Source organism: Nonomuraea sp. NPDC049486 (assembly GCF_040676925.1).
Classification (GTDB): Bacteria; Actinomycetota; Actinomycetes; order Streptosporangiales; family Streptosporangiaceae; genus Nonomuraea; species Nonomuraea ferruginea.
The window spans coordinates 166,118-393,720 of sequence record NZ_JBFAPV010000003.1; the positions used below are offsets into that span (position 1 = coordinate 166,118).

Genomic DNA, 227,603 nt, shown 5'->3' on the forward strand with positions numbered 1-227,603 from the left:
CACCATCTACGTGGTCGTGTCGGTGCCCATGCAGCTCGCCTTCGCGCTGGCGCTGGCGCTCGCGCTCGACCGGGGGCTGCGCGGGCTGTCGTTCTACCGCTCCATCTACTACCTGCCCTCGCTGCTGGGCGGGAGCGTGGCCATCGCCATCCTGTGGCGGAAGATCTTCGGCACCGACGGCCTGGTCAACGCCGTCCTCGCGATCTTCGACATCAAGGGGCCCGGCTGGGTGTCCGACCCGGACACCGCCCTCGGCACGCTGATCCTCCTGCACGTGTGGACGTTCGGCGCGCCCATGGTGATCTTCCTCGCCGGACTCCGGCAGATCCCGCAGAGCTACTACGAGGCGGCCGCGGTCGACGGGGCCACCAAGCTCCGCCAGTTCCGCTCGATCACGCTGCCGCTGCTCACGCCGATCATCTTCTTCAACCTCGTACTCGAAGTGATCAAGTCCTTCCAGTCGTTCACGCAGTCGTTCATCGTCAGCGGCGGCAGCGGAGGACCGGTCGACTCCACGCTCTTCTACACGCTCTACCTCTACCTGAAGGGCTTCAAGAGCTACGAGATGGGCTACGCGGCCGCCATGGCGTGGGTCCTCCTGCTCCTCATCGCCGGACTGACCGGCGTGAACTTCCTCGCGTCGAAGTATTGGGTCTTCTATGGCGACACGAAGTAACCGGGTGCCGTTCCTGTTCCGCCCGCTCCCGCGGGGCAGCCGGCTGCTCAAGCACGCGTTGCTGATCGGCTTCGGCCTGATCATGCTCTATCCGCTGCTGTGGATGATCTCCAGCTCGCTGAAGCCGGAGGACCTCATCTTCCGCGAGCCCGGCCTGTGGCCGAGCGCGGTCACGATGGACAACTACATCGAGGGCTGGTCGGCGCTCAAGCACAGCTTCGGCTACTACCTGTGGAACTCGGCCGTCATCACGGGACTGTCCGTGGCGGCCAACCTGGTCGCCTGCTCGCTGGCCGCCTACGCCTTCGCCCGGCTGAACTTCCCCCTGAAGAAGGTGTGGTTCGCGATCATGCTGGGCTCGATCATGCTGCCGTACCACGTGACCGTCGTGCCGCAGTACATCGTGTTCGCCAACATGGACTGGATCAACACGATCTGGCCGCTGGTGGTGCCCAAGTTCCTGGCCACGGACGCGTTCTTCATCTTCCTGATGGTGCAGTTCATCCGGACGCTGCCACGGGAGCTGGACGAGGCCGCGGCCATCGACGGGGCGGGCTACTGGCGGATCTTCCTGCAGGTCATCCTGCCGCTGTGCATGCCGGCGCTGGCGACGACCGGCATCTTCACCTTCATCTGGACGTGGAACGACTTCTTCAGCCAGAACCTGTACCTCACCAACTCCGACAACCTCACGGTGGCCGTGGCGCTGCGGCAGTTCCTGGACTCCAGCGGCGAGTCGTCCTGGGGTCCGATGTTCGCGATGTCCATCGTGTCGCTCGGGCCGATCTTCGGGTTCTTCCTGGCGGGACAGAAGTACCTGATCCGCGGGATGGCGACCACTGGCCTGAAGTAGTTCCTCTTCACCCCCTGTAACCCCCAAGAGGAGGTAGAGCTGTGAAACTCGGCTCTCGTAAGACGATGTGGGTCGCCGCGCTGTCGGCGGCCATGCTGACCGCGGCCGCCTGCGGCAGCGGCGACGGCGGCGAAGGAGGAGGCGGCGGTGGCGACGGCGGCAAGGTGACGATCACCTTCAGCTACTGGGGCAGCGACGCCCGGCAGAAGCTGACCGACCAGGCCATCCAGAAGTTCGAGGAGAAGAACCCGACGATCGACGTCGAGGGCGACTTCTCCAACTGGGACAGCTACTACGAGAAGCTCGCCACCAAGGTCGCCGCCAACGACGCGCCTGACGTGCTGAGCATCGAGATCCGCGGCCTCAGCGAGTACGCCGGCCGCGGCGCGCTGATGGACCTGGCCGGCAAGCTGCCCACCGCCGACCTCGACCAGCAGGTCCTGTCGAGCGGCCAGATCGACGGCAAGCAGTACGCCATCCCGACCGGCGTCAACGCCTTCTCCATGCTGGCCAACCCGGCCGCGCTGGAGAAGGCCAAGAAGGAGCTGCCGGACGACAGCACGTGGACCTGGGACCAGTGGGCCGCGCTGGCCCAGGAGATCTCGGCCACGGGCGCCGCCACCGGCGCCGAGTACAACTTCAACCCCGCCTGGCTGCAGATCTACGCGGCCCAGCGCGGCGAGAAGTTCTACGACGGCACCAAGATCGGCATGTCCGTCGACACGCTGAAGTCCTGGTGGGCCATCCACCAGAAGCTCATCGAGACCAAGGGCTCGCCCGACGCCGCCAAGAGCGAGGAGATCGGCGACACCGGTCCCGAGCAGTCGCTGCTCGGCACCAACGAGGGCGCCATGGGCATGTGGTGGAGCAACCAGCTCAACGCCCTGACGAAGTCGTCCGGCCAGGACATGACGCTGCTGCGGATGCCGAAGCTGGAGGGCGCCACGACCAGCGGCATGTTCCTGCAGCCCGCCATGTTCTACGCCGCCTCGGCCAAGACGGAGAAGGCGGACGCCGCGGGCAAGTTCATCGACTTCCTGGTCAACGACCCCGACGCGGCCGGCATCCTGCTGAGCGACCGCGGCCTGCCCACCAACTCCAAGGTGCTCGCCGCCGTCAAGGACAAGCTGCCGCCCGCCGACCAGAAGACCCTGGCCTTCATCGACGAGGTCAAGAGCGAGCTGAGCCCGATCGAGGCGCCGCCGAAGGGCGCGCTGGAGATGGAGGACATCCTGGAGCGCGCCAGCGAGGAGGTCGTGTTCGGCAGGGCCACTCCGGACGCCGCCGCGGCGAAGTTCCTGGAGGAGGCGAACGCCGCCATCGCCGGCTGACCAGCCGGCGACCGGCCGGGGGCGCACCGCCCCCGGCCGCCCACCGCGACTCGGGGAGAGAGCACTTGAGCACCAGGTACGCCTTCGTCGGCCTCGGGCACCGCGCGCAGATGTACGTCGACGCGCTGCTGGGCGACTGGCAGGACACCGGGACCATCGTCGGCCTGTGCGACGTCAACACCACGCGCATGGCCTACTACGCCGAACGGATCGGCCGGCCGGTGCCGTGCTTCGTGCCGCGGGAGTACGGCAAGATGCTGGAGCTGGCCGACGCCGTCGTGGTGTGCACGGTCGACGCCACCCACGCCGAGTACGTCGTCGCCGCGCTCGACGCCGGCCTCGACGTCATCGTGGAGAAGCCGCTCACGGTCGACGCCGAGAGCTGCGCGGCCATCGCCGAGGCGGCCGAGCGCAACCCGGGCCGGCTGGTCGTCACCTTCAACTACCGCTACTCGCCGCGCAACTCGGCGGTGCGGAAGCTGATCGGCGAGGGCGCCATCGGCGACGTCACCTCGGTGCACTTCGAGTGGGCGCTCGACACCATCCACGGCGCCGACTACTTCCGCCGCTGGCACCGCGAGCGCGCCCACTCCGGCGGGCTGCTCGTGCACAAGTCCACCCACCACTTCGACCTGGTCAACTGGTGGCTCGGCTCGGCGGCCGAGCTGGTCTTCGCGCAGACCGACCTGCGCTTCTACGGCCAGGCCCGGCCGCGCGGGCCGCGCCCGGCACGCGGGCAGGGCGCCCCGGGTCTGGGCAGCGACCCGTACATCCTGGACATCTCCCAGGACGAGCGCCTCAAGCGGCTCTACCTGGACGCCGAGCACGAGGACGGCTACATCCGCGACCAGGACGTGTTCGCGCCCGGCGTGACGATCGACGACACCATGTCGGTGCTCGTCCGCTACGCCAACCGGGCGATCCTCACCTACTCGCTGACCGCGCACGCGCCGTTCGAGGGGTACCGGGTGGCGTTCAACGGCACCGAAGGGCGGATCGAGCTGGAGGTGTGCGAACGGTCCTGGACCCCGCCGCACGCCGCCGTCGACCCGAGCGCGGCGAGCAAGGAGCACGCGGCCGGCTCCTGGGAACGGCTCATCCTGCACCGGCACTGGCAGGAGCCCGAGGAGGTGCCGATCGAGCGGGGCGCCGGCGGCCACGGCGGCGGTGACCGGCTGCTGCTCGACGACGTCTTCCGCGGCCCCGGCGACGACCCGCTCGCCCGTCCCGCGGGCTACCGGGACGGCATCCGCAGCGTCCTGGTGGGCGTCGCGGCCAACCGTTCAGCCGCCACCGGCCGCCCCGTCCACCTCACCGCCGACGGCACCCGCCTCGCCGGCGCCTGATCCGTACGAGATGCGGCATCTAGGGGAGTTCTCGGGGCTCGCCGACGTGGCCGGGAGGCAGCGAGGGCTGTTCCCGGACGCGCCCGCCGGGCCGGAGCTGCGCGCCGCCGCGCGCGAAGCCATCGGCACGCTCGACCTCACGGCGGGAGACGTACGGGTGGAGCGCGCCTGGACGGCGGACGGGCTGGACGGCGAGGAGCTGTCCTGGGACGTCGGCTACGGCCCGCGCACCCGGGCCTACCTGCTCAGGCCGCACGGCCACCGGGGCGCGCTGCCCGGCGTGGTGGCCCTGCACTGCCACGCGGGCATGAAGTGGGCGGGCAAGGAGAAGATCGCCGACGGCCCCGAGCCGCCCACCCCCGAGGTGCGGCGGCTGCGCGGCGAGCTGTACGGCGGCCGGGCGTTCGCCTCCGAGCTGGCCAGACGCGGCTTCGCGGTGCTGGCGCACGACGTGACCGGGTGGGGGAGCCGCCGGTTCCCGCTCACGGACATGCCTGACCGGGTGACGGCCCTGGCCCCGGACGCCGGGCTGTCGGAGGCCGACCGCTACGACGTGGCGGCGGGCCACCACGAGCACGTGCTGGAGAAGTACTGCAGGCTGCTGGGCACCTCGTTCGCGGGCGTGGTGGCGGGCGAGGACCTGGCCGCCGCGGCGTACCTGCGCAGCAGGCCGGACATCGGGCCGGTCGGCTGCGCCGGCCTGTCGGGCGGCGGCCTGCGGGCCGCCCTGCTGGGCGCCTTCGACCCGGGCGTGCGCGCGGTCGTGGTCGCCGCGATGACCTCGTCCTACGCCGACCTGCTCGACGGGTACGTGGCCTCGCACACCTGGCTGCTCTTCCCGCCCGGCCTGTCGCGGGTCTGCGACTGGCCCGCGCTGGTCGCGTCCGGAGCGCCCCGACCGCTGCTGGCGCTGTACGCGCGCGACGACCAGCTGTTCCCCGGCCGGGGGATGCGCCGCGCCCACGAGGCCATCGCCCGCCGCTACCCCGGCGGCGGCTACGAGGGCAGGTTCTTCGACGCCCCGCACGCCTTCGACGTCCCGATGCAGGAGCATGCCTTCACCTGGCTGGCCGCCGGACTGCGCTCCGGGTCCCGCTGAAGGCACGACACGGCACGGCGGCGCGGGCCCGGCGTGGCACCGCGCCGGGCCCGCGGGTCAGCGGCCCGTGGCCAGCTCGGCCGCCTCCTCGCGCGACAGGCGCCCGTCGACGACCACGACCGACACCTTCCTGTCGAGCCGGGCGTCGAAGGACAGCGGGGTGTCCCAGGCCAGCGCGGTGCCGACGCCCGGATACTCGGCCACCCGCACGAACCACGGGTCGGCGTCCTGCGCGAACAGCAGCGTCCACGCCTCCGACGACAGCGCCAGCCACGGCGCCCGCGAGCCGTGCACCCGCTCCTCGCCCTCGGCCGCCGCCGTGAACACGCGCAACCCGGGCGAGCCCGCCGGCGCGCGCCAGAAGAACCCGCCGTAGCCGGCGCCCGCCCGCCCCTTCGTGGCCGAGCTGCGCACCGTCAGCGGCGCCCCGGTCAGGTTGTGCAGGGTGAAGCCGAACTCCAGGACCCACCCACGCGCCGCTGGACGGGCCCGTACGGTGCGTTCCTCGCGAACCAGGGCGTCTTCCCCCGGCCGCAGCCACGAGAGCGTCTCGGTGAAACCGGCGGCGTCGCGCTCGGTGAAGGCCAGGTGCCGCTGGACGCCGTGGTCGTCGAGCCAGGTCGGCCCCTGGTCGCGGACGTAGGTGCGCCCGCCCCAGAAGTTGCGCCCGCCCAGGTCCGTCACCGCGAGCCCGGCCCCGAGGTGGTGCGGGTGGTCGGCCGGACGGATCTCGGTCACCACGGTGCCGCCGAGCGTGCGCACCGGGTGCAGGTAAGGGCGGGGCGCCGCGGTCAGCGGCAGGTCGGGGCTGGTCACGTACTCGGCGACGGGGGAACCGCCCACCACGAGCGGCGTCGCCCAGCTCAGGCCCAGCTCGGAGAAGAGCGCCAGCTCCGAGGCGCACCTGTCGACGACGGACGCGATGCCCGGCAGCACCCGGCCCTCGCCGGACAGGTCCTGGTGGTCGTCGGCGATCGGCAGCGGGTCGGGCGCGACCCTGATCGCCTCCATCACCTCCATGAACCCGCCCGTGCGCTGGATCGGCACCAGCAGCGGGACGCCGGACCGCACGTGCTCGACGAGGTTGACCAGCAGGTCGGTGCGGTCGAAGCGCTGGACGGGCCCGTCGTCCACCTGGACCTCGTCCATCGTGTAGACGAACCGGATCCGCCCCTTCTCGCCGTGGACGAGCACGTACGGCTCGTCCCGCTCGGCCGCGCAGAGCGTGACCGCGGCCACCAGCGGGGTGCCGCCGGCGAGCGTGACCCGGACGGCGGAGGTGTCGTCGGACTCGATCCCGTTGGCGTGGAAGAGCTCGGTCTCCACCGAGGCCACCGCGCCGCGCTCGTCGGCCCCGGCCACCGCCAGCGCGGTGGCCAGCGCGTGCGCGAACGGGTTCGTCAGCGCGCCGTCGACCACGTCCACGCCGTCGAGCACCCGCCTGCCCGCCCACGGGCTGCGGGTGAAGTACGCGGCGGGGCGCGGCCACGAGCCGCCCACGCCGATGCCGGTGACGCGGCCGATCGCGCCGCCTGCGATCAGCTCGCGCACCGCGGGCACCGCCGCGGAACCGAGGCTCTGGAACCCGACCTGGCAGGCCAGCCCCGCCTTGGCGGCGGCCCGCTCCATCCGGTCGAAGTCCGCCAGCGTGGCCGCCGTCGGCTTCTCCACCAGGACGTGCGCGCCCGCCTCCAGCGCGGCCAGCGCCAGCTCGGCGTGCGTCGGGATGGGCGTGGCCAGGATCGCGATCCGGGCGCCGGTCCGCTCGATCAGGCCGGGCAGGTCGGCGGAGATCTCGGGGGAGCCGAGACCCGCCAGGCTCTCCGGCGGGACCGGCCGCACGTCGCAGACCCCGGCCAGCTCGACCAGCCCGGTCAGCCGGCGCAGCCGGTCGAGATAGTTGGAGCCGAAGCCCTGGGCTCCGGCGAGCACGACACGCATGTCACCTCCAGCGGAGGCCGAGGCCCCGGTGCTCGCCGGCGCGCAGCTCCGCGCCGTCCACGCGGACAGGGTACGGCTCGGCGAGCAGCCCCAGCGCGGCGAACGAGGCGTCCTCGACGTCCTCGGCCATGGACGGCAGCGGCAGCGAGAGCGCCAGCTGCCCCGACAGGTCCGGCAGCAGGTGCGGGTAGACCGGCACGTCGAAGGCGCGGGCCAGCTCGGCGATGCGCAGGAACGGGGTGATGCCGCCGACCCTGACCACGTTCGGCTGCACGACGTCGCAGGCCCCGGCGGCCAGCAGGTCGCGGAAGCCGTAGACCGTGTAGACGTTCTCGCCGACCGCGATCGGCACGTGCGCCGACCGGCGCAGCTCCACGTGCGCCGCCACGTCGTCGGCCGGCAGCGGCTCCTCCAGCCAGTGCAGGCCGTACGGGGCGAGCGCGTCGGCGGCGCGCCGGGCGGTGTGCAGGTCCCAGCGCTGGTTGGCGTCCACCATCAGCAGCGTGTCCGGGCCGATCACCTCGCGGACGGCGGCCACCCGCGCCACGTCCTCGCGCACGTCCGGCCGGCCGACCTTGATCTTGACGGCGGGGTAGCCGGCGGCCTTCCACCGGCCCGCCTGCGCCACCAGTTCGTCCAGCGGGTAGTGCAGGTTCACCCCGCTCCCGTACACCGGGACGGACTCCCTGCGCCGGCCCAGCACGTCCACCAGGCCGCGCTCGCCGCAGCGCAGGTCCCACAGCGCCAGGTCGACCCCGGCCAGCGCGATCGTGGTGATCCCGCCGGGCCCGGCCTCGCGCAGGTGCCGCCAGAGCCGGTCCCACACCACCTCCGGGTGCGGGTCCAGGCCGATCAGCGCGTCGCGGATGTCGTGTTCCAGCAGCGCGCGCACCGCGTGCGCGCCGATCTGCGGCGTCCAGGAGAACCCGGTGCCCACCCGCCCGTCGGCGAGCGTCACCTCGACGACCAGGACGTGGTTGGCGGGCACGTCGGGCCCCCACGGACGGCGCAGCGCGACCGTGCGCGGGGTGACCGTGAGGTCGCGGATCACGGCGTGCCGATCAGCGAGCGTCCGTGCTTGATCAGCGACTCCAGCTCCGCCACGTCCTCGGGCGCGGCGTCGACCAGCGGCGGCCGGACCGGCCCCACGTCCAGGCCGCCCAGCCGCACCCCGGCCTTGACCAGCGCGACCGCGTACCCGGGCACCTTCGAGCGCAGCCGGACGAGCGGCTCGTAGAACTCGGTCAGCAGCCGGTGCTCGCCATTCAGGTACGCGGTCGCGATGTCGGGCGCGAAGGCGAAGACCGCCGAGGAGTACAGCTCGACGCCGAGGCCCCGGTAGGCGCCCATGGTCAGCTCGGCCGTCGGCAGGCCGTTGAAGAACGTGAAGCCGTCGCCCACCTCCTTGCGCACGGCCAGCATCGAGCGCTGGATGAGGTCGATGTCGCCCAGGCCGTCCTTCAGCCCGACCACGCCGGGCACCCGGGCCAGCTCGACCACCTGCTCGGGGGTGAGCACCACCGAGCCGCGCTGGTAGATGATCACCGGCAGGATCGCCGCGATCTCCCGCACGTACGCGACGAACCCGTCCGAGGTGCCCTTGGCCAGGTAGGGCGGCATCAGCAGCAGGCCGTCCGCGCCCGCCTCGCGCGCCGCTCCGGCCTGCGCGAGCGCGGCGCCGAGCGGCCCGCCCGCGCCGGCGAACACCGGCGCCCGGCCGGCCGCCGTCTCGACGGCGACCCGGACGACGGCGGCGTGCTCGGCCTCCGACAGGGAGGAGAACTCGCCGGTGCCGCACGCCGCGAACACTCCGCCGGGCCCGTGGTCGAGCCCCCGTCCGATGTGCTCGGCCAGCACCTCCTCGGCGAGCTTGCCTGACAGGGTGAAGGGGGTGATGGGGAAGAAGAGGACTCCGCTGAGGTTCATCAGATCTCCAGTTCGGTGCGCCAGCTGCGCTTGGCGGTCCAGCCGAGCATGCGCTCGGCCTTGGCCGAGGTGAACGCGGGAAGGGTGTCGGTGAGCGCGGGCGCGTGCTCGCTCGTGCCGGGCATCACGGCGGGGAGCAGCTCCGCGAGGGGGCGGCGGGCCAGCGCGTCGGCCGCGCCGGCGAAGAACACCTCGCCGCTGGGCAGGCCGGGCAGCCGCTCGATGAGGGTGGCGATCATGTCGGAGGCGTCCCTGGCGTCGATGTAGTTGAACAGCGAGACACCGGCGATCTCCGGCAGGTCCAGGCGTTCCAGGATCGTGTGGCCCGACTGGGTGGGCGCGCCCGCCCACTCCTCGGGCGCCACCACGAAGCACGGCCGCACCGCCGCGAACCGCGTCCGCGAGCTGCGCGCGAACGACGCCATCGTCTGCTCGGCGACCACTTTGGACAGGTTGTAGGCGTTCCACGGCGACGTCGGGTGGTCCTCGTCGATCGGCAGATAGCTCGGCGCCCAGCCGGAAGGCGACCCGTAACCGATCACCGTGGGACTGCTGGCCACCACCACCCGGCCCACGCCCGCGTTGCTCGCCGCCTCGCACACGTTGAACGCCAGCTGCGTGTTGGTGCGGAAGATCACGCCCTCGGTCCGGCTGAACGGGGTCGCGATGGCCGCCAGGTGGACCACGACGTCGGGCCGGAACCGCGCCATCACGTCGTACGCCTCGCCCAGGTCGGTGAGGTCGGCCGGGAGGGTGGCCGCCGCGTCGTCCGGGGTGCCGGCGGTGACGTCGACGCCGATCACTTCGTGACCCGCCTGCGCCAGCGAGGTGACCAGGCTTCGCCCCAGCCTTCCGGCGCTGCCCGTCACCAGTGTTCGTGTCATCGCTCGTTCACCCTTCCGCAGGGGTCATTACCGCAACCGGTTGCAAAAAGTATTGAGGTGCCGTCGGCAGAACGTCAAGCCGACTCGTCTCAGCCTGCGGTGTCGCCGCTGGCCTCATGCGCGGTAGCATGAGTTTTCGGCGCTCGGCCCTCGCGAAAGAGGCCCGTTGACAGCGATACAAGCGCTTGCATTAATGTACTTGGCATGCTCGGAGGCCCAGCGTGGCGGTGACCATTCGTGACGTGGCGGAGGCATCAGGCGTACACGTCTCCACGGTGTCGCGCGCCTTCTCCGCCCCCCATCTGGTCAACCCGGTCACACGCACCCGCGTGCTCGCCGTCGCCGAGGATCTCGGCTACCGGCCCAACCGGGCCGCCCGCGCGCTGACCACGGGGCGCACCCACAACATCGGCCTGATCGTGGCCGACATCGCCAACCCGTTCTTCCCGCCGCTCATCAAGGCGGCCCAGGCGCAGGCCAGGCTCCGCGACTACCACGTGTTCGTGGCCGACACCGACGAGGACCCGCAGGTCGAGGAGGAGCTGATCCAGACCCTCACCAAGCAGGTCGACGGCGTGCTGCTGTGCAGCCCCCGGCTGACCAACAAGACGATCGAGCGGCTGCGCGAAGAGGTGCCGTTCGTCGTGGTGAACCGCAGGGTCAAAGGCATGCCGACGGTGCTCATGGACGTCGGCCGCGGGGTCAGGCTCGCCGTCGAGCACCTCACCGGCCTCGGCCACCGCAGGCTCGCCCTGGTGACCGGGCCCAGCGGGTCGTGGACCAGCAAGGAGATGCAGGCGGCCGCCGCCGCCATGAGCGAGGCCGACGTCACCTTCCTCGGCCCCAACCCGCCCACCGAGCTCGGCGGCCTGGCCGCCGTCACCGATGTGATCGCCTCCGGCGCCACCGGGGTGCTCGCCTACAACGACCTGGTCGCCATAGGCTTGATCGAAGGGCTGGCCGAGCGGGGGGTCGACGTGCCCGGGGAGATCAGCGTGATCGGCGTCGACGACATCGTGCCCGGCCGTCTGAGCCGCCCCAAGCTGACCACCATCGCGATGCCCACCGCCGCCGCCGGCCGCATCGCCGTCGACCTGCTGCTCGGCTCGGTCGACTCCGAGGCCACCAGCGGCGTCACCGTGCTGGAGACGAGCCTGATCGTCCGCGAATCTACGGGAGAGGCCCACACATGAACTTCGGAACGCTGCCCTCGGGGGAGCGCGTCGAGCGCCACGAACTGACCTCGGGGCGCCTGCGCGCGGCGGTGCTCTCGTACGGGGCCATCCTGCAAACGCTTGAGGTCGACGGCGTCAACGTGGTGCTCGGCCTGCCGACCCTGGACGACTACCTGACCCGCAGCCGCTACTTCGGCGCCGTGGTCGGCCGCTACGGCAACCGCATCGCGGGCGGCCGCTTCACGCTCGACGGCGTCGAGTACCACCTGCCCGTCAACAACGGGCCCAACAGCCTCCACGGCGGCACCGAGGGCTTCGACAGCAAGGTCTGGACGATCCGCGACGTCACCGGCTCGGCCATCACGCTCGCGCTCGTCAGCCCCGACGGCGACCAGGGCTACCCTGGCACGCTCGCCGCCTCCGTCACCTACACGCTCGACGGCGACGCGCTGCGCATCGACTACACCACCGAGACCGACGCGCCCACCGTGGTCAACCTGACCAACCACTCCTACTTCAACCTGGCCGGCGGCGGCGACGTGCTCGGCCACCTGGTCCGCATGGCGGCCGACCACTACCTGCCCGTCGACGGCGACAAGATCCCCACCGGCGAGGCGGCCCCGGTCAAGGGCACCGTGTTCGACTTCACCACCCCCCACGCGATCGGCGAGCGCTTCGACGGCGCCTACGACCACTGCTTCGTCCTGAACGGCGACATCACCGTGACCGAGCCGGGCAGCGGCCGCACCATGGAGGTCACCACCACCGAGCCCGGCGTCCAGTTCTACGCGGGCGGCATGCTCGACGGCGACGCCACTCCGTACGGCCCGCACGCCGGGTTCTGCCTGGAGACGCAGCACTTCCCCGACTCGCCCAACCAGCCGGCGTTCCCCTCGACCGTGCTGCGCCCCGGCGAGGTCCGCGCCTCCACCACCACCTACCGCTTCCCGGGTTGATCAGGGGAGAGCCGGCGTAGCCCGCAGCACCAGCAGCGCCACGTCGTCCCTCGACGGGGAGCCGGCGAAGGAGTGGACCGCCTGCCGCACCCGCTCGGCGACGGCGTGGGCGCTCAGCCCGGTGCAGCCCGACAGCAGCCTGGACAGCCCGTCGTCGTCGTCGAGCAGCCGCTTGCCGTCGCGCCGCTCGGTCACCCCGTCGGTGACGCACAGCAGCACCTCCTCGGGCGCGAGCTCGAACGACTCCACGAAGAACCGCACGCCGTGCTCGACGCCGAGCAGCAGCTGCGGCGAGGCGACCTGCTCCACCTCGCCGTCGGTGTGCAGCAGCAGCGGCGGCACGTGCCCGGCCGAGGCGATCGTGCACCGCGCCCCGCCCTGCGGCAGCGGCGTCAGCTCCCCGCACAGCAGGCTGAGAAACCGGCCCTCCTCGTCCTCCTCCAGCAGCGTCCGGTTGAGCCGGTCCAGGATGTCGGCCACGGTGTAGTTCTCCTTCGCGAGCAGCCGCACGGCGTGCCTGGCGAGCCCGGTGACGGCGGCCGCCTCCGGCCCGCTGCCGCAGACGTCGCCGAGGGCGAAGCACCAGTGGTCGGCCACGGTGAACAGGTCGTAGAAGTCGCCGCCGACGTGCGCGCCCTCCTCGGCCGGCTCGTACACGACCGCGGACTCCAGGCCGGGCATCGGCGCCATCCGCACCGGCAGCAGGTTGCGCTGCAGCGCCTTGGAGGTGGTGGCCTGGCGGGTGTAGAGCATCGCGGTGTGCAGGTTGAGCGCGATCAGGCGGCACAGGTCGGCCAGCAGCTCGGCCAGCTCCAGCGGCAGCGTCGGCTCGCTCCGGCCGATCACCAGCGCGCCGTGGGCCCTGCCCTGGGTCAGCAGCGGGAACGACAGCACGTTCCCGCGGCCGACGGGCCAGGTGACCTCGCTCAGCGGCGTGCGCGGGAGGGCGGGCAGCGACGTGCGCAGCTCGGCGTTGTGCCGTTCCTCCCGGTGCCACACGTGCGCCAGCCGCGTCATGCCCGCCAGGTCGGTCAGGTAGACCGCCGCCCAGGTGGCGATCTTGGGCACCACGAGCTGCGCGGCCAGCGCCGCGAGCAGCTCCTCGTCGTGCACGCCCGCGAGCAGCTCGCCCGCCTCGGCGAGGAACGACAGCCGCCCCCGGTGCGCCCGGTCCTGCTCGGCCAGCCGTTCCCGCTGCACGGTGCCGGCCACCTGGTCGGCGATGTGCCGCAGGCTCGAGGCCAGGTCCTGGTCGAACCGCCCCGGCTCGGCGGCGGTCACCGCCAGGTGGCCGATCACCTCGCCGGCCACCACCAGCGGCGCGCACGCCAGCGACCTGGCCCGCAGCCGCTGGGCCAGCTCGACGTCGGCGGCGAGCAGGTCGTCCACGACCGCCGGCGCGCGCCGGTCGGGGGCGAACACGCCCGCCGCGACCACGCCCACCAGCCCCGCCGCCTCACCCGCCCCCGCCGCCACCCCGAACCTGTTGCCGGAGTCGGCGCGCAGCAGCACGTACGCGGCGTCGCCGGCGCTGGAAAGCTGGACGATCCGCGCGATCGTGTCGAGCAGCTCGGCGAACGGGCGGTCGCGGTCGAGCAGGTCCTTGATGCGCCGGCCGGCCTCCCGCCTGGCGGGTGAGGGCGGCGAGGCCAGCACGAACCCGTGGTCGCCGCCCACCACCATCCAGATCGCCCTCCGGTGCTCCGGCCTGCCCCCGGTGCGCAGGTGGGAGACGTAGACGGGGACCAGCCGCCCGTCGCGGTGGCGCATCCGCGACTCCCCGCGCCAGCGGCCCAGCGCGAGCGCGTCGGACAGGGCCGGCGCGTCGGGGCCGTGACCGTCCCAGTCGACCAGGTCCTCCAGCGGCCGGCCCGCCGCCTGCCGCGCCGTCCAGCCGAGCAGGGCCTCGGCGTCGGCGTTCCACGAGATCACCCGCCCACCCGCGTCGGCGACCAGCACCGCCACCCGCAGCGCGTCCACGGGCTCGCGCGGCGCCGGGATCGAGGGCGGGCACGGCTCCTGGGCGTCGGCGAGCTCCATCCGCACCCAGACCCGCTTCGCGCTCCTGGTGTACGTGACGCCCCAGGCGTCGGCGAGCATGCCCGCCAGCGCCAGGCCACGCCCGGAGGTGGCCATCTCCTCGGCGGGAGGCGGCACGTCCAGGACGGTCCGGCCGGGCTGCTGGTCGTCGACCTCGATCTCGAGTTTGGGCGGCACCGCCTCGGCGTCCAACCGGCAGGTCAGCTCGACGCCGGTGCCGGCGTGCACCACCGCGTTGGTGACGAGTTCGCTGGTCAGCAGCACGGCGTCCTCCGCCAGATGGCTCAGGCTCCACTCGCCGAGCACCTGGCGGACGAACCGTCGCGCCGCCGCCGGGGCATGGGGAGTGCCGTCGAAGGAGGTGCTCGACACCCGGGTCGTCTCCACTGTGCGTCCTAGAACATCACTCGATGTGGCAGTTCGGTCACTCTCAGGGTGGCAGACCGGGAGCCCACGCTCCCTGCACTTGGGAAGAAGGCCGAGGTTGGTCACCAGCCGGCTGGTGCCGGGGAAGTCTTTCGACACGATCCGGCGGTGGCCCGGCGCGTCCCGGTGCTTTCTCGGGGGTATCCGACGTACCTTTGGCAACATGGCCACCCGTACGCCGAAAAGCGCATCGAAGGGTCCGGCGAAGCGGTCGCCCTCGTCTCGCTCGACCCCCGCGAAACGGGGCGCCGCGTCCACGGGGCGGCCCAGGGCGAAGGGGGCGGGGCCGGCCCGTAAACCCCCGATGACCCATCAGGACCCGATCAGCTGGGTCTTCACCATGATCGGCAAGCTGGTCGTCGGCCTGTGGATGCTGCTCGCCAACGGCATCGGCAGCACCGCCCGCGCCCTGGGCAAGAACGCCAGAGAGCTCGACCCGGTCCACCGCCGCGACGGCGTGGGGCTGGCGGTCCTCGCCGGCGCCATCGTGCTGGCGGCGATGACCTGGCGCGACACCAGGAGCGGCGTCTCCGAGGTCGTCCACACCGTCGTGCACGCCGTGTTCGGCTCGCTGGCGTGGGCGCTGCCGCTGCTGTTCGGCCTGCTGGCCTGGCGTTACCTGCGCCACCCCGACCAGAACGCCGACACCGGCCGGATGGTGATCGGGTGGAGCGCGCTGCTCGTCGGCGTCCTCGGGGTGATCCACGTCGCCAACGGCACCCCTTATCCCGCGGGCGACGCGAACAACACGATGGAGAAGGTGTCGCAGGCGGGCGGCATGATCGGGTTCATCGTGTCGGCGCCGCCGATGAGCATCCTGCCGCCGTGGATCACGATCCCGCTGCTGCTGATCCTGTCGGGGTTCGGCGTGCTGGTGATCACGGCCACGCCCGTCCACCGCATCCCGGAGCGGCTGGCCGAGCTGCGCCACATGCTCTTCGAGCGCCAGACGCCGGAGGGCAGGCCCGCGCCGCAGCCGAAGAAGCGCGGGCGGCCGAAGAAGCCCGCCGCCGAGGGCGAGGAGTCGGTCAAACCGTACGACACGCCCGTCCTGTCGGAGAAGGAGAAGCGCGAGGACCACTCGCCGGAGATCGTCCCGGGGCTCATGGACGAGGAGGAGCCGCCGCCGGCGCCGGTCAAGCAGCCGGAGCCGCCGCAGCCCACCCCGGCGCCGCGCAAGGTCGAGCAGCTCGTGCTCTCCCCGCAGGCGGGCCCGTACCAACTGCCTGACCTGCAGCATCTCAAGCAGGGCACCGCGCCCAAGCCGCAGACCAAGGCCAACACGGTCGTGGTGAACGCGCTGACCAGCGTGCTGGAGCAGTTCACCATCGACGCCCAGGTGATCGGGTTCACCCGAGGGCCGACCGTGACCCGCTACGAGATCGAGCTGGGGCCCGCGGTGAAGGTGGAGAAGGTCACCGCGCTGACCAAGAACATCGCCTATGCCGTTAAATCGGCCGATGTTCGGATCCTGTCCCCGATCCCCGGCAAGTCGGCGATCGGGGTGGAGATCCCGAACGCCGACAAGGACCTGGTGGCGCTCGGCGACGTGCTCCGCGCCCAGGTGGCGCAGGCCGACCACCACCCGATGATCGTCGGACTGGGCAAGGACGTCGAGGGCCGCACGATCGTGGCCAACCTGGCCAAGATGCCGCACCTGCTCATCGCCGGCGCCACCGGCGCGGGCAAGTCCGTCTGCGTCAACGGGCTGATCACCTCGATCCTCATGCGCGCCACTCCCGACGAGGTGCGCATGGTGCTCGTCGACCCCAAGCGGGTCGAGCTGAGCGTGTACGAGGGCATCCCCCACCTGATCACCCCGATCATCACCAACCCGAAGAAGGCCGCCGAGGCCCTCGAATGGGTGGTGGGCGAGATGGACCGCCGCTACGACGACCTGGCGGCCAGCGGGTTCCGCCACATCGACGAGTTCAACAAGGCGGTACGGGCCGGCAAGCTCGTCCCGCAGCCCGGCAGCGAGCGCGTCTACCAGCCCTATCCGTACCTGCTGGTGATCGTGGACGAGCTGGCCGACCTGATGATGGTGGCGCCGCGCGACGTGGAGGACTCCATCGTCCGCATCACCCAGCTCGCCCGCGCGGCGGGCATCCACCTGGTCATCGCCACCCAGCGGCCGAGCGTGGACGTCGTCACCGGCCTGATCAAGGCCAACGTGCCGTCCCGGCTGGCGTTCGCGGTGTCCTCGCTGACCGACTCGCGGGTCATCCTCGACCAGCCGGGCGCCGACAAGCTGGTCGGCCAGGGTGACGCGCTGTTCCTGCCGATGGGGGCCAGCAAGCCGATCCGGATCCAGAACGCGTTCGTCTCCGAGAAGGAGATCGCCGAGATCGTCAACCACTGCAAGCAGCAGATGCAGGTGGAGTACCGCAATGACGTGACCGTCGCGGCCGGCGCCAAGAAGGAGATCGACGAGGACATCGGCGACGACCTCGACCTGCTCATCCAGGCCGCCGAGCTGATCGTCACCACCCAGTTCGGCTCGACCTCGATGCTGCAGCGCAAGCTGCGCGTCGGCTTCGCGAAGGCCGGGCGGCTGATGGACCTGCTGGAGAGCCGCGAAGTGGTCGGTCCCAGCGAGGGTTCCAAGGCTCGCGAGGTGCTGGTGAAACCAGATGATCTGCCCGGATTGCTAGCCGACCTGCGTGGCGAATGACCCCAATGGCCACTTCCCTGCCACTTACTGCTTGAATAGGAGCAACTACGCTCCGTCGTGGGGAGGCGGTTGTCGTGCAGGAGCAGAGCATCGGAGCCATATTGGCGGCGGCTCGGCAGTCTTCGGGGTTGACTGTCGAGCAGCTGAGCAAGATCACGCGTATCCGAGAGGCGATCATCAACGCGCTCGAGCGTGACGAGTTCGCCGAGTCCGGAAGCGATTTCTACATCAGGGGGCACGTCAAGACCATCGCGGCGGCCGTGGGGCTCGATCCCGAGGCCGTGGTGCACCATTACGACCAGCTGCACGGCGGTGCGCCGCAGCCGGTGCGGGCGGCGGCGGTGTTCCAGGCCGACCGCATCATCAAGATGTCCGAGCGGCGGGGGCCCGGTTGGGCCCCGGCGCTGGCGGTCGCGCTGTCCGTGGTGGTCGTGTTCGGCGTGGTCAAGGTCCTGGGCGGCGCGTCCGACCAGGTCCGCACCGCCCGCGGGGAGCGGCCGGCGGCCACCGTGCCGCCGAACTCGCCGTTCACCGAGGGGCCGTCCGCCGTGGCCATGGCGGGCAAGAACACGGTCGAGGTCACGGTCGAGGCGAAGCGGCGGGCCCGCATGACGGTGCGCGACGCCAAGGGGCGCCGGCTGTTCGACGGCAGCCTCAAGGCGGGCAGCAGCGCCACCTGGCGGGCGCAGAGCCGGATCGACTTCGAGGTGGGTGACGCCGGAGCCGTGTCGGTGCAGGTCAACGGCAAGAACCTGGGCGCTGTGGGGGAGCGGGGGGAGAAGGTGCGCCGGTCGTTCGGCCCGGGGAAACCACCAGCTCGGTAACCCCTGCATCGTGTGGTGGCCAACTGCCGATACCGTAGTGTCACCATGTCATCCCGCCGAACCGCATCGCTGATCACGCTGGGCTGCGCCCGCAACGAGGTCGACTCCGAGGAGCTGGCCGCGCGACTCGAGGCTGCCGGTTGGCAGCTCGACGACGACGACCCGGATGTCGTCGTGGTCAACACGTGCGGCTTCATCGAGTCGGCGAAGAAGGACTCGATCGACACCCTGCTGGCCGCCGCCGACTCGGGGGCCAAGGTGGTCGCCGCGGGCTGCATGGCCGAGCGCTACGGCAACGAGCTCGCCGACGCGCTGCCCGAGGCCAGCGCGGTCATCTCCTTCGACGACTACACCGACATCGGCGGGCGTCTCGACGACGTGCTCGCCGGGCGCGCGCTCACGCCGCACACGCCGCGTGACCGCCGCCTCCTGCTGCCCATCACGCCGGTCGACCGGGCCGCCGCCCCCCGCGGCGCCATCCCCGGCCACGGCGACCTGCCCGACGGGCTGGCGCCCGCGAGCGGCCCGCGGGTGCTGCGCAAGCGGCTCGACGAGAGCCCGGTGGCCTCGCTCAAGCTCGCCTCGGGCTGCGACCGGCGCTGCACGTTCTGCGCCATCCCCGCCTTCCGCGGCGCCTATGTGTCCCGCCACCCCGACGAGCTGGTGGCCGAGGCCGACTGGCTGTCCCACCGCGGCGTGCGCGAGCTCGTGCTGGTGAGCGAGAACTCCACGTCCTACGGCAAGGATCTGGGCGACCTGCGGGCGCTGGAGAAGCTGCTGCCGAGGCTGGCGGCCGTCGAGGGCGTCTCCCGGGTGCGGGCGAGCTACCTCCAGCCGGCCGAGCTGCGGCCGGGGCTGATCGACGTGATCGCCGGCACCGACGGCGTCGCCGCCTACTTCGACCTGTCCTTCCAGCACGCCAGCGGCGGGGTGCTGCGGCGGATGCGCCGCTTCGGCGATCCCGAGCGCTTCCTCGGCCTGCTGGAGAGCATCCGCGAGCGGGCGCCGGAGGCGGGGGTGCGCTCCAACTTCATCGTCGGCTTCCCCGGCGAGACCGAGGAGGAGTTCGGCGAGCTCGTCTCCTTCCTGGAGGCGGCCAGGCTCGACGTCATCGGCGTGTTCGGCTATTCCGACGAAGACGGCACCGAAGCCGCGGGCTTCGACGGCAAGCTGGCCCAGGAGGTCGTCGACGAGCGCGTGCGGGTGCTCACCGAGCTGGCCGAGGAGCTGACGGCGCAGCGCGCCGAGGACCGGATCGGCACCGAGGTCGACGTGCTCATCGACGAGGACCTCGGCGACGGCGGCTACGAGGGCAGGGCCGCCCACCAGGGTCCCGAGGTCGACGGATCGGTCACCGTCCAGGGCATCGGCCTGGTGCCGGGCGAGCTCGTCCGCGCCATGGTCGTCGACGCCGAGGGCGTCGACCTCATCGCTCGGATCAAGGCCGCCGGTCCATGACCAGAGACGAGCGCCGCGCGGTGAGTCCGTGGAACATCGCCAACGTCCTCACGGTCCTGCGGCTGGCGCTCGTCCCGTTCTTCGTCGTCTGCCTGTTCCTGCCGGGCATGGGCTGGCGGCTGGCCGCGCTGGCGGTCTTCGCGGTGGCGTCGTTCACCGATCATCTCGACGGTGAGCTGGCCAGGCGCTACGGCCTCATCACCGACTTCGGCAAGATCGCCGACCCGATCGCCGACAAGGCGCTGACCGGGGCCGCGCTGGTGTGCCTGTCGCTGCTGGGCGAGCTGCCGTGGTGGGTCACGATCGTGATCCTCGGCCGTGAGCTGGGCATCACGCTGCTCCGGCTGGTGCTGATCAGGCTGGCGGTCATCCCGGCGAGCTACGGCGGGAAGGTCAAGACCGTCCTGCAGATCGCCGCCATCGCGCTCTACCTGGTGCCGTGGGTGCCGGAGGCGCTGCGGGAGACGGTGATGGGGGCGGCGCTCGTGGTCACGGTGGCGACGGGGGTCGATTACGTCATCCGCGCGATCAGGCTGCGCGGGATGGCGAGGCGTGCGCGCGGGGAGTGAGGATCATGGCCGAGGTCACGCAGGTGCTGGAGTCGCTGGCGAGCCAGGAGGCCACTGTCGCCGTGGCCGAGTCGCTCACCGGCGGGCTCATCGGGGCGACGTTCACGCTGGTGCCGGGGTCGTCCCGGGTCTTCAAGGGCGGGGTGATCTCCTATGCCACCGACCTGAAGCAACGGCTGCTGGGCGTGCCGGGGGATCTGCTGCGCCGCGAGGGGGCGGTGCATCCGGAGGTCGCCGCGGCGATGGCGGCCGGGGTGGCGCGCTTGTGCGAGGCCACGTACGGGGTGGCGGTCACGGGAGTGGCCGGGCCGGAGCCGCAGGACGGCCAGCCGGTCGGCACGGTCTTCGCGGCGGTGAGCGGACCGGGCGGACAGGTGTGGGGCCGACGGTTGAGCCTTAAGGGGTCGCGTGAACGTATCAGGGTAGAGACGATGGACGAGGCTATTGATCTACTAGCAAGTGTGCTTAAGGACAACAAAGGGGAACATTCCGGATGATTACCGTGTTACGTCCCCAGCGAACATGCGAAGCACGGTCTGACGCGGTGTCGGTCGATGCGGGTACGGTGGAGCTGTGAGTGAGGTCCGTGAGCCAACTGCAAGCAGCGAGCGCCCGGCAGGCGGGCCTGATGAGTCACGAGCGGCGGGCCAGGGGCGGAGACGCCCGGCAATGACGGCGAGGAGTATGTACGAAGCGAAGAAGAAAGACGGGCGGCACGACTCGATCGCGCGGAGCGTGGTGAAGCCATCCACTCCGGGGAGGGAGCGACAGATGATTTTGCTGCGTCAGCTGCTCGGAGACGTGCTGAGGCGGTTGCGCGTGCGGCAGGGACGCACACTCCGAGAGGTGTCCACGCTGGCGCGCGTCTCACTCGGCTACCTGTCCGAGGTGGAGCGGGGCCAGAAAGAGGCGTCCTCCGAGCTGCTCGCGTCGATCTGCGGCGCGCTCGGGGTTCCGCTCTCGCAGGTCCTGCGTGAGGTCTCCGATCAGTTCGCGCTGGCGGAGCTTCAGGCCGCTCCCGTGCTGGCCGACGCGCCCGAGCACGAGCGCATCGCGGTTCCCGACTCGGTCCCAGGATCGATTTCCGACACCGTCTTCCCCGAAGTCAAGGACATGGTGGCTGCCTAGCCCGGCTGACAGCCGCCGCACCACATGATGAGCCGCTCCTGCGGTCCTGTCCCCATCTCGCCACGGCTGATGCGGGTCCCGCAGCGGCGACAGGGTCTTCCCGCCCTGCCGTAGACCCAGGTCTGATGCGCCGGGCGGCGGTCTCCCGTGGTCACCGTGCCCGCGTGATGCCTGTTGGCCGCCAGCAGCCTCTGAGCCAGTGTGACGAGCCCTTCCAGGTCCCCGACGTCCCCGACCCTCCGCCACGGCCATACGCCGCGCAGGAAAAGCGTCTCCGCGCGGTAGATCGTGCCGATCCCGGCCAGGTTGCGCTGGTCGAGCAGCGCCTCGCCGATGGTCGTGTCCGGGTCCCGGCTCAGCCGCCGCACGGCCTCGGCCGGATCCCAGTCGTCGCCCAGCAGGTCGGGGCCCAGATGCCCGACGACCTTGCCCTCGTCGGCCGTCCTCAGCAGGTCCACCATCCCCAGCCGTATGCCGACCGCCTGCCACCGCCGGTTGGCCAGGATCAGCCGCACCCGGTCGCCCCCGGGGACGCTCCGGCCGGCCGGGGCGACCTGCCAGCTGCCGTCCATCCGCAGGTGGGTGTGCACGGTGAGCCCGCCCTCGACCCGGGTGAGCAGGTGCTTGCCCCGTGACACGGTCTCCAGCACGGTCCGGCCGGTGAGGTCGGCGGTGGCGTGGCGCGGCACCCGGAACTCCGACCGGGTCAGCACCTGACCGTCGAGCGCCCCCCGCAGCCGCGCGGCGGTGCGGTAGACGGCATCACCTTCGGGCATGCGTCCAGTCTAGGAAGCCTGGACGGCCCGGCGGTCGACTTCCTCGCCGAGCTGGCCGGACCGGGTGCGGCCGTATCGCGCTGCCGCTCAGCAGGCGGGGCGTCCGCGTCCACGGCATCGAGCTTCGTCGTCGAGGTCTACGTTCCCGAGCTGCGACGGCTCCCGCCCGGCCAGACCGTGCACCCGTTCACCGTGACCCCGGAGCACCTGGGTTTCGAGGAGTACGACCTCGCGTCCCGGATCGCGGTCTCCCACCACTACTGGGTGGTGGACGGGCGGCTCGAGACCTACTCCTCGCGCCATCGCCACGTCTGGCCGGGCGCGGCGTGACGGCCGCTCAGCGGGCGGCGGCCTCGACCCACTCGTCGACCAGGTCGGCGAGCTGGTGCAGGGCTTCGTCGACGCGCTCTCGTTCGCCGGTGGTGAGGACGTCGAGCTGCAGGCCCGTGTAGGCGGAGTTGACCAGGGTCGAGATGCGCAGCGCGTCGCGTTCGGGGACGCCGCGATCGCGGAGCAGCGACGCCACGAACGCCGACCGGTCCGCCAGCAGTTCCGGCACCAGACCCGTGAGCCGGCCGCCCGCCGCCAGCCCTTCGATCTCGTGGATCAGCCGGGCGATCGGCAGGTTGTCCTCCCTCAGCTGGAACTCCCAGGTGCGGCGGACGATCGTGCCGACGCTGTCGGAGCCGTCCCAGCCGGGCAGCGAGCGCAGCCAGGCCCGGTGGCGCTCGTCCAGACGTCGCATGGTGGCCGACAGCAGCTCTTCCTTGTCCTCGAAGTGGTGGGTCAGCACGCGGGTGGACTTGCCCAGGTGCTCGGCCAGCGGCCGCATGGACAGCGTCGAGAGGCCGCGCTCCGCCAGGTAGTCGACGATGCGGTCGAGGAGTTCATCCCGGCGGGCGGGATCGGCGGTCCTGGCCATCGGATAATCCCTTTGACGTCATTGAGGTGACGACTGTTACCTTACCTCGGTAACAACTGTTGCCTTAATTTTGGGGTTCCCATGTCCAAACGAGTGCCCGCCTGGCTGGCGGCACTGACGTTCACCATGTTCACCTTCGCCACCGACGACTACGTGATCGCCGGGGTGCTGCCCGCGCTCTCCCGCGACCTCGGGGTCAGCGAGGCGGTGGGCGGGCAACTGGTGACCGGCTTCTCGCTGGCGTTCGCGCTGACCGCGCCGGCGGCGTCCGTGGGGACCGCCTCATGGCCGCGGCGCGGGCTGATGACCGGGGCGCTGCTGCTGTTCGTCGCCGCCAACGGGGCGGCGGCGCTGGTCACGTCCTACCCCGTGCTGATGGGGCTGCGGGTGCTGGCGGCGGTGGCCGCGGCGGCCGTCGTGCCCGCCGCGTACGCCATCACCGCCTCCCAGGCCCCGGCCGGGAGGCAGGGGCGCTACCTGGCGCTGGTCATGGGCGGGCTGACCGGGTCGCTGATGCTGGGCGTGCCCATCGGCACCTGGGTGGGCGGCGCGTTCGGCTGGCGGGCCACGTTCGTGCTCGCCGCGCTGCTCGGCCTGGTGTCGCTCGTGGCCGTGCGCCGGACGCTGCCGCACGTGGCGCCGGAACCGGCCGAGGGCTCGCTGCGGGATCGGCTGGCGCCGCTGGCCCGGCCCCAGGTGGTCGCCGGACTGCTGGGGATCGTGGCGATCGTGCTCGGCAGCATGATGGTGATGACGTACCTGGCCCCGTTCCTGCGGGAGCTGGCGGGGGCCGGGCCCGTCGAGGTCGGCTGGGTGTTCGTGCTGGCGGGGGCGGCCGGGTTCGCCGGCGGGCAGCTCGGCGGGCGCGCCGGCGACCGGTGGGGGGCCGACCGGGCGCTCATCGCGGGGATCTGCGGGTTCGGCGCCGTCATGGCCGCGTTCACGGTCGCGTGGGGGCTGCGGCCGCTCGCCCTGCTCGCGCTCCTGCCGCTGCTCGCACTCTGGGCGGGGGTGTCGTGGTGGATCCCGCCGCCCGCCCAGGTCCGCCTGCTGGCCCTGGCCGGTCCCGCCGGGCCGCAGGCGCTGGCGCTCAACAGCAGCGCGGTGTACGTGGGCGTGTCCGGCGGGGGCGCGCTGGGCGGTGTCGTGCTGGAGTGGCACGGGCCGGGCCTGCTCCCGGCGGCCGCGGCCGTGGTGGAGGTCGTCGCCCTGGTGCTCTTCTGGCAGGCGGCCCGGCTGGGCCGACCGGCGGTCACCAGCACGGTCAGCCGTACGGGGACCTGAGCGGGGTTTCCGTACGGGGGCCTCCGACGGCGGCGCCGCGGGCCGGTCAGTCCCAGGCGGCGGGGTCGGCGGCGAGCTGGCTGACGCGGTCGGGCAGGCGGCCGGAGGCGACGTGCTCCAGCGTGACCTCTTCGAGGATGCCGCGCTCGGTCGCCCGCAGCGCGATCCACACCTGCTGCAGCGACTCGGCCGGGCCCCGGTAGCCGACGTGCTCGGGCCGCTCGCCCCGCACGTTGGCCAGCGGGCCGTCGACGGCCCTGATGACGTCGGCGAGCGAGATGTCGGCCGGCGGGCGGGCCAGCACATAGCCGCCCTCGGGACCGCGCTGGCCGCGGACCAGGCCGGCGCGGCGCATCTGCAGGAGGATGTTCTCCAAGTACTTGGGCGGCATGTCCTGCTCCTTGGCGAGCTCGCCCACGGTGGTGGGGCCGGCACCGGCCGCGGCGAGTTCGGCGGCGGCGCGGAGGGCGTAGTCGACGCGAGCAGAAAGGCGCATGTTATCGATTATCCCTGTTGGTCAACACTGGTTAGACGCAAGGTGGCCACCACGGGCAGATGATCAGAGAACGGCACCCGCGGCGCCTCGGCGGATACGGCGGTCAGCCCGTCGCTGATCAGCACGTGGTCGATCCGCTCCGTGGGGGCGTCGGCGGGCGAGGTGGGCGGGTCGCCGAGCGCGAGCAGCGGGTCCGACAGCCCGGCCCCCTCCAGCACCCGCATCTCCGGGTCACCGGGCCGGATGTTCAGGTCCCCGGCCAGGATCACCGGCCTCATCGGGCTGTTGCCCACCCGCGAGCGCGGGCCCGCCTCGGCGGCGTCCCTCCCGGCGGCCAGGGCCCTGACCATGGCGGCGACCTCGGGCGCCTGCCCGGCCGGGGCCTGCAGGTGGGTGTTCACGATGCCGAGCTCGTCGGGCCCGACGCCCAGCACGATGGCCTGGGCCTGGGCGCCGGTCGGGTAGTCGTGCCCGCCCAGCCGATGGGAGTGGATGCCGCGTACGACCAGGTTGGTGAGCAGGGCGTCGCCCCACACGTTGTCGGCGGCCGGGGCGAAGTAGTAGCGCATGCCCAGGCCGCGGGCGATCCTCGCCAGGTCGTCGTGGCCGCCGTTGAGCAGCCAGCCCCGGTCCACCTCGCTGAGCAGCACCACGTCCGGCTTCTGGGCGGCGGTCCAGGCGGCGATGTCGTCCAGAGACAGCCGTCCGTCCAGGCCGAACCCCATCCGGATGTTGTAGGCGACCAGCTTGATCGTGTCTCCGCCCAGGGGACGGTTCGCGGGCGGCGGCCGCCAGCTGGTGGCCGCCACGAGCACCATGAGCGCCGCCGCCACCGCCACGGCCGGCCACACCCGCCGCCGCACCCGCGGACCCAGCGGCCGGGGCCGCCCCGGCCGCACGGCCACGACCGCCGCCACCACCGCGACCGTGACCGGCCAGACCTGGTTGGGTATGCCCAGGTCCAGGTCGTACGAGGCGTAGTAGCCGAAGGTCGCCACCAGGAACACCAGCCCGCCGCCGAGCACCGCGACCCCCTGCCGCCCGCCCGCCGGCCGTTGCGCCGAGGCGGCGAGCACCGGGCCCGTCCACAGCAGCACCATGGCGCCGCTCAGCCCCAGCCCCGTGGACCCGGACGACGGGAGCAGCAGCAACACCGTGAAGCACACCAGCAGCACGGCCGCGGCGGCGTCGAAGGCGGGGGAGTGCGACACCCGCGACGCCAGCACCGTCGCCGCCACCAGCGCCGCCACCTGAAGGAGCGCGTCCCAGCCGATCACGCTCGGCCCGACGGCCGCCTTCGCGTAGCCGGTGGCCGCCATCCCGGCGAGCAGCAGCACCGGCCCGACCAGGAACCAGGTCCCGGCAGGCGCGAGCCCGCCGTCGCCACCCGCCCGGGCTGAGGCGTCACCAGCCGGGTCGGCGCCTCCCGCGCGGGCTGGGGTGTCAGCATCCGTGCGGGCCGGGTCGGCGCCCGCTGTACGGGTCAGCACCAGGAACGCGGCGCACAGCCCCAGCACCGCCGCCCACGCCAGGAGCCCGGGTCGCCACACCAGGTCCACCCCGTCGAGCAGCAGGTGGCCGAGCACCGAGCAGGCCACTCCGCCGATGATCCCCACGGGCGCCGCCGCCCGGGTCGTCGTCCGCGCGCATCCGTACAGGAAGACCAGGCCGGCGCTCACCCCGGCCGAGGCCACGTACAGCTGCGAGGCGCCGGCCTGCAGGAGCACGCGGGCCAGCACCAGCGCGACCGCTCCGCCCAGCACGGCCCAGCGCGGCTTCAGCCGCAGCGCCAGGAACGGGAGCACGAACCAGGCGGCCGCGTAGAGGCCCATCAGCTCCGGAGCCGTCGACCCGGCCCGCCCGAACAGCGTGATCAACGACGGGAGGAACACCCGCAGCACGTCGAGGAAGAGGACGACGCCGATCGCCAGGAGAGCGACCTGGTGGCGGAGGGAGAGCATGAGCAATCCTCGCGTTCACCTGCATCGATAAGCAAGGGTGGGAGCGCTAAACTTGCAACAACCTTTTCGATTGTGACGGTGGGATTCAGCGTGGAGCGACGGCCTGGTGTGCCCAGACTGCTCAGGGAGATCAACGACCGGGCCGCTCTGGAGCTGCTGCTGGCCTCCGGGCCGATGACCCGCGGCCAGATCGGCGAGCTGACCGGCCTGTCCAAGGTGACCGCCTCCCAGACGCTGGCCCGGCTGGAGGAGCGCGGGCTGGTCGAGGTGGTCGGCGCGCAGGCCGGGGGGCGCGGCCCCAACGCGGCGCTCTACTCCGTCATCCCCTCCAGCGCCTACGTGGCCGGGCTGGAGGTCGGTCCCGGGCTGATCTCCACGGCGGTCGCCGACATCCACGGCCGCACGATCTCCCAGGTCACCGTCGACCCCGACAGTCACCCCGACCCGGTCGCCGCCGTGCACGACGCGATCACCAAGGCCTGCCGGAGCGCCAAGGTCGGCCTGGGCAGGCTGCGCGGCGTCGTCATCGGCACTCCCGGCGTGGTCGACCCGCGCAGCGGCGACGTGCGCTTCTCCTTCGACCTGCCGGGCTGGCACGAAGGCATCCACGAGGCCCTGGCGGGCGACCTCAAGCGCGAGGTGACGATCGAGAACGACGTCAACCTCGCCGCCATCGCCGAGCGGGCCGACGGCGCCGCGCGGGGCATCGACGACTTCGTGCTGCTGTGGTCCAGCCGCGGCCTGGGCATGGCGGTGATGCTCGGCGGCCGGCTCCACCGCGGCCGCTCGGGCAGCGCGGGCGAGATCGGCTACCTGCCCGTGCCGGGCGTGCCACTGCCGGAGGACATCCGCACCGCGCCGGGACGGCTGCCGTCGCTGGCGGGCGGCCTGCAGTCGCTGGTCAGCGCGGAGGCGGTGGCGGAGCTGGCGCAGGGGTACGGGTTCGCGGCCGACAGCGCCGGCCAGTGCGTCCAGGTGGCGGTGGCGGCCGGGGCCGAGGGCGAGCCGCTGCTCGACGAGATAGCCCGCAGGCTCGCCCTGGGCGTGGCGGCCGTCTGCGTGATCCTCGATCCCGGCCTGGTGGTGCTGGCGGGGGAGGTCGGTCACGCCGGGGGAGAGGCGCTCACCTCGCGGGTGGAGGAGGCGGTGGCCCGCGTCTGCCCGGTCCGCCCGCAGGTGGTCACCACCGCCGTCACCGACCCGAACCCGGTGCTGCGCGGCGCCGTGCTCGCCGCGCTCGACCAGGCCCGCCAGGAGCTCCTCACGTCCTGACCGGCGGCCGGTGGCTCAGGTCCCGGCGAGCAGTTCCGCCGCGGCCTGCGCGTTCGCCCTGGCCGCACCGTACGTGGCGAGGTAGGCGGCCGTGTCCGGGCGCCAGACCGGCAGCCCCATCTCGACCACCGTCGCGTCCGGCCGGGCGGCCACCAGCGCGGAGACCAGCGCACGGCTGTCCGGGTGGCGGTGCGCGTCCCTGACCACCACGACCAGCGACCGGTCCGCGGCCTTGGCCAGCAGCGCAGTCACGTCGGCCGAGCCGGGGGCGAGCCGCAGGACCTCCGCCTCCGGCAGCCAGCGCCCGAGCCCCCACGGCACGTCGCCCACGGCGATGGTCGGCGGCGTGTCCACCTCCACCACCAGCGGCTGCGACAGCGGCGCCGGCTCGCCGGCCAGCCGCACGGCGCGGCGGGCGGCGCGCAGCCCGACCCCGTTCCGCTCGGGCAGGGTGCGCCCCGGCGCGCCGAACCAGGCACGCAGCGCCTCCACCCGGGCCGCCGCCTCCTCCAGCCTGGCCGGCGGCAGCGTTCCCTCGTCCACGGCGGCCACGATCGCGTCGATCACCTCGCGCACCTCGTCGTGGCCGGGTATCGGCCCGAGGCAGAGCAGGTCGGCGCCGGCGGCCAGCGAACGCACCGCGCCGCCTGCCAGTCCGACGCTCTTGGTGATCGCGTGCATGTCGAGCGCGTCGGAGATCACCACGCCGTCGTAGCCGAGCTCGCCCCGCAGCAGGCCGGTGAGCGCGGCGGGTGACAGCGTCGCGGGCGTGCCGCCGGTCAGCGCGGGCACGGCCACGTGCGCCGTCATGATCGACTTGGTGCCCGCTTCGATGGCCGCGCGGAACGGCGCCAGCTCCCGCTCGCGCAGCACCTCCGGGGTGACGTCCACGACCGGGATGGCCAGGTGCGAGTCGACGCGGGTGGCGCCGTGGCCGGGGAAGTGCTTGACGCAGGCCGCGACCCCCGCCTCCTGCAGGCCCTCGACGGCGGCCACCGTGTGCCGGGCGACCAGTCCGGGCTCGTCGCCGAACGCCCGGGTGCCGATGACCGGGTTGTCCGCCTCGGAGTTCACGTCGGCGTCCGGCGCCATGTCCAGGTTGATCCCGCAGGCGGCCAGTTCCGCGCCGATCGCCCGGTAGACCTGCCGGGTCAGCTCGGCGTCGTCCACCGCGCCGAGCGCCGCGTTCCCCGGGTACGGGCTGCCCTCGTGGTAGGCCAGCCGGGTGACGTCGCCGCCCTCCTCGTCCAGCGAGACGACCGGCTCGCCGCCCGCTTCCCGCAGCGCCGCGGTGAGCGCGGCGGGCGGCTCGTGGCCGTCGACGTTGAAGCCGAAGAGCGTGACGCCGCCCAGCCCTCGCTCCAGCTCGCGCAGCACCCAGCCCGGCGGCGTGGTGCCCTGGAAGGCGACGAGCAACGTACCGGCCGCGAGGCGGCGCAGCCCCCGATCACTACGACTCATGGCTCCTCATCAGATGGAAAACGGGCAGCCTCGGATACGGGGAGGCGCCCGTGGTGTCGATCAGCCCTTGACGGCGCCGGCCATGAGGCCGGTCACCATGCGGCGCTGCACGATCATGAAGAAGATGACGACCGGGATGGTCATCATCGTGGAGCTGGCCATGATGGCGCCCCAGTCCGTGCCCTTGTGGCCGAAGAAGTACTGCAGGGCCACGGGCATGGTGTAGCCGGTGGACTCGCTCATCAGCACCAGCGCGAAGATGAGCTCGTTCCACGCGGTGATGAAGGAGAAGATGCTGGTCGCCACCAGGCCCGGCGCGACCAGCGGGAAGAGCACCCGCCAGAACGTCACGAACCTGGACGCCCCGTCGATCCAGGCCGCCTCCTCCAGCGACTTCGGCACCGCGGCCACGAACGTGCGCAGCATCCAGATGCCGAAGGGCAGGGTCAGCCCCACGTTGACCAGGATCAGACCGGCGAGGTGGTCGTACAGGCCGAGGGTCTTGACCTGCAGGAACAGCGGGATGAGCAGCGCCTCGGCCGGGATCATCTGCGCGATCAGCAGCAGGAACAGGAAGCCGGTGCGGCCCTTGAACCGGAACCGGGCCACCGCCGTCGCCGCCAGCAGCGAGAAGACCGCCCCGATGAGCACGGTGCCGAGCGCCACGACCGCGCTGTTGCCCATGTAGACCCAGATCGAGTTGCCCGCCACGCCCTCGGTCAGCACCCGGTGCAGGTGTTCGAAGGTGAAATGGGTGGGGAACGGGATGAACTCGGTGGTGAAGATCTGGTCGTTGGCCTTGAAGGCGGTCGACACCATCCAATAGACGGGGAAGACCGCGAACAGGAACACCAGGAGGGCCGTGGCGTTCAGGGCCACCTTGCCCAGGCGCTTCCTGGCCAGCGGGCTCATCACAACTCCTCCTGCTTGACCAGTTGCCGGATGTACACGGCGGTGACGACCAGCAGGAGGACCGTCAGCACCAGCGCGATCGCCGAGCCCGTGCCCATCTTCTGCGGCGCCTTGAACGCCTCGGTGTAGGAGTACATGGACAGGTTGAACGCCTCACGGTTCGTCGGCCCGCTCATGAGCACGTACAACTGGCTGAAGACCTTGAAGTCCCAGATGATCGACAGTACGGTCAGCACCGCGAACACCGGCTTGAGCAGCGGGAACGTGATCTGCCAGAACGTGCGCCAGCCGGTCGCCCCGTCCACCCGCGCGGCCTCGTACAGGTCGGAGGGGATGCCCTTGAGCCCGGCCAGCACCGACACCGCGATGAACGGGAAGGACGCCCACACCACCGTGATGATCAGCACCATGTAGACGGACCAGGCGTCGTTGAGCCACGGCTCGCCCGTCCAGTCGGCGCGGCCGAAGACCAGCGTGGACAGCCAGTCGGGCAGCAGGTTCAGCGCCCAGTTGATCATTCCGGCCTCGGCGTCGAACAGCCACCGCCAGATGATGCCCTGCGCCACCGGCGGCACGGCCCACGCGCACATGATGCCGATCACCAGGAACGTGGACATCTTCTTGCCGAGCTTGCTGAGCAGCACCCCCACGGCGGTGCCCAGCACCAGCGTCATGGTGACCGCGATGACCGCGAACACGACCGTGTTGCGCAGCGAGTCCCAGAAGATCTGGCTCTCGAAGATGCGGGTGAAGTTGTCGGTGCCGACCCACTCGGCCGGCCGCCGCCCGCTGATCTGCGGCAGGCCCACCTTCTGGAAGGCGATGATCGCCACCTGGACCATCGGGTAGAGCAGCAGCGCCGCGATGACCAGCAGGCCGGGGATCAGCAGGACGTACGGGATGGACCAGACGGGCAGGCCCTTGCCCCTGCCCCGGCGGGACGGGCCCCGGCCCGAGGCGGAGGCGTGCCTGCCGCCCCGGGCGAGTGTCGGCGTGTTCGTCATGGCCTGTCAGGACTGGTTGAGGATGTCTTCGAGCTCGGTGTTGGCCGCCGCCAGCGCCTCGTCGGCGGTGGCCTTGCCCTCGATCACCTGGCGCGCGGCGTTCTGCAGCACGGCCTTGGTCTCGTTGGCCTCGGTCCAGTTCGGGTCCGCGGGGAAGGCCTTGGCCTTGGCGAACGCGGCCGCGAACGGCGCCTGCGCCGGGTCCTCGGCCAGCTTGGCGAGCGCCTCCGGGTAGACCGGCAGCAGGCCGCCCTCGGTGGCGTACCGGACGCCCCAGTCCTTGTTGGTCGCCATCTTCACGAACTCCTTGGCCGCCTCGGGCTCCTTGGCGGTGCCCCACACGGCGATGTCGTTGCCGCCCAGGAAGGCCTGGGCCTCACCGCCGTCCTTGCTCGGCAGGGGGAAGAACGCGAGCTTGTCGCCCTTGAGCTTGCCCTTGCTCTCCTCCTCGATCGTGGCGAGGTCCCACGACGCGGTCAGGTACATGCCGACCTTGCCGTTGGAGAAGCGGGTGCGGATGTCCGAGCTGTTCTGGGTGAGCCGCGACTTGCTGGACAGGCCGTCCGTCACCAGGGACGTGTACTGCTCGAAACCGGCCTTGAAGGCGGGGTCGGTCAGCTTGCCGACCCACTTGTCGCCCTCCTTGACCGCGTACTCGCCGCCCGAGGTCCAGGCCAGCGAGCCCAGCAGGTGGTTGGCGTCGGAGCCGCCGTTGAAGGCGAAGCCGTCGACGTCCGAGCCCTTCTCCGCCTGGACCTTCTTGGCCGCGGCCACGAGCTCGTCCCAGGACTTCGGGACCTCGATCTTGAGCTCCTCGAACCAGTCCTTGCGGTAGAGCACCGCGCGGGTGCCGCCGCCCCACGGCACGGCGTACGTCTCGCCGTCGATGGTCTCCATGCCCATCAGGTTCTTCGGGATCCCGGCCTGGTCGCCGGAGCCGACGATGTCGGTGACCGGGGCGAGCGCCTCCTGGCTCACCCAGAGCGGGACCTGGTCGTTGCCGATCTCGGTGACGTCGGGGCCGGCGCCTCCGGCCGCGGCGGCGGTGAACTTGTCGTTCACCTGGGGCCACGGGATCCACTCGACCTTCACGCTGGCGCCGGTCTCCTGCTGGAAGGCGGCCACCAGCTCATCGGTGTACTTCTGCGCGTCGGGGTTGCTGTCACCGAGGCGCCAGAGCGTGAGCTCCTTGCCCGCGAACGCGGGGCCGCTAGCTTCGGCGGTGCTCGCCGCGCTGGGCTCCGCGGGCGCCTCACCGCCGCCACAGGCGGCCACGCCCAGGGCCAGGGCGGCCGTGGTGACCGTAGTGGCTGTGATCTTCGCGATCCTCACAGGGTTCTCCCTTCCCGGGTGCTGGCCTACGGTCCGCACCAGGCTGATCGTCAATGCCGAACGACAGGTGTTAAACTAACAAGAAACTTTCTTAAAAAAAACCGTCTGTTAGCCGATCGTGACGAGAGGGGCATGAAGATGAGCCGGAACCCCGGGACGCCTCGGCTGCTGCGCAGGCTGAACGACCGCTCCGCGCTCGAACTCCTCCTCGCCGAGGGCCCCCTCACCAGGGCCGAACTCGGAGAACGTACCGGATTGTCCAAGGTCACCGCAGGTCAGCTGCTCGCCAGGCTGGAGGACAGGGGCCTGGTGGAGGTGGCAGGGGAGCGCGCCGGCGGCAGGGGACCCAACGCCGCACTTTACGGCGTACGACCCTCCAGCGCCTACGTCGCCGGGCTGGAGGTGCTGCCCGAGAGCGTCACCGTCGGCGTGGCCGACATCACAGGCCGGACCGTGGTCGAGGTCACGGTCAACCCCTTCGACGGCGACCCGGTCCGTACGGTCCAGGCCGCGGTCGAGCGGGCCTGCGCCGTCGCCGACGTCAGCCTGTCGCGGCTGCGTGCCTTCGTCATCGGCACCAGGGGCATGGTCGACCCGCGCACCGGCGACGTCCGCTTCTCACTCGACCTGCCCACCTGGCACGTCGGCGTGCTGGCAGGGCTGCGCCGCAGCCTCGGGGCCTCCGTCACCATCGAGAACGACGTCAACCTGGTCGCCCTCGCCGAGCACCGCTACGGGGCCGCCGCCGGCGTCGACGACTTCGTGGTCATGTGGGCCGGCGTCGGCCAGGGCCTCGGCGTCATGCTCGGCGGCCGGCTGCACCGCGGCATCACCGGCGGCGCGGGCGAGATCGGCTGGCTGCCCGTGCCCGGCGAACCGCTGCCCTCCGACGTCAAGCACCCCAACTCCGGGTCCTTCCAGCGTCTCGTCGGCACCGCCGCACTCCAGAACCTGGCCGGCACGTACCAGGTGCCCGGCGCGGGCGTCCCCGACCAGGTGCGCAACGGCGGCGACGACTACCTCGACGAGCTCGCCGACCGGCTCGCCGTCGGCGCGGCCGCCGTCTCCGTCGTCCTCGATCCCGGCCTGATCGTGCTCAGCGGCGACATCGGCCGCGCGGGCGGCGCCCGGCTGGCCGCCAAGGTCCAGGACGCCGTCGCCCGCATCTGCCCCGCGCCGCCCCGCGTCGCCGCCGGCGGGGTCCCCGGTAACCCGGTGCTCCGCGGCGCCCTGGTGGCCGCTCTCGAACAGGCCCGCGAACAGGTGTTCTCCGACACCGTCTGACACGTGTGTGAGAATCACTGCACATGTGGCAGCCACCGAGTGACATCGTGCTCATCTCCGATCCCCGCGTGGCGGCGATCCCGGTGCAGGACAACGGCGAGCCCCTGGCCGACGCGCGCGGCCGGCTCCGGGTCGACACCCGGCTCGCCGACGACGCCGGCGCCTACGCCCACCTGCGGGCGGGGCTGCTGGCCAGGCTCGAACGGGCCGAGCGGCTCCTGCCCGGCGGATACCACCTGATGATCGTCGAGGGCTACCGGCCCGTCGCCACCCAGCGCCGCTACTTCGAGGAATACCGCGACGAGCTGCGCGCCGCCTTCCCCGCCATGTCCGAGCAGGAGGCGCACGTCGCCGCCAGCCGCTACGTCTCCCCGGTCGAGGTCGCCCCGCACACCGCCGGCGCCGCCGTCGACCTCACCCTCTGCGACCCCGACGGCGCCGAGTACGACATGGGCACCCAGGTCAACGACAACCCCGAGGAGAGCGACGGCGCCTGCTACACCGCCGCCCCGCACATCTCCGCCGACGCCCGCGCCCACCGCAAGCTCCTGGCCGCGGCCCTGGAGCCCGCCGGGCTGGTCAACTACCCCACCGAGTGGTGGCACTGGTCCCACGGCGACCGCTACTGGGCCCTGACCACCGGCGCCCCCGCCGCTTGCTACGGGCCAGTAAGCATGTAGCGATTCCGGAAGGCGGCAGGCGGGCACAAATCGTGCGGAGGCTCCCCCGACTTCCTGCGAGGTGTGGGCATGGTTCCGCTGATCGGGATCGAAGAGGAGTACCTCGTCGTCGATCCGTACACCCGCCACGTCACCCCACGTGCGGCCGACGTCCTCGCCGCCGCCACGGACGTGCTCGACGTGGCCCACGAGATCACCAGGTTCCAGGTGGAGGCCCGCAGCGCGCCCTCCGCCGACCTGGCCGAGCTCGGCGCCCAGTTGCGGGCCGCGCGCAAGGAGGTCGCCGGGGCCGCCCGCTCGTGCGGGCTCGCCGTCGTCGCCAGCGGCATCCCGGTGCTCGGCAACGTCATGACGCCGCCGCTCAGCGACGACGCCCGCTACGAGCAGGGCCGCAGCCTCTACAGGGCGCTGCAGGACGAGATCAGCATCTGCGCCCTGCACGTGCACGTCGACGTGCCGGACGAGGAGCACGCCGTCTACGTCGGCAACCACCTGCGGCCCTGGCTGCCCACGCTGATCGCGCTGGCCGCCAACTCGCCGTTCTTCGTCGGCCGCGACACCGGCTACGCCTCCTGGCGGGTGATCAGCTGGGGCCGGTGGCCCGTCTCCGGCGCGCCCCCGTACTTCCCCACCTTCGGCGACTACGAGCTGGCCGTGCGCGCGCTCGCCGAGTCGGGCGCCCTCATGGACCCGAAGACCGTCTTCTGGGACGCCCGGCCCTCACCCCGGCTGCCCACGGTCGAGGTGCGGGTGGCTGACGTGCCGCTCGACGTGAACGACAGCCTCACCATCATCGGGCTGGTGCGCGGCCTGGTCGTCAGGGCACTGGCCGACGTGGCCCGCGGCGACCGCGGCCTGCCGATCCCGTCGGAGGTGGTGCGCGCCGCCTACTGGCGTGCCGCCCGCGACGGGCTCACCGGCGACAGCCTCGACGTCCGCCACGGCACGCTCGTGCCCGCCCCGCTGATGGCCCGCCGCCTCCTGGCCCACGTGAGCGACGCCCTGTCGGAGGCCGGCGACCTGCCCTACGTCGAGGACGGGCTGGAACGCCTGCTCGACAAGGGCTCCGGCGCCGAACGGCAGCGCCGCGTGCACGCCCGCGAGCAGGACCTCACCGAGGTGGTCGACGACCTCATCGAGGCCACCGTCGCCTGACGCCCTACGCACGCAGCCGGAGACCGCGCGGGGTGGGGTGGAACCCGGCTTCTTCCAGGGCGGCCCCCAGCGGCGAGTCGACGATCGGCTCGCCGTCGGCCCGCTCCACCGTCAGCTTGCCCAGCACGCCGTCGCGTACGGCCAGCGCCAGCGCGTCGACGGCGGGCCGCAGCCGGTCGTCGTCGGCGAACGACAGCAGCGTCTTGCCGCCCCGCTCGACGTAGAGCACCAGCCGCCCGTCGACCAGCACCACCAGCGCCCCCGCCTTCCTGCCCGGCTTGTGGGCCACCTCGCCGGGATGCGCCGGCCACGGCAGCGCCGCCCCGTAGGGGTTGGCCGGATCGGCCGCGGCCAGCACCACGGCCCGGCGCTCCTCCCCGGGCGGGCCGTCGGGGGAGGAGGGCGCCATCGCGCGCATCCGGTCGACCGCCCCCGGCAGCGCGAACTGGGCCCCGCCGAGCCCTTCGACGAAGTAGCCGCGCCGGCACCGCCCGCTCTCCTCGTAGGCGCGCAGCACCTGGTAGACCGGCGAGAACCCGCCCGGCAGCCGCTCGGCGGTGACCGCCCCGCGCGTCACCACGCCGTGCCGTTCCAGCAGCACCTCCGCCTGCGCCTGCGCCCGCAGGGTCGCTTCGGCGGCCGGCTCCGGCAGCAGCCACCAGCGCCCCGCCACCGTGGGCGGCCCGCTGCGGCTCGGCAGCACCGCCCGCCGCCTGCGGGTCGCCGGCCGGTGGGCGGGCCGCCCCGAGCCGAGCGCGGCCCGCATCGGCGCCAGCGTGTCGCCCGACACCCGCCCCGCCCACACCAGGTCCCACAGCGCCGTCGCCACCGCCTGGTCGTCGAGCAGCCCCAGCCGGTCGGCGAGCTGACGGAAGAACAGCGCGCCGCCTCCGCTCAGCTCCTCGAGGATGCGCTCGTGCACCGGCGTCACCGTGATCTCGCCCGCCTCCGGAAGCAGCAGCGGCGCGGTATCGGCGAAGTAGAGGGCCACCCAGCCGTCGCCGCCCGGCAGCGACCCCTGCCCGGCCCACACCACCTCGCCGGCCGCGGTCAGCTCGTCGAGCAGCCCCGGGTGGTAGCCCGGCACCCGCGACGGCAGCACCAGGGTCTCGAGCGCCGAGGCCGGGACCGCCGCGCCCTGCAGCAGCTCGATGGCGCGGACGAGGGAGTCCATGGCCCGCGCGCCGCCTTCCCGCCCGCCGCGCGGGCCGCCGGTGATGCCGTGCCAGGCCGGGGTGAACACCGCGAGCGTCTCCGGCGGGACAGGCTCCACCTCTTTGCGCAGCCGGGCCAGCGACCTGCGGCGCAGCATCCGCAGCACGCCCGCGTCGCACCACTCCTCGCCCCGCCCGCCCGGCCGGAACTCGCCGTTGACCACCCGCCCGGACACGGCCAGCCTGCGCAGCGCGTCGGCCACCACGGCCACGCCGAGCCCGAACCGGCCGGCCGCGGTCGAGGCGTGGAACGGGCCCCGGGTGCGGGCGTGGCGGGCCAGCAGGTCGGCCAAGGGGTCGGCCACCGGCTCCAGGAACGCGTGCGGCACCCCCACCGGCAGCGGCGTCCCCAGCGCGTCGCGCATCCTGGCGGCGTCCTCGACCGCCGCCCACTGCTCCTCGCCCGCGACGCGCACCCTGATCGCCCGCCGCGCCCGCTCCAGCTCCTCCAGCCAGGCCGGGTCGCCGCCGCGCACGCTCACGTCGGGCGCCAGCAGCGGCCCGTGCGAGCGCAGCAGGTCGGCCAGGGACTCCACGTCACGCAGCGGCCGATCGAGCCTGGCGAGCTCGCGCTCGGTGTCGGAGATCACGTCAGGGTCGAGCAGCTCGCGCAGATCGGCCTGGCCCAGCAACTCGGCCAGCAGCGACGTGTCCAGCGCCAGCGCCTGCGCGCGCCGCTCGGCCAGCGGCGCGTCTCCCTCGTACATGAACGCGCCCACGTAGTGGAACAGCAGCGAGGCCGCGAACGGCGACGCCTGCCCCGTCTCCACCTCGACCACCCGCACCCGCCGGGCCGCGATGTCGCGCATCAGCTCGACCAGCCCCGGCACGTCGAAGACGTCCTGCAGGCACTCGCGCATCGTCTCCAGCACGATCGGGAACGACGCGTATCGTGAGGCGACCCCGAGCAGGTGGGCGGCCCGCTGGCGCTGCTGCCACAGCGGGCTGCGCCTTCCCGGCACGCGGCGCGGCAGCAGCAGCGCGCGCCCCGCGCACTCGCGGAACCGGGACGCGAACAGCGCCGACCCGCCCAGCTCCTCCGTCACGATCTGCTCGATCTCCTCGGCGTCGAACGCCGCCACGTCGGACGGCGGCTCGGCCAGGGTGTCGGGGATGCGCAGCACCACGCCGTCGTCGGAGTGGACCGCCTGCACGTCGACGCCGTAGCGCTCGCGCAGCCGCCGGTTGATGGCCAGCGCCCACGGGGCGTGCACCCGCGCGCCGTAAGGAGAGTGGATCACCACCCGCCAGTCGCCCAGCTCGTCGTGGAACCGCTCCACCACCAGCGTCTTGTCGTCGGGCACGTAACCCGTGGCCGCGCGCTGCTCGCGCAGGTAGGACAGCAGGTTTCCGGCGGCGTAGGAGTCGAGCCCGGCCTCGCGCAGCCGCTCCGGCGAGTCGTCCTTGGCCTGCTCGCGCAGGAACGCGCCGATGGCCCGGCCCAGCTCGGCCGGGCGGCCGGGAGTGTCGCCGTGCCAGAACGGCAGCTTGCCCGGCTGGCCGGGAGCGGGCGAGACCAGCACCCGGTCGGCGGTGATGTCCTCGATCCGCCACGACGACGCGCCCAGCACGAACACGTCGCCCACCCGCGACTCGTAGACCATCTCCTCGTCGAGCTCGCCCACCCGCGAGGCCCGCTCGCCGACCAGGAACACGCCGAACAGGCCCCGGTCGGGGATCGTGCCGCCGTTGGTGACGGCCAGCCGCTGCGCGCCGGGCCGGCCCCGCAGCGTGCCCGTCACCCGGTCCCACACGACGCGCGGGCGCAGCTCGGCGAACTCCTCGCTCGGGTAGCGGCCCGCGAGCATGTCGAGCGTCGCCTCCAGCGCGCTCCTGGGCAGGGTCGCGTACGGGGCCGCGCGCCTGACCACGGTCTCCAGCTCCTCGACGGTCCACTCGTCGAGCGCCGTCATCGCCACGATCTGCTGGGCCAGCACGTCGAGCGGGTTGCGCGGATAGCGGAGCTCCTCGATCAGGCCGCTCTTCATGCGCTCGGCCACCACGGCCGTCTGCACCAGGTCGCCGCGGTACTTGGGGAAGATCACGCCCTTGGACACCGCGCCCACCTGGTGACCGGCCCGGCCGATGCGCTGCAGCCCGCTCGCCACGCTCGGCGGCGCCTCCACGCACGCCACCAGGTCGACCGCGCCCATGTCGATGCCCAGCTCCAGGCTGGAGGTGGCGACCACGGCGGGCAGCCGCCCCGACTTGAGCGCCTCCTCGATCTGCGCCCGCTCCTGCTTGGACACCGAGCCGTGATGGGCGCGCACGACCTCAGGCCCGACGCCCTTGCTCGCCCCGGCCTGCGCCATCACCTCGGCCGGCGGACGGTCCCACACCGACAGGTCGGCCACGCCCCCGCGGCGGGCGAGCGCCAGTTCGTTGAGACGGGTGCAGAGCCGCTCGGCCAGCCGCCGCGAGTTGGCGAACACGATCGTCGAGTCATGGGCCGCGATCAGGTCGAACAGCCGGTCCTCGACATGCGGCCAGATCGACCGGGTGGCCGGGTCGGGCGCGAACTCCTCCGCCTCGGCGGGGGACGGGCCCGCCTCCACCTCGGTCATGTCCTCGACCGGGACGACCACCTGGACCTCGATGCGCTTGTCGGCCGGCGGCTGCACCACCGTCGCCGCGCGCGGCCCGCCGAGGAACGCCGCGACCTCGCTCACCGGCCGCACCGTCGCCGACAGGCCGATCCGCTGGGCGGGCCGCTCCAGCAGCGCGTCGAGCCGCTCCAGTGTCAGCGCCAGGTGGGCGCCCCGCTTGGTCGCGGCCACCGCGTGCACCTCGTCGACGATCACCGTCTCCACGCCGCGCAGCGCCTCCCGCGCCTGGCTGGTCAGCAGCAGGAACAGCGACTCGGGCGTGGTGATGAGGATGTCGGACGGCTTGGCGGCGAACCTCCTGCGGTCCTCGGCGGGGGTGTCGCCGGAACGGATCGCCACCGAGATCTCCGGCACGGGCAGCCCCAGCCGCCGCGCCGTCTGCTTCAGCCCCGCCAGCGGAGCGCGCAGGTTTCGCTCGACGTCGACGGCCAGCGCCTTCAGCGGCGACACGTACACCACCCGCGTGCCCTTCGCGGGCGGCTCGGCCGCCAGCCGGTCGAGCGACCACAGGAAGGCCGCCAGCGTCTTGCCGGACCCGGTCGGCGCCACGACCAGCGTGTTGTCACCGCGGGCGATCGACTCCCACGCGCCATCCTGGGCGGCGGTGGGCGCGGCGAAGGCCCCGGAGAACCAGCTGCTGGTCACCTTGCTGAAGCGGTCGAGCGAGCTCACCAGCACATACTGCCTCGCGCCACCGACAGAAAACGCATTGCGGCCGCGCCGCGTGATTGAGCGGGCGCGCGGGCGGACATACACCGACCGTGACCATCGACCACGCGGCCGTCGAGGCCCGCCGCGAGGAGATCAGGCGGCGCTACCTCTTAGCGCGCCGGCCCTCGTCCAGCGCGCGCGGCCTGCACCACATCGCCCTGTTGTCGTCGGACGTGGAACGCACCGTCAAGTTCTACCAGGAGCTGCTGGAGTTCCCGCTGACGGAGATCTTCGAGAACCGCGACTACAAGGGTTCGAGCCACTTCTTCTTCGACCTCGGCAACGGCAACCTGCTGGCCTTCTTCGACCTCCCCGGCCTCGACCTCGGCCCTTACCAGGAGGTGCTCGGCGGCCTCCACCACATCGCGATCTCCGTCGACCCCGCCACCTGGGAGCGGCTGCGCGGGAAGCTGGAGATGGCCGGCGTGCCGCACCAGATCGAGAGCGGCGCCTCCATCTACTTCAAGGACCCCGACGGCGCCCGGCTGGAGCTGCTCGCCGACCATCTCGGTGAGATGTACGGCGCGCGCGTGCTGTGACGCCGTGACCTAACGCCGCGACGCGCGTCGCGTGCGCGGACGGCCCGCCCGCGGCTCCTGCCGGATCCCGGCATGCCGCTCGGACCTCTCCGCCTTCTCCTTCCGTACGGCCTCGCGCCGCAATGACAGTAAGTGGCGGCGCTTCGCCCTGTTGGTCTTGGCCTTGGCTGACTTGGGGGGTGAGGGTTTCGCGGTCTTCGCCATCAGAGTCGCGCGGAGGGGGACCGCCTGCCTCAGCCGGCGGGGGGATCCGCGCTTCCTCCCTTCCGGGTCTCCGGCACATGCCGATGCCGTGGTTCGAAGGCGGGTGATACGCAGGTCGTTCACGTTCCCGTTGCGTCCTACCCACTCCCGGGGCCGATCCATACTTGAGTGATGCGCCTGACTGAGTTCTGGAGAAGGATGCGCCTGCACTTCGGCGACACCTACGCCGAGTCGTGGGCGCGTGACTACGTGATCGCGCCGCTCGGCGGGCGCACCGTGGTGCAGGCGCTGGCCGACGGCGAGAGCGCCAAGACCGTCTGGCGGGCCGTCTGCCAGGTCGAGGACGTCTCCCCCCGGCTACGCTGAGCCCAGCGTCTCCCTCAGAGCGCGCGCCGTGCGATCGAGGTCGTCGGCGCCGCCCGTGCCGCCGGGCGCCCACAGAAACAGCCAGCCCCGCTCCGACGGCGTGGCGAAGACCAGGGTCTGCCTGCTCGTGTGCGGATGCCACACCCACAACAGCGGCTCCTCCTCGCCCACCATCCGGCTCACCAGCCCGTGGCGGGGGAGCACCTCGGCGAGGCCCTGCAGATGAGCGCGCCGTTCGCTCGTGTACGAGCTCGCCACGTGGTCACCTCCTGCCCTCTTCCCAGGAGTCTCCCCAGGCTGCGGGAACGCATCCGGGCGCGGGCGGACTTCCTCGCAGACGTGCGTGTGATCGAACAGCCGTTCGGCTACGATGGGCTCGCCGGGCCACGTCTTCCACGACCGCTTCCGGGAAAATGTCGGTGGCAGACCGTAGCTTTCACTCGACTGATTCCGACCACGACCCTCAAGAGGGAGCTCCCATGGCTATCAACGACCGCGAGAAGGCCCTCGAGACCGCCCTCGCCCAGATCGAGCGGCAGTTCGGCAAGGGTTCCGTCATGCGCCTCGGCGATGACGCCCGAGCCCCCATCGAGGTGATCCCGACCGGGTCGATCTCCCTCGACGTCGCGCTCGGCATCGGCGGCCTGCCGCGCGGCAGGATCGTCGAGATCTACGGTCCGGAGTCCTCCGGCAAGACCACCATCGCGCTGCACGCGGTGGCCAACGCGCAGCGGGCCGGCGGCATCGCGGCGTTCATCGACGCCGAGCACGCCCTCGACCCCGAATACGCCAAGAAGCTCGGCGTCGACACCGACGCCCTGCTGGTCTCCCAGCCCGACACCGGCGAGCAGGCGCTGGAGATCGCCGACATGCTGATCAGGTCCGGCGCCGTCGACATCATCGTCATCGACTCGGTGGCCGCCCTGGTGCCCAAGGCCGAGATCGAGGGCGAGATGGGCGACAGCCACGTCGGCCTCCAGGCCCGCCTGATGTCCCAGGCCCTGCGCAAGGTCGCGGGCGCGCTCAGCAGCACCGGCACCACCGCCATCTTCATCAACCAGCTCCGCGAGAAGATCGGCGTGATGTTCGGCAGCCCCGAGACCACGACCGGTGGCAAGGCGCTCAAGTTCTACGCCTCGGTCCGCCTCGACATCCGCCGCATCGAGACCCTCAAGGACGGCACCGAAGCGGTCGGCAACCGGACCCGCGTCAAGGTGGTCAAGAACAAGATGGCCCCGCCCTTCCGGGTGGCCGACTTCGACATCCTCTACGGGGTGGGCGTCTCCCGCGAGGGCGGCCTCATCGACATGGGCGTCGAGCACGGCTTCGTCCGCAAGTCCGGCGCCTGGTACACCTACGAGGGCGACCAGCTCGGCCAGGGCAAGGAGAACGCGCGCAACTTCCTGCGCAACCACCCCGACATGGCCAACGAGATCGAGAAGAAGATCAAGGACAAGCTGGGTGTGGGCCCGCGCCTCGACGAGCCCGCCGAGGCCCCCGCGCCTCCCGCGCCCGCCAAGGCGCCCGCCGCGTCCGGCCGCGGCTCCAAGTCCACGCCGAAGCCTGGTGACGTCTGATCGGTCGGCGCATGAGTGACACGGATCCGGCGCCCCGCGACCGGGGCGCCCCGGCCTCATCCCGCCGCAAACCCCGGCGCTCCTCATCCGAGGGCGCCCCACCCGGCGGGCGCCACCCTTTCTTCGGCGGCCGCGCCCCGGGGGAGCAGCCGCCGCCTGAAGACACCTGGTGGACACGGCCCGCGGGCGAATCCCAGCAAAGCCACCCCTTCTGGGGCGATCCGGCTCCTGCTGAGGGTGAATCCGGGAAGCGGGCCGGTGAAGAGCTGTCCCTGGAGGGGCGGGCGGCTGGTGGTTTCTCCGTGCGGGAGCGGGCCGCTGAGGAGGTGTCCCAGGAGGGGCGACAGGCCGCGGTGGGGTGGTCTGCGGGCAACTCCTCCGTGCGGGGGCAGGTTGGTGAAGAGCTGTCCCTGGAGGGGCGGGCAGGTCGAGCGGCGGGTGGCTTCTCCGTACGGGAGCGGGCCGCCGAGGAGGCTTCCCCGGAGGCGCCACGGGACGATCCGGCCGCTGCGGGGCAGTCTGAGGGCAACTCCTCCGTACGGGGACGGGTTGGTGAAGAGCTGTCCCTGGAGGGGCGGGCGGATCGAGCGGCGGGTGGCTTCTCCGTACGGGAGCGGGAGGCGTCCCTGGAAGGGCGACGGGACGATCGGGACGCTTCGCGGCAGCCTGGGGGAAACTTCTTCGTACGGGGGCAGGTTGGTGAAGAGCTGTCCGTGGAGAGGCGCGGAGTGGGGCGGTCTGAAGCTGTCCGCGGGCAGGCGCCCATGGGGTTGTCCCCGGAGGAGTTCCGGCGGGATCCATATACGGCGGGGCGACCTGTGGATGGATCCTTCACGTCGGAGGGGGTTGACGAGGGACCGTCCTCGGAGGCGCGGCGTGAGTCTCTAGTGTCCGAAGGGGGCTCTCTGGAGGCTCAGCCGATAGAGGGGCGGGTGGTCTCCCGGAAGGCTCTTTCCGTGCCTGGCTTCACATCGGGAGCCGTCAGCGGATCCTCCGCAGCGGAGCCGGGTGACGGACTTACTAGTGGGGCTCGGGCCGATGGTGATTCGGGCGCGGAGTCTGACGGTCCTTCCAGTGAGGCTCGGGACGATGGTGTTGCCCGCGGGGAGTCTGACGGTCCTTTCAGCGAGGCTCGGGGCGATGGTGCTTCCCGTGATGAACGGTCCGACGGCTCTTCCGATGTGGTGCGGGTCGATGGTGCTTTCAGCGGGGTGCGGGCCGATGGTGGTTCAGGTGAGGAACGGTCTGACGGTCCTTTAAGCGAGGCTTGGGGTGATGATGCCTCCGGTGAGGAACCGTCTGACGGCTCTTCCGATGTGGTGCGGGTCGATGGTCCTTACAACCCGGTAAGGGCCGATGATGCTTTCGATCGGGTGCGGGCTGATGGTGCTTCGTCTGGGGAACGGGCCGGTGGCGGTGCTGCTGCTGAAAGACGGGTCGGCGGTGGGCGCTCGGGCGGGGAGCGGGCCGGTTCGGTTTTCCGGCGAGGCGATGGGTTGACTGATCAGGGGGTTTCGAGGAAGCGGTCTTCTCCGGCGACGAGTGGTGGGAGCGGTGGTTGGCCTTCGCCTGAAGAGTGGCGCGAGCAGCGCCGTCGTCAGCGGGAATCCGTTGTGAACTCCGATGACATGCTTCCTCCCTCCGCAGGCTCCGACGCTGAAGCCGCAGACCCTCGGCCTGCGTTCCACGGTGAGGAGGGCGGCCCGGACGACGCGGATTCGCGTGGAACGCCGCAGGTCATGTCCGGGAGGAGCGTCGCGTCCGTCGTGAGTGCCTGGCGGCCTGGGCAGACCGCAGAGGAGGGGAGGCCTGACGGAGGTGGGGAGTCCTCTCTTACTCCCGACGCTGCCCTCGATGAGCAGGACGGTGGCGCGGCGGCTTCCCACTCCGCGTCCGATGGGATGCCAGGCCGTGGCACGGCGTCAGCTGAGCCGCTGGGCAGTGGTGCGATTCCGTCGGGGGATGCATCTGGTGAGGCGTTGAGCGGTGGTGCGGGCCCGCTGGAGGATGCCTCCGGTGAGGCGACGGGCGGCGGTGCAGTTGTGTCGGGGGATGCATCTGGTGAGGCGTTGAGCGGTGGTGCGGGCCCGCTGGAGGATGCCTCCGGTGAGGTGCCGGATGGTGGTGCGGCGTCGGTAGGGGATGGTGAGGTGCCGGGCGGCGCGGTGCCGGCGGATGGGGGAACCAGGGCTCCGGGCGGGGCATCGGACGGAGGGACCTGGGCTTCTGCGGGGGTGTCGGACGCAGGGACCGGGACTTCTGCCGGGGTGTCGGACGCAGGGACCGGAACTCGTGTGGGGGAGTCGGCTGCGGGCACGGAGTTCTGGGCGACGCCGGGGGTGGAGCCGGGTTCCGGGGAGAAGGCGAAGAAGGGGCGTAAGGGGAGGCGGTCCGGACGGAAGGCCGGGCGGGGATGGCCGGCTGATGGGCCGGATGCCGGTTCGGGAGCGGCAGCGGCGCCGCCGGCCGATCCTGAGGCGGTGGCGCGGGCGATCTGCCTGCGGCTGCTCACCATGGCGCCCAAGACGCGGGCGCAACTGGCCGAGGCGATGCGGAAGCGGGAGGTGCCCGACGAGGTGGCGGAGTCGGTGCTCGACCGGTTCACCGAGCTGGGGCTCATCAACGACGAGGCGTTCGCCGAGGCCTGGGTCGACTCCCGGCACCATGGCCGGGGCCTGGCCAAGCGGGCTCTGGCCAACGAGTTGCGGCATCGCGGGGTCGACCAGGAGACGGTGAAGGACGCCGTCGAGCGGCTCGATCCGGATCAGGAGGAGGAGACCGCCCGCCGCCTCGTGGAGCGGAAGCTGCCCTCCACTCGCTCCCTGGACTCCAAGGTCCGCACTCGCCGCCTGGCCGGCATGCTCGCGAGAAAGGGCTACCCGCCAGGGCTGTCGTTCCGGGTGATCCGGGAGGCTCTGGAGCAGGAGGGCGTCGAGGTCGAGGACGAGTACCCGTAGTTCTGCCGATGGTGTGTCGAGGTCGCGTACTCGCGGTCATCGCGGCAGGCGACCTCGGCGAGGGCGGTCTCCGGCGCTGGTACAGGTCCTGGGGCGGGTTCTTGCGCGGGCCCGAGCGTCCGACGTAGCGGTTCAACGAGTTCACCGGTACCGAGCGTCCGACGTCGCGGTTCAACGAATTCACCTGTGTGGCCGTCTGGAGAGGGAGGCTACGAAGAAGGTGAAGATCATTTGGACGACGAGTCGTGGTTCGCGGAGTTCGTCGCCGAGCGGGCCGACGCGTTGCTGCGTTACGGGTACGTGCTCAGCGGCAACCCGCACGATGCGGCCGACCTGACGCAGGAGGCCCTCATCAGGCTGCACCGGGCCTGGCCGAGGGTGCGGCGGAAGCAGGACCCGGAGAGCTACACGCGGGTGATCATGGCCAGGCTGCACATCAGCGTCTGGCGGTTACGCCGCAGGGAGCGGCTGGCGTGGGATCCGCCGGAGGAGTCGTACGTGGACGCGCCACCGTCCGATGGCGAGTACGGGCTGTGGCGGGCGCTGGAAGGGCTGCCGCGTAAGCAGCGGGTGGTGCTGGTGCTGCGTTACTACGAGCAGCTGACCGACGCGGAGATCGCCCGGGTGCTGGGGATCTCGCAGGGGACGGTGCGTAGTCACGCCTCGCTCGGCTTGGGCAAGTTGCGGGCCGTCGTGGCCCGATCCGCATCGGCGAACGGGAGGTCGTCATGAGCACGGAGCTGGAGGACGGCCTCCGCCGGGCGCTGGGGAAGGCCGCGGAGCGCGCGCCGCGGGCGCCGTCCGATCTGTCGGGGCGGATGGTGACGCGGTCGCGGAAGCGGCGGGCGCGCGGGCAGGCGCTGATCGCGGCCGTGGCGGTGGTGGTGATCGCTGGCGGTGTCGGGGCGGTGGTTCGGGGCGCCGGGAACGACTCCGGCCCGGCATCGGGGCGGTCCGAGATCGAGATCCCGAGGGATGCGAGGGAGCCCGAGACGACGCCGGGCGGGCCGTTCCAGACGGACCAGCCAGGGGAGCCCGAGGCGACGTCCGGCGGGCCGCCGCAGGGAGATCGGCAGCCGCCGGCGAAGATCCCGCCCGCCCTGGAGAAGGTCTGGCCGGAGGCGGTGTGGCGGATCCCGGACAAGCTTCCGAACGGCCGCGAGTTCCACCCGCAGGCGTTCATCGACGACCGCACCCTCCTGGTGGAGACCTGGGCCGGTCACGAGCAGGCCAACGCGATCTACGCCTACGACGTCGAGACCCGGAAGACCCGCAAGATCACTACCATCCGCACCTCCATGGGCAAGTACGCCGACGGCTTCCAGGTGGTCGGCGACCGCGTCTACTTCGAGGCGTTCGGCGACAACGGCGCCTCCCGGTTCTGGTGGGTGCCCCTCCGAGGCGGCGAGCCGCGGGAGATCCGCATGACGGAGACGATCCGCGGCCGGTCCGACGTCTTCGCCGTGGACGGTGACCGACTGGCCTTCTCACTGGTAGAGGACGGCGGCGTCTACACCGTCCCCGTCAAGGGCGGCGCCCCCACGCCGGTGCCGGGAGCGGAGCGGCACCACATCCTGCGCTGGCCGTGGGTGGGTACGCCGGGCGAGTACACGCCGGACAACGAGCCCAGCTTCCAGCGGCTGCTCAACGCCGAGACAGGCGAGGCGAGCACGGCCGTCGTCCATCCGGGCGAGCAGTATGTCCGTTGCGGGCTGACCCATTGCGCGGGCATCCGACAGGACCGCAGCGGCTTCCACCGGATGCGCGACGGCTCGGAAGAACTCGACCTGCCACCGGGGGCCCACGCGGAGCTGGCCGCCGACCGGTTCACGACCGGACGCCTGGACCGGTTCACGGACGGGCAGGTCATGTACGACGTGCGGACGGGCAGGTCGGCGCACCTGGAGCACTCGCCCGGCAAGGAGGGCGGCGCCGCCGTCGTCCGGCTCAGGTCCGCCCAGGGCCCGCTCGTCGTTCACCGGTTGCCCGGCGAATATCAGATCATCAACCTGGACAGGATCGGCTGACGAGGGAAGACGGAGGTGGCAGGTAAGACACGCTTGGTGAGTCGTTTGCTTGCTCGTGACCTGTTCGACGCATAACCTCGACGGCAGTGAGGAGTTACTCCGCGCAGTGCGGATTGCCATACCGGTGAACGACATACGAGCGAGTTTGGTTGATCGAGGCGGACGAGGTGCCGGCTGTTGCGGTCGGCACGAGGTCGGCCTGTGCTTGATAGCTGTCCCGGGGCTTTCCGTGCCGCGCCCGTGACCCTCCCGTGCGAGGGCCGCGTTTGTGGGTGTTGACGACGCGAGGAGGGCGGGGCGTACATGGGGCCGCTTGTCGTAGTGCTGTCGGTGGCGGTGCTCGTACTGACCTGCGGGATGATGGCAGCCCTCTTCATCGTCGTCAGGCGCACCTCGGGCGGTGTCCCGAGAGGCGCCAAGCCCTCTCCGGAGCAGTTGGAGGCCGTTCACGACGAGCTGGAGCAGGCTCGTACGGAGGCGGGCCAGATCCGCGACAGGGCCGAGTCCGACGCCGAGGAGATCCTGCGCAGGTCCGAGGCGGCGGCGGAGAGCGCGGCGCAGATGCGGCGGGAGGTCGAGGAGGAGAGCCGGATCCTGAAGTCGGAGCTCAAGGAGCTCCGCACCGACCTGGAGCGCAGGGAGCAGCGGCTGGCCGAGCGGGAGCAGCGGCTCGACGAGGAGGCCAGGCGGCAGGCCGAGCGCGACCGCAAGCTCGCCGAGACGGAGATCGAGCTGGCCGACCGGCGGGCCGAGCTGCTGAAGGTGGAGGAGGAACGGCGGGTCATCCTGGAACGGGTGGCCGGGCTGACCGGCGAGCAGGCCAGGGCCGAGCTGGTGCGCGACATCGAACACCAGGCCAAGCGCGAGGCGGCGCTGATCGTACGGGAGATCGAGGGCGAGGCGCGCCGCGAGGGCGAGAAGCGCGCCACCAAGATCGTGACGCTGGCGGTGCAGCGGATGGCGACCGAGCAGACCGCGGAGTCGGTCGTCAGCGTGCTGCACCTGCCGGGCGACGAGATGAAGGGCCGCATCATCGGCCGTGAGGGCCGCAACATCCGGGCGTTCGAGTCGACCACCGGCGTCAACCTGATCATCGACGACACTCCTGAAGCGGTGCTTCTGTCGTGTTTCGATCCGGTTCGCAGGGAGACGGCGCGGCTCACGCTGGAGAAGCTGGTGCTCGACGGGCGCATCCACCCGCAGCGCATCGAGGAGGCGCACGACCGCAGCCGCGCCGAGGTGCAGGAGCTGTGCGCCCGCGCCGGCGAGGACGCGCTGGTCGAGCTGGGCCTCACCGACATGCACCCGGAGCTGGTGCTGCTGCTCGGCCAGCTCCGCTACCGCACCTCCTACGGACAGAACGTGCTCAAGCACCTCATCGAGTCCGCCCACATCGCCGGCATCATGGCCGCCGAGCTCAAGCTCGACCAGACGCTGATGAAGCGCTGCGCGCTGCTGCACGACATCGGCAAGGCGCTCACCCACGAGGTGGAGGGCAGCCACGCGCTGATCGGCGCGGAGATCGCGCGCCGCTACGGCGAGCAGGAGGACGTGGTGCACGCCATCGAGGCGCACCACAACGAGGTGGAGGTGCGCACCGTCGAGGCGGTGCTCACCCAGGCGGCCGACGCCATCAGCGGCAGCCGTCCCGGCGCCCGCCGCGAGTCGCTGGAGGCGTACGTGAAGCGGCTGGAGCGGCTGGAGGAGATCGCGCAGTCCTACGACGGCGTGGAGAAGGTCTTCGCCATGCAGGCCGGGCGGGAGATCCGGGTGATGGTCAAGCCGGACGCGATCGACGACATCCAGGCGCAGGTGATCGCCCGCGACGTGGCCAAGCAGGTGGAGGAGGAGCTCACCTATCCGGGGCAGATCCGGATCACGGTGGTGCGGGAGTCGCGGGCGACCGAGTTCGCGCGCTGACCTCTCACCGGAAGATCTGCTGGTAGAAGGCGAGCTCGGCGGCGAGCGCGGTGGAGCGGGTCTCGGTGCGGCGGAAGCCGTGCGCCTCGCCGTCGAAGGCCAGGTAGGTGCAGGGGATGCCGCGTTCCGACAGCGTCTCCGCGAAGGCGGCCGACTGCTCCGGCGGCACCACCGGGTCGTCGAGCCCCTGGAGCAGCAGCATCGGGCAGGAGACGCCGCCGGCCAGGGCGAGCGGTTCGCGTTCGGCGTACAGCTGGGGGTCCTCGGGGCCGACGAGCCACTCCACATAGCGGGATTCGAAGTCGTGGGTGTGCGCGTTGAGCGGGCCCAGGGCGCTCACCCCGTAGTACGAGACGCCGCCGGCGAACGCGCCGGACCGGCAGCAGGCCGCCATCACGGTCCAGCCGCCCGCGCTGCCGCCCCTGACGGCGATCCGGCCGGGGTCGGCGTGCCCTTCGGCGGCCAGCCAGCGGGCGGCGGCGACGGTGTCGGCGACGTCCGCCAGCCCCCACTGCCCCTTCAGCGACTCGCGGTAGGCGCGGCCGTAGCCGGTGGAGCCGCCGTAGTTGACGTCGAGCACGCCGATGCCGCGCGAGGTCAGGAACGCCTTGCCGAGGTCGAGCGCGGTGGTGGCGTGCGCGGTCGGCCCGCCGTGCACGAAGATCACGTACGGGTGAGGTCCGTCGGCGGCGTGGTCCGGATGCGCGGGCGGATACAGGAACGCGTGCACCTCCCGGCCGTCCTCGCCCGGCAGCGTCACCGCCCGAGGCTCCGGCAGGTAGGCCGGGTCGGGCAGCCCGCCGGGGTCAGCCGCCAGCACCTCGATCCCGCCGGGGGTTCCGATGGCCGTGGTCACCCGGGTCACGGACATCGGGGTCGCCGGGCCGTACCCGATGCCGAGGACGGAGGCGCCGTCGGCGGCCAGCGTCGGCGCCCACCCCGGGAACGGGGTGTCCAGGTCGGTGAGGACGCCCGTGAGCGGGTCGAGCACGCCGAGCCGCAGGTCGCCGCGCCCGTGCAGGACGGTGAGCCGGCCGTCGGCGAGGACCGCGTACGGGAGGCCGCCCAGATACCACAGCGGCCAGGCGAACTCCTCCTCGCGCGGGCAGAGCGGCTCCGGCTCGCCGCCGCCGATGTCGGCCGCGTACAGGTTCCACCAGCCGGAGCGGTCGGAGATCAGGTAGAGACGGCCGTCGTCGCGCCACTGGGGCGCCAGGACGGACTCGGAGGGGCCACCGGCCACGGTCCACGTCTCGCCGTCGGACAGGCGGGTGACGCGCAGCTCGGTGCCGTGCCACGGCATCCGGGGATGGTTCCAGCACACGTACGCGAGCAGCCGGCCGTCGGGGGAGAGCGTGGGGAAGGCGTAGAAGTCGTGGCCCGTGACCTGCTCGGCGGCCTCGCCCCCGGCCACCGGGACGGACACGATCGACCGTGAGACCTTGCCGCCGTCGAGGTGGCGTTCGCGGACGCACCACACCTGGTCGTCGCGGACCATCAGGTCGGCGTAGCGGTCGCCCTCGGCAGTGAGCGGCCTGATCTCGCCCGACCGGTCGAGGGTGTGGAGCCGCTGGTCGGTCAGCTCGGTGAAGACGACGTCGCCGCCGGGCGTGACGGCGTAGGGGCGGCCGCCGTACTCGTGCACGCGGGTGCGGGCGTTCCACGGCGGCGGCAGCAGCTCGGTCCGGGCGCCGTCGGCGGTGAGGCGCACGATCGTGGTGCGCCCGCCCTCGCCGGGGCGGTCCTCCGTCCACCAGGCGGCGCCGCCGGACACGACGGGCCAGGCCGGACGAACCGCCGCCCGGGCGACGTCGGAGGTGGAGATGGGTGAGGGCCACAGAGCGGCGGGCATACCCGCATCCTGCCGGAAATCCCCGCCGCTCGTGAGTCAGTCGGTGCTGTCGAGCCCGCCGCCGGAGCGCAGGCCGATCGCCTCCGCGCCGGGGGGCGCCACCGGGGGCGCCGCCGTCTTGCGGCTGCGCCTGCTGCGGCGTTCCAGCCAGTGGGCCAGGTAGCTGAGCGCCATGTTGAGCCCGACGTAGATGATGCCGATGACGATGGCCGCCGGGATCAGCGAGCCGAAGAACACCGCCGGCAGGATCTTGAAGCCGGTGTTGAGCAGGTCGACGTAGGCGATGATGTAGCCGAGCGCGGTGTCCTTGAGCAGCACCACGAGCTGGCTGACGATCGCCGGCATCATGGCCGTGACCGCCTGCGGCAGCAGCACCAGCCGCATCACCTGGTTCTTGCGCATGCCGACCGCGTACGCGGCCTCCGCCTGGCCCTTCGGCACCGAGAGCACGCCGGCCCGGACGACCTCGGCCAGCACCGACCCGTTGTAGAGGGTCAGGCCGAGCACCACGGCCATGAACGCGTAGTCGCCGCCGCCCATCACGGTCGGCGCCAGGTAGAAGATGAAGAAGATCAGCAGCAGCAGCGGGATGGCCCGGAAGACCTCGACCACCAGCCCGGCCGGGATCCGGATCCAGGCGTGGTCGGACAACCGCGCCAGACCGAAGATCGCGCCGAACGCGAGCGCGAGCACCGCGGCCAGCGCGGCGGCCCGCAGCGTGCCGGCCAGGCCGGGCAGGATCCACGTCTGCCAGGTGTAGGGGTCGAGGAACGGCTCCCAGATCTTCCCCTCGAACTGGCCCTTGGCGTCGAAGCCCAGATAGACCCAGTAGGCGATGCCGCCCACGACCAGCACGCTGACCGCGGTGAGCAGGTGGTTGCGCACCCGCCCGCGCGGGCCCGGGGTGTCGAACAGGACGGAAAGGTTCATCGGGCCACCGCCAGACGTCGGGACAACCAACCGGTGAAGTAGCCGATGGGCATGGTCAGGGCCATGAACGCGATGACGATCCCGATGAAGATGGGGATCGACGCGCCGGTGGTGTCGAAGACCTCCTTCATGGTGGCGGCCGCGTCGGCGAGGTAGCCGCCGGCCGTCGCGACCGTGGTGTTCTTGATCATGGCGATCATCACGCTGCCCAGCGGGGCGATGACGGCCCGGAACGCCTGCGGCAGGATGATCAGCCGCAGGGACTGGAAGAACGACAACCCGATCGACCGCGCCGCCTCGGCCTGGCCCAGGGGCACCGTGTTGATGCCGGCCCGCAGCGCCTCGCACACGAACGACGCGGTGTAGAACGACAGGCCCATCGCGACGATCCAGAACGAGTTGACGCTCGGCTCCTGGGAGAACACCAGGCCGAGCTGGTCGCTCAGGCCCAGCGCGGAGAACGCCAGCACCAGCGTCAGCGGCGTGTTGCGCACCACGTTGACGTAGACGGTGGCGGCCGCACGCAGCACCGGCGTCGGCGAGACCCGCATCCCCACGAGGATCGTGCCCAGGATGAGGGAGGCGACCGCGGCCACGAGGGAGAGCTTGACGTTCTCCAGGAAGCCTTCCGCGAGGACGGGCGCGTACTTGATTAGTTCGTCCATCGTGCTCCACCGCATAGGAGGGCGGCGGCCGGGATCCCGGCCGCCGCCTACGACATGATCAGGCGCAACCCTCGGCCGGCGGTGCCTCGGTCGAGAGCGGCAGGCCCTCGATGCCGCCGAACCACTTGTCCAGCATGGTCTTCATCTGGCCGTTGTCCCACAGCGTCTTGATCGCGGTGTTGACGGCCTCGCAGGTCGCGGTGTCGCCCTTCTTCAGGCCGACGCCGTACTTCTCGTCGGTGAAGCCCTGGCCCAGCACCTTGAAGTTGCCGCCCGCCTGCTTGGCGAAGCCCGCCAGGATCAGGTCGTCGGTGGTGACGGCGTCGAGGTTGCTGCCGTTGAGCTTCTGCACGCACTCCGAGTAGTTCGCCGCGTCGACGGTGGTGGCGTCGATGTCGAGCTCGCCGTCCGGCGGCGGGTCGGTGATGCGCTTGTAGGAGTTGGAGCCCGCGGCCTTGCAGATGCGCTTGCCCTTGAGGTCCTGCGGGGTGTTGATCGACGTGTCGTCCTTGCGCACCATGATGTCCTGGTGCGAGATCACGTACGGGCCGCCGAAGGTGACCTTGCCCTTGCGCTCCTCGGTGATCGAGTAGGTGGCGAAGATGATGTCGACGGTGCCGTTCTGCAGGAACGGCTCGCGGTTGGACGAGGCCGACTCCTTCCACTCGACCTTGACGTCGGTGCCGCCGTTGAGCTCCTTGAGCACGGCCTTGGCAACGTCGACGTCAAAGCCCTCCGGCTCGGGCCCGGTCTTCAGACCCAGGCTCGGCTGGTCCCACTTGGTGCCGACGACCACGGTGCCGCCACCCTTGATCTTGTCGATCACGGTGGCGTAGGAGCCGCCGCCGTCGCCGCCGCCTCCAGCGTCATCGCCGCCGCAAGCGGTCAGCGCGCCCGCCATGGCGAACGCGGCGAGCACCGCTCCCATTCGACGCATGTGCATGTGTACCTGCCTCGTTAGTCAGTGCGTGAGGATCTTCGAAAGGAAGTCACGCGCCCGGTCGGTCTGCGCGTTGGTGAAGAACTCGTCAGGGGTGTTCTCCTCGACGACCTGCCCGTCGGCCATGAACACGACCCGGTTGGCGGCCCTGCGGGCGAAGCCCATCTCGTGGGTGACGACCATCATCGTCATCCCGTCACGCGCCAGCCCGATCATGACGTCGAGCACCTCCTGCACCATCTCGGGGTCCAGCGCGGAGGTCGGCTCGTCGAACAGGATCATCTTCGGGTCCATGGCCAGCGCCCTGGCGATGGCGACGCGCTGCTGCTGGCCGCCGGAGAGCTGGGCGGGATACTTGTCCGCCTGGGCCGCGATGCCGACCCGCTCCAGCAGCTCCATGGCGCGCTTGTCGGCGGCGTCCTTGGCCTGGCGGCGGACCTTGACCGGGCCCAGCGTCACGTTCTCCCGGATGGTCTTGTGGGCGAACAGGTTGAACGACTGGAACACCATCCCGACGTCGGAGCGCAACCTGGCCAGCGCCTTGCCCTCCGCCGGCAGCACCTGGCCGTCGAAGACGATCCTGCCGTCGTCGATCGTCTCCAGCCGGTTGATCGTCCGGCAGAGCGTCGACTTGCCGCCGCCGGACGGGCCGATGACGACCAGGACCTCGCCACGTGAGACGGTCAAGTTGATGTCCTTCAGGACGTGCAGCGCCCCGAAGTGCTTGTTGACGTGCTCCATCTGCACGAGTGGAGTGGCGTCCCCGTTCTCCGTCATGGACCCAAACGGTAGAGGCACGAAGGACGCTGGTCACTAACCAGGCGGTACCGATCCGATCACATCAGGCAGTCAAGCTGGTCTTTTGAAAGCGTACGGCTGGCGCAGGGCTCATAACGACTACCCTTGTTCATGCCATGACTGTGACCCAGGAGAGCCCCCGCACGTACGAGGTCCGCACGTACGGGTGCCAGATGAACGTGCACGACTCCGAGCGGCTGTCCGGCCTGCTGGAAGGCGCCGGCTACATCGCCGTGACCGAAGGCGAGACCGCCGACGTCGTCGTCTTCAACACCTGTGCCGTCCGCGAGAACGCCGACAACCGCCTCTACGGCAACCTCGGCCATCTGCGGCCCGCCAAGGTCCGCAACCCGCGCATGCAGATCGCCGTCGGCGGCTGCCTCGCGCAGAAGGACCAGGGCGAGATCGTCCGCAAGGCGCCCTGGGTCGACGTGGTGTTCGGCACCCACAACATCGGCTCCCTGCCCGTGCTGCTGGAGCGCGCCCGCATCGAGGGCGAGGCGCAGGTCGAGCTGAAGGAGTCGCTGGAGGTCTTCCCCTCCACGCTCCCCACCAGGCGCGAGTCCGCCTACGCCGCCTGGGTGGCCATCTCGGTCGGCTGCAACAACACCTGCACCTTCTGCATCGTGCCGTCGCTGCGCGGCAAGGAGAAGGACCGCCGGCCCGGCGACGTCCTCGCCGAGGTGCGCACCCTCGTCGACCAGGGCGTCCTCGAAGTCACCCTGCTCGGCCAGAACGTCAACACCTACGGGGTCGAGTTCGGCGACCGGCTCGCCTTCGGCAAGCTGCTGCGCGCCTGCGGCGACGTCGAGGGCCTTGAGCGGGTCCGGTTCACCTCGCCGCATCCGGCCGCGTTCACCGACGACGTCATCGCCGCCATGGCCGAGACGCCCAACGTCATGCACCAGCTCCACATGCCGCTCCAGTCGGGCTCCGACCGGGTGCTCAAGGCCATGCGCCGCTCCTACCGCGCCGAGCGCTACCTCGGCATCATCGAGCGGGTCCGCGCCGCCATGCCCGACGCGGCCATCTCCACCGACATCATCGTCGGCTTCCCCGGCGAGACCGAGGACGACTTCCAGGCGACCCTCGACGTCGTACGGGAGAGCCGCTTCGCCAACGCCTTCACCTTCCAGTACTCGATCAGGCCGGGCACCCCCGCCGCCACCATGGACGACCAGATCCCCAAGGAGGTCGTCCAGGAGCGCTATGAGCGGCTGGTCGCCCTCCAGGAGGAGATCTCCTGGGCGGAGAACAAGAAGCAGGTCGGCCGCACGCTGGAGATCCTGGTCGCCGAGGGCGAAGGCCGCAAGGACGAGGCCACCCGCCGCCTTTCCGGCCGCGCGGCCGACAACCGCCTGGTCCACTTCGCCGTGGGCGAGGAGACGCCGCGTCCGGGTGACATGGTCACGGTCGAGGTCACGTACGCGGCCCCGCACCACCTGGTCGCCGACGGGGCGGTCCGCGAACTGCGCCGCACGCGTGCGGGTGACGCCTGGCAGGCGCGTGTGTCTCCCCAGCCGTCCGGAGTGCTCCTCGGTATGCCTACCATCGGCCGGCCGGCGACTTCTCCTTCTTCTTCGGGCTGTTCCGCTCGCTGATCGTCGGGTGGGCTTGGCTCGGGTGGGTCGCGCCGTAAAAGATCAAGATCTTAAGGGCTTTTTGGGGAAACCCCTCGGGCTGGGCGCCGATAGCAAGCCTTCGGCCTGCTCTGCCCGCCGTAGTCCTGAGTTGTGGGTCCCGCCGTGGTGATCAATTTCCTAGGCTCTTGAGGGCCTCGTAGCAGGCTGCGCGGCGGAAGTCGTGGAAGGTTGCGCAGGGGTCGGGGGCGGGGAGTCCTGGTGGGGTCTGGGCCTTGGGCTGGGGCTCGGGGGTGGGTGAGGGGGCGGTGGTGAGTGTGACCGCCTCGCCGGTGCTGGTGTTGTCGTTCGGTGTGTGGGTGCTGGAACGTTCCCGGGGTTCGGGGCGGTGGGTGCGGGGTTGGGCACGGGGGCCTTGGTGATCTCGGGTGGGGGGCTGGCGTTCTGGGACGTCTGCCGGACGCCTGGTGGCGTCTCCTGGGCGGGACGAGGGTGTTGCCCTTGGTGGGGGGATCGGGTGGAGCCAGGGGGTTTCGGTGGTGATGCTCGTCGCCGGTGCGGGGGGTTCCGGGCTGGCTGAATGGGGCGGTGGAATGGACGTCCACGTGGGTGGGGGCGTGCGGCGGGATTGATCGAAAAGCGGGCTTTCCTGATCGATTTCGGGGGCCGATTTGCGAGGGTGCATTCGCGGGCCGGTGAACGCGAGGAGAATTCCCGCCGTGGCGATGGCCAGGACGGCGGTGACCGCGGCGACGGGGGCGAGGCGGTGGCGTCGACCTGGGCGAATAGGACCTTGGGGGGACAAGTCGTGATTCCTTTGTGATTGTTGCGCGAGCATTCGGCTGTTGCGGCTAGTGTGGTCCATCGCCCGCGGAAGCCGGAGAGCTTTCCCGATACGACCGCAGGGAGCTGTAACACCATGCAAGATCCGACCGAGCCGGATCGTCTTGAGATCCTCAACGGGCCAGGCGAGGGCCGCCGGGCCGCCAGGAACAGGCCGAGCAAGAAGAAAAAGATCACCGTCATCGCCGCGTCCGTACTCGTGGCGGCGATGGCCGTGGGCGGCGTCGGCTACGCGCTGACCGCCGGGTCCGGAGAGACGGGCACGCCCACCCAGCAGAGCCGGCAGGCGGGGCCCGAGCAGGGCGCCGGCGAGACCGGCAGCGAGGGCGAGCCGCTGCAGGACGAGGCGGCCGCCGACGAGGCCACCATGGGCGACGCCGACACCGGCCTGCCCGAGGAGGAGGCCGCCGAGATGGGCGACGCCTCCGTTGGCGACACATCGGGCGACACGTCGGGCGACACCCGCGACACCCGCGCCGGCTCGTCGGACAAGAGCACCGCGAGCAAGGGCGACGGCGCCAAGCAGGAAACCGCCGCGAAGCAGGGCGACAGCGGCAAGAAGCCCACGACCGCGGCCAAGCCGCCGCCCTCCGACGAGGGCGACAACCCGGCGGACGGCCCAGCCGGCACCGTCGGCGGCCAGTGCGCCAAGAGCGGCTGCTGACACCACGAGCACGGTGGCGCGGGACGCGGCCGTTCACCCTCCGGACGCACCCCGCACCTTCTGAGAAACATGAAGTGGCTCGCCGGTTCTCGCGGGCATTGGACCTACAGCCACCGGCCCCGCCTTCCTATGGTTCCGGCCATGACCATTGAGAAGGCGGCGGCACTTCGTGCCCTGCACGTGCCGGGAAAGCCGTTGATCCTGCCGAACGCCTGGGACGCCGCGTCCGCGACGGCCGTCCGGAAGGCCGGCTTCCCGGCGGTGGCGACCGGGAGCGCCGCGGTGGCGCGCGTGCTGGGGTACGAGGACGGCGAGGCGACGCCGGTGGCCGAGATGCTGGCCGCCGTGTCCCGCATCGTCCGGGTGGTGGACGTGCCGGTGACGGCCGACATGGAGCGCGGATACGGGCTGGACCCGGCCGAGCTGGCCGGGCGGCTGCTGGAGACCGGCGCCGCGGGCTGCAACCTGGAGGATTCCGACCCCCGTACCGGAGAACTGGTCGATCCGGACGAGCAGGCCGCCTTCCTGGCGGCGGTGCGCGCCGCGGCGGGACCGGCGCTCGTCGTCAACGCCAGGATCGACACCTACCTCGTCCGCGACGGCGGCGGGCGCGCCGACGCGGTCGCGCGGGCCCGGCGCTATTTGGAGGCGGGGGCCGACTGCGTCTACCCGATCGGGCTGTCGGCCGAGGACGAGATCGGGGCGCTGGTGGACGAGGTGGGCGGCCCGGTCAACATCCTGTTCAAGCCGGGCGCGCCGAGCCTGGCCAGGCTGGCGGAGCTGGGCGTGGCCCGGGTCAGCTACGGCCACGGCCTGCACCGGGCGGCCCACGCGTACGCCGTCGGCATGATCGGCGCCGTGAGCGAGGGCCGCAGCCCCTACGAGTGACCACAGGACGAGAGCGTGTCAGCGGCGGCGGCGCGGCACCGGGACCCGCATCAGGTCGCGCGCCAGGAAGACCTCCCCGTCGAAGGAGCGCCGCACCTCTTCCAGGAACACGGGCTCGTCCGCGAACGTGTAGCGCTCGGAGAAGTGCGTGAGCACCAGCCGCCGCACCCCCGCTTGGGCGGCCACCAGCCCCGCCTCGAACGCGGTCAGGTGCCCGTACTCCTTGGCCAGCGCCTGCTCGCCCGACAGGAACGTGGCCTCGATGACGAGCAGGTCGACCCCGTCGGCCAGCTCGAACACCGCGTCGCACAGCCGGGTGTCCATGACGAACGCCGCGGCCTGGCCCGGCTTCGGCACGCTGCACCGGGCCAGCGTCACGCCGCGCACCGAGCCGGTGCGCTGCAGCTCGCCCACCTCGGGCCCGCGGATGCCGTGGGCGGCCAGCCGCTCGGGCAGCATGCGCACGCCGGGCGGCTCCTGGACGCGGTATCCGTACGACTCGACCGGGTGGGACAGGCGGCGGGCGGTCAGCGGGCCGGCGGAGGCCAGCTCGCCGGAGACCGGGTGCTCCTCGATGACGGCGGTGTCGGCGAACACGGCGGCGTGCCGCAGCCTGCGCCAGTAGTCCGCGCCGGAGGCGGGGAAGACGGCCCGCACCGGGTGGCGCACCCTGTCGCGCGCGATGCGCTGGATCACGCCCGGCACGCCCAGGCAGTGGTCGCCGTGGAAGTGCGTCAGGCAGATCCAGTGGACGTCACTGGCGCTCACCCCGGCGTGCAGCATCTGCCGCTGGGTCCCCTCGCCGGGATCGAACAGATAACCCTGTCCGTCCCAGCGCAACAGGTAGCCGTTGTGGTTACGGTGTCGGGTGGGGACCGCGCTGGAGGTGCCGAGGATGACGAGTTCACGAGACGACATGACGACCACCGTCGCGTTCGCGGAGGTGCCGACGCCGGTCGGGCCCTTCGTGCTGGCCGTCACCGAGGACGGGCTGGTGGCGTCGGGGTGGGGCGTCCGTGACCGGATGCGCGACCGCCTCGGCCTGCCTGAGGTCCATGACCCGGATCGTACGGGTTCCGTGGTCGAGGAGCTGAGTGGTTATTTCACCGGTGCTTCGCGGCGGTTCGAGACGCCGATCGACTGGCGGCTGACGTCGGGCGTGCGGCGCGAGGTGCTGCAGGCCCTGTACGAGGTCCCGTACGGCACCGCGGTGACCTACGGCGAGCTGGCGGCGCGCAGCGGCACCGGCGTGCCCGCGCGCGGGATCGGCTCGATCATGGGGTCCAACCCGCTGCCGATCGTGGTGCCGTGCCACCGGGTGGTCGCGGGCAACGGGCTGGGCGGGTTCAGCGGCGGGGTCGGCGTCGAGACCAAGCGCTGGCTGCTCACCCACGAGGGCTACCTGCAGCCCACGCTGCTCGACCTGTGACGTGGTGCCGGGCGCGACCGCTGACCTGGGCAGGCCACACTGGTAGGCGTGCGTCACCCAGTCATCGCCGTCGTGGGGCCCACCGCGGCCGGTAAGTCAGATCTCGCCGTCGATCTCGCGCTGCGGCTGGGCGGGGAGTGCGTCAACGCCGACTCCATGCAGCTCTACCGCGGCATGGACATCGGCACCGCCAAGCTCACCGAGGCCGAGCGGCGCGGCGTGCCCCACCACCTGCTCGACGTCTGGGACGTGACGGTCACGGCCAGCGTGGCCGAGTACCAGAAGCTGGTCAGGCCGCTGATCGAGGCCATCGCCGTGCCGGTGCTGGTGGGCGGCAGCGGGCTCTACGTGCGCGCGGCCATCGACGACCTGGAGTTCCCCGGCACCGACCCGGAGATCAGGGTCCGCCTGGAGGCCGAGCTGGCCGAGCGCGGCGCCGGGCCGCTGTACGCGCGGCTGTGCGAGCTCGACCCGGCCGCCGCCGCCGCGATCCTGCCGAGCAACGGCCGGCGCATCGTGCGGGCGCTGGAGGTGATCGAGCACTCCGGCCGGCCGTTCTCCGCCACCATGCCGTCCTACGAGGCCATCTACCCCAGCGTGCAGATCGGGCTGGAGGTGCCCAGGCCGGTGCTCGACGAGCGGATCGAGACCAGGGTCGGGCGGATGTGGGCGGCGGGGCTGGTCGGCGAGGTGCGCGAGCTGCTCGGGCGGGGCCTGGCGGAGGGCCGCACGGCCGGCCGGGCGCTCGGCTACGCCCAGGTGATCCGCCACCTGGAAGGGGAATGGAGCGAGGAGGAGGCGTTCGCCGAGACGGTGCGGGCGACGCGGCGGTTCGCCAGGCGGCAGGAGTCGTGGTTCCGGCGCGATCCGCGGGTGCGCTGGCTCCCGTACGACGATCCCGGCCTGCTCGACCGGTCCCTGGCGCTGATAGCCGGACAGTAGTCCGGATAAAATCGGGTAATGCGCTTTCTCAAGGGGCACGGCACCGAGAACGACTTCGTCATCCTTCCCGATCCCGATGGGGAGCTCGACCTGCCCGCCACACTCGTGGCCCGCATCTGCGACAGGCGGGCCGGCGTCGGGGCCGACGGCGTGCTCCGCGTGGTGCGCACCAAGCAGGTTCCCGAGGTGGCGGGGCAGCAGGCCGAGTGGTTCATGGACTATCGCAACGCCGACGGCGGCATGGCCGAGATGTGCGGCAACGGCAGCCGGGTCTTCGCCCGCTACCTGGTCGACGCGGGGCTGGAGGGTCCGGGCGAGTTCGCCATCGCGACCCGGGGCGGCACCCGCCTGGTCCGGGTGGAGCCCGACGGTGAGATCACCGTCGAGATGGGCAAGCCCGCCGTGCTGGGCTCCAGCGTCACCACGGTGGGCGGCCACGAGTACGAGGGCGTCCACGTCGACGTGGGCAACCCGCACCTCGCCTGCTCGATCGGCGACCCGGTCGTCCAGCTCGACCTCACCCACCAGCCCACCTTCGACCCCGCGGTGTTCCCGGCCGGCGTCAACATCGAGTTGTTCAACGCGGTCGGCCCCAGCCGCGCGGTGATGCGGGTCTTCGAGCGGGGCTCCGGCGAGACCCGTTCCTGCGGCACCGGCGCGGTCGCCACCGCGGTCGCGGCCGCCGCGCTGTCCGGCGAGACCACCGGCACGTGGACGATCGAGGTGACGGGCGGCACGCTCACCGTGGTGCTCGACGAGGAGACCAGCTATCTGCGGGGCCCGGCGGTCATCGTGGCCTCCGGCGAGCTGATGCTTGCAGAATGATGTTCTCCTAGGGGATGCTGGGTCTGTTTCCCGAACCGAGAGGGGTGGAGATGGCAGACCCGCGCACCACAGCCGTCCAGGTCAAGGCGCCCATCGGGCAGTACGGCGGTGGCTTCATGATCTCCCGCGAGGCCAAGGCCGTCTGCGACGAGCACGGCCTGGGGCCTCGCGAGTTCTACTTCCGCGGCCGCTGCGGGGTGCTGGGCGAGTGCGAGGCCGACGTGGTCACCTCGGTGGCCGTCTTCTTCCCGCCCGAGCACGTCAGGCAGAGCTGGGAGGGCGGTCGCAAGATGCCCGTAGACCAGGCCGTCGAGCTGGCCGTCGGGGCCTGCCAGGACTGGGGGCGGCGCAAGCTCGGCGGCTACGACGGCTGCGCCAGGATCGCCGAGCTGCTGGAGAAGGTCGTCGAGGCGGCCTCACCGGTCGGGGCGCCGCTGTTCGCCGGGTGGCGGGCCGTGCCGCTCGCCGGCGATCCGCCCGCACGGGCCGTCCAGCTCATGCACGTGGTCCGCGAGCTGCGGGGCGGGCTGCACGCCAACGCGGTGCTCGCGGCCGGGCTGAGCCCTCTGGAGGCCACGCTGGCCGCCGACCACGACGCGACGCCGTTCGGCCACCGGAGCGGCGAGATGATCGCCCAGTTCTTCCAGTGGCCGGAGCCCTATCCGACCCCCGGACCTGACGTCGTCGCACGCCGGGCCGCCGCCGAGGACGCCACCGACGACCTGATGGCACCGGTATTTTCCGTGCTAAACGACGACGAATCGGACGAGCTCATCGCGCTTCTGCGTTTGGGGGACGCTCGTTGACCTGGCAGACTGACTGCCCATGGACGTGGACATCTGGGCGTGGGTCGGCGAAACCCAGCAGCAGCTTTCCGAGGCGGGCAACGTGGGCCTCGCCATGGCTCTGGGAGACCTGCCCGCGCAGGCCTACGAAGGGCGATATCCGCAGCTCGACGTGATGGCCCCGGCCATCGCTCAGCAGGCGGAGGCCCTGGGGCAGCCCTGGCTGGAGTTCTACTCCCGCTACTGGCACCTCGTCGGCCGCATCGGCGACCGCGTCCAGGGCGCGGTCGCGATCGAGGACGCCGAGCAGCTGCTCGCGTTCGCCCAGCGCGAAGACGTCCGCGACTGCCCGGCCACCCCGGCGGCCGTCGAGGCGCTCGCCGTGGCGTGGGCCAACACCGACGGCCCCGGCTACGCCGACCGGCGGCTGGAGCTGCTGGCCCCGGCCATCGAGAGCGCCGACCCCGCCGGGCCCGCCTTCTCCGGACTGGTGACCCAGTACGCCGCCGCGCTCGTCGACGCCGGCCGCGCCGGGGAGGCCGTCACCTACATCGAGTCCGCCGTCGAGCGGCTGCGTGCCGCCGGCCGCGAGGCGAGCTGGGAGCTCGGCGCCGAGAGCGCCCGCGCGCTCCTCGCCGCGGGCCGCGCCGAGGACGCGCTCACCGCGCTGCAGGCCGCCGCCGGCTTCCAGGCCGACGACCCGGTCGCCAAGGACCACCGCGACGGCGTGCGCCGCGCGCTCGTCCTGGCGCAGCTCGACCGCCTCGCCGAGGCCGTCGACGCGCTGCCCGACCTCGACGTGGTGGGCGAGCACCCGCGGGTGTTCGTCGAGTGGGCCCAGGCGGTCTACAAGCTCTCCGGCTCCGCCCAGATCACCAACACCTGGCAGCTCGGCCGCGTGCTGCGCCAGTGGATCGACTACTTCGGCATGATGGGCGGCTACCGCTCCCGCGTCGAGCTCGCCCTCGTGGCGGGCGACCTGGCCGTCGCCCGGCAGGGCGTCTGGCAGGCCAGGGCGCTGGCCGACCTGGCCGAGTCCGCCGCCGCCGAGCTGCGCGCCGACGCCGGCGTGGCCGAGCGCGTCGCCGCGCTGCGCGCCGCCGCCGACGCCACCGCCGAGCCCGAGGCGCCCGGCCCGCTGGAGGAGCGCGTCGCCTACTTCGACGCCGCCGACGGTTACAACGCCGACCCCGAGCGCTGGATCGGCTGGCTCGCCCCGCTGTCCGGCGAGGACCTCGAGGCCACCCGCCGCCACACCACCACCCTCGGCTTCCTCGGCTACCCCGCGTCCGGCGCCGACATCTACTGGAAGATGCTCGTCGACTCCGGCGACATCGCCACCGCCGAGCCCGACGACATCGGCTACCTCACCACGCTCCTCATCGAGGCCCGCCAGGACGAGCGCCTTGAGCAGCTGGCCGGCATGCTGCCGCACGCCGCCAAGCACCTCGCGCTGGCCCGCCTCCACACCGCCCGCGAGCGCTGGCCCGAGGCCCTCGACAACGCCGAGCACGCCGTCGCCGCAGGCGTCGGGGTCGACGCCCGCCGCATCGTCGCCACCGCCGCCCAGCAGCTCGACGACAACGTCAAGGGCGCCAAGGCGCTGCTGGAGGTGCTCGACGAGCTCGCCGACGAGGACGTCTGGCGCATGATCGTCATGGCCACGGCCGCCGAGGACTGGGCGGCCGTCCGCAAGGGCGCCGCGAGGATCGGCATGCCGATCAAGTCCACCGAAGGGCCGATCGAGGAGGAGATGGGCCTGATCCGGGTCATCCTCCCCGCGCCCGACGGCGGCCGCCGCCAGGTGCTGTCCATCCGCACCGGCCCCGCCACCGCCCGGCTGGCGCTGCCGCAGCCGCGCGGCATGGACTACAACGCCGGCGACCTCGTGGTGTTCGACCCGCAGCTGCTGGAGCCGCTCCCGGAAGACCCCGAGGAGCAGCAGAACTTCGTGCCGCCGTTCGCGGCGGTGAGCATCCTGCGGCCGGGCGGCTACACGAGCTACTTCTTCGACGGCGCCGCGCCGAGCGAGAGCGACTGGGCCGAGTTCACCGAGGTCATGGCCGAGCGCGGCTGGCCCATGTGGGTCTACAGCGACGAGAACTACCAGGTCAACCACCCGACGAGCGGCGAGCAGCTCCCCGGCGTGTTCGGCTGGGTGGCGGTGCCGCCCGGCGTCTCGCCGGTCGAGGTCGACGCCCTGCTCGACGACGCCACGGAGCGCTGGTCCCACCCGCTGGCCTGGCTCGACCTGGCCCGCGAGGTCGACGTCGAGGTCGAGCGGCACGAGCGCATCGTCAAGGAGTACGGACTCTAGTCATGCTGCGGCGTTTCGCGCTCGACGGCAAGGTCGCCATCGTCACCGGCGCGTCCTCGGGGCTCGGCGTGGCCTTCGCCAGAGGGCTCGCCGAGGCCGGGGCCGACGTCGTGATCGGCGCGCGCCGCGCCGACCGGCTGGGCGAGACGCGGCGGCTGGTCGAGGAGACCGGCCGCCGGTGCCTGGCCGTGGCCACCGACGTGGCCAGGGCCGAGGACTGCGGCGCGCTGGCCGAGGCCGCGATGGCCGAGTTCGGCGCGGTCGACGTGCTGATCAACAACGCCGGGGTCGGCACCGCCGTGCCCGCGCTGCGCGAGACGCCGGAGGAGTTCCGGCAGGTGATCGACGTCAACCTGCTCGGCACCTACTGGATGGCGCAGGCGTGCGCGCGGGTGATGCGGCCCGGCTCGTCGGTGGTCAACATCGGCAGCGTGCTCGGCGGCACCACCGCCGGGCTCCCGCAGGCCGCCTACAGCGCGTCCAAGGCGGGCGTGGAGGGCCTCACCAGAGACCTCGCGCAGCAGTGGACCGGGCGGCGCGGCATCCGGGTCAACTGCCTGGTGCCGGGGTTCTTCGCCTCCGAGATGACCGATCAGTATCCGCCCGGCTATCTGGAGCGGGTCCTGGAGCAACGGGTGCCGATGGGCCGGGCGGGCGACCCGGCCGAGCTCGTGGCGGCGGCGGTGTTCCTGGCGAGCGACGCGGCCTCCTACATCACCGGCGTCGCGCTGCCGGTCGACGGCGGCGTGCTCATCACCTGACCGCCGGTCAGCGCGCGTAGAGGCCGCGCAGCGCCGTCTCGACCACGGCGTCGGCGTAGGCGTGGGTGAGCGGGCCGGAGCGGTGCAGCCAGCGGCTCAGCAGCGGGCTCCAGATCAGGTCGACCGCCACGTCCAGGTCGAGATCCGCGGGCAGCTGCCCGGCCTCCTGGGCGGCGCGCAGGCGGGCCTTCTTCAGCTCGTTCATCGGCCTCTCCAGGCGCTCGGCGTAGAGGGCGGCCAGCGCGGGGTCGTTCGTGATCTCGATGGAGAGCGCGCGCAGCGGCCGGTCGTAGGCCGGGTCGGCGAACTCGTCGACGGTGGCGCGCAGCACCAGCTTGAGGTCGGCCTCCAGGTCGCCGGTGTCGGGCAGCGCCATGCCCTCAGCGCCCTCCCGCCCCTCGGTCAGGCTCAGCACGGCGTCGAAGAGCACCGCGCCCTTGGACGGCCACCAGCGGTAGATCGTCTGCTTGCCGACGCCCGCGCGGGCGGCGATGCCCTCGATGCTGAGCTTGGCGTAGCCGACCTCGCCGGCCAGCGCGAAGGCGGCGTCGAGGATGGCGCGGCGGGAGGCCTCGCTGCGGCGGCCCGTGTCAGGTGTGGTTCTGCGCTGCACGGGCCGATCCTAGCAGGAGACGAGACGGTCCGTCTCTGCTGAGAGACGCTCTTGTCCTGCCGATCGCTGGGCTTTATGTTCGTTGCGTAGTCCGGTACGTGTTGCGTATTAAGGAACAACCGGAGGGTGCATGACGAGCCGGCCTCGATTGGTGATCATAGGAGCCGGCATCGTGGGCTGTGCCCTGGCCGACGAGCTGACCGCACGCGGATGGACCGACGTCACGGTCGTCGACCGGGGGCCGCTCCCCGCCACCGGCGGCTCCAGCTCCCACGCGCCGGGCCTGGTCTTCCAGACGAACCCGTCCAAGACCATGACCGAGTTCGCCTCGTACACCGTGCGCAAGTACACCGAGCTGGGCTGTTTCGAGCAGGTCGGCGGCCTGGAGGTGGCGACCACCGAGGAACGCTGGCAGGACCTGCACCGCAAGCACGGCTGGGCCGAGTCCTGGGGCGTGGAGAGCCGCCTGGTCGACCCCGCCGCCTGCGCCGAGCTGTGGCCGCTGCTCGACCCGGGCAAGGTGCTCGGCGGCTTCCACGTGCCGTCCGACGGGCTGGCCGTCGCCGTCCGCTGCTGCGAGACGCAGGCGCGGCGGGCGTCGGAGCGCGGCGCGCGGTTCCTGGGCGGGCACACGGTGGTGGGCGTCGAGCAGCACGGCGGCCGGGTCACCGGTGTGGCGGTCGAGTCCGACGACGAGCACGGGGTCGTCGAGCACCGGGTCATCGAGGCGGACGTGGTGGTGTGCGCGGCCGGGTTCTGGGGGCCGTCGATCGGCGAGCTGGCCGGGCTGACCGTGCCGCTCCAGCCGCTGGCCCACCAGTACGCCAGATCGGGCCCGCTGGCCGGCAGCCCGGGCATCGGGCCCATCCTCCGCCACCAGGACCGCGACCTCTACTTCCGGCACCACGGCGACCGCGTCGGCGTCGGCTCGTACGCCCACCGCCCGATGCCCGTCGCCCAGCACGAGATCGGCCCCAAGGGCACCACGATGCCGTCGGTGCAGGCGTTCACCGAAGAGGACTTCGACCCCGCCTGGCGGGACGCGTGCGAGCTGCTGCCGACGCTGGCCGGGACCACGTACGAGGACGGCATCAACGGCGTCTTCTCCTTCACCCCCGACGGCTTCCCGCTGATCGGCGAGGCGCCGCACCTGGAGGGGTTCTGGCTGGCCGAGGCCGTCTGGGTGACGCACTCGGCCGGGGTCGCCAGAGCGGTGGCCGAGCTGCTGGTGGACGGCGTGTCCGCGACCGACCTGCACGAGTGCGAGCTGAGCCGGTTCGAGCCGGTCCAGCTCTCCCCGGCCTTCGTCGCCGAGCGCGGCGCGCGGAACTTCGTCGAGGTGTACGACGTCATCCACCCGCTGCAGCCGATGGAGTCGCCGCGGCCGATGCGCACGAGCCCGTTCCACATCCGGCAGCGCGAGCTGGGCGGCTTCTTCCTGGAGGGCGCGGGCTGGGAGCGGCCGCACTGGTTCGAGGCCAACCGGCCGCTGCTGGACGACCTCCCCGGCGACGAGGCGTTCCTCGGCCGCCGGGACGCGTGGGCGGGCCGCTACTGGTCGCCGATCGCCGCGGCCGAGTCGCACGCCACCCGCGAGAGCGTCGCGCTCTACGACATGACCCCGCTCAAGCGGATCGAGGTCGGCGGCCCGAAGGCGGCGGCGTTCCTGCAGCGGCTGACCACCAACGACGTGGACAAGAAGCCCGGCTCGGTCACGTACACGCTCCTGCTGGACACCGGCGGCGGCATCCGCTCCGACCTCACCGTGGCCAGGATCGAGGAGGACCGGTTCCAGATCGGCGCCAACGGCAACCTGGACCTCGACTGGATCACCCGACACGCGCCCGGCGGCGTGTACGTGCGCGACATCACGCCCGGCACCTGCTGCGTCGGCGTGTGGGGGCCGCGCGCCAGGGAGCTGGTGCAGCCGCTCACCGACCTGGACATGTCCCACGAGGGCTTCCGCTACTTCACCTGCAAGACCGGTTACGTCGGCCACGTGCCGGTGACCGCGATGCGCGTCTCGTACGTGGGCGAGCTGGGCTGGGAGCTCTACACCACCGCCGACCTCGGGCTCAAGCTGTGGGACACGCTGTGGGCGACCGGCCTGCCGGTCGCCGGCGGCCGGGCCGCGTTCAACAGCCTCCGCCTGGAGAAGGGCTACCGGCTGTGGGGGGTCGACATGACACCCGAGCACGACCCGTACGAGGCGGGGCTGGGGTTCGCGGTCAAGACCGGCAAGGACTTCGTCGGCCGCGACGCGCTGTCCACGGACGTCACCCGCAAGCTGGTGCCGCTGCTGACCGCCGAGGTCGTCATGGGCAAGGAGCCGGTCAGGCACCAGGGCCGCACCGTCGGGTACGTCACGAGCGCCGCGCACGGCCACACGATACGGGCGCCGATCGCCTACGCCTGGCTGTCCGCCGAGCTGGCCGAGCCCGGCACCCGGGTGGACGTCACGTACTTCGGCCGGCGCGTGCCCGCCGAGGTCGCCGCCGAGCCGTTGTTCGACCCGAAGATGGAGAAGATCCGACGGTGACCCATCCCGACTTCCTCTGGCGCGACCCCGATCCGAAACCCGCCTACGACGTCGTCATCGTCGGCGGCGGCGGCCACGGCCTGGCCACCGCCTACTACCTGGCGCGCAACCACGGCATCACGAACGTGGCCGTCCTGGAGAAGGGCTGGCTCGCGGGCGGCAACATGGCGCGCAACACCACGATCATCCGCTCCAATTACCTGTGGGACGAGAGCGCCGCCATCTACGAGCACTCGCTGAAGCTGTGGGAGGGGCTGAGCGACGAGCTCGACTACGACCTGCAGTTCAGCCAGCGCGGCGTGCTCAACCTCGCGCACAACCTCGGCGACGTGCGCGAGGCCAGGCGGCGGGTGAACGCCAACCGGCTCAACGGCGTGGACGCCGAATGGCTCGACGCCGACGAGGTCGGGAAGTTCTGCCCGATCGTCAACGTGTCGAGCCGGGCCCGCTACCCCGTCCTGGGCGGCACGCTCCAGCGGCGCGGCGGCATCGCCAAGCACGACCACGTGGCCTGGGCGCTGGCTCGCCGGGCCGACGCGTACGGCATCGACCTCATCCAGGGCTGCGAGGTGACCGGCTTCGCGATCGAGCGCGGCAGAGTGCTGGCCGTCGAGACCACGCGCGGCCGGATCGCCGCCGGGAAGGTCGCGCTCGCCGCCGCCGGGCACACCTCCGTGCTCGCGGCCAGGGCCGGGATCCGGCTGCCGCTGCAGTCGCACCCGCTGCAGGCGCTGGTGTCGGAGCTGCTGGAGCCGGTGCTCGACTGCGTGGTCATGTCGAACGCCGTGCACGTGTACGTCAGCCAGGCGCACAAGGGGGAGCTGGTGATGGGCGCGGGCATCGACGCGTACAACTCCTACGGCCAGCGCGGCGCCTTCCACGTCGTCGAGGCGCAGATGGCGGCGGCGCTGGAGCTGTTCCCGATCTTCGCCAGGGCCCGGGTGCTGCGCACCTGGGCGGGCATCGTGGACGTGTCGCCGGACGCCTCCCCGATCATCGGCCGCACCCCGGTCGACGGCCTGTACGTCAACGCGGGCTGGGGGACCGGCGGCTTCAAGGCCACGCCGGGCTCCGGCTGGGTCTACGCGCACACGATCGCCGAGGGCGAACCCCATCCGCTGGCCGCGCCGTTCGCGCTCGACCGGTTCACCAGCGGGGCGCTCATCGACGAGCACGGCGCGGCGGCGGTGGCGCACTGATGATGCTCATCGACTGCCCGTTCTGCGGGCCCCGCGACGAGAACGAGTTCCACTACGGCGGTCAGGCCGGGATCGCCTACCCGGAGGCGCCCGGCGAGCTGTCCGACGCCGAGTGGGCCGAGTACGTGTTCATGCGCGACAACCCCAGGGGCTGGTTCCGCGAGCGCTGGTTCCACGGGCTCGGCTGCCGCACCTGGTTCACCGTCGAACGGCACACCGTCACCCACGAGATCCGGAAGGCGCCATGAGCCGTCTGCCGTCCGGCGGTCTGATCGACCGCTCCGTCACGCTGCCCTTCCGCTTCGACGGACGGCAGCTGCACGGCCACCCCGGCGACACGCTCGCCTCCGCGCTGCTGGCCTCGGGCGTGCGCGTGGCCGGGCACAGCGTGAACCTGGGCCGGCCGCGCGGGATCTTCACCGCCGGGCCGGAGGAGCCGAACGCGCTGGTACGGGTCGGCGCCGACCCGATGCTGGCCGCCACCACGGTCGAGCTGCACGCGGGCCTGGAGGCGTGGAGCCTGCGCGGCAAGGGCCGGCTCGACCCCGGCGCTGTGGACGATCGCCGCCACGACAAGGGCTACCTGCACTGCGAGGTGCTCGTCGTGGGCGGCGGCCCCGCCGGGCTGGCCGCCGCGCTCGCCGCCGGGGAGTCCGGCCTGCGGGTCATCCTGGTCGACGACCAGCCGAGGCTCGGCGGCGACCTGCTGGGCAGCCGCGTCCTGCTCGACGGCGCGCCCGCGCTCGGCTGGGTGGCCGCCGCCGAGTCGCGCCTGGCCGCGCTGCCCGAGGTGCGGGTCCTCACCAGGACCACCGCGACCGGCTTCTACGACCACGGCTACGTGGTCGCCGTCGAGCGCCGCCCGCGCGGCGAGCGGCTGTGGCACTTCCGCGCGGGCCGCGTCGTTCTGGCCACCGGCGCGCACGAGCGGTCCCTGCCGTTTCCCGGCAACGACCTGCCCGGCGTCATGCTCGCCGCCGCCGCGCGCACGTACGCCAACCGGTACGGGGTACGTCCCGGCGCCCGCGCGGTCGTGTACGCGTGCGCGGACTCCGGGTACGAGGCCGCCCGCGACCTGGCGGCGGCCGGGGTGGAGATCGCCGCCGTCGTGGACCCCCGCCCGGAGGGTCTCTCCGGCGCTCTGGCAGGGCGCGTCACCGGCACCGTGGCCGGGGACGACGGGACGCTCGCGGCCGTCCTGTTCGGCGACCGGTGCGTGGAGGCCGACCTGCTGGCCGTGGCGGGCGGCTGGAACCCGGCCGTGCACCTGTTCAGCCAGTCGCAGGGCAGGCTGCGGTTCGACGAGACCCTGCGCGCGTTCGTGCCCGGCGAGCCCGCGCAGGCCGTGAGCCCCGCGGGGGCCTGCCGCGGGCTGTACGGCACAGCGCAGGCCATCGAGGACGGCTACCGGGCGGGCGCCGAGGCTCACGGTCGTGTCGCCGGGTTACGGGTCCCGGTTTCGGATGAGCCGGCGCTCCGGCCGCCCGCCGCGTACTGGGGTGAGCTGGACCCGGATCCCACGGCGTTCGTGGACCTCCAGCGGGATGTCACCGTCGCCGACGTGGCCAGGGCCACCGGGGCCGGGATGCGCTCGGTCGAGCACGTCAAACGGTTCACCACCGCGAGCACCGGCGCGGACCAGGGCAAGACCTCCGGCGCCCTGGTCGTCGGCGTGCTGTCCGAGCTGCTCGGCGCCGCCCCCGGCCAGGTCGGCGTCACCACGTTCCGTCCCCCGTACACGCCCGTGTCGTTCGCCACCCTGGCCGGCCGCGACCGGGGACCGCTGTCCGACCCCGCCAGGACCACCGCCATGCACCGCGCGCACGTCGCCAGGGGCGCGGTGTTCGAGGACGTCGGCCAGTGGAAGCGGCCCTGGTACTTCCCGCTCGGCGGCGAGACCATGCGCGAGGCCGTGCGGCGCGAGTGCGAGGCCGCCCGCACCGCCGTGGCCGCGATGGACGCCTCCACCCTGGGCAAGATCGACATCCGGGGCGCGGACGCGGGCGCGTTCCTGGACCGGATCTACACCAACATGTACTCCACGCTCGCCGTCGGCGCCTGCCGCTACGGGCTGATGTGCACCGCCGACGGCATGGTGTTCGACGACGGCACCACCACCCGGCTGGGCGAGCACCACTACCTGATGACCACCACCACCGGCAACGCCGCCGCCGTGCTCGACTGGCTGGAGGAGTGGCACCAGACCGAGTGGCCGTCCCTGGACGTGCGGTTCACCTCGGTGACGGACCACTGGGCCACCGTAGCCGTGGCCGGCCCTCTGGCCGGGAGGGTCATCGCCGCCGTCGCCCCTGAGGCGGTCGGCCTGGCGTTCATGCGCTACACCGACGCCGCCGTGCTCGGCGTGCCCGGCCGGGTCTTCAGGATCAGCTTCTCGGGTGAGCTCGCGTACGAGGTGAACGTGCCCTGGCACCACGGGCGGGCGCTCTGGGAGGCGGTGCTGGACCTCGGCGCCGTTCCGTACGGGACCGAGACCATGCACGTGCTGCGGGCCGAGAAGGGGTTCGCGATCGTCGGCCAGGACACCGACGGCACCGTCACCCCGCAGGACCTCGGCATGTCGTGGATCGTGTCCGGGCGCAAGCCGGACTTCGTCGGCAAGCGCTCCCACGCGCGGCCGGACACCTCCCGGACGGACCGCAAGCGCCTGGTGGGCCTGCTGACCGAGGATCCGTCGGCGTTCGTGGAGGAGGGTGCCCAGCTCGTCGCCGACGGGGTCATGCTCGGACACGTCACCTCCAGCTACCCGAGCGTCCCGCTCGGCCGCGCCATCAGCCTCGCGCTCGCCAGGAACGTCTCGCCCGGCGACCGGCTGACGGCCATCTCGGACGACACGACGACCCCCGTGCGAGTGGTCTCCCCGATCTTCTACGACCCCGACAACCTCCGCCGCGACGGCAACCCCACTCCCCAGAACCCCCCGCCCCAAGCAATGCCCCCGTCCGAGATCACCCCCGCCTCACCTCAGGGGGTGGTGTCGTGCGAGGTCACTCCCGGCTCGTCTGGAGGGGTGGCGTCGTCCGAGGTCACCCCCACCAGACCTGAAGGGACGGTGTCGTCCGGGGGCGGGGGTTTTCCGGTCCTGCGGATGTGGGCGGAGAGTCCGGCTGCGGGGTTCGGGGAGCGGTTCGCGGGGGTGGGTGGTGGGCGGGTGCGCGTGCGGGAGGTGCCGTTCGTGCCGATGTGGGAGGTGCGGGGGGAGGATCCGGGGACGGGCATGCGTTTGGGGCCGGAGTGGTGGTTGGTGGCCGGGGAGGGTGAGCCGGGGGCGGGGTGGGTGGACGTCTCGGGTCAGCGGACCGTCATCGAGCTCAGCGGCCCGGGGGCGCTGGACGTCCTGATCACCGGTTGCCCGATCGACCTGCACCCGGGGGTGTTCACCGGCCACGCGCAGACGGTCCTCGGCAAGGCGCCGGTGATCCTCCAGAGGTACGGCGACTCGTACCGGATTTTCGTTCGCTCCTCGTACGCGAACTATCTCGGAGAGTGGCTGATTGATGCCTTGGAGGGGTAAAGCGCGGGCAAAGAGGAAATTGATATACCTAGACGATCGGTAGCCGAGTCTGGGAGTCGCAGTGCGTGTTCGGGCGGTCTTGGCGGGTTTGGCCGCCGTAGTGATGCTCACCGGGTGCGGGGAGCTGGAAGCACAACTGGGACAGCAGGCGGAGGACGGCGGCACATCCTCGTCCGACGTAGACGTCAAGGACGCGCGCGGCAAGCTGGAGAAGCTGGCCGTCAAGGGGCGGGCGCCGAAGACCGGGTTCGACCGCGACAAGTTCGGCCCCGCCTGGGCGGACGTCGACCGCAACGGCTGCGACACCCGCAACGACATTCTCAAGCGCGACCTGACCGACGAGACCTTCAAGGAGGGCACCCACGACTGCATCGTCCTCACCGGCGTCCTGAAGGACCCGTACGGCGGCGAGACGATCAGCTTCGAGCGCGGCCAGGACACCAGCAGCAAGGTCCAGATCGACCACCTGATCCCGCTCTCCGACGCCTGGCAGAAGGGCGCCCAGCAGTGGTCGGACACCAAGCGCAAGGAGTTCGCCAACGACCCGCTCAACCTGCTCGCCGTCGACGGCCCGCTCAACAGCCAGAAGAGCGACTCCGACGCGGCGACATGGCTGCCGCCGCGCCGGTCCTACCGCTGCGCGTACATCGCCCGTCAGATCGACGTCAAGGCCAAGTACGAGCTCTGGGTGACGAAGGCCGAGAAGGACGCCATGGACGGCATCCTCGACTCGTGCTGAGCGTCAGTCGTCGTCGCTGTCGTCATCGTCGTCGGCCCGCTCGGTCTCCTGCTTGAGCAGCTTGCCCGACGCGGCGTCGATGTCGAGCTCGTGCTCGACGTCACCCTTGATCGTCTTGACCTCCCAGACGTCCGTCTTCTTGCCGCGGCCGTCGAAGTCGACCTCCGACACCCACGAGCCCGGCACCTCCTTCAGGGCGAGCTCGATGGCCTGCTGGGCGGTCACCTGAGGGGCGGTCTGGGCGACGCTCTGGGAGGCGGGGCCTTCGAGGGAGTCCTGGGAGGCGGCGAAGGCGGCGGAGCCGCCGGCCACGAGGGCCATGGCGGCGGCGCTGGCGACGATGATTTTCGTAGTGGTCTGCATGCCTTCAAGAAAACCCCGGTCGCCGGTAATGCCGCGCTAAGGCCGCCCTAACGTCACTTCAACCCGCGCGCCGCCGGACGGCACGGGCGACACGGCCAGGCCGCCGCCGCTGGACTCGGCGGTGCGGCGGGCGATGTCCAGGCCGAGACCGGTCGAGCCGCCGCCGCTGTTGCCCCGGGCGAGCAGGGCGGGGTCGAATCCGGGGCCCGTGTCGCTGACCACGAGCTCGGCTCCCTTCGGATGCGGCGCGAGCCGTACCGAGAAGGACGCCCCTTCGGGGGTGTGCGCGAAAACGTTGCCCAGCAGCGCGTCCACGCACGCCGCCAGCGACTCGGCGCCGGCCGCGACGGGCAGCTCGCCGCCGGGCAGGGCGACGTCCACCTCGCGCCCCTGGTCCTCGGCGAGCACCGACCAGAAGCGCACCCGCTCCCGCACCACGGCGGTGGCGTCGCAGGACTCGCGCCCGGCCGAGCGGCGGCGGGCGTCGGTGATGACCGCGCTGACGGCGCGCTCCAGCGCGTCCACGCGGGCGCCCACGCGCGCCGCCTCCTCGGGGTCGCGCAGCGACTCCACGTCCAGCCTGAGGCCCGTCAGAGGCGTACGCAGGCGGTGCGACAGGTCGGCCACCGACTCGCGCTCGGCCGCCAGCAGGTCGCCGATGCGGCCGGCCAAGTGGTTCAGCGCCAGCGCGACCGCCCGCACCTCCGTCGGCCCTCCCGGCTCCGCCCGCGCGTCCAGGTCGCCGCCGGCCAGCCGGTGCGACACCCGGGCCAGCCCGTCGATCGGCCCGGTCATGGCCCTGGCCAGCCGGTCGGCCAGCGCGATGCCCAGCACGACCAGCGCCAGCCCCAGCACGAGCAGGGCCGTCCACGCCTCGCGGACGCCGCGCATCAGCTCGGCGTCGCTCACGAACGACCTGATGACCACGGTGCCCTCCGGCGACTGCACCGCGACGAGCACCTCCCTGCCGTCGTCGCACTCGGCGGTGACGCTGCGGCCGGTCGCCGCCAGCTCCACCGCGTCGGTGCGCCGGGCCTCCTCGCCGATCACGCGCCCGCCGGGCAGGAACACGGTCACGGGCCACTCCACGCGCTCGACCGCCAGCGGCAGGTCCGCCGTGCCGACCGAGACGGCCACCGACTCGGCGGCGGCGGTGGCGCGGCTCATCGCGCCGTTCTCCGCCACCGAACGGATCAGCAGCGCCATCGGCACCAGCAGCGCGATCAGCACCAGCGACGTGGTGGCCGCCACCAGCAGCGCCAGCCAGCGCCTCACGACGGCTCGACCAGCTTCACCCCGACGCCGCGCACCGTGTGCAGGTAACGGGGTTCGGAGGCGGTCTCGCCGAGTTTCCTGCGCAGCCACGACAGGTGCACGTCCACGGTCTTGTCGGCGCCGCCGTACGGGAGCTGCCACACCTCGGTCAGCAGCTCCCGCTTGGTGACGACCTCGCCCGCGCGCGCCGCCAGGTAGTGCAGCACGTCGAACTCGCGCGGCGTCAGGTCCAGCGCCGCACCGTCCAGCTCGGCCAGCCGGGCGCGCGGGTCCACGCGCAGCGCGCCGACCTGGAGCGGCGTCGGCGCCGGGTCGCCGGCCCGCCGCAGCACCGCCCTGATCCGGGCGTCGAGCTGCGTCGCGCTGTACGGCTTGACCACGTAGTCGTCCGCGCCCGCGTCCAGCACAGGCACCATCTCGGCGTCGCCGTCGCGGGCGGTCGCCACGATGACCGGCACCTTGCTCACCGCCCGCAGCATCCGCAACAGCTCGGCGCCGTCGAGGTCGGGCAGCCCCAGGTCGAGCACGATCAGGTCGGGCCGGTCCTGCACGGCCAGCCGCAGGCCGTCGAGCGCGGTGGGGGAGGAGGCGACGGCGTGGCCGAGATCCCGCAGCCCGCGGCTCAGCGCCGTGCGGATCGTCACGTCGTCCTCAATCAGCAGGATGTCAGCCATATGGTGAAACGGTAGACGGTAAACAGAGGTACGAGCCGCCGTCTTAGGGCTGTCTTAACCCGCGCTTAGCCGTACGAGGGGAAAGGTGACGAGGGTGAAGCGACTCGTCCTGGCCTGGGCCGCCGCCGCGGTCGCCGCGACCGGCGCGGCCGTGGCGGTGCTCGGCCTGCTCGGCGGCGCGCTGACCGGCACGTCCGGCCAGGTGATGACGCAGGAGGAGGCCCGTGCCGCCCTGACCAGGGTGACCGCCACCATCCAGCGCCCGTCCCAGAGCCCCGCGCGGACCCCCACCCAGGCGCCCCTGGAGAACGAGGTGATCCGCACCGCGGGCGGCACCGTCATCGCCTCCTGCGCGGGCGGCAAGGTGACGCTGCGCTCGTGGAGCCCCGCCCAGGGCTACTCGGTCGACGGCGTCGAGCCCGGCCCCGACACCGAGGCCAAGGTGGAGTTCGAGCCGGACGACGACGCCGAGGAGGTCGAGGTCAAGGTGGGCTGCGCGGGCGGCCGACCGGTCAAGCTTCCAGACTGAGCGCCTGCGAGGTCAGCTCGGCCTGCTTCCTGATCTGGCCCATGATGATGGGGTTGACCCCCTTGGCCTGGAAGGTCGCGACCATCTTGTCGAGCACCGCCCTGGCCTTGGGCAGGTCGCCCTGCCGCGCCTCCGCCCTGGCCCAGCGGCGCATCACCATGTTGAGCGTGATGTTGTCGATCGTGCCCGCCCCGGCGACCCTGGCGAGCTGCTCGATGCCCTGCTTCGGGTCGGGCGGCCGGATCCGCAGCCGCTTGCCGGCGGTGATGGTCTTGAACTCCCGCTCGGCGTTGAGCCCCTTCACCATCCGGGCGTAGACGGACAGCGGGTGCTGGGCGAACCGGTCGATCATCTCGTCCAGCGCCTCGTTGCCCGGGCGCAGCGCCGGCGAGTCGGAGCCGAGCAGGGAGAACAGCTTGCCCTGGTCCTCGCCCAGCATCAGCTCGGCCACCCGGTGGTCGTCGTCGGTGGCCGGGTAGCGCACCCGTACCAGGCAGGGCGGGGAGACCACGTGCGAGCCGTCGGCGGCGATGTACTGGGCGCGCACCCGGTACTCGCCGGGCTGCTGGAAGTAGTGGCCGTCGCGGCCGTGGCCGATGTAGGCGCTGCGGTACATGGCCGGGTTGCCGGCGTCGAGCCTGATCTCGGGCGAGCGGTCGACGCAGTGGCGCATCATCGGCCGGTAGAGCACGGTCCTGCCGCTCGGCTGGGTGATCGTGACCTGGGTGAACTCAGTGTCGGGGTGGAGGTGGCCGTGGGTGACGCGCGGCTCGCCCGTACAGGAGAGCTTGAGCTCGACCACCACCGGCTCGCCGAACCCGAACGGGTCCTTGGCCCGCAGCTCCAGCGCCAGCCCCGAGTGGTCCTCGATCGGCTGCTCGAACGGGGCCACCTCGGCGGCGCCCGCGCCGAACGCGTTGGCGCCCATGGCGACGTCGCGGAAGAAGCCGTGGCGCACGTGCACCAGCTCCGCGTCGGTGAACTGGAACGGGAACGCCGCCCAGTAGCCCTCCTCGCCGCCCGGCCGGTAGTTCTGCACGTAGTTCATCCAGGAAAGGTCGCCGAAGCCGCCGTGCGGGCCGAGCGGCTGGGGCGGCGTGGCGAGGTTCTTCTGCCAGGAGTGCAGCAGGTTGAAGGCGTGCCCGAGCTCGTGCACGTACGTCCGTAACTGGGCCCGCTGCGCCTCCGGCGAGTCGCCCTTGATCGCGTCGTGGAACACGGCGGCGCCCTGCCGCTGGTGGGCGTCGTCGTAGTCGAACATGATGCCCCGGTAGCCGCCCACGTGCCGGCTGGCCACCAGCAGCCACACCCGCCAGGCCGGAGCGTCGCCGAACTGACTGAACTGCTGGGTCATCGCGTGGTGCAGCTCGGCGTCGTCCCACGCCAGGTCGGCGCCGGAGCCGTCGACCGGGATCACGCCCGGCTCGGTCACGGTCATCCCGACGCCCGCCTCCGCCCAGGCCTCCACCACGTTCAGCTCCCGCGCCGGCGACCCGTCGGGCCCCCGCAGCCTGCCGGTGTGGTACGAGACGAACGGCACGGCTCCGGCCACCGAATCCTGCTCCAGCACGACCTCACGGAAGTGGCGCGAGGTGAACCGGACGGGGTAGTCGCGCCCGGCGACGCGCGCGGTGCCGCCGTCGCCGGTGATCGTGACGCGCACGTCACGGTCCGGCGTGGCGAAGGTGAACTCCCCCCGCCCCTCGGCCCGCGTCTCGTCACCCTCCGCCGTGACGACGGGGGCGTGCAGCACGAAGGACCCGTCGTAGGTGACGGTCGCGCCCGAGGCGGCGAACAGGTCGCCGCTCACCCGGCCCGTCGGCCGGGGCCCGTCGACGTCGACGCGGAGCACCAGCGTCGAGTCACCGTCCTGCCCCTGGTAAAGCCCGCTGATCATGATCGCCCCCTGGAGTCGGTGGGGTTACAACGCGGACACTTCTCCCGACGGGCGGGCGTGTCAACGGGATCCGCGAACTCGCAGCGAGCTCAGCAGCTCCTCGGAGGCCCGGGTGATCGTCTCGACCGCGCGGTCGAACGCCTCGGCGTTGTGCGGGGCCGGGGCGCGGAAGCCGGAGATCTTCCTGACGTACTGCAGCGCCGCCGCCCGCACGTCGTTCTCGGTGACGTCCTCGGTGTACGGGGGGCGCAGGGTCTTGATGCTTCGGCACATGCTTCAACCGTAATAGCCGAGCCGCCGGCTTATCTCCCGCGCGCCCTCGGCCACGGACTCGCCCACCTCAGGCAGCCGCTGCGGAGTCAGCCGGAAGGACGGGCCGGACGCGCTCACGGCGGCCACGACCGCGCCGTCGATGTTCCTGACCGGCGCCGCGACCGCGTTGAGCCCCGGCTCCAGCTCCTCCACCGCGGCCGCCCAGCCGCGCCGGACGATCTCCTCCAGCCCGAGCTGCCGCCGGTCGGTGATGGTCAGCGGGGTGAACCGGCGCAGCTCGTCCGGCACGGCCAGCGCGCCGAACGCCAGCAGCACCTTGCCGCTGGAGGTGGCGTGCGGGGGAGTACGGGCGCCGGCCCAGCTCTGCCCGCTGATCGCGGACGGGCCGCGCACCTGGCTGATGTTGACCACGTCGCCGTCGCGGGCCACCGCGATGTTGACGGTCTCGCCGACCTCCTCGGCCAGCCGCATGCAGACCGGCCTGCTCTCCCTGGCCAGGTCGAGCTGGGCGGTGGCGGCCCCGGCGAGCCGGACCACGCCGACGCCGAGCCGGTAGCGGCCCCGGTCGCCGGTCTGCTCCACCAGCCCGCCCTGCTCCAGGGCGCCGAGCAGCCGGGACGCGGTGGATTTGTGCACCTCCAGCTCCGAGGCGAGGTCCGTCACGCGGGTGGCGCCCTCGCGGGCCAGGATCTCCAGGATGGCGATGGCGCGGTCGACGGACTGCACGGAGCTGTTGCTCATAGCGCAACAGCTTAGTCCGTCCGAGCGCCGAGAGTCGTCGTCACCCTGACGAAAACAGGGCTTCCATGGCGCTATCCGGCGGCCGGGCTCAGCTCCGCGCCGAACGCCTCGGCGATCTTCAGCATGCCGCGGGCCAGCTCGTCGCGGTCCAGGGCGTCGATCCGCTCGGCCGGGCCCGACACCGACATGGCCGCCACCACCCGGTCGCCGTCGCGCACCGGCACGGCAAGGCAGTGCACGCCCAGCTCCTCCTCGCCCAGGTCGAGCGCGTAGCCGCGGTCGCGCACCACGTCGAACTCGGCCAGCATGGGGCCGGTGGCGGTGATCGTGTTGGGCGTCCGCCGCGGCATGCCGGTGCGCTCCAGCAGCGTGACCGCGTCGTGGGCGGCCCGCCACGCCAGCAGCACCTTGCCCACCGCCGTGCTGTGCGGCAGCACCCTCCTGCCGACCTCGGCGAACATCCGCAGCCTGCGCGGCGACGGCACCTGCGCCACGTAGACGATGAAGTCGCCTTCGAGCACCGCCAGGTTGGCCGTCTCGCCCGACAGCTCCACCATCCGCGTCAGGTGCGGCTGCGCCCACACGCCGACCATGCCCTCGGCCACGCCGCCGAGCCGCACCAGCCCGCCGCCCAGCGCGTAGCGGCGATCGGACTCCTGGCGCACGTAGCCGCGCGACAGCAGGGTCTGCAGCAGCCGGTGGATGGTCCCGTACGGCAGCCCGGTGCGGGCGGCGATCTCCGACAGGCTCGCCTCGCCACCCTGCTCGGCCAGCGCCTCCAGCACGTCGAGCGCACGCTCGACCGACTGCACGCTCACAGGGAGACCCCGCGCAGCGACGCGTCCAGCACCTCGGCGGTGTGCGCCACCTTGATCTCCGCTCCCTGGCGGCGCATCGCGGCGGCGATCTGCATGGTGCAGCCGGGGTTGGCCGACACCAGCAGCCCGGCCCCGGTGGAGCCGACGGCCTTGGCCTTGAGGTCGCCGAGGTCGCGGGCCGCCTCGGGCTGGAAGATGTTGTAGGTGCCGGCCGAGCCGCAGCAGATGGCCGAGTCGGGCACCTCGCGCAGCTCCAGCCCGGGGATGCCGCGCAGCAGCTCGCGCGGCTGCGACCGGACGCCCTGGGCGTGCGCCAGGTGGCACGCGTCGTGGTAGGCCACGGTCAGCGGCAGCGGGCGCCGCTCGGCCACCGGGCCCAGCTCGACCAGGTACTCCGACAGGTCCATCACCCGGAAGCCCGGCTCCTCGCCGAGCAGCTCCCCGTACTCCTTCATGGACGAGCCGCACCCGGCGGCGTTGACCACCACGACCTCGACGCCCGCCCTGCGGAAGGCGCGGACCGTGCGGCGGGCCAGCCGCCTGGCCTGGTCCTCGCGCCCGGCGTGCACGCTCAGCGCGCCGCAGCAGCCCTGCCCCGCGGGGATCAGCACGTCGCAGCCCTCCAGCGCGAGCACCCGCGCGGTGGCCGCGTTGACCTGCGGGAAGAACTCGCCCTGCACGCACCCGGTCAGCATGCCGACCACGGCCCGCCGCGGACCTCTGGCCCGCACCAGCCGGGGCAGCCGCTGCCGCCGCCGCACCTCGGGCACCAGCGCCGCCATCGCGCCCAGGCTCGGATGCGCCCGTTCGAGGAACGGCGCCAGCCGCCGGACCAGCCCCGTGCCGGGCCGCGTCAGCCGCAGCCTGCGCGGGTACGGGAACAGCCCGAACACCAGGCCGCGCACCGCCCGCTCCTGGGGGTCGCGCTCGTGCGCCCGCTCGACCTCGGCCCTGGTCTGCTCGATCAGCCGGTCGTAGCGGACCCCGGAAGGGCAGGCGGTCACGCACGCCATGCAGCCCAGGCAGGCGTCGAAGTGGCCGGCCATCTCCGGCGTCACCGGAGTGCCCTCCACGTGCTGCTTCATCAGGTGGATGCGGCCGCGCGGGGAGTCCATCTCCTCGCCCCACAGCACGTACGTGGGGCACGTCGGCAGGCAGAACCCGCAGTGCACGCAGTCGCCGATCAGGTCGGGGTCCATCAGATGCCTCCCACGAACCGGCCGGGAGACATCCTTCGCCCCGGGTCGAACCGTTCCTTCACCCGCCGCATCAGCGGCAGCGCGCCGACGCGCCCCCACCGCTGGACGCTCTCGTACGGGGTCGCGTGCACGACGAGCCGGGCCCCGCAGGGCTCCAGCCGGTCGCGCAGCGCGTCCACCGCGCCGGAGACCTTCTCCTCGTCCTCCTCGCCCCACAGCTCCAGCCAGATCCGGCCGGTCACCGCGGACCCGCGCAGCGAGAAGCCGCTGTAGTGCACCGCGTCGAGCACCTCGGTCAGCGCGGCCGGCGGGAAGCGCACCTCGGCCAGCAGGTCGTCGTCGGCGACCAGCCCCCACTGCGGCGGCGGCTCGTCGCGCACCCCGGTCACCGGCTCGCCCATCCGCTCAGCCAGCGCCCGGGCCCGCTCCTCCGCCGCCGCGCCCTCGACGAGCACGGTCATCCAGATCGGCCCCTGCCCGTGCGGCCAGTCGAGCTCGACGGCGCTCGGCTCCTCCTGGGCGGCGGCCAGCATCGCGGCCAGCTCGCTCACCTGGCACGGCCCGCGCTCCGACACCTGGGGAGGTTCGATCACCGCCACGATCCAGCGCCGGTCGGCGGGCAGCGGGTGGAGCCGGAAGGTGGCCTCGGCGATCACACCTAGCGTGCCGAACGAGCCGGTGAACAGTTTGCCCAGGTCATAACCGGCGACGTTCTTGACGACCTTGCCGCCCGAGCGCGCGACGGTGCCGTCGGGCAGCACGACGGTGATGCCGATAAGCAGGTCGCGGGCCGTGCCATAGCGGAAGGCGCGCGGCCCCGCGACCGCGGCGGCGAGCGTACCACCGATCGTGGTGCCTTCGGTGAACGGAACGTCGAGAGCGAGCTCCTGGCCGCTGCCGGCGAGCGCCGCCGCGAGCGCGTCCATGGTCACTCCGGCCTGGGCGCGCACCACCAGATCGCCGGCCGCGTGCTCGACGATCTCGTTCATGCAGCACAGGTCGAGCAGCACGTCCAGCCGCTCCGGCGGCGGGCCCCAGTGCAGCTTGGTGCCGCCGCCGACGGGCACGACCGCGAGGTCGCGGTCCGCGCAGGCGCGCATCAGGGCCGACACCTCCTCGACCGTCTCGGGCAGCGCCACCCAGCGCGGCGTCACCCCGCACACGGCGTCTTCCGGCCCGGCCTCCCTGACCGTCACCCCGGTCAGATCCTCTGAGAGCATCAGAACTGCTCCGCCTTCCCGGACTCCACCAGCGGGTGCACGCCCTTGCGCACCCCGGGCACCTCGCCGCACAGCCGCGGCGTGGGGAACACCTTGCCGGGGTTCGACAGGCCCCGGGGGTCGAACGCGCACCGTACGAGCTGCATGGTGTCGAGGTCGTCGTCGGTGAACATGCGCGGCATGTATCTCGCCTTGTCGACGCCCACCCCGTGCTCGCCGGTGATGGAGCCGCCGTGTTCGATGCACAGGTCCAGGATCGCGCCCGACACCGTCTCCGCGCGCTCGCCGGCGCCCGGCTCAGTGTCGTCGAACAGCACCAGCGGGTGCAGGTTGCCGTCGCCGGCGTGGAACACGTTCGCCACCCTGATGCGGTGCTCGGCCGACAGCCGGTCGATCTCGGCCAGCACGCGCGGCAGCGCGGTGCGCGGCACCACGCCGTCCTGCACGATGTAGGCCGGGCTGATCCGGCCGACGGCGGCGAACGCCGACTTGCGGCCCTTCCAGATCGCCGCCCGCTCCTCCTGGCCCGCCGCCACCCGCAGCTCGAACGCGCCCGCGCAGATCTCCTTGAGCCGCGCGAACTGGAGCTCGACCTCGGCCGACGGGCCGTCCAGCTCGACGATCAGCACGGCGCCCGCGCCACGCGGGTAGTCGCAGGCCACCGCCGCCTCGGCGGCCTCGATGGCCAGCGCGTCCATCATCTCGATCGCCGCGGGCACGATGCCGGCCCCGATGATGGCCGACACCGCCCTGCCGCCCTGCTCGATGTTCTCGAAGGCGGCCAGCACGGTGGTGACCGACTCGGGCGCGCGGCTCAGCCGTACCGTGATCTTCGTGGCGATGCCGAGGGTGCCCTCCGAGCCGATGAACGCGCCCAGCAGGTCGTAGCCGGGGTCCATCCGGTCCAGCGTCACCAGGTCACCGTCGGGGGTGACGATCTCGCAGGCCTCGACGTGGTTGACGGTGAAGCCGTACTTGAGGCAGTGGGCGCCGCCGGAGTTCTCCGCCACGTTGCCGCCGATCGAGCAGATCTGCTGGCTGGACGGGTCGGGCGCGTAGTAGTAGCCCTGGTCGCGCACCGCCTCGGTGATCGCCAGGTTGGTGACCCCCGGCTCGACGACCGCCCGGCGGTTCGGCAGGTCGACCTCCAGGATGCGGCGCATCCTGGAGGTGACGACGAGCACCCCGTCCTCGCGGGGCAGCGCGCCGCCCGACAGGCCCGTGCCCGAGCCGCGGGCCACGAAGGGCACCGCGAACTCGTTGCACAGCCTGACCACGGACGCCACCTGCTCGGCGGTGTCGGGGAGCACGACCACGCCCGGCGTGGCCCGGTGATAGGTGAGACCGTCACACTCGTAGGTACGCAGCCGGACGGGGTCTGTTATCACCGCGTCGGCGGGCAGCACCTCGCGCAGCGCCGCCGTCAGCGTGTCCAGCATGGCGCCTCCAGCGAACTCGGCCTCCCTATAGTGCAAATATATGGCGGCATCTACGGCATTCGGGCGTATGCCGGAAGCGTCAGGAAATCGGCGAAGTCGTCGTCCAGGGCGACCTCCTTGAACAGCTCCGTCGCCTGCCCGAACAGCTTCTCGTCGTAGCCCGGCTCGGCCGCGATCTTCTCCAGCTCCTCGCCGATGATCCGCTCGACCAGCTCCTTGGTGACCTGGGCCCCGGTGTCGGCGAGGGTGATGTCGTTGTGGATCCACTGCCAGATCTGGGAGCGGGAGATCTCGGCCGTGGCCGCGTCCTCCATCAGGTTGTGGATCGCCACCGCGCCCAGCCCGCCCATCCACGCGGCCAGGTAGCGCAGCGCCACGTCCACGTTGTTGCGCAGCCCCGCCTCGGTGATGTCGCCCGGCGTCTCGGAGACGGCCAGCAGGTCGGCGGCCGTGACGGTGACGTCCTCACGCAGCCGGTCGAGCTGGTTGGGGCGGTCGCCGAGCACGCCGTCGAAGACCTCGCGGCAGATCGGCACCAGGTCGGGGTGCGCCACCCAGGAGCCGTCGAAGCCGTCGCCCGACTCGCGCGTCTTGTCGGCGCGGACCTTCTCCAGCGCGACCGCGTTGACCTCCGGGTCACGCCGCGACGGGATGAACGCCGCCATGCCGCCGATCGCGTGCGCGCCCCGCTTGTGGCAGGTGCGCACCAGCAGCTCGGTGTACGCGCGCATGAACGGGGCGGTCATCGTCACCGCGTTGCGCTCGGGCAGCAGGAACTCGCGGCCCCGGGTGCGGAAGCTCTTGATCACGCTGAACAGGTAGTCCCAGCGGCCCGCGTTGAGCCCCGCCGAGTGGTCGCGCAGCTCGTAGAGGATCTCCTCCATCTCGAACGCGGCCGGGTAGGTCTCGATGAGCACGGTCGCCCTGATCGTGCCGTGCGGGACGCCCAGCAGCTCCTGGGCGCGGGTGAACACGTCGTTCCACAGCCGCGCCTCCAGGTGGGACTCCATCTTCGGCAGGTAGAAGTAAGGGCCGCTGCCCTTGTCGAGCTGCCGCTTCGCGCAGTGGAAGAAGTAGAGGCCGAAGTCGAACAGCGACGCCGACACCGGGTCGCCGTCGACCAGCGCGTGCTTCTCGTCCAGGTGCCAGCCGCGCGGCCGCACCACGATCGTGGCCAGCTCCTCGTCGGGACGGAGCGCGTAGGCCTTGCCGCCGGACTCGAAGTCGATCGTACGGTCGAGCGCCTCGCGCAGGTTGAGCTGGCCGAGCACGCAGTTCTCCCAGAGCGGGGAGTTGGCGTCCTCGAAGTCGGCCAGCCACACCTTGGCGCCCGAGTTGAGGGCGTTGATGGTCATCTTGCGGTCGACCGGCCCGGTGATCTCGACCCGCCGGTCCTCCAGGCCGGGCGCGGGCGGCGCGACCCGCCAGTCGCCCTCCCTGATCTCCTTGGTCTCCGGCAGGAAGTCGAGCGTGCCGCCCGCCGCCAGCTCGCGCTGCCTGGCCTGGCGGGCCTCCAGCAGCTCCAGCCGCCTGCCGCCGAACTCCCGCTGCAGTGTCGTCAGGAACGAGAGCGCCTCGGGCGTGAGGACCTCGTCGAACCGGTCGAGCATCGGGCCGGTGATCTCCATGGTGCGATCTCTTTCCGCTTCGTGGAAAACTGCTTCTGGATTATGGAAGGGAAGCTACGCCATCCGGGTTCCGAGGGTCAAAGCCGGGGGTGCCTTCGGGGGCATCCCCGATGCGTGGGGGTGCCACGCGCGGAAGGATCGTGGGCATGAAGAGACTTGTGATCGCGGGTGGCCTCCTGGCCTCGGCCGCGTTGCTGACCGGCGGTCTGACGGGATGCGGCCTGACGGGCATCGCCGGGCCCACCGAGCAGGACTCCGTGTCGTACGAGGTCGCGGAGAAGGTCACGAAGCTGGAGGTGCACAACGGCTCCGGCGACACCGAGATCACCGAGACCGACCGCCGCACGGTGAAGGTCGACGAGACCATCCAGTGGCGCGGCGAGAAGCCGACGACCGAGCACACGGTCAACGGCGACACGCTTGTGATCAAGTACGACTGCCCGAGGCTGGTCGCCGGCAACTGCGGCGTCAACTACAAGATCGAGGTGCCGAAGGGCCTCCAGGTCACCACCGAGGCCGGCTCCGGCGACATCACGCTCAGGGCGCTGTCGGGGCCGCTCACCGTGAGCTCCGGCTCCGGCACGGTCGACGCCTCCGGCCTGACGGGCAAGACGGTCGTCGCCGAGCTGGGCTCGGGCGACATCGAGCTCGAGTACGCGGCCGCGCCGGACAGCGCCGAGGTGGAGACGGGCTCGGGGAGCGTCATCCTGCGCGTCCCCGACGAGGGTTACGACGTGAGCACCGACGTCGGCAGCGGCGACGCCACGGTCTCGGTCCGCGACGAGCAGAACGCGCCTCGCAAGATCAAGGTCAGCGCCGGATCGGGCGACGTCAGCGTGTTGCCGCAATAATCAGGTGTTGGCGGTGAGGATGTCGTGCCACGATCGGGGAAGACACCGAGGTGTCCAGACGTTTCCTATTAGAGATGACACGAATGCACGAAAACCCCGCGATCGAAGAGTACGAGACCGGCGAGATGGACCTCGAGGAGCGCCAGGCGCTACGGCGCGTCGCAGGCCTCTCCACTGAACTTCAAGACATTTCCGAGGTCGAGTACCGGCAGCTGCGACTCGAGCGGGTCGTCCTGGTCGGGGTCTGGACCTCGGGCACGGTCGAGGACGCGGAGAACTCGCTCCAGGAGCTGAAGCTCCTGGCCGAGACCGCGGGTTCCCAGGTCCTCGAAGGCCTGATCCAGCGCCGCAAGTTCGCCGACCCCTCCACCTACATCGGCTCCGGCAAGGCGCTGGAGCTGCGTGACGTGGTCGAGTCGACCGGCGCCGACACGGTGATCTGCGACGGCGAGCTGAGCCCTGGCCAGCTCCGCCAGCTCGAAGACATCGTCAAGGTGAAGGTCATCGACCGTACGGCGCTGATCCTCGACATCTTCGCCCAGCACGCGAAGAGCCGGGAGGGCAAGGCCCAGGTCGAGCTCGCCCAGCTCCAGTACCTCCTGCCGCGCCTGCGCGGCTGGGGCGGCAACCTGTCCCGCCAGGTCGGCGGCCGGGCGGCCGGCGGCATCGGCATCGGCGGCCGCGGCCCCGGTGAGACCAAGATCGAGCTGGACCGCCGCCGCATCCGCGAGCGGATGTCCAAGCTGCGCCGCCAGATCAAGGGCATGTCCACCTCCCGCGACACCATGCGCCAGCGCCGCCAGCAGCGCGAGGTGCCCGCGGTCGCCATCGCCGGCTACACCAACGCGGGCAAGTCCTCGCTGCTCAACCGGATCACCGGAGCGGGCGTGCTGGTGGAGGACGCGCTGTTCGCCACCCTCGACCCGACCGTGCGCCGCTCGCGCACGCCCGAGGGCAGGCTGTTCACGATCGCCGACACCGTCGGGTTCGTCCGCCACCTGCCGACCCAGCTCGTCGAGGCGTTCCGGTCGACGCTGGAGGAGGTCGGCGACGCCGACCTGATCCTCCACGTGGTCGACGGCTCGCACCCCGACCCCGAGGGCCAGCTCGCCGCCGTGCGCGAGGTCTTCGGGACCATCGAGGGCGCGTCCGACCTGCCGGAGATCGTGGTGATCAACAAGGCCGACGCGGCCGACCAGGAGGTGCTCGACCGCCTGACGCGACGCGAGCGCGACAGCGTCGTGGTGTCCGCCCGCACCGGCGCCGGCATCCCCGAGCTGCTGGCCCTCATCGAGCGCAGCCTGCCGCGGCTCGACCACGAGGTCGCGCTGCTCGTCCCGTACGACCGGGGCGACCTGATCTCGCGGGCCCACAAGGAGGGCGAGGTGCTCTCGGTGGACCACGTCGAGGAGGGCACCATCCTGCACGCCCGCGTGCTGCCGAGCCTCTACCAGGAGCTGATGCGCGTAGGCAAGCCGGTCGAACGAGTCTCTTAACGGCACGCGAGGGCAGCTCTGGTCACAAAGTGGCCAGGGCTGCCCAAACGCGGCAGTGGTCCCGCAACGCTGGGATTGCTAGGATTAGCCGAGCCTTTCGGCTTAATGACACGGGTTAAGGGATGACGGCTGCTGCGCACGATGGAGCACGCGGGGGCCTGTGGTTGAGGGTGTGGCGTCTGGGATGAGTGGGCTTTCTTCCGGATAACCCTGTACAGCAAGCCCGCTTGTGAAATAACGTAACTGAACTGAAATCGCCGGATCATGAGTCCGGCGATACGGTCACCGCTACAGCATTGCGGATGAGAGCAGGAGACCCCCATGTCGTCCGGACCCGGAGCGGACTCAGTGGGCGCGGCGGAGGCCGTGCGCTGCGTGCTGCTCCCGCGTGGGGCGGTGATGCGGTGACCGTTCGGTTGCTGACCAACATCGGCCGCCTGTGGACCGGCAACGAGGTCCTCAGCAACGCCGCCATCCTCGTGCACAACGACCGCATCGCGTGGGTCGGCCGGGCGCCTGACCTGCCGCAGAGCGTCCCCGGCGTCGTCGACGACATCGTCGACGTCGACCACGTCGAAAACCTGAGCGGCGCGCTCGTCACCCCAGGCCTCATCGACGCCCACACCCACCCCGTCTACGCCGGCAACCGCTACGCCGAGCTGGCCATCCGCACCGGCGGCTCGACCTCCGCGTCGATCACCGCCGCGGGCGGCGGCGTGGGCTCGACCGTCACCGTGACGCGCGGCACCGACCCGTGGACGCTCTGCAACGGCGTGCGCGAGCGGCTGCGCGGCTGGCTGCTCAACGGCACCACCACCGTCGAGGCCAAGACCGGCTACCACCTCACCCGCGACGGCGAGCTGGCCGACGTACGGCTCCTGCGCGAGCTGGAGAAGGAGCCGATGATGCCGCGGGTGCACGTCACCTTCCTCGCGGCGCACGTCGTGCCTCCCGAATACTTCGGCCGCCAGCGTGAATACGTCGAGGCCGTGGGCGCCTGGTGCGCCGACGCGGCCGCGGCCGGCGCCGACAGCGTCGACGTCTACTGCGACGAGGGCCACTTCACCACCGAGGAGTCCCGCTGGGTGCTCGCCTCGGGCCGCAACGTCGGCCTGCTGCCGCGCATCCACGCCGGCCTCTTCAGCCGCCGCGGCGCCGTGCAGCTCGCCGCCGAGCTCGGCTGCGCCTCCGCCGACGGCCTGCACCACATGTCCGAAGAGGACATCGCGATCATGTCCCGCTACGGGGTGCCCGCCGTCGTCTGCCCCGCCACCGCCCTCCAGCGCGGCCACCTGCCGCCGGTCCGCCAGATGATCAAGCACGGCGTGCAGATCGCGCTCGGCAGCGACCACAACCCCGGCTACTGCGGCATCACCTCGATGTCGCTGGTCATCGCGATGGCGGTGTCGGCGTTCGGGATGAGCGTCAACGACGCGCTGCGCGCGGCGACGCTGGGCGGCGCGACCGTCCTCGGCGCTCCCGACCGAGGGGTGCTGCAGCCGGGACGCCTCGCCGACATCGTCCAGTGGGACGCCGACCACGAGGGCGCCTTCGCCTGGTCCTTCGGCCTCAAGCCGCGCCGCGTCTGGCGGGGTGGGACGCCGGTTCAGTAGTTAAAGTCGGGGTATGCCGCCCGCTGTCGCCGTAGTCACGGATTCCACCGCTTACTTGCCTGAGGTGCCGGGCGTCGCTGTTGTCCCCGTACAGGTGATTTCCGGTGATCAGTCCTGGGATGAGCCCGAGTTCGCCGGAAATTTCGCCACAGCAACCACTTCGCGGCCCGCGCCGGAGCGCTTCGCGTCCTGCTACGCCGCGCTCGCCGCGCGAGGCGCGGCGAGCGCCGTGTCCATCCACCTGTCGGGAGACCTGTCCGGCACGGTGGAGGCGGCCAGGACGGCGGCACGCGAGGCGCCGCTGCCGGTTACGGTCGTGGACAGCCGCTCGATCGGGATGGGTGTCGGCTTCCCCGTCCTGGCGGCGGCCCGCGCCGCCGAGGCGGGGGAGTCCCTGGACTCGGTGGCGGCTGCGGCCACCCGGTGCGCCGCCCGCACGCGGACCTTCTTCTACGTCGACACGCTGGACCACATGCGCCGTGGCGGCCGGATCGGCGCGGCGGCCTCGCTGCTGGGCTCGGCCCTCATGATCAAGCCTCTGCTGCACCTGACGGACGGGCGCATCGCCCTGCTGGAGAAGGTCCGCACCTCGGCCCGCGCCCTCACGCGCCTGGAGGACCTGGCGGTGGAGGAGGCGGGCGACGAGCCGGTCGAGATCGCCGTCCAGCACCTGGCCGCCCCTGACCGCGCCGAGTCCCTCGCCGCCAACCTGGCCAAGCGGGTGCGCGGGCCGGTGGGGATCCGGGTGGTGGAGGTGGGCGCGGTGATCGGGGTCCACGTGGGGCCGGGCATGCTGGGCATCACGATCTCTCCGACGTCGTAGCCGGGGGTGGTCGTGTCGAGGGCTTGGGAGGGTTTGTCGCGACGGGGAGGTTCGCGCGGGACCGGGGGGTCCAAGACTTTTCGGGAACCCGGGGGTTGGCTCTGTGCCTAGCTTGATTTCTCGAGTGCGGCTTTTGGGAACCTGAGGCGCTGGTACCGCTCCCAGCCTGTCGTCTTGGGTGCGGCTTTTCGTGACCCCGGGGCGCCGACGCCATGCCCACTTGACGTCACGGGTGTGGCGGTCGAGGGCTTTTCCGGAACCCTGGGGCGCCAGCGCCGCGCCCTGCTTGATGTCCAGGGTGCGGCTTTTCGGAACCCCTCGGGTCGGCCGCCGTACCGGGTGTCTTCCTTCCGCTGGGCTCGCCGTAGGGCCTGTGAACAAGGCGTCGTTGTCCACAGAACCTCGCTCGGGACGTGTCGGGCACCGGGCTGCCCCGTACCTTTCCGGCCGTGCGCGCCCAAGATTCGACGTCCGAGCGGACCATCGCCGAGTCCCGGCTCCGTTCTCTCACCGGTTCCGAGCGTGCCCCGTTCTCCGCCGGGGTGCCCGAGTCCTTCGAGGCCTTCCGGGCCGCCGCTCCCGCCCTGGACCCCGGGCGGCCCGGCCTGCGTGTCCTGCTGGCCCTCGGCGCCGCGGCGGTCCTGGTGGCGGGCTTCCTCCTCTGGCGCGCCCAGCCGGTCCCCGAGCCCCTGCCCGACCCGGCTCCACTTTCCAGCGCGGCGCCCGCCACCACCCCGACGACCAAGGTGACCGTCCACGTCGCCGGCAAGGTCCGTGAGCCGGGCGTCTACCCCCTGCCTACCGGCTCCCGCGTGCAGGACGCGATCACCGCCGCCGGAGGCATCCGCCGGGGCGCCCCTCTGGGCACTCTCAACCTGGCCAGACGCCTCGTTGACGGTGAGCAGATCATGGTCGGCGCCCCCGCGGCTGAGCCGGGCTCCGCCGCCGCACCCGAAGCCGCCGTCATCGACCTCAACGCCGCCACCCTGGACCAGCTCGAACAACTCCCCGGCGTGGGCGAGGTCCTGGCCTCCCGCATCGTCGACTTCCGCACCAGCCACGGTGGCTTCACCAGCGTCGACCAACTCCGCGAGGTCAGCGGCATCGGTACCCGGCGGTTCGAGGAGATCAAGCCGAAGGTCCGCATCTGATGCCGATCCCGATCCGTCCCTCAGCCACCACCACCCAGACCCCCAACGATCGTGTCGACGCCGCACCCGGCAGCGGCAGAGCGGAGGGCGGCGAAAGCAGCAGGCCCGCATTCAGCGGCGGGAAGTCCAGCGTCGGGACGTTCGACGGCGGGAAGTCCAGCACTCCGACTCCCAACGAGAACGATCGTGTTGACGCCCCGCCTGGCAGCGGCAGGGCGGAAGGTGGCGAAGGCAGCAGGCCCGGATCCGGCGGCGGGAAGTCCACCGTCGGGAGCTTCGGCGGCGGAAGGTTCGGCGGCGCAAAGTCCAGCGTCGGGGGGTTCGACGGCGGAAGGTTCGGTGGCGCGAGGGGCGGCGGCGAGAAGTCCAGCGTCGGGAGGTTCAGTGGCGGGGCATTCGGTGGCGCGAAGTTCGACCGCAGGAAGCCCGCCGTCGGAAAGTTCGGTGGCCGGACGTTCGGCCGCAGGAAGTCCACTCTGGGGGAGTTCGGTGGTGGAAGATCCGGCGTCAGAAGGATCGGTGCTGGGGGGCTCGGCGTCGGGAGGTCCGGTGGCGGAAGAACCGGCCTCGGGAAGCCTGGTGCGGCGAGGTTCGGGGTCAGGAAGTTTGGTGGGGCGAGGTTCAGGGTCGGGAAGATCGGTGGGGCGAGGTTCGGCGGCAGCGAAGGTGGCGGGGCGGCGGGTCACGAGCGGGCGTCGAGCCGTGGTGAGGGTGGCGGGGGCCACTTCTGGCCGCTCGTGATCCCGGCGGCCGCCGCGTGGGCCACCGCTCTCGTTCTCCTCGGCTGCCCCGTCCAGGTCGCCGTCCTCACGTGCCTTCTCGCGGCGGCCGGCTCGCCGGTGGCCTGGCGGTTCGCGCGGAGCACGGCCCGCCGCAACACCATGGTCGCGGTGCTGATCAGCGTCGCAGCCACCAGCGGTTCGATCGCGCTCCGCCTGCACGCCATCACCACCGGCCCCGTCGCCGAGCTGGCCGCCGAGGGCGCGTCCATCACCGCCGAGATCACCCTCACCGACGATCCCAAGGTCAGGCGCCCCAAGCCTGGCCTGTTCCAGCGGGACAGCATCGTCGTCGAGGCCAACCTGGAGATCCTCCGCACCGGCACCCGCCGCATCTCCGTCCACACCCCGATCGTGGTCTTCGCCAACGGCGCGGAATGGCGACCGCTCCTCCCGAGCCAGCGTCTCCACGTCAGGGGCCGCCTCGCCGAGCCCACCTCGCCCGGCCTCGTCGCCGCCATCCTCCTGGTACGAGACCCGCCCGAGATCCTCACGCCCCCTTCGCCCGTCCACACGGTGGCAGGCGAGTTCCGCAGCGGCCTGCGTGAGGCGGCCGGCGTCCTCCCGCCTGACCAGCGTGGCCTCCTCCCGGCCCTGGTGGTCGGCGACGTCTCGCGGCTGGACCCCCAGGTCGACGAGGATCTCAGGGAAGCGGGCCTGAGCCACCTCAACGCCGTGAGCGGCGCCAACCTGGCGATCGTCGCGAGTGCCGCCCTCGGCCTCTGCCGGCTGGCCGGGCTACCCCTCGCCCCCAGAGCCGCCTTCGCCGCCCTTGCCATGATCGCCTTCGCCATCGTGGCCCGGCCGTCCCCCAGCGTCCTGCGCGCCCTCCTGATGGGTCTGGTGGCCGCTTTGGCCCTGGGCACCGGCCGGGCCAAGGACGGCGTCGCCGCACTGTCCGCCGCCGTCCTGCTGCTCATCCTGTTCGTCCCCGACCTGGCCCGCTCCTACGGCTTCGCCCTCTCGGTGACGGCCACAGCCGGCATCCTCCTCCTGGCCCCTCGCTGGCGCACCCGCCTCACCGGCGACCCCACCGCACATCCCCCTCCCACCGCCCCAGGCCCAGCAACCCACGCGCCTGCGGCCCGTCCCGTCTCCGGGTCGGGCAGGAAAGCGTGCCCAGCCCCGGAGCCGGAAGACTCCATGCGTCTGGCGCATCCCGGTTCAGGGCTGGGCCGGGACGCGAGGTCGTGGGACTTCCTGGCTGCGGCGAGTTCGGGTTCTGGGGTGGGCGGGGGTGGAAGTGCCCGCGTGAGACCGGAGGGCTTCGCGTCTGGGGCGCGTCCCGGTTGTGGGGTGGGTCGGGAGGCGGAGTCGAAGGGCTTCACGTCTGCGGCGCGTTCCGGTTCTGGGGCGGGTCGGGAGGCGGCGTTGGGGGACTTCTCGGCTGCGGCTAGCCCTGGTTCTGGGGTGAGTGGGGGTGGAAGTCCGCCGACGAGGCTGGAGGGCTTCGCGTCTGGGGCGCGTCCCGGTTGTGGGGTGGGTCGGGAAGCGGAGGCGAAGGGCTTCGCGCCTGGGGCGCGTCCCGGTTCTGGAGTGGGCGGAGAGGCGGGGGCGGGGGAGTTCTCTGCTGCGGTGAGTCGGGGTCCTGGGTTGAGGGGGTTCGAGCCTGGGGTGGGTTCTGGTTTTGGGGTGGGTGGGGGAGAGAAGGCGGTGGGGTTGGCGCGTCCCGGTGACTCCTGTCCGCGGTCTGTGGTGGAACGACGGGCGGTGGGGCGGCGCCGGGTGCGGTGGCCTCGGTGGGCGGCGGAGGCGGTGGTGGTGACCGCTGCGGCGCAGGCTGCCGTCACCCCCGTGCTGGTGCTCATGTCGGGTCAGATCAGCCTGGTGGCGGTGCCGGCCAACCTGCTGGCGGGGCCGGCTGTGGCGCCCGCGACCCTGCTGGGGTTCGTGGCGGCGCTGATCGCGCCGTTCTGGCCGGAGGCGGCGCAGGCGCTGGTGGTTCCGGCAGGGTACGCGGTCGGCTGGATCATCGTGGTCTCCCGGTGGGCGGTCGGCATCCCGCTGGCCAGCGTGCCCTGGCCGCAGGGGATCGCGGGGCTCGGGTTGCTGGCGGCCGCCGCCGCCGTGGCGGTGGTGCTGCTGAGGCGGCGGGCGGGGCGGGCCGTCTTGCTGGCCGTCGCGGCCGGGGTTCTGATCGCGGTGCTCGTGATCAGGCCCATCGCCACGCCCTGGCCGCCCAGAGGATGGCTAATGGTGATGTGCGACGTCGGCCAGGGCGACGGGCTGGTCATCGCGGCCGGTCCCGGCCAAGGTGTGGTCGTCGACGCCGGCCCCGACCCGGCCGTCATGGACCGGTGCCTGCGGCGGCTCGGCGTTCGGGACGTGCCCCTGGTGATCCTCACGCACCCGCACGGCGACCACGTCAACGGCCTGGCAGGCGTGCAGCGTGATCGGCGGGTGGGAGCGGTCATCACCAGCCCGCACCGCGCGTCCGCGCCGCAGAGCGCCCGTCTCAGCGCCGGCCTGGCGCGCCGCCGTATCCCCGAGCACACCGCGCAGCCGGGCACCCGGTGGCGGCTCGGCCCGTCCGAGTTGACCGTGCTCGCGCCCGAGTCAGCGGCGGCGGACGGGCCGGGGGAGGGCAGTGCCGCCAACAACGCGAGCATCGTCCTGCACGTCCGCTGGCGCGCGGGGTCGGCGTTGCTGAGCGGCGACATCGAGTCGGAGGCCCAGCACCGGCTCCTGCGTGACTCCCTGCCGAGGGCCGACATCTTCAAGGTCCCGCATCACGGATCGCCTCGGCAGGTCCCGGCCTTCTTCGCGGCGGTTCAGGCCCGTGCGGCACTGGTCAGCGTGGGAGCCGGCAACGGCTACGGCCACCCCGCCCCGTCCACCCTCAGCCTGCTGAACCGTATGGGCGCCCGCGTCTACCGTACGGACAAGTCGGGCGATGTCGCGATCGTCGACCAGGAAGGAGCCCTCGCGGTGGTATCGCGCGGACGCTGACCGCCCCAGAGCGGAACCGACCACCGGTCGCTCCCACGGGTATGGCCGGACTGAACCGACCACCGACCGCTCCCACGGGTGTGGCCGGGGTGGGTTGGTGTCTCTGCGTTTTGGGATGGGGGGAGGGCGTGGGATGCTGCTCGACATGGCGGGAAGCGATCCGGCACCTGTGACCTTGGTCGTCGGGGATGAGGAGTTGCTGGCGGAGCGGGCCGTAAGCCAGGTGGTCGCTGCGGCGCGGGCCATGGATGCCGGGGCCGAGGTGCACGATCTCGTCGGGTCGAAGGTGACGGCGGGGGAGCTGACGCAGTTGACGTCGCCTTCGCTGTTCGGAGACCGGACCGTCGTGGTCATCAGGTCCGCGCACGACCTGGGCAAGGACGTGATCGCGGAGGTCGTCGCCTACGCCAAGCGGCCGTCCGACGACGTGGTGCTCGTGCTGGCGCATCCCGGCGGGGTCAAGGGCAAGGCGCTGGTCGACGGGGTGAAGAAGGCCGGGGCCGAGGTGGTCACCGTCACCAAGGTGACCAAGGCGGGGGAGCGGCTGGAGTTCGTCAAGGGCGAGTTCAGACGGGCCGGGCGGGGCATCTCGGGGGAGGCCGCCCAGGCGCTGCTGGAGGCGGTGGGCAACGACCTGCGGGAGCTGGCCGCCGCGTGCAACCAGCTGATGTTCGACACGGAAGACAAGACGATCACTCCGGCGGCGGTGGCGCGCTACCACAGGGGGCGCGCCGAGGTGACCGGGTTCAACGTCGCGGACTCGGCCGTCGAGGGGCGGCTCGGCGAGGCCCTGGAGCAGTTGCGGTGGGCTTTGAGCACGGGGGTCGCGCCCGTGCTGCTGGTGAGCGCGCTGGCGGGCGGGCTGCGGTCCATCGCCAAGGTCGCCGGGGCGCCGCGCAACCTGCGGGGCGGGCAGCTGGCGAGCCACCTGGGCATGCCGCCGTGGAAGATCGAACGGGTCAGGAAACAGGTCAAGGGGTGGGGGCCGGAAGGGCTCTCGCGCGCCATGCAGGCCGTGGCCGACGCCGACGAGCAGGTCAAGGGTGCAGGCGCCGACCCCGCCTACGCCTTGGAGCACACCGTCCAGGTCATCGTGGCCAGCCGCACCGGCCGTTAGGGAACCTCCGGGCGGTCCTCGGCCTGGTCACGTCCGGTCGCGCGGCGTTCCCGCAGGTTCTCGGCCTGGTCACATCCGGCCGGGCGATGTTCCCGCAGGTCCTCCGCCTGGTCACGTCCCGCCGTGCTACGTTCCCGCAGGTCCGCCGCGAGCCCTTCCTTGCGTACCCGTACGTCGACGTAGAGCAGGACGAGGACGGCCACCAGCCAGGCGTAGTAGGCGGCGGTGGCCACAGTCGTCGGCACGTACGTCACCACGTCCACCCACTCGGGTGTCGCCGGGACCTGGCCGAGAAGCAGCGCCAGTGCGAGCACGGCGGTGAGCCAGATCGGCAGGAGGAAGGTCACCACGATCGCCACCGTGGCGAGGAGTTCGAGCAGGAGCATCCCCAGGACCCGCGGCAGGTTGTTGCCCACCAGGAGGGCGGAGCGACGCAGCGCGCCACCGAGGCGGAGCGGCTCCAGCGCGGCCGTGACCGGCGCGAACAGCAGAGCCAGCGCCATCATCAGCCAGACCAGCAGCGGCAGCGTGGTGATCTGCCAGGTGTACGGCAGCAAGGACAGGACCTCGGAAACCACCGCCGGGTCCGCAGGGGCGTCCCCGTCGGCCAGAGGGCGAAGCCCGTACCAGAAAAAGGCTCCGAGCGCCGCGATCAGCCCGAGGACCACCAGCTGCGGCACCACGGTCAGCAGCGCGGTCACCCCGAGCACCGGCCGTATCCTGCGGGCCAGCAGGCGGAGCGCCGTGCGGATGGTCACCGGTTCCCCGGTGAGCGCCTGCACCACGAGGACCGCCTGCAGAGCCCCGGTCAGTGCGAAGACCGCCAGGACGACGGCCTGGCCGAGCAGGAGCGACAGCACCGACAACTGGACGAGTTGTTCCCGCGTGGCGCCGGAGGTCGTCAGCGGGGTGACCAGCGCGCTCCACGCCCACAGGACCAGGTCGCCCGCGAGGGTGAGGACGAGCGCGGACCCGACGAACGGGAGCGGATGGCGGCGCAGCAGCAGGACGGCGGTCGCCCAGATCTCCAGGATGTTCCGGGGCGCGAGCGGCGGTGGCGGGTGGGCGGCGGCCGTCACGACGGCTCCCCGGTGGCGTCCTCGCGGCTCAGCCGCTTGTCCTGGTCGGCGAACTGCACCACGGCGAGCATCGACGCGGTCGCGAGGACGCAGGTGAGCATGGCCCACTTGACGGCGACGAGCACGGTCCACCCGGCCGGCCCGAGACCGCCGGCCGGGTCGTCGCCCGTGGCGCGTAACAGCACGGCCGCGCCGAGGATCCCGCCGAAGCCTTCGAGAAGCGCCCGCAGCACGCAGCGGGCGGAGAGAATCTTGAGGAACTGGCCGCGGGTCAGCCGCCGGGACAGTTTGACGGCCTGCCGGCCGCCCAGCCCTTTCACCGTGACGCCGGGCGCGGCGAAGGCGAACCGGATCTCCACGGCGGCGACCACGAAGAGGGCGGCCAGGAAGAACAGCGGCCCGGCTCCCGGGAAGCCGGACACCGGTATGTCCCGCTCGGCGGCGACCGGGAAGAGCGCGTACATCGCCAGTCCCAGGGAAGTCAGCAGGAAGGTCAGCCCGCACAGCCGGGCCAGGCCGCGCCACGTGCCCGGCGGGGAGTTCGCGCCGATGACCGTGGGCGCCAGCAGACCGCTGAGCACGACGATCGCGGCGCTGTTCACCGCGAGGATCGCGATCGCGCTCAACGCGTCGGCGAACCGTGTCCACAGGAACGTGTACTCGTGCCAGATCGCCGGCCGCTCGATGACGCGCGCCAGCAGCGACTGTGCGAGGAGAGCCGGGACGGCCACCACCGCGGCGCGCCACAGAACGGCACGCGGATGGCGGCGCACCTCTGAGAACGCCTCGACGACCTGTTCCTCGGCGGGCTTCCACGGGGGCGGCGGGGGCGGCTCCTCATGTGGGGGGACGGGCAGGGCCGCCAGCGGTCGTCCGGTGGGATCGCGGTCGTCAACCACGCTCCCATTGAACTCCGCACACGGCGACCCGGCCAGGGTCCCACCGGCGGATTACGCGGGCCCGCCGCCGGGTCAGGATTCCTGGAGCGCGGCCTCCCGCAGCGTGCCGTCGCTGATCTCCAGCACCCGGTCGGCCAGCGTGATCAGGTTCGGGTCGTGGGTGGCGACCAGGGCGGTGACGCCCTCGCTGCGGACCAGGGCGCGCAGCAGTTCCATGATCTGCCGTCCCGTCTGCGAGTCGAGCTGTCCGGTCGGCTCGTCGGCCACCAGCAGGCGCGGCCGGTTGGCCAGCGACCGGGCGATGGCCACCCGCTGCCGCTGACCGCCCGACAGCTCGTACGGGCGCTGGTTGGCGTGCTTGTCCAGCCCGACGAGGGCGAGGAGGGTGCGGACCCGCTTCTCCCGCTCCTCGACCGGGATGCGGGCCAGCCGCATCGGCACGCCCACGTTCTCGGCCGCCGACAGCACGGGGATCAGCCCGAACGACTGGAACACGAACCCGATCACGTCCCGGCGCAGCGCCAGCAGCGCGTCCTCGGGCAGCGCCGTGACCTCCTGCCCGGCCACCACCACCCGCCCGGCGTCGGGCCGGTCCAGCCCGCCCACCTGGTTGAGCAGCGTCGTCTTGCCGGACCCCGACCGCCCCCGGACGGCGATCAGCTCGCCCGGGTAGGCCTCGAACGACACCTCCCGCAGCGCCACGACCTCCTCCGGCCCCGTCCGGTAGACCTTGCGCAGCCCTTCGACCACGACCAACGGCTCACCGCTCATCGGCGGGCTCCTCCCGTACCGGCCACACCCCGATGTGGTCGCTCTCCAGTTCCAGCCGGACACGGCGTTCCATGTCGAGCGCGTTCGTGAAGTCGCGGGGCAGCTGGAGCCGTCCCACCCGGTCGAGCACCGCGTACTCCTCGGCGACGATCTGCCCCTCGGCGCCCTCGCGGCGCAGCGTCTCGCTGCTGGTGCGCCCGTCGCGGATGCCGATCGTGCGGTCGACCTGCTCGGACACGAGCGGGTCGTGGGTGACGACGACCACGGTGACGCCCAGTTCGCGGTTGGCCCTGCGCAGCGCGCCGAACACCTCCTCGGACGTCTCGCTGTCGAGCTCGCCGGTCGGCTCGTCGGCGAGGATGAGCTGCGGCGCGTTGGCGAGCGCGACGGCGATGGCGACCCGCTGCTGCTCGCCGCCGGACATCTCCGGCGGCTTGCGGCCGGCGCAGTGGCTCACGCCCATCAGGTCGAGCAGCTCGGCCGCCCGTTCGCCGCGCCGCCGGCCCGCGAGCACCATGGGCAGCTCGACGTTCTCCCGCCCCGTCAGGTAGGGCAGCAGGTTGCGCGCGGTCTGCTGCCAGATGAACCCGACGACCTCGCGCCGGTAGCGCAGCCGGTCCTTGGCGGTCATCGCCAGCAGGTCCATCCCGGCGACCCGCGCCACCCCGGCGGTCGGCACGTCCAGCCCGGACAGCACGTTGAGCAGCGTCGACTTGCCGGACCCGGACGCGCCCACGATGGCGAGCAGTTCGCCCTTCTCCACGACCAGGTCGAGGCCCTGGAGCGCGACCACCTCGACGCCCTCGGTCTTGTAGATGCGTACGAGGTTGTCGCAGACGATGTGCGCGTCACCTCCGAAAGCGGCCTTCTCCCGGCCGGCCTCCGCCTCCAGCTCGGACAATGTCGGGTTCAAGACAGGTCTCCCACTCTCAGGACGGCGCTCACGTCGCGGCGTCGGCTGATGGCGGCGTGCGCGTACGCGCCGAGCACGGCGACGACGGCGAGCCCGGCGGCCAGCGCGGCCGGGGTGGTCAGGTCGAGATCGTAGCCGCCGACGGCCAGCCCGCCGGCGTAGGCGGACAGGTCGATGCCGGGGCCGAGCGCGGCCGGCAGGCCGAGCCCGAGGCCGAGCCCGACCAGCGCGGTGATCAGGACCATCGGCAGGATCTCCAGCACGGTGAGCCGCCGCGCCTGGCGGTCGGACAGGCCCAGGGTGCGCAGCAGCGACAGCGCCCTGGCCCGGTCGGCGGCGCCGATCACCAGCGTGATGAGGACCGCGACCAGCGCGTACCCGGCGAGCGCCACCGTCACCACGAGCAGCGTGGCGCTGACGGTGCCGGTCATCGGGTCGGCCTGGATGGCGGCCAGCGTCGCCGCCTGCGTCTCCACCCGGGCGTCCGGCACGGCCCGCGCCAGCGCGGCCCGGTCGGCGGCGCCGGAGACGAGCAGCGCGTTGACCACCGGCCGCGGGTTCACGTCGAACGGCAGCACGATGAACTTGCCCTCGGTGAAGAAGCCCGGCACCGCGGTGACCACGTCCCTGGTGGTGATCGTCAGCCGCGACTGCCAGCCGATCTCGAACGTGCCGCGCCCGCGCAGCTCGTGCGACACCAGCGCGGGGATGCCGGAACCGGCCGCGGGCGGCGCGGGCAGGCTGACCGGAGCGCCCGCCACCAGCTCCCGCCACCCGGCCAGGTCGACGGCGATCACCTCGGCCCGCTCCGCCGTGTGGCCGACCTGCACGTCGGCGAGCTGTACCGGCACGACCCGGGCCACGCCGGGCACCTGACGCACCCGCTCGACCTCCCCGGCGGTGAGCTCCCGATCGGAGGTGATCTTGACCGGCGCCCCGACGGCCTGCCACGAGGCCAGCCGCTGCGTGCTCGCCACGCTGCCGGAGATCACCGAGGCGAACACCGACACGCCCAGCGCGGGCAGCAGGATCAGCACCGGCAGCACACCGGACGAGCCCGTCCTGGCCGCCCGCGTCAGCCCCAGGAAGGCCACCGCGGTCCGGCCCCCGGCGGCGGCCCGGACCAGCAGGCGCAGCGGGTACGGGTAGCAGCGCATGGTGATCAGCGCGGCGGCCAGCGTGAGCGCGAGCGGCACCACCAGCAGGAACGGGTCCAGCCCTCCGGCGGCCGTGCCCCGGGTGCGCAGCAGGTAGGCGCCCGCCAGGGCGAGCCCGACGACCAGCAGTTCCAGCGTGATCCGCCGGGTGGACGGCTGGGCCGCCACCACGTCCTCACGCCGCTCGTGCAGCGGCGCCCGGTGGGCGACGGCGATCCGCGCGGCGGCGAACGCCACCGCCGCCACCGCCACCGCGACAGGCCCGGCGTGCACGACCGGCGGCACCGGCCCGGGGAAGAGGTACGAGAGCGCGTACCCGGCGGCGGCGGCCGGCCCGATCACCACGGCGACCAGCCCGGCGCCGGTCCCCGCCACCTGCCGCAGCGACCCGCCGCGCGCCCGCGTCAGCGACAGCGCCCGGTCCATCCGGTCGACGAGGAGCCGCACGGCCAGCAGGATCACGCCGACCGCCACCACGAGCAACCCGCCGAGCACCAGGAACATCACGGTCTGCGCGGTCGCCAGCGCGGCGCGGAACCCGTCCAGCAGCCCGGGCAGCCCGGTGGAGACGACGGTGCCGGACACCAGGCCGGGCTGCACCTTCAGCACCCGCTCGAACTCCGTGACGGCCGCGTCCAGCTCGTCCACCTGACGCGCTCCGGTCCGGGCGGCGTCCACCGGCAGGACCCAGCGGTAGGACAGATTCCGGTCCGCGCCGCTCAGCCGGGCCAGCCCGGCGTCGGCGATCAGCGCGGTGGTGTAGTGCTCGTAGTCGAGCGAGCCCGGCGGTTGCAGCCGCGTGACGTGCAGGATCTCACCGTTGTGCGACCAGTAGTCGTCACCCGCGTCACGGGCGCGGAAGACGCCGACGACCTTCACGGCCGCGAAGTCGCTCTCGCCGAGGATCTTCAGGTCGCCGACCTTCAGCCCCATCATGTCGCGGGCCTCCGCCGACACCCCCACCTCGTACAGCGGCACCGTCTGCCCCTGCCACCGCGTCGTGCCGACGCTCCCGGGAGCCCGGCCCTCGGCCCACTCCACCCGCCGCTCCCCGTCGGACAGCCAGCCGAGATTGAGGTACGTGCGACCGCCGGAACCGTTCACCGGCGTGTCGTACGTCTTGGCGCTGGCGTGCCCGGCGCCGCCGAGCAGGCCGCTCAGCGGCTCCGGCACCAGATCCCGGTACTGCTCCCCGTACGAGGCAAACTGCGACGGCTCGCGCAGGTCGCTCTCCGGACCTGACGAGCGCAGCTCCACGGCCACGTCCCGCTGGTAGGCGGGCGCGGCGGCCAGCGACTGGCGCAGCGCGCCGTCGAAGGCGGCCTGCATGGTACGCGGCAGCCCCGCCACGAGCACGCACGCGCTCAGCACGAGCAGCGCGAGCACGGCCACCGCGCCCCGGTGCGCCCGGGCGAGCCGCAGCACCCTCACTGGTCCTCCCCGATGCGCAGCACCCGGCCGAGGCCCTGGCGGCGCAGGTTGCGCGCCAGGACGGCCACGATCGCGAACAGCACGGCCGCCACCCCGGCCAGCAGGGCCGCGGTCGCTCCCCATGGGATGTCGAGCAGCACCTCGGGCGTGACCGCCGACGCCTGCCCGGTCAGCACGATGTGCGGCACCACCAGGCCGCCCACCACGACGGCCAGCGCCGTACCGGCCACCAGCGAGAGCACGATGACGAACGCCTGCTCGACCGCCAGCAGCCCGAACACCTGCCGGGAGCTGACGCCGAGCGCGCGCAGGATCGTGAACTCGGCCATCCGCTCGCGGGCGGCCACGGCCGCGTTCACCAGGAAGCCGAGCGCGGCGAACACCAGCGCGGACAGGAAGCCGAGGATGAGCGCCCCCTGCAGCCCGCTGGCCAGCGGGTCGTCGCGCAGCCCGGCGGCCAGCTCGCGCTGGTCGGTCACGGTGACGTCCCACTCGGGATGGCCGCGCAGCTCCCGCGCGGCCGGCGCGGTGTCGCCGCCCTCGACGGCCAGCCACCACTCGGTGGCGGGCCTGGGCTGCTGCCCGGTGGCCAGGCCGTGCGCCTGCAGGGTCCCCCAGTCGGCGAGCAGGGCCGGCTGGTCGGGCTCCGTGGTGGGCATCCGTTCGACGACCCCGGCCACGGTGACGTCGACGACCTCGCGGTCCAGGTTGATCCGGCCGGTCTGTCCCGCCGCCAGCTTGTTCGCGGCGGCGAGGTCGGCGGTGAGCACGACCGGCAGCGGGAGCCGCTCCCGTACCGGGGCGAACCCGGCCGCGACCGGCCGCTCGCCCGTCACCTCCAGCCGCACCTCGGGCGCGCCGACCGGCCGCCCGTCGGCGCTCAGGCCGGACAGCGTGACGACCGTCGTGCCCTCCGCCGGGGCGCCGGCGGTGAAACCGCGCACCGCCAGTGGGTAGGCGATCTCACCACTACGCCCGGCCAGCCCTTTGAGATCAGCGCTCAGCCGGCCGTTCCCGGCGGCGGTCAGCGGCAGGTCGCGCCACACGCCGAGAGAGTCGGAGACGCGGACACGCAGTGGCAGGATGCGGTCCATCCGCGCCTCGACGGCGAGTGCAGAGGGCCGGCCGGGCAGTTCGAGTCCCCCGTCCGCGGGCCGGTTCGCGGCCAGCGCGCGGCTCATGCCGGCGACGGGCCGCGCCGACAGGTCGGGGCGGAGCCGGAAGAGCGCCTCCAGCTCGGCGGCGTCCAGGGCGAGCAGGACGGCCCCTTCGCCGCCCACCTCCACCTGGCCGCGGAAGGCGGGCGAGGCGGTGGTCACGCCAGGCAGCGCCGCGAACGCGCTGCCCCGCCCGGACGACCCCAGCTCGGGCGAGTCCGGCGGGCCGGACAGCCGCAGGTCCGCGCCGGCCTGGTGGCGCGCCTGGTCGAGCTGGGAGCCCCGCCAGGTGGCGGCGGTGGCCATGGACACGATGCCGATCGCGATCGCCATCGTGAGCAGCAGCGCGGGACCCGCGTAGCGGAGCGGACGCCGGCTCACCTGCCAGGCGCCGAGTGCGGGCGCCAGCCCCGGCCGCCGGGCGGTGATCCGCTCTGCCAGCCGGGACACGCGCGGCACCAGCCGCAGGCCGAGCATGCCGCCGGTGAGCAGCGCCAGCGCGGGCCCGGAGACGATGAGCGGATCGATGCCCAGCCCTCCGCCGGAGGTGCCGGTGACGGGCGAGCCGTAGTGCCGGAGCTGCCAGATCGCCAGCGCCGCCACCGCGAGCAGCGCCAGGTCCGCGCCCGCCCGCTCGATCAGGCCGCGTCCCGCGCCGCGCCCGCGCGCGGTCTGCTCCTCGACGTAGGTGCGGCGCGCGCCCGCCAGGGCGGGCAGCGTGAGCAGCACGGCGGCGGCCAGGGCCACGCCGGACGAGACCAGGAACGTGCCCGCGTCCGCCGCCGGCGCCAGGCGCACCCCGCTGGCCGCGATCCACGGCAGCGCGTTGACCGCGGCCAGCAGCGGCGGCCCGAGCAGCGGCGCCGCCACCGCGCACGGCACCGCCACCAGCAGCGCCTCGCCGCCCGCCAGCGCCGCCAGTCGCAGCGTGCCGGCGCCTCGCGAGCGCAGCAGCGCCACCTCCATCCGCCGGTGGTCGGCCAGCAGCCGGGCGGTCAGCATCAGCGCGTACGCGGCGAGCAGCAGCAACTGCAGCACCGGGATCAGCATCGTGGAGCGGGCCACCAGCGAGGCGGTGTCGAGCTGGGTCAGCATGCCGGGAAGGCGGGTGACGGCCGTGCAACTCGGGCAGCCGTCCGCCTTGAGCGACTCGGCCAGGCCGCTCACGCCCGCGGCCAGCGGACGCAGGCGTTCCGGGGTGATCGCGCTCAGGTCGGGGACGGCGGTCCAGGTCGTGCCGACGTTGGTGGCGAAGCGGGCCAGGAACGTCTCGCGCGGCACCATCAACGGCCCGTACGTGGTGAACTCGCCGTGCTCGACCCCGCGGCTGAGCAGCTGCTCGCCGGCCCAGCGGTCGCCGTACGGGTCGGCGAGCTGGAAGACGCCGGTGACCCGGACCGTCACCGGCCTGCCGTCGAGCCGGCCGCGCACGGTGATCTCCTGCCCGCTCTCCAGCCCGGAGGCCGACGCCGCGGACAGCGGGATCGCCGCCTCGACGACGCCGTCCTCCGCGGGCTCCGGCCACGTGCCGGACACCAGCCGGGCATGCCCGTCGAGACCGTCGTAGCTGCCGAACCGCAGCAGCTCCGGCACCTCTCGGCCCTCCTGGCCCGGCATCGTGTACGAGTCGGAGTGGAAGCTCGTCGAGAACGCGGCGGGCGTGCCGCCGAGCGACTCGGTCACCCGGCCGCGCACCGCCGCGTCGAGCCGCGGGAACGTCTCGCCCGTCACCGGGGCGCTCACCGCCACCGCCACCTGGCGCAGCGGCGCGGTCTCCATCGTCCGGCGCACGCCTGCCTCGGCGATGGAGGAGGCGTACATGGTCAGCGCGACGAGCGTGGTGGTGGCCAGCAGGATGGACCCGAAGGCGGCCAACAGCAGGAGCGGCTCGCTGAACGCGCGCTTGACGACCAACGGCCCCCGCATCCGACCCCCCAACATCCGCTCCTCAGGAGGATTGGGGAGGGCGTCACCGAGGGCAAGAGCGCGATGTCAACGGTGACGGAGAAGATACGGCCCGGCGACGCGTATGTGATATTGAAACTGTGACATTGCTCTTGGGACTGTGCCCGAGCAGCAGAAAACGCCGCACCCCGTGAGGGAGTGCGGCGCTCCTATGGCCGGACCGGCGCCTACTTGGCCGCGGCGAGCGCGGCGGCCTGCTTGGCGATCGCCGACTTGCGGTTGGCGGCCTGGTTCTTGTGGATGACGCCCTTGCTGGCGGCCTTGTCGAGCTGACGGGCGGCCACCTGCTGCAGCGCCGCGGCCTGCTCGACGTCGCCCTGCTCGGCGGCCTCGCGGAACTTGCGGACCGCGGTCTTGAGAGAGGACTTGACAGCCTTGTTGCGCAGGCGAGCCTTCTCGTTCTGCTTGTTGCGCTTGATCTGGGACTTGATGTTCGCCACGAAGAAGCCTCGGTGAAGTCTAAAGGTGGTGGATGAAGCGCGCGGGCTCGAGAGAGGGCGCGCCACACGCAGTTGCTCAGGCTACCAATAACTCAGGTGGCCGCTCAAATCAACGCCCGGTTTCAGGATAACCAGTTTTCCTCGTACTCCCGCCAGTCCTCCTCGGTCGCCGCGAAGTCCACGTACAGCGCCAGCCCGAACCGCTCGCGCGGGCCGTGCTCCGACAGCGCCAGCTTGGCGCCCTGGCCGGCCACGGCGACGCTCTCCGCCGCGTCGCTCCACGGGACGCCGTGGTCGTGGTAGGCGGGGGCGCCGACGAACAGGGACTTCGACTCGGGCACCAGGTCCAGGGCCAGCTCCGCCTGCCGTACCACGTGTCCGCCGTACAGCGACTCCAGCGGCAGGCCGGAGTCGTACGTCATGACCGCGACCTGGTCGACCCGGGACATGACCTCCTGGAAGTATCCGGGCGACCAGTACTTGTCGTGGCCCATGACGGCCCTCGTGCCGATCCGCATGAGCGGGTACGGCTCGATCTGCGGGGTCGAGGTGGACACCAGGGAGGCGTGCCGCCTGGTCTCGTCCAGCAGGACGAGGAAGTCGGTGTCGCCGTCGCCGAGCGGCTCGAAGTTGTAGTGGACGCCGTCGTACCCGGCCTTCATGACGGCCGCGACGCCGTCGAGCACGTTCCGGCGGGCGGCGGGATCGTCCAGGTCCAGGCCGTTCTTGACCTTCTGTCCGAGCCACGCGGAGATGCGCACGCCCGGCATATGCCGTTTCGCCCACTGGACGAACTGTGAGGCGTTCGGATACTTGGCCGGATCGAGCCTCCCGTCCAGCTCGAAGGGACCGGAGTGCACGTACAGGTCCTTGACGCCGGTGGTGCGCAGGCGCTCGGCGAGGACGCGCACGTCCTGCTCGTCGCGGCGGCCGTCGACCCACATGTGGCCCAGCCAGAGGGCGTCGTTGCCGGTGCTCATCGCCCACCCGGCCGGAGCCCCGGTAAACTGGAGCCGGAACGCGGCGGCTAAGACGCCGATCAGCGCGACCATGACGACCGAGGCGAGCGCGATCAGGCGCAGGCCGCGGCGGATGACGGTTCGGGACATCACCCGGGCATGTCACCATGAAAGACGCTTGACCTCAAACCTGTCGGAACGGACTTCGGTGCGCACTCAGCCTGGCCAGACAGACCCCGCGTTGATCCGCAACTTCTGCATCATCGCGCATATCGACCATGGCAAGTCCACGCTTGCCGACCGGATGCTGCAGATCACGGGGGTGGTCGACGACCGCTCCATGCGCGCTCAATACCTCGACAGGATGGACATCGAGCGAGAGCGCGGCATCACGATCAAGTCCCAGGCCGTCCGGCTGCCGTATGACGGCCACGTCCTCAACATGATCGACACACCGGGTCACGTCGACTTCACCTACGAGGTGTCCCGGTCGCTGCAGGCGTGCGAGGGCGCGATCCTGCTGGTCGACGCTGCCCAGGGCATCGAGGCGCAGACCCTGGCCAACCTCTACCTGGCCATGAACGCCGACCTGCACATCATCCCGGTGCTCAACAAGATCGACCTGCCGGCGGCGCAGCCGGAGAAGTTCGCCGAGGAGCTGGCGGGCCTGATCGGCTGCGACCCGTCCGACGTGCTGCGCGTGTCGGGCAAGACCGGCGAGGGCGTGCGCGAACTGCTCGACCACGTGGTGCGGGAGGTGCCGGCCCCGGTCGGCCGGGCCGACGCGGCCGCGCGGGCGCTCATCTTCGACTCGGTCTACGACACCTACCGCGGCGTCGTCACGTACGTGCGGGTGGTCGACGGCCACCTGGGCAAGCGCGAGCGCATCCTCATGATGTCGACCGCCGCCACCCACGAGACGCTGGAGATCGGCGTCATCTCGCCCGAGCCGCGCCCGGCCGAGCTGGGGCTGGGCGTCGGCGAGGTGGGCTACCTGATCACCGGGGTCAAGGACGTGCGGCAGTCGCGCGTCGGCGACACCGTCACCTCCGCCGTCAAGTCCGCCGGCGAGATGCTGGCCGGTTACGAGCACCCCAAGCCCATGGTGTTCTCCGGCCTCTACCCGATCGACGGCGACGAGTACCCAGAGCTGCGCGAGGCGCTCGACAAGCTGCAGCTCAACGACGCGGCGCTGGTCTACGAGCCGGAGACGTCGGCGGCGCTCGGGTTCGGCTTCCGCGTCGGGTTCCTCGGGCTGCTCCACATGGAGATCGTGCGCGAGCGGCTGGAGCGCGAGTTCGGGCTGTCGCTGATCTCGACCGCGCCCAACGTCATCTACCGCGTGATCATGGAAGACGGCAGCGAGCTGACCGTCACCAACCCGTCGGAGTTCCCCACCGGCGGCAAGATCGCGCAGGTCTTCGAGCCGGTGACCAAGTCGACGATCCTGGCCCCGTCCGAGTTCATCGGCGCGATCATGGAGATCTGCCAGGGGCGGCGCGGCAACCTCCTCGGCATGGACTACCTCTCGGAAGACCGCGTCGAGATCCGCTACACACTGCCGCTCGGCGAGATCATCTTCGACTTCTTCGACCAGCTCAAGTCGCGCACCCGCGGCTACGCCTCGCTCGACTACGAGCCGGCCGGGGAGCAGGAGGCCGACCTGGTCAAGGTCGACATCCTGCTGCAGGGGGAGCCGGTCGACGCCTTCAGCGCCATCGTGCACCGCGAGAAGGCCTACACGTACGGCACCGAGATGGCCAAGAAGCTGCGCGAGCTGATCCCCAGGCAGCAGTTCGAGGTGCCGATCCAGGCCGCGATCGGGGCCCGGGTCATCGCCCGCGAGAACATCCGCGCCATCCGCAAGGACGTCCTGGCCAAGTGCTACGGCGGCGACATCTCCCGTAAGCGCAAGCTGCTGGAGAAGCAGAAGGAAGGCAAGAAGCGGATGAAGATGGTCGGCCGGGTCGAGGTGCCGCAGGAGGCGTTCGTGGCCGCGCTGTCGACCGACTCCGGCTCCGACAAGCCCAAGAAGTAAGGGCTCTACCGCTTCTGTCGGTACGCGTACGCGCGGCAGACAGCGGGTCGGCGCTTATCGAGCCTTCTGTCGGTACGCGTACGCGGCGAGCGCGCCTAGGCCGGTGACGGCTTGGGCGGCCAGGTGGCCAGACGGGTCCGCGGGCTGTGTGACCAGTGCGGCGAGCGTCGGGAGGCTGCCCAGCAGGGCCAGGTCCGGGCCGGTGGCCGCCCAGAACACCGGGCCCGTCGGGATGGCGCCCGCCGGGGTGTCGATCAGCGGCAGCGAGTGGTCCACGGGCGGCCTGCGGGCCATCCGGAGCGCGCCCGCCGCCAGGGCGGGCGCGGCCAGTGGTCCGAACGCCCACCAGGGGCCCGCGACGGCCCCGGCCGCCGCCAGCCAGCCGAGCGCGGCGGCCATCCAGGCGGCGGCGAGCAGCGCCGGCAGCAGCGCGCGGGCCAGCAGGGCCGCGCGCGTGCCGACGGCGGCCAGCCGGGCGAGCGCCGGATTGTCGGCGTCCCGCCGCGCCCCGGCCACCGCGCTCGCCGCCACGGCCAGCGCCCCGCCGATGAGCAACGCGGCTGGCGCCAGCCCGCCCACCAGCGCACCGACTCCCTCCATTGGCACGCCACCACCGGCGGTTGGCCCGCTTGCGATGCCCGTGAGGTTTTCCGCGGTTGGCCCGCCTCCGATCCCCGTGAGGTTTTCCGCGGTTGGCCCGCCTGCGATCCCCGCAAGGGTTTCTGCGCTCTGCCCGCCTCCGGCGCTTGCGGGACTTCCTGCGTCCGGCATCCCCGTGAGGCTTTCTGTGGCTGATCCGCGGCCAAGGTTGGTGGGGGCGGCGCCGGTGGCTTGGGTGAGGAGGGCAGGGAGGGTGGTGGTGGCCGCCATCAGGGCCAGGCGGCCGGGGCGGCGCGCCACCCGGCGCCAGTCCTGCCAGGCCAGCGCGAGCGGGGCCGGCAGCGACGGCCAGCGCCGGGAACGCAGCCGCCTGCCCCGCCAGTGGTCGTCCTCGGCCGCCCAGGTGAGCGCGCCGGGATCCAGCTGCGTCGCCGCCGTGGTCAGGTGGCGTGCCCTCGTCGCCGCGCCCATCAACGTGCCCGCCGGTATCCGGTCGAGCGCCGTCCACGCATGACGTACCAGAAGGGCCGCCGCCGCCAGCGCGCCCGCCGCGGCGGCTCCGAGGGCCTGCACCGGCGCGGCGGCGACGGCGGCGAGCGGTTCGCGCGCCGGTCCGATGGCCGCGGCCACCGCCACCGCCAGCACCGCCACCAGCGCGACCGTCGACCAGGTCTGCCACGCCTGCGATCCCTGGCCGAGTACGGCCAGGGCCATCCCGCCGGCGCTCGCCGACATCCCCAGCACCACCGCCGCGAGCAGCCGCCAGACGAGCTGGTCGGGAGCTCCCAGCGCGGTGAGCAACGCCAGCCCGAGCAGCGCCCCGGCCGCGAGCGTGATCACCGCGAGGATCCGGACGGGCCGCCCTAGCAGCCCTCGGCGGCCGACGCCCGACAGCAGCAGCCACGAGGCGTCGGCGGCCGGCAGCACCACCGGGCCCGCCGCCCGTCCCAGGGCCAGGAATCCGGTCAGCGCCAGCATCACCAGCGCCACCCCCGGCCCCATCCGGCCCGCGTCCACCTGCCCGGCGAGACCCGTCACGGCCGTGGTCACCGGGTTGCCGAAGACGGCCACGGCGATGGCCAGCATGAAGACGGAGACGTACCGGTCGAGCAGGCTGACCGGCCGGCGCTGCCGTGACCGGACGAACGCGCGTGCGAGGCGGGCGTCGGTGGCGTCGTTCATGGTTCCTTCTCGGTGATCGGACGGCGGTCAGGACGTGAGCTGGTTGCCCGGGAAGACCTGGCGGGCGCCGGTGGCGAGGGCGGCGTCGTGGGTGGCCGCCACGACGGTGCCGCCGGCGGCGGCGTAGTCGGCGAGAAGGGCGCCGAGCCGCTCGCGGAAGGCGGCGTCGAGGCCGCGCTCGGGCTCGTCGAGCAGGAGGAGCTCGCTGGGCCTGATCAGGGCGGCGGCCAGGGCGAGGCGCTGGCGCTGGCCGGTGGACAGGTTGAGCGGAGGCGCGTCGGCCCGCGCGGACAGCCCGAACAGCTCCAGCGCCGCCTCGACCTCCAGCCGGGGTTCGCCGTGGACGGCCCGCATCAGCTCCAGGTGCTCGCGCGTGGTCAACCCCGGGTACCACGCCGGTTCGTCGGCCGCCCACGCCACCCGGCGCCAGAAGGCGGGCCCGTCGACCGGGGGCGCGCCGAACACCTCGACCGATCCGGCGGACACCGGCACCAGCCCGGCCAGGCAGCGCAGCAGGGTCGACTTCCCCGACCCGTTGGGGCCGACGACGGCCACCACCTCGCCGCGCGCGACCGCCAGGCTCAGGTCTCGCAGCACGGGAACGCCTTCGAGCTCGACCGTGACGCCGCGAACCTTGATGATCTTGTCGTCCACATCCCGAGCCTAGCCATCGTCGCGCGGATCCGGGGCCTCCGGTCAGAGACCCAGCAGCTCGGGTGAGGCCGCCGGCGGGCCTTCGGATCGTCGACCAGCCGTCGCGCGCGCAGGTCGAGCAGCCGCCGGGCGCGCAGGTCGAGCAGCCCGCCGACGCCCGTCAGCTCGGCGGCCAGCTCTCCGGCGGGGCGCGGGAACTCCTGCCGCACCCGGAAGGTCCTGCCCTCACTCCACTCGAACGCGCACGTCACGTCCACTTCGTCGCCCGCGCGGAGGTAGCGGATGGTGTTCTCCAGCGTGACGGGGCCGACGCCGCTCCGCAGGTCGTCCGCCCCGATCCCGGCCGCGCGCAGCAGCTCCCAGCGGGCATGGTCGCCGTACTGCGTTGTCGAGGTGGCCCTGCGCGTCGATCTCGTAGCCGCGTACGGAGAAGCTCGTCGCCGTTCCTCCAGCCAGCGGTGCGACTTGCCGGTGAGGTAGCGCAGGCCGTCGTCGCCGATCTCGACCCAGTCGCCGCGTGTCCAGCCCTCGGTGATCTGGAGGGCGAACCCGTGGCGCTGGGAAGCTCCGAGGACTCCTTCTGGGTGAGCCCGCGGCAACCCCCACTCCTGGATCACCTGGGCCGTCCGCTCGTCCTCGCTCGCCGGTTCGTGCTCGCCGAGCGCCGCCCCGACCTCTTCCAGGCCGCGTGCGACCAGGCGCAGCCCGGACTGCAGCCGCTGTGTGTCCATGCTCTCCATCGATTGGTAGCGATTGCCTGGCGAATCGGGCGACGCTTTCGAAGTCGACGGGTTCTCTCACTCGTGGGGGAGCAGGTAGCGCCACGAGAGCGCGAGATGCCCGCCGGTCGGCAGGCGGTAGATGTGCCATGATCCGTCGCCCGGTATCAGCCGGGTGATGGCGGTCGCCTTGTGGCCCTTGTAGTCCTTCCGGGCCGAGGTCGTATCGGGTGGCAGGGGTACACCCTGCGGCAGGGGTTCCGCGGTCGTCCCGGGGGAGGCGAGCCGCTCGGCGGACAGGCGTACGCGATCGGTGGAGTAGGTCCGGCCCCGCGCGGTGACGCGGCCCGCGAGATGGGAGAGACGGTCGCGGGCGGTGACGAGCGCGGCGTCGTAGCGGGTCGCGGCGTGCTCCAGGTACGGCACGTGCACCTCCCGCATCCCGCCGCCGCCGTCCACGCCGAGGATCGTCGTGGGCGCGTCATGGAACGCCGGCGAGCCGGGCCGGGGCGAGGCGGTGGCGGGTTGCCCGGCCAGATCCTGATCCAGGGCCTTGACCAGGGCTTCCACCTCGGCGGGCGGCAGGTGGAGCTCGTGGGCCGCGCCGGCGATGGCCCGGCCGTCGGCGTAGACCACCAGCGTCGGAGGGCGGACGGCGCCGAGGCCGGGTGCGGCCAGCCCGCCCACCCGCAGCCACTGGGCGACAGGACGGCCGGGAGCGGCCGGTTCAGCGGCGGGTCGGTCGGCCGAGGCCGTGGCCGTGGCCGTGGTGGCCTGGCTGGTCACAGTGGCCAGGCTGGTCGCGGTGGTCGGTGTGGCCGGGTTGGTCGAGGTGGCGTCGCTGGTCGAGGTGGTCGGTGTGGCCGGGCTGGTCGAGGTGGTCGGTGTGGCCGGGCTGGTTGAGGTGGTCGGTGTGGCCGGGCTGGTTGAGGTGGTCGGTGTGGCTGGGCTGGTGGCGGTCGTCCGTGTGGCCGCTGGAGGCGCGGTCGTCGGCGTGCTCTCGCCCGCTTGGTCAACCCCCGTGCCGCCGCACGCGGCGAGCACCAGTGCCGAGGCCGCGGCCCAGCTTCTTCTCATGCCCCTGAGACGATCACCTTCGGCGCGCGGTTCAGAAGTGACCCGCTTCTCGGGCATCCGCCGGGAGGCCGGAGTTTTGTCGGTGGGCCCCGTTAGCTTGGGCATCCGAACACCTGTGCGACTGGAGGGTGAGATGATGGCTGCTGAGCGCATGGAGCGTGCCGCTGTGCTGGGGGTCGCCGTGGCTGAGGAGACGCGGCGGTTGCTGCGGGCCCACATGAGGCCGGCGGTGCTGGGCGACGACGGCAAGGTCGTGGTCGACGTGCCCTATCCCGACGCCGCCGTGGTGACGGCGCTGCTCGACGTGGCGGCCGAGTGCTTCGGGGAGCGGGGCGCGTCCGTGGAGGAGGCGCGCCAGGCCGCCCTGGAGACCTTGTTAGACCTCGCCGACGACCGGGCCTGACGTGGCGGAGATGGTCACCTGTCTGGCCTGGTACTTCATCGCTCAAGGCAAGGAGGCTCCGATACCGTCCCCCGTATGCGTGTTATATCGGTAAATATCGGGCAAGCTGTCGACGCTGACTGGGCCGGGAAGCTGAAGCGCACGGCCATCGACAAGCGGCCGGTGACCCACCGCGTGGCGGTCCTGGCCAACGGCCTGGCCGGTGACGAGCGTGCCGACAAACCCAGCCACGGATCCCCCGGCCAGGCCGTCTACGCCTACGCCAGGGAAGACTACGACTGGTGGGAGCGGGAGCTGGGCCGCGAGCTGCGTGACGGCAGGTTCGGCGAGAACCTCACGACCTCGGGGCTGGACGTCAACGGCGCGCTGATCGGGGAGCGCTGGCGGATCGGCAGCACGCTCCTGGAGGTGGCCGCCCCCCGCGTGCCGTGCGTGGTCTTCCGCAACTGGCTGGACGAGCCCCGCTGGGTCAAGCGCTTCACCGAGGCCGCCCGGCCCGGCGCGTACCTCAGGGTGCTGGAGCTGGGCGAGCTGGGCGTGGGCGACGAGGTGGAGGTGGTCCACCGGCCGGCGGCGAGCGTGACCGTGGCCGAGTCCTTCCTGGCCTACCACGGCGACGAGGAGCTCCTGCGCCGCATCCTGGAGGTCCCCGGATACGACGAGCGATGGGACCGGGTGGCCGAGCGCGTCCTGGGCGTGCCCTCGTAGCTTCGGGGGACTCCCCGCGTGGGCGCGAGCGCGCCCACGCGAGGGATCAACGCGGGGAGGTCACCTCAGGACCTTGTGCAGCGCCGTGGTGAGCGAGGCGCGGGAGTCGTCCTGGTCGATGGACCACAGCATGGCGCCGCCCAGCCCCTTGAGCCGGATGTACGCGGCCTTCTGCAGCATCACCGCCGGGTCGTCGTACGACCAGAACTCGTTGCCGTCGTACATCCAGAGCGTGCCCGTGAGCAGGTCGCGGTGGCGCTTGCCCGGCTTGGTCACGAGGTCCTTGTAGTCCTCGACGCCGGCGGCCCACTTGCCGGGGGCGGGGCCGGTGGCCGCCTTGTAGAGGCCCTTCCCGCCGCCGGTGACGCCGGTCCAGCCCTGCCCGTACGCGGGGACGCCGATCACGAGCTTGCGGGCCGGGGCGCCGCGCCGCAGGTAGTCGCGGACGGTCTGGTCGACGCTGTAGCGGACCTCGTTCGGGTCGCGCCCGTCGGTGAACAGGTTGCCCTGGTGGCCCGTCCGGAGCTCCCAGTTGCCGCGCAGGTCGTAGCCCTGGACGGTGGCGAAGTCGAGCAGGTCGAACACCCGCCGCACCTCGAAGCCGGCGTCGATCTTCGCGGCGGCGGCGGGGAGGAAGGCGCTCAGCTCGGCGTCCCGGGAGTACGCGTCGAGCTGGGCGCGCAGTTCCTCCAGGAACAGGGTGAAGTTCCGCCTGTCCTCCGGCCTGATCACGTTGCCCTCGGCGCCGGACGAGCCCGGCCACTCCCAGTCGAGGTCGATGCCGTCGAACACGCCCGCGCCCGCGCCGGGCTCCAGACCGGGCAGGTTGCCGCGCAGCCACAGGTCGATGCAGGAGGCGGCCAGCCTGGCGCGCGACTCAGGAGTGAGCACGGCGTCGGAGAAGTGCTTCGAGCCGGTCCAGCCGCCCAGCGAGATGAGCGCCTTCAGCCGGGGGTGCTTGGCCTTGAGCTTGCGGAGCTGGTTGAGGTTGCCGTTCAGGGCCTGGCCGGGCGCGTCGGCGACGCCGTCCACGCTCTGCTCGGCCGGCACCGGCCGCTGCCAGTCGGCCCACGGGTCGGGGGAGTAGCAGTCACCGGCGGCGTCGACGAAGCCGAAGGCGTAGTTGACGTGGGTGAGCTTGGCTGCGGCGCCGCTGGTGTCGACGTCCTTGACGTGGTAGTCGCGCCCGTAGACGCCCCACTGGACGAAGTACGCGACCCGCTTGAAACGGTCGCCCCCGGCCTCGGCGGGCAGCGCGGTCACGGTCAGGGACAGTAAGACGGAGAGGGCGATGAGGATGCTCTTCTTCACGGGGTGCGCCTCCTGACTTATAGGAAACTTTCCTATAAGTTGTCCCGGATCGTAGATCTCCTGGATCGGGCAGTCAATGGGACCGGGCAGACTGGAGACGTGCCTTCCACGCTGCCTGACGGAGATCCCGCGCCCGCCTCCGGCGAGCTGCCCGAGAGCGCGCTGCGCGGCCTCGGCGAGCGGCCGTTCGGCTTCTACGTGCACGTCCCGTTCTGCGTGACGCGCTGCGGCTACTGCGACTTCAACACCTACACCGCCGCCGAGCTAGGCCCCGGCGCCTCACACGGCGACTACGCCGACACCGCGATAGCGGAGGTACGGCTCGCGCGGCGGGTGCTCGGCGAGGCCCGGCTGCCGGTCGAGACGGTGTTCTTCGGCGGCGGCACCCCGACCCTGCTACCCGCCCGCGACCTGGGCAGGATCCTCGCGGCCATCGACGCCGAGTTCGGCCTGGCGCCCGGCGCCGAGGTGACGACCGAGGCCAACCCCGAGTCCGTCGACCCGCGCTACCTCGAAGAGCTGCGCGAGCGCGGCTTCACCCGGGTCAGCTTCGGCATGCAGAGCGCCCGCGAGCACGTCCTGCGGGTGCTCGACCGGCAACACACCCCAGGCAGGGCCGGCCAGGCCGTGCTGGAGGCCAGGAAGGCCGGGTTCGAGCACGTCAACCTCGACCTGATCTACAGCACTCCCGGCGAGACCGACGACGACTGGCGCGCCTCCCTGGCCGCCGCCGTCGAGGCCGGGCCCGACCACGTCTCGGCCTACTCGCTCATCGTCGAGGACGGCACCCGTCTCGCCGCCCGGATCCGGCGCGGCGAGCTGCCGATGCCCGACGACGACGTGGCCGCCGACCGCTACCTCATCGCCGACCAGATGTTGGCCGAGGCAGGGCTCCGCTGGTACGAGGTGTCCAACTGGGCCACCGGCGACGCCGCCCGCTGCCGCCACAACCTGCTCTACTGGACCGGCGGCGACTGGTGGGCCGTCGGCCCCGGCGCCCACAGCCACGTCGGCGGCACCCGGTGGTGGAACGTCAAGCATCCGGCCCCGTACGCCCAGCGCCTGGCCGCCGGCCACTCGCCCGCGCACGCCCGCGAGGAACTGACCGCCGAGGATCGCGAGACCGAGCGGCTCATGCTGGAGCTGCGGCTCGACTCCGGCTACCCGCTGGCCGACGTGGCGCCCGGCGCGCGCCCGAAGGTCGCCGCGGCGCTGGCCGGCGGGCTGCTGGAGCCGGAGGCGTTCAAGGCCGGGTGCATGGTGCTCACCCTGCGCGGCCGGCTGCTGGCGGACGCGCTGGTCCGCGACCTGCTCACGTGATGAGGCGGATGTTGATCGGGTAGCGGTAGTTCTGGCCCCGCTGCGCCGCGATGGCGGCCTGGATCTGGAAGATCAGCGCGATGATCCAGACGATCGGCAGCAGCAGGAGGCCGATCAGGATGATCGAGAAGAGGGCGGCGACGATGAAGCCGATGAACATGGTGATCTGGAAGTTCAGCGCCTCCGCCGACTGGTCCCTGACGTACGGGGACTCGTCCTTCTTCATCAGGTAGACGATCAGCGGGCCGACCCAGGAGACCAGCAGGCCCAGCAGGTGGGAGACCATGGCCATGGTGGTGTCGTCGGTGCCCGGGCGCGGGCCGTACCTGCCGGGGACGTGCGGTGGCTGCCGGTGGGGGGCGGCGTAACCGTACGGAGGCTGTTGGTGACCGTACGGCGGCTGTGGCTGCTGCCCGTAGCCGTAACCAGGTTGCTGCCCGTACCCGGGCTGCTGTCCGTAGCCGTGGCCGGGCTGCTGGCCGTACCCGTAGCCGGGCTCGGAACCGGGCTGCTGGCCGTACCTGTACCCGGGCTCGGAGCCGGGTTGCGGGCCGTAGCCCTGCGGGGGGTTGTCGGTGGGGATGCGGCGGGTCGCGTCCTCGTCGGACGGCGGTGGGTGCGGATCCTGGCTCACGATGCCTCCGTAACGAAGTCGATCAGTTCCTCGACCCGGCCGAGCAGTTCCGGCTCCAGGTCGGCGTAGGTCGAGACGGCGCCCAGAATGCGCCGCCACGCGTCGGCCGGCTCCATCCGCCAGCCCAGGGCGGCGATCACGCCCTCCTTCCACGGAACCCCGCGCGGCACCTCGGGCCAGGCCCGGATGCCCAGCGCGGACGGCTTGACCGCCTGCCAGATGTCGACGTACGGGTGGCCCACCACGAGGACGTGCGGCGAGGTCACCTGGGCCGCGATGCGGCTCTCCTTGGAACCCGGCACCAGGTGGTCGACCAGCACTCCCAGCCTGCGCCCCGGCTCGGGGCCGAACTCGCCGACGATCGCGGGCAGGTCGTCGACGCCTTCCAGGTACTCCACGACCACGCCCTCGACCCGCAGGTCGTGACCCCAGATCTTCTCCACCAGCGCCGCGTCGTGCACGCCTTCGACGTAGATGCGGCTCTTCCTTGCGACCCTGGCCCGCAGCCCTTCGACCGCGATCGACCCCGAGGCGCTGCGCCTGTGACCCCGCGGCGCGGCGGCCTGCGGCCGCACCAACGTCACGACCCGCCCTTCCAGCAGGAAAGCGGCGGGCGCCAGCGGGAACAGCCGCCGCTTGCCGAAGCGGTCCTCCAGCGTCACCGCCTCCTTGTCGCAGGCCACCACCGCGCCGCAGAAGCCGCTGTCGGCGTCCTCCACGACCAGGTCCGGTTCGGCGGCCACTTGGGGGATCTTCCCTTTGCCGGGACGCCGCCAGTTTCCCGCTAGAACATCGCCGTCGTACACACGGGGACCGTAGCAAATCACCCGGCCGTCGCGAGGCGCTTGCGATGGCCGCTCCGCCGCATCAGGACGACCACCGTCACGATGATCGCGCCGAGCACGCCCACGCCGGGGATGAGCAGCAGCGCCGCCAGTCCTCCCACGATGCCGCCGGCCGCCGAGAGCGCGTCCCTGCCCACGCCGAACAGCACGTCACCCTGTTCCTGGATGACGCAGGTGAGCTGGTACTCGCCCGCGGCGGGCGCGTTGACCAGCAGGATCTGCTCCCACGTCCGGCTGCCGGCCGTGACCGTCTGCGAGCCCGGCGCGTTGACGAGCCGCGCCTGGCCGGGCCCGCCGGAGATCTCGCAGCGGTAGTTCACCCGGGCGTCGGTGGAGACGTAGACGGACGGTCGGTCGTCGGGGTCGAGCGAGACCGTGACCGTCTCGCCGGCGGCGAACGTCGTGGACGGGGCGATGTCCTCGACGGTGTTCACGATGCCGGTGACGAACAGGACCACGCCCGCCACGACGCACGCGACGGCCACGCCCCACGCGACCGCGATCCACCGCAGCCGCGGGCGGAGCTCCTTCGGGTCCACCTGGCGTCCGTAGGGTGCTCCCGGCGGCCCGTACTGCGGCCCGCCGAACTGCGGCTGCTGCCCGTACCCGTAGCCGGGCTGCTGCTGACCGTACGGACTCCCGCCGTACGGCCCGGGACCCGCTTGGGGCGGGGGCCCGTAGGGGCCGGGGGGTTGAGATCCGTACGGGTTCGGGCCGGAATGTGGGGGTGGCGGCGCGTACGGGGAAGGTTCACCCTGGGGATAAGGCTGACCAAAAGGAGGATCCTGCCCTGAAGGCGGATCAACAGGCCGCTGGGGTGGATTGTCGTTCATGTCGGCAATTGTGATGCTTGTCGTTCACGCGTGCCAGCAGCGGGGACAACGGTGTTATCGCACCCTGTGAGCGAGACCCGTACACTTGGCACTCGGGAACACAGAGTGCTAGGTCTGGCGTTTCCCTGAAAGCGGCGGTAGGAGGTGCGCACGTGCTCGACGATCGGAAGCTCGCGGTGCTACGCGCCATTGTCGAAGACTACGTTTCGACCAACGAACCGGTGGGCTCCAAGGCGCTCGCCGAGCGTCACAATCTGAAGGTGTCGCCGGCGACCGTGAGAAACGACATGGCGGCGCTGGAGGAGCAGGGTTACATCGCCCAGCCCCACACCAGCGCCGGGCGCGTGCCGACGGACAAGGGCTATCGCCTGTTCGTCGACAGGCTCTCCCAGGTCAAGCCCCTGTCGGGGGCCGAGCGCCGGGCCATCGAGACGTTCCTGGCGGGAGCGGTCGACCTCGACGACGTGGTGATGCGCACGGTGCGGCTGCTCGCGCAGCTCACCCGTCAGGTCGCCGTCGTGCAGTACCCGACGCTCAACCGCTCGACCGTGCGCCACGTCGAGCTGGTGCCGCTCCACGACCGCCGCGTCATGCTGGTGCTGATCACCAACATGGGCCGCGTCGAGCAGCGCATGGTCGAGCTGCCCGAGGTGGTGGAGGAGCACCGCATCGCCCACATGCGCGGGGTGCTCAACGACTGCCTCGACGGCTGCGGCCTGAGCAGCGTGCCCGAGCTGGTCTCGGACCTGCCCGAGCGGCTGCCGGTCGACGAGCGGCCGGCGATGGCCACGATCCTGTCCGTCCTGCTGGAGACGCTCGTCGAACGGCACGACGAGAAGATCGTGTTCGCCGGGGCGGCCAACCTCGCCGGCGCCGACCTCAGCGTCGGCCTGCGCGAGGTGCTCGAAGCGCTGGAAGAGCAGGTGGTGCTCATGCGCCTGCTCGGCGAGACTTCCTCAGACACACCTTCCGCCCTCACCGTGCGCATCGGATCGGAGAACGCCTACACCGGACTGCGGGGCACGTCCATCGTCGCGACGGGATACGGTCAAGGCGACAACCAACTGGCCCGGCTCGGCGTTCTGGGCCCCACCAGGATGGACTACCCCGTGACGATGGGCGCCGTGCGCGCGGTGGCACGCTACGTCAGCCAGATTCTGGCTGCATCTTAAGAGGTCGATAAGTGGCAAACAGCGACTATTACGCCGCCCTCGGGGTGCGCCGTGACGCCAGTCAGGACGAGATCAAGAAGGCCTACCGCCGGCTGGCCCGCGAGCTGCACCCCGACGTGAACCCTGACCCCGCCACGCAGGAGCGGTTCAAGGAGATCACGCAGGCCTACGAGGTGCTCTCCGATCCGAACAAGCGCCAGATGTACGACCTTGGCGGCGACCCGTTCGGCGGCGCCGGGGCGGGTGCGCCGGGCGGCGGCTTCGGCGCCGGCTTCCCGTTCAGCGACATCATGGACGCGTTCTTCGGCACCGCCACGGGCGGCGCCCGCGGCCCGCGCTCGCGCGCCCGCCGCGGCCGCAACGCGACGATCCGGGTCGAGCTCGACCTGCGCGAGACCGCGTTCGGCACCACCCGGGAGCTCCAGGTCGACACGGCCGTGCTGTGCGAGGTGTGCCAGGGCGTCGGCGCGGCGCCCGGCACCCACCCCGACACCTGCGACATGTGCAACGGCCGCGGCGAGATCTCCCAGGTCACCCGGTCCTTCCTCGGGCAGGTCATGACCACGCGGCCGTGCCCGCAGTGCGGCGGCTTCGGCAGCATCATCCGCCACCCGTGCCAGGAGTGCTCGGGCGACGGCCGGGTCCGCACCCGCCGCACGATCAAGGTCCGCATCCCCGCGGGCGTCGAGGACGGCACCCACATCCAGCTCGCCGGCGAGGGCGAGATCGGCCCCGGCGGCGGCCCGCCCGGCGACCTCTTCCTGGAGATCGTCGAGCGCTCCCACGAGATCTTCGAGCGGCGCGGCGACGACCTCCACTGCACCGTCCAGATCCCGATGACGGCCGCCGCGCTCGGCACCGTGCTCACCGTCGAGACCCTCGACGGCGCCGAGGAGATCGACGTCCGCCCTGGCACGCAGTCGGGTCAGGTCATCACCATGTACGGCCGCGGCGTGCAGCGCCTCAACGAGACCGGCCGCGGCGACCTGCTCATCCACGTGAACGTGGAGACCCCGTCCCGCCTCGACCCCCCGCAGGAGGAGCTGCTGCGCGAGCTGGCCAAGCTGCGCGGCGAGGAGCGGCCGCCGGGCAAGTTCGCGCCCGGCCAGCAGGGTTTCTTCTCCCGTCTCCGCGACGCCTTCAACGGCCGCTGACGACGGGACGCGGCGGGCGGCCGGTCACCGGGACCCGTTGACCGCCTCCGCGGGCTGCACGGCCAGGAGTTCCTCCGGGAGGGTCACCTGTGCCGTGACGCCGCGGCCGGGCGACGGGTGCAGCGACACCCGCACGCCCAGCCGCTCGGCCAGCCTGCCCACCACGTGGTGGCCCAGACAGCGGGTCGGCGCCACCAGGAAGCTCTGCTCGCCCCGCAGCCGGGCGTTGGCCGCGGCCAGCTCCCCGGCCGTCATGCCCATGCCGTAGTCGGAGATCGTGACGCGGCACTCACCCTCGGCGGCCCGTGACACCACGTCCACCTCCGACTCGGGTGGCGAATAGCCCAGCGCGTTCTCCATCAGCTCGGCCAGCATGTGCGCCACCTCCGCCACCACCGGCCCCCGCACGTGCGCCCGGCCCACCACCCGCAGCGCCACCCGGTGGTGCTCCTCGACCTCGGCCAGCACCGACCGGAGCACCTCGTCCACCGGCACCGGTTCCGACGAGCGCCGCTGCCCCCGCGTGCCGGTCAGGACCAGCAGGCTCTCGGCGTTCCTGCGCAGACGGCTGGTCACGCGGTCCAGCTCGCACAGCCTGGCCAGCACGGCGGGGTCCGACTCGTCGCGCTGCAGCACGCTGATGAACGTCAGCTGCCGGTGCACCAGATCCCGGTGCCGCGTCCCCAGCTCGCCCAGCGACGCCGCCGCGTCCCGCCGGATCGCCGCCCGCCCGGCCGCGATCCGCACCGCCGCCTCATGCATGTCACCCAGCGCCCCTGCCAGCCGCGCGAACTCCCCAGCGGTTTCCCCGCTCCGGATCGCCCCGCCGACCTTGTCCGAGACCTCCCCGCCTGAGGAGGCGCCCTCGAAGCCCGAAGCGGTCCCCTGCGCGGGATCCTCACCGAGGCGGAACGTGCTCTCGTACGGAGGCTCGCCTCCCTGGAGGTGCTTGTCGCGGGATGTGCTTTCGTACGGTGGCGCGACCTCCAGAGGGTGCTTGTCCCGGGTTGTGTTCTCGTGTGTGGGCTCGACCCTGAGGGGGTGCTTGCTGGGAAGCGAGTGGGTTCTGTCGCTGAGTGGGTGTTTGACGCGGAATGAGAGGCCTGGGACTTCGCGCGAGTGGTCCTGGCGCGCGTCCGAGGTCGGGCGGCTCGCCGGCTGGCCTGGAGTCCCGGCTCTGCGGGTTTCTCTCCCGTACGAGGCATTTCCGAGGCTTGGAAGGCGTGCGGACGGCAGAGGGAAAGAGGCGTCGTAGGCGCGCCACAGGTGGGCGGGGCGAGTCCCTGGGGCGTGGAGGTCGGACGGGGGCGTGCCGGGGACGGCGAGGCGGGGCGTCTCCGCTGCCTCCAGGGTGGCGATGTGGCGCGCCAGGGCGGTGGCCTCGCCGGTGAGCCTGCGGAGGGGACGCGTGATCGAACGTGCCATGAGCGCCCCCAGTGCCCCCATGACCAGCAGGAACGCGGCACCCAGACCGGCCAGCCAGGTCAGGTGCCGGGTGTGGCGTTCGCGGGCCGCCGTCGCCAGGACATGTGCTTCGCGTCCGGTCGCGTGCTGCACGGCGCGCAGGGCGTCGGCGTAGGCGCCGCTGGCCGCGAGCCAGGTACGCGTGCGGACGGTCAGAGGCGTGCCGGGGGAGGCGGCGAGGGCCCGGCGTTCCAGCCGTGCCGTCCTGGCCGACGGAGCGCCCCGCTGCGCCCGCTCCAGCGCGGCCACGCCTTGAGGACCGGCGGTTCGGCGGTACCGGTCCAGGGCGTCCGTCATGGAGGCACGGGCCTCCAGGAAGGTGATGTACTCGACCTGGGTGAACGCGCCCGTCGCGAAGGCCGCCGCGGCCACCGCCCGCTGCCGTGCGGCCGCCTCCTTGGCCCGGCTCATGGCCTCCAGCGCCTGCAACGGTCTTAGCAGCGACGGGTCTGTCCGGCCGACCTCCGTGCCGAACGACCCGTCTGCCAACTCCGTGATCACATCGGTGAACGCCTCGAAGACGTCCTGCCGCACCCTCGGCCCCCTGTCGACCGGCACCCTCCGACCAGCGGACGCACCGATCTCGGTACCGACGCCTTCGGTCTCGCCGGTCAAACCCTGGGTGGAAGTCACGCCGGCGACCCCCGCCCCTTCGGTACCGGCCACGGCGTCCTGAGTAGGGGTCACGGCGGGGTCTGAGGCACCTTCGGCGGTCCTGTCGAGGGTGGGGTTCGCGGCGCCATCAGCGGTCATGTTCCAGGTGGGGGGTGCGGCGCCATCGGTGGTTGTGGTCAGGGTGGCGGCTCCTGGGCTCACGAGCGCGCCGTAAGGGCCCACCAGTGGTGCGGTCGGTGTGGGAGTCGCCTGCCGGATGCGGGAAAGGGGGCCGCCGGGGGTGGCGGGGGCGTCGGGGGACAGGGCGAGGGTCGGGGTGCCGGTGCGGGGGCGGTCGAGGGTGGGGAGGCGGGCGAGCGCGTCGCGTACTGGTCCGTACGCGGTGGGAGGGGCGGTGGCGAGCAGGTGGGAGAGGGCCGAACGGGCGTGGTCGGTGGCGTGGCGGGCGGGGGCGAGATCGGGCCTGACGCGCTGTTCGCCGGCGAGCAGCGCCGCGAGGAGGGCACGTTCGCGCTGGAGCGCGTGGACGAGATCCTGGACGGCGAGCACCAGTGTCGCGTGCCGGGCCGTGGCGTCGGCGTCGGCGCGGGCGTGCAGGCGGGCCGCCGCCTCCGCGGCCATCCCGGTGATCAGCAGGAGTGTGGGCACGGCCAGCACGAGCACGAGACGCGTCCTGACACGCATCGGCCGCGACACGTGCTCTCGGACACCGCCCGGTTCTGGCGCGCGTCGGCGAGCGGGAGAGACGGCCATCGACCCCCTCGTAGAGTGATCTCAGGAAGGCTGCACGGGACACGATATTGCGCAGGGTGTTCGTGTGGTTGCGTAACGTGGAGAATCCGAGGTGGCTGGTGACGGTTCCGGTGTTCCTGACGGGCGAGCTCGACGGCCCCGAGCTGGTGCTCGGCGGCCCCGAAGGGCGTCACGCGGCCACCGTCAGGCGGTTGCGCCCCGGGGAGCGGGTGGATCTCACCGACGGGGCGGGGTCGGTGGCCGAGTGCGTGGTGCGCGAGGTGTTCAAGGACTCGCTGCGGGTGGAGGTCCAGGGCAGGTACGAGGTCGCGCCGCCCAGGCCGAGACTGGTCGTCGTGCAGGGGCTGCCGAAGGGTGACAGGGGCGAGCTGGCGGTCGAGATGATGACCGAGGCCGGTGTTGACGTGATCGTTCCCTGGCAGGCCTCGCGGAGCGTCACCCAGTGGAAGGGCGACAAGGTGGCCAAGGCGCTGCAGCGCTGGCGGTCGACGGCCCGTGAGGCGGGCAAGCAGGCCCGGCGCTTCCACCTGCCCGAGGTGACCGAGCCGGTCTCGACGGCCGGGGCGGTGAAGCTGCTGGCCGGGGCGGCGCTGGGGCTGGTGCTGCACGAGGAGGCCGCGGCGCCGCTGTCGCGGGTGGCGCTCCCGGACGACGGTGACATCGTCGTCGTGGTCGGGCCCGAGGGCGGGGTGTCGGAGCCTGAACTGGCGGAGTTCCTGGCGGCGGGGGCCACGCCGGTGCTGCTGGGGCCGACGGTGCTGCGCACCTCGACCGCGGGGGTGGCCGCCGCGGCGGTCCTGCTCACCCGTACGGGACGCTGGTGACACCCGGGAGGGCCGGTGACGCGGGTGGGCGGGGGAGTGCGCGGCGGTCAGGGAAGGGGAGTCACGACGTGTTCGCGCTGATCAGAGGGCTGGGCATGTCCGAGATGGTCGGCACCGGGTCCAGCGTCGAGCACTCCTCGTCCGGGCACGGCGTCGGCGTGGGCGACGCTTCCGGCTCGGACGGCGAAGGCGTCGGCGGATCGTCGGCCTCAGGGCAGTCGGCCGGCTGCTCCGCCTGGTCGGCCGTCGACGGGCAGGGGGTCGGCGTGGGGGTGGGCGTCGGCTTGGCGGTCGAGCGGGCCGTCTCCGACGGGCGGGGCTCCTGCTTCTGCGGCGGCTCGGACGACGTCGGCGGCGGCACGACCAGAGGCTCGCTCTCCCGTACGGTCGACTTGGGCGAGGCGGGCCGGCTGGTCGAGGACTTCGCCGGCGGGGTGGCGCTGGAGGTGGTGCGCACCTCGAGATAGGGCGCCTCGACAACACGCTGGCGCAGGTCGGGCACCACCATCACGATCGTGCCCGCCACCAGCACCGCGCTCGCTGCCGCCGCCCCGGCCCGCCACCAGAAGAGGTTGCGCGCGCCGCGCCGCTCGATCTTCGTACGGATGACGTCGAGCCCGTCCGGCGAGGGCACGACCGCGTCCGCCTCCGCACGGAGGGCACGGCGCAGGACCTCGCCGTACTCGTCGGGGGGCTGGGTCATGACATCTTCTCCAGGACGGAACGCAGGGCGGCCATGCCACGTGCCGTGTGGCTCTTCACCGCCCCCTTGCTGATGCCCATGGCGTGGGCGATCTCGGCTTCGGACAGATCACCGTAGTAACGAAGGACCAGTGCCTCCCTCTGGCGAGACGGTAGCGCCCGCAACGCCTCGATGACCGCGGACCGTTCGAACTCGCCGATGGCGCCGTGCTCCGCGCTCGGCGCGTCGGGCAGGCCCTTGGGGGCGTACTTCTCCACGACCGCCCGATGGCGCAGCACGGACCGGGACCTGTTGACGACGGACTGCCGTAGGTAGGCGAGCGCCTTGTCGGGGTCACGCAACCTGCGCCAGGCGCCGTGGATGGCGACGAACGCATCCTGCACGACTTCCTCCGCGGTTGCCATGTCGCGCACCAGCAACACGGCGAGACGAACTAATGACCGAAAATGCGCACTGTAAAGCGCGGTCACGGCCATGTCGGCGTCCCACCCGACCGGCACCGCCCCCATGGATCTGTCGACCAGGAGGGTTTCGGTGGTCACATCAGTGGGACGCGCGGCCTTCCCTGACGGTTTACGTTCTTCCGGTTCCTTTGGGGGCATGACCCAGTTGTGTCCTCGCCAGGTGGTCTCGCCCGAGGCTGAATCGTTCGCTGCGATGGTGCACTGACACCCTAACCGCGGGGATCTTCGGGTGCCACGACGGATCCGGTCACCGATTCGCAACGCTGATCAGCGTACATGCCGAGCAGCAGGTCAGGGTCGTCGAGGCTTACGGACAGGAGAGCCACCCCTATCGGTAAGGTGATCGGATGACAGACTGCCTGTTCTGCAAGATCGTGGCCAAGGAGATCCCGGCCGAGATCGTCTACGAGAACGACGGGGCGCTCGCGTTCCGCGACATCAACCCGCAGGCCCCCACCCACGTTCTCGTCATCCCCAAGGAGCACCACGCAGACGCCGCCGCGCTGGCCCGCGCCGACCAGGGGCTGGCCGACGAGGTGCTCAAGGCCGCGCACGCGGTCGCCGTCCAGGAAGGCGTGGCCGACGAGGGCTACCGGGTCGTGTTCAACACCGGACCCGGCGCCGGGCAGACCGTCTTCCACGTGCACGCGCACGTTCTGGGCGGCCGCAACCTGACATGGCCGCCCGGCTGATATTGCCGCGAGGAAACGTTCCGCCCCCGGATACGATGGGTGAAGAAGATAAGCCCTCGAGACCGGGAGGCATCAGGCCACGCTGGCCTGCCCATGTCCGAACTACACGAATCCCGACGCACGGCACCTCCAACGCGCACACAAGCCAAGGTGCTGATTCCGGACGAGTACCCCATGGTCAGCCTCCTGGGCTCCCGCGACGAGCTGCTACGCGTCATCGAGGGCGCCTTCAAGGCCGACATCCACGTCCGCGGCAATGAGATCACCGTCACCGGCAGCCCCGACGAGAGCGGCACTGTCGTCCGGCTCTTCGAGGAGCTGGTCGAAGTGCTGCGCAGCGGCGGCGACCTCACACCCGACGCCGTCGAGCGGAGCATCGCCATGCTCCGGATGACCTCCGAGCGCCCGGCCGAAGTGCTGTCGCTCGACATCCTGTCCTCGCGCGGGCGCACCATTCGCCCCAAGACGGCCAACCAGAAGCGCTACGTCGACGCCATCGACAAGCACACGGTCGTGTTCGGCATCGGCCCCGCCGGCACCGGCAAGACCTACCTGGCGATGGCCAAGGCGGTCCGGGCGCTCCAGGAGAAGCGGGTCAACCGCATCATCCTCACCCGCCCGGCGGTCGAGGCCGGCGAACGGCTCGGCTTCCTGCCCGGCACGCTGTACGAGAAGATCGACCCCTACCTCCGGCCGCTGTACGACGCGCTGCACGACATGGTCGACCCCGACTCGATCCCCAAGCTGATGGCGGCGGGCACGATCGAGGTGGCGCCCCTCGCGTATATGCGCGGTAGGACCCTTAACGACGCATTCATCATCCTTGATGAGGCGCAGAACTCGTCGGCCGAGCAGATGAAGATGTTCCTGACGAGGCTCGGGTTCAACAGCAAGATCGTGGTGACCGGTGACGTGACGCAGGTCGACCTGCCGGCGGGCACGGTGAGCGGTCTGCGGGTGGTGCAGGAGATCCTCGACGGCATCGACGACATCCACTTCTCGCAGCTGACGAGCGCCGACGTGGTGCGTCACAAGCTGGTGAGCGAGATCGTCGACGCCTACGGCCGCTATGACGCCCTGCGCACTCCCGAACCGATTCAGCAGCGGGGTAAGCGACGATGAGCATCGAGATCAACAACGAGTCCGGGGTGGGCGTCGACGAGGAGTCGCTCGTCGCGCTGTCCACCCACGTGCTGTCCGAGATGGGCATCAACCCGCTGGCCGAGCTGTCGCTCGTGGTCGTCGACGAGAACGTGATGGCCGAGCTGCACGAGAAGTGGATGGGCGAGCCCGGCCCGACGGACGTGCTCGCCTTCCCGATGGACGAGCTGCGGCCCGGCGGCGGCGCCAGGGGCGAGTCCGAGGGGCCGGCCGATCCGGCGCTGCTGGGTGACGTGGTGCTGTGCCCCCAGGTGGCGGCGCGGCAGGCGGAGGAGGCCGGGCACAGCGCTCAGGACGAGATCGAGTTGCTCTGCACCCATGGCATCCTGCATCTGCTCGGCTACGATCATGCGGAGCCTGAGGAGCACAAGGAGATGTTCGGTCTTCAGGCGCGGTTGCTCGAAGGGTGGCGGGAGGTGCGCAGCTCGCGGTGAACGCCTGGTTGCCGTTGGCCATCGTCCTCGTTGTGGTCGGTGGCCTGATCGCCAGCACGGAGACGGCGCTGACGCGGATCTCGCGGGTCCGCGCCGAGGAGGCCGTGCGCGACGGCAGGCGTGGCGCTCAGCGGCTGCACGCGATCGTCACGGACGCGCCGCGCTATCTGAACCTGCTGCTCCTGCTGCGGCTGAGCTGTGAGCTGGTCGCGACGGTGATCGCGACGTTGCTGTTCATCGATCTGATGGACGATCAGGGCTGGGCCTACTTCTCCGCGGCCGCGGTGATGATCCTGGTGAGTTACGTGATCGTGGGCGTGATGCCGCGCACGCTGGGCCGTCAGCACGCCGAGCCCATCGCGCTCGCGGGGGCGCCGATCGTGTACGGGCTGACGAAGATCTTCGGGCCGTTGCCGAAGCTGCTCATCCTGCTGGGCAACGCGCTGACCCCGGGCAAGGGGTTCCGCGACGGTCCGTTCACCTCCGAGGCCGAGCTGCGTGATCTGGTCGACCTGGCCGAGGAGCGCCGGGTGATCGAGCCCGACGAGCGGGAGATGATCCACTCGGTCTTCGAGCTGGGCGACACGCTGGTGCGCGAGGTGATGGTGCCGCGCACCGACATGGTCTACATCGAGCGGGGCAAGACGCTCAGGCAGGCGCTGTCGCTGGCGTTGCGGAGCGGTTTCTCGCGGGTCCCGGTGGTGGGCGAGAACGAGGACGACGTGATCGGCATCGCCTATCTCAAGGACATCACCCGCCGGGTGCACGAGTCGGGCGGCGACGGCGAGAAGGAGACGGTCGAGTCGATCATGCGGCCGGCGACGTACGTGCCGGAGAGCAAGCCGATCGACCAGTTGCTGCGTGAGATGCAGGCGAGGCAGACGCATCTGGCCATCGTGATCGACGAGTACGGCGGCACCGCGGGTCTGGTCACGATCGAGGACGTGCTGGAGGAGATCGTCGGTGAGATCACCGACGAGTACGACCAGGAGGCGCCGCGGGTGGAGCCGATGCCCGACGGCGGGGTGCGGGTGACGGCGCGGATGCCGGTCGACGAACTGGGTGAGCTGTTCGACGCCGAGATCGAGGTCGACGACGTGGAGACGGTCGGCGGCCTGCTCGCGCACGCGCTGGGGCGGGTGCCGATCGCGGGGTCGAGGGCTGAGGTGGCGGGGCTTGAGCTGACCGCGGAGAGCCTGGCTGGCCGGCGCAACCGGATCAGCACGGTGGTGGTGCGGCGGGTCCGGGCCGATCAGGACGACGCGGTGCCGGCCGCGGCCGAGCAGGAGTGACCTCTGCCCGGTTCGCGGCAAGCGGTCGTCAAGCGAGTTGCAAGCGGGGTCCGCGAGTCTGTTTCCCGGCACCCTGTGCGGTGGGTGCCGGAGGGGGAAGCGCCCGGCCGCAGGGGGGTTCATGCGGCAGGGCGCTCCTGGGGGGACGACAACGTTCTGGCCAGCTAGCCGGTCGGACGTTGTTCGGCGTAAAGGGTGCTCTCGTCCGGATAACCGGGCGAGGGCACCCTTTTAGCGTTTGATCGTTTATTGGTAACTCCGGTGGATTGCCGTTTTCGCTGCTCGGGGAGGCTGGGCACCGGGGGGAATCATGAAACGCGGAACCCGGATCATCGTCTGTGGGCTCCTGGCCGGCGCTCTTGCGGCCTGCGGAGGCACAGAGGGGCTCGACGTGCGCGCGCTTGCCCACATGAAGGAGATCCTCAGCAAGGAGCCACGGCTGCCCGACGGTTTCTCACCGCGCTCGGAGCAGGCGTGGCGGGCGCCGTTCACGCCGGCCGACCGCAACTGCCGGGCCGTGCTCGACGCGGCCGGTGGCCGGGCGCCGGAGCGGGGGCTGACCGCGCAGGCCGCGGCCAGCTACCAGGGCGACGAGCTGGGCGAGCAGGTCGGGGTGGGGCTGGCCAGGTACGCCGGTGCGGCCGACGAGCACATGGCCGCGCTGGCGGGGTCGCTGAGGGCGTGCCGGGAGGTGCGTGCCAAAGGCGGCACCCACCTGACTGCCACGCTGGTGCCGGTGGCGGACGTGGGGGACGAGGCGGTGTCGGGCGAGCTGCGCGGCCGGCTGAACGGCTACCCGTACGCGCTGGACGTGGTGCTGGCCCGTTCGGGGGACATGCTGGTCTCGCTGGTGCACACGAGCATGGCCGAGGTGGAGCCGCAGCGCACCCGTCAGCTCCTCGACGCCGTGATGCGGATGGCCAGCCCCTAACCTTGTCCTCGTGACACTCGATCCTGAAGACAGCAAGATCATTACTTTGGCGCGGGCGTCGCGGGCCCGCAACGGCTCCGCCGAGGGCGCGGCCGTGCGCGACGAGACCGGCCGCACGTACGCGGCCACCGACGTGACGCTGGCGGCGCTGCGGCTGTCCGCCGTGCAGGTGGCGGTGGCGACGGCGGTCTCGAGCGGCGCCCGCTCGCTGGAGGCGGTGGCGCTGGTCACCGGCGGCGACGGGCCGTCCGACGACGACCGGGCCGTGGCGGCGGAGCTGGGCGTGACGGCCATCCTGGTGGCCGGCCCCGACGGCGCGCTGCGGGGCTGAGCATGCCGATGTCGCCCTACCTCGCGGAGGTGCGCGCCAAGCTGGGGCCCGACCTGCTGATGATGCCGTCGGTCTGCGGCTGCGTGTTCGACGACGAGGGCCGGCTGCTGCTGGCCCGCCACGGCGACGTGGACCTGTGGGCGGCGCCGGGCGGCGCCGTGGACCCCGACGAACGCCCGGAGGCGGCCGTGCGCCGCGAGCTGCGCGAGGAGCTCGGGATCCACGTGCGGGTGCGCGGCCTGATCGGCGTCTACGGCGGGCCGGAGTTCCGGGTGCGCTATCCGAACGGCCACGAGTGCGCTTACATGATCGCGGTGTACGGGTGCGCGCTCGTGTCGGGCACGCCCACCCCCGACGACGACGAGATCAGCGAAGCCAGGTGGGTCCGGGAGGACGAGCTGGGCGGGCTGCCGACGACGTCGTGGACACCGCTGGTGATGCCCGAGGTGTTCGCCTGGTGGCGCGCGCAGGCCTCCTGATGGGCGAGAATCACTATGTGACCTCGCCAGACAGCCATCGCGCCGGATTCGCCTGCTTCGTGGGGAGGCCGAACGTCGGCAAGTCCACGCTCATGAACGCCCTGGTCGGCACGAAGGTGGCGATCACCTCGTCGAAGCCGCAGACGACCAGGCGGGTGATCAGGGGCATCGTACACCGCCCCGACGCGCAGCTCGTCATCGTCGACACGCCGGGGCTCCACCGCCCGCGCACCCTCCTCGGCGAGCGGCTCGACAGCCTGGTCCTGTCGACGCTGACCGAGGTCGACGTGATCGGGTTCTGCGTGCCGGCCAACGAGCCGATCGGCAAGGGCGACCGGTTCATCGCGGGCAAGCTCGCGGCGGTCAAGAAGACGCCGGTGATCGCCGTGGTCACCAAGTGCGACCTGGCGAGCAAGGAGCAGATCGCCAAGCAGTTGCTCGCGGTGTCGGAGATCGAGGAGTTCGCCGACGTGGTGCCGGTGTCGGCGCAGTCGGGCGAGCAGCTCGACGTGCTGGCCGACGTGCTGGTGCGCCACCTGCCCGAGTCGCCGCCGCTGTACGAGGACGGCCGGTTGACCGACGAGCCGGAGCAGGTGCTGGTCGGCGAGCTGATCCGGGAGGCGGCGCTGGAGGGCGTGCGCGACGAGCTGCCCCACTCGATCGCGGTCGTGGTCGACGAGATGCTGCCCAGGGCCGACCGCGACGACCTGCTCGACATCTACGCCCACATGTTCGTCGAGCGGCCGTCGCAGAAGGCCATCGTCATCGGCCGCAAGGGCGAGCGGCTGCGCGAGGTCGGCACCAACGCCCGCAAGCAGATCGAGGCGCTGCTCGGCACCCGCGTCTACCTCGATCTGCGCATCAGCGTGGCCAAGGACTGGCAGCGCGACCCCAAGCAGCTGCGCAGGCTCGGCTTCTACGACTGAGCCAGGCGGCGGCCGAGCAGCCGGCCGAAGGTGATCGCTGGGGTGACGAGCATGCCGGAGCAGAAGCTCTGCCCGCAGGTGGCGGCGGCGCCGATGACCTCGCCGATGGCGTAGAGGCCGGTGATGGGCTCGCCGTCGGCCCGGCGCACTCTGAAGCCGTCGTCGATGTCCAGCCCGGCGAACGTCACCAGCGAGATGGCGTGGTTGCGGATCGCGTAGAAGGGCGCCTCGGCCAGCGGCAGCGGCAGGTGGAGGCGGCCGAAGTCGGGGTCGGACCCGGCGGCCACCGCCTCGTTGTAGCGGGCCGCGGTGGCGACCAGCCCTTCGGCGTCGATGCCGGTCTGTGCGGCCAGCTCCTCCAGCGTGGCGGCGCGGTGCACGCCCTCGCGCACCCCGGCCTGGGCGCGCAGCTCCTCGGGCGTCCAGCCGACCACGAGCGGGCGGCCCGACCGGGTCGACTCCAGCATCGCGTCGTCGAACACGGTCCAGAACGTCATGTCCGGGATGCGGGTGAGCGCGCGCTCCTTGGTGTCGATGGACGGCTCGTCCTCGGCCACCCAGCGGCGCCCGGTCCTGTCCACGTAGATCTCGACGGGCGGGCGCTCGGCGGCGACGAGCAGCTGCCGGTCGGACCAGTTGGCCTTGCCTGGGGTGGTGGGGTGGGGCAGGCCGCCGAAGCTCGGCAGGAACGAGCCGGTGCCCTGGATGCCCGCGTCGAGCTCCCTGGCCAGCAGGATGCCGTCGCCGGTGGAGGTCGGGTGGGCGGCCGACACCAGCGGCGCGCCCTCCAGCTCCAGGAACAGCTCCGGCTCCGCGGCGAACCCGCCGGTGGCCAGCACCACGTGGCGGGCGCTCACCCGTACGTCCTGGCCGTCGCGCAGGACGGTGACGCCGGTGACGCGGCCGTCGCCGCCCGTCAGCAGCTCGATCACGGGGGCGTTCTTCCACAGCTCCAGGCGGCCGGTGGCGGTGGCGTCGGCGAGCACCCGCTCGTACACCTCCAGGATCGACACCGCCTCGTCCACGCCGTAGTAGGTGCGCGCGGTCGTGTACGGCTCGTGCCCGTAGATGACGCGCGGCGTCTCCGGCGCGAAGCGGAAGCCGAGACCGTCGAGCCAGTCGACGGTCTCGGCGGCGTTCTCCACCACGGTGCGGACGAGGTCCTCGCGGACGGTGCCGCCGCTGATGCGGCGGATGTCGGCCAGGTGCGCCTCGACGGAGTCGGCGATGCCGCGCTCGGCCTGCCGCCGCGTCCCCGCGGCCGCCATGTGGCCGCCGGAGATGTGCAGCGTGCCGCCGACGCGGTGGTCCTTCTCCACCAGGAGCACCCGGGCGCCGCCGTGCGCGGCCTCCGCCGCGCACGGGATGCCCGCGGTGCCCGCGCCCACCACCACGAGGTCGTAGTCCAGTTCCACCAGTGATTCTCCTGAGATTCGGGTACGGTCAGGCGCCGGCCGGCACGTACCAGCGTTCGGGCTCGGCGCCGGGGACGCGGCGCTCCTCGATGACGGTGAGGCGGCTCAGCGCGCCGTCCTCGAAGTGCTGCCACAGGCGGGTGCGATAGTCGCCGGTGGGCATCGACATCTCGACGATGCGCTCCTGCGGGCGGTCGTTCCAGCCGAAGGTGAACACGATGGCCTGGTCGCCGGCGCGGGCGGTGGTGCCCCACATCTCGGTGTCGACGAACTGGACCGAGTCGCCGTCGACGATCGCGCGGTAGTGCCGCACCGCCGGTTCGGCGCCCTCGCGCAGGTAGACGACCTTCTCGGTCCAGTCGGTGCCTTCCATCCGGCCTTCCTGACGGCTGGGGTAGCGCTCCAGCACGGTGCCGTCGGGGGCGAGCACGGTGTAGGTGCCCTCCCACACTCCGGACATGTCGCGCAGGATGTCGGCGATGGTCATCGTTCCTCCGTCTGGGTGGGGGTGCCGTCGTAGTACCAGGGGCGGATGCCGGCGCTGCCCCGCATGAGCAGGGCGCGGCGGCGGAGGAAGCGCCGCACGGACGGCGGCCCCATGCGGGACGCGCCGAGCCCGGACGACTTGAAGGAGTTCTTCTCCGCCTCGGGGAACATGCCGGTCAGGCAGACGTCGTTGACGCTGACCGCGCCGGCCTCCAGCCGGTGCGCGACCGGGGCGGCCTGCTCGGCGGTGGCGGCGAAGACGGCCGCGCTCAGCCCGAACTCGGTGTCGTTGGCGAGCGTGACGGCCTCGTCCTCGCCGTCGAAGGGCATGATCGGGATGATCGGGCCGAACGTCTCCTCGCGCATCACCCGCATGGAGTGGTCGACGCCGGTCAGCACGGTGGGCCGCAGGTAGGCGCCGCCGCCGAGATACTGGATCGTGCCGCCGGTCCGGATCACGGCGCCCTTGGCGACGGCCTCCTCCAGCTGCTCGCGGATGACGTCCACCTGGGCGTCGCTGATGATCGGCCCGATCTGGCCGTCGCCGATGTCCGGGTACGCGAGCTCGACCTGTTCGGCCTTGGCCACCAGCGCCTCGGTGAACTCCTCGACCACCGCGTGGTCCACGTACACCCGCTCGATGGACATGCAGGAGTGGCCGGAGTTGATCGTCGAGCCCCACAGGATGGCGGAGGAGGCGGCGTCCAGGTCGGCCGAGGCGGTGACGATCGCCGGGTCCTTGCCGCCCAGCTCAAGGAAGGCGGGGATGAAGTGCTCGGCGGCCGCACGGCCCACCGCTCGGCCGGTGCGCACGCTGCCGGTGAAGCACACCGCGTCGGCCACCGCGACCATGGTGGCGCCGGTGGCGCCGTCGCCCTCCACCACGGTGAGGACGCCCGCCAGCTCCTCGACCTCGGCCACGCACGCGCGCAGCACGGGGATGAAGCGCGGCGTCACCTCGCTCGGCTTCAGCAGCACCGCCGACCCGGCCAGCAGGGCGGGCACCGCGTCGATGAGAGCGAGCTGGAACGGGAAGTTCCACGGCGAGATCACCGCGACGACCGGGTACGGCACCAGGTCGCCGGTGACGTGCACGTCGGGGTCGGCGGTGGGGGCCGGATCCTCCGGGGCGAAGGCGGCTTCGGCGTACCGGCAGGTGCGCTCGATGCTGGTCAGCACCGAGTCGACCTCCAGCTGCGAGACCCAGCGGCGTCCCGTGTCGGTCTCCAGCCGGGCGACCAGCTCGTCGCGGTGCCGGGCGACCGCGTCGCCGAACGCGCGCAGCGCCTCGGCGCGCCGCTCGACCGGCTGGGCGGCCCACGCGCTCTGGCGGGCGCGCAGCGCGCCCGCGGCGGCGATGATCTCGTCGTCGCCCGCGGCGACGATGGTGTGGTCCGGGGTGCCGGTGCGGGGGTTCCGGACGTGGATCTCCCTGGGCATGTCGCCTCCTCAGATGAGGCCGTCGCCGGCCAGCCGTTCGATGACGGCACGCTGGGTGGTCACGAAGTGCTCTCGCCCGGTCTCGCCGGGCCGCACCGTGTCGGGCGGGTAGAAGGAGGTGCGGGCGTAGCTGGCCGCGTAGAGCTCGAACCGCTGGCGGGGGAGCAGGTTCATCATCTCCGGGGTCCTGCGGGCCCGGCGCAGCGCGGCCAGGTCGATCTCCGCGTTGGCGGCCATCGTCTCGCCCTGACCGGCCTTGGCCAGCACGAGGCCGCGGTGGTCGACGATCTGGCTGCCGCCGTCGCCGGAGGCCGCGGGCATGCCGGTGCCGTACAGGCCGCCGGTGTTGGCGGAGACCACGTACGCGCCGTTCTCCACGGCGCGGGCCAGCTTGGCCACGTTCTTCGGCGAGAGCAGCGCGCTGCACACCTCCGACGAGCTGTGCAGGAACACCTCGGCGCCGCGCATGGCCAGGCAGCGGGCCACCTCGGGGAAGAGGATCTCCTCTGAGGCGATCGCGGCGAGCGTGCCGATCTCGGTCCTGGCGACGGGGAAGAGCGCGTCCTCGCCGTAGACGGCCAGGTAGCGGTCCAGGATGTCGTGCGGGGTCACGGCGTACATCGAGTTGAGCCGCCGGTAGCGGAGCACGGTATCGCCCGCCGGGTCGAAGACGACCGACGCCTGGAAGTAGACGCCCGGGAAGTGCTCGTCCGTCTCGTAGCCGTTGACGCACAGGAAGACGCCCGCGTCCCTGGCGACGTCCGCGAGCCGGGCGTACTCGGGGCCACCGGGCGCCAGGGCGGCGCGGTCGCACCACTCCTGGAACGGCTCCCCGATGGGGTGGCCGGTCAGCAGGTACTCCGGCAGGACGACCAGCCGCACGCCGGGGCCGACGAACCGCTTGGTCGCGGTGACCTGCTCGTGCACGCGGTCGACGGCGGCCCGTATCTGGTCGCGGGCGGCGGCCGCGCTCTCGGCGCGGTTGACGGCATGACAGGCGGTCTGCAGGGCGACAGCACGGTACGCGGTCGCGGGCGGATCCTGGGACACCCGATGCTCCTGTTCCACTCCATGAAACGGCGTTTCTGGTTTCTACAGGTTGGACTATAGGAAGCGCGCCGCGCAAGAGGAGGGAACCGTCCAACCTGCGACATCATTGACAGTCAGCGACATCCCGCCTTAGTTTGAAACACCGTTTCGAGGGACGGAACAGTCTGGATCTGCGGAGGTGCGGCTTGTCGCTGGGAGCGATCGTCGAGGCGGTCATCGCCTGCAGGGATGTCGGAGCGTCGGCCGCCTTCCATGCCAGAGCCTTCGGGCTCGACGTGCTGGCGGACGACGGGAAGGAGGCGCTGCTCGGCGTCGAGGGCGTGGACACCGGCCGGATCCGCCTCGTGCCCGGCGCGGACGCGCCCGACCCCCAGCTCTGGGACGTCGGCCCCCGCCTGCTCGGCATGTACTCGCGTGACCTGGCGCGCACCACCCGGCTGATCGACGAGGCGGGCGGCAGGTCCAGGGAGATCGTGACCTACCCGTACGGAGCCGCGTCCCTGACCGAGGCCGTGGCCCTGGGCGCGGACGGCGTGTGGTGGACGCTGCCGCAGGCGGGCGCCGGTCACCGGCCCAGCCCCGCGCTGGAGCGCGACCCCGGCCGTCTGCACGGCGAGCTGCACACCGCCGTCATCGTGCCGCGGGACCACGACGCCGCGCTGGCCTTCTTCACCGCGGGCGGCGGGCTCAAGGTGCTGTTCGACGGGGAGATGAGCGGCCCGCCGTTCGACCGGATGACCGGCATGCCGGCGGACGCGAGCCTGCGGCTGTCGTTCCTGGTCTCCGCCGACCAGGCTCCGGCCCGACTGGAGGTCATGTCCTTCACCGGCGTCGACGCGGCCGACCTGTCGGACCGGCCGCTCGGCCTGCGGCGGGTGGTGTTCGCCGCGGACGACCCGGCGGCAATGGCCGGGGAGCTGGAGCGTCACGGCGGCGAGCGGCTGGGCGAGCTGCTCCTGCGCGGTCCCGCTGGGCTGGAGATCCAGCTGACCGGAGGCGCGTGATGAGCGCGGGGAACGGTGGCGCGAACGGCGCGGGGAACGCGGAGGATCTGGGGCGTTACGACGTCATCGTGATCGGCGCGGGCGGGGCCGGGATGTGCACGGCGATCGAGGCCGCCGCCGCGGGTGCGAGCGTGCTGGTGCTGGAGAAGCAGAACCGGATCGGCGGGATGCTGCACATCGCCAACGGCGAGTTCAGCGGGGCCGGGACCCGCCGCCAGCGCGAGCGCGGCATCGACGACAGCCCCGAGCGCCACTTCGAGGACGTACTGCGCCTCTCCCACGGCAAGGTGGACGAGAAGCTGGCCTGGAAGTCGGTCAAGGCGCAGGGCGAGACCGTCGACTGGCTCGACGGCCAGGGCTTCGACTTCCATCCCGACACCCCTGGCCTGGTGCACGGGCACGAGGTGTACTCGGTGCCGCGCACGTACTGGGGCGTCAAGAGCGGCCTGTCGGTGGTGAAGCCGCTGAAGCGGCGGCTGGAAGAACAGATCGAGGCCGGCCGCGTACGGCTGCTGCTGAACACCCGCCTCACCGGCGCGATCGTCGACGCCGCCGGCCACGTCACCGGCATCACCGCGACCACCGCAGGCGGCGCGACCACCGCGACCACCGCGCCCGGCGCGCCCGGCGCGCCTGCCGCGACCGCTGTAGGCGGTGCCGGCGGTGAGCTCGTCGCGCACGGGGGCGCGGTCGTGCTGGCCACCGGCGGCTATGACGCCAACCCCGGCCTGCGTAATCGCTTTCTGCCGGACGGCTGCGAGAGTGCGCTGATCGGCTGTCTGCCGCATGCCACCGGTGACGGCCTGGAGCTGGCGATGGGGCTCGGCGCGCAGGTGAGCCGCGACGGTTACTTCATCCCCGTGATGGGGCTGATCCCGGACCCGGGTCAGGAGGGTTTCGCGGTCGACTACCGTGAGGCGTTCATCGAGGTCGCGCCCGCGTACCGGACCCCGTACGAGATATGGGTGAACGACCGCGGCGAGCGGTTCGTCGCGGAGGACGGCACCAGCCCGGAGCACCGCGAGCGGGCGCTGCTGGAACAGCCGCGGATCGCCATGCACGTCGTCTGGGACCGGGCGATCGCCGAGACGGCCGAGCCGCTGATCCGCAACGGCGCCGGCGACTGGACCCGCGAGCGGATGCTGGCCGAGCTGGAGCGCGGCCGGTGGATCGCCGTCGCCGACACCCTGGAGGAGCTGGCCGCGAAGCTCGGCGTCGCGCCCGGGGGCCTGGCGGCCACCGTGGAGAGGTACAACGCCGCGGTGCGGGCCGGCCGCGACGACGACTTCGGCCGCACCACGCTGCCGGCGCCGATCGAGCGGGCGCCGTTCTACGGGATCACCACGGTCGGGGCCTCCATCCTCAGCCGCGACGGGCTGCGCGTGAACGAGGACCTGGAGGTGCTGACCGAATCCGGCGCACCCCTCCCCGGGCTCTACGCGGTCGGGGAGATCCTCGGCAACAACGTGTTCGCCGGGGACAACTACGTCGGCGGCATGAGCGTGACACCGGCGATGACGCTCGGCCGCGAGCTGGGCGCCAGGCTGGGGGCGGGCCGATGAGCGAGCCGATCGGGAGCATCACGGCGGCGGTGCTCGGCGTCGCCGACTTCGGGCCGCACCTGGACTTCTACTGCGGCGAGCTGGGGTACGCGGTGGCGGCCGAGGGCGTGGTCGCGGCCGCCGACGCGAACCGGCTGTGGGGAGAGGGCGCCGGCGACGTGGAGGTGCGCTCGCTGGCCGCGGCGGGCGCCGCCACCGGCCGCATCCACCTGCTCAAGGTGAACGACCCGGCGGCGCCCGCCGTCCACCCGCACACGCTGGACCTGGGCGTGGCCGGCATCAACCTCTACACCCGTGACATCGCGGCCTCGTACGAGCGGCTGCGGGCGGCGGGCCATCCGTGGATCAGCCCACCGCAGGCGTACGACGTGCCCGTGGGGGAGCGGACCGTCCAGGTCGTGGAGGGTTACTGCCTCGGGCCCGGCGGAGTCCCCGTGGTGTTCGTCGAGCCGGCCGGCCCGCGTCCCACGGCCGCGTGGCTGGCGGACCCGGAACGGCGGCACACGGAGCTGACCTCCGTGGTCTGCCACGTGCCCGACTTCGAGGCGGAGCTGCGTTTCTGGGCCGCGCTCGGCATGTCCGCCGGGTACGACGTGACGTTCGCCGCGCCGGGCCTGGACACGATGGCCGACCTGCCGCCGGGCACCCGGCTCAGGCTGGCTTTCCTGGCGGGCCCGGACGGCGGCACGACCCGTATCGAGATGATCCGGGCCGACCGGCCCGGAGTGGATCGGCGTTCCGCTCAGCGGCCCGCTCGCGGGCTCGGGCACACCGCCTGGTCCGCGCGTACGGACGATCTGGATGAGGCCGTGGCCCGCGCCGCCGGCGCCGGAGGGCGGGTCCGATGCCGGCCGTTCGCCGCGACCACACCGCTGCACGGCACATCGCGGCTGGCCATGGTGGAGACGCCCAACGGCGTCCACGTGGAGCTGTGGCAGCCGCGACATGTTTCGGATCGTTAAACATCAGACGTATCCGTTGACATCGGGACAGCCGCATTTCTAGGCTCCGTGTAACGCTGTTCCGCACATTGGAATTACTGGCTCGGGGGCATGAGAACAAGGAGGTGGCACATGCGTGGGACCGGACTTCGCTGGATCTCTGCGGCTGCCGTCAGCGCGCTGGTGCTCACCGGCTGTGCGAGCAAGGAAGAGCGCGCCCAGTCCGCCGGCGAAACGGGAAACGCCGGCTGGAGCGCGGGCGCCGACACCATAAAGATCGGGCTCATCGCCCCGATGACCGGCGCGTACGCGATCCTGGGCATCCTCCAGGAGAACTCCATCAGGGTGGAGATGGACCGCGTCAACGAGGCCGGCGGCGTCGGGGGAGCCAAGCTGGAGCTCGTCGTCCGCGACACCGCGCTCGACCCGGCCAAGGCGGTGCAGGCCAGCAACGAGCTGGTCGGCGACAGCCAGGTGCACTTCGTGGTCGGGCCCTCGCTGTCGGCCTTCTACAACGCGTCCAAGAACATCTTCGAGACCAACAGCAAGCTCAACTGCCAGCCGGGCGTCGGCACCGGCGACTTCGGCTCGCTGAAGTACGGCTTCCGCTCGCAGGACCCCAACAACCTGAGCGTCGAGAAGCTGGTGGAGTACCTCAAGGCCAAGGGCGTCAGCTCGGTCGGGCTGGTCTACGAGGCCGACGACACCGGCAAGGCCATGGACGGTTACCTCAAGGAGTACGGCCCCAAGTACGGCGTCGAGTACAAGGGCTACCAGGAGACCCGTAACGACGACCAGTCCCATCGGCCCTACGTCGACGCGCTCAAGGACGCCGGCGCGATCATCGTCTCCAGCAACGCCAGCGGCGCCAAGACGATGGCCGCCGCTGCCGAGTCGGGCTACAAGGGCGTGATGGCCGGCACCTCAGGGCTGCAGAACGTCTCCTTCCTCGACGCCGCCCAGGACATGGCCGTCGGCTCGGTCTTCGCCGCGGGCAACGTAGAGTTCAACATCCGCGACCGCGCCACCTGGAAGCCCGGCTACCGCGCCCACGTGGAAGCCGTCGAGAAGAAGTACGGAGTGGTCGAGGGGCCGAAGTCGGGGGCCAAGATGCCCAAGGGCACGGCCATCGCCGGAGACTGCATCGTCGCCTTCGCCGCGGCGGCCGAGAGCGCCAAGTCGCTCGACGCGGACAAGCTCGCCACCGCCATGGAGCAGCTGAACATCCCCGACACCGAGACCGCCTCCGGCAACACGATCAAGCCGGCGGACCACGAGTTCTACCACATGGAAGACATTCACGTTTACCAGTGGGACAAGGACGCCGACGGCTGGTTCGTCACCGACGTCACACCTCAGTCCTGAGTCACCTGAAAGCCCCTGAGAGGAAGACCCCCGTGATGACGGTCACCACTGGTCGCAAGCTGCTGGCGCTGGCGAGCGCCACCCTGCTGCTCACCGCCTGCGCGAGCAAGGAAGAACGAGCCGGAGTCGAGCAGGCGGCCTCCGGCAGCGGCTGGAGCGCCGGCATGCCGGTCGTGAAGGTCGGGCTCATCGGCCCGGTGACGGGCGCGTTCGCCGTCGCGGGCATCTCCATGGAGAACTCGGTCAGGGTCGAGATCGACCGGCTCAACGCCGAGGGTGGCGTCGGCGGCGCCAAGCTCGAACTGGTCGTCCGCGACACCGCGCTCGACCCGGCCAAGGGTGTGCAGGCGGCCAACGAGTTCGCCGGTGACGACAGCGTGGGGCTGGTGATCGGCCCGGCGCTGTCGGCGTTCTACAACGCCGCCAAGCCCGTCCTGGAGAACGCCAAGAAGATCAACTGCCAGCCGATGGTCGCCACCGGCGACTTCACCTCGGTCAAGTACGGCTACCGGGCCCAGGACCCCGTCTCCCTGGACGTACAGAAGATCGTCGAGCACCTGAAGGCCGAGGGCATCACGTCCGTCGGCATCGTGTACGAGGGGGACGACGCGGGCAAGGGCACCGCGGCCGAGATCCAGAAGCAGGCCGAGGCCGCCGGGCTCACCTTCGCGGGCTTCCAGGAGACCCGCAACGACGACCAGTCGCACCGCGCGTACGTCGAGAACCTCAAGGACGCCGGCGCGATCTGGATCTCCAACTCGGCCGGCGGCGCCAAGACCATGGCCGCCGCCGGCGAGACCGGCTACAAGGGGCTCATCGTCGGCGGCTCCGGCGCCCGCAACATCTCCTTCGTCGAGGCGGCCGGCGACGCCGCGGACGGCGCGATCTTCAGCGCCACCTACTACCCGTACCCGGGCAAGGAAGGCCGCGACACCTGGAAGCCCGGTTACCGCACGCACATCGAGGAGATCGAGAAGCGGTTCGGCAAGAACACCGGCCCGAAGACCGGCGCCGAGTCGCCCAAGGCGGCCGAGATCGCCGCGGACTGCGTGCTCGCCTACGCCAAGGCCGCCGAGCAGGCCCAGTCGATCGACCCGGACAAGGTCGCGGCCACGCTCGACTCGATCGAGATCTCCGACCAGGAGACGCCTTCCGGCAACTCCATCAGCCCGGACAAGCACGAGTTCTTTGGCATCGACGACATCCACGTCTACCAGTGGAAGAAGGACGCCGACGGCTGGCACACGGTCGAAATCGGCAAGTGACCGGATGGAGCGCCGTTTCGTCACGGTGAACGGCCGGCAGGTCCACTACGCCCGCGCCGGGCGCGGCCTGCCGGTCGTCCTTCTCCACGCCTCTCCCGGCGACTGGCGGCCGCTGCGCGAGCTGGCCGCCGAGCTGGCCCGCTCGTTCACGGTGTACGCGCTCGACACGCCGGGGCACGGCGGCTCCGACCCGCTCCCGGCGCCGGACCCGGACATGGCCGGCTACGGCGCGGCCCTCGGCGAGACGCTGACCGCGCTCGGGCTGGAACGGGTCCATCTGTACGGGACGCACACGGGGGCCAAGATCGCCCTGTCACTCGCGGCCGCGCGGCCGGAGCTGGTGGTCTCGCTCGTCCTCGACGGGGTCGGGGTGTCCACTCCCGAGGAGCGGGCCGACCAGCTCGCCCATTACCTGCCGCCGGTGGAGCCGCGGAGCGACGGCGGCCATCTGGTGGCGGCGTGGCACCAGGTGCGGAACATGTTCCTGTACTGGCCCTGGTACGACGAGCGCGCCGCCTCCCGGCTGACCGCCGTCCCGCCGCCGGCCTCGTACCTGCACGAGGTGACCACGGGGCTGCTGGAGGCGGGGGCGAACTACCCGCTGGCCTACCGCGCGGCCTTCACCTGCGACCCGGTCCCGCTGCTCGCCCGCCTGACCGTCCCCACCCTCGTCCTGGCATCCCCCGCCGACCCCCTCCACGCCCACCTGGCACGCCTTCCCGCACACCGGCTGCAGCTGGAAACTTCCGCCTCCGGCACCCCGGCACTGGCGTCCCGCATCCACACCCACGCGACATCCCACGCACCAACCGGCGCTGCGTCGTCGTCCTGTGCGGCCCCATCCGGCGCGGGATCATCACGCGCAGCCTCGTCTGGTGCGGTCCCGCCCAGTACGGTCGGGCGCGTAGAAGGCGTGAGCCGTCGGTACGTGCCGACCCGGCTTGGGCAGTTGCTCGTAAGGGCGGTCGGACCGGCCGACGGGTCAGGGCGGCCGTTGGTGATCCTGCCCCCGGCCCCCGCCTCCGGTCGAGCCGTCACGGACCTGCTCGCCGAGGTAGGCCGCCACCGCCCGGCCTTCGCCCTCGACCTCCCGGGAACCGGCGACTCGGACCTGGCCGCCTGGCCCGGATCAGGCCCGCGCGACGGCCTGCCGGGGACCGGCGGGTCAGGCCCGGCGGCCAGGCTTGGATCCGGCCCGCGCGATGATCTGCCGGGAACTGGTGGCTCGGATCTGGCGGCTGGGCCTGGATCAGGCCCGCGCGGCGGCCGGGCGGGGACCGGCGGATCCTACCTGGCCGCTGAAGCCGGATCCGGGCTGCGTGACGAGATCGTTCTGGCTGTCGGGGACGCTCTCGACGCGCTCGGGGTCGACGGCGTTGATATCTATGGGATCGGAGCTGGTGCGGTGGTGGCCGTCGCTGTCGCTCGGCTGGGCAACGGGCGGGTGCGGGCGCTGGCGCTGGGCGGACTGCCTGACCCGGCCGTGCTGACCGAGAGCGAAGCACGCGCGCGCACCCCTGACCTGGTGCCCGACGAGCACGGCACGCACCTGCTGCGGGCCTGGCACCTGGTGCGGGACGGCGGGCTGGGGACGGGCCTGCCCGAACTGCCCGGCGGCCGGCCGGACCTGGCCGAGCTGCACGGCAGGACGCTCGACCTCGCAAGGTCCTGGCGGACCTACGCCGCCGCCTTCAGGGCCGCCGCCGCGTGGCCCGGCGAGCCGCCGGTGCCGGTGGTCGCCGCCGACCCGGTCTGGGATCCGTTCACGGCCGGGGCCGTGCGCGCGGTGCCCGGCCACGACGGGACGGGCGGCGTCGCCTCCCTGCTGAAAGCCCTGGACGACGTGACCGGGTGAGCCGGCGCGTCCGCGAGAAGGAGAGTGCACCGTTGAGCAGCCGCTACCGGCACGGAGTGATCCATTACATGGGTGACGGGGTGGGGGTGCGCGGCCGCGAGGAGTGGACGCTCACCGCCGCCGAGGACGGCACCCGCACGCTGCGCGCCCACTGCCGCATGTTCGACACCGACATCGAGCGGGACGTCGTGCACACCGCGTCCGCCGGGTTCCGTCCGCTGCGGTCCTTCGTCAGCCACCGGGTGGGCGGCGCGTTCCTGGGCGAGGGATGGTTCGTCTTCGGCGAGGACACCCTGGAGTCGGAGCTGCTGCTCAGGGACGAGGGCAGGGTGTCGCAGCGGGTCCCGCTGGCCGGGCCGCCGCCGTTCTTCGTGCCGCACGCGGTGTGCTGCGACGCCTGGATCGTCCCTGCGTACGACCTCGCCGCCGGCGGCCCGCAGCCGCTGACGGGCGGGTTCCGCTCCTCGCCCCGCCCCAACGGGGCGACCGGGCCGTACGCGGACGAACTGGGCGACCTCACCGCCACCCTGGTCGGCGAGGAGACGATCACCGTGCCCGCCGGCACCTTCCCCACCCGGCACTTCCTGCTGACCAGCGACGGCGGGGCCGAGGAACACCTGTGGACGAGCACGGACGGGGACTGGCTGCTGATCCGCCTCCGCTCCGACCGCCTGTCCTCCTCCTACGAGCTGGTGGAGCTGCGCGACGGCGGGACACCGCGCATCGGATGATCAGGAGGCCGGGAGCTGTCCCAGGTCGAGCCGGGTGACCACGGCCGCGCCGCGCAGACGGAGCAGGTCGCGCACCAGGTCGCCCACCACGGACGCCTCCAGCCGGTCAGGATCGGCCCGGTTCGACAGCTCGCTCTTCACCATGGCCGCCACCACCAGGTCGGTCACCTTCACGTGGCGGCCCGCCAGCTCCTGCCGGAGGGTGTCGGACAGGCCGAGCAGACCGAACTTGGAGGCCGAGTACGCCGCCCCCGTCGGGTAGCCGCGCAGGCCCGCGCCGGAGTTGACGTTGACGATGTGGCCGCGCTCGCCCGCCACCGGCTCCTGGCCGGTCATCTGCCGGGCGGCGGCGCGGGCGCACAGGAAGGCACCGGTCAGGTTCGCGTCGACGGTCTCCCGCCACGCCTCGTCGTCCAGGTCCACGATCTCGGCCTTGCGGAAGACGCCCGCGTTGTTGACCAGCACGTCGAGCCGCCCGTACGAGGCGACCACCCCGGCGACCGCGGCGTCCACCCGCTCGGTCACGGTCACGTCGAGCGGCACGCCGACGGCCTCGCCGCCCGCGGACCGGATCTCCCCGGCCGTCTCGGCCACCCGACCGGCCCGCCGCCCGGCGCAGACCACGGCGTAGCCGTCGGCGCCCAGGGCCAGGGCCACGGCCCGGCCGAGCCCGCTTCCCGCGCCGGTGACCAGCGCGACCCGTCTCACCCGCACTGGTAGAACTCCAGGACCTCGCCGTCCGGCCCGAAGAAGGACTGGACGAGCGCGGGACCGTACGGCGGCAGGTCCACCTCGACGGGCGGGCAGACGGGCTCCGCGCCGAGGCCCGTGACCAGCGCGGACGTGGCCGCCAGATCGTCCGTCTCCAGGGAGGCCGACAGGATGCCCAGGTTGGGCGGCACGGCCGCGTCGCGCTGCTGCCTGCCGGGGAACCCGACGTACTGGGCGATCTCCACCCGGCCGTTGACCGTGCCGCCCGGCATGAACAGGTTGATGTTGTGCAGCCCGGTGCCCGGCGGCAGGCGGAAGAACGACTCCATGTTCTCGATCAGCTTGTCGTACAGCACCTCGTAGCCGAGCGCGGTGTAGAACGCGGCGGCGCGGCGGGCGTCGCTCACGTGGATCGCGACGGTCTGCAGCTCGCTCGGCCGGCCGTCGTACCCGGCGAGCGGGCTGGTCGGCCCAGGCTCCAGCTGGAACACGTCGAGCACGACGCCGTCCGGGTCGTAGGAGAGCGAGTCCCAGGCGGACAGGTCCTCCATCACGGTCCAGCGGGTCGGCTGCGACTTCTGCCGGCCGCCCGCCGTCACCAGCCGTGCCACGGCGGCGTGGAGGTCGTCGACCCTGATGTTGAGCGCGTAGTGGCCGTAGTCCTGCGGGCGGGCGTACTCCCCCCAGTACGGGCGGCCGGGGGCGGCGAACTGGACCAGGCGCAGCAGCCCGGTCGTCGCCCCCTCCGGCCCCATGACCACGGCCCTGCCGGTGAGCCCGGCCGGCATCTGCCAGGCGGCCTCGGCGGCGGGGCCGCGCACCTCCGCCTCGGTGTGCGGGACGTACCCGAAGGTGTCCGCGTAGAAGGCGCGGGAGCGATCGAGGTCGGACACGGCGACGGTCGTCACCCGCAGTTCGCTGATCATGGGGTGTTCCCTTCCTCCCGGTGCGCCACGAGGTGCACCCGCTCTCCTTCGGACCCGTACGCCACGAACGACCGGCGTCCGGCCAGCGGCCCGGTCCCCGGCACGGCCGGGTCGGTGGCGCGGTGCCCGCCCGCCAGCACGGCGGCGTGCGCCGCGTCCAGGTCGGCGCAGGCGTAGCTGACCAGGCCGGTGCCGCCCGGGAGCCCTGCCGGGTCGAGGTTCGCCGCCGGGTGGCCCTGCAGCTCGATCGCGCCCCGGCCGGTGCCCTCGCGGCCGCTCTTGAGCAGGCTCATGCTGACCGGGGTGCCGCCGGGGATGCCCCAGGCGCGGTGCAGCGGGCCTTCGGTGAAGTCGGCGGCCATCAGCGCCGGCATGCCGAGGCTCCCGCCGTACAGCCGCCGCGCCGTGTCGTGGTCGTCGGTGCGCAGGTGCACCTCGAAGACCGGGCCGGTGCCCCGGCGGGCGCTGGGGAAGCTGCGGCCCTGCGGCTCGGTGAGGCCGGTGGTCAGGATCAGGTGGGTGCCCCAGGGCATCCGCCACACGCCGGAGCGGTGCACGTTGCTGCCCAGCTCCGACAGGTCGGTGGTGAACGGCTCGGCCACGGGCCGGACGCCGGGCCAGCCGGCCAGCCGCCCGGCGGCCGCGTCGACGTCCTCGACGACCAGCTCCACCGAGTCCCAGCCGCGCGGCAGCGCCCGCGTGACCGGCCGCGCCTCGCCCTCGACCAGGCAGACCATCCCGTACGGGAAGCCGGGCGGTCCCAGCAGCGCCCACGGCCGCCCGGCCCATCCGCCGAGCCCGGCTTCCGGGGCGAGTGTGCCGCTCGCGCGGGATTCGAGGCCGAGGACGCTCCGCAGGCGCTCCGCGGTGGCGTCGAGGCCGGGAACCTCGATCCAGACGCAGGCCAGCTCCTCCACCAGCGGGACGTCGCTCATCGCAGCGGGTTCTCGCCCTCCGGCCACCAGTCGCCGGCGCCGTAGGGGTCGGCCAGCGGCTGCGAGCCGTGCTCGTGCACGATGCGCCAGGTGTCGTCCTCGCGGCGCACCAGCCAGGTCATCCGCATCCGGAGCCTGCCCTTCTTGCCGTCGCCCTCGATGTCGTAGTCGATGACGCCCGCGACCTGGGCCAGCGTGTCGGCCTCCCAGCAGAACGGGCCCTCCACCCAGCGGAAGCCGTGGATCCGGATGGGGGCCTTGAAGTAGGCCTCCCAGCCGGCCTTGATCCGGTCGCCGCCGTGCGTGGTCCAGCGGGGACCCTCGACGAAGACGTACGCGTCGTCGGCGGGGGAGAAGGTGTCGAGGACGCCCTCCAGCCGCCGCTCGATGACGGAGGTGAGCATGGCCTCCGCCGTGCCGACCGGTGTTCTCATGGATCCGCCTCCCCGATCATTCCGCTACTCGGAACGCTGTTTCGAAGACCCTAATTGTCTGATGTATCCCGGTCAAGGTGCACCACGGCCTTGCCGGTGTTCAGGCCCGACATGAGCCGGGCGAAGGCGGCGGGCGTCGACTCCAGGCCGTGGTGCTCGTCCTCCAGGAAGCGGAGCCGCCCCTCGGTGAGCAGCTTGCCCACCCGGTCGGCGAACCGCGGGCGCAGGTCGAAGTGGTCGTACACGACCAGCCCGTGCACGGACGCCCGCGCCCGCATGACCGCCCCGGCGGGCAGGACCGTCTCGCCCACCTCGTTCGCGTGGTCGGGCAGGCCGGCGAGCGCCACCCGGGCGTGCGGGGCGAGCCGGTCCGCCACCCCGCGCAGCACCTCGCCGCCCGCCATGTGCAGGTAGCCGTCGACGCCGTCGGGGCAGGCCTCCGCGAGCGCGTCGGCCCAGCCGGGGTCGTGCCGGTCGACGGCCGCCGCGTAGCCGAAGAAGTCCGTGGCCCGCTCGCACTTGGCCGGCCCGCCGACGATCGCCACCGTGCGCGCGCCCGCGAGGCGGGCGAGCTGCCCGGCCACGCCGCCGACGGCTCCGGTGGCCGAGGAGACCACGACGGTGTCGCCGACCGCCGGCCGGATCAGCCGGGTGATCGCGGCGTACGCGGTCAGGCCGGGCGTGCCGAGCACCCCGAGCACGGCCGTACGGGGGACGCCGGGCGGCACGGCGACCGGGCGGAGCGACTCCGCGGGCACGGTGGCGTACTCCTGCCAGCCGGTCTCGGCCACCACCCACTCGCCGGTGCCCACCACCCGGGCGACGGCCCTGCCGGGCACCAGGTCACCCGGGTGGATCGGCGGGTGGCCCAGGTTGCGGCCGGTCATGGCGCCGCGGACCCACGGGTCGAGCGACAGGTGGACGGCCCGGACCAGCACCTCGCCGGGGCCGGGCGAGGTCACCGGCACGGTCTCCAGCCGGAAGTCCTCCTCGGCGGGCACTCCTTCCGGCCGGCGGGCCAGGATGATCCTGCGCACGCTCTCCGGGGACGGGCTGGTGCTGGTCATGGGGGCTCCCTTCACGTGGAGCATCAGGGTTTCATGTTGAAACACCGTTTCGCTAGAGGGAATCCGGAGTCGTGGTGATCCCGCATGGCGGGTTACGCTGTGGCCGTGCCGACCGACCGCGCCGCTGCTCCGGCGTACCAGGACCTGGCGAGCCGGCTGAGGGAGCAGATTCTCGCCGGCCAGTTGAAGCCCGGCGACCGGCTCCCGGTGGAGCCGGAGCTGTGCGCCATGTACGGCGTGAGCCGCAGCACGGTGCGCGAGGCGCTGCGCGTCCTCTCCAGCGAGGGCCTGCTGGTCACCCGCAGGGGAGTGGCCGGGGGCAGTTTCGTGGTCCACCCCGACCCCGAGCACATCAAGCACTACCTGCGCTCCAGCTTCGCGCTGTTCACCGACGCCGGCTCGGTGGCCAACCTGCTGGAGGTCCGGTGCCTGCTGGAGGTGCCCGCCGCCGGGCTGGCCGCCGAGCGCAGGTCCCCCGAGCAGCTGGAGGCCCTGCGGCGGTCCCTGGTCAAGCCGCGCCGCGACCGGGGGCGCGGGTTCGCCGCCAACAGGGGCTTCCACGAGGTGCTGCTCGCCGCGGCGGGCAACCCGCTGCTGACCGCCGTGACCGCGCCCGTGTTCGGCGTGCTGGAGAGCAGGTTCGCCCGCGACGAGGCGGCGTCCGACTTCTTCGAGCGGGTCGACCGCGACCACAGGGAGATCTTCGGGGCCGTCGAGTCCGGCGACCGCGAGGCCGCCGAGCGGGCCCAGCGCGAGCATCTGGAGCATCTGCGCGAGACCTACACGCGCATCGACAGGGAGCGCCGCCAGAACGGCGACTAGACGAAACGTCGTTGCGTAGAGCGGAACACCGCCTTGACCCTTGAATGGTCTGACGTTTAGGCTCTGGCTGTCAGCGTGAGGCCAGAGCGAGGAAACGTCATGAGTGTCAAACCGGGCTGGCAGGGCCGGTACTTCGAGGACTTCGAAGTCGGGGACGTGTATCAGCATCCACTCGGCAGGACCGTCTCCGAGGCGGACAACACCTGGTTCACGCTCCTCACGATGAACACCAACCAGATGCACTTCAACGCGGAGTACGCGGCGAAGTCGGAGTTCGGCAAGCCCCTCGTGGTCTCCACCTTCACGGTGGCCATCGCCGTCGGGCAGAGCGTCACCGACCTGACCCAGAACGCCTTCGCCAACCTGGGCTGGACCGACATCCGGATGACCCACCCGGTGTTCGCGGGCGACACGCTGTGGAGCGAGTCGATCGTGCTGGAGAAGCGCGAGTCCGGCAGCCGCCCGCACGCCGGCATCGTCACCGTGAAGACCAGGACGCTCAACCAGGACGGCAAGGAGGTCTGCTCGTTCAAGCGGACCTTCTACGTCTACCGGCGCGGCGCCGAGCAGATCGAGGGCCTGTTCCCGACAGCGGAACAGCCGCTCGCCCTGGAGGACTGAGTGCGCATCACCTACGGCCCGTGGGGCGAGACCCTGGAGGAGCAGGCCGCCGCCGCCCGCGCCGCCGAGGAGGCGGGCGCGGAGGTCGTGTGGGTGCCCGAGCTGCACCGCAGCGCGACCGTGTCGGCCGCGGCGCTCGCCCAGGCCACCGGCACCGCCCGGGTCGGCACCGCGATCGCGCTGGCGTTCACCCGCAGCCCGATGGTGACCGCGCTGGAGGCGCTCGACCTGGACGAGCTGTCCGGCGGCCGGTTCGTGCTCGGGCTCGGCTCCGGGGTCAAGCGGCTCAACGAGGACTGGCACAACGCCCGCTGGGGCAAGCCGGTCGGCCACCTGCGCGAGACCGTCCGCTACCTGCGCCACTTCTGGGAGCACTGCGGCACCGGCGAGCCGATGGTGCTCGACGGCGAGCACGAGCCGATGCGGATCGTCGGCTACCAGCGCCCCTTCCCGGTCGTCCGCACCCGGATCCCGATCTACCTGGCGGCCGTCGGCCCGGCGATGACCAGGCTCGCCGCCGAGATCGGCGACGGCTGGATCTCCCACGAGCTGTGCTCGCCCTCCTACCTGGCCGAGCGCATCCTGCCGGAGATCGAGGCCGGGCTCGCCAAGGCCCACGTCGATGAGCGCGGCAAGGGGCGCGGCGACCTCGACCTCGTCGTCTCCGCCGCCTGCTCGGTCGACGACGATCCGAAGCTGGCCCGCCGCCGCGCCGCCGGCCTGGTCGGCTTCTACGCGAGCGTGCGCAGCTACGCGGACTTCTTCGCCTTCCACGACCTGGCCGCCGAGCAGGAGACCGTGATCGAGGCCTTCCGCGGCGGGCGCGGCGCCGACCACCTCGGGGACGTGGTGACCGACCGCATGGTGGACGCACTCACCCTCGCCGGCACCCGCGACGAGGTACGGGAGCGGATCGCCGCCTACGAGGGCCTCGCCGGCTCCGTCAAGCTGACCCCGCCCACGCACGGCCTGCCGGCCGCCGAGACCAGGGCGGCGCAGCGATCCATCATCCGCCTCATCGCCGACATCACGGGAGGACGAGCGTGAGACCGCTGGAAGACGTCCGGATCATCGCCGTCGAGCAGTACGGCGCGGGCCCGTTCGGCAGCGTGCACCTGGCCGACCTGGGCGCCGAGGTGATCAAGATCGAGGACCCGAGGGCCGGCGGCGACGTCGGCCGCTACGTGCCCCCGTACGCCGAGGGCGAGGACTCGCTGTTCTTCGAGACCTTCAACCGCAACAAGCGCAGCCTCTCCCTGGACCTGTCCAGCCCGGAGGGCCGCGCGGTCTTCGAGGACCTCGTCAAGGTCAGCGACGCCGTCTACAGCAACCTGCGTGGCGACGTGCCGGCCAAGATCGGCATCACCTACGACGACCTCAAGCACCTCAACCCGGCCATCGTGTGCTGCTCGCTGACCGGCTTCGGCATGACCGGGCCGCGCAGCAAGGAGCCCGGCTACGACTACGTGCTCCAGGGCCTGGCCGGGTGGATGGACCTCACCGGCGACCCGGAGGGGCCGCCGACCAAGTCGGGCCTGTCGATGGTCGACTACTCCGGCGGGTTCGTGGCGGCCATCTCGCTGCTGGCAGGCCTGCACGCGGCCCGCAGGGACGGGGTCGGCATGGACTGCGACGTCAGCCTGTACGACACCGCCATAGGGCTGCTGACCTACCCGGCGGTCTGGCACCTCAACGCCGGGTTCGTCCCCGAGCGCACCCGTCACTCGGCGCACCCGTCGCTGGTGCCGTTCCAGGCGTTCGAGGCGGCCGACGGGTGGCTGGTGGTCGGCTGCGCCAAGGAGAAGTTCTGGCAGCGGCTCGCCGTGGTGATCGGTCACCCCGAGTGGGCCGGCGACCCGCGCTTCGCCACCTTCGCCGACCGGCGGCGCAACAAGGACGTGCTGCTGCCCCTGCTGGAGGAGATCTTCCGGCGGCGCACGGTCGACGAGTGGCTGAAGCCGCTCTACGCCGCCTCCATCCCGTGCGGCCCGATCAACGACGTGCCCGCCGCCATGAAGGAGGAGCACACCCTCGCCCGCGACCTCCTGGTGGAGACCGAGCACCCGCACTGGGGCACCGTCCGCCAGGTCGCCTCCCCGGTCCGGGTCGGCGCCGACCGTCCCGCCTACCGCCGCGCGCCCCGCCGCAACGAGGACTTCGGCCACGTCGTCCGCGACCTCCTCGGCTACGACGACACCCGGATCAGCACCCTCACCGACGCCGGCGCCTTCGGCCCGCTTCCCGACGGCGACACCACGCCGTCTTCTGGCGGCGCTGTCCCGGCTTCCGGTGGGAACGCCACATCGGCTTCCGGCGGCGAGGCCCCGGCTTCCGGTGGGAACGCCACGTCGGCTTCCGGCGGCGAGGCCCCGGCTTCCGGTGGGAACGCCACGTCGGCTTCCGGCGGCGAGGCCCCGGCCTCCGGCGGGAACACCGTGCCGGCTTCCGGCGGTGCTGTCTCGGCTTCCGGTGGGGACGCCGCGGCTGCCTCCGGTGGTGGGGCTTCGGAGGGTGTGGGGGCGGTGGGGTCGTGACCGTCGCGCGTACTCTCGTGGCCTGGGCGCTCGGGCCCGGGCCGGCGGGCGCGCCCGAGGAGGTGCGGGAGGCCGCGTGCAGGCATCTGCTCGACGGGTTCGGCACCGCCGTCGCGGGCGGCCGGGCCGGGGCGGCGGCGCCCGCGATCGCCGTCGCCCGCGGGCTCGGGGGGCCGCCCGAGTCGGGGATTCCCGGGACCGGGGGGCGCGGTTCGGCGGTGGCGGCGGCGCTGGCCACCGGGACGCTCGTGCACGCGCTCGACTTCGACGACACGCACGCGGGCGGGCTGGTGCACGCGACCGCCGCGGTGCTGCCCGCCGCGCTCGCCGTCGGTGAGCAGACCGGCGCGAGCGGCGCCGAGACGCTCGCCGCCGCCATCGCCGGGTACGAGACCGTGTGCCGGCTCGGCGCCGCCGCGCCGCACGCCTTCCACGCCCGCGGCCTGCACGCCACCATGGCGTGCGGCGTGCTGGCCGCCGCCGTCGTGGCGGCCCGGCTGATGCGCCTCGACCCCGCCACCGCCGTGGACGCGCTGGGCATCGCCGGCAGTCAGGCGGGGGGCCTGCTGGAGTTCCTGTCGACCGGCGCGTCCACCAAGCAGCTGCACCCCGGCCTGGCCTCGGCGTCCGGCATCCTGGCCGCCCGGCTCGCGGCGGCCGGCGCCAGCGGTCCCGACACCGTGATCGAGGGCCCGCACGGCCTCTACGCGGCCCTGGCCGCCCGCCCCGCGGACATCGCCCGCATCACCGACGGCCTGGGCGAGACGTGGGAGACCACCCGCATCACCGTCAAGCCGTACCCGGCCTGCCAGCTCATGCACGCCACCCTGGACGCCGCCGCCGACGCCCTCCGCGAAGCAACTCTGGGCGACAAGACCGCCCAGCCGCGTACGACCTCGCACGACGGGGAGACCCGCCCGCCGCGGCCTGGTGAGGAGGCTCGTGCGGCCCGGCCTGGCGACGAGGCCCGTGGGGACCGGCCCGGCGGGGAAACCCGCGCGGCCCGGCTCGGTGAGGAGGTGGTCGAGGTGATCGCGTATGTGCATCCGGACAGTGCCTCCATCGTGTGCGAGCCCGCCGACCGCAAGGTCGCGCCGCGCACCCCGTACGACGCGAAGTTCTCGCTGCCCTGGAGTGTGGCCGCGCTGCTGCTGGACGGTGAGGTGACGCTCGGCACGTACGAGCCCGGCAGGCTGCGCCGACACGACGTCGCCGCGCTCGCGGCCCGGGTCCGAACCGAGGTCACCCCGTTCCCCGGCGTCGCCGCCGACGCGCCCGGCCACGTGCGGTTGCGGCTGGCCGGCGGGCGGGAGGTCGAGGGCAGGGTGCCGAGCAGCGCCGGTGGCCCGGGCAACCCGCTGAGCGAGGCCGCGCTGCTCGCGAAGTTCACCGCCAACGCGGGCGGGCCGTCACCGGAGGCGGACGAGCTGGCCCGCCGGATCCGCGCGCTGGCCGCCGAGCCCGACCTGACCGCCATCGCCGCGCTCGCCGACCGGCTCGCGGCCCCGGAGGAGAACGCATGACACTCAACGCCATCCGTCCCGACCACTTCCCCTGGTTCCGCTACGAGGGGTACTCCTTCTCGCTCGGCCTCACGCACGGCGCCGACGCCTGGCTGTCCGGCCACTCGGCCAGCGAGCACGACCCGGAGAGCGGCCGCATGGTGGTCAGGGGCGGCATGACCGACCAGACCAGGACCGCGTACGCGAAGATCGAGAGGATCCTGGAGGCCGCGGGACTCACCTTCCAGGACGTCACCAAGATCACCGAGAACGTCACCGTCCACGGCCTCGACCACTACCCGGAGGCCGAGGCCATCCGGCAGGAGGTCTTCGGCGAGCACCGGCCCGCCGTCAGCACGGTGATCGTCGAGCGGCTGCTGCGCCCGGCGGCGTTCATCGAGATCGAGGTGCACGCGAGCCCCGGCGGGCCCAAGGCCGTCTCCGAGGGCGGGGTGGCCGAGACGGCCGACGGCGCCGTGTTCCTGCCGACCCTGCTGCCCGTCGACGAGCACGGCGCGGTGGTGCACGAGGGCGACCTGGTCGGCCAGTACGCCTACTGCCTGGACAAGGCCGACCGGCTGCTGCGCGGCGCCGGGCTGTCGCTCGACGCCGCCGTGACCACGTACGACTACAGCACCCCCGCCACCCGCGACGTCTACCGGCGCACCCACCGGGCGCGCAAGGAGCGGCTCGGCGGCGCGGGCGTCTACCCGGGCGCGGGCGGCATCCTGATGAGCGAGCTGCACCGGCCTGGCGTGCTCGTCGCGCTGGAGGTCACCGCCTCGCGCCACCCGCTGGAGGCCGTCAACCCCGGCTGGTCCCGCTACGACACGCTCACCTACACGCCCGGCGTCAAGGCCGGCGGCATGCTGTGGATGAGCGGCTTCGCCTCGCTCGACATGGAGACGCAGGAGGTCCTGCACCCCGGCGACGTGGTCGCCCAGGCCGAGGTCACCTACGACGCGATCGGGCAGGTGCTGGCCGCCGCCGGGGCCGGGCCCGAGCACCTGATCTCCACGATCGAGTTCGTCTGCCCGGACGGGCTGGCCGGCTACCGGGGCGTGGCGGGCGTGCGCAAGGAGCGGCTGCGCGAGCCGTGGCCGGCCTCCACCGGCGCGCTCTGCGCCGGCCTGCTGCGGCCGGAGTTCCTGCTGGAGGTCTTCCCCACGGCGGTGCTGCCATGAGCCTGCTGAGCGACGAACTCCGCGCCAGGATCGGCACGGAGGTCACCTACACCGCGCCGGAGGAGCTGGGCCGCGCCGCCATCCGCTACTTCGCCAAGGCCGTCGGCGACGACAACCCGCTCTACACCGACGACGCCTACGCCCGCGAGCACGGGCTCCCGGGCGTCGTCGCGCCGCCGACGCTGATCTGCGAGACCAACCAGTACGCCGACGTGCCGCCCGACGCCGACGGGTACGCGGGCCACGACTGGCACATCGACATCCCGGGCAGCAGGAAGGTGCGCGGCGGCAACACGTACACCTTCCACCGGCACGTCCGCCCGGACGACGTGATCACCGCCACCTGGCGGCTGGAGGGCGCGACCGAGCGCCGCACGTCAGGCGGGCAGGACATGCTCGTCGTCTCCTCCGTCGCCACCTACACCAACCAGGACGGCGACCTGCTCTGCACCAACGAGGAGACCATCATCTACGTCGCGCGGAAGGAGGACCGGTGACAGCACCACGGGTCACACCCGGCGCGGAGGTGCCGCCGCTGGAGCGGACCATCGACCTGCGCGCCATGGTCGCCTACGCCGGGGCCACCTGGGACTGGCACCGGCTCCACTACGACCCCGACTACCTGGCGCCGCGCGGGCTGCCGGCGCCGGTCGTGGACGGGCAGGTGTTCGGCGCGCTCCTGGCCGAGCAGGTGCAGGACTGGCTCGGGCCGCGCGCGTTCGTGCGCCGCCTGCACTTCCGGTTCAAGAACCTCGTCTTCGCCGGCGAGACCGTCCGCTGCGTCGGCCGGGTGACCGCCGTCGAGGGCGGCGTCGTCCAGGTCGAGCAGCGGGTGCTCATCATCGACGGCGACCTGCCGGAGCGGGTGGCGGTCGAGCCGGCCGGAGCCGAGATCGTGCTCGGCGAGGAGGCCTCATGACCGCCGTCGCCATCGCCGGCGCCGCCGAGAGCGACCTCGGCGTCACCGGCAGGTCGATACTCGGGCTGCAGGCCCAGGCGGTGACCAGGGCCCTGGCCGACGCCGGGCTCACCCTCGCCGACGTGGACGGCGTGGCCACCACCGGGGTGTCCCGGTTCTCGGCCACCCAGCTCGCCGAGTATCTCGGGCTGCGCCCGTCCTGGACCGACTCCACCTTCGCGGGCGGGTCGGCGTTCGAGATGTACGTCGCCCGCGCGGTCCAGGCCATCGAGGCCGGCCAGTGCTCCACCGTCGTCGTCTCGTTCGCGTCCAACCAGCGCTCGGCGCGGTCCAGGTCGCTCGGCGGCGTGGTGGAGACGCACACGCCCGAGGCGCAGTTCGAGACGCCCTACGGGCCGCTGTACCCGATCTCGTACTACGCCATGGCCGCCCAGCAGTACCTGCACCGCTACGGCGGCACCCGCGAGCAGCTCGCCGAGGTCGCGGTCGCGGCCCGCGAGTGGGCGCTGCTCAACCCGGCCGCCTACCGGCACGGGGCCGGGCCGCTCAGCGCCGCCGAGGTGCTCGCCGCGCCCATGGTGTCCACGCCGCTCACCTCGGCCGGCTGCTGCCTGGTGACCGACGGCGGCGGCGCGATCGTGCTCACCTCGCTGGAGCGGGCCCGCGACCTGCGCAGACCGCCGGTCCGCGTGCTCGGCTACGGCGAGCGCACCACGAACACGTCGATGACCGCCGTCGACGACCTGACCGTGACCGGCGCCGTCGAGGCGGGCCGCGACGCGTTCGCCCGCGCCGGGCTCACCCCGGCCGACGTGGACGTGGCCGAGGTGTACGACTCGTTCACCATCACGGTCGTGCTCACCCTGGAGGCGCTCGGGTTCTGCGGCCGGGGCGAGGCGCTCGACTGGATCGCCGGCGGGCGCATCCGCCCGGGCGGCGACTTCCCGCTCGACACCTCGGGCGGCGGCCTGTCGTACTGCCACCCCGGCCAGTACGGGGTGCTGCTGCTCGTCGAGGCCGTCCGCCAGCTGCGCGGCGAGTGCGGCCAGCGGCAGGTGCCCGGCGCGGAGGTCGCGCTCGCCCACGGCACCGGCGGCATCCTGTCCACGCACGCGACCGTCCTCCTGGGGGTGGACCGGTGAACGCGCCAGAACCCGACGAGGTCACCCTGCCCTGGTGGGAGGCCACCCGCGAACGGCGGCTGCTCGTGCAGCGCTGCTCCTGCGGGCACGCCCAGCACCCGCCCAGGGCGCTCTGCACCGCCTGCGGCGCCACCGAGGGCCTGGGCTGGCTCGACGCCTCCGGCGAGGCCGCGGTCGACGCCTGCACCGTGGTCCAGCGGGCGATGCCCGGCTTCACGCCCCCGTACGTCGTCGCCAGGGTGCGGCTGGCCGAAGGCGTGCTGCTGCTGTCCAACGTGGTCACCGACGAGCCCGGCGCGGTCGGGATCGGCGACCCGCTCCGGCTGGACTGGCGCCCGCTGCCCGACGGGCGCGCCCTGCCGGTGTTCGTCCCCTTTGAAAGGCACGAGAGGTAGTCATGGACTTCGAGCTGAACGAGGAGCAGCGGGACTTCCGCGCCCTGCTGCGCGCGTTCGTCGACAAGGAGATCGTGCCCGTCGCGCGCGACTGGGAGCACTCCGGCCGGTACCCGACGGAGATCGTCGACGGGTTCAAGGAGCTGGGCCTGTTCGGCATCACCGTCCCCGAGGAGTACGGCGGCCTCGACCTGGACCCGGTGTCGTTCGCGCTGGTCTTCGAGGAGATCTCGCGCGGCTGGATGGGCGTGGCCGGCATCCTCGGCAGCCACTCCCTGGCCTGCCGCATGATCGCCATGCACGGCACCGACGACCAGAAGCGGCGCTACCTGCCCGGGCTGGCCACCGGCGAGCGCCGCACCGGCATCGGCCTGACCGAGCCGGACGCCGGCACCGACCTCCAGGGCATCCGCACCACCGCGCGGCGCGAGGGCGACCACTACGTGGTCAGCGGCACCAAGACGTGGATCACCAACGCCCGCTACGCCGACCCGCTGCCGGTGCTCGTCAAGACCGACCCGGCCACCACGCCCGCGCACAAGGGCATGAGCGTCCTGCTCGTCGAGGCGGACACCCCCGGCTACCAGGTCACCAAGGACATCCCGAAGCTCGGCTACAAGGGCACCGAGTCGTGCGAGATCGTGCTCGACGACGTGCGCGTCCCGGCCTCGAACCTGCTCGGCGGGGTCGAGGGGCGCGGCATGCAGCAGGCGCTGTCCGCCCTGGAGTGGGGCCGGGTCAACATCGCCGCCCGCTCCGTCGGCATCGCCCAGCGCGCCTACGACGAGGCCCTGGCCTACTCCCGCCAGCGCAGGGCGTTCGGGCAGCCGATCGGCGACTTCCAGGCCGTGCAGATCCAGCTCGCCTCCCTGGCCACCACGCTGCAGGCGGCAAGGCTCATGGCGTACTGGGCCGCCGACCAGGTCAGGAAGGGCCGCGCGGACGCGCAGACCGGCATGGCGAAGATCTTCTGCTCGGAGGTCGCGCTGGAGTCGGCGATCAGCTCGCTCAAGGTCCACGGCGGGTACGGCTACTCCACCGAGTACGAGGTCGAGCGGCTCTACCGTGACTCGGTGCTGATGAGCATCGGCGAGGGCACCAACGACGTGCTGCGCACGGTGGTGGCCAGGTCGCTGTCGCGCGGCGACGTCAAGGTCGGGTGAGCGGCATGGCCCGATCCCACCTGTACGTGCCGGGCGACGCGCCGGACAAGCTGGGCAAGGCGCTCGGCAGGGGCGCGGACGCGCTCATCGTCGACCTGGAGGACGCCGTCCCGCCCGCGGGCAAGGACGCGGCCAGGGAGGCGGTGGCCGGCTGGCTGCGGGAGACCGATCCCGGGCCGGTGGAGCTGTGGGTCCGGGTGAACCCCGGCCCGCTGCGCGAGGCGGACGTCCGCGCCGTGGCCACCGCGCCGTCGCTGGCCGGGCTGGTCGTGGCCAAGGTCGAGAGCGCCGCCGAGCTGGCCGAGCTCGACACCCTGCTCACCGCGCTGGGCGCGGACGGCGTGCCGGTGGTGCCGCTGCTGGAGTCCGCCTCGGCGATCTTCCAGGCGCTGGAGATCGCGCGCGGGCCCCGGGTGGCCCGTCTGCAGGTGGGCGAGGCCGACCTGCGCGCCGACACCGGCGTCACCACCGGGCCGGACGAGCGGGAGCTGCTCTGGGCCCGTTCCCAGGTCGTGTTCGCGTCGGCCGCCGCGGGGATCTCCCCGCCGGTCGGGCCGGTGTCCACCGACTTCCGCGACCTCGATGCCCTGCGGGCGTCCACGGAGGCGATCGCCCGGCTCGGGTACGCGGGCCGCGCCTGCATCCACCCGGCCCAGATCGCGGTCGTCAACGAGGTGTTCACCCCGTCGGCCGAGCGGGTCGCCTGGGCCAGGGACCTGGTCGAGCGGTTCGAGGCGAGCGGGTCGGGCGTGCTGCTCGACTCGGCCGGGCGGATGGTCGACGAGGCCGTGGTCCGCCAGGCCCGCCGCGTCCTCGGCATGGCCCGATGACCGCGGCCGTTCCGTGCGGGCTGCGGGAGCGGCTCGCCGCTGTCACCGGGGTCTGGGAGGGCAGCTATACGCACCTGTCCCCGGCGGGGGAGGTGCGGGACACGTACGCGTCGCGCCAGGAGACCCGTCTGGAGGGAGACCGCTGGTACGAGCGGATCGTCTACCGGAGGCCCGGCCACGACCCCGAGGTGCTGGACTTCCGCGCCCGCTTCGAGAGCGGCGAGCTGCGCTTCGACGACCCGTCGTTCGAGGGGCGGGCGGTGCTGGTGGAGGGGCGCTTCCTGGTGTTCCCGTACCGGTGGACCGCCGACCCGGGGACCGAGGTGGTCGAGCTGATCACCTTCGCGGACGACGACTACAAGGCGCGGCTCTGGCAGCGCTTCCGTGACGGCCGGCTCGAAGGCGTCACGGTGATCGAGGAACGCCGGGTGCCCGGCGCGACGGCGGAGGTGTGGCACTGATGACGCGTGTGGTCGACCTCGACGGTCCCGGCCTCGACTGGCGGGAGGTCGTCATGCCCGCGAGCTCGGGACCCGTCCGGCTGGTGCGGTTGCACGCGGCCGGCGAGGCGTCGGTGTCGCTGGTCCGCTTCCCCGCCGGCTGGAGCAGGCCGGACACCGGGCACTACCCGTGCGCGGAGGAGTTCGTGGTGCTGGACGGCCTGATCTCGGTCAGCGGCACAGACTTCCCCGCCGGGACCTACGCCTATCTCCCGCCGTCCACGCCCCGTACGGCGAGCGTCGCGGGCCCCGGCGGCTGCCTGGCCGTCGCCTGGTTCTCCGGCCCGCCCGCCTGGAAGGACGGCCTGCCGGACGGGCCCGCGCCGCGGGTGGTCCACGGGCCCGTCGCCGAGGCGCTGCGGGTGGAGGACGACGTCATCCGCGCCCGCGGCTCCGCGTCCGGCGTCCCGGAGCCGCGGGATCTCGTGTCGGGCGGCGAGGTGGAGGTGCTCTCCCTCACGGCCCGCACCTGGACGTACGGCTCCGGCGTCCCGGACCTCCCCGGCCCTCTCCTCACCCGCTTCTGGCCCACCGCCTGACCCCCGGGAGGCGGGGCCACCGCGGGCGCGCAGGGTGGCGTGGGCGCCACCCTGCGCGGGTGCTCACGGGGTCGTCATCAGCGCGGGTTCCAGGAGGCCCGTGACGTCTGCGCGGGTGGCCAGGCCGCGGACCTCCTTGGCGAGGGTCGTGACCGCCTCGGGGGACAGGACGCGTGCGGCGTTGAGGGCGTACTTGCGCTCCAGCTCGTCGATGCTGAGCGGGTGCTCGGGGCCGCCGCGTGAGCTGTGGACGCGGTGCTCCAGCCGCCGCCCGTCGCGGGTGCGCACCCGCAGCACGGCCGAGAACGCCCGCGGGAACTCCTCCGAGCACTGCTCGTCGGCCACCACCCGGACCCGCGCGGCCAGCGCCAGCCGGCGCTCGTCGCGGAACGCTGTCTCGGTGAAGTCGTCCAGGTGCAGGCCCAGCCCGCCGCCGCCGACCAGCGCGCTGGCCACGGTGTAGGGGCCGGAGAACTTCGCGTGGTACGGGGTGCGCGGGCGGATCTTCTCCTCGTACGGCTCCCCGATCGTGCGCAGCGGGGCCGCGGCCACGCCGAGCTCGATCTCGTCCACGTCCTCGGGACGCAGCCCTTCGGCGCGCAGCGCGAGTGCGGCGTCGATGCCCGGGTGGGTGAAGTGGTTGGACGGGTACGGCTTGTAGACCGTGCGCAGCAGCTCCCAATCCTCCCCGAGCCCGGCGGTGATCGCTTCGGCGTCGTAGCGCCCGTCGAGGAACGCCTGGAAGAAGCCGAAACGTCCCTCGAAGACCGTCGGCGGCCCGGTCACCCCTTCGGCCGCCATGGCGGCGGCCACCACGCCGGAGTGCGCCGCCCAGCCGCAGTGGACGCGCTTGACGGTGCCGCCGGTGCGGTTGGCCTCGATGACCCCGGCGCCCATGCTGGCGGCGATGCCCATGGCGTCCGCGATGCCTGCTGCGTCCAGCCCCATGAGCAGGGCCGAGGCGGCGGCCGCGCCGACCGTGCCGCAGATGGAGGTGGCGTGCCAGCCCTTCTCGAAGAAGAGCGAGTTGCGCAGTTCGGGCAGGTAGGAGGCCATGCCGAGCCGGTTGGTGATCTCGTCGCCGACCGCGATGGCCTGGCACAGGGCCGCGCCGCTCGCCCGTACCGACTCCGCGACCGCCAGCGCGGCGGGCACGACCGAGGCGGACGGGTGGAGCACCGACGGCAGGTGGGTGTCGTCGAAATCGAGCGCGTGCGCGAGCGTGCCGTTGACCAGGGCGGCCGAGGGGGCGGGCAGCGCGAGCGCGTGGCCGAGCACGGAGCACTCGCCGGCGCCGCCCCACCGCCCGGCCAGCCGCCGCACCGCCTCGTGCGGCTCCTGCGGGCCGGTCAGCTCCTGGGCGGCCAGGCAGTTGCCGAACGTGTCGAGCACCCGGCCCGTGACGTCGGCCATGACGGGCTCGGGCAGCCCGTCACGGGCGGCCGCGGCGAACTCGGCGAGAGCGGAGACGATCGTCATGACGCCAGCACCGCGAGCGGCCGGACCGGTGCGCCGGTGGCGCCGACGACCGGCAGCGGGTTGAGCACGAGCAGGAACTCGGGCACGCCCAGCTCCCGCAGCTCGGTGAGCCGCATCGTCTCCACGATGTTCACCCCTGACTCGACCAGGAGGATCCGGTGCACGGGCAGCACGGAGTGGCCGCGGCCCGCCTGAATCTGCTCGAAGGCGACGGTCTCGCCGCCGGCCACCCGCACGCCCTGCTCGGCCAGCCAGCGGGCCGCGTCCGGACCGGGGCCCGGCACGCCGCCCTCCTCGCCGATGAACCGGCCGGGCCGGTCCCACTCACGCGACCAGCCGGTGCCGATGAGCACCGCGTCGCCGGGCCGGATCCGCACGTCGGCCCGGTCCCGCGCGGCCTCCAGGTCGGCGCGGGTCACCTCGTAGCCGGGCGGGAGCACGTCGGCGCCGTGCAGGGCGGCCACGTCGAGCAGCACCCCGCGTCCCACGTACGGGGGGAAGGCGTCGATGCCCAGCCGGGACAGGCCCTGGTGCGACTGGACCCCGGCGGCCTCGACGCCGCCGTACAGGTAGCCGTCCTGTGAGACGTGGCCGAGCGCGTCGACGTGGGTGCCCACGTGGCCGCCGGTCAGGATCACCTCGTTGGCGGCCGAGCCGCCGTCCTCGCGCACCATGTCGCCGTGCCGGCGCTCGATGACCATCCGGAACCGCGGATGGCTCGGTGACTGCGGCATGCCCGTCCGCATGGGCTGCGCGAGGTCGACGATCCTGGCACCGTCGAGGCGCTCCCAGAGCGTCGGCAGCGTGCTCGTCTCGGTCATCACACGATCCCCTTGTCTCGCAGGGCGGCCAGATCCTCGGCGCTCACGCCGAGCCCGCCCCACACGTCGTCGTTGTCGGCGCCCCTGGCGCGGCCGCTCCAGCGGATGGAGCCGGGCGTCGCCGAGAGGCGGAAGAGCACGTTCTGCATCCGCAGCGGCCCGAGGTCCTCGTCGTCGACCGTGGTGATCGTGTCGAGGGCCTGGTACTGCGGGTCCGCGAACACGTCGCGGATGTCGTAGATGGGGGCGACCGCCGCCTGGGCCGCCTCGAACTCGCGCACCACCTCGTCCAGGTCGCGCTCGGCGATCCAGCCGCCGACGTACGCGTCGAGCAGGTCGGCGTGCTCCGCGCGCTCGGCCCCGGAGGCGAACCACGGCTCGTCGATCACCTCGGGGTGCCCGACCAGGCGCATGACCCGCTCGGCGATGGAGTTCGCCGAGGTGGAGATCGCCACCCAGCGGCCGTCCCTGGTCTGGTAGGTGTTGCGCGGCGCGTTGTTGACCGAGCGGTTGCCGGTGCGCGGCTGGACCCGGCCGAGCTGGTCCCACACCATGGGCTGCGGGCCGAGCAGGGTGACCAGCGGCTCGATGATGGCCAGGTCGACGACCTGGCCGCGGCCGGTGCCGCCGGGGCTGTCGCGGTGGTGCAGCGCCATCGTGACGGCGCTCACGCAGGTCAGCGCCGCCACGCCGTCGGCCAGGCCGAACGGCGGCAGCGTCGGCGGCCCGTCCGGCTCGCCGGTGACCGCGGCGAAGCCGCTCATCGACTCGGCGAGGGTGCCGAACCCGGGCCTCCTGGAGTACGGGCCGTGCTGCCCGAAGCCCGTCACCCGGGCGATCACCAGCCGGGGGTTGAGCTCCAGCAGCGTGTCAGGGGACAGGCCCCAGCGCTCCAGGGTGCCGGGACGGAAGTTCTCGATCAGCACGTCGGCCCGGGCGAGCAGCCGTTTGAGCAGGTCGGCGCCCTCGGGCCGCCCCAGGTTGGCGGTCACGGTCCGCTTGTTGCGGCCGAGCATCTTCCACCACAGGCCGATCCCGTCCTTGCTCGCGCCGTGGGTGCGGGAGGGGTCGCCGCGGTCGGGGTGCTCGACCTTGACGACGTCGGCGCCGTAGTCGCCCAGGATCGTCGCCGCCAGGGGGCCCGCGAACAGGGTGGCCGCGTCGACCACCACCAGGCCTGCCAGGGGACCCGGCGGCGCGGTGCGCTGGTCGTCGGTCGCTGATCGGTCCCTCGGGACGATCTGCTCTGCCTCCACGGAATCGGCCTCCTCAGATGGCTGGATGTGCGTCAGGCCAGTCGGTGCCCGCGTCGCCGCACGGTGCGGCGGGAACCCGGGGCCGCGAATCGCCGCAGGACAGCGTCCGGCACCGGGTCTTCCCAATATATTGAAACAGCGTTACTGTGTGCGGAACAACCCCGCCTGAGTGCCAACCTGGAGCTCTTCGCAATGATCTACCTCGTCTACCGGATGAAACTGCGTTCCCGGGCGCGGCAGGACATGAAGGGCTTCTGGCAGTGGCTGGAAGACCGGGAAAGCTGGTTCTACCGGGATCTGCCGATGGTCAGCGAGGTCCGCTGGTACTACAGCGCCGTCGGCGACGTCTACACACTGGAGAACTGGGCGGCCTTCGAGGACGAGGCGGCCTGGGGCGAGTACCGCAAGGCGCTGTCCACCCTCAAGGCGGACGACGGCTGGGAGAACCAGCGGGTCAGCCAGGACGAGTGGTGGGAGTTCCTGGACACGCGAATTGTCACCGATCTTCCTGCGCGCGTCGGTTTTCACCGCCAAGGTAGATAGCCGATTCTGATCGTTTCCTTGGAGGACAGATGCCGACCAAGAACGCCGGCACCGCGACCAGCGGGAAGGCGCCCGCGAGGGAGAACTCCGGCCAGGCCATCGCCACCGTCGAGCGGGCCGCGGACGTGCTCATGCACTTCGCCGAGACCCCCTCGAACACACTGGGCGTGACCGAGATCGCCGAGGCGCTGGGCATGTCCAAGGCCGCCGTGCACCGGATCCTCGCCTCGCTGCGCGTGCGCGGGCTGATCGAACTGGACCAGTCGACCCGGCGCTACTCGCTCGGCGTCGGCGCGATGCGGCTCGGCCTGGCCTATCTCGACCGGATCGACGTGCGGCGGATCGCCGCGCCGGAGCTGGTGACGCTCTCCCAGCGCACCGACGAGACGGCCACCCTGTCGATCCGCACCGGTAACTACCGGATATACGTAGACCAGGTGACCCCGGCCCGCGAGGTCATCATGAGCGTGAACCTCGGCGTGGCCCACCCGCTGCACGCGGGCGCCTCGTCCAAGGCCTTCCTCGCCTTCCTCACCGAGGAGGAGATGGAGAACTACCTGTCGCTCGGCGCGCTGGAGCCGCTGACCGGCAACACCATCGTCGACAAGGCCCGGCTCCGCAGGGAGCTGGCCTCGATCCGCGAGGGCGGCTACGCCCAGTCCTTCTCCGAGCGCATGTCCGGCGCGGCCTCCGTGGCGGCGCCCATCCTCGACCACCACGGCAGGCCGGTGGCGGTCGTCAGCGTCTGCGGGCCGGTGGAGCGCTTCCGCGCCGAGGTCGGGGAATGCGTCGCGAGGCTTCTCGAATCAACCGCACGACTGTCCGCCCAGATGGGCTGGAACGCATCCGAAAGGGGGTGACGGCCGGTACCCCCGGGCCCGGCCATCTCCATGTCTCGATACGACCTTCTCGTCAAGGGTGGCACCGTCGTCCTGCCGTACCACGGCGAAATCCGCGCAGACCTGGCGGTATCCAACGGCAAGGTCGCCGCCCTGGCCGACGACATCCCGGCCGCCGAAGCCGATGAGGTGGTCGACGCCCGCGGCAAGGTGGTGCTCCCCGGCGCCGTCGACGCCCACTTCCACCTCGGCATCTACCGGGACCTGGCGCTCGACGCCTTCGAGGAGACCCGCTCCTCGCTGGTCGGCGGCGCCACCACGGTGCTGTCGTACTTCCGCACCGGCTCTCACTACCTCGACCGTACGGGACCGTACAAGGAGATCTTCCCCGAGGTGCTGAACGCGGTGGCGGGCCGCACCTGGACCGACTACGCCTTCCACCTGGCGCCGATGACGGTGGACCAGATCGCCGAGATCCCCATGCTGGTGGAGGAGCACGGGGTCACGTCGTTCAAGTACTACATGTTCTACAAGGGGTTCGACCTGGCGGCCAACAGCCGCGACGCGCGCTCCTTCACCATGGGCGACGAGTACGACCTGGGCCACCTCTACCTGCTGATGGAGCAGATCACCGCGGTCCAGAAGGCCAACCCGGACAAGCGGCTCTCGGTGTCGCTGCACTGCGAGCAGTCGGAGCTCATGCGGGTCTTCATCGACCGCGTACGGGCCGACGGGGACCCGCAGACGCTGCGCGCCTACCACGAGGGCCGCCCGCCGCTGACCGAGCGGGTCGCCATCGGCGAGGCCACCACGCTGGCCTCGCACACCGGCACCAACCTCAACCTGCTCCACCTGTCGAGCGCGGAGGCCGTGGACGCGGTCGCGCTGGCCCGCCGCTCGTTCGGCGGCGACCTGCGCGCCGAGACGACCCTGCACCACCTGTGCCTGGACCACGACACCCTGGACGCGACCGGCAGCCTCGGCGGCAAGGTCAACCCGCCCATCCGCACCAAGGCCGACAACGAGGCGCTGTGGCGGCACGCGGCCGAGGGCACCATCGACTGGGTGGCCTCCGACCACGCCTGCTGCATGGAGGCCGAGAAGGGCGACCAGCTCTGGCCGGCCCGCCCCGGCTTCGGCGGCACCGCCCTGCTCTACCCGGTGCTGTTCTCCGAGGGGCACCGCAAGCGCGGCCTGTCGCTGTCCAGGATCGCCGAGCTGGCCTCGGCCAACCCGGCCCGCGCCTACAACCTGTGGGGCCGCAAGGGCAGCCTCATGGTCGGCTTCGACGCCGACCTGACCGTGGTCGACCCCGAGCTGGCGCAGCCGGTCACCAACGAGGTGTGCCTGTCGGGCCAGGACCACACCCCGTTCGAGGGGGTCGAGCTCACCGGCTGGCCCGTCGTGACCGCCGTCGGCGGGCAGGTGCGCTTCCGCGACGGCGAGACCGTCGGCGAGCCCACCGGCCGTTACGCACGCCACTGACCTGCGTTGACCAGGGGTCGCTCAAACATCAGACCTATTGACAGGGTTCTTGGGCGACCCCTAGCTTTTTCCGTTGAAACGCTGTTTCGTTTTGTGGAACGACTCTGGCACTACCCGTAACACCCCCGAGGAGCGGTGCTGATGAGCCCCGAGGCCATCATCGATGGGCTGTTCGCCGGTTCCATCTACGCCCTGGTCGCACTCGCCCTGGCGATCGTCTTCCAGCCGACCCGGATCATGAACTTCGCTCAGGGCGAGGCGCTGATCCTCGGCGCCGCCGTGGCCTACCAGATCGTCGCGCTGGAGAAGCTGGGCTGGGCCGCGGCGATCGGCCTGACCATCGTGCTGGCCTGCGTCATGGGCGTGCTCATGGAACGCATGATCACCCTGCCCATCAAGCTGTCCGGATCGCGCAACGCCTGGATCATCGCGACGCTGGCCGCGGCGCTGATCTTCCAGTCGGTGTTCAACCTGGGCTACTTCGACGTCGACGCCCTGAGACCCAGCCCGATCATCCCCGGCGGGTTCGAGGTCGCCGGGATGACCATCCAGTGGCAGGAACTGCTGACCATCGTGGCCGCGCTGGCCGTCATGGGGCTCTACGACCAGTTCCTGCGCCGCTCCGCCTACGGCAGGGCGATCCGGGCCACCGCCCACAGCTCCGACACCTCGGTGCTGATGGGCATCCCCGTGCAGCGCATCGTGGTGCTCTCCTTCGTCATCGCGGCCGTCATCAGCGCCGTCGCCGGCCTGCTCGCCGCCCCCGTGATCTTCGTGGCCCCGGCGGCCGGCCTGGTGTTCACCATCAAGGGCTTCACCGCCGCGGTCATCGGCGGCGTCGGCTCGCCCCGCGGCGCGCTCATCGGCGGCATGATCGTCGGCCTGCTCGACACGATCGTGCGCAGCCTGGTCGGCGGCTCCATCGGCAACTTCGCCGTCTTCGCCGCCCTCGCCGTGATCCTCGTCATCTTCCCGTCCGGACTCTTCGGCAAGCCCATGGAGGCGCACTGATGGCAACGGTGGAAACGACCCCCGCCCGCGCCGGCGGGCGCGGCGGCTCCTTCTTCGACTCCGCGGGCTATCACCGATGGCGCACCGTGGCCCTGGCCGGGCTGACGATCGTGGCCGTCGCCGTGCTGCTCGCCTGGCCGTACATCACCGACTACTACAGCTACAACGCCTCGTACTACAACGGGCTGGTCGCCTCGGCCGGCATCAGCGCGATCCTGACGATCTCCCTCAACCTGTGCATGGGGTACGGCGGGCTGCTGTCGATGCTCCACAGCGGCCTGCAACTGGCGGGCGGCTACGCCACCGGCTACATCGTGGTCAAGGCGAGCGGCTCGTGGCTGCTCGGCATCGTGGCCTCGACCGCCGTCGGTACCGTTATCGCCCTCATGGTGCTGGCGGTCAGCCTGCGGGCCACGTACCTGTACTTCGGCATGATCACCCTGGCCGCCAACCTCATCGTGGTCGAGGTCGGCCGCGAATGGGAGCCGGTCACCGGCGGCATCGTCGGCATCAGCGGCATCGCGCCCGCTGCCGGAGGCGAGATCATGCCCAAGGAGGTCTTCTATTACGTGGTGCTGGGCTTCCTCGTCCTGGCCTACATCGTGCAGCGCAACCTCGTGCGCAGCGGCGTCGGCCGCGCCTCGATGGCCGTGCGCGAGTCCTCCGACACCGCCTCCGCCATGGGCATCTCGCCGAACCGGGCCAAGCTCCTGCTGTTCGGCATCTGCGGCGGCATGGCGGGCCTGTCCGGAGCCCTGTACGCGCTGCAGCTCGGGTTCATCAACCCGGACGTCGGCCTGCTCGACAACGGCATCATCTTCTTCGTCGGCCTCTTCCTCGGCGGCAGCGCCACCCTGGCCGGGCCGATCATCGGCGTCGGGTTCATCGCCCTGATCGTCGAGCTGATCAAGGACCAGGCCCGCTACACCACCCTCGTCCTCGGCCTGCTGCTGCTGGCCGCCATGATGCTGATCCCCGGCGGCATCGTCGGCACCTGGAAGAACTCGCGCTTCGGCCGCGACCGGGTGACCGAGGCCAGGGACGAGGAGCTGCCCGAACAGGTGCCCGACGTGGTGCCCGAGCTGCGCGACGCCCAGCCGGACGTGCCCGCGCTGGAAGGCACCGGCATCGTCAAGCACTTCGGCGGCGTGCACGCGCTCGACGGCGTGGACGTGCGCATCATGCCCGGCACCGTGCACGGCATCATCGGGCCCAACGGGTCCGGCAAGTCCACGCTGGTGTCCTGCCTGACCCGCTATCACAAGATCGACGCCGGCACCGTGAAGGTGTTCGGCGAGGAGGCCGCCGCGACCGCGCACGGCGTGGCGCGGGCCGGGGTCACCCGGGTCTTCCAGGTCCCGCACCTGTTCGAGCGGGTCAGCGTGCTCGACAACGTGCTCACCGGCATGCGGACGCGCGAGTCCTACAGCTGGCTCGGCGCCGTGCTCCGCTCGCCGTCCTACCGCCGCCAGGACGAGGTCGAGCGGAAGGAGGCGCTGGAGCTGCTGGCCTTCGCCGGGCTCGCCTCCCGCGCCGACTGGCTCGCCTCGTCGCTCTCGCACGGCCAGAAGCGCCTGCTGGAGGTCGTCCGCGCGGTGGCCAGCCGGCCCAAGGTGCTCATCCTGGACGAGCCCGCCACCGGCCTGACGACCGGCGAGCTGGACGCCCTGGCCAGGCTCTGCCGGGCGCTGCGCGAGCGTGGGCTGGCCGTCGTGCTGATCGAGCACAACGTGGACTTCGTGATGAACCTCTGCGACGAGATCACCGTCCTGGAGAGCGGCAAGGTGATCGAGCAGGGCAACCCGGAACGGGTGCGCAACTCGGCGGCGGTCCTCGAGGCGTATCTCGGCCGCCCGGACCTCATGGGAGACGAGTCGTGAGCAGACTGCTGGAACTGTCGGGGCTGGGCGCCGCCTACGGCGGCGTGCGCGCCCTCGACGGGCTCGACCTGCACGTCGACGAGGGCGAGTTCGTCGTCCTGCTCGGCCCCAACGGGTCGGGCAAGACCACGACCATGAAGTGCGTCTCCGGGCTGCTCAAGCCCGTGGCGGGGCGGATCACGTTCGCCGGGAAGGACCTGGCCAAGGTGCCCGGCTGGAAGCGGCCCGCCCTCGGGCTCGGCCACGTGCCCGAGGGCCGGCAGATCTTCCCCGAGCACACCGTCATGGAGAACCTCACCCTGGGCGCCTTCCCGGTGCGGCGCAAGCGCGCCGAGACCGAGCGGCGGCGTGAGGAGATGCTGGAGCTGTTCCCGCGGCTGGCCGAGCGGAGCACTCAGCTCGCCGGCACGCTCTCGGGCGGCGAGGCGCAGATGCTCGCGGTCGCCCGCGCCCTGATGGGCGACCCGCGCCTGCTCATGCTGGACGAGCCGTCGCTGGGGCTGGCGCCGCTGAAGGTCATCGAGCTGTTCGGCTATCTCAAGCGGCTGCACGAGGAGCGCGGGCTCACCATCCTGCTCGTCGAGCAGCAGGCCAGCACCGCGCTGCGGCTCGCCGACCGAGGCTACGTGCTCGACCACGGGACGGTGGGGCTGGAGGGCACCGCGGCCGAGCTGCGCGACGACCCCCGCGTCCAGGCCGCCTACCTGGGACAGCTCCGAGAGTCCGCCTGACACACCCGACGACGAACGTCCGGCACGGGCCAGCGAGGCCCGTGCCGGACGTTCTGTTCTGTACGGGTCCCGGTCAGCCGAAGGCGGTGGTGCCGGGCTTGACGACGCCGAGGAAGGCCGCCAGGAGCACCAGGAACCAGATCGCGTACACGTACGGCAGGCACGTCTGCACGGACGTGCGGATCCTGGCTTCGACCTCCGGCGTCGAACCCTCGGAGACCAGCTTGCCGAACGCCGGCCCGAACGGCTTCAGCCGCCAGCGGATCATCACGCCGGCGAGGATGCAGAGCCCGTAGGCGGCGAGCTTGGCGCCCAGCCACTTCGGGTTCGTCTGGACGCCGAACGGCTCCGGCACGACCATCATGTACGAGCCGATGCCGACCAGCACGACCACCAGGCCGTACCGGACGACCAGGTCGAGCCGCTGCACGATCCGGCCGAGCGCGGTGGCGCCCTTGGTGTAGTCGTAGACGACCAGCACCAGCCAGCACAGCGCGGCCACCCAGACGAGGACGACGAACCACCAGGGGAAGTAGTCCTCGGCGAACGGCCCGAGCGCCATCAGCGTCACGCCGCTGGGCAGGAACAGCACCAGGCAGATGCGCGGCGCCATGTCGACCGCGTGCATGATCTTGGCGGCCACCGACCGGGCCGGGGTGGGCAGGTCGGACTTGAGGATGAAGCGGCTGGAGTAGAAGACGCCGATGTCGCTGCCCAGCCAGTACACGAACAGGACGATGTGCAGGAAGATCGCCAAACTGTAGGCGTTGAGCCCATGAACCGGTTCGATGGGCGCGGCGAGGATCATGAGTGAGTCTCCGTAGGAGTGCGTGTGGCCGGGCCCCTCGGGACCCGGCCACGGTGATTCATGAGGTGTCAGGCGTGACTACATGCCGTCGCCGTCCCAGCGGCCGCGCGAGCGGCTGCGCACGGGCAGGCTGGAGAGGATCGGCGCGGGGATGGGGTCGCCCTGCTTCCAGACGCGGCCCGCGCCCCAGTTGTGCGCGTGCTCGTCGGTGCGCTGGTCGGGGTGCTCCAGGTCGGCCGGGGCCGCGCCCCAGTCGGCCTCCGGGACCCCGTGGTCGTGGTCATGACTGTGGTCATGGTCATGGTCGTGGTCGCCGTGGCCGCCCTGCAGCCGGGCGGTGTCGAGGGCCTTGGCGATGGCGATCAGGCTGGCGTCGGTGCCGAGGCCGTGCTCCACGACGTCGCCCTCGTCGGCGCCCTGGCTGCGCGCGTACTCCAGCGACGCCCGAAGCATCTCCATGTCCTCGTCGCTGCGCCGGGACTCGCCGCCGAGCTCGTGGGAGGACTGTGACCAGCGCATGGCGCCGCCGCCGGGGCCGTAGTTGATGCCCTCGCCGCCCCAGCGCACCCACTCGTTCTGGGTGTACCAGTTGAACAGCTCGCCGTCGGAGCGCAGCAGCCAGGTCGCACCGCCCTCCATCGAGGTGAAGTGGCCGTGCTTGACCCGCGCCGGGCGGAAGAAGTAGGTGCCGAGGTCCAGGGTGCCGAAGTTGTACTCCATGTGGCCCTGGGTGGTGTACGCCTCCTCGTAGCACGGGTGGTGGGCCAGGCGGTGGTCGGCCCAGCCCTCCTGGGCGTGCACCAGCCGGGTGTAGAAGCCGGTCACCGGGTCGACGTGCAGATACTTGATGAACAGGCCGGGCATCGGGCCGGGGTTCGGCACCGCGTCCCACTGCATGGCGTCGCTGTCGATGACGATGACGTCCTCGCGGGCGTCCGCCCAGCGCGGGGCGGCGAGCGAGTCGACGGCGTCGAAGCCGGCGTCGCCGTACTCGCGGTAGTGCAGGATGCGGGTGCCCTCGGCGAACGTGATCGCGTCGGCCGGCACGCCCTTCGGCGCGTACACGTATCCGCCCTTGCCGATCTGACGGCCGCCGTACGTCATCGAGCCTTCGAGCACGTAGTACTCGGTGTTGGCGTGGTGGATGCCCGGGCCGCGGCCCCAGTCGGTGTGGAAGTCGACCCGCAGCGACGAGGAGCCGTCCTCCTCGTCCACCGACAGGCGTCGCTCGCTGGCCCGTCCTTCCCCGCCGACCAGCTCGGCGCCGTGCCAGACGTAGTCATCTTCTTGGATCAGCTCGACATGCGGGCGCACTTGGTTGTCCTTCCACCGACCGTGAAGCCGATTGTTCCGGTATGCGAAACGTTGTTTCTTCAGTTGATTCGAGAGTAATTGTCTGATGTATTGCGGGTCAAGGGCCTAGGAGGCTCCCGCCTGCGCCTTCAGGTCCCGCTTGACGATCTTGCCGGCCGCGTTCCTGGGCAGCTCGGTGACGACCTGCCACCGCCTGGGGACCTTGTAGCCCGCCAGGCCCGTCCGGCAGTGCGCCTCCAGCTCGGGGAAGAGGCTCTCGGGCGCGGCCTCGACGCCGCGGCGCAGCACGACGTAGGCCATGACCTCCTCGCCCCACCGCTCGGACGGGGAACCGACGACCGCCGCCTCGGCGACCGCCCCGTGCGTGGCCAGCACGTCCTCGATCTCGCGTGGGTAGACGTTCAGGCCGCCCGAGATGATCATGTCCTTCTTGCGGTCCACGACGTGCACGTAGCCCTCCTCGTCCCGGACGACGATGTCGCCGCAGGTCAGGAAGCCGTCCTCGGTCGTGCACGCGGCGGTGGCCGCCGGGTCGTCGTGGTAGCCGTTCATCAGGAAGGGGGAGCGGCTGAACAGCTCGCCCGGCTGGCCGGGGCTGGCCGGCGCACCCGACGGGTCCACCACCCGCAGCTCCGTCATGTACCAGGCGTGGCCCACCGAGCCCGGCTTGCGGTGCTGGTCCACCGGGCGCAGGTTGGTCACGATGCCGGCCTCCGTGGACCCGTACAGCTCGTGCACGCCGCACGCGGGGAACGTCTCCATGACCCACTGCTTCAGCGTCCAGGGCAGCGCGGCGGCGTTGAAGTAGAGCGTGTCGAGGCTGCTCAGGTCGTGGCCGGCGAGCTTGCCGTCGTCCATCGTACGGAGCATCTGCGCGTGGGTCGGCACCAGGAACACCGACCGCGCCCGGTCCCGCTCCACCAGGTGCAGCAGCGCCTCCGGGTCCCATTTGCGGAGCATGGTGACGGTGCCGCCGGTGTAGACCGGGGCGTACCCGAAGGCGAACCCGGCCCCGTGGTACATCGGGGCCACCGCCACCGACACCCGGCCGGCGCCCAGCCCCCACTCCAGTGCCGAGCAGTAGAACGTGAGCGACCGGCTGCGATGACTGATCACCACGCCCTTGGGCCGCCCGGTCGTGCCGGAGGTGTAGGTGATGCAGAACGGGTCGAGCTCGTCCACCCGCACCCCGGGATCGGCCGCGCGGGCCGCGGCCAGCTCCTCCTCGTACGGCCGCCCGGCCTGCGCGCCGTCGATGCACAGCGCCGTCAGCCGCAGCTCCTCGATCGCGTCTCCCACCGTGGCGGCGCACGCGTCGTCCAGGACGATCGCGCGGCTGCCCGAGTGCTCCAGGATGTAGCGGGCCTCGCCCGCCGTGAGCCTCGGGTTCAGCGGGACCATCACCAGGCCCGCCTTGGCGACGCCCGCGGCGATCTCGGGGTACTCCAGCCGGTTGCCGAGCAGCACCGCCACCCGGTCGCCGGTCGTCAGGCCCCGGGCCAGCAGCGCGCACGCCAGGCGGTTGGCGCGCTCGTCGAGCGCGGCGTAGGTGAGGGTGCGTTCCCCGTCGATCACCGCGGTCGCCGAGGGGGTGGCGCGGGCGAACTCGCGCACCCCGCCCGCGATCGACAGGGGGGCGCCTCCACGGAGGACGGGCATGGTCTCTTCCTTACGTCGGAGTGGGGGAAGTCAGCCGCGTGGCTGCCAGAGGGTGACGGCGATGCCGTTCGGGGTGTCGGCGGCGGCCACCAGGGCGCGCCCGTGCAGCGGGTCGTCGGTCCCGGCGGGGGAGGCCGTCACCGTGCCGCCGGTCGCGCGGACGCTCTCCAGCGCGGCCTCCAGGTCCCGGGTCCGCACCGACCAGCCGCTGTGGCCCAGCGAGCGGGCCGGGCGCTGGGTGGCCCGCCGGTCCACGCGGTGCTCGGTGGCGGCGCTGGTGACCTCGATCCTGGCGGTCTTCTCCCCGGCCAGGAACGCCAGCCGCATCTCGGTGCCCGGCGGCAGGCCGGCCACCTCGTCGAAGCCGGGGGCGGAGAAGACCACGTCGTACCAGACGGCCATGCCCAGGCCGTCAGGGCCCCAGAACGCGACCTCGGAGTCGGGGTCGGGCACGTGGCAGACGACGGAGGTCAGCTCGGTGTAGGGGCGCGCGGGGTCGGCGGCCCACGCCTCGGTGCCGCGGACCGCGGCCGGCTGCACGAACACCACGACCGTGCCGTCCGGCGCCGGGCAGACGCCCTGCGTGACCTGCACCTCGCGGTCCCCGACGCTGACGCCGTACGTGGTCGGCGCGGTGGTCCAGACGCGGCCGGAGGCGGCGAAGCCCGCGTGCGCGGCCTCGATGTCGCGGGCATACATGTCGATGCCGACCAGGCCGACGTCGAGGTTGTGCGGCGGCTGTGCGGGGGCGAGCGGCTCCGGCACGCGCACCAGGTGGATCCGCCCGGTGCCGGCCCCGGCCGCGGCCAGCGCCATCACCTCGACGTCCGCGGGGCCCGACCCCCACAGCGGGCCGGCGACCGACCCGGGCACCACGCCCTCGCCGGCCACCTCGTAGCCCAGCACGTCGCGGAAGAGTTCGAGGTGCGGGCCGAAGTCGGTGACGCCGACGATCGCGGCGGTGATCCCCTCGACCAGTGGCTCTCGGTCGTTCTCGGTCACATGCCCTCCGGGGAGCGAGGCTGTTCCTGTTTGCGGAACAGTGTTCCATTTTGGCTAGTTGTCACGCTAAGCTCGCCGCCATCTACCTGTCAACCGCCGCTGTGACCAGGAGGAATCATGCGCGCAGGAGTCCCCGGAATGCCGATCATGGACAAGCACCTCGGAGAGTGGCGTGGGGAGTACATCCACGTCGACGCCGATGGCAAGATCGTCGACCGGCACGCCTCCCACCTGTACTGCAGGATCCCTGAGGACGGCTCGTTCAGCTTCATCCAGACCAACACCTACACCTGGGACGACGGCCGCCAGGAGGTGTTCGACTTCGGCGGGCGCGTGGAGAACGAGATCGCCTACTTCGACACCGAGCGGATCACCGGCGAGATGAGCCAGGTGGACGACCTGACGATCGTGCTGACGTGGTCGTACAAGGACGACCCCGACAACTACCTGTACGAGCTCATCCAGCTGTCCCGCGACGGCAGGCACAAGTGCCGCACCTGGCACTGGATGGACGGCGACCGCCTCGTCAAGCGGACGATCATCTCCGAGACCAAGGTCGCCTGAACCGGCGTCACGTCACACAGGACTTCACACGCGGCGGACCAGCGTCAGGACGGCCAGCAGGACCACCGCGAACGCCGACGCCAGCGCCGCGTACCAGCCGTAGCGGATCACCGGCTCGACCGAGAGCAGCTCGCCCACGTCGAGCGAGACCCGGTCGGCCGGACCGCGCGGGGAGGACACGAACATCACCAGCGCCAGCATCGCCAGCGCCCCCGGCACCGCCGCCACGGCCGCGAGCCTCGGCCGGGCCAGCATCCCGGTGATGCCGCAGCCGATCGCCGCCACCCCGGCGAGCAGGGCGTAGACGCCGAGCAGGTCGTCGATGCCGCGCGTGTCGCTGGTGATCGCGCCGCCGATGATGGCGCTGCTGGCCCGCACCCCCGACCACGGCAGCACCGCGCACAACGCCAGCACCGCCCCGGCCAGCGTGATCCCCGCCGCGTAGCCGCGGCTGCCCGCCCTGGCTTCGGCCACACGATCACGATAAGCTGCGCCGGGCACCCGCACCATCCACCGCCACCCACTCGTCACCGTCAGGCACCATCCCGACCGCCCTCTTCCCGGGCTTCCCTGGAACATCTCCACAATCGGCCCTCGCGGGACGTCGCGGGCGGGTGCGCTCGCGGTCGGCTTTTTGGGGGTCTCTACGGGTGGTCTGCGGCGGGTGCGCTCGCGGTTGCTCTTCTCTGCGGAGCGTCGTGCCCGGGTGTCCTCGTGGCGGGCTTTCTTGGGGTGTGGCCTGTTTGTGAGGTCACTGCGGTTGGGCGTCGTGGGCGGGTGTACTCGTGGGTCCTCCCGGGGTGTCGTGCCTGTGGGTGTTCATCGTGGTCGGCCTTCCTCGGGGGCCTGATCCTGATGTGGGCCGTTGATCACGGCGGACTCGCCCCAGCGCAGCCTGGCGCGCAGTTCGACCGCGTCGGCGGCCAGTGCGGACACCAGCGTGCCCGGCCCGGCCAGGGGCAGCACGGCGACGCCATCCGCCACCACTGCCTCCGGCGGGGCGGCCGGGCCCGTGATGAGCGTCGTGCCCACACAGGCGGCGCCGCCGAAGACGGCGGGGGAGGAGTCCAGCGCCTCATCGCCCACGGTGAACTCCTGCCTCAGCAGCGGCCGCCCGCCGACCGTGGCGTCGAAGCGGGTATGGCAGCGTCCCGGCCGCTCCCCGTACCGCCCGAAGACGATCTCCTCCCGCCACAGCACCCGCGCGCCCGGCGCGAGCTTGAGCCGTACGGACATGCGATGGGAACACCCGGCGGCCAGCACGGTCGGCTCCGGCGTGAACCGGAGCGTCGCCCCCTCGCCCACCACGGCGGTGATGAGCATCGACGACTCGCCCCGCCCCGGCAGGACGAGCGTGCTCGCCACCGACCCCACCTCCAGCGTGGTACCCGCCGCGACGACCAGATCGAGCGCCAGGTCGTCACCCCCCAGAGGCCCGGCCGCCGTGGAGACCAGATGCACGGCAGCCTCCCCGGTCTGCCGCAACGTCAACGGAGGATCGGAACGCAACAACGAGATCACGGTCCCACCCCCCACCGTCCCGCCGCCCCAGCCATCGGACGATCCCGCAGCTCGGCCGTGGGACGAACCCACCACCGTCGGGGGGCGGTCGTGGGGTGTTCCGAACGCCGTCAGGCTGAATCGGTTGTGGGATGGGTTCGCTGTCGGGGTGGGTTGGTCGTGGGACGGTCTCGCCGCGGCCGAGCAGGTGGTTTGGTCAGGAGGTGGTTCCGCCGCCGAGCCGAAGGCTGGATCGTGGAATGGTTCCGGTGTGGCTCGGTGGGTGGACGGTCTGGCTGCCAGGGTCGTGGCGATGGCGGCTCTGGCGCGCATGTCAGGCGTACTCGTGGCGCCAGGACTTGACCTGGTCCGTCACCCAGGCGGCCACCTCGGCCACGGCGGGTTCCTGCCTGACCGAGGTGAACAGCACCGGCCTGCCGCCGCGCACCGCCGCCGCGTCCCGGTCCATGACGCCCAGGTCCGCGCCCACCATCGGGGCCAGGTCCGTCTTGTTGACCACCAGCAGGTCGGCCGCGGTGACGCCGGGACCGCCCTTGCGCGGCACCTTGTCCCCGCCGGACACGTCCAGGACGAAGATCTGCCGGTCGGCCAGCCCTCGGCTGAACGTCGCCGTCAGGTTGTCACCGCCGCTCTCCACGATGACCAGGTCGAGCGGGCCGAAGCGGTGTTCGAGCGTCTCAACGGCGTCCAGGTTGGCGGCGATGTCGTCGCGGATGGCGGTGTGCGGGCAGCAGCCGGTCTCGACGGCGGCGATGCGCTCCTCGTCGAGCACGCCGGCCCTTCGCAGGAAGTCGGCGTCCTCCGTGGTGTAGATGTCGTTGGTCACCACGCCGAGCTGCAGTGACGGACCGAGGGCCCGGCACAGCGCGGCCACCAGGGCCGTCTTGCCGCTGCCGACGGGACCGCCGACCCCGAGCCGCAGCGCCCTGCCGTGGCCGTCGGGGGCGTGATGGTGGTCGTCGTGGTTGGCGCCCATGTCGCGGGGTTCCTCCTTATGAGACGAAAAGTCTGACCGTCGCGTGCGCGTGCCGCTCGGCCAGCAGGTCCAGTCCTGGCGCGGACGGCGCCCCCAGCGCCGCCCATCCGCCCTCCTCCACCCCCGGATCAGCGGAGTATCCGGCCAGCCCGGAACATCCACAGCCTCCTCGCGCCGCACACCCATCCACCTCAGGGACCCCCACCCCGTCCACCTCAGCAGCCCCGAACCCACCGGGTTCGTGAAGCCCGGCCGTGGACGGCTGGAAAGTCCCGATCCCGCCCCGCTCGTGAAGCCCGGCCTCGGCCTGCTGGAGAGTCCCCGTCGCGTCCGGTTCGTGACGAGCGGTCCCGTTCGGCTTGGGGAGCTTGGCATCGGCCGGTTCGGGAGTCTCCATCGCGCCCGGTTTGGGCTGGGTGGTCTCCTGCGGCTGGGGGAGCCTGGAACCCGCAGGTTCGGGAATCTCTGTCGCACCTGGTTCGGGCTGGGTGATGTCGTGCGGCCGGAGGAGCCCGGTGTCGGCCGGTTCGGGAGTCTTCGTCCCAGACGGCTTGGGATGGGTGGTCCCGTTCGGCTTGGGGAACTTGGTTCTGGCTGGTTCGGTGAGGGCGGTCAGGTCGGGTGTGAGGTCGGCGAGGATGCCGTGTACAGCAACCGGATCGAGGCCGAGCAGGCGCACCGCCGCCGTGGCCGGGCCGGTGATCGCGTGGTAGGCCGCCGCCAGTGCGGCGTCCCCGGGTGTGGCTCCCGCCGCGTGCGCCGCCGCGCCGAGAGCGATCGGATGGTGCGGGCTCGGGACCTCCTGGGCCAGCTCGTCGAGCACCGGCGACGGCCACAGTCGCCGCGCCACCCGCAGCAGCAGCCTCCCCTGCAACCGTGCGGCCTCCCGCTGCGCGGGCGACGCCGTCCGTGCATCGGCCTCGGCGTCCAGCAGTTCCCAGGAGAAGTGCACCCCACCGACCGGCGAAACCCCATCTCCCCATACGGTGCCGCTCGCCGAGCAAGGGGATCCCCGCGACAGGCCCTTCCGTACGGTGCCGTTCCCCGAACAAGGGGAGCCGCCCGATGGGACTTCCTTCCGCACAGGGCTGGGGCCGCTGACCGTGGGGTGAGGGCCGGCCTCTCCGCGGACAAGGTCTCTCGGGTGCGAGGGGCATCCCGCAGGAGGGGATCCGTCCGGCGGGCGTGGGACGTCTGGGCGGAATTCACCGCGTACGGGGGAGGCGGCGAAGGTGCAGGCGGCCGTGGCGAGGGTGGCGGCGAGGGCGCCGGCCGTGTGGAGGCGGCCCCGGAGGAACGACGACAGGGACGGGAGGTCGTGGACCAGCCCCAGGGCGACCGCCTGCTCGACCCCGCCGGAGTGGGCGTGGCCGCCGGCCGGGAGGCGGGAGTCGGTGAGGAGGAGGATCGCCGGGTGCATCAGAACAGGAAGTAGCGCTGGGCCAGCGGCAGGGCCGGGGCGGGAGCGGGCTCGACGGGTTCGCCGTCGATGCGTACCTCGAACGTGTCCGGCGCCACGTCGATGCGCGGCAGGGCGTCGTTGAGCGGCATCGCGTCCTTGCCGCGTCTGCGTACGTCCGCCACGGGGACGAGGCGGCGGCGCGTGGCGAGCCGGTCGGCGAGCCCGGTCTCCAGCGCGAGCGGCGCCACGAAGTGCAGCGACGTGGCGGTGGCCGTCACCGGGACGGCGCCGAACATGGGCCGTGGCAGCACCGGCTGCGGCGTCGGGATCGAGGCGTTCGCGTCGCCCATCTGGGCCCAGGCGACCACCCCGCCCTTGAGCACCAGCGTCGGCTTGACCGCGAAGAACGCCGGGTCCCACAGCACCAGGTCGGCCAGCTTGCCCGGCTCCACCGAGCCCAGCTCGGCGTCCAGCCCGTGCGCCACCGCCGGGCAGATCGTGTACTTGGCGACGTAACGGCGGGCCCGCAGGTTGTCGGCGGGGCCGTCGCCGAGCTTGCCCCGGCGGGCCTTCATCACGTGCGCCGTCTGCCAGGTGCGGATCACGGTCTCGCCGATGCGGCCCATGGCCTGCGAGTCGGAGCCGATGATGGAGATCGCGCCGAGGTCGTGCAGGATGTCCTCGGCCGCCATCGTGGTGGGCCTGATCCTCGACTCGGCGAACGCCAGGTCCTCCGGGATGGCCGGGTTGAGGTGGTGGCACACCATGAGCATGTCGAGGTGCTCGTCCAGGGTGTTGACGGTGTGCGGCCGGGTCGGGTTGGTCGACGACGGCAGCACGTTGCCGTGGGAGGCGACGCGGATGATGTCGGGCGCGTGCCCGCCGCCCGCGCCCTCGGTGTGGTAGGCGTGGATCGCCCGGCCGCCGATCGCCGCCAGCGTCGACTCGACGAAGCCGGCCTCGTTCAGCGTGTCGGTGTGGATCGTCACCTGCACGCCCGTCGCGTCGGCCACGGTGAGGCACGCGTCGATGGCGGCGGGCGTGGTGCCCCAGTCCTCGTGCAGCTTGAAGCCGGACGCGCCGGCCTTGAGCTGCTCCAGCAGCCCTTCCGAGCTGACCGTGTTGCCCTTGCCGAGCAGCGCGAAGTTGAGCGGATAGGAGTCGAGCGACTCCAGCATCCGCTCCAGATACCAGGTCGGGGTGACGGTGGTGGCCTTGGTGCCCTCGACGGGGCCGGTGCCGCCGCCGATCACGGTGGTGACGCCCGAGCCGATGGCCTCGTCCAGGATCTGCGGGCAGATGAGGTGCACGTGGGAGTCGACCGCGCCCGCGGTGAGGATCTTGCCGTTGCCGGCCAGGATCTCGGTGGACGGGCCGATGACGATGTCGACGCCGTCCATGGTGTCGGGGTTGCCGGCCTTGCCGATGGCCGTGATGCGGCCGCCGACGACGCCGACGTCGGCCTTGACCACGCCCCAGTGGTCGAGGATCACCGCGCCGGTGATGACCAGGTCGGCGGCGCCCTCGGCGCGGGTGGCCCTGGACTGGCCCATCGACTCGCGGATGACCTTGCCGCCGCCGAACACGGCCTCGTCGCCCGCCCCCGCCGGGCCCATCGAGCGGTCCTCGGTGACCTCGATGAACAGGTCGGTGTCGGCCAGCCGCACGCGGTCGCCGGTGGTCGGGCCGTAGAGCGCGGCGTAGCGGGCGCGGGAGAGCTCAGCCATCGAGCGCCCCCGCCCGCTCGGGCCGCAGCCCCGGCACGATCCGGCGGCCGGCCAGCGGGACCAGCGTGACGTCGCGCGCCACGCCCGGCTCGAACCTGACCGCGGTGCCCGCGGGCACGTCCAGCCGCATCCCCCACGCGGCCTCCCGGTCGAAGTCCAGCCCCGGGTTCACAGCCGCGAAATGGTAGTGGGAGCCGACCTGTACGGGCCGATCCGCGGTGTTCACGACCCGCACCGTCACCCGCGCCCGGCCCGGGTTCAGCGGGATGGCGCCCTCGGGGTGCGCGTACTCGCCCGGGATCACGGGATCGGCCTGTGCACGGTGACGAGCTTGGTGCCGTCGGGGAAGGTGGCCTCGATCTGCACGCTGTCGAGCATCTCCGGTACGCCCTCCATGACCTCGTCCCGGCGCAGCACCGAGCGCCCCGACTCCATCAGCTCGGCCACCGTCCGGCCGTCCCTGGCCCCTTCCATCAGGAACGACGCGATGACCGCGGTGGCCTCCGGGTGGTTGAGCCGCAGGCCGCGAGCCTGGCGGTCACGCGCCACCCCGGCGGCGACGTGGATGAGCAGGCGTTCCTGCTCGTGTGGGGTTAGCCGCATGGCCCGGACCATAGGAACCGGCCGTTTCCCGGGTGTTGCCGGGGCATGTCGTACCGGTTTCCGTTGCCGAGCGGCCCAGATGACGAACACCCGCGTTCCGGTGAGGGCGTGGCAATCGGCAATTAACACGCGGGATCTATCCGTGACACGCGGGGGAGTCACCTTTCTTCCAATGGCAGCTCGGCAGGAAGGAACTGCTGGTGCGAACCCCCCGCGCCCTCGTCTCCGCGCTTCTCCTCACCACCCTCGCGGCCTGCGGGTCGCCGCCGTCCGGGTCCGGCTCCTCCGCCGACGCCCAGGACGAGATCAAGGTCGGCGTCCTCCACTCGCTCAGCGGCACCATGGCCATCAGCGAGGTCACCGTACGGGACGCCGAACTGCTCGCCATCGAGGAGATCAACCAGGCCGGCGGAGTCCTCGGCAAGAAGCTGGTCCCGGTCGTCGAGGACGGCGCGTCCGACTGGCCGACCTTCGCCGAGAAGGCGACCAAGCTGATCAGGCAGGACAAGGTGGCCACCGTGTTCGGCGGCTGGACGTCGGCCAGCCGCAAGGCCATGCTGCCGGTCTTCGAACGTTACAAGTCGCTCCTCTGGTATCCGGTGCAGTACGAAGGCCTGGAGAGCTCCCCGAACATCTTCTACACCGGCGCCACCACCAACCAGCAGATCATCCCCGGCCTCGACTACCTGAAGGAGCAGGGCAAGAAGAAGATCTTCCTGGTCGGCAGCGACTACGTCTTCCCGCGCACCGCCAACAAGATCATCAAAGCGTACGCGGCCGCGAACGGGATGCAGGTGCTCGGCGAGGAGTACACCCCGCTGGGCCACACCGAGTACTCCACCCTCGTCAACAAGGTCGTCCAGGCCGGGCCCGACGCGGTCTTCAACACGCTCAACGGAGACTCCAACGTCGCCTTCTTCAAGCAGCTCAAGAGCGCCGGCGTGAGCGCCGAGGCGATGCCGGTGCTGTCGGTGAGCGTCGCCGAGGAGGAGGTCAAGGGCATCGGCGTGGACAACATCGCCGGCCACCCGGTCGCCTGGAACTACTACCAGACCACCGACACCCCGGCCAACCAGGCGTTCGTCAAGGCGTTCAAGGCCGCGTACGGCGAGGACAAGGTCACCAGCGACCCGATGCAGGCCGGCTACAACGCCGTCCACCTGTGGGCCGAGGCGGTCAAGAAGGCCGGCACGACCGAGGTCGAGGCCGTCAAGAAGGCGGCCGGCGGGATCGCCCTGGAACGCCCCGAGGGCCTGGTCACCATCGACGGCGAGAACCAGCACCTGTACAAGACCGCCCGCATCGGCGTCATCCGGCCCGACGGCCTGATCGAGCAGGTGTGGGACTCCGGCGAGCCGATCAAGCCCGACCCGTACCTCAAGGGGTACTCCTGGGCCGGCGGGCTGGCGGAGGAGTGATGACGGCCGTCGTCAACCAGCTCCCCATCGGGCTGTCCATCGCGGCCGTGCTGCTCCTGGTGGCGCTCGGGCTGACGGTCACGTTCGGCCAGATGGGCGTGATCAACATGGCGCACGGCGAGTTCATCATGGCGGGCGCGTACACCGCCTTCCTGCTCCAGGACCTGCTGCTCGCGCTGCCCGCGGCGTTCGTGGTCGCCGGGCTCATGGGCCTGGCGCTGGAGCGCGGCGCCATCCGCCACTTCTACGGCAGGCCGCTCGACACGCTGCTGCTCACCTGGGGCGTCAGCCTGGTGCTGCAGCAGCTCGCCCGCGACCTGTTCGGCGCGCCGAACGTGCAGGTGCCCGCGCCGTCGTGGCTGTCCGGCGGCATCGGCATCCTCCCGTACAACCGCCTGTTCATCATGGCGCTCGCCGTCGCGGGCGTGGCCGGCATCTGGCTGTACCTCACCCGTACCAAACTGGGACGGCGCACGCAGGCGGTCGTGCAGAACCGGCGGCTGGCCGCCACCAGCGGCATCGACCCCGGCCGGGTCGACATGCTGACCTTCTTCATCGGCTCCGGGCTGGCCGGGCTGGCCGGGGTGGCGCTCACCCTCATCGGCCCCGTCGGGCCCGCGCTCGGCACCTACTACATCGTCGACGCCTTCCTGGTGGTGGTCGCGGGCGGGCTCGGGCAGCTGCGCGGGGCCGTGCTCGCCGCCGTCGGGCTGGGGCTGCTCAACTCGTACGCCGAGTTCTGGTCCGACGCGAGCCTGGCCAAGGTGCTCGTGTTCGCGGCCGTCATCGGCTTCCTGCAGGTGCGGCCGCAAGGGCTGGTCGCCCTGAGATCGAGGGCGCTGACATGATCAAGAGGAACCTGCCGTTCGCCGCCATCGCGGTGATCGCCCTGGTCGCCGCCCCGCTGCTGCTGGAGCCGTTCCGGCTGAGCCTGCTCGCCAAGTACCTCTGCTACGCGATCGTGGCGCTCGGCATCGGGCTGGCCTGGGGGCAGGGCGGCATGCTCACCCTCGGCCAGGGCGTCTTCTTCGGCCTCGGCGGCTACGCGATGGCCATGTACCTCAAGCTCAGCGAGAGCGGCGGCGGCCTGCCCGACTTCATGGTGTGGAGCGGCGTGGAGGAGCTGCCCGCGCTCTGGGCGCCGTTCGCCAATCCGGTGTTCGCGCTGACCATGGCGGTGGCCGGGCCGGTGCTGCTCGCGGTCGTGCTCGGCACGCTGGTCTTCAGGCAGCGGGTACGGGGCGCGTACTTCGCGATCCTCACCCAGGCGCTCGCCGCCGCCATGGTCATCCTGCTCGTCGGGCAGCAAGGGCTGACCGGCGGCACCAACGGCATGACGAACTTCTTCGAGCTGTTCGGCGCCGACCTGGCCGACGACTCCACCCAGCGGATGCTGTACCTGGTGGTCGCGGGCGTGCTCGGGGTGCTCTACCTGGCCACCCGGCAGCTCGTGAACAGCAGGTTCGGCAGGCTGCTGGTCGCCGTCCGCGACGGCGAGGACCGGGTGCGCTTCCTCGGGTACGACCCCGCCCTGATCAAGACCGTCACCTTCGCCGTCTCCGCCGGGCTGGCCGGGCTCGCCGGAGCCCTGTTCGTCCCGGTCGTCGGCATCATCTCGCCCGCCCTGCTCGGCGTCGTCCCGTCCCTGGAACTGGTCGTCGCGGTCGCCGTCGGCGGCCGGCAGGTGCTGGCCGGGGCGGTGCTCGGCGCGGTCGTCATGGGCTACGCCCAGACCACGTTCAGCGAGCAGTTCGCCAACGGCTGGCTCTACCTCCAGGGCGCGCTGTTCATCCTGGTCATGACGCTGGCGCCGAAGGGCATCGCCGGCATTCTGGGGAGGTTGCGCCGTGCTCGAACTGCGTGACGTGCGGGTGGTCTTCGACGGCTTCCACGCCCTCGACGGCGTGGACCTCACCGTCGCCGACGGTGAGCTGCGCTTCCTCATCGGCCCCAACGGCGCCGGCAAGACCACGCTCATCGACGTGATCACCGGCCTGACGAGGCCCGCAGCCGGGCGGGTCAGGTTCGGCGGGTACGACCTGGTCGGCCGGAAGGAGCACCAGATCGTCCGGCTCGGCGTCGGCCGCACCTTCCAGACCTCGGTCGTCTTCGAGGAGCTCACCGTCCTGGAGAACCTCGACCTGGCCGCCTGCTTCAGGAAACCGCTGTGGTCGCTGGCCGGGCGGCGGCGAGGCGTGTCGGACGCCGTCGCGGAGGCGCTGGCCAGGACCGGACTCGAACCGCTCGCCGGCCGTTCAGCCGGCGTTCTCTCCCACGGCCAGCGCCAGTGGCTGGAGATAGGCATGCTGCTGGCACAGCGGCCCCGCCTGCTCCTCCTGGACGAGCCCGTCGCCGGCATGTCCAAGGATGAACGGGACCGTACGGGGCAGTTGCTCACCGAGATCGCCGACGACCACACGGTGATCGTGGTGGAGCACGACATGGAGTTCCTGCGCCGGCACGCCTCGGCCGTGACGGTGCTGCACGAGGGCAGGGTGCTCGTCGAGGGGTCGGTGGAGCAGGTCAGCGCCGACCCGCGGGTGCAGGAGGTCTACCTGGGGAGGAGGCCCAGCGATGCTGTCGGCAAGTGAGCTCGAATCCGGCTACGGCAGGGCCCGGGTGCTGTTCGGCGTCTCGCTCGACGTCGGCCCCGGGCAGCTCGTCTGCGTCATGGGACGCAACGGCGTCGGCAAGACGACGCTGCTCAACACCATCATGGGCGTGCTGCCCGCGACGTCCGGCGCCGTCACCTTCGACGGCCGCGACGTCACCCGGCTGCCCACCCACGAGCGGGCCCGGCTCGGCATGGGGTACGTTCCGCAGGGCCACCAGTGCTTCCCCCAGCTGTCCGTGCTGGGCAACCTGCTGGTGACCATGGAGGCGGCCAGGACCGGCAAGGAGTCCGTCGACTCGGCGCTCGACCTCTTCCCCGGGCTCAAGCCGCTGCTCAAACGCCGGGCCGGGCACCTGTCCGGCGGCCAGCAGCAGCAGCTCGCCATCGCCCGCGTGCTCGTCACCCGGCCCCGGCTGCTCATCCTCGACGAGCCCACCGAGGGCATCCAGCCGTCGATCATCCTGGAGATCGAAGAGGCCATCGAACGCCTGCACGCCTCCGGGCTCGCCGTGCTCCTCGTCGAGCAGTATCTCGACATAGCGGTCCGGCTGGCCGACCGGTTCGTCATCCTCGACGCCGGCCAGGTCGTGCGCACCGGCGACGCCGGGGACCTGCACGGCGAGGACGTCCACCGGCTCCTCGCGGTGTGACCGTCACCCCGCCGCCCACCGGCGGGCCGACTCGACGATCTCGTCCAGCCGCCCGCCGTGGGCGCCGTGCCAGTAGACCTGGCCGCACTCGCGGCACCGCCCGTACGCGTCGTAGTTGCGCTGCGTGCCCGCCTCCAGCAGCGGCGCCACCTCGCCCTTGGACACCGCCACCAGCTCACCGTTGCAGGCCGTGCACCGCGTCCACGGCCGCAGCGGCGGCGCGAACCGTTCCAGCAGGTCACGCAGCTGGTCGTCAGGACGGGACCCGCGCACGTACGCGCCCAGCCACAGCGCCCGGCGGCGCAGCAGCCCGCGGTCCTGGGTGAGCAGCACCCGCCGCTCCGCGTTCGCCTGCGCCACCAGCGACGGGTCGTCCATGTCGTTGTGGTAGGCGGTGTCGAGCCCGAGCAGCCGCAACCGCCTGGCCAGCGTCCCCAGGTGCACGTCCAGCAGGAACCGCTCCTCCGGCAGCGCCTGCGGCCGCGGCACGGCCGCGACCTCCAGCACGTCTCCCGGCCGCGGCACGTACGCCGGCGTCACCGCGCGCCCGCCGGCCGTCATCGGCCCCACCTCGGTCAGCGGGACGCCGGCGGACTCCACGTGGTGACCCAGCGTCGACGACCCGTCGGTGACGATGGGCCGCTGCGGCTCCCGCCGGCTCGCGGGCAGGAACAGCAGCAGCTCCGGGGCGATGCGAAGAAGCGCCGTCCGTTCCGTCACATCACCCATTCTGCCGCGCCCGCGGACAGACCCGGTCATAGCGGAAGCCGCCACTCGTACCACTCGTCGAGCACCTCGAAGCCCATGGCCTCGTTGATCGCCAGCATGTGCCGGTTCGTGGTGGCGTTCCAGGTGACGATCCGGTCGATCCGCGGCTCGCTCTCGCGCAGCCAGAACAGGTTGGACAGCTTGAGCAGCAGGCCGAGCCGGTGGCCGCGGTGCTCCTTGAGCACCGTCGTGTCGCCCTGGTGACCCCAGCGGCTCGCGCGGCCGGCGTCCAGGTAAATGCGGGTGATCCCGGCGGGCGCGCCGTCGGAGGCGCGCCGGGCGAGCATGCTGTAACAGTCTTCGCCGTCCCGCCGCATCCGCTCCTCGGTGGCGCGTATCCGGTCGACCGGCAGCCGCTTGGCCTCCACGCCCGCGTCGCGCGGCGCGTCGTTCATGCCGTCGAGCACCGCCGCCAGCGCGGGCAGCAGGTCGTCGCCGGCCGGGCCCGTCCAGCGCTCCAGCAGGTAGCCGCCGGACTCGGGCATCATGCGGGCGAGCCCGTCCCAACCGGCTTCTCCCAGGTCGAGCACGCTGCGCGCCTGCGTGACGGCCACCGAGCAGCCGCGGGCGGCGGCGAAGGCGGACCCCGGGCCGCCGACGAGCGTGGCGCCGCCGATCAGCAGATCGCGGCCGCCGGCCCGCGCCCGGCCGGCGGCGTGGTCCAGCAGCGCGGTGCCCAGCCCCCGGCGCTGCCGCTCGGGGTGGACCGCCAGCGTGAACAGGGTGGCGAGGTGGGTGTTGTCGTATCGAGGGAGGCCCAGCGCGTAGCCCGCGACGACCCGGCCGTCCTCGACCACGGCCCACGCCTCGGCCCGCGACCCCGGCGACCCCTCCAGCAGGTAAGCGCCGAACCGGGTCCGCGACCACAGAGGCCCGGGAATCCCCGCCATGCTCGCCACGTACGTCTCGTAGAGCCCGGTGGCCCGGTCACCCGACTCGATCCGCTGGATCAGCACGGCACCAGACAAGCGCACCTCGTCCGCCCACGCGAACGGTTTTACTGACGGTAGTTCTCCACCTGGCTCGCCGGACGGCTCGACGCGCCGTCGGGGTCGTCGCCCGCGCCGCGCCGGGCGCGCCGCTGCCGCAGCAGGTCCCAGCACTGGTCGAGCGCCGCCTCCAGCTCGTTGACCCGGGCGTTCTCCTCGTCCGTGGCCAGCTCGCCCGCCATCAGCCTGGTGCGCAGGCCGTGCTCCTCGTCGACCAGCGCCTTGATCCGGTCCAGAATCTCGTCGTCCCGCATAGGGGGACTCTAACTCCCACGTGATAGAACACGCCCTATGGCTGGTCTCGCCCTGGTAAGGAAGCCCGGCCCCCGCATCGCCGAGGGCATCGTCACGAACATCCCGCGCGAGCCCGTCGACCGCGAACTCGCCGCCGAGCAGCACGCCGCCTACGTCGCCGCCCTCGCCGCCGCCGGCTGGCGCCCGGTGCACGCCCCGCCCGCCGACGACCTGCCCGACGCCCCGTTCGTGGAGGACGCGGTCGTGGTGTCCGGCCGGCTCGCCGTACTGACCAGGCCGGGCGCGCCGGAGCGGCGTCCCGAGGTGGACTCCGTCGAGCAGGCCGTACGGGGCCTCGGGCTGAACACGGTACGGATCACGCGGCCGGGCACGCTCGACGGCGGCGACGTCCTGCAGACCGGCGACACCGTGTACGTCGGCAGGTCGGCCCGCACCGACGACCACGGCATCGCCCAGCTCGCCGCGCTGCTGCCCGAAAGGCAGGTGGTGCCGGTCGAGCTGTCCGGCGTGCTCCACCTCAAGTCCGCCGTCACCGCGCTGCCCGACGGCACCCTCATCGGCGACCCCGCGCACGCCCGCCTGCCCGGCCTGCTGGTGCCGCCGGAGGAGGCGGGCGCGCACGTCGTGCCGCTGGACGGGGACACGGTCCTGATGGCGGCCTCCGCGCCGCGCACCGCCGAACTGCTGGAGAAGCGCGGTCTCGCCGTGGTCGCGGTCGACATCTCGGAGTTCGAGAAACTGGAGGGCTGCGTCACCTGCCTGAGCGTGCTCGTCCCCGACGCTCTCAGCATGTGAGATTTCGACCGGTCCACGCCGAGACGTCTGGTAGCGTGATTCGCATGCTGCGCGGGCTCCTTCTTAGCTGCCGCGGCGAGGGCCTCTAAAGGCCGGCTCCCTCGCCGCGGAGCCAGTCATGCGCGTCGGCCGCTTTCCTTCGACCGACACCCAGGAGCACTTCGATGACAGCTCAGCAGCCCAGCCGCATGCCGTTCCAGCGCTACCAACCCTTCGAGCCGATCCGGCTGACCGACCGCACCTGGCCCGACCAGGTCATCACCAAGGCCCCGCGCTGGTGCGCCGTCGACCTGCGTGACGGCAACCAGGCGCTGATCGACCCGATGGACTCCCACCGCAAGCTCCAGATGTTCGAGCTGCTGGTCCGGCTGGGCTACAAGGAGATCGAGGTCGGCTTCCCGGCCGCCTCCCAGACCGACTTCGACTTCGTACGGCAGATCATCGAAGAGGACCGGATCCCCGGCGACGTGGTGATCCAGGTGCTGACCCAGGCCAGGCCCGAGCTGATCGAGCGCACCTTCGAGTCGCTGCGGGGCGCCAAGCAGGCCATCGTCCACCTCTACAACTCCACCTCCACGCTGCAGCGGCGGGTGGTGTTCGGCATGGACAGGGAAGGCGTCACCGCCATCGCCGTCGAGGGCGCCAAGCTGGTCAGGAAGCTGGCCGAGGCGAGCGACGTCGACGTCTACTATCAGTACTCGCCGGAGTCGTTCACCGGCACCGAGCTGGAGTACGCCGTCGAGGTGTGCGACGCGGTCAACGAGGTGTGGCAGCCCACCCCCGACCGCAAGGTGATCATCAACCTGCCGGCGACGGTCGAGATGGCCGGCCCCAACGTGTACGCCGACCAGATCGAGTGGATGCACCGCAACCTGAAGCACCGCGACTCGATCATCCTGTCGCTCCACCCGCACAACGACCGCGGCAGCGCCGTGGCCGCCGCCGAGCTGGGCTACATGGCCGGCGCCGACCGCATCGAAGGCTGCCTGTTCGGCAACGGCGAGCGCACCGGCAACGTCTGCCTGGTCACGCTGGGCATGAACCTGTTCTCCCAGGGCGTCGACCCGGAGATCGACTTCAGCGACATCGACGAGATCCGCCGCGTCGTCGAATACTGCAACCAGCTGCCCGTCCACCCCCGCCACCCGTGGGGCGGCGAGCTGGTCTACACCGCCTTCTCCGGCTCCCACCAGGACGCCATCAAGAAGGGCTTCGAACACCTGGAGGCCGACGCCGAGGCCGCGGGCGTCCCCGTCGACTCCCACACCTGGGCCGTTCCCTACCTGCCCATCGACCCCAAGGACATCGGCCGCACCTACGAGGCCGTCATCCGGGTCAACAGCCAGTCGGGCAAGGGCGGCGTCGCCTACATCATGAAGGCCGACCACCAGCTCGACCTGCCCCGGCGGCTGCAGATCGAGTTCTCCAAGGTCGTGCAGGCCCGCACCGACGCCGAGGGCGGCGAGATCACCCCGGCTGACATGTTCGCCATCTTCCAGGACGAATACCTGCCGACGCCCGGCAACCGCTGGGGCCGGCTCGGCCTGATGGCCCACCGCCACGACTCGACCGTCGACGAGAAGGTCCGCCTCAACGCCGACGTCCGCGTCGACGGCGAGATCCGCGAGATCGAGGGCGTCGGCAACGGCCCCATCTCCGCCTTCATCGACGCCATCGGAGCCGCCGGCATCAAGGTACGCGTCCTGGACTACGTCGAGCACGCGCTGAGCGCCGGCACCGACGCCAAGGCGGCCTCCTACATGGAGTGCGAGGTCAACGGCGCGGTGCTGTGGGGGGTCGGCATCGACGCCAACACCACCACCGCCTCCCTCAAGGCCATCATCTCCGCGGTCAACCGCGCCTCCCGCTGACCGTCTACCTGCACCGCCCTGCATGATCTGCGGGGTTCCGGTGCCCGGCATACCGCCCACAAGGCTCGATGCCCTTTCTCGACCGCGCCTCTGCTGACCATGGGGGTGCGGTCGAGGTGTTTTATCTGGTGTTGAGTTCGCAGTTGTGTATTTCCGCGTAGCGGTTTTGGGCGATGCGCATCAGGTCGGTCAGGTCTTTCATGGCGTCTCGGCCTTTGGTGACTTGGGTCAGGTAGATGTCGATCATGCGTTCTTTGTCGCCGCAGGTGAATTTGGCGCTTACTCGATAGGGCTGCTCGGCCAGTAGGCTATCGGTGAGGTGTGCGGCCATGCCGTCGCCAAGATCGGCAGGAAGTATGATCCCACCATGCCGTGTGTAGATATTGCGCCTCCCGTTCAACAAGAAGTTCAGATGCTCTTGATTAGCGCCGCCTCCCACTTGGAGCCAGTTCACTTGTAGCGGCTTAGGGGTTCTATCGGGAGCCCAGCATGAGCCGCTCTCCTTGGTGCCGGTTGATCTTCCTGTTAGGGAATCGCTACCGCCGCTCACCAATAGAAGGGCTTGCTTAGGGATAAGTTCGCATACATACGGTGCCGAGTCCACGATGGTGTGGAGGACTGGCGCCGGTGTCGAGGCGATCTCTCTTTCTGGGGTACAAGCTGGGGTGATCAAGATGAGGAGGGCGACGAAAAGCCGGGAATGCCTCATTTGCCACCTCCGTTACGCTCTTCATTGAGACCCAGATGGTCGTGCACCATGCTAGTTTCTCGAAAGGTGCCGCAGAAACGGTCTAGCAATCCACTACTCCCACCCTTGTCGCGAACCCAGGTGAGGAACGCGCTGTACTCCTGTGGGCTCATCTCGATGAAAGGCTTGAGAGTTGGCGGACTTCCGGTGACGAACATCTCGCCTTCTCTGGGAAGCGTGTCGAGCGTACCCTTGCTCAGCATGGCTGTGGCAAGCAGTTGTTCTGCCAGCCTCTCCACTGCAAGCCGGTTGTTGACTAGCGTAAGATGCGTTTCATCCAGTCCTGACCCATGTTGGGACATGCGCTGAGCAACGTGCTCAGAAATCTGGTCATACCCGGTTCCAGCCAGCTTTTCATAACCCATGCCGAGCATTTCACCGAAGGCACCTGTTGCCAGTTCGCCTACCTTTTTTGCGCCTGGAACTGGGATCAGACCGATCGCGTCGGCCACCATGTTCTTCAGTTCCTCATCCGCCTTCTTGTCGTCCAGTCCTTTAGAGATCAGCACCTGGCGACGACTCTCCATGAGGTAATTGAAAGGGGTTGCCTCCTCCACTGCTTGATCAGTTAGAGTCTGCAAAATATCGCTTTTGTCGACCCATCCATTTCCATTAAGATCGAATCTTCGCACGTCGGCCTGTGTGAACCCGAACTCTTCAGCGTTGGAGACATTGAGGCCAACAGGAGGAGCGCCATCGAGCGCCGCGCGCATGTGCTCGACCTGCGCTCTCGTCAGCGCTGCGAAGCCTTCGTCGTTGGACGTGGCCAGCACCAGCGCGTAGGACATGTCGCCGGGAGCGACCTCGCCGAACTTGTCATGGTTCAGGTAGAGCTTCGAGAGCTGGTCGATGTTGGCGGAGATGGCGCGAGCCAATGGGTAGCCCAGTGGTGCGTACCGGTCGAATGTCTCCCGGTCCTTGATCTTCAGTTTTTCGCCACCCTGCTTGAAGGCCCGGCGCACCTCGTTGGAAATGGTCTTCGTCATCTGCGCGGCCAGTTTTTGGGAGGTGGCGTCCTGCCCAGTCGTCGCCGTGATCAGCATGCCGTTGATCGGCTCGTAGTCGTCCAGGTACTGGGAAGCACCCCACCGGGTAGTAAGCAGATACTCCAGCACCGACTCCCCCCACCCCGGCGGAGTGTGATCCAGCAGAGCATGCGATGCCTCCCGGCTGGACTTCGCCGCATGGAACAGGCTCTCCACCATCGACGAGGGTTTCTCGGTGATCGGATCCTTCGCAGATACTCCCCACCTCAACAGAGCCCCGAGGCCGAGCGAGCCGGCGAGGTCGACGATGGGTACCTGTGTACCGCCGAAGGCACGACCCAGCGCATCCTTGCTCGCCGCCCATGCGTCCTCACGCTGCTCGCGCTCGTAGACGATCACATCCCGCCCGACGACCTCCATGAACTCTTTCGAGTACGGCGGCTCCCCATCGTGCGCACGCCAGATGAGCGCCAGAGCCTGGTAACCCAGGTACTTCCCGCCGTCCGCCCCGTGCTGGGCCCGCCCTTCCTTCACCAGGTCCGCCAGGAAGCCGTCACCCTGGTAGGAGGAGTTCTTCCGGTTGGTCCCCTTGGCCAGGATGGTGCTCAGCGTGGTGAGGACGTTCCGCCCCGAGATGGAGAGCCGATTCTTGCGATCGGAGTCCCCGCGCGCCACGGCGTCGCGCAGCATCGTCGCGAGCGAGCCGGACATTCGCGTCACACCCCGGGCGCCGATCGCGCCGAGGAACGCCTTCACGAACTCCGAATCCCCCGTACGTGACGCGTACTTCTCCAGGTCCGCCAGCGCCTTGTCGTCCCCGTCGGCCACCTTCGAAGCCGCCCGCCCGGCGAGCGTCCCGTCGAGCAGGGCCTTGGCGTCATCCAAACGGTCGGGCATCTCCACGAAGCTTCCGGCGGGAGTGCTCCTGCCCAGAGACACCCTCTGCCGCTGCAACTCGTGGGCGAGGTTCTGCCGCCGTCGCAGGTCGTCGGCCTGCGTGGTGACCCGTCGGGCCAGCTCACGCAGCCGCGCCGCCGGTGCGGTGTCGAGCCCGGCGCCCTGAAGCTCGCGGTGGAGCGCCTGCGCCAGGGCCTCCAGCCGCCCGGCGGCCTCGGTGTGCTTGCCCGCCATCAGGTCGAACTCGGCCCGCTTGACCCCGCTGAACCCGCTCATGGCGTGACCGGGATCGAGGCCAGCTTCTGGTTGGCGCTGCGCACGGCCTGCGCGAGCATCGCCTGCAGTTCCCGCTGGTCGGCGCGTACCTGGGCGTCGAACCGGGTGCCCGCAGGCCCCACCCACGCGTCGCACTCCATCAGACGGCAGGAGTGGGTGAGCGCCCACCAGTGCTCGTCCGACAGCCGCTGGATCCGCTCCGCCGCGGCCCGCATCGCGTCGCGATCGAGGTCAGCCACGATGATCCCCCCGTACGGCTCGCTCCACCAGAACCAGATCAGGAGGCAGCGTCCCCCATGTCGTTCAGACGGTAATCAACAACACATCAGCAGAACAAGCGAAACAACGGTGAAAGTACGAGTGTGCGCGAGATCTGCCAGAGAATGTACGGCTTTGCTAGGTGAAACGGTGGCTGCCGCGTCACGGTGAAGAGACGTCGCGCAGCAAGAATCGACCGAGATCAACATCCTGAAAACAATGAAACCCTGGCCGTGATCGTTGAAAACAACTGAAAAGGCCAGGGTGATCAGGAAATCAGGATCGTGTCTAGTCGAACTCGCCGTCCTTCACGCCACTGATGAATGCGGCCCACTCGCCGGGGGTGAAGATGAGGGCTGGTCCGGTGGGGTTCTTGCTGTCGCGGACCCCCCGGCGCCCGCCGGAGAGTTCGGCGACCTCGACGCAGTCACCTCCATCGGGTCCCGATCGGCTGGACTTGCGCCATGTGGCTCGGTTCAGGTCGTCCATCGCTGCAGCGTCTCCTTTATCACTTTCAGTGACTCACGCTGGGGTAGCGCTTCGGAGCGAATCCCCTCATATCTGTATATTAGGACGCTGACATCATCGGGTCGATCCGTTACGCGGCTCATGACCCCAGCGGATTCGACATACGCCGTGTCGAAGACTCCGCTTGCTTGTGCGATGGAGAACCCGCCGCCAAGCCCGGTCGTGGAGCAAGCATCGAGGGGGAGGATCTGAATGGTGGACCGAGGCGTTCGGCCTGCTTCGAGGAGGCGGGTGAGCTGGGCCGCCATCACGGAGGGGCTGCCGATCGGGCGATGGAGGACCGCCTCGTCGATCACGGCCCATAGCAACGGAGGCTTGGGGCGTCGGAGAATGCTCTGACGTTCCATCCGTGCGATCACACGCTCCTCGACCTGTTCGGACGCCGTGCCGACATCCCCGCTCAGCACGGCCCTGGCGTAGTCCTCGGTTTGGAGCAGGCCCGGGACGACCAGCGGCGCCCAGGTGCGGATCGCCTCGGCCGTGGCCTCCACATCCAGCCAGGGCCGGAACCAGGGAGGAGCCGACGCGTGGCTGACCATGGGCCAGAGCCGCATCAACGCCCCTTCCGCCTCCAGGGCTTCGTCGCAGCGGCGGGCGAAATCCTCGGTCGGCGACCGCCTGGCCGTCTCGATCATGCTGATCGTCCCGACGGAGTAGGACACCGCCTTCGACAGTCGGATCTGCGACCAGCCTCGGGTTTTGCGGTGTCGCCGCAGCTCGAAACCGAAGAGCGCGGTCGGCGAATCGGCGGGGCACAGCTCGCTTTCCTTGGGCACCTGACCTCCCGGGGGGTTGCCGCCGCGTTTCAACAGCCCTTTCATCGAAACGGTTGATGGCGCATCGAAGTCAATTGACTACTGATCGTAGTCAGTATTTGGGATGGTCGGAAGGTCGATCAGGGCCGAGTTCTCCGAATGGGTGAGGGAATGAAAACAGCGGGGCCCAGAGTGGTCGGTTCGATTCGGTTGATGTGCCTTCGGGAGTCCGTCTCGTACGCCCGCGCGCACGTCCGCGGCTGGCTGGGAGGTGATCATCCTGCCATCGACGATGTCGTGCTCGCGGTGTCCGAGCTCGTGACGAACGCCCTGCGGCACTCGGACGCACGGCCGGGCGACTTCATCGGCCTCACCGTCACGGACGCGGGAGGGCTGGTCCGCGTGGAGGTGCGTGACCCCGGTTCGGCGTTCTCCGGGCCGTACGTACGTCAGGAGCCCGAGGCGGAGGACGGCCGAGGGCTGCTGATCATCCGCGAGATCTCCCAGGACTGGGGGATCGGTGAGCATGGACGCGGGCTGGGTCGTACGGTCTGGTGCCTCATCCCGGCAGACGCGCGCTCCCGGGTCCGAGGGCCGCGCCGTGACACCCTGATGGCATGAGGATCGCGGTGACCGGGGCGACCGGGCATATCGGTGGCGGGGTGGCGCGGCGGCTGGCCGGGGCCGGGTCGGAGCAGTTGCTGGTCGTACGGGACGCGAGCCGGGCGCCGAGGCTGCCCGGGGCGGAGGTCGCGGAGGCGGAGTTCGGGGACCGCGAGAAGGTGCGCGGGGCGTTGCGGGGCGTCGACGTCGTCCTGATGGTGTCGGCGTCGGAGTCCGCCGACCGGCTGGAGCGGCATTTCGCCTTTGTGGACGCCGCGGCCGAAGCGGGCGTCCGGCACCTCGTGTACACGTCGTTCGCCAACCCGGGACCGGGCGCCACCTTCACGCTGGCGCGCGACCACTGGGCCACCGAGGAGCGGATCCGCGCCTCGGGGATGGCGTTCACGTTCCTGCGCGACAATCTGTACGCGGACTTCCTGCCCGACATGGCCGGGGAGGACGGGGTGATCCGCGGGCCGGCGGGGGAGGGCCGGGTGGCGGCGGTGGCCAGGGACGACGTGGCCGACGTGGCGGCGGCCGTGCTGGGCGACCCGGCCGCGCATGAAGGAGGCACGTACGAGCTGACCGGGCCGGAGGCGCTCACGCTGGCCGAGGCGGCGGAGATCCTGACAGAGGTGACCGGGCGTGAGACCGGATACCACGCCGAGACGGTCGAGGAGGCGTACGCGTCGCGCGCCTCGTACGGGGCGCCCCGGTGGCAGGTGGATGCCTGGGTGTCGACGTACACGGCGATCGCGGCCGGTGAGCTGGAGCGGGTGACCGGGGACGTGGCGCGCGTGGCGGGACATCCGGCGACGGGGCTGGGGGAACTTCTCCGCCGAGGCTGACCACCGAGATAGGCGACGGCTGAATAGTGAACGTTGCGTTCCTTAGCAATGACGCTTACTCTCCTTAGAGAACGACTCGTTCTCTAAGGAGGTGGCGGGATGGTCGTCGTCCTGACCGGGCTGATGCTCTGCATGCTGCTCGGCGCGCTCGATCAGACGATCATGACGCCCGCGCTGCCGTCCGTGGCCGGCGACCTCGGCGGGCTCGACCAGATGCCCGCCGTGATCACCGCCTACCTGGTGGCCGCGACCGTCGTGATGCCGGTGTACGGCAAGCTCGGCGACCGGTTCGGCCGCAAGCCGCTCATGCAGGTCGCCATCGTGATCTTCGTGGTGGGCGCGGTGCTGTGCGCCACGGCCGCGAGCATGCCGCAGTTCATCGCGTTCCGCGCGGTGCAGGGCGTCGGCGGCGGCGGGCTGATGATCGGCGCGCAGGCCGTCATCGGCGAGGTGGTCAGCCCGCGCGAGCGCGGCCGTTACCTCGGGCTGATCGGGGCCGCCTACGTGGTGGCAGCCGTCGGCGGGCCGCTGATCGGCGGGTTCCTCATCGACAGCGCCGGCTGGCGGTGGATCTTCGCCATCTACCCGCCGCTGGGGCTGCTCGCCTTCGTCGTGCTCACCGCCACGCTCAAGCTGCCCAGGCCGGAGTCGCGCGCGCCCGTCGACATCGCCGGAGCGGTCACGCTCGGCCTGGCCGTCGTCGGTGTGGTCATGCTCGGCCAGACGAGGAACCCGGTGTTCCTCGCCCTGGCCGCGCTCGCCGTGCCGGCCTGGCTGGTCACCGCCCGCTACGCGACCGACCCGATCCTGCCGCTCCGGCTGTTCAGGGACCGGGCGTTCGCGGTCCCGGTGCTGATCAGCCTGCTCATCGGGTTCGCGCTCTTCGGCACCCTCACGTATATCCCCGCCTACCTGCAGATCGCCCACGGCGCCTCGGCGACCGGGGCCGGGCTGCTGGTCACCGCGCTCATGGCCGGCGTGCTGACCACCACCGTCGTCTCCGGCAGGCTCATCACCAGGACCGGCCGCTACAAGCGCTACCCCGTCGCGGGCACCGCGCTCGCCGCGGCCGGGCTGGCCCTGCTGCCGCTCGCCGCCGGCGACGCGGCCGCGCTGGCCGGCGTGCTGGCGCTGATCGGGCTCGGCGTCGGGCTCGTCATGCAGGTGATGGTGCTGGCCGCGCAGAACGCCGTCGCGTACGCCGATCTGGGCACGGCCACCTCGTCGGTGACGTTCCTGCGCCAGATCGGCGCCTCCGCCGGCGTCGCCCTGGTCGGCGCGCTCATCACCTGGCGCTTCGCCGGCGGCATGCCCGGCGCCGGCGCCCCCCTGGACACCGCCGCGCGCGCCGCCTTCGCCGAGGCCGTGCCGCCGGTGTTCGCGGCCATGTCGCCGCTGCTCGGCGTGGCCTTCCTGCTCGCGCTGGCGCTGCCCGCGCGACCTCTCCGCACCACCGCTCACGCACAGGAGACCTCATGACACTCGTCGCCCCCCTGAGCTCGTTCCGCCGCGGCGACCTCGCCCTCGCGGGCGGGAAGGGAGCCAACCTCGGGGAGCTGATCGCCGGCGGCTTCCCCGTCCCCGCCGGATTCGTGGTCACCACCGCCGCCTACGACCTGGTCGCCGCCGGTCACGCCACGCGCGCGTACTTCGAGAAGCTGGAGATCCCGGAGACCCTGCGCGGGGCGATCCTGACCGCGTACCGGGAGCTCGGCGGCGGGCCGGTGGCGGTGCGCTCCAGCGCCACCGCCGAGGACCTGCCGGGCGCCGCGTTCGCGGGGCAGCAGGACACCTACCTCAACGTCGTCGGCGAGGACGGGCTGATCGACGCGGTCCGGCGCTGCTGGGGCTCGCTCTGGTCCGAGCGCGCCGTCGCCTACCGCGACCGGCTCGGCCTCGACCACGCCGAGGTGCGCATCGCGGTCGTCGTGCAGCGCATGGTGGCGGCGGAGGCGGCGGGCGTGATGTTCACCGCCGACCCCGTCACCGGCGACCGCGGGCGGCTCGTCGTCGACGCCGGCACCGGGCTCGGCGAGGCGGTCGTCTCCGGCCTCGTCACCCCTGACCACTACGTGCTCACGCCGCGGGGCGAGATCGCCGAGTTCGCGCCCGGCCGCCGCGAGGTGGTCGTCCGCGCCCTGGCGGGCGGCGGCGTCAGCCACGAGACCGGTGACGGCGCGCCCGCCGAGCGGCTGCCCGGCGGCGTGCTGCGCGAGCTGGCCGGGCTCGGTACCGAGGTCGCCCGTCACTTCGGCCGCCCCCAGGACATCGAGTGGACGTACGCGGGCGGCGAGGTCAGCCTCGTGCAGGCCCGGCCGATGACCGCGCTGCCGCCGCCCCCGCTCGGCAAGCTCGGCCCGATCCGCCGCAGGCTCGGCACCGTCCTGATGGAGTACTTGCCGGTACGCCCTTATCCGATCGACATGTCCACCTGGGTGCCGTACGGGCCCGCCGGGCTCATGGCGCAGGTGACCCGCAAGTTCGGCCTGCGAGGGGCGTTCGACCACTTCATCGAGGAGCAGGACGGCGTCGCCTACCGGCTGGTGCCGCCCCGCCCGCACCCCTCGCCCAAGCTGCTCGTCGCGCCGTTCCTGATCTTCGCCAAGGCCCGCCGGTACGATCCCGCCCGGTGGAGCGGCGACCCGCGCTTCCAGCGCTACCTCGAAGACGTGCGCGAGCTGACGGAGCTCGACCTGGCCGCACTGCCCTGGCCGGAGCTGGTCAGGACGCCGCGCAGGGTGCTGGCCGCCGTGCGGCCCGTGGCCGGCCTGCGCACGGACTACCTGCCGCGCAGCGGGCTGTCGCTGCTGCGGCTGCGCGCCGCGCTCAAGCTGCTCGGCCGTACGGACCTGTTCGGCGCGCTGATCGCCGGCGCCCGCACCCGCACCAGCGACGCCAACCGGGCCCTGGAGGAGCTCGCCGAGCAGGCCAGGAACACCGGCGCGCTCGCCCGGGACCCGATGCCCGAGGCTTTCCAGGCGGCGCTCCGGGAGTTCCTGGCCGAGTACGGCCACCGGGAAGGCGCCAGCCCACTCCTGGTCACCCCGCCGACCTGGGCCGACGGACCCGAGACCGTGCTCGACCTGATCAAGGTGCTGGCGGCGGAACCGCCCCGGTCCGAGCCCGGCGACGACGCGATGGACCGGCTGCTCGCCCACCCGCGGCTGCGCGGCGCCCGCAAGCGGGACAAGATGGTCCGCAAGGTGCACGCCGCCCGCGCGGGGATCGCCTTCCGTGAGGACAGCCACTTCTCCTTCACGATGCCGCTGCCCGCGCTGCGCAGATCCATCGTCGAGATCGGCCGCAGGCTGCGCGACGCGGGCGTGCTCGACGCTCCCGAGGACGTCTTCCACCTCAGGCTGGAGGAGCTGGAGGCGATCGAGGACGTGGCCGCTCTCGGCGACGAGCAGGGCCGGCGGCTGCGCGCCGGCGCGACCGCCCGGGCCGCGCGGCGTGAGGAGCTCGCCGGCGTGCGGCTCATCGACCCCCGGGCCGTCTTCCCGGCCCGCGACGCCGGTGACGCGCTCGTGGCGGGCACCCCCGCGAGCGCGGGCACCGCCACCGGGCCGGTCAAGGTGGTGCGCGACCCGTCGGAGTTCGGCAGGCTCGAACCCGGTGACGTGCTGGTCTGCCCCTACACCAACCCGTCGTGGACGCCGCTGTTCCAGCGGGCCGCCGCGGTGGTCGTCGACACCGGCGGCATCACCTCCCACGCCGCGATCGTGGCCAGGGAGTACGGCATCCCCGCCGTCATGGGCACCGGCGACGGCACCTCCCTGCTGGCCGACGGTCGGCAGGTCACCGTCGACGGCGGCTCCGGTGTGGTGGTGGAGGCTCGGTAACATGGCTGAGATGGTCACCGACCACCGCAAGCTGCCCCGGCGCCGGGGCGAGGAGCTCGCCGCCGCCATCTACCGGGCGACGCTCGACGAGCTGGCCGAGAGCGGCTACGCCAAGCTCACCATGGAACGCGTCGCCGAGCGGGCCAGGGCGAGCAAGGCGTCGCTCTACCGCCGCTGGCCCACCCGCGTCGCGCTGGTCATGGACTCGGTCTACCACTCGCTGCCGGCCCTGTCCGACGTCCCCGACACCGGCAGCCTGCGCGACGACCTGCTGACCGTGCTGCGCGGCACGGCCGACATCCTGTCCGGCCCGGCGGGCGAGGCGATGCGCGGGCTGCTCTCCGAGGCGCTGCGCGACGAGGCCAGCGCCCGCACCTTCAAGGAGAACTCGCAGGGCACGGGCCGCAAGATGATGGCCGAGATCGCCCGCCGCGCCGTCGAGCGCGGCGAGATCTCCGGCGACGCGGTCACGCCACTCCGCCTCGACACCGGCCAGGCCCTGCTCAGGCAGCACTTCCTCTTCCAGGGGCCGCCCATCCCCGACCGGCTCGTCGTCGACATCGTGGACGAGGTCCTGGTGCCGCTGCTGACCCGGAGCTAGGCGGCCGGCCGCCTGTGGAACAGGGCGCTGCGCACCACCCGGCTGACCAGCTCGTCGCGCTGGTTCAGGCCCCGGTGCTCCAGCTTGACGATGCCCTGCGTGGGGCGTGACTTCGACTCCCGGGCGTCCAGGATGGTCGACACCACGCGGATCGTGTCGCCGTGGAAGACCGGGGCCGGCATCTCGACCACCTCGTAGCCGAGGTTGGCCACCGTGGTGCCCAGCGAGATGTCGGTCACGCTGAGCCCGATGACCAGCGAGAGCGTGAACAGGCCGTTCACCACCCGGGTGCCGAACTCCGAATCCTTGGCGAACTCCTCGTCCAGGTGCAGGGGCTGCGGGTTCATGGTCAGCGTGCTGAACAGGACGTTGTCCGATTCGGTGACGGTTCTCCTGATCTGGTGCTCGATGACCAGTCCGGGGGTGAGTTCCTCGAACCACAGGCCCACTGCGGCCTCCTCTGCCTAGAACTACGAACGAACGATCGCTAGTATAGCGTCACGGTCAGTATTCCCATGCGGAAGGGGCCGCTATCGTGAGACGAACGATCGATTGTTCGGAGGTGTTGGCGCTGAAGCACGACTGCACGCCGGTGGGGCGGGTGCCATGAGACGCGCCGAGCGGGTCGACGACCCGGACCGCCACTCCTGGGAGGAGCCCGGCGTCTACCAGGTGGCGCCGGGCGTGCACCGGGTCCCGCTGCCGATCCCGGAGGACGGGCTGCGCGCGGTCAACGTGTACGTGCTCGAAGGCGAGCACGGGCTCACTCTCGTCGACGCCGGCTGGGCCATGCCCGAGTCCCGGGCCGTGCTCGGCGACGCGCTGGAGGCTCTCTCGTACGGCGTGGACGACGTGTCCGAGATCCTGGTGACGCACGTGCACGTCGACCACTACTCGCAGGGCGTGACCCTGCGCGGCGAGAGCGGCTGCGGGCTGCGCCTGGGCGAGCACGAGCGGCCCTCGCTGGAGGCGCTCGGTTCCGGCGACGAGATGGAGGGCGCCACACAGCTCGCCCAGCTGCGCCGTCACGGCGGCGAGGAGGTCGTGAGCGCGCTGGACGCCATCGGATACGGCACGGGCTCGGACCCGGCCAAGTGGGAGCCGCCGGACGAGTGGATCACCCACGGCCGTCTGTTCCAGGCCGGCCGCACCGGGCTGCGGGCACTGCACACCCCGGGGCACACCCGCGGCCATGTCGTGTTCGACGACGCCGGGCACGGCATGCTCTTCACCGGCGACCACGTGCTGCCGCAGATCACGCCGTCGATCGGGTACGAGAGCAGGACAGGGACGCTGCCGCTGCGTGACTTCATGGACTCGCTGGGGGCCGTGCTCGACCTGCCCGACCGGCTCATGCTCCCGGCGCACGGGCCGGTGCGCTCCAGCACCCACGCGCGGGCGACCGAGCTGCTGGCCCACCACGAGCAGCGCCTGGACGCCTGCGCGGCGCTGCTGGACGGGCGGCCGCGTACCGCGTACGAGGTCGCGGGCGGGCTGGGATGGACCAGGCGCGAGCGCCGGCTGCGCGACCTCGACCCGGTCAACCGGATGCTCGCGGTCTGCGAGACCGCGGCGCATCTCGACGTCCTCGCGGCCGCCGGCCGCTGCGGGCGGACAGAACAGGGCGGCGTCGTCCGCTACCTACAGGAGGCATCATGAGCAGCGCGCTCACCGGATATCCCGAGGCCGGTCAGAAGATCAGCACCGCGGCGATCACCATCACCGAGTCGCACGTCGTCTCCTGGGCCTCGCTCACCGGCGACTGGCTGCCGATCCACACCGATCGGGAGTACGCCGCGCGCAGCCGGTTCGGCGAGCGGATCGCGCACGGGCCGCTCACGCTCGCCATGGCGCTCGGGCTGAGCACGCGGAGCCAGGTCATCGACGGCGATCGGACGACCGCCTGGCTCGGGCTGAACGACCTGCGCGCGCTCGCCCCGGTGCTGATCGGCGACACGATCAGGGCGGTGGTCGAGGTAGCGGAGACGCGTCCCGCCAAGCGCGAGGGACAGTTCGTGGTGACGCTCTCGTACCGCGTGGTGAACCAGCGTGAGGAGGACGTGATGACGTTCACCAGCATCCTGCTGATGTCCGCCGAGGCGCCGTGACCCGGCGCTGAGAACGCGTGTGGGCCGGTCCGAGGGGACCGGCCCACACGCGTTCGCGGTCAGAACGAGCGGGGCAGCTCCAGCAGCCGCTCGCCCAGGTAGTTGCGGACCATGTCGTTGGCCAGCGGCGCGAACACCCACAGCCGCACGTCCCTGAACCAGCGTTGCATCGGGAACTCGCGGCTGAACCCGGCGCCGCCCAGGATCTCCATGCCGTCCTGGGTCACCTTGACCGCCGCCTCCGACGCGGCGATCTTGGCCATGGACGACAGCAGGTCGGCCCGCCCGCCCGCCGCCTCGACGGCCGCCGCGCGGGCCAGCAGCGAGCGCGCCGACTCGATGGCCAGCGCCCCGTCGACCAGCCGATGCTGCACGGCCTGGAAGGAGCCCAGGGTGGAGCCGAACGCGGCCCTGCCTCGCGCGTACTCGACGGCGGCGTCCAGCGCCCCGCTCGCCGCGCCGATCGCGCCCGCGGCGGCGTTGATGCGCTCGCGGTTCAGCGTCGCCACCACCTGGCGGAAGCCGGCGCCGACGGCCCCGACGACCGCGCTCTCGGGCACCGCCACGTCGTCGAAGAACACCTCGCAGGTGTCCAGCCCGTGCACGGCGACGGTGGGCAGCTCGCGGACCTGGAGGCCGGGGGAGCCCGCCGGGACCAGGAACATGGTCACGCCGTCGACGGACGAGCCCTCGGCCGGGGAGGTGCGGGCCAGCACGACGAGGGCGTCGGCGCCGAGGGCGCCGGAGATCCACGTCTTCTGGCCCGACAGCAGCCAGTGGTCGCCCTCGCGGCGCGCGGTGGTGCGCATGACGCGGGCGATGTCGGTGCCGCCCGCGGGCTCCGACAGCGCGAAGGACACCTTGGCCGCCCCGGTGTGCAGCCGGTCCAGCCACTCCTCCCGCTGCTCGGGGGAGCCGTTGGTGCCGAGGATGTGCGTGATCATGTACTGCACGACCATGTGCACCGCCATGGAGGTGGGGCCCGCGGCCAGCTCCTCGATGACGGCGGTCTGGTCGCGGATGTCGCCGATCCCGCCGTGGTCGGGGTGCCCGCCGACCGCGTGCACGCCGAGCCGGCGCAGCGCCTCGTGCAGCTTGTCGTCGAACCGTTCCTGCTCGTCCAGGCGGAGCACCTCGGCGGCCGGGCTGGTCGCGGCGATGAGCCTGCGCAGCTCGGCCCGCAGCTCGGCGCGCTCGGGGGTGTCGCTGATGGGGTCCGCCTGCCTGCCGGCGGCGTCGGTGAGAGGTCTCATGCGGTTGCTCCGGGTGGCTCAGACGGGGTAGACGCCGTTGCGGCGGGCGGGCGGCGTCTTGCGCTTGCGCCGGTAGACGTCGAACCGGTGGATCAGCTCGCGCCGCAGGTCCTCGTAGCTGACGACGGCCTCCACGGCGTTCTCGTTGGCGATCTGGAAGACGTCGATCTGCTCTTCGTACTCCGAGCGCAGCTCGGTGACGAGCTTCTGCCGCTCCTTCTCGTCCTCGATCGCCATCACCCGGTTGAAGTGGATGCCGGCGATCGCGGCCTCGGGTCCGAGCAGGGCGGGCTTGGCGGTGGGCAGCGCGAGGACCGCGTCGGGGTTCATCGGGCTGCCCGACATGCCCAGGTAGCCGCCTCCGTATGCCTTCCGCACGATGACCGCGACCCGCGGCACCCGGCTCTCGGCGACGGCGAACAGCATCTTCGCGCCGTGCCGGATGATGCCCTCCTTCTCGGCCACCGTGCCGAGCATGTATCCGGGCACGTCGATGAGGAAGAGCAGCGGCACGTTGTACGCGTTGCACATCCAGACGAACCGGGCCGCCTTGTCGGAGGAGTCGCTGAACAGCACGCCCGCCTTGACCGCCGACTGGTTGGCCACGATGCCGACGGGCGCCCCGTCCAGGCGGGCGAACCCGGTCACCAGCTCGGGCGCGAACAGCTCCTTGTGCTCGAAGAAGGAGTCGCAGTCGACGACGGCGTCGATCAGCTCGCGCACGTCGTACGGGACGGCCTGGTTCTCCGGGACGATGGAGCGCAGCGACTCGGTCGGCCGGGGCTCGCGGCCCGCGGCCCTGGGCGGCTCGGCCTCCCAGCTGGAGGGCAGGTAGGACAGATAGAGGCGGATGGCCGCGATGGCCTCCTCCTCGGTCTCGGCGAGCAGGTCGCTCAGCCCGGAGACGCGGCTGTGCAGGTCGGCGCCGCCCATCTCCTCCAGGGTCACCGATTCGCCGGTGACCATCTCGGCGACGCGGGGCGAGCCGATGTAGGCGGTGGCGGTGCCGCGCACCATGATGATCACGTCGCACAGGGCGGGCACGTAGGCGGATCCCGCGGGGGAGGGGCCGAACAACGCGCAGATCTGCGGCACCCGGCCGGAGATCTGCACCTGGTTGTAGAAGATGTTGCCCCAGGCGTGGCGGCCGGCGTAGCTCTCGAACTGCTCGTCGATGCGGGCTCCCGCCGCGTCGACGAGGTAGACCAGGGGCAGTCCGAGCTCGTCGGCCAGGAGCTGCATCCGGGTGATCTTCTCGAAGGTGCGCTTGCCCCAGGTGCCGGCCTTGACCGTGTAGTCGTTGGCGATGACGCACACCCGGCGGCCGTCGACGCTGCCGATGCAGGTCACCACGCCGTCGCCGGGCAGCCCGTCGGCGTGCCGGGCCAGCAGGCCGTCCTCGAAGTCCTCGATGTCGTCGAGGAGGAGCCGGAGCCGGTCGCGGACGAGCAGCTTGCCGGCGGCCTCGTGCTTGTGGCGGTTCTTCTCGCTGCCGCCGAGCCGGGCTGCCCGCAGGCGGGCCTGGAGCTCCTCGTGGATGTCCGCCTGCGGCGGGGGATCGAGGGGAACGGTGGAAGTCATAGGTGTTCGTCCCATCAGACACGATGCGGGCTGTGGCAGGTGCGGGATCCGAGTCCGCGCACGTCAGGAAGCTGCTCGACCCAGGATTACCTACGAACGATCGTTCGTCAAGCGGCCGGTGACGGCGGAAGCACCTCGGTCTCCGAGGCCAGGAACCACTCCAGTGCTTCGATGAAGTGCTCCTCGTGCGCGCGCAGCGGCCCGGCCTCCGGGCTGTCGAAGGCGGCCTTAACCGCGCGCACGTCGTCGAACCAGAGCTCGGCGGAGCCGTCCCAGGGCCACTGCTTGCGGTGCTCGACCGCCGGGTTCTGCCGGTAGCCGCGCAGGCCGGGCAGGGCCAGCACGAGCGCCGGATGCTCCTCCTGCCAGAAACGCAGGAACTCCTCCCGGCTCAGGCCGGGCTTGCGGCGGATGACGGCGACGACTTTGATCATTTCTTCCTCTCGAGCGCCGCGGTGGGCGCGTAGGCGGCCAGCAGCCCGCTGATGACCTCGTCCAGGGGCAGACGCCCGTTCTCGCGGTACCACGAGGCGACGTGCACGCAGATGGCGACCCCGGCGTAGGTGGCCATCTTGACGTCGGGAACCGAGACGGTGCCCCCGGCGGCGCACTCGCGCAGGATCGACTCCAGCAGGCGCTCGTAGCGGTCGCGCAGCTCGACCACCCTGGCCCGGTTGTCCTCCGACAGCGAGCGCAGCTCGGTGTTGCCGACCAGCGCCTCCAGGCGGTGCTCGGCATGGAACCTGATGCCCTCGCTCATGAAGGCCAGCAGCCGCTCCTCGGGGGTCGCGGCGGCCTCGACCCGGCGCTCGGTGATGCTGAGCAACTGCTCCATGACCTCGGTCATGATGGTCGCGAGGAGCTGCTCCTTGCTCTTGATGTGGTTGTAGAGGCTGGCGACCTGCAGCCCCACCGCGTCGGCGAGCTGCCGCTGCGAGGTGGCCTCGAAGCCCTGCCGATGGAAGAGCTCCACGGCCGCGCTGCGGATGGCCACCGCGGTGGGGACGGTGCCGTCACGTGATCCTCGGGTGGTCTCGGCCATGGTTGTCGTTCCTCTCCCTCAGGGGTGGATGCCTGTCATCGATCATGGGCCGACAAGGACCATACTGCGGCCGGTGGCCTAGAACGCATCGCTCAGCTCGCGCAGCCGGTGCAGGATTTCGTCGGACCGGCTCGCGGAGCGCCAGCCCAGGTCGAAGGTGAGTCGGGTGGCGCCGGACTCGACGAGGTCGCGCAGGTACTCCTCGAAGGCCGGGGTGAAGACGTCGCCCGCGCGGGCGGCGACCCGCAGCGTGACGTCGAGCCCGTGCGGATCCTTGCCCGCCGCGGCCGCCTCGGCGCGCAGGGTGGCGACCACCTCGCGCAGATGCCCCGGCTCCATCCGGCCGCCCGCGATCGTGCCGAACCAGCCGTCGCCGCGTGAGGCGGCCCGGCGCAGCGCGGCCGGCGACTCGCCGCCGACGAGGATCGGCACCCGCTCCTGGACCGGCGTCGGGTGGGTGCGCACGCCCGGCGGCACGGTGAACGGCCCGTACTCCCCAGGCGGGGGCGCGCCCGTCCACGTGGCGCGCATGAGATCGATGGTCGCGTCCATCCGCTTGCCGCGGGCGGCGAACGGGACGCCGAGCGCGTCGAACTCCTCGGCCAGCCAGCCCGCCCCGGCGCCCAGGCTGACCCGGCCGCCGCTGAGCCGGTCGAGGGTGGCCAGCTGCTTGGCCAGCAGGATCGGATGGCGGTGGGGGATCACCGCCACGGCCACGCCGAGCCTGGTCGTGGTCGTGGCCGCGGCGAGGAAGGAGAGCGCCACCACCCAGTCGTACCAGTCGGAGTCGGCCGGGAGGTAGAACTCGCCCGACTCGCTGAACGGGTAGCGCGAGCGCGGCTCCTCGATCAGGACGGTGTGGTCGCTGACCCACAGGCTCTCGAATCCCCGCCGGTCGACCAGGGCGGCCATGCCGCGCATGCCGAGGCCGTCGGTGTCGTGCTCGCCGGGCGGCAGATGGATGCCGAAGCTGCAGGTGGTGCGGGTCACAGCGGGGTCCTCTCGGTCATCAGCTACACTAACGAACGATCGTTAGGAGTGTACACATGTCTTCAGTGCCCTTCGCCCTCTCACCTCGCCGGCCCGTGCTCGGCGACCTGGTGACCTCCTCCAGGACCGGGGCCGTCGTGCTGACCGTCTCCGGCGCCGCCCTCATCGGGCTGCTCGCCCAGGTGGCCGTGCCCCTGCCCGGCACGCCCGTCCCGCTGACCGGGCAGACGCTGGGCGTCCTGCTGGTGGCCGCCGCGCTCGGCCTGCGGCGCGGTGTCGCCGCGACCGCCCTGTACGGGGCCGCGGGGATCGCGGGCGTGCCCTGGTTCACCGGGGCCGCGTCCGGCTGGTCCGGCATGAGCTTCGGATACGTCCTCGGATTCGTGGTCGCGGCGGTGGTCGCCGGAGCGCTCGCCGAGCGCGGCTGGGACCGCGCGCCGGGCCGGGCCATGGCCGCGATGGCGCTGGCGAACGCCGTCATCCTCCTCTGCGGCAGCGCCTGGCTGGCCGCCCTGCTCCGGCTGGACCTCTGGCAGGCGATCCAGATGGGCGTGCTCCCCTTCCTCGCGGGCGACGCCGTCAAGATCGCGCTGGCGGCCGCGCTGCTCCCCGCGGCGTGGCGGCTGTCCGGATCGAGGGCCCGCCGGTGAGTGCGGACTCCCAGCCGCGGGCCGCGCTCCGGCACGGCTCGCGGCTCGCCATGACGGCCGCGGAGGTGGACGCCTTCCTCGCCGGCGAGCGGGTCTGCCGGGTGGCCACCGCAGGGCCTGACGGGCATCCGCACGTGAGCCCGCTCTGGTTCGCCTGGGACGGCATGGCGCTCTGGCTGTGCTCGCTGGTGAGCAGCCGCCGGTTCACCGACCTGACGGCGCGGCCCCGGGTGGCCGTCGTGGTGGACGCCGGGGACGCGTACGGTGAGCTGCGCGGGGTGGAGATCCGGGGGACCGCCCGCGTCGTGGGCCCGGTGCCGTGGGACGGCGTCGTGACGCCGGACCTCGCCGAGGCGGAGCGGCTGTTCACGGAGAAGTACCCCGAGCAGCGGCACGTGCGCAGGAAGGGCCGTCACGCCTGGATACGCGTCGAGCCGGAGCACACGAGCACCTGGGACTTCCGCAAGGGCGCCCGCTGACGCGGCGCCGGAGGACAACGGGAGACAGCGGGCCGGCGTGCACGAGCACGCCGGCCCGGAACCGGGCTGCCGGCACGGCGACCGCGCGGTCAGAGGGCCGGTCACCAGGACGCCGGGCCGACCGCGCCGCTTGCCAGGAGGCGGTCGATCTCCGTGGGGGAGAGGTCGTGCTCGGCGAGGAGGGCGCGCACGTCGGACCGCGCCGGCTCGGCGTGCGGGGCCGAGGTCGCCGGGGTGCCGCTGAAGCGCGGCGCCGGCGCGGCGTGGCCGTCCACGTAGGTGCCGCGCGCCGCCAGGTGCTCGTGGCGGGTGGCCTCCTGCGCGGACAGGACGGGGGTGACGCAGGCGTCGCGCCCGCCGAACACCGCTTCCCAGTGCGCCCGCGGGTGCTCGCCGAACGCCGCCGAGAGCGCCTCGGCGATGGCCGGCCAGCGGGATCGCTCCAGCCGGCCGTCCACCAGGTCGGCGCGCCCGGCCAGCCCGAGCCCGTCCAGCAGGTCCAGGTAGAACGGCTCCTCCAGCGCGCCCACCGCGACGTGCCCGCCGTCGGCGCACCGGTAGACCCGGTAGAAGGGCGCGCCCCCGTCGAGCAGGTTGGCGCCGCGCTCCCCGGTCCACCGCCCGGCGGCCGTGAGCCCGTACACGATGCTCATGAGCGCGGCCACGCCGTCGACGATCGCCGCGTCGACCACCTGGCCGCGGCCGGTGGCGCGGGCGGACAGCAGCGCCGAGGTGACGCCCAGCGCGAGATAGAGCGCGCCCCCCGCGTAGTCGCCGACGAGGTTGATCGGCGGCACCGGGGGCCCGCCGGCGGTGCCGATCCCGTGCAGCGCCCCGGTGAGAGCGATGTAGTTGATGTCGTGCCCGGCCGTCTGAGCCAGCGGCCCGTCCTGGCCCCAGCCGGTCATCCGTCCGTACACCAGCCGGGGGTTGACCGCGAGGCAGTCGGCGGGGCCGAGGCCGAGGCGTTCGAGCACGCCGGGCCGGAAGCCTTCGAGGACCGCGTCGGCGCGGCCCGCCAGCCGCTTGGCCACGGCCACGCCGTCGGGCGACTTGAGGTCCACCGCGAGGAACCGCCGGCCCCTGTCGATGACCGGGTTGTGCGGGTTGGTGGGGGCGGCGGGGCCGGGGCGGCGCAGGGTGACGACCTCCGCGCCGAGGTCGGCCAGCGTCATCGCGCAGAAGGGCACCGGCCCCTGCCCGCCCAGCTCGACGACCCGCACGCCGTGCAGCGGGCCGCTCATGCGCCCGCGAGTTCCAGCAGCTCGCGGGCGGTCCGCACGTGGGCGATGTCGATGTGCTCGCCCTCGAAGTCGACCGCCGCGCGCCCGTCGGCCTCGGCCGCCTCGAAGGCGGCCACCATCCGGCGGTAGCGGTCCAGCTCCGCCTCGGTCGGCCCGTACGTGGCATTGATCGTCGCGACGTGCGACGGGTGCAGCAGCACCTGCCCGCGGAAGCCGAGCCGCCGGTTCTGCGCGGTGAACGTGGCGAGCCCGTCGAGGTCGTGCACGTCCTGCCAGATCCCGCAGATCGGGTGGGAGATGCCGGCGGCGCGGCAGGCCACCAGGGCGCGGCTGCGCAGGTAAAGCGTCTCCAGGCCCTCCAGCGTCCACTCGAAGCCGATCTCCCGTGCGATGTCGGCGCCCTTGGCCGCGGCGACCAGCAGGGACGCGACGCGCGGAGTGGCCGCGGCCAGCTGCTCGCAGTTGCCCACCGACTGGGCGGTCTCCAGCGTGGGCACCAGCTCGACGGAGCCAGGCTCCAGCCCTCGCTCGGACTCGAAGTGGCCGACCAGCGCGTCGAAGCGGATCACGTCCTCGGCCGTGCGGATCATCGGCAGCAGCAGCGCGTCGACCCCGGCCCGCACCACGGCGGCCAGGTCCTTGCCCACGTGCGGCGTGCCGAGCCCGTTGGGGCGCACGACCACGCCCACCTCGGGGTGCTCGGCGCGCAGCCGGTCGACCGACTCCGCCACGGTCACCCGGGCCTCGGCCTTGCTCTGCTCGGGGACGGCGTCCTCCAGGTCGAGGATGACCGCGTCGGCGCCGGCGCGGACCGCCTTGTCCGCCCAGTCGCCGCGATGGCCTGGCACGAACAGCAGGGACTTGTAGGGCTTCATCGCGGCTCCGTCCGGGGGTGTCTTGACATGGGAGTTCGCATGAGCCAAGAATACGAACGATCGCTCGTTTGTCAAAGGAGGACATGCCCGTGGATCGGCTTCGCTTCGATCTCAGCCCGACCCGCATCCTCGCCGCCGAAATCACCGCGGACACCGGCCAGAGCGCCGGCGCCATCCGGGTGGCGGGTGTCCACCGCGGGGTGGGGGCTTCGGCGATATGGCTGGGCAAGGTCAGCAACGAGCCCGCCTACCGGTCCGTGCCGCACCACCACGCCGAGGCCGAGACCGCGGGCTACGTGTTCAAGGGCAGGGCCCGGATCTACTTCGGCGAGGGGTACCGCGACTACTACGACCTGGAGGAAGGCGATTTCGTGCACGTGCCGCCGTGGATGCCGCACATCGAGTGCAACCGCAGCGCCGACGCCGAACTCGTCTGGATGACCGCACGCACTCCCGACAACCTCGTCGTCAACCTCGACGACATCGACCTTCCCCCTTCGGAGTACACGACGTGAGTTCCCCCTCCCACTTCCGCAAGGTGCTCGTCGCCAACCGGGGTGAGATCGCCGTCCGGGTCGTCCGCGCCTGCCGTGACCTCGGCATCGCCTCGGTCGCGGTGCACTCGGACGCGGACGCGGGCGCGCTGCACGTCCGCCTCGCCGACGAGGCGTACGCGCTGCCCGGCACCTCGCCGGCCGACACGTACCTGAACGTGGAAATGATCATGAAGGCGCTGGCCGAGAGCCAGGCGGACGCCGTGCACCCCGGCTACGGCTTCCTGTCGGAGAGCACGGCGCTCGCCGAGGCGGTCACCAGGGCCGGTAAGACGTTCATCGGCCCGCCCGCCGACGCCATCGCCGTCATGGGCAGCAAGGTCACGGCGCGGCAGGCGGCCGAGCGGGCCGGGGTGCCGCTGGTGCCCGGCAGCGACGGCCCGGTCACCTCGGGAGCCGAGGTGCGGGCCTTCGGCGAGCGCCACGGCTACCCGATCACGGTCAAGGCCTCCTACGGCGGCGGCGGGCGCGGGATGCGCATCGTGCGCGACGGCGCGGAGGCGGACGACGCGGTCGCGGCGGCCCAGCGCGAGGCCCAGGCCTACTTCGGGCAGCCGGAGGTCTACCTGGAGCGGTACCTGGAGCGCCCCCGCCACGTCGAGGTGCAGATCGTCGCCGACACCCACGGCGCCGTGGTCTCCCTCGGCAACCGCGACTGCACCGTGCAGCGCCGGCACCAGAAGCTGATCGAGGAGGCGCCCTGCACGGTGATCTCCGACGGCACCCGGCAGGCGATGGACGAGGCCGCCGTGGCGCTGGCCGCGTCCGTCGGCTACGTGGGCGCGGGCACGGTCGAGTTCCTGGTCGAGGACGACGCGTTCTACTTCCTGGAGATGAACACCAGGCTCCAGGTGGAGCACCCGGTCACCGAGCTGGTCACCGGCGTCGACCTGGTCGCCGAGCAGCTGCGGGTGGCTGCGGGGCTGCCGCTTTCGGTCCGCCAGGAGGACGTGACCGTGCGCGGTCACGCGCTGGAGATGCGGATCAACGCCGAGGACCCGGCCGGCGGGCTGTTCCGGCCGACGCCCGGCACGCTCACCGAGGTGCGCCCGCCGCTCGGCTTCGGCGTCAGGTTCGACAGCGGGTACGAGGCCGGCGACACGGTCAGCGAGTACTACGACGGGCTGCTCGGCAAGCTGATCGTGCACGCGCAGGACAGGCCCGCCGCCATCGCCAGGGCACAGCGGGTGCTGGAGGAGCTGCGCGTTTCCGGCGTGGCCACGACCAAGCCCGCCCACCAGGCCGTCCTGCGGCATCCGGTGTTCACCGGGGACCGCCACCACACCACCTGGCTGGAGACCGACGCCGAGCTGAAGCCGGCCCTGGCCCCGGAGACCTCGCCCGCCGAGGCCGCGCCTCGGCCGGCGGGGGACGACCGGTCCGTCGTCGTGGTCGCCGGGCGCGAGTACTGGGTTCCCTACGTCGCCGAGCAGGCGTCGGCGGCCGCCGCCCCGCCGCAGGCCGCGCCCCCGCCGTCCGGGTCGGGTCCGCGCCGCGCCGCCGGGATGTCGGGTTCCTCGGACGGTGTCGTCCGCGCTCCCATGCAGGGCACGATCGCCGCGGTGTCGGCCCAGGTCGGCTCGGAGGTGGCCGCGGAGGACGTGGTATGTGTCCTGGAAGCTATGAAGATGGAGAACCCGGTCACCGCGGGCAAGGCGGGCCGGGTCACCGAGGTCCGCGTGACGGTGGGAGCCGGCGTCTCGCCCGGCGACACGCTCGTGGTCATCGAGTGATCGAGAGGCAGGAACATGCGCACTACCGCTGATTTTCTCCGGCTGAACCGGCGCCGCTACCCCGAGCGCACGGCCGTGGTGGACGAGAACTCGCGTGTCACCTACGCCGAGCTGGCCGACCGGGCCTACGCGGTCGCGGCCGGACTGCGCGCCGACGGTGTCCGGCGCGGCGACACCGTGGGCATCCTGGCGGGCAACTCCATCTTCGTCGTCGAGGCGTACCTGGGCGTGCTGTGCGCCGGGGCGGTGCCGGTCATGTACAACTGGCGCTGGGCCACGCCTGAGCTGGTGTTCGGGCTGAACGACTCCCGGGCCGAGGTGGTCCTGGTCGACCAGGAGTGGGTCGCCTCGGTGAAGGCGGCGCAGGAGACCGGCGAGCCTCGTCACCTGCGCCGCGTGGTGGTGGAGGGCCCCGACTACGAGGCCTACCTGGGTGAGCCGGTCGAACCCGAGCTGACCGGCGACATGGACGCCACCAACGTCATCATGTTCACCGGCGGCACCACCGGCTTCCCCAAGGGCGTGGTGCTGTCCGAGCGCAGCGCCGTCGGCAACGGGCTGAACGAGATCATCGACACCGACATGGAGCACTCGGACGTCACGCTCCTCATCGCGCCGATGTTCCACGCCGCGTCGCTGCTGTGCTGGTTCGTGCCGCACCTGATGCTGGGCGCCACGTCGGTGCTGATGCGCCGTTTCGACGAGCGCCAGGTGGGCGAGGTGGTGCAGCGCGAGGGCGTGACCAACGGCTTCCTGGTGCCCAACATGGTGCGCAGGCTGCTCGCCGCGGGCGTCTTCACCGACTACGACTGGTCCGGCTACCGGCGCATGTACGTGGGCGGCGCGATCTTCAAGATGCCCGACAAGACCGCCGTCCGCGACGCGCTGCCGCACGTGCGCGTCTACTACCAGTACGGCCTGACCGAGGGCGGGCCGATCGTCACCCGGCTGCGCCCGGAGGACATGTTCAGGGAGGACGTCGACGGCTCGATCGGCCGCGAGTTCCTGCTCACCGAGGTGCGCCTGCGTGCCCTGGACAGTGACGACGAGGTGCCGCCGGGGACCGTCGGCGAGATCACCGTGCGCGCCCCCAACATCATGGACGGCTACTTCGGCAGGCCCGCGGAGACCGCGCAGGTGCTCAACGCGGAAGGCTGGCTGCGCACCGGGGACCTGGCCTCGCAGGACGAGAACGGCTACTTCTACTACCACGACCGCGCCAAGGACATGATCAAGACCGGTGGCGAGAACGTCTACTCGGCCGAGGTCGAGCGGGTCCTCTACACGCATCCGGGGATCAGCGAGGCGGCCGTCATCGGCCTGCCGAGCACGGAGTGGGACGAAGAGGTGTGCGCCGTGGTGGCGCTCAAGGAAGGCGCCGAGCTGGGCGCCGACGAGCTGAGGGACTACTGCCGAGCGCGCCTGGCGGGCTACAAGATCCCCAAGCGGATCGCCTTCGTGCCGGCGCGTGACATGCCGGTCAACGACAGCGGCAAGATCATGAAGACCCGGTTGCGGTCGATGGAGCTGTTCTGATGCGCTGGGCCACGCTGCGCACGCCTGACGGCACCCGCGCGGCCCGTCGCGAGGGTGACGTGTACGTCCTGCTGGACGCGCCGGACGTGGGGGCGCTGCTGCGCCGCCCCGATCCGGCGCGCGCGGCCGAGGTGGGCCAGGTGCCCGTGGGCGAGGCGGACTGGGCGCCGCTGGTGACAGGCCCGGCCAGAGTCGTCTGCGTGGGGCTGAACTACCGCTCGCACATCGAGGAGATGGGCCGCGAGGCGCCCGAGCACCCCACGCTGTTCACCAAGTTCGCCAGCACGCTCACCGGCGCCCGCGACGACCTCGCCATCCCTTCCGACAGCGACCAGGTCGACTGGGAGGCGGAACTGGCGGTCGTGGTCGGCCGCCCGCTGCGGCGGGCCGATCCGGGCGAGGCGCTGGCGGCGATCGCCGGCTACACCGTCGCCAACGACGTCTCGATGCGCGACTGGCAGTGGCGGACCAGCCAGTGGCTGCCGGGCAAGGCGTTCGACGCCAGCACGCCGCTGGGGCCCGAGCTGGTGACGCCGGACGAGGTGGACCACGCCCGCGACCTGGAGGTCACGTGCGAGGTCGACGGCGTGGTCCGCCAGCGCGGCCGCACCTCCGACCTGGTCTTCGACGCGGCCGCCGCGCTGGCCTACGTCAGCCGGTTCACCGCCTGGGAGCCCGGTGACGTGCTGCTCACCGGCACGCCGGGCGGGGTGGGGGCGGCGTCGGGGCTGCGGCTGGTGCCGGGGTCGGTCCTCACCACGCGGGTCGACGGGCTCGGGACCTGCGTGAACCGGTGCGTCGCGGACTCCTGACCGGCCGGCAGGTCTCCCGCCGGTAACGATTCCGGCCCAGCGAAAAAGGGCCTTTAAGCAATCAGAAATCACATGGTACGTTGAGCGAACGGTCGTTCGTTCGTGTAGAGCGCCTCTGGCGACCGCCCGGAAGGGAGAATCTGGTGAAGTTCGATTCAGCGTCTGAGGGCCGGCCGCGCCCCCGGCGGTGGCGGCTGGCCGCCGCCGCCCTGGTGCCGCTGCTCCTCGCCGCCTGCGGCGGCAATGGACAGTCCTCGGGCGACGCCGCGTCCGAGCCCTACCATCTGGGCGTGCTGGTCGACCTGACCGGCTCGTACGCGGCGCTGGGCGAGGCCGAGAAGACGGCGACCGAGGCCTTCGCCAAGAAGGTGAACGCCGAGGGCGGCATCAACGGCCGCCGGCTCAAGCTGACCGTGGTCGACGGCCGCAGCAGCGAGTCCGACGCCGTGAGCGGTGTGCGCAAGCTGCACAGCGAGGGCGCGCTGGCCGTCATCGGGCCCAGCGGCACCAGTGCGAGCATCGCGATCAAGCCGATCACCGCCAGCCTCAAGATCCCGGCGATCGGCATGGCCTCCGGCACGGCGATCGTCGAGCCGATCGAGGAGGCCAAGTGGATGTTCAAGAACTTCCCGGACATCACCCGCTCCACCAGGGCCATGCTGTCGTTCGCCAAGGGCCTCGGCGCGAAGTCCGTCTCCGTGCTGGCGCCGAACAACGCCTACGGGCAGCAGCAGTCCAAGGCCGTGCCGGAGCTGGCCAAGGAGTACGGGCTGACCGTCGCGGGCAGCGAGCTGCACGACCCTGACGCCACCGACTTCGTCCCCCAGCTCACCAGGCTGAAGGGCGCGGCCCCCGACAGCGTCATCGTCTACGGCGTCGTCCCCGGCAGCGCGGTCATCGGGCAGAACGCCAAGCAGATCGGCTTCGACGCCGAGTTCATCTACGAGCCGGGCTCCGCCTCGCCGGACTTCATCAAGGTCGGCCAGGACGCCGTCGAAGGCCGCTACGTGGTGGGGACCAAGGCGCTGGTGGCCGACAGCATCGCCGAGGACGACCCGCAGTACCAGGCGGTCAAGGACTTCGTCGCGGCGTACGGGGCCGAGCCGACCCAGTTCGCGGGCAACGGCTGGGACGCGATCACGATGTTCACCGAGGCCATCAAGAAGGCGGATCCGGACCTGTCGGACCTCGACGCGGCCCGCACAGCCATCCGCGACGCGCTGGAGAACCAGCTCGGCGGCACCGCGGCCGTGAACGGGATCTACCGCTACTCACCGACCGACCACTCCGGCCTCGGAAGCGAGGGGCTGGCACTGCTGCAGGTCAAGGACGGCGCCTTCCGCTACGCGGGAGGCCTGACCGAGACCGGCGAGGTCGTCCTCGACCAGGAATGACAAACCCGGGCGGCCGGTCCCCCCTCCCGGCCGCCCGCCTCCGCTCAGAGGCAGGAACATGAACTCGCAGGACCTCCTCCAGGTGATATTCACCGGGGTCACCAACGGGTCGATCTACGGCGCGATCGGGATCGGTTTCGTGGTGATCCACCGGATCACCGGCGTGATCAACTTCGCCATGGGCGACCTGGCCCTGGTCGGCGCCTTCGCCGCCGTGGTGCTGGCCAAGCTCGTGCCGCTGTGGCTGGCCGTCCCCCTCGGCATCCTCGTCGCGGCGGCGGCGTCGATGGTCGTCTACACGCTGGCGGTCCGGCCGCTGCGCAAGAAGGCGCTCCTCGTCCAGGTCATCGCGACCCTCGGGGTGGCGATCGGGGTGCGTTCCCTGCTGCAGATCATCTTCGGCAGCGGCGCGTACCAGCTGGCGCCCTTCACCGCGGGGCCGGCGATCAACGTCGGCGGCGCCACCATCGCCCGCCAGGCCCTGTGGGTCGTGGCGCTGACCGTGGTGATCGTCATCCTGCTGACGGTGTTCTTCGAGAAGAGCATGCTCGGCCGGGCGGTGACCGCCTGCGCCGTCAACCCGTTCGCCGCGGGCGTGGTCGGCATCAACGTCGCCCTGATGGCCGCGCTGTCGTTCGGTCTCGCCGGCGCGGCCGCGGGCACCGTGGCGATCGCGCAGACGCCGCTGTCGGTCATCACCGTGCTCGGCGGGCTCGCGCTCAGCCTCAAGGGTTTCGTGGCGGCGATCCTCGGCGGCCTGGACCGCATCGGGCTGACCGTCGTCGGCGGCGTCATCCTCGGGCTGATCGAGGCTGCGACGACCATCTTCGCCGGGTCGCTCTACACCACGCTCGCGGGCCTGACCCTGCTCCTCGCCCTGCTGATCTTCCGGCCGGCGGGACTGACCCGGCTCCGGGTGTCGACGCGGGTCTAGCGATGACAAGGAATCTGCCGTGAACTCACTCCGTAAGCACCGCACGGCCATGGGCGTGGCCGCCGCGATCCTCGTCATCGCGCTGGGCCCCCTGGCCGTCGACGACACCTACACCCAGGGCCTGATCGTCAACTTCGGCATCGACGCCGTGCTCGCGCTCGGCCTGGTGCTCCTGGTCGGCTACGCCGGGCAGTTCTCCCTGGCCCAGGCCGCCTTCGCCGCGATCGGCGCGTACGGCTCGGCCATCGGCACCGTGCGGCTCGGCTGGCCGCCGCTGGTGTCCATGGTGGTGGCGGCGGCGGTGGCCGCCCTGCTCGTGTACGCCATCGGCCGGCCGATCCTGCGGCTGCGCGGGCACTTCCTGGCGATGGCCACCCTCGCCCTCGGCGAGATCCTCTACCTGCTGCTCACCAACTCCGAGGATCTCGGCGGCTCGTCGGGCTTCGGCGGCATCCCGCCGTTCTCGGTGTTCGGGCTCTCCTTCGACGACCAGCGTGCGCAGGTCTACCTGGTGCTGGTCGTGCTGGCGCTGGGGCTCTGGTTCGCGGTGCGGATGAAGTCCAGCCGCGAGGGCCGCGCCCTGCGGGCGCTGCGCATCAACGAGACCGTCGCCTCCGCCCACGGCGTCGACGCCGCCCGCGCCAAGACCAAGGCGTTCGTGCTGAGCGCCGTCTTCGGCAGCGTCGCCGGCAGCCTGTACGCGCACACCATGATGTACGTCAACCCGGCGCCGTTCGGCGTCATGCACTCCGTCGAGATCCTCGTCGTGGCGGTCATCGGCGGCGTGCTGTCGCCGTGGGGACCGCTCGTGGGCGCGGCGGTGCTGACGCTGATCCGCGAGGCCAGCACCAGTGTCATCCCCGGGGTGCTCGGCGAGGGCGCGGTGGGCGCGGGCGAGGAGTTCACCGTCGGCCTGCTGCTCGTCCTGGTGCTCGTGCTCATGCCGGAAGGCGTCGTGGGCGCACTCGGCCGCCTGCGCGCCAGGCTCCTGCCGGCCAGGTCCGTCGCCGACCCGGCCCCGGCCCAGCCCTCGGCCCCGGTCACCGCCCCGTCGCCCGCTCGGAGTCCCGGACGGGTCCGCCTTCAGGTGTCCGGCCTGACCAAGCGGTTCGGCGGCGTCGTCGCCGTCGGCGACGTGGACCTGGTGCTGCACGACTCGGAGATCCTGGGCGTCATCGGCCCGAACGGCGCCGGCAAGAGCACGCTGATCAACCTCCTGTCCGGCGTGCTCACCCCCACCGAGGGGCGCATCGAGTTCGACGGCGAGGACGTCACCCGGGCGCCCGCCCACAAGGTGGCCGCCAAGGGACTGGCCCGTACCTTCCAGACGCCTGTGGTGTTCGGCGGCATGAGCGTGCTGGAGACCGTCCTGGTCGGCACCTACACCGTCGGCCGCGCGGGGATCGCCCGCTCGGTGATCCCCACCCCCGGCGTGCTGCGTGAGGAACGGCGGCTGCGCGAGGCGGCCGAGGCGGCGCTGGCCCGCTGCGGGCTGGCGCACCTGGCCGACGTGGAGGCCGACCAGCTCTCGCTCGGCCACCAGAAGGTGCTGGAGATCGCCCGCGGCCTGGCGGGCCGGCCGGCCGTGCTGCTGCTCGACGAGCCGGCGGCCGGGCTCAACCGCGCCGAGAAGCAGCGGATGGCCGCCCTGCTCAGGGAGCTGCGCGCGGAGGGCATCGCGCTGCTGCTCGTCGAGCACGACATGGAGATGGTGATGGAGCTGGTGGACCGGGTGCACGTCCTGGAGTTCGGCAAGACGCTGCGGGTCGGCACGCCGGACGAGGTCCGCTCCGACCCCGAGGTGATCCGCGCCTACCTGGGCGTCGACGAGGACGAGGACGAGGAAGGAGCCATCCGTGTCGATCATTGAGGTGAGCGGGCTCCGCTTCTCCTACGGGCCGGTCGAGGTGCTTCACGGCATCGACCTGCGGGTGGACGAGGGCGAGATCGTCGCGGTCATCGGCCCGAACGGCGCGGGCAAGACCACGCTGCTCAACGTGCTGGGCGGGGCGCACCGCTCCAGGTCCGGCACCATCGCGCTACGCGGCGAGGACGTCACCCGCGCCTCCCAGGACTCGCTCGTGCGGCGAGGGCTCTCGCTCGTCCCCGAGGGGCGGCAGATGTTCTCCAGCATGACGGTCGACGACAACCTGCTGCTCGGCACGTACGCGCGGCGCCGGGAGGTCGACGCCGACGGTCTGCGGGAGATGGTGTTCGAGCTGTTCCCCCGGCTCAGGGAGCGGCGCGACCAGCTCGCCGGCACGCTGTCCGGCGGCGAGCAGCAGATGGTGGCCATCGGGCGGGCGCTGATGTCGGACCCGTCGATCCTGCTGCTGGACGAGCCGAGCCTCGGCCTGGCGCCGCAGTTCGTCAGCCTGATCATGCGCACGATCCGGCGGCTGCGCGACAACGGCCGCACGGTGGTGCTCGTCGAGCAGAACGCCAAGGCCGCGCTCCGGCTCGCCGACCGGGCGTACCTGCTGGAGCTGGGCACCGTGCACGTGACGGGCCCGGCCCGCGAGCTGGCCCAGGACCCGCGGGTGGTGGCCGCCTACCTGGGCGGCGGTGACAACGCCGTCGCCTAGCGCAGGCCCATGAGGGCGGCCAGGGTGCGCATCGAGTGGTCGAAGGCCGTGCGCCTTTCCTCGATGGCGTTGTTCAGCTGGCCGAACAGTTCGAAGCTGATCCACCCGTACAGGGCGGTCCAGGACGTGAGCGCGCGGAACATCAGCTCGTCCGGGACGCCCGCCATGATCGTGCGCAGGTTGTCCGCGTCCGCCCTGAGCGCGTCGGGGGGGAGCGGCCGCAGCGGGGGCGGGTCGACGGCGTCCGCCTCGTGCGCCTCGCGCAGGGTCGCGCCGAGCACGGTCACGTCGCGCAGCCGGGCCGGGACCGTGTCCTGCGGCGCCTGGTAGCCGGGCACCGGGGAGCCGTAGAGGAGCGCGTACTCGTGCGGGTGCGCCAGCGCCCAGTCGCGCAGGCCGTGGCAGGCGGCGAGCCATCGGCCGAGGTAGTCGTCGCGCGGGCAGGCGGCGTCGGCCCGCTCCACGGCCTCGCCGAGCGCGTTGTAGCCCTCGATGATCAGCGTGGTGAGCAGGTCGTCGCGGCTCGGGAAGTAGCGGTAGATCGCCGAGGACACCATGCCCATCTCGCGGGCGACCGCGCGCAGCGACAGCCCGCCCGCGCCCTCGGTGGCCAGTTGGCGGCGGGCGATGTCGGTGATCTCCCTGGTGAGCTCGGCTCTGACCCGCTCTCGCGCGGTACGGCTCGCTGTCATGCCCAGCACGTTACCAGAGCGCACGCCGGAAACGAGAGCACTGCTCTTGACGATGGCCGCTCTCTTGAGAGAGCATTGCTCTCGTAAGGGAACGGCAGTCACTCAGGAGGTCGTCGTGCTCCCCATCGCCAAGGGCGCCAACCTGGCGCTGATGTTCTTCCTGGAGCTCGGGGTGCTCGTCTCCGCCGGCTACTGGGGGTTCACGCTGAGCCAGCACTGGGGCGTGAAGCTCCTCGCTGGGCTCGGCGCGCCCGCGCTGTTCGTCGCCGCCTGGGCCCTGTTCGGGGCGGGAGGCGGCGCCAACGCCGTCATCCCGCTCACCGGCCTGGCGCGCGCCGCGCTGGAGATCCTCTGGTTCGGCGGCGGCGCGCTGGCGCTCTACGCGGCCGGCGCCGCCGTTCCCGCCGGGGCGCTCGCCGCCCTCTTCGTCGTCAACGCGGTCCTCCGCATCGTCTGGAAGCAGGTCTGATCATGGGCAAGCACGTCGTCGTGGGTTCCGGCCAGGTCGGTGCGCATCTGGCACGCGAGCTCCTGGACCGGGGTCACGAGGTCACCGTGGTGACCCGGTCGGGAAGCGGTCCCGAAGGAGCCGTCAAGGTGGCGGCCGACGTCGCCGACCGGCGCCGCCTCATCGAGATCACGAAGGGCGCGGACGTCCTCTACAACTGCGTCAACCCGCGCTACCACCGCTGGCTCACCGACTGGCCGCCGATGGCCGCGTCGTTCCTGGCCGCGGCCGAGGCCAGCGGCGCGGTGCTGACGATCCTCGGCAACCTCTACCCGTACGGCCCGGTCACCGGCCCGATGACCGAGGACCTGCCGCTCGCCTCAGCCAACCCCAAGTTCCGGGTACGGGCCCGCATGTGGGAGGACGCGCTGGCCGCGCACCGGGCCGGCCGGATCCGGGTGACCGAGGTGCGCGGCTCCGACTACTTCGGCCCCGGCGCCACCGACCAGTCCTACCTGGGCACCCGGTTCCTGCCCGCGCTCAAGGCGGGCAGGACCGTCCAGGTGGTCTGGCCCCTCGACGTCCCGCACAGCTGGACGTACCTGCCCGACGTGGCCAGGGCGCTGATCGTCGCCGGGGGCGACGAGCGGGCGTGGGGGCGGCCCTGGCACGTGCCGACCGCGGAGCCGATGACGTTCCGCCAGGTGGGGGAGGAGATGGCCCGGCTGCTCGGCCGGCCCGCGCCGAGGATGGTCCAGCTCCCGTGGCCGCTGGTGCGGGCGGCCGGGCTCTTCCAGCCCATGATCGGCGAGCTGCGGCACGTCCGCTACCAGTTCGTCGCGCCGTACGTGCTCGACTCGTCCGCCTTCCAGCGGACCTTCGGGGTCGCTCCGACCCCCGTCGGCGAGGCGTTCAAGGCTACGCTCGACGCGTGAAGACCGCCCTGATCGGCCTCGGCGACATCGCGGAGAAGGCCTACCTGCCGGTGCTGGCCGCCCATCCCGGGCTCGACCTCCACCTGTGCACCCGTGACCGGGCCAGGCTGCGCCGCCTCGGCGACGCCTACCGGGTCGACCGGCGGTTCACCACGGTGGACGAGGTGGTCGAGGCCGGGGTGGACGTGGCGTTCGTGCACGCCGCCACCCCCGCCCACCCGGAGATCGTGGAGACGCTGCTGTCCGCGGGGGTGCACGTGTACGTGGACAAGCCGCTGGCCGACAACCTGGGCGACTGTGAGCGGCTGGCCGCGCTGGCCAGGGCCGGGGGCAGGTCCCTGATGGTGGGCTTCAACCGCCGGCACGCGCCGGGCTACGCCGCCCTGGCGGAGCTGCCCCGGCACCTGGTGCTGATGGAGAAGAACCGGGAACGCCTGCCGGGCGCCCCGCGCCAGGTGGTCTTCGACGACTTCATCCACGTCGCCGACACGCTCAGGTTCCTGGCGCCGGGCGAGGTCACCGGCACCCGCTTCCGCACCCGGGTGAACGGCGACGGGCTGCTGGAGCACGTCGTGCTGGAGCTGTCCGGCGACGGCTTCACCGCCATCGGGGTGATGAACCGGGTGAGCGGGGCCTCCGAGGAGAGCTGCGAGGTGATGGGCGACGGCGTCAAACGCCGCGTGGTCAACCTCGGCGACGTGGTCGACTACGCCGGCGGCGAGACGCTGCGGCGGCGGCCCGACTGGGTGCCGGTCGCCCGTCAGCGCGGCATCGAGGCGATCTGCGCGGAGTTCCTGGCCGCCGTCGGCGGGGGCCGCCTGGTCACCGCCGACGACGCCCTGGTCACCCACGCGCTCTGCGAGGAGATCGTCACTTCGATCGGAGCATGATCCGGTCGGCCTGCTCGTACATCCGGGTGAACGTCCTGCTGCCGAGCCGGCTGAGCACGGTGAAGCCCTTGTCGT

The 227,603-nt window shown here is 72.0% G+C and carries 211 protein-coding genes (2 of these 211 running past the window's edge); 118 read left to right on the plus strand and 93 right to left on the minus strand.

Features of this window, described 5'->3' with window-relative positions; genetic code table 11:
• From AB0K05_RS09670 to AB0K05_RS09690, 5 genes are all read left to right on the plus strand, one after another.
• Positions 1-676, plus strand: partial view of a sugar ABC transporter permease gene (locus tag AB0K05_RS09670; protein ID WP_271278337.1) — the 3' portion only. 311 nt of this gene lie to the left of the window's left edge; only the last 676 of its 987 coding nucleotides appear in the window; its start codon lies beyond the left edge, outside the window; it ends in the stop codon at positions 674-676.
• The gene (locus AB0K05_RS09675; protein WP_271278336.1) at positions 660-1,529 is read left to right on the plus strand and encodes a carbohydrate ABC transporter permease; all 870 of its coding nucleotides are present in this window, start codon (positions 660-662) and stop codon (positions 1,527-1,529) included. Before AB0K05_RS09670 ends, AB0K05_RS09675 begins: the two co-directional genes overlap by 17 nt.
• A gap of 41 nt (positions 1,530-1,570) precedes the next feature.
• Entirely contained in the window at positions 1,571-2,860 is a 1,290-nt protein-coding gene (locus AB0K05_RS09680; protein WP_271278335.1) for an extracellular solute-binding protein, read from the plus strand.
• 65 nt (positions 2,861-2,925) lie between these two features.
• Positions 2,926-4,206 carry a Gfo/Idh/MocA family oxidoreductase gene (locus AB0K05_RS09685; protein ID WP_345482913.1) on the plus strand — a complete coding sequence of 427 codons (1,281 nt, stop codon included), beginning with the start codon at positions 2,926-2,928 and terminating at the stop codon, positions 4,204-4,206.
• A gap of 10 nt (positions 4,207-4,216) precedes the next feature.
• The gene (locus AB0K05_RS09690) at positions 4,217-5,305 is read left to right on the plus strand and encodes a hypothetical protein (RefSeq protein WP_364228208.1); all 1,089 of its coding nucleotides are present in this window, start codon (positions 4,217-4,219) and stop codon (positions 5,303-5,305) included.
• 57 nt (positions 5,306-5,362) lie between these two features.
• On the opposite strand, the gene AB0K05_RS09695 is transcribed toward AB0K05_RS09690, so the two are convergent.
• The 4 genes from AB0K05_RS09695 to AB0K05_RS09710 are packed head-to-tail and all read right to left on the minus strand — an operon-like array spanning position 5,363 to position 10,056.
• The gene (locus AB0K05_RS09695) at positions 5,363-7,246 is read right to left on the minus strand and encodes a DUF6807 family protein (protein ID WP_364228210.1); all 1,884 of its coding nucleotides are present in this window, start codon (positions 7,244-7,246) and stop codon (positions 5,363-5,365) included.
• A 1-nt stretch (position 7,247) separates the two neighbouring features.
• Positions 7,248-8,297, minus strand: a complete 1,050-nt coding sequence (locus AB0K05_RS09700; RefSeq protein ID WP_148033570.1) for a mandelate racemase/muconate lactonizing enzyme family protein — start codon at positions 8,295-8,297, stop codon at positions 7,248-7,250.
• A complete protein-coding gene (locus tag AB0K05_RS09705) occupies positions 8,294-9,172 on the minus strand; it encodes a 5-dehydro-4-deoxyglucarate dehydratase (protein ID WP_148033569.1) in 879 nt (292 codons plus the stop codon). The genes AB0K05_RS09700 and AB0K05_RS09705 overlap by 4 nt, the downstream gene beginning before the upstream one ends.
• Positions 9,172-10,056 carry an NAD(P)-dependent oxidoreductase gene (locus tag AB0K05_RS09710; protein WP_219544178.1) on the minus strand — a complete coding sequence of 295 codons (885 nt, stop codon included), beginning with the start codon at positions 10,054-10,056 and terminating at the stop codon, positions 9,172-9,174. Before AB0K05_RS09710 ends, AB0K05_RS09705 begins: the two co-directional genes overlap by 1 nt.
• 221 nt (positions 10,057-10,277) lie before the next feature.
• Between AB0K05_RS09710 and AB0K05_RS09715 the strand changes: the two genes are divergently transcribed.
• Entirely contained in the window at positions 10,278-11,249 is a 972-nt protein-coding gene (locus AB0K05_RS09715) for a LacI family DNA-binding transcriptional regulator (protein WP_148033567.1), read from the plus strand.
• Positions 11,246-12,187 (plus strand): aldose epimerase family protein, encoded by a 942-nt coding sequence (locus AB0K05_RS09720; RefSeq protein WP_271278670.1) that lies wholly within the window; start codon positions 11,246-11,248, stop codon positions 12,185-12,187. The genes AB0K05_RS09715 and AB0K05_RS09720 overlap by 4 nt, the downstream gene beginning before the upstream one ends.
• On the opposite strand, the gene AB0K05_RS09725 is transcribed toward AB0K05_RS09720, so the two are convergent.
• On the minus strand, positions 12,188-14,614 hold the full coding sequence (locus tag AB0K05_RS09725) for a SpoIIE family protein phosphatase (RefSeq protein WP_364228214.1): 2,427 nt from the start codon (positions 14,612-14,614) through the stop codon (positions 12,188-12,190).
• Between the two features lie 202 nt (positions 14,615-14,816).
• Here AB0K05_RS09725 and AB0K05_RS09730 point away from each other — a divergent pair, with 202 nt between their 5' ends.
• The 6 genes from AB0K05_RS09730 to AB0K05_RS09755 all read left to right on the plus strand — a co-directional run bounded on the left by AB0K05_RS09730 (position 14,817) and on the right by AB0K05_RS09755 (position 21,306).
• Entirely contained in the window at positions 14,817-17,327 is a 2,511-nt protein-coding gene (locus AB0K05_RS09730; RefSeq protein WP_219544176.1) for a DNA translocase FtsK, read from the plus strand.
• Positions 17,328-17,401: 74 nt separating this feature from the next.
• On the plus strand, positions 17,402-18,151 hold the full coding sequence (locus AB0K05_RS09735; RefSeq protein ID WP_261808763.1) for a helix-turn-helix domain-containing protein: 750 nt from the start codon (positions 17,402-17,404) through the stop codon (positions 18,149-18,151).
• A gap of 45 nt (positions 18,152-18,196) precedes the next feature.
• A complete protein-coding gene (gene rimO, locus AB0K05_RS09740) occupies positions 18,197-19,609 on the plus strand; it encodes a 30S ribosomal protein S12 methylthiotransferase RimO (protein WP_148033562.1) in 1,413 nt (470 codons plus the stop codon).
• The gene (gene pgsA, locus AB0K05_RS09745) at positions 19,606-20,178 is read left to right on the plus strand and encodes a CDP-diacylglycerol--glycerol-3-phosphate 3-phosphatidyltransferase (protein WP_148033561.1); all 573 of its coding nucleotides are present in this window, start codon (positions 19,606-19,608) and stop codon (positions 20,176-20,178) included. Before rimO ends, pgsA begins: the two co-directional genes overlap by 4 nt.
• 5 nt (positions 20,179-20,183) lie before the next feature.
• Positions 20,184-20,675, plus strand: a complete 492-nt coding sequence (locus tag AB0K05_RS09750; protein WP_148033560.1) for a nicotinamide-nucleotide amidohydrolase family protein — start codon at positions 20,184-20,186, stop codon at positions 20,673-20,675.
• A 274-nt stretch (positions 20,676-20,949) separates the two neighbouring features.
• Complete coding sequence (locus AB0K05_RS09755; protein ID WP_148034847.1) at positions 20,950-21,306, plus strand: helix-turn-helix transcriptional regulator; 357 nt, start codon at positions 20,950-20,952, stop codon at positions 21,304-21,306.
• Here the strand turns inward: AB0K05_RS09755 and AB0K05_RS09760 are convergent.
• Positions 21,303-22,082, minus strand: a complete 780-nt coding sequence (locus AB0K05_RS09760) for a DNA-formamidopyrimidine glycosylase family protein (protein WP_364228218.1) — start codon at positions 22,080-22,082, stop codon at positions 21,303-21,305. The genes AB0K05_RS09755 and AB0K05_RS09760 overlap by 4 nt on opposite strands.
• A 192-nt stretch (positions 22,083-22,274) precedes the next feature.
• On the opposite strand from AB0K05_RS09760, the gene AB0K05_RS09765 reads away from it, so the two are divergent.
• Positions 22,275-22,412, plus strand: a complete 138-nt coding sequence (locus AB0K05_RS09765; RefSeq protein ID WP_271278667.1) for a hypothetical protein — start codon at positions 22,275-22,277, stop codon at positions 22,410-22,412.
• Positions 22,413-22,419: 7 nt separating this feature from the next.
• Here the strand turns inward: AB0K05_RS09765 and AB0K05_RS09770 are convergent, their stop codons facing one another.
• Positions 22,420-23,004, minus strand: coding sequence for a TetR/AcrR family transcriptional regulator (locus AB0K05_RS09770; RefSeq protein ID WP_364228220.1), 585 nt, complete (start codon positions 23,002-23,004; stop codon positions 22,420-22,422).
• Positions 23,005-23,085: 81 nt separating this feature from the next.
• Here AB0K05_RS09770 and AB0K05_RS09775 point away from each other — a divergent pair, with 81 nt between their 5' ends.
• The gene (locus AB0K05_RS09775; RefSeq protein ID WP_364228222.1) at positions 23,086-24,288 is read left to right on the plus strand and encodes an MFS transporter; all 1,203 of its coding nucleotides are present in this window, start codon (positions 23,086-23,088) and stop codon (positions 24,286-24,288) included.
• A 46-nt stretch (positions 24,289-24,334) separates the two neighbouring features.
• Here AB0K05_RS09775 and AB0K05_RS09780 read toward each other — a convergent pair whose 3' ends face one another.
• Entirely contained in the window at positions 24,335-24,784 is a 450-nt protein-coding gene (locus AB0K05_RS09780) for an Rrf2 family transcriptional regulator (protein ID WP_148033555.1), read from the minus strand.
• A gap of 8 nt (positions 24,785-24,792) precedes the next feature.
• The gene (locus AB0K05_RS09785; protein WP_364228224.1) at positions 24,793-26,745 is read right to left on the minus strand and encodes an endonuclease/exonuclease/phosphatase family protein; all 1,953 of its coding nucleotides are present in this window, start codon (positions 26,743-26,745) and stop codon (positions 24,793-24,795) included.
• A gap of 90 nt (positions 26,746-26,835) precedes the next feature.
• On the opposite strand from AB0K05_RS09785, the gene AB0K05_RS09790 reads away from it, so the two are divergent.
• A complete protein-coding gene (locus AB0K05_RS09790; RefSeq protein WP_148034846.1) occupies positions 26,836-28,017 on the plus strand; it encodes an ROK family transcriptional regulator in 1,182 nt (393 codons plus the stop codon).
• 15 nt (positions 28,018-28,032) lie between these two features.
• Here AB0K05_RS09790 and AB0K05_RS09795 read toward each other — a convergent pair whose 3' ends face one another.
• The 4 genes from AB0K05_RS09795 to AB0K05_RS09810 are packed head-to-tail and all read right to left on the minus strand — an operon-like array spanning position 28,033 to position 32,726.
• Positions 28,033-29,478: a glycoside hydrolase family 3 protein gene (locus AB0K05_RS09795; protein WP_364228227.1), complete on the minus strand. Its 1,446-nt coding sequence runs from the start codon at positions 29,476-29,478 to the stop codon at positions 28,033-28,035.
• A gap of 60 nt (positions 29,479-29,538) precedes the next feature.
• Positions 29,539-30,390, minus strand: a complete 852-nt coding sequence (locus tag AB0K05_RS09800; RefSeq protein WP_148033552.1) for a carbohydrate ABC transporter permease — start codon at positions 30,388-30,390, stop codon at positions 29,539-29,541.
• Complete coding sequence (locus AB0K05_RS09805; RefSeq protein WP_364228229.1) at positions 30,390-31,394, minus strand: sugar ABC transporter permease; 1,005 nt, start codon at positions 31,392-31,394, stop codon at positions 30,390-30,392. The genes AB0K05_RS09800 and AB0K05_RS09805 overlap by 1 nt, the downstream gene beginning before the upstream one ends.
• A 6-nt stretch (positions 31,395-31,400) precedes the next feature.
• Positions 31,401-32,726, minus strand: a complete 1,326-nt coding sequence (locus tag AB0K05_RS09810) for an extracellular solute-binding protein (protein ID WP_148033550.1) — start codon at positions 32,724-32,726, stop codon at positions 31,401-31,403.
• Between the two features lie 138 nt (positions 32,727-32,864).
• On the opposite strand from AB0K05_RS09810, the gene AB0K05_RS09815 reads away from it, so the two are divergent.
• The 3 genes from AB0K05_RS09815 to AB0K05_RS09825 all read left to right on the plus strand — a co-directional run bounded on the left by AB0K05_RS09815 (position 32,865) and on the right by AB0K05_RS09825 (position 35,845).
• Complete coding sequence (locus AB0K05_RS09815; protein WP_219544275.1) at positions 32,865-34,010, plus strand: ROK family transcriptional regulator; 1,146 nt, start codon at positions 32,865-32,867, stop codon at positions 34,008-34,010.
• Between the two features lie 23 nt (positions 34,011-34,033).
• Positions 34,034-34,690 (plus strand): M15 family metallopeptidase, encoded by a 657-nt coding sequence (locus tag AB0K05_RS09820; protein WP_364228232.1) that lies wholly within the window; start codon positions 34,034-34,036, stop codon positions 34,688-34,690.
• 69 nt (positions 34,691-34,759) lie between these two features.
• Positions 34,760-35,845: a glutamate--cysteine ligase gene (locus AB0K05_RS09825; RefSeq protein WP_148033548.1), complete on the plus strand. Its 1,086-nt coding sequence runs from the start codon at positions 34,760-34,762 to the stop codon at positions 35,843-35,845.
• Positions 35,846-35,849: 4 nt separating this feature from the next.
• Here the strand turns inward: AB0K05_RS09825 and AB0K05_RS09830 are convergent, their stop codons facing one another.
• Positions 35,850-40,337 carry an ATP-dependent helicase gene (locus AB0K05_RS09830; protein WP_364228234.1) on the minus strand — a complete coding sequence of 1,496 codons (4,488 nt, stop codon included), beginning with the start codon at positions 40,335-40,337 and terminating at the stop codon, positions 35,850-35,852.
• 89 nt (positions 40,338-40,426) lie between these two features.
• Here AB0K05_RS09830 and AB0K05_RS09835 point away from each other — a divergent pair, with 89 nt between their 5' ends.
• Complete coding sequence (locus AB0K05_RS09835; protein WP_148033547.1) at positions 40,427-40,915, plus strand: VOC family protein; 489 nt, start codon at positions 40,427-40,429, stop codon at positions 40,913-40,915.
• Positions 40,916-41,290: 375 nt separating this feature from the next.
• Positions 41,291-41,485 carry a DUF3046 domain-containing protein gene (locus AB0K05_RS09840; protein ID WP_148033546.1) on the plus strand — a complete coding sequence of 65 codons (195 nt, stop codon included), beginning with the start codon at positions 41,291-41,293 and terminating at the stop codon, positions 41,483-41,485.
• On the opposite strand, the gene AB0K05_RS09845 is transcribed toward AB0K05_RS09840, so the two are convergent.
• Positions 41,477-41,743, minus strand: coding sequence for a hypothetical protein (locus AB0K05_RS09845; RefSeq protein ID WP_148033545.1), 267 nt, complete (start codon positions 41,741-41,743; stop codon positions 41,477-41,479). The genes AB0K05_RS09840 and AB0K05_RS09845 overlap by 9 nt on opposite strands.
• A 221-nt stretch (positions 41,744-41,964) precedes the next feature.
• Between AB0K05_RS09845 and recA the strand changes: the two genes are divergently transcribed.
• The 5 genes from recA to rny all read left to right on the plus strand — a co-directional run bounded on the left by recA (position 41,965) and on the right by rny (position 49,966).
• Positions 41,965-43,062 carry a recombinase RecA gene (gene recA, locus AB0K05_RS09850; protein ID WP_148033544.1) on the plus strand — a complete coding sequence of 366 codons (1,098 nt, stop codon included), beginning with the start codon at positions 41,965-41,967 and terminating at the stop codon, positions 43,060-43,062.
• Positions 43,063-45,542: 2,480 nt separating this feature from the next.
• A complete protein-coding gene (gene recX / locus AB0K05_RS09855) occupies positions 45,543-46,019 on the plus strand; it encodes a recombination regulator RecX (protein ID WP_333485739.1) in 477 nt (158 codons plus the stop codon).
• Between the two features lie 231 nt (positions 46,020-46,250).
• Positions 46,251-46,751 carry a SigE family RNA polymerase sigma factor gene (locus tag AB0K05_RS09860; RefSeq protein ID WP_364228238.1) on the plus strand — a complete coding sequence of 167 codons (501 nt, stop codon included), beginning with the start codon at positions 46,251-46,253 and terminating at the stop codon, positions 46,749-46,751.
• Entirely contained in the window at positions 46,748-48,046 is a 1,299-nt protein-coding gene (locus AB0K05_RS09865; protein ID WP_364228240.1) for a hypothetical protein, read from the plus strand. The genes AB0K05_RS09860 and AB0K05_RS09865 overlap by 4 nt, the downstream gene beginning before the upstream one ends.
• Positions 48,047-48,349: 303 nt before the next feature.
• Entirely contained in the window at positions 48,350-49,966 is a 1,617-nt protein-coding gene (rny, locus tag AB0K05_RS09870) for a ribonuclease Y (protein WP_148033542.1), read from the plus strand.
• 4 nt (positions 49,967-49,970) lie between these two features.
• On the opposite strand, the gene AB0K05_RS09875 is transcribed toward rny, so the two are convergent.
• The 5 genes from AB0K05_RS09875 to AB0K05_RS09895 are packed head-to-tail and all read right to left on the minus strand — an operon-like array spanning position 49,971 to position 55,130.
• Positions 49,971-51,818 carry a prolyl oligopeptidase family serine peptidase gene (locus AB0K05_RS09875; protein WP_364228243.1) on the minus strand — a complete coding sequence of 616 codons (1,848 nt, stop codon included), beginning with the start codon at positions 51,816-51,818 and terminating at the stop codon, positions 49,971-49,973.
• Positions 51,819-51,854: 36 nt separating this feature from the next.
• Entirely contained in the window at positions 51,855-52,748 is an 894-nt protein-coding gene (locus tag AB0K05_RS09880; protein ID WP_219544158.1) for an amino acid ABC transporter permease, read from the minus strand.
• Positions 52,745-53,413: an amino acid ABC transporter permease gene (locus tag AB0K05_RS09885; RefSeq protein ID WP_219544157.1), complete on the minus strand. Its 669-nt coding sequence runs from the start codon at positions 53,411-53,413 to the stop codon at positions 52,745-52,747. Before AB0K05_RS09885 ends, AB0K05_RS09880 begins: the two co-directional genes overlap by 4 nt.
• A 58-nt stretch (positions 53,414-53,471) precedes the next feature.
• Positions 53,472-54,356: a glutamate ABC transporter substrate-binding protein gene (locus tag AB0K05_RS09890; protein WP_148033538.1), complete on the minus strand. Its 885-nt coding sequence runs from the start codon at positions 54,354-54,356 to the stop codon at positions 53,472-53,474.
• Positions 54,357-54,374: 18 nt separating this feature from the next.
• Positions 54,375-55,130: an amino acid ABC transporter ATP-binding protein gene (locus tag AB0K05_RS09895; RefSeq protein ID WP_148033537.1), complete on the minus strand. Its 756-nt coding sequence runs from the start codon at positions 55,128-55,130 to the stop codon at positions 54,375-54,377.
• Between the two features lie 137 nt (positions 55,131-55,267).
• Here AB0K05_RS09895 and miaB point away from each other — a divergent pair, with 137 nt between their 5' ends.
• From miaB to AB0K05_RS09910, 3 genes are all read left to right on the plus strand, one after another.
• Positions 55,268-56,752: a tRNA (N6-isopentenyl adenosine(37)-C2)-methylthiotransferase MiaB gene (gene miaB / locus AB0K05_RS09900; protein ID WP_364228246.1), complete on the plus strand. Its 1,485-nt coding sequence runs from the start codon at positions 55,268-55,270 to the stop codon at positions 56,750-56,752.
• A gap of 898 nt (positions 56,753-57,650) precedes the next feature.
• Positions 57,651-58,238 carry a hypothetical protein gene (locus tag AB0K05_RS09905; RefSeq protein ID WP_148033535.1) on the plus strand — a complete coding sequence of 196 codons (588 nt, stop codon included), beginning with the start codon at positions 57,651-57,653 and terminating at the stop codon, positions 58,236-58,238.
• 141 nt (positions 58,239-58,379) lie between these two features.
• Positions 58,380-59,126 carry an isocitrate lyase/phosphoenolpyruvate mutase family protein gene (locus AB0K05_RS09910; protein ID WP_364228249.1) on the plus strand — a complete coding sequence of 249 codons (747 nt, stop codon included), beginning with the start codon at positions 58,380-58,382 and terminating at the stop codon, positions 59,124-59,126.
• Positions 59,127-59,144: 18 nt separating this feature from the next.
• Here AB0K05_RS09910 and AB0K05_RS09915 read toward each other — a convergent pair whose 3' ends face one another.
• Entirely contained in the window at positions 59,145-60,044 is a 900-nt protein-coding gene (locus tag AB0K05_RS09915) for a ribonuclease Z (RefSeq protein ID WP_364228251.1), read from the minus strand.
• Here AB0K05_RS09915 and AB0K05_RS09920 point away from each other — a divergent pair.
• The 6 genes from AB0K05_RS09920 to AB0K05_RS09945 are packed head-to-tail and all read left to right on the plus strand — an operon-like array spanning position 60,022 to position 66,185.
• The gene (locus AB0K05_RS09920) at positions 60,022-60,555 is read left to right on the plus strand and encodes a methylated-DNA--[protein]-cysteine S-methyltransferase (RefSeq protein WP_246639586.1); all 534 of its coding nucleotides are present in this window, start codon (positions 60,022-60,024) and stop codon (positions 60,553-60,555) included. The two genes, AB0K05_RS09915 and AB0K05_RS09920, sit on opposite strands and share 23 nt — an antisense overlap.
• 48 nt (positions 60,556-60,603) lie before the next feature.
• Complete coding sequence (gene miaA, locus AB0K05_RS09925) at positions 60,604-61,497, plus strand: tRNA (adenosine(37)-N6)-dimethylallyltransferase MiaA (protein ID WP_364228253.1); 894 nt, start codon at positions 60,604-60,606, stop codon at positions 61,495-61,497.
• Between the two features lie 18 nt (positions 61,498-61,515).
• The gene (gene dapF, locus AB0K05_RS09930; protein WP_148033531.1) at positions 61,516-62,322 is read left to right on the plus strand and encodes a diaminopimelate epimerase; all 807 of its coding nucleotides are present in this window, start codon (positions 61,516-61,518) and stop codon (positions 62,320-62,322) included.
• Between the two features lie 50 nt (positions 62,323-62,372).
• On the plus strand, positions 62,373-63,128 hold the full coding sequence (locus AB0K05_RS09935; RefSeq protein WP_364228255.1) for a hypothetical protein: 756 nt from the start codon (positions 62,373-62,375) through the stop codon (positions 63,126-63,128).
• 19 nt (positions 63,129-63,147) lie between these two features.
• The gene (locus AB0K05_RS09940; RefSeq protein WP_364228257.1) at positions 63,148-65,424 is read left to right on the plus strand and encodes a tetratricopeptide repeat protein; all 2,277 of its coding nucleotides are present in this window, start codon (positions 63,148-63,150) and stop codon (positions 65,422-65,424) included.
• A 2-nt stretch (positions 65,425-65,426) separates the two neighbouring features.
• The gene (locus tag AB0K05_RS09945) at positions 65,427-66,185 is read left to right on the plus strand and encodes an SDR family oxidoreductase (RefSeq protein WP_364228259.1); all 759 of its coding nucleotides are present in this window, start codon (positions 65,427-65,429) and stop codon (positions 66,183-66,185) included.
• 7 nt (positions 66,186-66,192) lie between these two features.
• Here the strand turns inward: AB0K05_RS09945 and AB0K05_RS09950 are convergent, their stop codons facing one another.
• Positions 66,193-66,798 carry a TetR/AcrR family transcriptional regulator gene (locus AB0K05_RS09950; protein ID WP_364228261.1) on the minus strand — a complete coding sequence of 202 codons (606 nt, stop codon included), beginning with the start codon at positions 66,796-66,798 and terminating at the stop codon, positions 66,193-66,195.
• Positions 66,799-66,928: 130 nt separating this feature from the next.
• Here AB0K05_RS09950 and AB0K05_RS09955 point away from each other — a divergent pair, with 130 nt between their 5' ends.
• The 5 genes from AB0K05_RS09955 (at position 66,929) to AB0K05_RS09975 (ending at position 74,807) form a co-directional block, all read left to right on the plus strand.
• The gene (locus AB0K05_RS09955; RefSeq protein WP_364228263.1) at positions 66,929-69,337 is read left to right on the plus strand and encodes an FAD-dependent oxidoreductase; all 2,409 of its coding nucleotides are present in this window, start codon (positions 66,929-66,931) and stop codon (positions 69,335-69,337) included.
• Positions 69,334-70,536 (plus strand): sarcosine oxidase subunit beta family protein, encoded by a 1,203-nt coding sequence (locus AB0K05_RS09960; protein WP_148033526.1) that lies wholly within the window; start codon positions 69,334-69,336, stop codon positions 70,534-70,536. The genes AB0K05_RS09955 and AB0K05_RS09960 overlap by 4 nt, the downstream gene beginning before the upstream one ends.
• Positions 70,536-70,784, plus strand: coding sequence for a sarcosine oxidase subunit delta (locus tag AB0K05_RS09965; protein WP_148033525.1), 249 nt, complete (start codon positions 70,536-70,538; stop codon positions 70,782-70,784). Before AB0K05_RS09960 ends, AB0K05_RS09965 begins: the two co-directional genes overlap by 1 nt.
• Positions 70,781-74,068 carry a 2Fe-2S iron-sulfur cluster-binding protein gene (locus AB0K05_RS09970; protein WP_364228266.1) on the plus strand — a complete coding sequence of 1,096 codons (3,288 nt, stop codon included), beginning with the start codon at positions 70,781-70,783 and terminating at the stop codon, positions 74,066-74,068. The genes AB0K05_RS09965 and AB0K05_RS09970 overlap by 4 nt, the downstream gene beginning before the upstream one ends.
• A gap of 88 nt (positions 74,069-74,156) precedes the next feature.
• Entirely contained in the window at positions 74,157-74,807 is a 651-nt protein-coding gene (locus AB0K05_RS09975; RefSeq protein WP_271277938.1) for an HNH endonuclease family protein, read from the plus strand.
• A 3-nt stretch (positions 74,808-74,810) separates the two neighbouring features.
• Here the strand turns inward: AB0K05_RS09975 and AB0K05_RS09980 are convergent, their stop codons facing one another.
• Genes AB0K05_RS09980 through AB0K05_RS09990 form a run of 3 tightly spaced genes read right to left on the minus strand, consistent with a single transcriptional unit; the run spans position 74,811 to position 77,119 of the window.
• Positions 74,811-75,170, minus strand: a complete 360-nt coding sequence (locus AB0K05_RS09980) for a PepSY domain-containing protein (protein ID WP_148033524.1) — start codon at positions 75,168-75,170, stop codon at positions 74,811-74,813.
• Between the two features lie 36 nt (positions 75,171-75,206).
• Entirely contained in the window at positions 75,207-76,445 is a 1,239-nt protein-coding gene (locus AB0K05_RS09985) for a HAMP domain-containing sensor histidine kinase (protein WP_148033523.1), read from the minus strand.
• Entirely contained in the window at positions 76,442-77,119 is a 678-nt protein-coding gene (locus tag AB0K05_RS09990; protein WP_271277937.1) for a response regulator transcription factor, read from the minus strand. The genes AB0K05_RS09985 and AB0K05_RS09990 overlap by 4 nt, the downstream gene beginning before the upstream one ends.
• Before the next feature lie 94 nt (positions 77,120-77,213).
• Here AB0K05_RS09990 and AB0K05_RS09995 point away from each other — a divergent pair, with 94 nt between their 5' ends.
• The gene (locus AB0K05_RS09995; RefSeq protein WP_148033521.1) at positions 77,214-77,648 is read left to right on the plus strand and encodes a hypothetical protein; all 435 of its coding nucleotides are present in this window, start codon (positions 77,214-77,216) and stop codon (positions 77,646-77,648) included.
• Here the strand turns inward: AB0K05_RS09995 and AB0K05_RS10000 are convergent.
• From AB0K05_RS10000 to aceB, 8 genes are all read right to left on the minus strand, one after another.
• Entirely contained in the window at positions 77,632-79,545 is a 1,914-nt protein-coding gene (locus tag AB0K05_RS10000; RefSeq protein ID WP_364228270.1) for a hypothetical protein, read from the minus strand. The two genes, AB0K05_RS09995 and AB0K05_RS10000, sit on opposite strands and share 17 nt — an antisense overlap.
• A gap of 60 nt (positions 79,546-79,605) precedes the next feature.
• Entirely contained in the window at positions 79,606-79,818 is a 213-nt protein-coding gene (locus AB0K05_RS10005) for a DUF2277 domain-containing protein (RefSeq protein ID WP_364228272.1), read from the minus strand.
• Between the two features lie 3 nt (positions 79,819-79,821).
• The gene (locus AB0K05_RS10010) at positions 79,822-80,559 is read right to left on the minus strand and encodes an IclR family transcriptional regulator (RefSeq protein ID WP_187281325.1); all 738 of its coding nucleotides are present in this window, start codon (positions 80,557-80,559) and stop codon (positions 79,822-79,824) included.
• A 71-nt stretch (positions 80,560-80,630) separates the two neighbouring features.
• Complete coding sequence (locus AB0K05_RS10015) at positions 80,631-81,377, minus strand: IclR family transcriptional regulator (protein ID WP_364228274.1); 747 nt, start codon at positions 81,375-81,377, stop codon at positions 80,631-80,633.
• Positions 81,374-82,576 carry a heterodisulfide reductase-related iron-sulfur binding cluster gene (locus AB0K05_RS10020; RefSeq protein ID WP_364228276.1) on the minus strand — a complete coding sequence of 401 codons (1,203 nt, stop codon included), beginning with the start codon at positions 82,574-82,576 and terminating at the stop codon, positions 81,374-81,376. Before AB0K05_RS10020 ends, AB0K05_RS10015 begins: the two co-directional genes overlap by 4 nt.
• Positions 82,576-83,796: an FAD-binding oxidoreductase gene (locus AB0K05_RS10025; protein ID WP_364228278.1), complete on the minus strand. Its 1,221-nt coding sequence runs from the start codon at positions 83,794-83,796 to the stop codon at positions 82,576-82,578. The genes AB0K05_RS10020 and AB0K05_RS10025 overlap by 1 nt, the downstream gene beginning before the upstream one ends.
• Positions 83,796-85,235 (minus strand): FAD-linked oxidase C-terminal domain-containing protein, encoded by a 1,440-nt coding sequence (locus AB0K05_RS10030; RefSeq protein ID WP_148033516.1) that lies wholly within the window; start codon positions 85,233-85,235, stop codon positions 83,796-83,798. The genes AB0K05_RS10025 and AB0K05_RS10030 overlap by 1 nt, the downstream gene beginning before the upstream one ends.
• A gap of 50 nt (positions 85,236-85,285) precedes the next feature.
• Entirely contained in the window at positions 85,286-86,863 is a 1,578-nt protein-coding gene (gene aceB / locus AB0K05_RS10035) for a malate synthase A (protein WP_148033515.1), read from the minus strand.
• A 146-nt stretch (positions 86,864-87,009) separates the two neighbouring features.
• Between aceB and AB0K05_RS10040 the strand changes: the two genes are divergently transcribed.
• The 7 genes from AB0K05_RS10040 to holA all read left to right on the plus strand — a co-directional run bounded on the left by AB0K05_RS10040 (position 87,010) and on the right by holA (position 97,642).
• Positions 87,010-87,714 carry a DUF4097 family beta strand repeat-containing protein gene (locus tag AB0K05_RS10040; RefSeq protein WP_148033514.1) on the plus strand — a complete coding sequence of 235 codons (705 nt, stop codon included), beginning with the start codon at positions 87,010-87,012 and terminating at the stop codon, positions 87,712-87,714.
• 83 nt (positions 87,715-87,797) lie between these two features.
• On the plus strand, positions 87,798-89,210 hold the full coding sequence (hflX, locus tag AB0K05_RS10045; RefSeq protein WP_148033513.1) for a GTPase HflX: 1,413 nt from the start codon (positions 87,798-87,800) through the stop codon (positions 89,208-89,210).
• A gap of 404 nt (positions 89,211-89,614) precedes the next feature.
• The gene (hutI, locus tag AB0K05_RS10050) at positions 89,615-90,823 is read left to right on the plus strand and encodes an imidazolonepropionase (RefSeq protein ID WP_148033512.1); all 1,209 of its coding nucleotides are present in this window, start codon (positions 89,615-89,617) and stop codon (positions 90,821-90,823) included.
• 13 nt (positions 90,824-90,836) lie between these two features.
• Positions 90,837-91,646 carry a DegV family protein gene (locus AB0K05_RS10055; RefSeq protein WP_364228282.1) on the plus strand — a complete coding sequence of 270 codons (810 nt, stop codon included), beginning with the start codon at positions 90,837-90,839 and terminating at the stop codon, positions 91,644-91,646.
• A gap of 449 nt (positions 91,647-92,095) precedes the next feature.
• Entirely contained in the window at positions 92,096-92,797 is a 702-nt protein-coding gene (locus tag AB0K05_RS10060) for a ComEA family DNA-binding protein (protein ID WP_364228284.1), read from the plus strand.
• Positions 92,798-93,534: 737 nt separating this feature from the next.
• Positions 93,535-96,525 (plus strand): ComEC/Rec2 family competence protein, encoded by a 2,991-nt coding sequence (locus tag AB0K05_RS10065; protein ID WP_364228286.1) that lies wholly within the window; start codon positions 93,535-93,537, stop codon positions 96,523-96,525.
• Between the two features lie 133 nt (positions 96,526-96,658).
• Positions 96,659-97,642: a DNA polymerase III subunit delta gene (gene holA / locus AB0K05_RS10070; RefSeq protein ID WP_246639584.1), complete on the plus strand. Its 984-nt coding sequence runs from the start codon at positions 96,659-96,661 to the stop codon at positions 97,640-97,642.
• Here the strand turns inward: holA and AB0K05_RS10075 are convergent.
• The 8 genes from AB0K05_RS10075 to AB0K05_RS10110 all read right to left on the minus strand — a co-directional run bounded on the left by AB0K05_RS10075 (position 97,639) and on the right by AB0K05_RS10110 (position 108,563).
• Positions 97,639-98,721, minus strand: a complete 1,083-nt coding sequence (locus AB0K05_RS10075; RefSeq protein WP_364228288.1) for a hypothetical protein — start codon at positions 98,719-98,721, stop codon at positions 97,639-97,641. The genes holA and AB0K05_RS10075 overlap by 4 nt on opposite strands.
• On the minus strand, positions 98,718-99,620 hold the full coding sequence (locus AB0K05_RS10080) for a hypothetical protein (RefSeq protein WP_364228290.1): 903 nt from the start codon (positions 99,618-99,620) through the stop codon (positions 98,718-98,720). Before AB0K05_RS10080 ends, AB0K05_RS10075 begins: the two co-directional genes overlap by 4 nt.
• A 72-nt stretch (positions 99,621-99,692) precedes the next feature.
• The gene (locus AB0K05_RS10085) at positions 99,693-100,391 is read right to left on the minus strand and encodes an ABC transporter ATP-binding protein (RefSeq protein ID WP_364228292.1); all 699 of its coding nucleotides are present in this window, start codon (positions 100,389-100,391) and stop codon (positions 99,693-99,695) included.
• The gene (locus AB0K05_RS10090; protein WP_148033506.1) at positions 100,381-101,304 is read right to left on the minus strand and encodes an ABC transporter ATP-binding protein; all 924 of its coding nucleotides are present in this window, start codon (positions 101,302-101,304) and stop codon (positions 100,381-100,383) included. Before AB0K05_RS10090 ends, AB0K05_RS10085 begins: the two co-directional genes overlap by 11 nt.
• Complete coding sequence (locus AB0K05_RS10095; protein WP_364228294.1) at positions 101,301-103,892, minus strand: FtsX-like permease family protein; 2,592 nt, start codon at positions 103,890-103,892, stop codon at positions 101,301-101,303. Before AB0K05_RS10095 ends, AB0K05_RS10090 begins: the two co-directional genes overlap by 4 nt.
• Positions 103,889-106,975, minus strand: a complete 3,087-nt coding sequence (locus AB0K05_RS10100; protein WP_364228295.1) for an FtsX-like permease family protein — start codon at positions 106,973-106,975, stop codon at positions 103,889-103,891. The genes AB0K05_RS10095 and AB0K05_RS10100 overlap by 4 nt, the downstream gene beginning before the upstream one ends.
• 206 nt (positions 106,976-107,181) lie before the next feature.
• The gene (rpsT, locus tag AB0K05_RS10105; RefSeq protein WP_148033503.1) at positions 107,182-107,454 is read right to left on the minus strand and encodes a 30S ribosomal protein S20; all 273 of its coding nucleotides are present in this window, start codon (positions 107,452-107,454) and stop codon (positions 107,182-107,184) included.
• A gap of 122 nt (positions 107,455-107,576) precedes the next feature.
• Positions 107,577-108,563 carry a hypothetical protein gene (locus tag AB0K05_RS10110; RefSeq protein ID WP_364228296.1) on the minus strand — a complete coding sequence of 329 codons (987 nt, stop codon included), beginning with the start codon at positions 108,561-108,563 and terminating at the stop codon, positions 107,577-107,579.
• A 58-nt stretch (positions 108,564-108,621) separates the two neighbouring features.
• Here AB0K05_RS10110 and lepA point away from each other — a divergent pair, with 58 nt between their 5' ends.
• Positions 108,622-110,451: a translation elongation factor 4 gene (lepA, locus tag AB0K05_RS10115; protein WP_364228298.1), complete on the plus strand. Its 1,830-nt coding sequence runs from the start codon at positions 108,622-108,624 to the stop codon at positions 110,449-110,451.
• A gap of 54 nt (positions 110,452-110,505) precedes the next feature.
• Here lepA and AB0K05_RS10120 read toward each other — a convergent pair whose 3' ends face one another.
• From AB0K05_RS10120 to AB0K05_RS10135, 4 genes are all read right to left on the minus strand, one after another.
• Positions 110,506-112,233, minus strand: a complete 1,728-nt coding sequence (locus AB0K05_RS10120; protein WP_364228300.1) for a DUF6297 family protein — start codon at positions 112,231-112,233, stop codon at positions 110,506-110,508.
• A 27-nt stretch (positions 112,234-112,260) separates the two neighbouring features.
• Positions 112,261-112,887: a heme ABC exporter ATP-binding protein CcmA gene (gene ccmA / locus AB0K05_RS10125; protein WP_364228302.1), complete on the minus strand. Its 627-nt coding sequence runs from the start codon at positions 112,885-112,887 to the stop codon at positions 112,261-112,263.
• On the minus strand, positions 112,815-113,618 hold the full coding sequence (locus AB0K05_RS10130) for an acyl-CoA thioesterase (RefSeq protein ID WP_364228304.1): 804 nt from the start codon (positions 113,616-113,618) through the stop codon (positions 112,815-112,817). Before AB0K05_RS10130 ends, ccmA begins: the two co-directional genes overlap by 73 nt.
• Before the next feature lie 66 nt (positions 113,619-113,684).
• Entirely contained in the window at positions 113,685-114,392 is a 708-nt protein-coding gene (locus AB0K05_RS10135) for a hypothetical protein (protein ID WP_364228306.1), read from the minus strand.
• On the opposite strand from AB0K05_RS10135, the gene AB0K05_RS10140 reads away from it, so the two are divergent.
• Entirely contained in the window at positions 114,367-115,086 is a 720-nt protein-coding gene (locus AB0K05_RS10140) for a hypothetical protein (RefSeq protein WP_364228308.1), read from the plus strand. The genes AB0K05_RS10135 and AB0K05_RS10140 overlap by 26 nt on opposite strands.
• A gap of 75 nt (positions 115,087-115,161) precedes the next feature.
• The gene (locus AB0K05_RS10145) at positions 115,162-115,794 is read left to right on the plus strand and encodes an MOSC domain-containing protein (RefSeq protein WP_364228310.1); all 633 of its coding nucleotides are present in this window, start codon (positions 115,162-115,164) and stop codon (positions 115,792-115,794) included.
• Positions 115,795-115,854: 60 nt separating this feature from the next.
• On the opposite strand, the gene AB0K05_RS10150 is transcribed toward AB0K05_RS10145, so the two are convergent.
• A complete protein-coding gene (locus tag AB0K05_RS10150; RefSeq protein WP_148033495.1) occupies positions 115,855-117,105 on the minus strand; it encodes a glycoside hydrolase family 18 protein in 1,251 nt (416 codons plus the stop codon).
• A gap of 99 nt (positions 117,106-117,204) precedes the next feature.
• Between AB0K05_RS10150 and hemW the strand changes: the two genes are divergently transcribed.
• Entirely contained in the window at positions 117,205-118,425 is a 1,221-nt protein-coding gene (gene hemW, locus AB0K05_RS10155) for a radical SAM family heme chaperone HemW (protein ID WP_364228312.1), read from the plus strand.
• Here hemW and AB0K05_RS10160 read toward each other — a convergent pair.
• Genes AB0K05_RS10160 through AB0K05_RS10170 form a run of 3 tightly spaced genes read right to left on the minus strand, consistent with a single transcriptional unit; the run spans position 118,418 to position 120,443 of the window.
• On the minus strand, positions 118,418-119,059 hold the full coding sequence (locus AB0K05_RS10160; RefSeq protein WP_364228314.1) for a DUF4870 domain-containing protein: 642 nt from the start codon (positions 119,057-119,059) through the stop codon (positions 118,418-118,420). The two genes, hemW and AB0K05_RS10160, sit on opposite strands and share 8 nt — an antisense overlap.
• Positions 119,056-119,865 (minus strand): DUF3097 domain-containing protein, encoded by an 810-nt coding sequence (locus AB0K05_RS10165; RefSeq protein WP_364228316.1) that lies wholly within the window; start codon positions 119,863-119,865, stop codon positions 119,056-119,058. Before AB0K05_RS10165 ends, AB0K05_RS10160 begins: the two co-directional genes overlap by 4 nt.
• 17 nt (positions 119,866-119,882) lie before the next feature.
• Positions 119,883-120,443 (minus strand): hypothetical protein, encoded by a 561-nt coding sequence (locus tag AB0K05_RS10170; RefSeq protein WP_261808756.1) that lies wholly within the window; start codon positions 120,441-120,443, stop codon positions 119,883-119,885.
• Between the two features lie 446 nt (positions 120,444-120,889).
• On the opposite strand from AB0K05_RS10170, the gene hrcA reads away from it, so the two are divergent.
• Both hrcA and dnaJ read left to right on the plus strand, forming a co-directional pair.
• Entirely contained in the window at positions 120,890-121,909 is a 1,020-nt protein-coding gene (hrcA, locus tag AB0K05_RS10175; RefSeq protein ID WP_148033491.1) for a heat-inducible transcriptional repressor HrcA, read from the plus strand.
• Positions 121,910-121,920: 11 nt separating this feature from the next.
• Entirely contained in the window at positions 121,921-123,063 is a 1,143-nt protein-coding gene (gene dnaJ, locus AB0K05_RS10180; protein WP_148033490.1) for a molecular chaperone DnaJ, read from the plus strand.
• 24 nt (positions 123,064-123,087) lie between these two features.
• On the opposite strand, the gene AB0K05_RS10185 is transcribed toward dnaJ, so the two are convergent.
• Positions 123,088-125,826 (minus strand): nitrate- and nitrite sensing domain-containing protein, encoded by a 2,739-nt coding sequence (locus AB0K05_RS10185; RefSeq protein WP_364228319.1) that lies wholly within the window; start codon positions 125,824-125,826, stop codon positions 123,088-123,090.
• Between the two features lie 167 nt (positions 125,827-125,993).
• Here AB0K05_RS10185 and AB0K05_RS10190 point away from each other — a divergent pair, with 167 nt between their 5' ends.
• Positions 125,994-126,719, plus strand: coding sequence for a 16S rRNA (uracil(1498)-N(3))-methyltransferase (locus AB0K05_RS10190; protein WP_364228321.1), 726 nt, complete (start codon positions 125,994-125,996; stop codon positions 126,717-126,719).
• Between the two features lie 61 nt (positions 126,720-126,780).
• Here the strand turns inward: AB0K05_RS10190 and AB0K05_RS10195 are convergent, their stop codons facing one another.
• Both AB0K05_RS10195 and AB0K05_RS10200 read right to left on the minus strand, forming a co-directional pair.
• Positions 126,781-127,422, minus strand: coding sequence for a hypothetical protein (locus tag AB0K05_RS10195; protein WP_271279862.1), 642 nt, complete (start codon positions 127,420-127,422; stop codon positions 126,781-126,783).
• A complete protein-coding gene (locus AB0K05_RS10200; protein ID WP_148034834.1) occupies positions 127,419-127,931 on the minus strand; it encodes a SigE family RNA polymerase sigma factor in 513 nt (170 codons plus the stop codon). Before AB0K05_RS10200 ends, AB0K05_RS10195 begins: the two co-directional genes overlap by 4 nt.
• Before the next feature lie 302 nt (positions 127,932-128,233).
• Here AB0K05_RS10200 and AB0K05_RS10205 point away from each other — a divergent pair, with 302 nt between their 5' ends.
• The 8 genes from AB0K05_RS10205 to era all read left to right on the plus strand — a co-directional run bounded on the left by AB0K05_RS10205 (position 128,234) and on the right by era (position 134,132).
• A complete protein-coding gene (locus tag AB0K05_RS10205; RefSeq protein ID WP_148033486.1) occupies positions 128,234-128,578 on the plus strand; it encodes a histidine triad nucleotide-binding protein in 345 nt (114 codons plus the stop codon).
• Between the two features lie 93 nt (positions 128,579-128,671).
• Positions 128,672-129,700, plus strand: coding sequence for a PhoH family protein (locus tag AB0K05_RS10210; RefSeq protein ID WP_148034833.1), 1,029 nt, complete (start codon positions 128,672-128,674; stop codon positions 129,698-129,700).
• A complete protein-coding gene (gene ybeY, locus AB0K05_RS10215) occupies positions 129,697-130,173 on the plus strand; it encodes an rRNA maturation RNase YbeY (protein ID WP_148033485.1) in 477 nt (158 codons plus the stop codon). Before AB0K05_RS10210 ends, ybeY begins: the two co-directional genes overlap by 4 nt.
• On the plus strand, positions 130,170-131,465 hold the full coding sequence (locus tag AB0K05_RS10220; protein ID WP_219544112.1) for a hemolysin family protein: 1,296 nt from the start codon (positions 130,170-130,172) through the stop codon (positions 131,463-131,465). Before ybeY ends, AB0K05_RS10220 begins: the two co-directional genes overlap by 4 nt.
• Positions 131,466-131,856: 391 nt before the next feature.
• Positions 131,857-132,396 (plus strand): hypothetical protein, encoded by a 540-nt coding sequence (locus AB0K05_RS10225; RefSeq protein WP_148033483.1) that lies wholly within the window; start codon positions 131,857-131,859, stop codon positions 132,394-132,396.
• 10 nt (positions 132,397-132,406) lie between these two features.
• Complete coding sequence (locus AB0K05_RS10230; RefSeq protein WP_148033482.1) at positions 132,407-132,727, plus strand: cytidine deaminase; 321 nt, start codon at positions 132,407-132,409, stop codon at positions 132,725-132,727.
• 2 nt (positions 132,728-132,729) lie between these two features.
• The gene (locus AB0K05_RS10235; protein WP_271279860.1) at positions 132,730-133,206 is read left to right on the plus strand and encodes an NUDIX domain-containing protein; all 477 of its coding nucleotides are present in this window, start codon (positions 132,730-132,732) and stop codon (positions 133,204-133,206) included.
• On the plus strand, positions 133,206-134,132 hold the full coding sequence (gene era, locus AB0K05_RS10240) for a GTPase Era (protein ID WP_345482938.1): 927 nt from the start codon (positions 133,206-133,208) through the stop codon (positions 134,130-134,132). Before AB0K05_RS10235 ends, era begins: the two co-directional genes overlap by 1 nt.
• On the opposite strand, the gene AB0K05_RS10245 is transcribed toward era, so the two are convergent.
• From AB0K05_RS10245 to AB0K05_RS10260, 4 genes are read right to left on the minus strand one after another with little or no spacing between them, the layout of a single operon-like run.
• The gene (locus AB0K05_RS10245) at positions 134,123-135,547 is read right to left on the minus strand and encodes an FAD-dependent oxidoreductase (protein ID WP_345482930.1); all 1,425 of its coding nucleotides are present in this window, start codon (positions 135,545-135,547) and stop codon (positions 134,123-134,125) included. The genes era and AB0K05_RS10245 overlap by 10 nt on opposite strands.
• Before the next feature lie 28 nt (positions 135,548-135,575).
• The gene (locus AB0K05_RS10250) at positions 135,576-136,034 is read right to left on the minus strand and encodes a DUF3598 family protein (protein ID WP_271279323.1); all 459 of its coding nucleotides are present in this window, start codon (positions 136,032-136,034) and stop codon (positions 135,576-135,578) included.
• A complete protein-coding gene (locus AB0K05_RS10255; protein ID WP_271279322.1) occupies positions 136,031-137,473 on the minus strand; it encodes an aldehyde dehydrogenase family protein in 1,443 nt (480 codons plus the stop codon). The genes AB0K05_RS10250 and AB0K05_RS10255 overlap by 4 nt, the downstream gene beginning before the upstream one ends.
• A 9-nt stretch (positions 137,474-137,482) precedes the next feature.
• Positions 137,483-138,523: a nitrilase-related carbon-nitrogen hydrolase gene (locus AB0K05_RS10260; RefSeq protein ID WP_271279321.1), complete on the minus strand. Its 1,041-nt coding sequence runs from the start codon at positions 138,521-138,523 to the stop codon at positions 137,483-137,485.
• Positions 138,524-138,708: 185 nt separating this feature from the next.
• Between AB0K05_RS10260 and AB0K05_RS10265 the strand changes: the two genes are divergently transcribed.
• The 7 genes from AB0K05_RS10265 to AB0K05_RS10295 all read left to right on the plus strand — a co-directional run bounded on the left by AB0K05_RS10265 (position 138,709) and on the right by AB0K05_RS10295 (position 147,246).
• Positions 138,709-139,527, plus strand: coding sequence for a hypothetical protein (locus AB0K05_RS10265; protein WP_364228327.1), 819 nt, complete (start codon positions 138,709-138,711; stop codon positions 139,525-139,527).
• On the plus strand, positions 139,527-141,089 hold the full coding sequence (locus tag AB0K05_RS10270) for an FAD-binding protein (protein ID WP_364228329.1): 1,563 nt from the start codon (positions 139,527-139,529) through the stop codon (positions 141,087-141,089). Before AB0K05_RS10265 ends, AB0K05_RS10270 begins: the two co-directional genes overlap by 1 nt.
• Positions 141,086-142,051 (plus strand): VOC family protein, encoded by a 966-nt coding sequence (locus AB0K05_RS10275; RefSeq protein ID WP_271279318.1) that lies wholly within the window; start codon positions 141,086-141,088, stop codon positions 142,049-142,051. The genes AB0K05_RS10270 and AB0K05_RS10275 overlap by 4 nt, the downstream gene beginning before the upstream one ends.
• A gap of 111 nt (positions 142,052-142,162) precedes the next feature.
• Positions 142,163-143,395, plus strand: a complete 1,233-nt coding sequence (locus AB0K05_RS10280) for an ABC transporter substrate-binding protein (RefSeq protein WP_271279317.1) — start codon at positions 142,163-142,165, stop codon at positions 143,393-143,395.
• 35 nt (positions 143,396-143,430) lie between these two features.
• Positions 143,431-144,660, plus strand: coding sequence for an ABC transporter substrate-binding protein (locus AB0K05_RS10285; protein ID WP_271279316.1), 1,230 nt, complete (start codon positions 143,431-143,433; stop codon positions 144,658-144,660).
• Between the two features lie 4 nt (positions 144,661-144,664).
• The gene (locus AB0K05_RS10290; protein ID WP_364228332.1) at positions 144,665-146,515 is read left to right on the plus strand and encodes an alpha/beta fold hydrolase; all 1,851 of its coding nucleotides are present in this window, start codon (positions 144,665-144,667) and stop codon (positions 146,513-146,515) included.
• 32 nt (positions 146,516-146,547) lie between these two features.
• Positions 146,548-147,246 (plus strand): hypothetical protein, encoded by a 699-nt coding sequence (locus AB0K05_RS10295; protein ID WP_364228334.1) that lies wholly within the window; start codon positions 146,548-146,550, stop codon positions 147,244-147,246.
• Here AB0K05_RS10295 and AB0K05_RS10300 read toward each other — a convergent pair whose 3' ends face one another.
• Genes AB0K05_RS10300 through AB0K05_RS10320 form a run of 5 tightly spaced genes read right to left on the minus strand, consistent with a single transcriptional unit; the run spans position 147,247 to position 151,319 of the window.
• Entirely contained in the window at positions 147,247-147,960 is a 714-nt protein-coding gene (locus AB0K05_RS10300) for an SDR family oxidoreductase (protein WP_364228336.1), read from the minus strand.
• Entirely contained in the window at positions 147,951-148,883 is a 933-nt protein-coding gene (locus tag AB0K05_RS10305) for a VOC family protein (protein ID WP_364228338.1), read from the minus strand. The genes AB0K05_RS10300 and AB0K05_RS10305 overlap by 10 nt, the downstream gene beginning before the upstream one ends.
• Positions 148,880-149,818, minus strand: coding sequence for a hypothetical protein (locus AB0K05_RS10310; RefSeq protein WP_364228340.1), 939 nt, complete (start codon positions 149,816-149,818; stop codon positions 148,880-148,882). The genes AB0K05_RS10305 and AB0K05_RS10310 overlap by 4 nt, the downstream gene beginning before the upstream one ends.
• Complete coding sequence (locus AB0K05_RS10315) at positions 149,815-150,252, minus strand: nuclear transport factor 2 family protein (RefSeq protein WP_364228342.1); 438 nt, start codon at positions 150,250-150,252, stop codon at positions 149,815-149,817. Before AB0K05_RS10315 ends, AB0K05_RS10310 begins: the two co-directional genes overlap by 4 nt.
• A 50-nt stretch (positions 150,253-150,302) precedes the next feature.
• Positions 150,303-151,319, minus strand: a complete 1,017-nt coding sequence (locus AB0K05_RS10320) for an NADP-dependent oxidoreductase (RefSeq protein WP_364228344.1) — start codon at positions 151,317-151,319, stop codon at positions 150,303-150,305.
• An 84-nt stretch (positions 151,320-151,403) separates the two neighbouring features.
• Between AB0K05_RS10320 and AB0K05_RS10325 the strand changes: the two genes are divergently transcribed.
• The 14 genes from AB0K05_RS10325 to AB0K05_RS10390 all read left to right on the plus strand — a co-directional run bounded on the left by AB0K05_RS10325 (position 151,404) and on the right by AB0K05_RS10390 (position 163,470).
• A complete protein-coding gene (locus AB0K05_RS10325; RefSeq protein ID WP_148033465.1) occupies positions 151,404-152,141 on the plus strand; it encodes a FadR/GntR family transcriptional regulator in 738 nt (245 codons plus the stop codon).
• Between the two features lie 99 nt (positions 152,142-152,240).
• A complete protein-coding gene (locus tag AB0K05_RS10330; RefSeq protein WP_219549164.1) occupies positions 152,241-152,762 on the plus strand; it encodes a MaoC family dehydratase in 522 nt (173 codons plus the stop codon).
• On the plus strand, positions 152,763-153,809 hold the full coding sequence (locus tag AB0K05_RS10335; protein ID WP_364228347.1) for an LLM class flavin-dependent oxidoreductase: 1,047 nt from the start codon (positions 152,763-152,765) through the stop codon (positions 153,807-153,809).
• Entirely contained in the window at positions 153,806-155,296 is a 1,491-nt protein-coding gene (locus AB0K05_RS10340) for a CoA transferase (protein ID WP_364228349.1), read from the plus strand. Before AB0K05_RS10335 ends, AB0K05_RS10340 begins: the two co-directional genes overlap by 4 nt.
• A complete protein-coding gene (locus AB0K05_RS10345) occupies positions 155,293-156,819 on the plus strand; it encodes an MmgE/PrpD family protein (RefSeq protein ID WP_345482931.1) in 1,527 nt (508 codons plus the stop codon). The genes AB0K05_RS10340 and AB0K05_RS10345 overlap by 4 nt, the downstream gene beginning before the upstream one ends.
• The gene (locus AB0K05_RS10350) at positions 156,816-157,982 is read left to right on the plus strand and encodes a RidA family protein (RefSeq protein ID WP_271280273.1); all 1,167 of its coding nucleotides are present in this window, start codon (positions 156,816-156,818) and stop codon (positions 157,980-157,982) included. Before AB0K05_RS10345 ends, AB0K05_RS10350 begins: the two co-directional genes overlap by 4 nt.
• The gene (locus AB0K05_RS10355; RefSeq protein WP_271280274.1) at positions 157,979-158,479 is read left to right on the plus strand and encodes a MaoC family dehydratase N-terminal domain-containing protein; all 501 of its coding nucleotides are present in this window, start codon (positions 157,979-157,981) and stop codon (positions 158,477-158,479) included. The genes AB0K05_RS10350 and AB0K05_RS10355 overlap by 4 nt, the downstream gene beginning before the upstream one ends.
• Positions 158,476-158,901, plus strand: a complete 426-nt coding sequence (locus AB0K05_RS10360) for a MaoC/PaaZ C-terminal domain-containing protein (protein WP_271280275.1) — start codon at positions 158,476-158,478, stop codon at positions 158,899-158,901. Before AB0K05_RS10355 ends, AB0K05_RS10360 begins: the two co-directional genes overlap by 4 nt.
• The gene (locus AB0K05_RS10365) at positions 158,898-160,043 is read left to right on the plus strand and encodes an acetyl-CoA acetyltransferase (protein ID WP_271280276.1); all 1,146 of its coding nucleotides are present in this window, start codon (positions 158,898-158,900) and stop codon (positions 160,041-160,043) included. The genes AB0K05_RS10360 and AB0K05_RS10365 overlap by 4 nt, the downstream gene beginning before the upstream one ends.
• Complete coding sequence (locus AB0K05_RS10370; protein ID WP_271280277.1) at positions 160,040-160,438, plus strand: Zn-ribbon domain-containing OB-fold protein; 399 nt, start codon at positions 160,040-160,042, stop codon at positions 160,436-160,438. Before AB0K05_RS10365 ends, AB0K05_RS10370 begins: the two co-directional genes overlap by 4 nt.
• Positions 160,439-160,440: 2 nt before the next feature.
• Positions 160,441-161,601, plus strand: coding sequence for an acyl-CoA dehydrogenase family protein (locus tag AB0K05_RS10375; protein ID WP_271280278.1), 1,161 nt, complete (start codon positions 160,441-160,443; stop codon positions 161,599-161,601).
• 5 nt (positions 161,602-161,606) lie between these two features.
• Complete coding sequence (locus AB0K05_RS10380; protein WP_271280279.1) at positions 161,607-162,431, plus strand: CoA ester lyase; 825 nt, start codon at positions 161,607-161,609, stop codon at positions 162,429-162,431.
• Positions 162,428-162,892: a DUF3598 family protein gene (locus AB0K05_RS10385; RefSeq protein WP_271280280.1), complete on the plus strand. Its 465-nt coding sequence runs from the start codon at positions 162,428-162,430 to the stop codon at positions 162,890-162,892. The genes AB0K05_RS10380 and AB0K05_RS10385 overlap by 4 nt, the downstream gene beginning before the upstream one ends.
• Positions 162,892-163,470: a cupin domain-containing protein gene (locus tag AB0K05_RS10390; protein WP_271280281.1), complete on the plus strand. Its 579-nt coding sequence runs from the start codon at positions 162,892-162,894 to the stop codon at positions 163,468-163,470. The genes AB0K05_RS10385 and AB0K05_RS10390 overlap by 1 nt, the downstream gene beginning before the upstream one ends.
• Before the next feature lie 63 nt (positions 163,471-163,533).
• Here AB0K05_RS10390 and AB0K05_RS10395 read toward each other — a convergent pair whose 3' ends face one another.
• The 3 genes from AB0K05_RS10395 to AB0K05_RS10405 are packed head-to-tail and all read right to left on the minus strand — an operon-like array spanning position 163,534 to position 166,945.
• Positions 163,534-164,949: an MmgE/PrpD family protein gene (locus AB0K05_RS10395; RefSeq protein ID WP_271280146.1), complete on the minus strand. Its 1,416-nt coding sequence runs from the start codon at positions 164,947-164,949 to the stop codon at positions 163,534-163,536.
• Positions 164,946-165,770, minus strand: coding sequence for a cyclase family protein (locus AB0K05_RS10400; protein WP_364228355.1), 825 nt, complete (start codon positions 165,768-165,770; stop codon positions 164,946-164,948). The genes AB0K05_RS10395 and AB0K05_RS10400 overlap by 4 nt, the downstream gene beginning before the upstream one ends.
• Positions 165,770-166,945, minus strand: a complete 1,176-nt coding sequence (locus tag AB0K05_RS10405; RefSeq protein ID WP_222709186.1) for a CoA transferase — start codon at positions 166,943-166,945, stop codon at positions 165,770-165,772. The genes AB0K05_RS10400 and AB0K05_RS10405 overlap by 1 nt, the downstream gene beginning before the upstream one ends.
• 273 nt (positions 166,946-167,218) lie before the next feature.
• Between AB0K05_RS10405 and AB0K05_RS10410 the strand changes: the two genes are divergently transcribed.
• The 6 genes from AB0K05_RS10410 to AB0K05_RS10435 all read left to right on the plus strand — a co-directional run bounded on the left by AB0K05_RS10410 (position 167,219) and on the right by AB0K05_RS10435 (position 173,515).
• Positions 167,219-167,569, plus strand: coding sequence for a hypothetical protein (locus AB0K05_RS10410; RefSeq protein WP_148033451.1), 351 nt, complete (start codon positions 167,219-167,221; stop codon positions 167,567-167,569).
• Between the two features lie 29 nt (positions 167,570-167,598).
• Positions 167,599-168,429, plus strand: coding sequence for an IclR family transcriptional regulator (locus tag AB0K05_RS10415; protein WP_148033450.1), 831 nt, complete (start codon positions 167,599-167,601; stop codon positions 168,427-168,429).
• A 30-nt stretch (positions 168,430-168,459) separates the two neighbouring features.
• A complete protein-coding gene (locus AB0K05_RS10420; RefSeq protein WP_271280145.1) occupies positions 168,460-169,893 on the plus strand; it encodes an amidohydrolase family protein in 1,434 nt (477 codons plus the stop codon).
• Between the two features lie 141 nt (positions 169,894-170,034).
• Positions 170,035-170,904: a branched-chain amino acid ABC transporter permease gene (locus AB0K05_RS10425; RefSeq protein ID WP_219549186.1), complete on the plus strand. Its 870-nt coding sequence runs from the start codon at positions 170,035-170,037 to the stop codon at positions 170,902-170,904.
• Positions 170,904-172,784 carry a branched-chain amino acid ABC transporter ATP-binding protein/permease gene (locus tag AB0K05_RS10430; protein WP_271280144.1) on the plus strand — a complete coding sequence of 627 codons (1,881 nt, stop codon included), beginning with the start codon at positions 170,904-170,906 and terminating at the stop codon, positions 172,782-172,784. The genes AB0K05_RS10425 and AB0K05_RS10430 overlap by 1 nt, the downstream gene beginning before the upstream one ends.
• Positions 172,781-173,515 (plus strand): ABC transporter ATP-binding protein, encoded by a 735-nt coding sequence (locus tag AB0K05_RS10435; protein ID WP_219549188.1) that lies wholly within the window; start codon positions 172,781-172,783, stop codon positions 173,513-173,515. The genes AB0K05_RS10430 and AB0K05_RS10435 overlap by 4 nt, the downstream gene beginning before the upstream one ends.
• 73 nt (positions 173,516-173,588) lie before the next feature.
• On the opposite strand, the gene AB0K05_RS10440 is transcribed toward AB0K05_RS10435, so the two are convergent.
• The 4 genes from AB0K05_RS10440 to AB0K05_RS10455 form a co-directional block, all read right to left on the minus strand.
• A complete protein-coding gene (locus tag AB0K05_RS10440) occupies positions 173,589-174,323 on the minus strand; it encodes a hypothetical protein (protein WP_364228359.1) in 735 nt (244 codons plus the stop codon).
• 78 nt (positions 174,324-174,401) lie between these two features.
• Complete coding sequence (locus tag AB0K05_RS10445; protein ID WP_271277790.1) at positions 174,402-175,637, minus strand: DUF4437 domain-containing protein; 1,236 nt, start codon at positions 175,635-175,637, stop codon at positions 174,402-174,404.
• 105 nt (positions 175,638-175,742) lie between these two features.
• Positions 175,743-177,296 carry an AMP-binding protein gene (locus AB0K05_RS10450; RefSeq protein ID WP_364228361.1) on the minus strand — a complete coding sequence of 518 codons (1,554 nt, stop codon included), beginning with the start codon at positions 177,294-177,296 and terminating at the stop codon, positions 175,743-175,745.
• A 30-nt stretch (positions 177,297-177,326) separates the two neighbouring features.
• Positions 177,327-178,298 (minus strand): hypothetical protein, encoded by a 972-nt coding sequence (locus AB0K05_RS10455; protein WP_364228363.1) that lies wholly within the window; start codon positions 178,296-178,298, stop codon positions 177,327-177,329.
• Positions 178,299-178,415: 117 nt separating this feature from the next.
• Here AB0K05_RS10455 and AB0K05_RS10460 point away from each other — a divergent pair, with 117 nt between their 5' ends.
• Positions 178,416-178,862 (plus strand): hypothetical protein, encoded by a 447-nt coding sequence (locus AB0K05_RS10460; RefSeq protein WP_219549195.1) that lies wholly within the window; start codon positions 178,416-178,418, stop codon positions 178,860-178,862.
• Positions 178,863-178,886: 24 nt separating this feature from the next.
• On the opposite strand, the gene AB0K05_RS10465 is transcribed toward AB0K05_RS10460, so the two are convergent.
• The 7 genes from AB0K05_RS10465 to AB0K05_RS10495 form a co-directional block, all read right to left on the minus strand.
• The gene (locus tag AB0K05_RS10465; protein ID WP_148033442.1) at positions 178,887-179,336 is read right to left on the minus strand and encodes a hypothetical protein; all 450 of its coding nucleotides are present in this window, start codon (positions 179,334-179,336) and stop codon (positions 178,887-178,889) included.
• A gap of 345 nt (positions 179,337-179,681) precedes the next feature.
• Positions 179,682-180,323, minus strand: coding sequence for an urease accessory protein UreD (locus AB0K05_RS10470; protein WP_364228366.1), 642 nt, complete (start codon positions 180,321-180,323; stop codon positions 179,682-179,684).
• A 373-nt stretch (positions 180,324-180,696) separates the two neighbouring features.
• The gene (ureG, locus tag AB0K05_RS10475) at positions 180,697-181,359 is read right to left on the minus strand and encodes an urease accessory protein UreG (RefSeq protein ID WP_148033440.1); all 663 of its coding nucleotides are present in this window, start codon (positions 181,357-181,359) and stop codon (positions 180,697-180,699) included.
• Between the two features lie 16 nt (positions 181,360-181,375).
• On the minus strand, positions 181,376-182,311 hold the full coding sequence (locus AB0K05_RS10480; RefSeq protein WP_364228368.1) for an urease accessory UreF family protein: 936 nt from the start codon (positions 182,309-182,311) through the stop codon (positions 181,376-181,378).
• 467 nt (positions 182,312-182,778) lie between these two features.
• Positions 182,779-184,488: an urease subunit alpha gene (locus AB0K05_RS10485; RefSeq protein WP_364228370.1), complete on the minus strand. Its 1,710-nt coding sequence runs from the start codon at positions 184,486-184,488 to the stop codon at positions 182,779-182,781.
• A complete protein-coding gene (locus tag AB0K05_RS10490; RefSeq protein ID WP_148033437.1) occupies positions 184,481-184,792 on the minus strand; it encodes an urease subunit beta in 312 nt (103 codons plus the stop codon). The genes AB0K05_RS10485 and AB0K05_RS10490 overlap by 8 nt, the downstream gene beginning before the upstream one ends.
• A complete protein-coding gene (locus tag AB0K05_RS10495) occupies positions 184,789-185,091 on the minus strand; it encodes an urease subunit gamma (protein ID WP_148033436.1) in 303 nt (100 codons plus the stop codon). The genes AB0K05_RS10490 and AB0K05_RS10495 overlap by 4 nt, the downstream gene beginning before the upstream one ends.
• Positions 185,092-185,291: 200 nt before the next feature.
• On the opposite strand from AB0K05_RS10495, the gene urtA reads away from it, so the two are divergent.
• Genes urtA through urtE form a run of 5 tightly spaced genes read left to right on the plus strand, consistent with a single transcriptional unit; the run spans position 185,292 to position 189,773 of the window.
• Positions 185,292-186,509: an urea ABC transporter substrate-binding protein gene (gene urtA, locus AB0K05_RS10500; RefSeq protein ID WP_219549205.1), complete on the plus strand. Its 1,218-nt coding sequence runs from the start codon at positions 185,292-185,294 to the stop codon at positions 186,507-186,509.
• The gene (gene urtB, locus AB0K05_RS10505) at positions 186,509-187,357 is read left to right on the plus strand and encodes an urea ABC transporter permease subunit UrtB (protein WP_148033435.1); all 849 of its coding nucleotides are present in this window, start codon (positions 186,509-186,511) and stop codon (positions 187,355-187,357) included. Before urtA ends, urtB begins: the two co-directional genes overlap by 1 nt.
• Entirely contained in the window at positions 187,354-188,373 is a 1,020-nt protein-coding gene (gene urtC / locus AB0K05_RS10510; protein ID WP_271277782.1) for an urea ABC transporter permease subunit UrtC, read from the plus strand. Before urtB ends, urtC begins: the two co-directional genes overlap by 4 nt.
• Positions 188,357-189,100, plus strand: coding sequence for an urea ABC transporter ATP-binding protein UrtD (urtD, locus tag AB0K05_RS10515; RefSeq protein ID WP_148033433.1), 744 nt, complete (start codon positions 188,357-188,359; stop codon positions 189,098-189,100). Before urtC ends, urtD begins: the two co-directional genes overlap by 17 nt.
• Complete coding sequence (gene urtE, locus AB0K05_RS10520) at positions 189,084-189,773, plus strand: urea ABC transporter ATP-binding subunit UrtE (RefSeq protein WP_271277781.1); 690 nt, start codon at positions 189,084-189,086, stop codon at positions 189,771-189,773. Before urtD ends, urtE begins: the two co-directional genes overlap by 17 nt.
• A 3-nt stretch (positions 189,774-189,776) precedes the next feature.
• Here urtE and AB0K05_RS10525 read toward each other — a convergent pair whose 3' ends face one another.
• Genes AB0K05_RS10525 through AB0K05_RS10535 form a run of 3 tightly spaced genes read right to left on the minus strand, consistent with a single transcriptional unit; the run spans position 189,777 to position 191,784 of the window.
• A complete protein-coding gene (locus tag AB0K05_RS10525; protein WP_271277780.1) occupies positions 189,777-190,493 on the minus strand; it encodes a Mut7-C RNAse domain-containing protein in 717 nt (238 codons plus the stop codon).
• A 35-nt stretch (positions 190,494-190,528) separates the two neighbouring features.
• Positions 190,529-191,509, minus strand: a complete 981-nt coding sequence (locus AB0K05_RS10530; protein ID WP_271277779.1) for a GNAT family N-acetyltransferase — start codon at positions 191,507-191,509, stop codon at positions 190,529-190,531.
• Positions 191,510-191,538: 29 nt separating this feature from the next.
• The gene (locus AB0K05_RS10535) at positions 191,539-191,784 is read right to left on the minus strand and encodes a DUF2630 family protein (protein ID WP_271277778.1); all 246 of its coding nucleotides are present in this window, start codon (positions 191,782-191,784) and stop codon (positions 191,539-191,541) included.
• Between the two features lie 37 nt (positions 191,785-191,821).
• On the opposite strand from AB0K05_RS10535, the gene ddaH reads away from it, so the two are divergent.
• Both ddaH and leuA read left to right on the plus strand, forming a co-directional pair.
• Positions 191,822-192,580 carry a dimethylargininase gene (ddaH, locus tag AB0K05_RS10540; RefSeq protein WP_364228376.1) on the plus strand — a complete coding sequence of 253 codons (759 nt, stop codon included), beginning with the start codon at positions 191,822-191,824 and terminating at the stop codon, positions 192,578-192,580.
• 164 nt (positions 192,581-192,744) lie between these two features.
• Positions 192,745-194,451, plus strand: coding sequence for a 2-isopropylmalate synthase (gene leuA / locus AB0K05_RS10545; RefSeq protein ID WP_148033427.1), 1,707 nt, complete (start codon positions 192,745-192,747; stop codon positions 194,449-194,451).
• A 121-nt stretch (positions 194,452-194,572) separates the two neighbouring features.
• Here leuA and AB0K05_RS10550 read toward each other — a convergent pair whose 3' ends face one another.
• The 5 genes from AB0K05_RS10550 to AB0K05_RS10570 all read right to left on the minus strand — a co-directional run bounded on the left by AB0K05_RS10550 (position 194,573) and on the right by AB0K05_RS10570 (position 198,965).
• Positions 194,573-194,905: a hypothetical protein gene (locus AB0K05_RS10550; protein WP_364228378.1), complete on the minus strand. Its 333-nt coding sequence runs from the start codon at positions 194,903-194,905 to the stop codon at positions 194,573-194,575.
• Between the two features lie 251 nt (positions 194,906-195,156).
• A complete protein-coding gene (locus AB0K05_RS10555) occupies positions 195,157-197,358 on the minus strand; it encodes a hypothetical protein (protein ID WP_364228380.1) in 2,202 nt (733 codons plus the stop codon).
• Positions 197,355-197,597, minus strand: a complete 243-nt coding sequence (locus AB0K05_RS10560; RefSeq protein ID WP_148033424.1) for a hypothetical protein — start codon at positions 197,595-197,597, stop codon at positions 197,355-197,357. Before AB0K05_RS10560 ends, AB0K05_RS10555 begins: the two co-directional genes overlap by 4 nt.
• A 307-nt stretch (positions 197,598-197,904) precedes the next feature.
• Positions 197,905-198,105, minus strand: coding sequence for a DUF397 domain-containing protein (locus AB0K05_RS10565; protein WP_271277774.1), 201 nt, complete (start codon positions 198,103-198,105; stop codon positions 197,905-197,907).
• On the minus strand, positions 198,093-198,965 hold the full coding sequence (locus AB0K05_RS10570) for a helix-turn-helix transcriptional regulator (RefSeq protein WP_364228383.1): 873 nt from the start codon (positions 198,963-198,965) through the stop codon (positions 198,093-198,095). The genes AB0K05_RS10565 and AB0K05_RS10570 overlap by 13 nt, the downstream gene beginning before the upstream one ends.
• A 147-nt stretch (positions 198,966-199,112) precedes the next feature.
• On the opposite strand from AB0K05_RS10570, the gene AB0K05_RS10575 reads away from it, so the two are divergent.
• The 5 genes from AB0K05_RS10575 to AB0K05_RS10595 all read left to right on the plus strand — a co-directional run bounded on the left by AB0K05_RS10575 (position 199,113) and on the right by AB0K05_RS10595 (position 204,793).
• Positions 199,113-199,520, plus strand: coding sequence for an ATP-binding protein (locus tag AB0K05_RS10575; protein ID WP_271277772.1), 408 nt, complete (start codon positions 199,113-199,115; stop codon positions 199,518-199,520).
• Positions 199,517-200,350, plus strand: a complete 834-nt coding sequence (locus tag AB0K05_RS10580; protein ID WP_364228385.1) for an SDR family oxidoreductase — start codon at positions 199,517-199,519, stop codon at positions 200,348-200,350. Before AB0K05_RS10575 ends, AB0K05_RS10580 begins: the two co-directional genes overlap by 4 nt.
• A 99-nt stretch (positions 200,351-200,449) precedes the next feature.
• Positions 200,450-201,829 carry an MFS transporter gene (locus tag AB0K05_RS10585; RefSeq protein ID WP_364228387.1) on the plus strand — a complete coding sequence of 460 codons (1,380 nt, stop codon included), beginning with the start codon at positions 200,450-200,452 and terminating at the stop codon, positions 201,827-201,829.
• Positions 201,826-204,192, plus strand: coding sequence for a PEP/pyruvate-binding domain-containing protein (locus tag AB0K05_RS10590; RefSeq protein ID WP_364228389.1), 2,367 nt, complete (start codon positions 201,826-201,828; stop codon positions 204,190-204,192). Before AB0K05_RS10585 ends, AB0K05_RS10590 begins: the two co-directional genes overlap by 4 nt.
• A gap of 1 nt (position 204,193) precedes the next feature.
• Complete coding sequence (locus AB0K05_RS10595) at positions 204,194-204,793, plus strand: TetR/AcrR family transcriptional regulator (RefSeq protein WP_364228391.1); 600 nt, start codon at positions 204,194-204,196, stop codon at positions 204,791-204,793.
• Here AB0K05_RS10595 and AB0K05_RS10600 read toward each other — a convergent pair.
• Positions 204,790-205,242, minus strand: a complete 453-nt coding sequence (locus AB0K05_RS10600; RefSeq protein WP_222709060.1) for a MaoC family dehydratase — start codon at positions 205,240-205,242, stop codon at positions 204,790-204,792. The two genes, AB0K05_RS10595 and AB0K05_RS10600, sit on opposite strands and share 4 nt — an antisense overlap.
• 157 nt (positions 205,243-205,399) lie before the next feature.
• Between AB0K05_RS10600 and AB0K05_RS10605 the strand changes: the two genes are divergently transcribed.
• A complete protein-coding gene (locus AB0K05_RS10605; protein ID WP_364228394.1) occupies positions 205,400-206,452 on the plus strand; it encodes an MBL fold metallo-hydrolase in 1,053 nt (350 codons plus the stop codon).
• Entirely contained in the window at positions 206,449-206,901 is a 453-nt protein-coding gene (locus AB0K05_RS10610; RefSeq protein WP_364228396.1) for a MaoC/PaaZ C-terminal domain-containing protein, read from the plus strand. Before AB0K05_RS10605 ends, AB0K05_RS10610 begins: the two co-directional genes overlap by 4 nt.
• A gap of 59 nt (positions 206,902-206,960) precedes the next feature.
• Here the strand turns inward: AB0K05_RS10610 and AB0K05_RS10615 are convergent, their stop codons facing one another.
• From AB0K05_RS10615 to AB0K05_RS10635, 5 genes are all read right to left on the minus strand, one after another.
• On the minus strand, positions 206,961-208,154 hold the full coding sequence (locus AB0K05_RS10615; protein ID WP_271277766.1) for an acyl-CoA dehydrogenase family protein: 1,194 nt from the start codon (positions 208,152-208,154) through the stop codon (positions 206,961-206,963).
• Between the two features lie 18 nt (positions 208,155-208,172).
• Positions 208,173-209,735, minus strand: a complete 1,563-nt coding sequence (locus AB0K05_RS10620; protein WP_148033414.1) for an acyl-CoA carboxylase subunit beta — start codon at positions 209,733-209,735, stop codon at positions 208,173-208,175.
• 107 nt (positions 209,736-209,842) lie between these two features.
• Positions 209,843-210,169, minus strand: a complete 327-nt coding sequence (locus tag AB0K05_RS10625; protein WP_271277765.1) for an EthD family reductase — start codon at positions 210,167-210,169, stop codon at positions 209,843-209,845.
• The gene (locus tag AB0K05_RS10630) at positions 210,166-210,777 is read right to left on the minus strand and encodes a TetR/AcrR family transcriptional regulator (RefSeq protein WP_148033412.1); all 612 of its coding nucleotides are present in this window, start codon (positions 210,775-210,777) and stop codon (positions 210,166-210,168) included. Before AB0K05_RS10630 ends, AB0K05_RS10625 begins: the two co-directional genes overlap by 4 nt.
• 78 nt (positions 210,778-210,855) lie before the next feature.
• Positions 210,856-211,767, minus strand: a complete 912-nt coding sequence (locus AB0K05_RS10635; protein WP_364228399.1) for an LLM class F420-dependent oxidoreductase — start codon at positions 211,765-211,767, stop codon at positions 210,856-210,858.
• A gap of 56 nt (positions 211,768-211,823) precedes the next feature.
• Between AB0K05_RS10635 and AB0K05_RS10640 the strand changes: the two genes are divergently transcribed.
• Positions 211,824-212,417, plus strand: coding sequence for a biotin transporter BioY (locus AB0K05_RS10640; RefSeq protein WP_271277763.1), 594 nt, complete (start codon positions 211,824-211,826; stop codon positions 212,415-212,417).
• Entirely contained in the window at positions 212,414-212,896 is a 483-nt protein-coding gene (locus tag AB0K05_RS10645) for a pyridoxamine 5'-phosphate oxidase family protein (RefSeq protein WP_364228401.1), read from the plus strand. The genes AB0K05_RS10640 and AB0K05_RS10645 overlap by 4 nt, the downstream gene beginning before the upstream one ends.
• 101 nt (positions 212,897-212,997) lie before the next feature.
• Here the strand turns inward: AB0K05_RS10645 and AB0K05_RS10650 are convergent, their stop codons facing one another.
• Together AB0K05_RS10650 and AB0K05_RS10655 are read right to left on the minus strand one after the other, a co-directional pair.
• The gene (locus AB0K05_RS10650) at positions 212,998-214,140 is read right to left on the minus strand and encodes a CaiB/BaiF CoA-transferase family protein (RefSeq protein WP_271276952.1); all 1,143 of its coding nucleotides are present in this window, start codon (positions 214,138-214,140) and stop codon (positions 212,998-213,000) included.
• On the minus strand, positions 214,137-215,015 hold the full coding sequence (locus AB0K05_RS10655; protein WP_271276953.1) for a CoA ester lyase: 879 nt from the start codon (positions 215,013-215,015) through the stop codon (positions 214,137-214,139). Before AB0K05_RS10655 ends, AB0K05_RS10650 begins: the two co-directional genes overlap by 4 nt.
• Positions 215,016-215,104: 89 nt before the next feature.
• Here AB0K05_RS10655 and AB0K05_RS10660 point away from each other — a divergent pair, with 89 nt between their 5' ends.
• The 8 genes from AB0K05_RS10660 to AB0K05_RS10695 all read left to right on the plus strand — a co-directional run bounded on the left by AB0K05_RS10660 (position 215,105) and on the right by AB0K05_RS10695 (position 224,563).
• Positions 215,105-215,530, plus strand: a complete 426-nt coding sequence (locus AB0K05_RS10660) for a cupin domain-containing protein (protein WP_364228404.1) — start codon at positions 215,105-215,107, stop codon at positions 215,528-215,530.
• Positions 215,527-217,302, plus strand: coding sequence for an acetyl-CoA carboxylase biotin carboxylase subunit (locus AB0K05_RS10665; RefSeq protein ID WP_271276955.1), 1,776 nt, complete (start codon positions 215,527-215,529; stop codon positions 217,300-217,302). Before AB0K05_RS10660 ends, AB0K05_RS10665 begins: the two co-directional genes overlap by 4 nt.
• A gap of 15 nt (positions 217,303-217,317) precedes the next feature.
• On the plus strand, positions 217,318-218,838 hold the full coding sequence (locus tag AB0K05_RS10670) for an AMP-binding protein (protein ID WP_148033405.1): 1,521 nt from the start codon (positions 217,318-217,320) through the stop codon (positions 218,836-218,838).
• Entirely contained in the window at positions 218,838-219,650 is an 813-nt protein-coding gene (locus AB0K05_RS10675; protein WP_271276956.1) for a fumarylacetoacetate hydrolase family protein, read from the plus strand. The genes AB0K05_RS10670 and AB0K05_RS10675 overlap by 1 nt, the downstream gene beginning before the upstream one ends.
• 143 nt (positions 219,651-219,793) lie before the next feature.
• Positions 219,794-221,044, plus strand: coding sequence for an ABC transporter substrate-binding protein (locus AB0K05_RS10680; RefSeq protein ID WP_364228407.1), 1,251 nt, complete (start codon positions 219,794-219,796; stop codon positions 221,042-221,044).
• A 58-nt stretch (positions 221,045-221,102) separates the two neighbouring features.
• Entirely contained in the window at positions 221,103-221,978 is an 876-nt protein-coding gene (locus AB0K05_RS10685) for a branched-chain amino acid ABC transporter permease (protein WP_148033402.1), read from the plus strand.
• 19 nt (positions 221,979-221,997) lie between these two features.
• Positions 221,998-223,848: a branched-chain amino acid ABC transporter ATP-binding protein/permease gene (locus tag AB0K05_RS10690; protein ID WP_364228409.1), complete on the plus strand. Its 1,851-nt coding sequence runs from the start codon at positions 221,998-222,000 to the stop codon at positions 223,846-223,848.
• Positions 223,835-224,563 (plus strand): ABC transporter ATP-binding protein, encoded by a 729-nt coding sequence (locus tag AB0K05_RS10695; protein ID WP_148033400.1) that lies wholly within the window; start codon positions 223,835-223,837, stop codon positions 224,561-224,563. Before AB0K05_RS10690 ends, AB0K05_RS10695 begins: the two co-directional genes overlap by 14 nt.
• Here the strand turns inward: AB0K05_RS10695 and AB0K05_RS10700 are convergent.
• Positions 224,560-225,255 carry a TetR/AcrR family transcriptional regulator gene (locus AB0K05_RS10700; protein WP_271276959.1) on the minus strand — a complete coding sequence of 232 codons (696 nt, stop codon included), beginning with the start codon at positions 225,253-225,255 and terminating at the stop codon, positions 224,560-224,562. The genes AB0K05_RS10695 and AB0K05_RS10700 overlap by 4 nt on opposite strands.
• Positions 225,256-225,370: 115 nt before the next feature.
• Here AB0K05_RS10700 and AB0K05_RS10705 point away from each other — a divergent pair, with 115 nt between their 5' ends.
• From AB0K05_RS10705 to AB0K05_RS10715, 3 genes are read left to right on the plus strand one after another with little or no spacing between them, the layout of a single operon-like run.
• Positions 225,371-225,724, plus strand: a complete 354-nt coding sequence (locus tag AB0K05_RS10705; protein ID WP_148033398.1) for a YrdB family protein — start codon at positions 225,371-225,373, stop codon at positions 225,722-225,724.
• 2 nt (positions 225,725-225,726) lie between these two features.
• Entirely contained in the window at positions 225,727-226,638 is a 912-nt protein-coding gene (locus AB0K05_RS10710) for an NAD-dependent epimerase/dehydratase family protein (RefSeq protein WP_148033397.1), read from the plus strand.
• On the plus strand, positions 226,635-227,528 hold the full coding sequence (locus tag AB0K05_RS10715) for a Gfo/Idh/MocA family oxidoreductase (protein ID WP_364228412.1): 894 nt from the start codon (positions 226,635-226,637) through the stop codon (positions 227,526-227,528). The genes AB0K05_RS10710 and AB0K05_RS10715 overlap by 4 nt, the downstream gene beginning before the upstream one ends.
• Here the strand turns inward: AB0K05_RS10715 and AB0K05_RS10720 are convergent.
• A protein-coding gene (locus AB0K05_RS10720; RefSeq protein WP_148033395.1) for a hypothetical protein crosses the window boundary here: on the minus strand, positions 227,509-227,603 show its end. The gene runs 727 nt beyond the window's last position; 95 of the gene's 822 nt are visible here — the last part of the coding sequence; its start codon lies beyond the right edge, outside the window; the stop codon is at positions 227,509-227,511. The genes AB0K05_RS10715 and AB0K05_RS10720 overlap by 20 nt on opposite strands.

Excerpts from the sequence above, each read along its gene's own strand:
- AB0K05_RS09940 (WP_364228257.1), top strand. The coding sequence starts at position 63,148 with ATGGACGTGGACATCTGGGCGTGGGTCGGCGAAACCCAGCAGCAGCTT.
- AB0K05_RS10620 (WP_148033414.1), bottom strand. The coding sequence starts at position 209,735 with ATGACTTCCACCGTTCCCCTCGATCCCCCGCCGCAGGCGGACATCCAC.
- AB0K05_RS10235 (WP_271279860.1), top strand. The coding sequence starts at position 132,730 with ATGCCGATGTCGCCCTACCTCGCGGAGGTGCGCGCCAAGCTGGGGCCC.
- AB0K05_RS10415 (WP_148033450.1), top strand. The coding sequence starts at position 167,599 with ATGCCGACCAAGAACGCCGGCACCGCGACCAGCGGGAAGGCGCCCGCG.
- AB0K05_RS09675 (WP_271278336.1), top strand. The coding sequence starts at position 660 with ATGGCGACACGAAGTAACCGGGTGCCGTTCCTGTTCCGCCCGCTCCCG.
- AB0K05_RS10325 (WP_148033465.1), top strand. The coding sequence starts at position 151,404 with ATGGCGGGTTACGCTGTGGCCGTGCCGACCGACCGCGCCGCTGCTCCG.
- AB0K05_RS10330 (WP_219549164.1), top strand. The coding sequence starts at position 152,241 with ATGAGTGTCAAACCGGGCTGGCAGGGCCGGTACTTCGAGGACTTCGAA.
- AB0K05_RS09865 (WP_364228240.1), top strand. The coding sequence starts at position 46,748 with ATGAGCACGGAGCTGGAGGACGGCCTCCGCCGGGCGCTGGGGAAGGCC.
- AB0K05_RS10440 (WP_364228359.1), bottom strand. The coding sequence starts at position 174,323 with ATGATCCTCGCCGCGCCCATCGAACCGGTTCATGGGCTCAACGCCTAC.
- dapF (WP_148033531.1), top strand. The coding sequence starts at position 61,516 with ATGCGCTTTCTCAAGGGGCACGGCACCGAGAACGACTTCGTCATCCTT.
- AB0K05_RS10020 (WP_364228276.1), bottom strand. The coding sequence starts at position 82,576 with ATGGACCCCGACCTGATCGGCGACTGCGTGCACTGCGGGTTCTGCCTG.
- AB0K05_RS09990 (WP_271277937.1), bottom strand. The coding sequence starts at position 77,119 with ATGGCTGACATCCTGCTGATTGAGGACGACGTGACGATCCGCACGGCG.
- AB0K05_RS10625 (WP_271277765.1), bottom strand. The coding sequence starts at position 210,169 with ATGATCAAAGTCGTCGCCGTCATCCGCCGCAAGCCCGGCCTGAGCCGG.
- AB0K05_RS09880 (WP_219544158.1), bottom strand. The coding sequence starts at position 52,748 with ATGAACCTTTCCGTCCTGTTCGACACCCCGGGCCCGCGCGGGCGGGTG.
- AB0K05_RS10110 (WP_364228296.1), bottom strand. The coding sequence starts at position 108,563 with ATGTCCCGAACCGTCATCCGCCGCGGCCTGCGCCTGATCGCGCTCGCC.
- AB0K05_RS09795 (WP_364228227.1), bottom strand. The coding sequence starts at position 29,478 with ATGAGTCGTAGTGATCGGGGGCTGCGCCGCCTCGCGGCCGGTACGTTG.
- AB0K05_RS09755 (WP_148034847.1), top strand. The coding sequence starts at position 20,950 with ATGATTTTGCTGCGTCAGCTGCTCGGAGACGTGCTGAGGCGGTTGCGC.
- AB0K05_RS10120 (WP_364228300.1), bottom strand. The coding sequence starts at position 112,233 with ATGAACGACGCCACCGACGCCCGCCTCGCACGCGCGTTCGTCCGGTCA.
- AB0K05_RS10495 (WP_148033436.1), bottom strand. The coding sequence starts at position 185,091 with ATGCGGCTAACCCCACACGAGCAGGAACGCCTGCTCATCCACGTCGCC.
- AB0K05_RS10275 (WP_271279318.1), top strand. The coding sequence starts at position 141,086 with ATGAGCGAGCCGATCGGGAGCATCACGGCGGCGGTGCTCGGCGTCGCC.
- AB0K05_RS10200 (WP_148034834.1), bottom strand. The coding sequence starts at position 127,931 with ATGGGGGCGGTGCCGGTCGGGTGGGACGCCGACATGGCCGTGACCGCG.
- AB0K05_RS09965 (WP_148033525.1), top strand. The coding sequence starts at position 70,536 with ATGATGCTCATCGACTGCCCGTTCTGCGGGCCCCGCGACGAGAACGAG.
- AB0K05_RS09730 (WP_219544176.1), top strand. The coding sequence starts at position 14,817 with ATGGCCACCCGTACGCCGAAAAGCGCATCGAAGGGTCCGGCGAAGCGG.
- AB0K05_RS10610 (WP_364228396.1), top strand. The coding sequence starts at position 206,449 with ATGAGCAGCGCGCTCACCGGATATCCCGAGGCCGGTCAGAAGATCAGC.
- AB0K05_RS10605 (WP_364228394.1), top strand. The coding sequence starts at position 205,400 with ATGAGACGCGCCGAGCGGGTCGACGACCCGGACCGCCACTCCTGGGAG.
- AB0K05_RS10595 (WP_364228391.1), top strand. The coding sequence starts at position 204,194 with ATGGCTGAGATGGTCACCGACCACCGCAAGCTGCCCCGGCGCCGGGGC.
- AB0K05_RS10485 (WP_364228370.1), bottom strand. The coding sequence starts at position 184,488 with ATGGCTGAGCTCTCCCGCGCCCGCTACGCCGCGCTCTACGGCCCGACC.
- miaB (WP_364228246.1), top strand. The coding sequence starts at position 55,268 with ATGACTGTGACCCAGGAGAGCCCCCGCACGTACGAGGTCCGCACGTAC.
- AB0K05_RS09750 (WP_148033560.1), top strand. The coding sequence starts at position 20,184 with ATGGCCGAGGTCACGCAGGTGCTGGAGTCGCTGGCGAGCCAGGAGGCC.
- AB0K05_RS10310 (WP_364228340.1), bottom strand. The coding sequence starts at position 149,818 with ATGAGCGACGTCCCGCTGGTGGAGGAGCTGGCCTGCGTCTGGATCGAG.
- aceB (WP_148033515.1), bottom strand. The coding sequence starts at position 86,863 with ATGGAGATCACCGGCCCGATGCTCGACCGGTTCGACGAGGTCCTCACG.
- AB0K05_RS10355 (WP_271280274.1), top strand. The coding sequence starts at position 157,979 with ATGAGCCTGCTGAGCGACGAACTCCGCGCCAGGATCGGCACGGAGGTC.
- AB0K05_RS09815 (WP_219544275.1), top strand. The coding sequence starts at position 32,865 with ATGAGCCGGAACCCCGGGACGCCTCGGCTGCTGCGCAGGCTGAACGAC.
- AB0K05_RS09895 (WP_148033537.1), bottom strand. The coding sequence starts at position 55,130 with ATGACGGAGAACGGGGACGCCACTCCACTCGTGCAGATGGAGCACGTC.
- AB0K05_RS09935 (WP_364228255.1), top strand. The coding sequence starts at position 62,373 with ATGGCAGACCCGCGCACCACAGCCGTCCAGGTCAAGGCGCCCATCGGG.
- AB0K05_RS10575 (WP_271277772.1), top strand. The coding sequence starts at position 199,113 with ATGTGCCTTCGGGAGTCCGTCTCGTACGCCCGCGCGCACGTCCGCGGC.
- AB0K05_RS09695 (WP_364228210.1), bottom strand. The coding sequence starts at position 7,246 with ATGCGTGTCGTGCTCGCCGGAGCCCAGGGCTTCGGCTCCAACTATCTC.
- AB0K05_RS10565 (WP_271277774.1), bottom strand. The coding sequence starts at position 198,105 with ATGGACGACCTGAACCGAGCCACATGGCGCAAGTCCAGCCGATCGGGA.
- AB0K05_RS10630 (WP_148033412.1), bottom strand. The coding sequence starts at position 210,777 with ATGGCCGAGACCACCCGAGGATCACGTGACGGCACCGTCCCCACCGCG.
- AB0K05_RS09955 (WP_364228263.1), top strand. The coding sequence starts at position 66,929 with ATGACGAGCCGGCCTCGATTGGTGATCATAGGAGCCGGCATCGTGGGC.
- AB0K05_RS10320 (WP_364228344.1), bottom strand. The coding sequence starts at position 151,319 with ATGACCAGCACCAGCCCGTCCCCGGAGAGCGTGCGCAGGATCATCCTG.
- AB0K05_RS10425 (WP_219549186.1), top strand. The coding sequence starts at position 170,035 with ATGAGCCCCGAGGCCATCATCGATGGGCTGTTCGCCGGTTCCATCTAC.
- ddaH (WP_364228376.1), top strand. The coding sequence starts at position 191,822 with ATGGCTGGTCTCGCCCTGGTAAGGAAGCCCGGCCCCCGCATCGCCGAG.
- AB0K05_RS10280 (WP_271279317.1), top strand. The coding sequence starts at position 142,163 with ATGCGTGGGACCGGACTTCGCTGGATCTCTGCGGCTGCCGTCAGCGCG.
- AB0K05_RS10570 (WP_364228383.1), bottom strand. The coding sequence starts at position 198,965 with ATGAAAGGGCTGTTGAAACGCGGCGGCAACCCCCCGGGAGGTCAGGTG.
- ybeY (WP_148033485.1), top strand. The coding sequence starts at position 129,697 with ATGAGCATCGAGATCAACAACGAGTCCGGGGTGGGCGTCGACGAGGAG.
- AB0K05_RS10650 (WP_271276952.1), bottom strand. The coding sequence starts at position 214,140 with ATGAGCGGCCCGCTGCACGGCGTGCGGGTCGTCGAGCTGGGCGGGCAG.
- AB0K05_RS10185 (WP_364228319.1), bottom strand. The coding sequence starts at position 125,826 with ATGCGTGTCAGGACGCGTCTCGTGCTCGTGCTGGCCGTGCCCACACTC.
- AB0K05_RS10590 (WP_364228389.1), top strand. The coding sequence starts at position 201,826 with ATGACACTCGTCGCCCCCCTGAGCTCGTTCCGCCGCGGCGACCTCGCC.
- AB0K05_RS10580 (WP_364228385.1), top strand. The coding sequence starts at position 199,517 with ATGAGGATCGCGGTGACCGGGGCGACCGGGCATATCGGTGGCGGGGTG.
- AB0K05_RS10100 (WP_364228295.1), bottom strand. The coding sequence starts at position 106,975 with ATGCGGGGGCCGTTGGTCGTCAAGCGCGCGTTCAGCGAGCCGCTCCTG.
- AB0K05_RS10210 (WP_148034833.1), top strand. The coding sequence starts at position 128,672 with ATGTCCGAACTACACGAATCCCGACGCACGGCACCTCCAACGCGCACA.
- AB0K05_RS09800 (WP_148033552.1), bottom strand. The coding sequence starts at position 30,390 with ATGAGCCCGCTGGCCAGGAAGCGCCTGGGCAAGGTGGCCCTGAACGCC.
- AB0K05_RS09805 (WP_364228229.1), bottom strand. The coding sequence starts at position 31,394 with ATGACGAACACGCCGACACTCGCCCGGGGCGGCAGGCACGCCTCCGCC.
- AB0K05_RS10640 (WP_271277763.1), top strand. The coding sequence starts at position 211,824 with ATGTCTTCAGTGCCCTTCGCCCTCTCACCTCGCCGGCCCGTGCTCGGC.
- AB0K05_RS09820 (WP_364228232.1), top strand. The coding sequence starts at position 34,034 with ATGTGGCAGCCACCGAGTGACATCGTGCTCATCTCCGATCCCCGCGTG.
- AB0K05_RS09780 (WP_148033555.1), bottom strand. The coding sequence starts at position 24,784 with ATGCGCCTTTCTGCTCGCGTCGACTACGCCCTCCGCGCCGCCGCCGAA.
- AB0K05_RS09840 (WP_148033546.1), top strand. The coding sequence starts at position 41,291 with ATGCGCCTGACTGAGTTCTGGAGAAGGATGCGCCTGCACTTCGGCGAC.
- AB0K05_RS10655 (WP_271276953.1), bottom strand. The coding sequence starts at position 215,015 with ATGAAGCCCTACAAGTCCCTGCTGTTCGTGCCAGGCCATCGCGGCGAC.
- urtE (WP_271277781.1), top strand. The coding sequence starts at position 189,084 with ATGCTGTCGGCAAGTGAGCTCGAATCCGGCTACGGCAGGGCCCGGGTG.
- era (WP_345482938.1), top strand. The coding sequence starts at position 133,206 with ATGGGCGAGAATCACTATGTGACCTCGCCAGACAGCCATCGCGCCGGA.
- AB0K05_RS10615 (WP_271277766.1), bottom strand. The coding sequence starts at position 208,154 with ATGAGACCTCTCACCGACGCCGCCGGCAGGCAGGCGGACCCCATCAGC.
- AB0K05_RS09945 (WP_364228259.1), top strand. The coding sequence starts at position 65,427 with ATGCTGCGGCGTTTCGCGCTCGACGGCAAGGTCGCCATCGTCACCGGC.
- AB0K05_RS09785 (WP_364228224.1), bottom strand. The coding sequence starts at position 26,745 with ATGCTCTCCCTCCGCCACCAGGTCGCTCTCCTGGCGATCGGCGTCGTC.
- AB0K05_RS10410 (WP_148033451.1), top strand. The coding sequence starts at position 167,219 with ATGATCTACCTCGTCTACCGGATGAAACTGCGTTCCCGGGCGCGGCAG.
- recA (WP_148033544.1), top strand. The coding sequence starts at position 41,965 with ATGGCTATCAACGACCGCGAGAAGGCCCTCGAGACCGCCCTCGCCCAG.
- AB0K05_RS10195 (WP_271279862.1), bottom strand. The coding sequence starts at position 127,422 with ATGACCCAGCCCCCCGACGAGTACGGCGAGGTCCTGCGCCGTGCCCTC.
- AB0K05_RS10390 (WP_271280281.1), top strand. The coding sequence starts at position 162,892 with ATGACGCGTGTGGTCGACCTCGACGGTCCCGGCCTCGACTGGCGGGAG.
- AB0K05_RS09710 (WP_219544178.1), bottom strand. The coding sequence starts at position 10,056 with ATGACACGAACACTGGTGACGGGCAGCGCCGGAAGGCTGGGGCGAAGC.
- AB0K05_RS10385 (WP_271280280.1), top strand. The coding sequence starts at position 162,428 with ATGACCGCGGCCGTTCCGTGCGGGCTGCGGGAGCGGCTCGCCGCTGTC.
- AB0K05_RS09720 (WP_271278670.1), top strand. The coding sequence starts at position 11,246 with ATGAACTTCGGAACGCTGCCCTCGGGGGAGCGCGTCGAGCGCCACGAA.
- AB0K05_RS10670 (WP_148033405.1), top strand. The coding sequence starts at position 217,318 with ATGCGCACTACCGCTGATTTTCTCCGGCTGAACCGGCGCCGCTACCCC.
- AB0K05_RS10555 (WP_364228380.1), bottom strand. The coding sequence starts at position 197,358 with ATGAGCGGGTTCAGCGGGGTCAAGCGGGCCGAGTTCGACCTGATGGCG.
- AB0K05_RS09920 (WP_246639586.1), top strand. The coding sequence starts at position 60,022 with ATGACGAGTTCACGAGACGACATGACGACCACCGTCGCGTTCGCGGAG.
- pgsA (WP_148033561.1), top strand. The coding sequence starts at position 19,606 with ATGACCAGAGACGAGCGCCGCGCGGTGAGTCCGTGGAACATCGCCAAC.
- AB0K05_RS09775 (WP_364228222.1), top strand. The coding sequence starts at position 23,086 with ATGTCCAAACGAGTGCCCGCCTGGCTGGCGGCACTGACGTTCACCATG.
- AB0K05_RS09980 (WP_148033524.1), bottom strand. The coding sequence starts at position 75,170 with ATGCAGACCACTACGAAAATCATCGTCGCCAGCGCCGCCGCCATGGCC.
- AB0K05_RS10055 (WP_364228282.1), top strand. The coding sequence starts at position 90,837 with ATGCCGCCCGCTGTCGCCGTAGTCACGGATTCCACCGCTTACTTGCCT.
- AB0K05_RS10430 (WP_271280144.1), top strand. The coding sequence starts at position 170,904 with ATGGCAACGGTGGAAACGACCCCCGCCCGCGCCGGCGGGCGCGGCGGC.
- AB0K05_RS10585 (WP_364228387.1), top strand. The coding sequence starts at position 200,450 with ATGGTCGTCGTCCTGACCGGGCTGATGCTCTGCATGCTGCTCGGCGCG.
- AB0K05_RS09825 (WP_148033548.1), top strand. The coding sequence starts at position 34,760 with ATGGTTCCGCTGATCGGGATCGAAGAGGAGTACCTCGTCGTCGATCCG.
- AB0K05_RS09770 (WP_364228220.1), bottom strand. The coding sequence starts at position 23,004 with ATGGCCAGGACCGCCGATCCCGCCCGCCGGGATGAACTCCTCGACCGC.
- AB0K05_RS10380 (WP_271280279.1), top strand. The coding sequence starts at position 161,607 with ATGGCCCGATCCCACCTGTACGTGCCGGGCGACGCGCCGGACAAGCTG.
- AB0K05_RS10285 (WP_271279316.1), top strand. The coding sequence starts at position 143,431 with ATGACGGTCACCACTGGTCGCAAGCTGCTGGCGCTGGCGAGCGCCACC.
- AB0K05_RS10305 (WP_364228338.1), bottom strand. The coding sequence starts at position 148,883 with ATGATCAGCGAACTGCGGGTGACGACCGTCGCCGTGTCCGACCTCGAT.
- AB0K05_RS09905 (WP_148033535.1), top strand. The coding sequence starts at position 57,651 with ATGCAAGATCCGACCGAGCCGGATCGTCTTGAGATCCTCAACGGGCCA.
- AB0K05_RS10685 (WP_148033402.1), top strand. The coding sequence starts at position 221,103 with ATGAACTCGCAGGACCTCCTCCAGGTGATATTCACCGGGGTCACCAAC.
- AB0K05_RS10365 (WP_271280276.1), top strand. The coding sequence starts at position 158,898 with ATGACCGCCGTCGCCATCGCCGGCGCCGCCGAGAGCGACCTCGGCGTC.
- urtC (WP_271277782.1), top strand. The coding sequence starts at position 187,354 with ATGATCAAGAGGAACCTGCCGTTCGCCGCCATCGCGGTGATCGCCCTG.
- AB0K05_RS10460 (WP_219549195.1), top strand. The coding sequence starts at position 178,416 with ATGCGCGCAGGAGTCCCCGGAATGCCGATCATGGACAAGCACCTCGGA.
- AB0K05_RS10130 (WP_364228304.1), bottom strand. The coding sequence starts at position 113,618 with ATGGACACACAGCGGCTGCAGTCCGGGCTGCGCCTGGTCGCACGCGGC.
- AB0K05_RS10005 (WP_364228272.1), bottom strand. The coding sequence starts at position 79,818 with ATGTGCCGAAGCATCAAGACCCTGCGCCCCCCGTACACCGAGGACGTC.
- AB0K05_RS10400 (WP_364228355.1), bottom strand. The coding sequence starts at position 165,770 with ATGACCGAGACGAGCACGCTGCCGACGCTCTGGGAGCGCCTCGACGGT.
- AB0K05_RS09915 (WP_364228251.1), bottom strand. The coding sequence starts at position 60,044 with ATGTCGTCTCGTGAACTCGTCATCCTCGGCACCTCCAGCGCGGTCCCC.
- leuA (WP_148033427.1), top strand. The coding sequence starts at position 192,745 with ATGACAGCTCAGCAGCCCAGCCGCATGCCGTTCCAGCGCTACCAACCC.
- AB0K05_RS10395 (WP_271280146.1), bottom strand. The coding sequence starts at position 164,949 with ATGACGATCGTCTCCGCTCTCGCCGAGTTCGCCGCGGCCGCCCGTGAC.
- AB0K05_RS09910 (WP_364228249.1), top strand. The coding sequence starts at position 58,380 with ATGACCATTGAGAAGGCGGCGGCACTTCGTGCCCTGCACGTGCCGGGA.
- urtB (WP_148033435.1), top strand. The coding sequence starts at position 186,509 with ATGACGGCCGTCGTCAACCAGCTCCCCATCGGGCTGTCCATCGCGGCC.
- AB0K05_RS10025 (WP_364228278.1), bottom strand. The coding sequence starts at position 83,796 with ATGCTCTCAGAGGATCTGACCGGGGTGACGGTCAGGGAGGCCGGGCCG.
- AB0K05_RS10375 (WP_271280278.1), top strand. The coding sequence starts at position 160,441 with ATGGACTTCGAGCTGAACGAGGAGCAGCGGGACTTCCGCGCCCTGCTG.
- AB0K05_RS10010 (WP_187281325.1), bottom strand. The coding sequence starts at position 80,559 with ATGAGCAACAGCTCCGTGCAGTCCGTCGACCGCGCCATCGCCATCCTG.
- AB0K05_RS10255 (WP_271279322.1), bottom strand. The coding sequence starts at position 137,473 with ATGCCCAGGGAGATCCACGTCCGGAACCCCCGCACCGGCACCCCGGAC.
- hflX (WP_148033513.1), top strand. The coding sequence starts at position 87,798 with ATGCACGAAAACCCCGCGATCGAAGAGTACGAGACCGGCGAGATGGAC.
- ureG (WP_148033440.1), bottom strand. The coding sequence starts at position 181,359 with ATGGGCGCCAACCACGACGACCACCATCACGCCCCCGACGGCCACGGC.
- AB0K05_RS10315 (WP_364228342.1), bottom strand. The coding sequence starts at position 150,252 with ATGAGAACACCGGTCGGCACGGCGGAGGCCATGCTCACCTCCGTCATC.
- AB0K05_RS10270 (WP_364228329.1), top strand. The coding sequence starts at position 139,527 with ATGAGCGCGGGGAACGGTGGCGCGAACGGCGCGGGGAACGCGGAGGAT.
- AB0K05_RS10350 (WP_271280273.1), top strand. The coding sequence starts at position 156,816 with ATGACACTCAACGCCATCCGTCCCGACCACTTCCCCTGGTTCCGCTAC.
- holA (WP_246639584.1), top strand. The coding sequence starts at position 96,659 with ATGCTGCTCGACATGGCGGGAAGCGATCCGGCACCTGTGACCTTGGTC.
- AB0K05_RS10420 (WP_271280145.1), top strand. The coding sequence starts at position 168,460 with ATGTCTCGATACGACCTTCTCGTCAAGGGTGGCACCGTCGTCCTGCCG.
- AB0K05_RS10250 (WP_271279323.1), bottom strand. The coding sequence starts at position 136,034 with ATGACCATCGCCGACATCCTGCGCGACATGTCCGGAGTGTGGGAGGGC.
- AB0K05_RS10535 (WP_271277778.1), bottom strand. The coding sequence starts at position 191,784 with ATGCGGGACGACGAGATTCTGGACCGGATCAAGGCGCTGGTCGACGAG.
- AB0K05_RS10675 (WP_271276956.1), top strand. The coding sequence starts at position 218,838 with ATGCGCTGGGCCACGCTGCGCACGCCTGACGGCACCCGCGCGGCCCGT.
- AB0K05_RS09875 (WP_364228243.1), bottom strand. The coding sequence starts at position 51,818 with ATGCCCGCCGCTCTGTGGCCCTCACCCATCTCCACCTCCGACGTCGCC.
- AB0K05_RS10710 (WP_148033397.1), top strand. The coding sequence starts at position 225,727 with ATGGGCAAGCACGTCGTCGTGGGTTCCGGCCAGGTCGGTGCGCATCTG.
- AB0K05_RS10085 (WP_364228292.1), bottom strand. The coding sequence starts at position 100,391 with ATGAGCGGTGAGCCGTTGGTCGTGGTCGAAGGGCTGCGCAAGGTCTAC.
- AB0K05_RS10450 (WP_364228361.1), bottom strand. The coding sequence starts at position 177,296 with ATGCCCGTCCTCCGTGGAGGCGCCCCCCTGTCGATCGCGGGCGGGGTG.
- AB0K05_RS09705 (WP_148033569.1), bottom strand. The coding sequence starts at position 9,172 with ATGAACCTCAGCGGAGTCCTCTTCTTCCCCATCACCCCCTTCACCCTG.
- rny (WP_148033542.1), top strand. The coding sequence starts at position 48,350 with ATGGGGCCGCTTGTCGTAGTGCTGTCGGTGGCGGTGCTCGTACTGACC.
- AB0K05_RS10700 (WP_271276959.1), bottom strand. The coding sequence starts at position 225,255 with ATGACAGCGAGCCGTACCGCGCGAGAGCGGGTCAGAGCCGAGCTCACC.
- AB0K05_RS09690 (WP_364228208.1), top strand. The coding sequence starts at position 4,217 with ATGCGGCATCTAGGGGAGTTCTCGGGGCTCGCCGACGTGGCCGGGAGG.
- AB0K05_RS10040 (WP_148033514.1), top strand. The coding sequence starts at position 87,010 with ATGAAGAGACTTGTGATCGCGGGTGGCCTCCTGGCCTCGGCCGCGTTG.
- AB0K05_RS09760 (WP_364228218.1), bottom strand. The coding sequence starts at position 22,082 with ATGCCCGAAGGTGATGCCGTCTACCGCACCGCCGCGCGGCTGCGGGGG.
- AB0K05_RS10290 (WP_364228332.1), top strand. The coding sequence starts at position 144,665 with ATGGAGCGCCGTTTCGTCACGGTGAACGGCCGGCAGGTCCACTACGCC.
- AB0K05_RS10205 (WP_148033486.1), top strand. The coding sequence starts at position 128,234 with ATGACAGACTGCCTGTTCTGCAAGATCGTGGCCAAGGAGATCCCGGCC.
- rimO (WP_148033562.1), top strand. The coding sequence starts at position 18,197 with ATGTCATCCCGCCGAACCGCATCGCTGATCACGCTGGGCTGCGCCCGC.
- AB0K05_RS10000 (WP_364228270.1), bottom strand. The coding sequence starts at position 79,545 with ATGATCAGCGGGCTTTACCAGGGGCAGGACGGTGACTCGACGCTGGTG.
- AB0K05_RS10030 (WP_148033516.1), bottom strand. The coding sequence starts at position 85,235 with ATGCTGGACACGCTGACGGCGGCGCTGCGCGAGGTGCTGCCCGCCGAC.
- AB0K05_RS09890 (WP_148033538.1), bottom strand. The coding sequence starts at position 54,356 with ATGCACATGCGTCGAATGGGAGCGGTGCTCGCCGCGTTCGCCATGGCG.
- AB0K05_RS10145 (WP_364228310.1), top strand. The coding sequence starts at position 115,162 with ATGCGTGTTATATCGGTAAATATCGGGCAAGCTGTCGACGCTGACTGG.
- AB0K05_RS09970 (WP_364228266.1), top strand. The coding sequence starts at position 70,781 with ATGAGCCGTCTGCCGTCCGGCGGTCTGATCGACCGCTCCGTCACGCTG.
- AB0K05_RS09885 (WP_219544157.1), bottom strand. The coding sequence starts at position 53,413 with ATGGACGAACTAATCAAGTACGCGCCCGTCCTCGCGGAAGGCTTCCTG.